At 61.6% G+C, this 179376-nt stretch carries 179 protein-coding genes, 1 tRNA gene, 2 other RNA genes and 1 riboswitch; of the genes, 86 read left to right on the forward strand and 96 right to left on the reverse strand.

The window, feature by feature from the left end; translation table 11 throughout:
- Positions 1-60: 60 nt before the first annotated feature.
- Complete coding sequence (locus QMZ29_RS14125; protein ID WP_025302038.1) at positions 61-972, reverse strand: LysR substrate-binding domain-containing protein; 912 nt, start codon at positions 970-972, stop codon at positions 61-63.
- Between the two features lie 140 nt (positions 973-1112).
- Here QMZ29_RS14125 and QMZ29_RS14130 point away from each other — a divergent pair, with 140 nt between their 5' ends.
- Genes QMZ29_RS14130 through QMZ29_RS14140 form a run of 3 tightly spaced genes read left to right on the forward strand, consistent with a single transcriptional unit; the run spans position 1113 to position 4244 of the window.
- Complete coding sequence (locus QMZ29_RS14130) at positions 1113-1757, forward strand: hydrolase (RefSeq protein WP_004939390.1); 645 nt, start codon at positions 1113-1115, stop codon at positions 1755-1757.
- Between the two features lie 48 nt (positions 1758-1805).
- Positions 1806-2351, forward strand: a complete 546-nt coding sequence (locus QMZ29_RS14135) for an antibiotic biosynthesis monooxygenase (protein ID WP_049203908.1) — start codon at positions 1806-1808, stop codon at positions 2349-2351.
- Between the two features lie 21 nt (positions 2352-2372).
- Entirely contained in the window at positions 2373-4244 is a 1872-nt protein-coding gene (locus tag QMZ29_RS14140) for an amidohydrolase (protein ID WP_049203907.1), read from the forward strand.
- A gap of 101 nt (positions 4245-4345) precedes the next feature.
- Here the strand turns inward: QMZ29_RS14140 and QMZ29_RS14145 are convergent, their stop codons facing one another.
- From QMZ29_RS14145 to QMZ29_RS14155, 3 genes are all read right to left on the reverse strand, one after another.
- Positions 4346-5476 carry a Gfo/Idh/MocA family protein gene (locus QMZ29_RS14145; RefSeq protein WP_089195652.1) on the reverse strand — a complete coding sequence of 377 codons (1131 nt, stop codon included), beginning with the start codon at positions 5474-5476 and terminating at the stop codon, positions 4346-4348.
- Between the two features lie 228 nt (positions 5477-5704).
- Positions 5705-6328 (reverse strand): glutathione S-transferase family protein, encoded by a 624-nt coding sequence (locus QMZ29_RS14150; protein ID WP_025302034.1) that lies wholly within the window; start codon positions 6326-6328, stop codon positions 5705-5707.
- Positions 6329-6343: 15 nt separating this feature from the next.
- A complete protein-coding gene (locus tag QMZ29_RS14155) occupies positions 6344-6526 on the reverse strand; it encodes a DUF1127 domain-containing protein (protein WP_016928567.1) in 183 nt (60 codons plus the stop codon).
- Between the two features lie 180 nt (positions 6527-6706).
- Between QMZ29_RS14155 and QMZ29_RS14160 the strand changes: the two genes are divergently transcribed.
- The 3 genes from QMZ29_RS14160 (at position 6707) to QMZ29_RS14170 (ending at position 9912) form a co-directional block, all read left to right on the forward strand.
- A complete protein-coding gene (locus QMZ29_RS14160) occupies positions 6707-8143 on the forward strand; it encodes an aminotransferase-like domain-containing protein (RefSeq protein ID WP_049203904.1) in 1437 nt (478 codons plus the stop codon).
- An 81-nt stretch (positions 8144-8224) separates the two neighbouring features.
- Complete coding sequence (locus QMZ29_RS14165; RefSeq protein ID WP_149570239.1) at positions 8225-9250, forward strand: AraC family transcriptional regulator; 1026 nt, start codon at positions 8225-8227, stop codon at positions 9248-9250.
- Entirely contained in the window at positions 9247-9912 is a 666-nt protein-coding gene (locus QMZ29_RS14170; RefSeq protein WP_025302031.1) for a Rossmann-fold NAD(P)-binding domain-containing protein, read from the forward strand. The genes QMZ29_RS14165 and QMZ29_RS14170 overlap by 4 nt, the downstream gene beginning before the upstream one ends.
- Positions 9913-9919: 7 nt before the next feature.
- On the opposite strand, the gene QMZ29_RS14175 is transcribed toward QMZ29_RS14170, so the two are convergent.
- Positions 9920-10345, reverse strand: a complete 426-nt coding sequence (locus QMZ29_RS14175; RefSeq protein ID WP_261424093.1) for an NUDIX hydrolase — start codon at positions 10343-10345, stop codon at positions 9920-9922.
- A gap of 106 nt (positions 10346-10451) precedes the next feature.
- Between QMZ29_RS14175 and sseA the strand changes: the two genes are divergently transcribed.
- Complete coding sequence (sseA, locus tag QMZ29_RS14180; protein WP_043136964.1) at positions 10452-11297, forward strand: 3-mercaptopyruvate sulfurtransferase; 846 nt, start codon at positions 10452-10454, stop codon at positions 11295-11297.
- Here the strand turns inward: sseA and QMZ29_RS14185 are convergent.
- The gene (locus QMZ29_RS14185; protein ID WP_025302028.1) at positions 11294-12163 is read right to left on the reverse strand and encodes a LysR substrate-binding domain-containing protein; all 870 of its coding nucleotides are present in this window, start codon (positions 12161-12163) and stop codon (positions 11294-11296) included. The genes sseA and QMZ29_RS14185 overlap by 4 nt on opposite strands.
- 279 nt (positions 12164-12442) lie before the next feature.
- Here QMZ29_RS14185 and QMZ29_RS14190 point away from each other — a divergent pair, with 279 nt between their 5' ends.
- The 4 genes from QMZ29_RS14190 (at position 12443) to QMZ29_RS14205 (ending at position 14851) form a co-directional block, all read left to right on the forward strand.
- Entirely contained in the window at positions 12443-13678 is a 1236-nt protein-coding gene (locus QMZ29_RS14190) for an FAD-dependent oxidoreductase (protein ID WP_230490191.1), read from the forward strand.
- Positions 13679-13746: 68 nt separating this feature from the next.
- A complete protein-coding gene (locus tag QMZ29_RS14195) occupies positions 13747-14007 on the forward strand; it encodes a type II toxin-antitoxin system Phd/YefM family antitoxin (protein ID WP_261424104.1) in 261 nt (86 codons plus the stop codon).
- A gap of 1 nt (position 14008) precedes the next feature.
- Positions 14009-14314: a type II toxin-antitoxin system RelE/ParE family toxin gene (locus tag QMZ29_RS14200; protein ID WP_261424106.1), complete on the forward strand. Its 306-nt coding sequence runs from the start codon at positions 14009-14011 to the stop codon at positions 14312-14314.
- Positions 14315-14338: 24 nt separating this feature from the next.
- Positions 14339-14851, forward strand: a complete 513-nt coding sequence (locus tag QMZ29_RS14205; protein WP_261424108.1) for a GNAT family N-acetyltransferase — start codon at positions 14339-14341, stop codon at positions 14849-14851.
- A gap of 22 nt (positions 14852-14873) precedes the next feature.
- Here QMZ29_RS14205 and QMZ29_RS14210 read toward each other — a convergent pair whose 3' ends face one another.
- On the reverse strand, positions 14874-15386 hold the full coding sequence (locus tag QMZ29_RS14210) for a DUF2165 family protein (protein ID WP_049272535.1): 513 nt from the start codon (positions 15384-15386) through the stop codon (positions 14874-14876).
- A 134-nt stretch (positions 15387-15520) separates the two neighbouring features.
- Here QMZ29_RS14210 and QMZ29_RS14215 point away from each other — a divergent pair, with 134 nt between their 5' ends.
- Together QMZ29_RS14215 and QMZ29_RS14220 are read left to right on the forward strand one after the other, a co-directional pair.
- The gene (locus QMZ29_RS14215; RefSeq protein WP_261424112.1) at positions 15521-15784 is read left to right on the forward strand and encodes a type II toxin-antitoxin system ParD family antitoxin; all 264 of its coding nucleotides are present in this window, start codon (positions 15521-15523) and stop codon (positions 15782-15784) included.
- A gap of 147 nt (positions 15785-15931) precedes the next feature.
- Positions 15932-16069 carry a type II toxin-antitoxin system RelE/ParE family toxin gene (locus QMZ29_RS14220; protein WP_261424357.1) on the forward strand — a complete coding sequence of 46 codons (138 nt, stop codon included), beginning with the start codon at positions 15932-15934 and terminating at the stop codon, positions 16067-16069.
- A 7-nt stretch (positions 16070-16076) separates the two neighbouring features.
- Here QMZ29_RS14220 and urtE read toward each other — a convergent pair whose 3' ends face one another.
- The 15 genes from urtE to trpS form a co-directional block, all read right to left on the reverse strand.
- Positions 16077-16775, reverse strand: a complete 699-nt coding sequence (gene urtE, locus QMZ29_RS14225; protein WP_261424122.1) for an urea ABC transporter ATP-binding subunit UrtE — start codon at positions 16773-16775, stop codon at positions 16077-16079.
- 12 nt (positions 16776-16787) lie between these two features.
- The gene (gene urtD, locus QMZ29_RS14230) at positions 16788-17594 is read right to left on the reverse strand and encodes an urea ABC transporter ATP-binding protein UrtD (RefSeq protein WP_015377102.1); all 807 of its coding nucleotides are present in this window, start codon (positions 17592-17594) and stop codon (positions 16788-16790) included.
- The gene (urtC, locus tag QMZ29_RS14235) at positions 17591-18667 is read right to left on the reverse strand and encodes an urea ABC transporter permease subunit UrtC (protein WP_016928582.1); all 1077 of its coding nucleotides are present in this window, start codon (positions 18665-18667) and stop codon (positions 17591-17593) included. Before urtC ends, urtD begins: the two co-directional genes overlap by 4 nt.
- Positions 18667-20247 (reverse strand): urea ABC transporter permease subunit UrtB, encoded by a 1581-nt coding sequence (gene urtB / locus QMZ29_RS14240; RefSeq protein ID WP_261424123.1) that lies wholly within the window; start codon positions 20245-20247, stop codon positions 18667-18669. The genes urtC and urtB overlap by 1 nt, the downstream gene beginning before the upstream one ends.
- Before the next feature lie 56 nt (positions 20248-20303).
- Positions 20304-21572: an urea ABC transporter substrate-binding protein gene (urtA, locus tag QMZ29_RS14245; RefSeq protein ID WP_261424125.1), complete on the reverse strand. Its 1269-nt coding sequence runs from the start codon at positions 21570-21572 to the stop codon at positions 20304-20306.
- A 26-nt stretch (positions 21573-21598) separates the two neighbouring features.
- Positions 21599-22318 (reverse strand): GntR family transcriptional regulator, encoded by a 720-nt coding sequence (locus tag QMZ29_RS14250; protein WP_261424358.1) that lies wholly within the window; start codon positions 22316-22318, stop codon positions 21599-21601.
- Positions 22319-22332: 14 nt separating this feature from the next.
- On the reverse strand, positions 22333-25953 hold the full coding sequence (gene uca / locus QMZ29_RS14255) for an urea carboxylase (RefSeq protein WP_261424128.1): 3621 nt from the start codon (positions 25951-25953) through the stop codon (positions 22333-22335).
- 2 nt (positions 25954-25955) lie between these two features.
- Complete coding sequence (gene atzF, locus QMZ29_RS14260; protein WP_261424130.1) at positions 25956-27785, reverse strand: allophanate hydrolase; 1830 nt, start codon at positions 27783-27785, stop codon at positions 25956-25958.
- A gap of 223 nt (positions 27786-28008) precedes the next feature.
- Positions 28009-30576 (reverse strand): putative mucin/carbohydrate-binding domain-containing protein, encoded by a 2568-nt coding sequence (locus QMZ29_RS14265; protein WP_261424132.1) that lies wholly within the window; start codon positions 30574-30576, stop codon positions 28009-28011.
- 177 nt (positions 30577-30753) lie between these two features.
- Positions 30754-31218, reverse strand: a complete 465-nt coding sequence (locus QMZ29_RS14270) for a YehS family protein (protein WP_004939471.1) — start codon at positions 31216-31218, stop codon at positions 30754-30756.
- Between the two features lie 232 nt (positions 31219-31450).
- Entirely contained in the window at positions 31451-32350 is a 900-nt protein-coding gene (gene phnE / locus QMZ29_RS14275; protein ID WP_060432669.1) for a phosphonate ABC transporter, permease protein PhnE, read from the reverse strand.
- Positions 32347-33210 (reverse strand): phosphonate ABC transporter, permease protein PhnE, encoded by an 864-nt coding sequence (gene phnE / locus QMZ29_RS14280; RefSeq protein WP_021503954.1) that lies wholly within the window; start codon positions 33208-33210, stop codon positions 32347-32349. Before phnE (QMZ29_RS14280) ends, phnE (QMZ29_RS14275) begins: the two co-directional genes overlap by 4 nt.
- A gap of 78 nt (positions 33211-33288) precedes the next feature.
- Positions 33289-34221 carry a phosphonate ABC transporter substrate-binding protein gene (gene phnD, locus QMZ29_RS14285; protein WP_025302014.1) on the reverse strand — a complete coding sequence of 311 codons (933 nt, stop codon included), beginning with the start codon at positions 34219-34221 and terminating at the stop codon, positions 33289-33291.
- A gap of 47 nt (positions 34222-34268) precedes the next feature.
- On the reverse strand, positions 34269-35102 hold the full coding sequence (gene phnC / locus QMZ29_RS14290; RefSeq protein ID WP_019454697.1) for a phosphonate ABC transporter ATP-binding protein: 834 nt from the start codon (positions 35100-35102) through the stop codon (positions 34269-34271).
- A gap of 117 nt (positions 35103-35219) precedes the next feature.
- Complete coding sequence (gene trpS, locus QMZ29_RS14295) at positions 35220-36227, reverse strand: tryptophan--tRNA ligase (RefSeq protein WP_043136919.1); 1008 nt, start codon at positions 36225-36227, stop codon at positions 35220-35222.
- Between the two features lie 290 nt (positions 36228-36517).
- On the opposite strand from trpS, the gene QMZ29_RS14300 reads away from it, so the two are divergent.
- Entirely contained in the window at positions 36518-37393 is an 876-nt protein-coding gene (locus QMZ29_RS14300) for an NAD(P)-dependent oxidoreductase (protein WP_261424360.1), read from the forward strand.
- A 32-nt stretch (positions 37394-37425) separates the two neighbouring features.
- Here the strand turns inward: QMZ29_RS14300 and QMZ29_RS14305 are convergent, their stop codons facing one another.
- The 3 genes from QMZ29_RS14305 to QMZ29_RS14315 form a co-directional block, all read right to left on the reverse strand.
- Entirely contained in the window at positions 37426-37953 is a 528-nt protein-coding gene (locus QMZ29_RS14305; protein ID WP_060432667.1) for a cysteine hydrolase family protein, read from the reverse strand.
- A 25-nt stretch (positions 37954-37978) separates the two neighbouring features.
- Positions 37979-39082, reverse strand: a complete 1104-nt coding sequence (locus QMZ29_RS14310; protein ID WP_049203883.1) for a suppressor of fused domain protein — start codon at positions 39080-39082, stop codon at positions 37979-37981.
- Positions 39083-39244: 162 nt separating this feature from the next.
- Complete coding sequence (locus QMZ29_RS14315) at positions 39245-40117, reverse strand: oxygenase MpaB family protein (protein WP_033652666.1); 873 nt, start codon at positions 40115-40117, stop codon at positions 39245-39247.
- Positions 40118-40359: 242 nt separating this feature from the next.
- On the opposite strand from QMZ29_RS14315, the gene QMZ29_RS14320 reads away from it, so the two are divergent.
- The 4 genes from QMZ29_RS14320 (at position 40360) to QMZ29_RS14335 (ending at position 43590) form a co-directional block, all read left to right on the forward strand.
- Positions 40360-40803, forward strand: a complete 444-nt coding sequence (locus tag QMZ29_RS14320; RefSeq protein ID WP_016928596.1) for an acetyltransferase — start codon at positions 40360-40362, stop codon at positions 40801-40803.
- Between the two features lie 262 nt (positions 40804-41065).
- Entirely contained in the window at positions 41066-42091 is a 1026-nt protein-coding gene (locus tag QMZ29_RS14325) for a methionine ABC transporter ATP-binding protein (protein WP_173888961.1), read from the forward strand.
- On the forward strand, positions 42084-42752 hold the full coding sequence (locus QMZ29_RS14330) for a methionine ABC transporter permease (protein WP_004939505.1): 669 nt from the start codon (positions 42084-42086) through the stop codon (positions 42750-42752). The genes QMZ29_RS14325 and QMZ29_RS14330 overlap by 8 nt, the downstream gene beginning before the upstream one ends.
- Positions 42753-42771: 19 nt before the next feature.
- The gene (locus QMZ29_RS14335; RefSeq protein WP_043136906.1) at positions 42772-43590 is read left to right on the forward strand and encodes a MetQ/NlpA family ABC transporter substrate-binding protein; all 819 of its coding nucleotides are present in this window, start codon (positions 42772-42774) and stop codon (positions 43588-43590) included.
- 35 nt (positions 43591-43625) lie between these two features.
- Here QMZ29_RS14335 and QMZ29_RS14340 read toward each other — a convergent pair whose 3' ends face one another.
- On the reverse strand, positions 43626-44270 hold the full coding sequence (locus QMZ29_RS14340; protein ID WP_049203879.1) for a TetR/AcrR family transcriptional regulator: 645 nt from the start codon (positions 44268-44270) through the stop codon (positions 43626-43628).
- A gap of 176 nt (positions 44271-44446) precedes the next feature.
- Here QMZ29_RS14340 and bhsA (QMZ29_RS14345) point away from each other — a divergent pair, with 176 nt between their 5' ends.
- The 3 genes from bhsA (QMZ29_RS14345) to dapF all read left to right on the forward strand — a co-directional run bounded on the left by bhsA (QMZ29_RS14345) (position 44447) and on the right by dapF (position 46143).
- Positions 44447-44704, forward strand: coding sequence for a multiple stress resistance protein BhsA (bhsA, locus tag QMZ29_RS14345; protein WP_016928600.1), 258 nt, complete (start codon positions 44447-44449; stop codon positions 44702-44704).
- A 192-nt stretch (positions 44705-44896) separates the two neighbouring features.
- The gene (gene bhsA, locus QMZ29_RS14350; protein ID WP_099816741.1) at positions 44897-45154 is read left to right on the forward strand and encodes a multiple stress resistance protein BhsA; all 258 of its coding nucleotides are present in this window, start codon (positions 44897-44899) and stop codon (positions 45152-45154) included.
- Positions 45155-45267: 113 nt separating this feature from the next.
- Positions 45268-46143, forward strand: a complete 876-nt coding sequence (gene dapF, locus QMZ29_RS14355) for a diaminopimelate epimerase (RefSeq protein ID WP_033647009.1) — start codon at positions 45268-45270, stop codon at positions 46141-46143.
- Here dapF and QMZ29_RS14360 read toward each other — a convergent pair.
- Positions 46118-47416 (reverse strand): SLC13 family permease, encoded by a 1299-nt coding sequence (locus QMZ29_RS14360; protein WP_049295226.1) that lies wholly within the window; start codon positions 47414-47416, stop codon positions 46118-46120. The two genes, dapF and QMZ29_RS14360, sit on opposite strands and share 26 nt — an antisense overlap.
- 84 nt (positions 47417-47500) lie before the next feature.
- Positions 47501-48406 carry a bifunctional helix-turn-helix transcriptional regulator/GNAT family N-acetyltransferase gene (locus QMZ29_RS14365; protein WP_080352597.1) on the reverse strand — a complete coding sequence of 302 codons (906 nt, stop codon included), beginning with the start codon at positions 48404-48406 and terminating at the stop codon, positions 47501-47503.
- 500 nt (positions 48407-48906) lie between these two features.
- On the opposite strand from QMZ29_RS14365, the gene amyA reads away from it, so the two are divergent.
- Both amyA and QMZ29_RS14375 read left to right on the forward strand, forming a co-directional pair.
- Positions 48907-50397 carry an alpha-amylase gene (gene amyA / locus QMZ29_RS14370; RefSeq protein WP_260515388.1) on the forward strand — a complete coding sequence of 497 codons (1491 nt, stop codon included), beginning with the start codon at positions 48907-48909 and terminating at the stop codon, positions 50395-50397.
- 120 nt (positions 50398-50517) lie between these two features.
- Entirely contained in the window at positions 50518-51366 is an 849-nt protein-coding gene (locus QMZ29_RS14375; protein ID WP_025302000.1) for a PA4780 family RIO1-like protein kinase, read from the forward strand.
- A 9-nt stretch (positions 51367-51375) separates the two neighbouring features.
- Here the strand turns inward: QMZ29_RS14375 and QMZ29_RS14380 are convergent, their stop codons facing one another.
- Positions 51376-51594, reverse strand: coding sequence for a DUF7661 family protein (locus tag QMZ29_RS14380; RefSeq protein WP_025301999.1), 219 nt, complete (start codon positions 51592-51594; stop codon positions 51376-51378).
- A gap of 69 nt (positions 51595-51663) precedes the next feature.
- On the opposite strand from QMZ29_RS14380, the gene QMZ29_RS14385 reads away from it, so the two are divergent.
- Entirely contained in the window at positions 51664-52491 is an 828-nt protein-coding gene (locus QMZ29_RS14385) for an AraC family transcriptional regulator (RefSeq protein ID WP_025301998.1), read from the forward strand.
- Here the strand turns inward: QMZ29_RS14385 and QMZ29_RS14390 are convergent.
- The 3 genes from QMZ29_RS14390 to lsrG form a co-directional block, all read right to left on the reverse strand.
- Complete coding sequence (locus QMZ29_RS14390; protein WP_025301997.1) at positions 52467-53057, reverse strand: LysE family translocator; 591 nt, start codon at positions 53055-53057, stop codon at positions 52467-52469. The two genes, QMZ29_RS14385 and QMZ29_RS14390, sit on opposite strands and share 25 nt — an antisense overlap.
- An 83-nt stretch (positions 53058-53140) precedes the next feature.
- Entirely contained in the window at positions 53141-54046 is a 906-nt protein-coding gene (locus tag QMZ29_RS14395) for an EamA family transporter (RefSeq protein ID WP_025301996.1), read from the reverse strand.
- A gap of 87 nt (positions 54047-54133) precedes the next feature.
- Positions 54134-54427: a (4S)-4-hydroxy-5-phosphonooxypentane-2,3-dione isomerase gene (gene lsrG / locus QMZ29_RS14400; protein WP_033642299.1), complete on the reverse strand. Its 294-nt coding sequence runs from the start codon at positions 54425-54427 to the stop codon at positions 54134-54136.
- Positions 54428-54620: 193 nt separating this feature from the next.
- Here lsrG and lsrK point away from each other — a divergent pair, with 193 nt between their 5' ends.
- From lsrK to QMZ29_RS14430, 6 genes are all read left to right on the forward strand, one after another.
- The gene (gene lsrK, locus QMZ29_RS14405) at positions 54621-56186 is read left to right on the forward strand and encodes an autoinducer-2 kinase (RefSeq protein ID WP_261424179.1); all 1566 of its coding nucleotides are present in this window, start codon (positions 54621-54623) and stop codon (positions 56184-56186) included.
- A 220-nt stretch (positions 56187-56406) separates the two neighbouring features.
- Positions 56407-57591 carry an MFS transporter gene (locus QMZ29_RS14410; RefSeq protein WP_049295219.1) on the forward strand — a complete coding sequence of 395 codons (1185 nt, stop codon included), beginning with the start codon at positions 56407-56409 and terminating at the stop codon, positions 57589-57591.
- A gap of 59 nt (positions 57592-57650) precedes the next feature.
- Positions 57651-58568, forward strand: a complete 918-nt coding sequence (locus QMZ29_RS14415; protein WP_043136865.1) for a LysR family transcriptional regulator — start codon at positions 57651-57653, stop codon at positions 58566-58568.
- A 54-nt stretch (positions 58569-58622) separates the two neighbouring features.
- A complete protein-coding gene (gene yajD, locus QMZ29_RS14420; protein ID WP_060432655.1) occupies positions 58623-58964 on the forward strand; it encodes an HNH nuclease YajD in 342 nt (113 codons plus the stop codon).
- A 272-nt stretch (positions 58965-59236) separates the two neighbouring features.
- Positions 59237-59872 (forward strand): division plane positioning ATPase MipZ, encoded by a 636-nt coding sequence (locus QMZ29_RS14425; RefSeq protein WP_025301991.1) that lies wholly within the window; start codon positions 59237-59239, stop codon positions 59870-59872.
- Entirely contained in the window at positions 59869-60171 is a 303-nt protein-coding gene (locus QMZ29_RS14430) for a hypothetical protein (RefSeq protein ID WP_025301990.1), read from the forward strand. Before QMZ29_RS14425 ends, QMZ29_RS14430 begins: the two co-directional genes overlap by 4 nt.
- A 38-nt stretch (positions 60172-60209) precedes the next feature.
- Here the strand turns inward: QMZ29_RS14430 and QMZ29_RS14435 are convergent, their stop codons facing one another.
- The 5 genes from QMZ29_RS14435 to QMZ29_RS14455 all read right to left on the reverse strand — a co-directional run bounded on the left by QMZ29_RS14435 (position 60210) and on the right by QMZ29_RS14455 (position 65701).
- Positions 60210-62453, reverse strand: a complete 2244-nt coding sequence (locus tag QMZ29_RS14435; protein WP_261424183.1) for a xanthine dehydrogenase family protein molybdopterin-binding subunit — start codon at positions 62451-62453, stop codon at positions 60210-60212.
- A 2-nt stretch (positions 62454-62455) separates the two neighbouring features.
- Complete coding sequence (locus tag QMZ29_RS14440; RefSeq protein ID WP_043136855.1) at positions 62456-62908, reverse strand: (2Fe-2S)-binding protein; 453 nt, start codon at positions 62906-62908, stop codon at positions 62456-62458.
- 16 nt (positions 62909-62924) lie between these two features.
- Positions 62925-64256, reverse strand: coding sequence for a c-type cytochrome (locus QMZ29_RS14445; protein ID WP_233494384.1), 1332 nt, complete (start codon positions 64254-64256; stop codon positions 62925-62927).
- Positions 64253-64777 carry a MarR family winged helix-turn-helix transcriptional regulator gene (locus tag QMZ29_RS14450; protein WP_049208938.1) on the reverse strand — a complete coding sequence of 175 codons (525 nt, stop codon included), beginning with the start codon at positions 64775-64777 and terminating at the stop codon, positions 64253-64255. Before QMZ29_RS14450 ends, QMZ29_RS14445 begins: the two co-directional genes overlap by 4 nt.
- Positions 64778-64945: 168 nt before the next feature.
- Positions 64946-65701, reverse strand: a complete 756-nt coding sequence (locus tag QMZ29_RS14455; RefSeq protein WP_197835404.1) for a CDP-diacylglycerol diphosphatase — start codon at positions 65699-65701, stop codon at positions 64946-64948.
- 238 nt (positions 65702-65939) lie between these two features.
- Here QMZ29_RS14455 and QMZ29_RS14460 point away from each other — a divergent pair, with 238 nt between their 5' ends.
- Entirely contained in the window at positions 65940-66740 is an 801-nt protein-coding gene (locus tag QMZ29_RS14460) for an alpha/beta fold hydrolase (protein WP_261424363.1), read from the forward strand.
- A 28-nt stretch (positions 66741-66768) separates the two neighbouring features.
- On the opposite strand, the gene QMZ29_RS14465 is transcribed toward QMZ29_RS14460, so the two are convergent.
- The 8 genes from QMZ29_RS14465 to QMZ29_RS14500 all read right to left on the reverse strand — a co-directional run bounded on the left by QMZ29_RS14465 (position 66769) and on the right by QMZ29_RS14500 (position 76186).
- Entirely contained in the window at positions 66769-67494 is a 726-nt protein-coding gene (locus tag QMZ29_RS14465; protein WP_261424365.1) for a substrate-binding domain-containing protein, read from the reverse strand.
- Positions 67487-68266: an ABC transporter ATP-binding protein gene (locus QMZ29_RS14470; protein ID WP_261424196.1), complete on the reverse strand. Its 780-nt coding sequence runs from the start codon at positions 68264-68266 to the stop codon at positions 67487-67489. The genes QMZ29_RS14465 and QMZ29_RS14470 overlap by 8 nt, the downstream gene beginning before the upstream one ends.
- A complete protein-coding gene (locus QMZ29_RS14475) occupies positions 68259-69260 on the reverse strand; it encodes a FecCD family ABC transporter permease (protein ID WP_049295215.1) in 1002 nt (333 codons plus the stop codon). The genes QMZ29_RS14470 and QMZ29_RS14475 overlap by 8 nt, the downstream gene beginning before the upstream one ends.
- Positions 69257-70306: an ABC transporter substrate-binding protein gene (locus QMZ29_RS14480; protein ID WP_261424202.1), complete on the reverse strand. Its 1050-nt coding sequence runs from the start codon at positions 70304-70306 to the stop codon at positions 69257-69259. The genes QMZ29_RS14475 and QMZ29_RS14480 overlap by 4 nt, the downstream gene beginning before the upstream one ends.
- Before the next feature lie 186 nt (positions 70307-70492).
- Positions 70493-70885 carry a hypothetical protein gene (locus tag QMZ29_RS14485; protein ID WP_025301979.1) on the reverse strand — a complete coding sequence of 131 codons (393 nt, stop codon included), beginning with the start codon at positions 70883-70885 and terminating at the stop codon, positions 70493-70495.
- A gap of 971 nt (positions 70886-71856) precedes the next feature.
- The gene (locus QMZ29_RS14490; protein WP_025301978.1) at positions 71857-72780 is read right to left on the reverse strand and encodes a DUF7916 family protein; all 924 of its coding nucleotides are present in this window, start codon (positions 72778-72780) and stop codon (positions 71857-71859) included.
- Between the two features lie 75 nt (positions 72781-72855).
- Positions 72856-75153 carry a beta-glucosidase BglX gene (bglX, locus tag QMZ29_RS14495; protein WP_261424206.1) on the reverse strand — a complete coding sequence of 766 codons (2298 nt, stop codon included), beginning with the start codon at positions 75151-75153 and terminating at the stop codon, positions 72856-72858.
- Between the two features lie 112 nt (positions 75154-75265).
- A complete protein-coding gene (locus QMZ29_RS14500) occupies positions 75266-76186 on the reverse strand; it encodes a LysR substrate-binding domain-containing protein (protein WP_060432645.1) in 921 nt (306 codons plus the stop codon).
- A gap of 118 nt (positions 76187-76304) precedes the next feature.
- On the opposite strand from QMZ29_RS14500, the gene QMZ29_RS14505 reads away from it, so the two are divergent.
- On the forward strand, positions 76305-77459 hold the full coding sequence (locus QMZ29_RS14505; RefSeq protein WP_122004570.1) for a pyridoxal phosphate-dependent aminotransferase: 1155 nt from the start codon (positions 76305-76307) through the stop codon (positions 77457-77459).
- A 34-nt stretch (positions 77460-77493) separates the two neighbouring features.
- Complete coding sequence (locus QMZ29_RS14510; RefSeq protein WP_173889645.1) at positions 77494-78273, forward strand: ABC transporter substrate-binding protein; 780 nt, start codon at positions 77494-77496, stop codon at positions 78271-78273.
- Positions 78274-78307: 34 nt separating this feature from the next.
- On the opposite strand, the gene ddlA is transcribed toward QMZ29_RS14510, so the two are convergent.
- The gene (gene ddlA, locus QMZ29_RS14515; protein ID WP_015377061.1) at positions 78308-79411 is read right to left on the reverse strand and encodes a D-alanine--D-alanine ligase; all 1104 of its coding nucleotides are present in this window, start codon (positions 79409-79411) and stop codon (positions 78308-78310) included.
- 168 nt (positions 79412-79579) lie between these two features.
- On the opposite strand from ddlA, the gene QMZ29_RS14520 reads away from it, so the two are divergent.
- The 5 genes from QMZ29_RS14520 (at position 79580) to QMZ29_RS14540 (ending at position 84589) form a co-directional block, all read left to right on the forward strand.
- Complete coding sequence (locus tag QMZ29_RS14520; RefSeq protein WP_065506039.1) at positions 79580-79783, forward strand: ParD-like family protein; 204 nt, start codon at positions 79580-79582, stop codon at positions 79781-79783.
- Entirely contained in the window at positions 79780-80574 is a 795-nt protein-coding gene (map, locus tag QMZ29_RS14525; protein WP_261424224.1) for a type I methionyl aminopeptidase, read from the forward strand. The genes QMZ29_RS14520 and map overlap by 4 nt, the downstream gene beginning before the upstream one ends.
- A 125-nt stretch (positions 80575-80699) precedes the next feature.
- Positions 80700-82406, forward strand: a complete 1707-nt coding sequence (dld, locus tag QMZ29_RS14530) for a D-lactate dehydrogenase (protein ID WP_025301973.1) — start codon at positions 80700-80702, stop codon at positions 82404-82406.
- 228 nt (positions 82407-82634) lie between these two features.
- Positions 82635-83060, forward strand: coding sequence for a PAS domain-containing protein (locus QMZ29_RS14535; protein ID WP_023447580.1), 426 nt, complete (start codon positions 82635-82637; stop codon positions 83058-83060).
- A gap of 5 nt (positions 83061-83065) precedes the next feature.
- Entirely contained in the window at positions 83066-84589 is a 1524-nt protein-coding gene (locus QMZ29_RS14540; RefSeq protein WP_261424232.1) for a flavodoxin domain-containing protein, read from the forward strand.
- A gap of 13 nt (positions 84590-84602) precedes the next feature.
- On the opposite strand, the gene QMZ29_RS14545 is transcribed toward QMZ29_RS14540, so the two are convergent.
- Genes QMZ29_RS14545 through QMZ29_RS14555 form a run of 3 tightly spaced genes read right to left on the reverse strand, consistent with a single transcriptional unit; the run spans position 84603 to position 87296 of the window.
- Positions 84603-85610, reverse strand: coding sequence for a FecCD family ABC transporter permease (locus tag QMZ29_RS14545; RefSeq protein ID WP_060432641.1), 1008 nt, complete (start codon positions 85608-85610; stop codon positions 84603-84605).
- Positions 85607-86563, reverse strand: a complete 957-nt coding sequence (locus QMZ29_RS14550; protein WP_049295211.1) for an ABC transporter substrate-binding protein — start codon at positions 86561-86563, stop codon at positions 85607-85609. The genes QMZ29_RS14545 and QMZ29_RS14550 overlap by 4 nt, the downstream gene beginning before the upstream one ends.
- A 16-nt stretch (positions 86564-86579) precedes the next feature.
- Entirely contained in the window at positions 86580-87296 is a 717-nt protein-coding gene (locus tag QMZ29_RS14555) for an ABC transporter ATP-binding protein (protein ID WP_049203840.1), read from the reverse strand.
- A 64-nt stretch (positions 87297-87360) separates the two neighbouring features.
- Here QMZ29_RS14555 and QMZ29_RS14560 point away from each other — a divergent pair, with 64 nt between their 5' ends.
- Positions 87361-87651 carry a hypothetical protein gene (locus QMZ29_RS14560; RefSeq protein ID WP_127146440.1) on the forward strand — a complete coding sequence of 97 codons (291 nt, stop codon included), beginning with the start codon at positions 87361-87363 and terminating at the stop codon, positions 87649-87651.
- 243 nt (positions 87652-87894) lie between these two features.
- Positions 87895-88746: a DMT family transporter gene (locus tag QMZ29_RS14565; protein ID WP_099816723.1), complete on the forward strand. Its 852-nt coding sequence runs from the start codon at positions 87895-87897 to the stop codon at positions 88744-88746.
- Between the two features lie 54 nt (positions 88747-88800).
- Here the strand turns inward: QMZ29_RS14565 and QMZ29_RS14570 are convergent, their stop codons facing one another.
- Positions 88801-89391 (reverse strand): Yip1 family protein, encoded by a 591-nt coding sequence (locus tag QMZ29_RS14570; RefSeq protein ID WP_025301967.1) that lies wholly within the window; start codon positions 89389-89391, stop codon positions 88801-88803.
- Between the two features lie 205 nt (positions 89392-89596).
- Between QMZ29_RS14570 and QMZ29_RS14575 the strand changes: the two genes are divergently transcribed.
- From QMZ29_RS14575 to QMZ29_RS25840, 8 genes are all read left to right on the forward strand, one after another.
- Positions 89597-90064, forward strand: coding sequence for an acyltransferase (locus tag QMZ29_RS14575; RefSeq protein WP_261127434.1), 468 nt, complete (start codon positions 89597-89599; stop codon positions 90062-90064).
- A complete protein-coding gene (locus tag QMZ29_RS14580) occupies positions 90064-90606 on the forward strand; it encodes a GNAT family N-acetyltransferase (RefSeq protein WP_025301965.1) in 543 nt (180 codons plus the stop codon). The genes QMZ29_RS14575 and QMZ29_RS14580 overlap by 1 nt, the downstream gene beginning before the upstream one ends.
- A 104-nt stretch (positions 90607-90710) precedes the next feature.
- Positions 90711-91562: a DUF1460 domain-containing protein gene (locus QMZ29_RS14585; RefSeq protein ID WP_043136781.1), complete on the forward strand. Its 852-nt coding sequence runs from the start codon at positions 90711-90713 to the stop codon at positions 91560-91562.
- A gap of 129 nt (positions 91563-91691) precedes the next feature.
- A complete protein-coding gene (locus tag QMZ29_RS14590; protein WP_197835381.1) occupies positions 91692-92504 on the forward strand; it encodes a MetQ/NlpA family lipoprotein in 813 nt (270 codons plus the stop codon).
- 152 nt (positions 92505-92656) lie between these two features.
- The gene (locus QMZ29_RS14595; RefSeq protein WP_173889656.1) at positions 92657-93106 is read left to right on the forward strand and encodes a type II toxin-antitoxin system PemK/MazF family toxin; all 450 of its coding nucleotides are present in this window, start codon (positions 92657-92659) and stop codon (positions 93104-93106) included.
- A gap of 233 nt (positions 93107-93339) precedes the next feature.
- Positions 93340-94365, forward strand: a complete 1026-nt coding sequence (locus tag QMZ29_RS14600) for a MerR family transcriptional regulator (RefSeq protein WP_025301962.1) — start codon at positions 93340-93342, stop codon at positions 94363-94365.
- Between the two features lie 112 nt (positions 94366-94477).
- A complete protein-coding gene (locus QMZ29_RS14605; protein ID WP_060432638.1) occupies positions 94478-95017 on the forward strand; it encodes a GNAT family N-acetyltransferase in 540 nt (179 codons plus the stop codon).
- 103 nt (positions 95018-95120) lie between these two features.
- Positions 95121-95204 carry a small membrane protein YohP gene (locus QMZ29_RS25840; RefSeq protein ID WP_016928643.1) on the forward strand — a complete coding sequence of 28 codons (84 nt, stop codon included), beginning with the start codon at positions 95121-95123 and terminating at the stop codon, positions 95202-95204.
- A gap of 42 nt (positions 95205-95246) precedes the next feature.
- Here the strand turns inward: QMZ29_RS25840 and QMZ29_RS14610 are convergent, their stop codons facing one another.
- The 5 genes from QMZ29_RS14610 to QMZ29_RS14630 form a co-directional block, all read right to left on the reverse strand.
- On the reverse strand, positions 95247-96167 hold the full coding sequence (locus tag QMZ29_RS14610; RefSeq protein WP_025301960.1) for a DUF808 domain-containing protein: 921 nt from the start codon (positions 96165-96167) through the stop codon (positions 95247-95249).
- Positions 96168-96289: 122 nt separating this feature from the next.
- The gene (locus QMZ29_RS14615; protein ID WP_025301959.1) at positions 96290-97207 is read right to left on the reverse strand and encodes an AEC family transporter; all 918 of its coding nucleotides are present in this window, start codon (positions 97205-97207) and stop codon (positions 96290-96292) included.
- An 11-nt stretch (positions 97208-97218) separates the two neighbouring features.
- The gene (locus QMZ29_RS14620; RefSeq protein WP_147822934.1) at positions 97219-98223 is read right to left on the reverse strand and encodes a TauD/TfdA family dioxygenase; all 1005 of its coding nucleotides are present in this window, start codon (positions 98221-98223) and stop codon (positions 97219-97221) included.
- A gap of 184 nt (positions 98224-98407) precedes the next feature.
- Positions 98408-99313: an alpha/beta fold hydrolase gene (locus tag QMZ29_RS14625; RefSeq protein ID WP_238476078.1), complete on the reverse strand. Its 906-nt coding sequence runs from the start codon at positions 99311-99313 to the stop codon at positions 98408-98410.
- Between the two features lie 118 nt (positions 99314-99431).
- Positions 99432-99836: a VOC family protein gene (locus QMZ29_RS14630; RefSeq protein ID WP_049203833.1), complete on the reverse strand. Its 405-nt coding sequence runs from the start codon at positions 99834-99836 to the stop codon at positions 99432-99434.
- A gap of 76 nt (positions 99837-99912) precedes the next feature.
- On the opposite strand from QMZ29_RS14630, the gene QMZ29_RS14635 reads away from it, so the two are divergent.
- Positions 99913-100368 (forward strand): GNAT family N-acetyltransferase, encoded by a 456-nt coding sequence (locus tag QMZ29_RS14635; RefSeq protein ID WP_016928647.1) that lies wholly within the window; start codon positions 99913-99915, stop codon positions 100366-100368.
- Positions 100369-100402: 34 nt separating this feature from the next.
- Here the strand turns inward: QMZ29_RS14635 and pbpG are convergent, their stop codons facing one another.
- The 3 genes from pbpG to QMZ29_RS14650 form a co-directional block, all read right to left on the reverse strand.
- On the reverse strand, positions 100403-101332 hold the full coding sequence (gene pbpG / locus QMZ29_RS14640; protein ID WP_025301951.1) for a D-alanyl-D-alanine endopeptidase: 930 nt from the start codon (positions 101330-101332) through the stop codon (positions 100403-100405).
- A 151-nt stretch (positions 101333-101483) separates the two neighbouring features.
- Positions 101484-102587, reverse strand: a complete 1104-nt coding sequence (locus QMZ29_RS14645) for an adenosylhomocysteinase (protein WP_147822932.1) — start codon at positions 102585-102587, stop codon at positions 101484-101486.
- 45 nt (positions 102588-102632) lie between these two features.
- Positions 102633-103577, reverse strand: coding sequence for a GlxA family transcriptional regulator (locus QMZ29_RS14650; RefSeq protein WP_141970252.1), 945 nt, complete (start codon positions 103575-103577; stop codon positions 102633-102635).
- Between the two features lie 91 nt (positions 103578-103668).
- On the opposite strand from QMZ29_RS14650, the gene QMZ29_RS14655 reads away from it, so the two are divergent.
- Both QMZ29_RS14655 and QMZ29_RS14660 read left to right on the forward strand, forming a co-directional pair.
- A complete protein-coding gene (locus tag QMZ29_RS14655) occupies positions 103669-104346 on the forward strand; it encodes a DJ-1/PfpI family protein (RefSeq protein ID WP_261424247.1) in 678 nt (225 codons plus the stop codon).
- Positions 104347-104396: 50 nt separating this feature from the next.
- Positions 104397-104960, forward strand: a complete 564-nt coding sequence (locus QMZ29_RS14660) for a DedA family protein (RefSeq protein ID WP_202669116.1) — start codon at positions 104397-104399, stop codon at positions 104958-104960.
- A gap of 16 nt (positions 104961-104976) precedes the next feature.
- Here QMZ29_RS14660 and QMZ29_RS14665 read toward each other — a convergent pair whose 3' ends face one another.
- Positions 104977-105870 (reverse strand): LysR family transcriptional regulator, encoded by an 894-nt coding sequence (locus QMZ29_RS14665; RefSeq protein ID WP_202669115.1) that lies wholly within the window; start codon positions 105868-105870, stop codon positions 104977-104979.
- 113 nt (positions 105871-105983) lie between these two features.
- Between QMZ29_RS14665 and QMZ29_RS14670 the strand changes: the two genes are divergently transcribed.
- A complete protein-coding gene (locus tag QMZ29_RS14670; RefSeq protein ID WP_141970261.1) occupies positions 105984-106421 on the forward strand; it encodes a PACE efflux transporter in 438 nt (145 codons plus the stop codon).
- A 437-nt stretch (positions 106422-106858) separates the two neighbouring features.
- The gene (ansP, locus tag QMZ29_RS14675) at positions 106859-108325 is read left to right on the forward strand and encodes an L-asparagine permease (protein ID WP_025301945.1); all 1467 of its coding nucleotides are present in this window, start codon (positions 106859-106861) and stop codon (positions 108323-108325) included.
- 37 nt (positions 108326-108362) lie between these two features.
- On the opposite strand, the gene QMZ29_RS14680 is transcribed toward ansP, so the two are convergent.
- Positions 108363-109142, reverse strand: coding sequence for a HalD/BesD family halogenase (locus QMZ29_RS14680; protein WP_060432627.1), 780 nt, complete (start codon positions 109140-109142; stop codon positions 108363-108365).
- 116 nt (positions 109143-109258) lie between these two features.
- Between QMZ29_RS14680 and QMZ29_RS14685 the strand changes: the two genes are divergently transcribed.
- Positions 109259-110155: a LysR substrate-binding domain-containing protein gene (locus QMZ29_RS14685; protein WP_261424251.1), complete on the forward strand. Its 897-nt coding sequence runs from the start codon at positions 109259-109261 to the stop codon at positions 110153-110155.
- On the opposite strand, the gene QMZ29_RS14690 is transcribed toward QMZ29_RS14685, so the two are convergent.
- Positions 110140-110892 carry an SDR family NAD(P)-dependent oxidoreductase gene (locus QMZ29_RS14690; protein ID WP_060447604.1) on the reverse strand — a complete coding sequence of 251 codons (753 nt, stop codon included), beginning with the start codon at positions 110890-110892 and terminating at the stop codon, positions 110140-110142. The genes QMZ29_RS14685 and QMZ29_RS14690 overlap by 16 nt on opposite strands.
- A 151-nt stretch (positions 110893-111043) precedes the next feature.
- Here QMZ29_RS14690 and QMZ29_RS14695 point away from each other — a divergent pair, with 151 nt between their 5' ends.
- The 8 genes from QMZ29_RS14695 to QMZ29_RS14730 all read left to right on the forward strand — a co-directional run bounded on the left by QMZ29_RS14695 (position 111044) and on the right by QMZ29_RS14730 (position 120236).
- Positions 111044-111808 carry an arylamine N-acetyltransferase family protein gene (locus QMZ29_RS14695; RefSeq protein ID WP_261424254.1) on the forward strand — a complete coding sequence of 255 codons (765 nt, stop codon included), beginning with the start codon at positions 111044-111046 and terminating at the stop codon, positions 111806-111808.
- A 122-nt stretch (positions 111809-111930) separates the two neighbouring features.
- On the forward strand, positions 111931-112560 hold the full coding sequence (locus tag QMZ29_RS14700; RefSeq protein WP_049203928.1) for a response regulator transcription factor: 630 nt from the start codon (positions 111931-111933) through the stop codon (positions 112558-112560).
- The gene (locus QMZ29_RS14705; protein ID WP_060432624.1) at positions 112560-114101 is read left to right on the forward strand and encodes an MASE1 domain-containing sensor histidine kinase; all 1542 of its coding nucleotides are present in this window, start codon (positions 112560-112562) and stop codon (positions 114099-114101) included. The genes QMZ29_RS14700 and QMZ29_RS14705 overlap by 1 nt, the downstream gene beginning before the upstream one ends.
- Before the next feature lie 60 nt (positions 114102-114161).
- A complete protein-coding gene (uhpC, locus tag QMZ29_RS14710) occupies positions 114162-115490 on the forward strand; it encodes an MFS transporter family glucose-6-phosphate receptor UhpC (RefSeq protein ID WP_227257841.1) in 1329 nt (442 codons plus the stop codon).
- Complete coding sequence (locus QMZ29_RS14715) at positions 115487-116518, forward strand: ABC transporter substrate-binding protein (RefSeq protein WP_043136733.1); 1032 nt, start codon at positions 115487-115489, stop codon at positions 116516-116518. Before uhpC ends, QMZ29_RS14715 begins: the two co-directional genes overlap by 4 nt.
- A gap of 67 nt (positions 116519-116585) precedes the next feature.
- The gene (locus QMZ29_RS14720) at positions 116586-118664 is read left to right on the forward strand and encodes an ABC transporter permease (RefSeq protein WP_147822925.1); all 2079 of its coding nucleotides are present in this window, start codon (positions 116586-116588) and stop codon (positions 118662-118664) included.
- Positions 118665-118675: 11 nt separating this feature from the next.
- Positions 118676-119722: a ferric ABC transporter ATP-binding protein gene (gene fbpC, locus QMZ29_RS14725; protein ID WP_025301935.1), complete on the forward strand. Its 1047-nt coding sequence runs from the start codon at positions 118676-118678 to the stop codon at positions 119720-119722.
- Between the two features lie 247 nt (positions 119723-119969).
- Positions 119970-120236, forward strand: coding sequence for a hypothetical protein (locus QMZ29_RS14730; RefSeq protein ID WP_004939738.1), 267 nt, complete (start codon positions 119970-119972; stop codon positions 120234-120236).
- Positions 120237-120277: 41 nt separating this feature from the next.
- Here QMZ29_RS14730 and dusC read toward each other — a convergent pair whose 3' ends face one another.
- From dusC to rhlE, 3 genes are all read right to left on the reverse strand, one after another.
- Positions 120278-121210: a tRNA dihydrouridine(16) synthase DusC gene (dusC, locus tag QMZ29_RS14735; RefSeq protein WP_025301934.1), complete on the reverse strand. Its 933-nt coding sequence runs from the start codon at positions 121208-121210 to the stop codon at positions 120278-120280.
- An 84-nt stretch (positions 121211-121294) separates the two neighbouring features.
- Positions 121295-122254, reverse strand: a complete 960-nt coding sequence (locus QMZ29_RS14740; protein WP_060432621.1) for a D-2-hydroxyacid dehydrogenase family protein — start codon at positions 122252-122254, stop codon at positions 121295-121297.
- Between the two features lie 114 nt (positions 122255-122368).
- Complete coding sequence (gene rhlE, locus QMZ29_RS14745; protein ID WP_060432620.1) at positions 122369-123742, reverse strand: ATP-dependent RNA helicase RhlE; 1374 nt, start codon at positions 123740-123742, stop codon at positions 122369-122371.
- 297 nt (positions 123743-124039) lie between these two features.
- Between rhlE and QMZ29_RS14750 the strand changes: the two genes are divergently transcribed.
- The 5 genes from QMZ29_RS14750 to QMZ29_RS14770 are packed head-to-tail and all read left to right on the forward strand — an operon-like array spanning position 124040 to position 129758.
- Positions 124040-124738 carry a CerR family C-terminal domain-containing protein gene (locus QMZ29_RS14750; protein ID WP_060432619.1) on the forward strand — a complete coding sequence of 233 codons (699 nt, stop codon included), beginning with the start codon at positions 124040-124042 and terminating at the stop codon, positions 124736-124738.
- Between the two features lie 18 nt (positions 124739-124756).
- Positions 124757-125743 carry a secretion protein HlyD gene (gene hlyD / locus QMZ29_RS14755; protein WP_049203804.1) on the forward strand — a complete coding sequence of 329 codons (987 nt, stop codon included), beginning with the start codon at positions 124757-124759 and terminating at the stop codon, positions 125741-125743.
- A gap of 8 nt (positions 125744-125751) precedes the next feature.
- Entirely contained in the window at positions 125752-127488 is a 1737-nt protein-coding gene (locus QMZ29_RS14760) for an ATP-binding cassette domain-containing protein (protein WP_261424266.1), read from the forward strand.
- Entirely contained in the window at positions 127485-128639 is a 1155-nt protein-coding gene (locus QMZ29_RS14765) for an ABC transporter permease (RefSeq protein ID WP_261424268.1), read from the forward strand. Before QMZ29_RS14760 ends, QMZ29_RS14765 begins: the two co-directional genes overlap by 4 nt.
- A 12-nt stretch (positions 128640-128651) precedes the next feature.
- Positions 128652-129758: an ABC transporter permease gene (locus QMZ29_RS14770; protein WP_049208965.1), complete on the forward strand. Its 1107-nt coding sequence runs from the start codon at positions 128652-128654 to the stop codon at positions 129756-129758.
- Positions 129759-129828: 70 nt separating this feature from the next.
- On the opposite strand, the gene QMZ29_RS14775 is transcribed toward QMZ29_RS14770, so the two are convergent.
- From QMZ29_RS14775 to moaA, 6 genes are all read right to left on the reverse strand, one after another.
- Positions 129829-130539 (reverse strand): Bax inhibitor-1/YccA family protein, encoded by a 711-nt coding sequence (locus tag QMZ29_RS14775; protein WP_033637508.1) that lies wholly within the window; start codon positions 130537-130539, stop codon positions 129829-129831.
- Positions 130540-130669: 130 nt separating this feature from the next.
- A complete protein-coding gene (moaE, locus tag QMZ29_RS14780) occupies positions 130670-131137 on the reverse strand; it encodes a molybdopterin synthase catalytic subunit MoaE (RefSeq protein WP_004939764.1) in 468 nt (155 codons plus the stop codon).
- A 2-nt stretch (positions 131138-131139) separates the two neighbouring features.
- Positions 131140-131385 carry a molybdopterin synthase sulfur carrier subunit gene (gene moaD / locus QMZ29_RS14785; RefSeq protein WP_004939768.1) on the reverse strand — a complete coding sequence of 82 codons (246 nt, stop codon included), beginning with the start codon at positions 131383-131385 and terminating at the stop codon, positions 131140-131142.
- Positions 131382-131861: a cyclic pyranopterin monophosphate synthase MoaC gene (moaC, locus tag QMZ29_RS14790; protein ID WP_004939770.1), complete on the reverse strand. Its 480-nt coding sequence runs from the start codon at positions 131859-131861 to the stop codon at positions 131382-131384. The genes moaD and moaC overlap by 4 nt, the downstream gene beginning before the upstream one ends.
- 3 nt (positions 131862-131864) lie before the next feature.
- Positions 131865-132380 (reverse strand): molybdenum cofactor biosynthesis protein B, encoded by a 516-nt coding sequence (gene moaB / locus QMZ29_RS14795; RefSeq protein WP_025301928.1) that lies wholly within the window; start codon positions 132378-132380, stop codon positions 131865-131867.
- 24 nt (positions 132381-132404) lie between these two features.
- Positions 132405-133391 carry a GTP 3',8-cyclase MoaA gene (moaA, locus tag QMZ29_RS14800; RefSeq protein ID WP_004939778.1) on the reverse strand — a complete coding sequence of 329 codons (987 nt, stop codon included), beginning with the start codon at positions 133389-133391 and terminating at the stop codon, positions 132405-132407.
- Positions 133378-133522: riboswitch (molybdenum cofactor riboswitch) on the reverse strand. It overlaps the preceding gene by 14 nt.
- 260 nt (positions 133523-133782) lie before the next feature.
- Between moaA and QMZ29_RS14805 the strand changes: the two genes are divergently transcribed.
- Positions 133783-134700, forward strand: coding sequence for a gluconeogenesis factor YvcK family protein (locus QMZ29_RS14805; RefSeq protein WP_025301926.1), 918 nt, complete (start codon positions 133783-133785; stop codon positions 134698-134700).
- A 6-nt stretch (positions 134701-134706) separates the two neighbouring features.
- On the opposite strand, the gene QMZ29_RS14810 is transcribed toward QMZ29_RS14805, so the two are convergent.
- Both QMZ29_RS14810 and uvrB read right to left on the reverse strand, forming a co-directional pair.
- A complete protein-coding gene (locus QMZ29_RS14810) occupies positions 134707-134973 on the reverse strand; it encodes a VF530 family protein (RefSeq protein ID WP_004939783.1) in 267 nt (88 codons plus the stop codon).
- A 100-nt stretch (positions 134974-135073) separates the two neighbouring features.
- Positions 135074-137086: an excinuclease ABC subunit UvrB gene (gene uvrB / locus QMZ29_RS14815; RefSeq protein WP_025301925.1), complete on the reverse strand. Its 2013-nt coding sequence runs from the start codon at positions 137084-137086 to the stop codon at positions 135074-135076.
- Positions 137087-138198: 1112 nt separating this feature from the next.
- Here uvrB and QMZ29_RS14820 point away from each other — a divergent pair.
- Both QMZ29_RS14820 and QMZ29_RS14825 read left to right on the forward strand, forming a co-directional pair.
- Entirely contained in the window at positions 138199-138909 is a 711-nt protein-coding gene (locus tag QMZ29_RS14820) for an ATP-binding cassette domain-containing protein (RefSeq protein ID WP_089180645.1), read from the forward strand.
- Positions 138910-139038: 129 nt separating this feature from the next.
- Entirely contained in the window at positions 139039-140673 is a 1635-nt protein-coding gene (locus tag QMZ29_RS14825; RefSeq protein ID WP_025301922.1) for a hypothetical protein, read from the forward strand.
- A gap of 53 nt (positions 140674-140726) precedes the next feature.
- Here QMZ29_RS14825 and bioD read toward each other — a convergent pair whose 3' ends face one another.
- The 4 genes from bioD to bioB are packed head-to-tail and all read right to left on the reverse strand — an operon-like array spanning position 140727 to position 144339.
- Positions 140727-141407 carry a dethiobiotin synthase gene (bioD, locus tag QMZ29_RS14830; RefSeq protein WP_164099927.1) on the reverse strand — a complete coding sequence of 227 codons (681 nt, stop codon included), beginning with the start codon at positions 141405-141407 and terminating at the stop codon, positions 140727-140729.
- Positions 141400-142167: a malonyl-ACP O-methyltransferase BioC gene (gene bioC / locus QMZ29_RS14835; RefSeq protein ID WP_261424287.1), complete on the reverse strand. Its 768-nt coding sequence runs from the start codon at positions 142165-142167 to the stop codon at positions 141400-141402. The genes bioD and bioC overlap by 8 nt, the downstream gene beginning before the upstream one ends.
- Positions 142151-143302: an 8-amino-7-oxononanoate synthase gene (gene bioF / locus QMZ29_RS14840; RefSeq protein ID WP_261424289.1), complete on the reverse strand. Its 1152-nt coding sequence runs from the start codon at positions 143300-143302 to the stop codon at positions 142151-142153. The genes bioC and bioF overlap by 17 nt, the downstream gene beginning before the upstream one ends.
- On the reverse strand, positions 143302-144339 hold the full coding sequence (bioB, locus tag QMZ29_RS14845) for a biotin synthase BioB (protein WP_025301918.1): 1038 nt from the start codon (positions 144337-144339) through the stop codon (positions 143302-143304). The genes bioF and bioB overlap by 1 nt, the downstream gene beginning before the upstream one ends.
- Positions 144340-144427: 88 nt before the next feature.
- Between bioB and bioA the strand changes: the two genes are divergently transcribed.
- Positions 144428-145702 (forward strand): adenosylmethionine--8-amino-7-oxononanoate transaminase, encoded by a 1275-nt coding sequence (bioA, locus tag QMZ29_RS14850; RefSeq protein ID WP_049208971.1) that lies wholly within the window; start codon positions 144428-144430, stop codon positions 145700-145702.
- Positions 145703-145706: 4 nt separating this feature from the next.
- Here the strand turns inward: bioA and QMZ29_RS14855 are convergent, their stop codons facing one another.
- Together QMZ29_RS14855 and QMZ29_RS14860 are read right to left on the reverse strand one after the other, a co-directional pair.
- A complete protein-coding gene (locus QMZ29_RS14855; protein ID WP_025301916.1) occupies positions 145707-146108 on the reverse strand; it encodes a YkvA family protein in 402 nt (133 codons plus the stop codon).
- 2 nt (positions 146109-146110) lie between these two features.
- Positions 146111-146386: a metal/formaldehyde-sensitive transcriptional repressor gene (locus QMZ29_RS14860; RefSeq protein WP_025301915.1), complete on the reverse strand. Its 276-nt coding sequence runs from the start codon at positions 146384-146386 to the stop codon at positions 146111-146113.
- Between the two features lie 78 nt (positions 146387-146464).
- On the opposite strand from QMZ29_RS14860, the gene dmeF reads away from it, so the two are divergent.
- Together dmeF and QMZ29_RS14870 are read left to right on the forward strand one after the other, a co-directional pair.
- Positions 146465-147433, forward strand: coding sequence for a CDF family Co(II)/Ni(II) efflux transporter DmeF (gene dmeF, locus QMZ29_RS14865; RefSeq protein ID WP_075200607.1), 969 nt, complete (start codon positions 146465-146467; stop codon positions 147431-147433).
- Positions 147434-147465: 32 nt separating this feature from the next.
- A complete protein-coding gene (locus tag QMZ29_RS14870) occupies positions 147466-147948 on the forward strand; it encodes a kinase inhibitor (protein ID WP_025301913.1) in 483 nt (160 codons plus the stop codon).
- A 67-nt stretch (positions 147949-148015) separates the two neighbouring features.
- Here the strand turns inward: QMZ29_RS14870 and pgl are convergent, their stop codons facing one another.
- Complete coding sequence (gene pgl, locus QMZ29_RS14875) at positions 148016-149011, reverse strand: 6-phosphogluconolactonase (protein WP_060432612.1); 996 nt, start codon at positions 149009-149011, stop codon at positions 148016-148018.
- A gap of 178 nt (positions 149012-149189) precedes the next feature.
- Here pgl and QMZ29_RS14880 point away from each other — a divergent pair, with 178 nt between their 5' ends.
- Positions 149190-150008 (forward strand): pyridoxal phosphatase, encoded by an 819-nt coding sequence (locus QMZ29_RS14880; protein ID WP_060433834.1) that lies wholly within the window; start codon positions 149190-149192, stop codon positions 150006-150008.
- A gap of 31 nt (positions 150009-150039) precedes the next feature.
- Here QMZ29_RS14880 and modC read toward each other — a convergent pair whose 3' ends face one another.
- The 9 genes from modC to QMZ29_RS14925 form a co-directional block, all read right to left on the reverse strand.
- Positions 150040-151107, reverse strand: a complete 1068-nt coding sequence (gene modC / locus QMZ29_RS14885) for a molybdenum ABC transporter ATP-binding protein ModC (protein WP_043136662.1) — start codon at positions 151105-151107, stop codon at positions 150040-150042.
- Positions 151108-151797, reverse strand: a complete 690-nt coding sequence (gene modB, locus QMZ29_RS14890; RefSeq protein ID WP_141970322.1) for a molybdate ABC transporter permease subunit — start codon at positions 151795-151797, stop codon at positions 151108-151110.
- On the reverse strand, positions 151794-152567 hold the full coding sequence (gene modA / locus QMZ29_RS14895; protein WP_261424305.1) for a molybdate ABC transporter substrate-binding protein: 774 nt from the start codon (positions 152565-152567) through the stop codon (positions 151794-151796). Before modA ends, modB begins: the two co-directional genes overlap by 4 nt.
- Positions 152568-152725: 158 nt before the next feature.
- Complete coding sequence (locus QMZ29_RS14900; protein WP_004939813.1) at positions 152726-152875, reverse strand: AcrZ family multidrug efflux pump-associated protein; 150 nt, start codon at positions 152873-152875, stop codon at positions 152726-152728.
- Between the two features lie 146 nt (positions 152876-153021).
- Positions 153022-153783 carry an ABC transporter ATP-binding protein gene (locus tag QMZ29_RS14905; RefSeq protein WP_406675740.1) on the reverse strand — a complete coding sequence of 254 codons (762 nt, stop codon included), beginning with the start codon at positions 153781-153783 and terminating at the stop codon, positions 153022-153024.
- A 23-nt stretch (positions 153784-153806) separates the two neighbouring features.
- Entirely contained in the window at positions 153807-154832 is a 1026-nt protein-coding gene (locus tag QMZ29_RS14910; RefSeq protein ID WP_043136646.1) for a FecCD family ABC transporter permease, read from the reverse strand.
- A gap of 1 nt (position 154833) precedes the next feature.
- A complete protein-coding gene (locus QMZ29_RS14915) occupies positions 154834-155589 on the reverse strand; it encodes a class I SAM-dependent methyltransferase (RefSeq protein ID WP_049208977.1) in 756 nt (251 codons plus the stop codon).
- Between the two features lies 1 nt (position 155590).
- Positions 155591-156586, reverse strand: coding sequence for an ABC transporter substrate-binding protein (locus QMZ29_RS14920; protein ID WP_025301905.1), 996 nt, complete (start codon positions 156584-156586; stop codon positions 155591-155593).
- A gap of 4 nt (positions 156587-156590) precedes the next feature.
- Positions 156591-158753, reverse strand: a complete 2163-nt coding sequence (locus tag QMZ29_RS14925) for a TonB-dependent receptor (RefSeq protein WP_261425432.1) — start codon at positions 158751-158753, stop codon at positions 156591-156593.
- Positions 158754-158941: 188 nt separating this feature from the next.
- Between QMZ29_RS14925 and modE the strand changes: the two genes are divergently transcribed.
- The 9 genes from modE (at position 158942) to gpmA (ending at position 168000) form a co-directional block, all read left to right on the forward strand.
- Positions 158942-159733 (forward strand): molybdenum-dependent transcriptional regulator, encoded by a 792-nt coding sequence (modE, locus tag QMZ29_RS14930; protein ID WP_261425433.1) that lies wholly within the window; start codon positions 158942-158944, stop codon positions 159731-159733.
- A gap of 90 nt (positions 159734-159823) precedes the next feature.
- Positions 159824-161311, forward strand: a complete 1488-nt coding sequence (gene modF / locus QMZ29_RS14935; RefSeq protein WP_060433832.1) for a molybdate ABC transporter ATP-binding protein ModF — start codon at positions 159824-159826, stop codon at positions 161309-161311.
- A 95-nt stretch (positions 161312-161406) separates the two neighbouring features.
- Positions 161407-161979, forward strand: coding sequence for a cysteine hydrolase family protein (locus QMZ29_RS14940; protein WP_049208980.1), 573 nt, complete (start codon positions 161407-161409; stop codon positions 161977-161979).
- 167 nt (positions 161980-162146) lie between these two features.
- Positions 162147-162965 carry a CPBP family intramembrane glutamic endopeptidase gene (locus tag QMZ29_RS14945; RefSeq protein ID WP_164068760.1) on the forward strand — a complete coding sequence of 273 codons (819 nt, stop codon included), beginning with the start codon at positions 162147-162149 and terminating at the stop codon, positions 162963-162965.
- Between the two features lie 283 nt (positions 162966-163248).
- A complete protein-coding gene (gene galT / locus QMZ29_RS14950) occupies positions 163249-164301 on the forward strand; it encodes a galactose-1-phosphate uridylyltransferase (protein ID WP_043136628.1) in 1053 nt (350 codons plus the stop codon).
- On the forward strand, positions 164298-165449 hold the full coding sequence (gene galK, locus QMZ29_RS14955; protein WP_025301898.1) for a galactokinase: 1152 nt from the start codon (positions 164298-164300) through the stop codon (positions 165447-165449). Before galT ends, galK begins: the two co-directional genes overlap by 4 nt.
- Entirely contained in the window at positions 165443-166486 is a 1044-nt protein-coding gene (gene galM / locus QMZ29_RS14960) for a galactose-1-epimerase (protein WP_261425434.1), read from the forward strand. The genes galK and galM overlap by 7 nt, the downstream gene beginning before the upstream one ends.
- Positions 166487-166683: 197 nt before the next feature.
- Positions 166684-167031, forward strand: a complete 348-nt coding sequence (locus QMZ29_RS14965; RefSeq protein WP_033642211.1) for a PsiF family protein — start codon at positions 166684-166686, stop codon at positions 167029-167031.
- A gap of 216 nt (positions 167032-167247) precedes the next feature.
- Positions 167248-168000, forward strand: coding sequence for a 2,3-diphosphoglycerate-dependent phosphoglycerate mutase (gene gpmA, locus QMZ29_RS14970; RefSeq protein WP_016928714.1), 753 nt, complete (start codon positions 167248-167250; stop codon positions 167998-168000).
- 49 nt (positions 168001-168049) lie between these two features.
- Here the strand turns inward: gpmA and QMZ29_RS14975 are convergent, their stop codons facing one another.
- The 3 genes from QMZ29_RS14975 to aroG form a co-directional block, all read right to left on the reverse strand.
- Positions 168050-169093 carry a M48 family metallopeptidase gene (locus QMZ29_RS14975; RefSeq protein WP_173889690.1) on the reverse strand — a complete coding sequence of 348 codons (1044 nt, stop codon included), beginning with the start codon at positions 169091-169093 and terminating at the stop codon, positions 168050-168052.
- Positions 169094-169100: 7 nt separating this feature from the next.
- Positions 169101-170291, reverse strand: coding sequence for a YjgN family protein (locus QMZ29_RS14980; RefSeq protein WP_025301894.1), 1191 nt, complete (start codon positions 170289-170291; stop codon positions 169101-169103).
- Positions 170292-170548: 257 nt separating this feature from the next.
- Positions 170549-171601 (reverse strand): 3-deoxy-7-phosphoheptulonate synthase AroG, encoded by a 1053-nt coding sequence (aroG, locus tag QMZ29_RS14985; RefSeq protein WP_025301893.1) that lies wholly within the window; start codon positions 171599-171601, stop codon positions 170549-170551.
- A 212-nt stretch (positions 171602-171813) separates the two neighbouring features.
- Between aroG and QMZ29_RS14990 the strand changes: the two genes are divergently transcribed.
- From QMZ29_RS14990 to zitB, 3 genes are read left to right on the forward strand one after another with little or no spacing between them, the layout of a single operon-like run.
- Positions 171814-172419 (forward strand): response regulator transcription factor, encoded by a 606-nt coding sequence (locus QMZ29_RS14990; protein WP_089180635.1) that lies wholly within the window; start codon positions 171814-171816, stop codon positions 172417-172419.
- The gene (locus tag QMZ29_RS14995; protein ID WP_261425435.1) at positions 172416-175616 is read left to right on the forward strand and encodes an ATP-binding protein; all 3201 of its coding nucleotides are present in this window, start codon (positions 172416-172418) and stop codon (positions 175614-175616) included. Before QMZ29_RS14990 ends, QMZ29_RS14995 begins: the two co-directional genes overlap by 4 nt.
- Positions 175616-176578: a CDF family zinc transporter ZitB gene (gene zitB / locus QMZ29_RS15000; RefSeq protein ID WP_141970361.1), complete on the forward strand. Its 963-nt coding sequence runs from the start codon at positions 175616-175618 to the stop codon at positions 176576-176578. Before QMZ29_RS14995 ends, zitB begins: the two co-directional genes overlap by 1 nt.
- A 35-nt stretch (positions 176579-176613) precedes the next feature.
- On the opposite strand, the gene pnuC is transcribed toward zitB, so the two are convergent.
- From pnuC to QMZ29_RS15025, 5 genes are all read right to left on the reverse strand, one after another.
- Entirely contained in the window at positions 176614-177339 is a 726-nt protein-coding gene (gene pnuC / locus QMZ29_RS15005) for a nicotinamide riboside transporter PnuC (protein ID WP_089180632.1), read from the reverse strand.
- Between the two features lie 20 nt (positions 177340-177359).
- Positions 177360-178421, reverse strand: a complete 1062-nt coding sequence (nadA, locus tag QMZ29_RS15010) for a quinolinate synthase NadA (RefSeq protein WP_141970363.1) — start codon at positions 178419-178421, stop codon at positions 177360-177362.
- 323 nt (positions 178422-178744) lie between these two features.
- Positions 178745-178869, reverse strand: a non-coding RNA gene (locus QMZ29_RS15015) — RtT sRNA.
- A gap of 75 nt (positions 178870-178944) precedes the next feature.
- Positions 178945-179020 (reverse strand) — tRNA-Lys (locus QMZ29_RS15020).
- 152 nt (positions 179021-179172) lie between these two features.
- Positions 179173-179297: non-coding RNA, RtT sRNA (locus QMZ29_RS15025), on the reverse strand.
- Between the last annotated feature and the right edge of the window lie 79 nt (positions 179298-179376).

The following is a 179376-nucleotide window of genomic DNA, read 5'->3' on the forward strand; positions in this document are numbered from 1 at the left end:
GGCCTAGTGTCTTTTTCATTCCCGATGTCCTTATTGGGGATTAATCTTTATCGAGCGCCCTTACTGCGCCGCTGGGTAAGCCTCACCGTCATCCGCGTAACGCTGCAGGCGCTCGCGCCACCACTTGGCCGCCAGGCCGCTGGCGCTTTCACGCCAGCCGAAATAGGCAGCGTCGCTGCAGCGCTCAGATTCAACGCGTTTCGCCACCAGTTCGCCGCTGTTCAGGTAAGGTTCCGCCAGAGAGCGCGGCAGATAGCCACAGCCCAGCCCGGCCAACTGCGCCTGCAGTTTGGCGTCAAAGCCGAAGACCGTCAGCGTATCCTGTTCTTCCAGCAGGTTCAGGCTCTGCGGCGCGTTGACGCGCGAGGTATCGCGCACCACCACCGCCCGGTGCTGACGGATCTCATCCTTCGGCAACGGTTCCGGCAGCGCCGCCAGCGGATGCTGCGGCGCGACGGCGAACACGTAATCCAGCTGCCCCAGGCGGCTGAACGCATAGCCCACCCGCGACGGCGGCTCGCAAATGGCGCCGATGATAATGTCGGCGCAGCCGTAAACCAGCGACTCCCAGGAACCGGCCAGCACCTCGTGGCTGAAACGCAGCCGGGTATGGTGATGCTGCCGATAGAACTCGTCGATCAGCGGCAACAGGCGGGCAAACGGGAAGGAGGCGTCGATCCCAAGCGTGATCTCGCTTTCCCAGCCGTTCTCCACGTAGCGCGCCTGCTGTTCCAGATCCTGCGCCGCGCGCAGCAGCACCCGCCCTTTTTCCAGCATCAGCTTGCCGGTATCGGTGAACTTCGCCCGATGGCCGGAGCGGTCCAGCAGGGTGATGTCGAGATCGTTCTCGAGCTTTTGCACCATATAGCTCAGTGCCGAAGGGGTTTTAAACAGTGCGGCGGCCGCGGCGGCGAAAGATCCGTGCCGGTCCAGCGCGTCCAAAATCAGCAGCGCTTCCAGGTTTAATCTCATGCTTTCTCCCGTGTATAAAAAAACTCAACAAGTCGGCAAAAATTCTGCGGTATCTTTGAAATCGCCCTCTGCCTACCATGGGTTTTATCGGCGTTACACTCATCAGATGTTCAACCGAAATATCACTGGGAAGGTAAATTATGTCCAAGTTTCAACTGCTTGATAAAGACAACTCCGCACTGATTTTTATCGATCATCAACCACAAATGGCCTTCGGCGTGGCTAATATTGATCGTCAGCAACTGAAAAACAACGTTGTTGGTTTGGCGAAGGCAGGCAAGATTTTCAACGTCCCCACCCTTTTCACCTCGGTCGAAACCGAAAGCTTCAGCGGCTATATCTGGCCGGAACTGCTGGCGGTACACCCTGAAATCACCCCGATTGAACGTACCTCGATGAACTCCTGGGAAGACGCGGCCTTCGTCAAAGCCGTGGAAGCCACTGGCCGCAAAAAGCTGGTGATCTCCGCGCTGTGGACCGAAGTCTGCCTGACCTTCCCAGCGCTGATGGCGCTGGAAGCCGGCTATGAAGTGTACGTGGTGACCGACACCTCCGGCGGCACCTCCGTCGATGCGCACGAACGCTCGATCGATCGCATGGTGCAAGCCGGCGCCGTACCGGTGACCTGGCAACAGGTGCTGCTGGAGTACCAACGCGACTGGGCACGCAAAGACACCTACGACGCGGTGATGGCGCTGGTGCGCGAACACAGCGGCGCGTACGGCATGGGCGTCGACTACGCTTACACCATGGTGCACCACGCACCGGCCCGCACGGTGAAATAATTCCCCCTGCCCCGGCCCCGCGCCGGGGTATTTTCAGGAGTCGGTTTTATGGCCCATCCGCAGCATGTCACGCTGGTGATCACCCACCGTTTGGCGCCGGGGAACGAGCAGGCCTATGAGGCCTGGCTGAACCGCATCATGCCGGACGCCGCGGGCTTCACCGGCCATCTGGGCGTCAACGTCATCCGCCCATCCGACAGCGAACAGGCCTATACGGTGCTGGTCCGCTTCGACAATGTCGACAATCTCTACCGCTGGCTCAACTCGCCGCTGCGCAAGCAATACATCGAAGAAGTCACTCCGCTGTTGCTGGAGAACGACCATATCGAGATCCGCCCCGGCGCGGAGTTCTGGTTTACCCCACCCAACCCCAACGTGCGCCAGCCGCCCCAGTGGAAGCAGTTCATCATCACCCTGCTGGTGATCTTCCCTTCCACCAATCTGGTGCCCTGGTTTTGGGGGCTGGCGCTGCCGCAGCTGGACGGCACGCTGCTCGGCCATTTTCTCAATGACGCCACCGTGGTCGCCCTGGTGGTGTACCTGTGGATGCCCATCGTGACTCGCGTTTTTCATCAATGGCTGACCCGCCGCTAGGCGGTTCGCCGGGAGAATGTTATGAACCACCACGCTTCATTGATCATCACCAACGGCAAGTTTCACACCGTCGATCGCCAAAATCCTACCGCACAGGCGGTCGCCATCCGCGACGGCAAGTTTCTGGCGGTCGGCAGCGAAGGCGAAGTCATGCAGCACGCCGGGCCGGAAACCCAGGTGATCGACCTGCATGGCCACACCGCCATTCCGGGCCTGAACGACTCGCACCTGCACCTGATCCGCGGCGGCCTGAACTACAACCTGGAGCTGCGCTGGGAAGGCGTGCCTTCGCTGGCCGACGCGCTGCGCATGTTAAAAGAGCAGGCGCTGCGCACGCCGAGCCCGCAATGGGTACGGGTGGTCGGCGGCTGGACCGAATTCCAGTTTGCCGAACGCCGCATGCCAACGCTGGACGAAATCAACCAGGCGGCGCCGGACACGCCGGTATTTATTCTGCATCTCTACGATCGCGCGCTGCTCAACCGCGCGGCGCTGAAGGTGGTCGGCTACACCAAAGACACGCCGAACCCACCGGGCGGCGAGATCCAGCGCGACGCCAACGGCAACCCGACCGGCATGCTGATCGCCAAACCCAACGCCATGATCCTGTACGCCACGCTGGCGAAAGGGCCGAAGCTGCCGCTGGAACAGCAGGTCAACTCCACCCGACAGTTCATGCGTGAGCTGAACCGCCTCGGCCTCACCAGCGCCATCGACGCCGGCGGCGGTTTCCAGAACTACCCGGAGGATTATCAGGTGATCGCCGAGCTGCACGAGAAAAAGCAGCTGACCATCCGTATCGCCTATAACCTGTTCACCCAACGGCCGAAGCAGGAACTGGAAGACTTCGAGCTGTGGACTGATATGCTCAAGCCAGGCCAGGGCACCGATTTCTATCGCCACAACGGCGCCGGCGAGATGCTGGTGTTTTCCGCCGCCGACTTCGAAGACTTCCTGCAGCCGCGCCCGGATCTGCCGCCGGGCACCGAAGACGAGCTGGAGCGAGTGGTGCGCCATCTGGTCGAGCACCGCTGGCCGTTCCGCCTGCACGCCACCTATGACGAATCCATCAGCCGCATGCTGGACGTGTTCGAGAAGGTGAACCGCGACATTCCGTTCAACGGCCTGCACTGGCTGTTCGACCACGCCGAAACCATTACCGAACGCAATATTGAGCGCGTCAAGGCGCTGGGCGGCGGCATTGCGGTGCAGCATCGCATGGCGTTCCAGGGCGAATATTTCGCCGATCGCTACGGCATCGAAGCCACCAAACATACGCCGCCGGTAGCGAAAATGCTGGCGGCTGAGCTGCCGGTCGGGCTGGGCACCGACGCCACCCGCGTCGCCAGCTACAACCCGTGGACGGCGCTGTACTGGCTGGTCTCCGGCCGCACCGTCGGCGGCATGGCGATGTACGACGACAGCGCCCGTCTGGATCGCGAAACGGCGCTGATGCTGTGGACGCAAGGGAGCGCCTGGTTCTCCACCGAACAGGGCAAGAAAGGCCAGATCAAGGTCGGTCAGTTGGCGGATATGGCGGTGCTGTCGCAGGACTATTTCAGCGTGCCGGAAGAGCAGATCAAAGGCATCGAGTCGGTGATGACGGTGGTGGATGGCAAAGTGGTCTACGCCGCTGGCAGCTTCTCGCCGCTGGCGCCACCGCCGCTGCCGGTGCTGCCGGAGTGGTCACCGGTCACTCAAGTGCCGGGCCACTACCGCTCCGCGCCGCCGTCGGCGGCGGCCCGCGTCGGGGTAGTGAGCCAGGCGCACCAATGCTGCGGCCCGTGCGGCGTACACGCGCATCAGCATGACATTGCGCGCCGCTCCAGCATCCCGGTGTCGGACGAGAATGCCTTCTGGGGCGCGTTCGGCTGTTCGTGCTTCTCGTTCTAAGTTGCCAGCCCAGCAACTTATTACGCAACTAGCTTAATAAGATACTAAGTTAGTAAAGTAGCAAATTAATGGCGCTGTCCACGGAGAGCGCCATTTTATTGTCAATCGCGGTTGATCTCCAGCCAGCGCCGCTGCTCGGCGGAGGTGGCTATCGCATCCAGCACGCAAGACACCTTCCAGCCTTCTTCAAAGTCCGGCCACATGCGATCGCCCGCGGCGATGCCGTTGACCAGATCGCGGATCTCCACCGTTTTCTGATCGTTAAAACCAATGCCGTGCCCGGCGCTGATGCAAAACGCCGCATAGTCCGGGTGCTTCGGCCCCACCAGCAACGTCTTGAACCCCTGCCGCTCCGCCGGTTCATCATGCCGATACAGCTTCAGCTCCGCCATCCGTTCCTGGGTATAACTCAGCGTGCCTTTGGTGCCGGTGACCACATAGGTCAGCCCCATCTTGCGCCCGCAGGCGATGCGCGACGTTTCGATCGTGCCCATCGCCCCGCCGGCGAAACGCAGCAGTGCACTGGCCTGATCTTCGTTTTCCACCGGCAGCAGGCGCGCCGGGTCTTGCGGGTCCGGGCGCTGCTTGATCACGGTCTGCATATCGCCAGAGACCGCCACGATATCGCCCACCAGGTAGTGCGCCATATTGACGATGTGCGCCGCCAGATCCCCCAACGCGCCCAGCCCGGCGCTGGCGCGGCGGCAGTGCCAGTCGATCGGCGTGCGCGGGTCGGCCAGGTAATCCTCATTGTGGGTGCCGTAAAAATGCACCACCTCGCCGATTTCGCCGTTGGCGATGATCTCGCGCGCCAGCTGGCTGGTCGGGTTCTTCATGTAGTTGAAACCGACCAGCGTTTTCACGCCCTTGGCGCGGGCGGCCTGCACCATCTCCGCCGCGTCGGCGGCGTCCAGCGCCAGCGGTTTTTCCGAATATACGTGCTTGCCGTGGCGGATCGCCTCCAGCGCCATCTCTTTGTGCAAGAAATTAGGGGCGCAGATGTCTACCACGTCGATCGCCGGATCGGCCACCAGCTGCCGCCAGTCGCCGGTCGAACGCGCAAAGCCGAACTCGGCCGCGCGCTGCGCCGCCAGCTCGGGCGTCACCTCCGCCAGCATCTCCAGCACCAGATCCCCTTTAAGGGGAAATACCGTGGGGGCCTGCGCATAAGCGATAGCGTGACAACGCCCGATATAACCGGTGCCGATTAACCCAACGCGTACCTGTTTCATCATTTTCTCCCGTGACCGAAATTCTGTGTAGAACCAGGCGCGGCTCAATGAAACGCGCCGATTGATAACGGGTTTATATGGAATATAAATTTCAATAACAAGCACGCGGGAAAATAAAGTTCATATTCGTGATGCCGTTCATGAAACGTTGACGGGATGATGCAATGAGGAAAGCCCGGACGCGGCTGGTCGTATCCGGACGGGATAAAATGAACCATTTATTTCATATTACGGTAAACCGTTGGCACCGTGTTGCACGTAGCCAGGGCGTTGCAGCAGGCGCTGCTGATAGGCCGCCAGCGCCGCATAATTCGGCCGCTCGAACGGCGTCATCAGCCAGCGGTTCAGCGACAGCCCCAGCACCACGTCCGCCAGCGTGAAGGTGGCGCCGGCGGCATAAGGGCCGTGCTGCGCCAAATGCCTGTCCAGCAGCCCCATCAGCCGATTCCACTCGCGTTCGGCGGCGGCCAGGCTGGCGGCATCTTGGTAATCCGCATGCCCGCGCACGCGCGACATGAACACATAGCGCCAGGCGCCGTTCAGATCGGTGGCCTGCCAGTCCATCCACATCTCCACCGCCGCGCGCGCGCCGGGTTCCTGCGGCAGCAGATCGCGGCGCCCTTCCCGCCCCACCAGATAGCGGCAAATGGTGTTCGACTCCCACAGCACCCGCTCGCCGTCAATCAGCACCGGCACCAGGCCGTTGGGATTCAGCGCCAGAAACGCCGGCTCCTGCGTGGAGCGAAAGCCGCTGCCCCAGTCTTCCCGTTCCAGCGTCAGCCCCAGCTCCTGACAGGTCCATAACACTTTGCGCACGTTGATTGATGAAGCCTTGCCCAAGACTCTCAGCATCGGTTTTCCTCTTATCTATTCTTTCCAGAAAGGTTTACATCCTTCACGCAGCGCTTCTGCACGCGACAAACCAATATCGATCAGCCGCGCATCGTCCAGCAATAATAATTCTTTTCGCGTCCTGTAGCGTTGCAGATACAGACGCCAGCGTGACCCACCGAATGAGCGCCGCCGCGGCGCGCCAGTAAACAGAGCCATCTTGTTATTCTCCCTGATGTTTTCGCGTTGCAGTCATCATGCTCGCCGAGAGAAAAACAATACAGATTCACGCTGGCGCTATTTTTTTCATACAGCTGCACCAAAAAACCCACTGAATGGTTTACTTTGAAAGCATCTGTACCGGTTTTTTAATTCTTACCGCCGATGAGAGGCCTCTGTATGACACGCTACGCCACGCTGGCCGCCATTCTCAGCCAACGCATTCAGCAAGGGTTGTATCCGGCCGGCCATCGCCTGCCTTCGGTGCGCGCATTGAGCCAGGAGCACGGCGTCAGCATCAGCACGGTGCAGCAAGCCTACCGGCTGCTCGAGGAACAGCGCCTGGTGGAAGCGCGGCCGAAGTCGGGCTACTTCGTGCATACGCGGCGCGCTCAGGCCGAGCTGCCCGCTATGACGGCGCCGGTGCAGCGGCCGGTGGACATTTCGCAATGGGAGCAGGTGCTGGAGCTGGTGCGCAGCCGGCCGCGCGAAGGCCTGATCCAACTGGGGCGCGGCATGCCGGACGTCGCCGAGCCGACGATGAAACCGCTGATTGTCGCCCTGCGCAACGCCGCCCGCCACGGCGACCTGCGCAGCCTTTATTACGACAGCATTCAGGGCGTGACCGCGCTGCGTGAACAGGTCGCTCGTCTGCTGCTGGATTCCGGCTGCCATATCGGTGCCGATCAGTTGCTGATCACCACCGGTTGCCAGGAAGCGATCTCCGCCGGGCTGCGCGCCGTTTGCCAACCCGGCGACATCGTGGCGGTCGATTCCCCCTGCTTCCACGGCACCATGCAAACGCTGAAGGGATTGGGCATCAAAGCGCTGGAAATCCCCACCGATCCGCTCACCGGCGTCAGCCTGGCCGCGCTGGAGATGGCCCTTGAACAGTGGCCGATCAAGGCCATTCTGCTGACGCCCAACTGCAACAACCCGCTGGGCTACATCATGCCCGACGCCCATAAACAGCGGCTGCTGACGCTGGCGCAACGCCACGATGCGGCGATCATCGAGGATGACGTTTACGGCGACATCGCCTATCACTACCCGCGGCCGCGCACCATCAAGTCGTTCGACGACGACGGCCGCGTGCTGCTGTGTAGCTCGTTTTCCAAAACGCTGGCGCCGGGGCTGCGCGTGGGCTGGATCGCGCCCGGCCGCTATCTGGAGCGGGTGCTACACATGAAGTTCATCGGCTCCGGCGCCACCGCCACCCAGCCGCAGCTGGCGATCGCCGAATTTATCCGCAGCGGGCACTATCTGCAGCACCTGCGGCGCATGCGCGCCCGCTACCAGCAGAACCGCGATCGCATGACCGATTTGATCCTGAAACACTTCCCGGTCGGCACCCGCGTCAGCCGGCCGCGCGGCGGTTTTATGCTGTGGATCGAATTGGACGAAGCGTTCGATACCCTGCGGCTAAACCGCCATCTCGAGCAGCAAGGCGTACAAATCGCCGTCGGCAGCATTTTTTCCGCCGCCGGCAAGTACCGCAACTGTCTGCGCATCAACTATGCGCCGACGCTGACGACGGAGATCGAACAGGCGGTACAACGGGTCGGCGCCACCATCCAGGCGCTGATGCCAACCGACAGTTTGGCGCAATCGGATTAAATCTTGACGCGATCGGATTATCGGCGCACGGACGGGCTGTTTTAGAGTAATGCCTTCTCTTACCACTGGCAGGCAACAACCATGAGCAGCGATCAAATTCCGGTTTCCAACGCGTTGGCGGTGCGCCTCGCGGCGCAAGGCGTCGATCTCGAACGGGTCGGTCAGTTAGCCGGCTTGCCCGCCGGGCTGCTCAGCGAGCGGCGCGTAAAAGTGCGGTTGACCACCCACCAGTTCTTCGCCGTCTGGCGCGCCCTCGCCCAACTGAGCGACGATCCCGCCTTTGGTCTGCGGCTGGGCGGCGACGTCGCGCCGGAGCATTACGATATCGCGTCAGTCGCCGCACTGCACTCCGCCACGATGGGCGAAGCGCTGCGTAAAGTCGCGCGCTACAAACGGTTGGTGTGCCCGGAAGAACTGATGCTGGAGGAAGATGGCGACAGCGTTCGGCTGCATACGCGTTGGACGATGATCGAGGACCCTACGCCGGAATTGCTGATAGACACCATGTTCGCCTCTATCACCACCCTGTGCCGCCGTGGCACCGGTTTACCGCTGCAGCCCAAGGCGCTTGAGGTGACCCGCCGTCGCGATCCCCACTCGCCGCTGCTGCGCCACTTCGGCTGCCCGGTGCGATTCGACGCGCCGCAGGACGTGCTGGTGTTCGATCGCGCGCTGATGCGGCAGCCGCTCATCACTTATGATCAGGACATGTTGGCGCAGCTGCTGCCGGAGCTGGAGGCCGAGTTGGCCGAGGTGTGCGCCGAGCAAAACTTACCGATGCAGGTGATGGCGATCCTCGGCCGCAGCATGCGCGGCCAGCGCCCCAGCGTCAACAGCGTGGCCGCGGAGCTCTATCTCAGCCCGCGCACGCTGCAGCGCCGTCTGCAACGGCACGGCTACAGCTACCAGCAGCTGCTGGACAAAACTCGCCATCGTACCGCCTGCCGCTTGTTGGCGGATACCGATCTCGAGCCGGGCGAAATCGCCTTTGTGCTGGGATTCGAAGAGCTGAATTCGTTCAGCCGCGCCTTTATTCAGTGGGAAGCGCTGACGCCCAGCCGCTGGCGCACTCAGCGTGCAGCCGACCATCGGGAGGACAGAGCATGAAAGTGATTATCTTCGGCGCCAGCGGCATGGTGGGCCAGGGCGCGCTGCGAGAATGCCTGCGCGATCCGCGGGTCAGCGAAGTGCTCAGCATCGGCCGGCGCCCGTTGGCGCAGAGCCACGCCAAACTGCGCCAGCTCTCCCTGCCCGACCTGCGTGACCTGTCGGCGCTGGAGCCGCAGCTCGCCGGCTACGACGCCTGTTTCTTCTGTCTGGGGATTTCGTCCGCCGGCCTGAGCGAAGCCGAGTATCGCTCGGTAACTTACGACCTGACGCTGGCCGCGGCTCGCCCGTTGGCGACGCTGAACCCGACGATGGTCTTCATCTACGTTTCCGGCGTCGGCACCGACAGCAGCGAACGCGGCCGCAGCATGTGGGCCAGGGTCAAGGGCGCCACCGAAAACGCACTGCTGGCGCTGCCGTTCCACGCGGTGATGTTCCGCCCCGGCGCCATTGTGCCGCTGCACGGCATTCGCTCCAAAGTCCGTACATACGATCTGATTTATCGGCTGTTCAAACCGCTGTGGCTCGGCGCATTGCGGCTGTTTCCCTCGCAGGTGAGCAGCACCGAACGAATCGGGCTGGCGATGCTGGCGGTGGCGCGCCGGGAAACCGCCTTGCGCATCCTGGAGCCGCCGCAGATCAATCAACTGGCGACGCGCTGAAATACCGTCATCCACCGCGCCGCCGCCAATACGCCGCCACCCGGCGGCGCAGATGCTCGATGCCCTGCGGATGCTCAATAAACTGCGCCACCGGCATCATCCGCCAGCGCTGGCCTTCGTCGCCAAAGCGAATGGCGGCGATCTGCGCCGGGGCGATCTCGCCGGCCATAAACCAGGTCGGCGGGGAGCCGGGCAGAACGCCATCGTAGCGCCGCCGCCAGACAACCTGACAATCCGCGATCGTCACGCCGAACTCTTCCTGCGTTTCCCGCTGCACGCACTGCAGCGGCGTTTCGCCGTTTTCCCGCCCGCCGCCAGGCAGATCCCATTGACCGGGCCATGGAATGCCCGGCTTGTCGTCCCGTTGGTAAACCAGCAAGCGATCGTCGCACAGCAGCGCGATCTTGGCCCCGCCAAACGCCTCGTCCGTCATGATTTCTCCGCTCCCGGCCCATCGCCTTTGACCGAACATCATACTTCATCCCCGCGCGGCCTGGTGTATAGTGAAAATCCGTTTTCACAACAGGCGAACAATAACGATGAACTCTCCGTTTCTGGTGACTCCCCAATGGCTTGCGCAACATATCAACGATGAAAATCTGGTGGTGATCGACGTTCGGATGTCGCCGGTGGGGCTAACGCCGAAAAAGGACATGCTTGCCGAGTTCGAACGCGGCCATATCCCCGGCGCGGTCTATTTCGACATCGACGACGTGGCGGACAAAAACACCGCGCTGCCGCACATGCTGCCGACGGCGGCGGAGTTTGGCGCGGCGGTGGGCAAACTGGGCATCAGCGAGCGCGATACCCTGGTGATTTACGACGAGGGCAACCAGTTCTCCGCACCGCGCGGCTGGTGGACCTTCCGCAATTTCGGCGCCGAGCATGTTTACGTACTGGACGAAGGGCTGAACGGCTGGACCGCGCTGGGGCAAGCGCTGGCAACCGGCCCGGCGCAGCCTGCCCCGCAGACGTTCAACGCCCGGTTCAACGCCGACGCGGTGGTGGATATGCGGCAAGTGGAACAGGCGCTAGGCACGCCGGTGCAAATTCTCGACGCGCGCGCCGCGCCGCGTTTCCATGCCGAAGCGCCGGAGCCGCGTCCCGGCCTGCACCGCGGTCACATTCCGGGCAGCATCAACATTCCGTACGGCGAGCTGCTGGAGAACGGCCGTTTCAAATCGCTGGAGGCACTGCGCCAAACCTTCAGCGACAAGGGGGTGGACATCAACGGCCCGATCATCACCAGCTGCGGCTCCGGCGTGACGGCGGCGGTGCTGGCGTTTGGCTTGTTGTCGCTCGGCGCGCCGCAGGTCAAGCTGTATGACGGTGCCTGGAGCGAATGGGGCCAGCTGAGCGGCAAGCAGCCAATCGCCCAAGATTAGGTTTCGATCCGCTCGACCACGATCTGCGCCAGCCGCTGCACGGCGGCCGAAGGCTGATCCTCGGCGCGGTGCAGCACCACGCCGAGTTGGCCAAGAGCGGGCAGCAGATCGGGGGCCAGCGGTGACAGGCCGGGCGGTAAGCCCGCCGCCGTGCGCACCGTGACGCCCAACCCGGCGCTCACCGCCGCCCAAACGCCATTCAGGCTGCGGCTGGTAAAGGCGATGCGCCAGGGAATACCGGCGCGATCCAGCGCCTGCGTCGCCGCGCTGCGCATCAGACAGGGCGCGTCGAACATCACCAACGGCAAGGGCTCATCCCCTTCTCGCCACGGCGCCAGCGCGAAGCCGGGCGAGGCGATCCAGTGCAGCTGCCGCTGCCCCAGCGCCTGATGAAACGGCGTGCTCAAACCGCCATCCCACGCCAGCGACAGATCCAGCTGGCCTTTCAGCACCCAGTCGATCAGCTCGGCATTGCGGGCGATGCGCGCCTCGATGCGCACCTTCGGATTGGCGCGCGCGAAGCTGCCCAACACCTGCGGCAGAAACGTCTCGCCGAAATCCTCCTGCAACCCCAGCCGCACCGTGCCCTGCAGATCCAACCCGCGCACCGCGGCGGCGGCTTCGTCATTGAGCTCCAGCAGACGGCGCGCGTAGCCGAGCAGGGTTTCCCCCGCCTCGGTCATCACCATGCCGCGCCCAGCCTTGCGCAGGATCGGCGCGCCGACCTGCTGTTCCAGCTTTTTCAGGTGGGCGCTGACCGCCGACGTCGAACGCCCCAGCCGTTCAGCCGCCTTGGCGAAGCTGCCCAGCTCGACGCCGGTGACGAAGCTGCGCAAATCCTCGAGATCGAACGTTATTCGCCCCATGCTGACCGTCCTGATTTTTTGAACCATCAATCAAAATAATACCGATTTTACTGATAAAGATGGCGTGTCACGCTCTCCGGGTCAATGTCTTTCCGGAGAATCCTTATGCTCGCGATGCAATACCGTTTCACCCTGCCCGCCGATTACGCCCCTCTGTCCGCCCCCTTTGACCACACTGCGCCGCGGGTTGACAGTCAAACTTGATATTGATAATCATTATCAACATTAAACATTCACTTGCGGCTCGCGGGATGCGGCCGCTCTCCGGGGTCAACCGCCATGCCGTCATCACCGATCACACCTTACGCCACCACCTGCTGCATCGTGGGGGGCGGCCCCGCCGGGCTGATGCTCGGCTATCTGCTGGCGCGGGCGGGGATCGACGTGACGGTGCTGGAGAAGCACGCCGACTTCCTGCGCGATTTTCGCGGTGACACCATTCACCCGTCGACGCTGGAAGTCATGCACCAACTGGGCCTGCTCGACGAACTGCTGACGTTGCCGCACCAGCGTGCGGAGTCCCTGCACGCCGAAGTCGCCGGGCGCGACATCAAGCTGGCGGATTTCACCCGCCTGCCGACGCGCTGCAAATTTATCGCCTTTATGCCGCAGTGGGAGTTCCTCAACTTTTTGGCCCAGCAGGCCGCCGCCTTCCCCAACTTCAGGCTGCTGACCTCGGCGCAGGTTCATGAGCTGCTGTACGACCGCGGCCAGGTATGCGGCGTGCTGGCCGACACGCCGGAAGGCCCGATCCGCGTGCGCAGCCAGCTGGTGATCGGCACCGACGGCCGCAACTCGGTGGTGCGCGAGCAGGCGGCGCTCAGCAGCCGTTCCTTCGGCGCGCCGCGCGACGTTGTGTGGATGAAGCTCAGCAAGCAGCCGGGCGATCCGGCCTGGTCGATGGGCCACACCGGGCCGAAGCAGAACTTCATCATGATCGATCGCGGCGACTACTGGCAGTGCGGCTACTCGATCGATAAAGGCAGCTTCGACGCGATCCGCGGTATCGGCCTGGAGAAATTTTTGCTGCACCTCGCCGAGGTGGCGCCATTCCAGGACGATCGTCTGCAGGAGATCGTCGAGTGGGATCAGGTGAAGCTGCTGAGCATCCGCATCGATCGTCTGGATCGCTGGGCCAAACCGGGGGTGCTATGCATCGGCGACGCCGCGCACGCCATGTCACCGATCGGCGGCGTGGGCGTCAACCTGGCGATTCAGGACGCGGTGGCCGCCGCCAATGCCCTGATCCCGCCGCTGCGCCAGCATCGGCTGCAGCTGAAGCATCTGCTGAGCGTGCAGCGCCGGCGCGAATTCCCCACCCGGGCCATCCAGTTTTTGCAGATAAAAATGAGCCAGCGCAAGCCGGGCGAACGCCGCGCGGCGGGCGGTTCGCGCCTGATCGCCCGCGTCGGCAACAGCCGCTGGCTGCCGCGCCTGTTCGGCCGCATCATCGGCCTGGGTTTTCGCCGTGAAACGCCGCGGCATCTGTCCAACGAAACCTGCCCGCCGGAATAGCATTGGTGATTTTTTCATCGCGCCGTATAATGGTTAAATCGAACGATTTAATTAACTGGAGCGATTAAATGTACGCACTCACCGCGAACGAGGCAAAAACCCAATTCGGCGATTTGCTGCTCAAGGCGCAGCGTGAACCGGTGCAAATCAATCGCAACGGCAAACCGGTCGCCGTCGTCATGTCGGTAGAAGACTACCAGGCGCTGGAAGATCTCAAATTACGCGCGCTGCAGCAAAAAATCACGCAGGCTACCGCCGAGGAAGACGCCGGTAAGGCAGTAGACGGCGATGCCTTCTTCAACCGTCTGCTCACCGACGAAACCGACTGATATGCCCGCGTTTCGCCTCACCCCGCAAGCCCAACAAGATCTGCTGGCTATTCGTCATTTTACCGTCGAGCACTGGGGCCAAGCGCAATCTCGCCGCTATCTTGAGCAGATGAGAGAAGTCATGCATCATCTGGCGAACATGCCGGAAGCGGGTAAAGCTCACTTTCACGATCTGGGCGAAGAGGTACGCAGTTTTCCTTACGCCAGCCATAGGATCTACTACCGCAGCCGTCCTGCCGGCATCACCGTTCTCGCCATTCTGCATCAGGCGATGGTGCCCCACCGGCATCTGGAACAACGGCTGTAATTTCTCTTACTCAAAGGGGCACAGATGTTCACCGTCCGTCAGGCATTGCTGGAAGATTTAACGCAGGTGCGCGATATCGGCATCCGCACCTATCGCGCGCACTTCGGTGAGCTGTGGCGCTACCCACACGAGCTGGAGGCCTTTTTGGCCGAGGATTTTTCCGTCTCCGCGCTGGAACAGACGCTGCGCGATCCCGACGTGTGCTGGCTGTTGGCCTATGAGAATGCCGCCCTCGTCGGCTATGCGCGGCTCAACGTCGACAGCCTGCTGGCGCCAACGCAAACCCGCGGCGCAGAGCTGCAGAAAATCTATTTCCTGCCGGGCCATGCCGGCAATGGCTATGGCCAGCGCCTGTTCGAACAGGTGCAACAGCGGGCCATCGAGCGCCGGCAAAAGACGCTGTGGCTGGAGGTGCTGCAACGCAACACCGGCGCCCAACGCTTTTATCAGCGTCAGGGATTGAGCATTTGTGGCGAGACCTGCTACACCAGCGCCCAGGGCTCGATAGGCATCTGGTATATGAGCAAGGCGCTGTAACCGCGCCCCGCTCCGCCGTCGTTTAGCGCGGCTCCCGCTGCAGCATCAGGAACAGCAAGGCAAACGCATTGGGCGCCAGGTAGATCAGCGCCCCCAGCTGCACCGCCAGCGGATCCTTCTTGGCCTGCCAGGCCATAAACCAGTCGCCGGCGACCACCATAAAGCCGACGCCCCACACCGCAATTGCGCAAATCGCCCCCAGCATCGCCCAGGCTTTACCCTTGGCGAAGGCGGCGTAAGGGCCTTTCAATCGCCCGATCATCAACACCACGCCTGCCGCCGCGAATAGACCGGCCAGCGTTTCCAGCGTGGTGATGACCGCCAACCCCAACATGCAGGCCCAGTCGGCGCTGATCGCGCGCCACATCAGCCCCGGCGTCTGATAGGTATCCTGCATGGCAAGCAATGGCCCCACCGCATTGCGCGCGGTGCCGGCAAAATCCGCCGTATTGTTTAACAGGCTGAACAGCCCCCACAGGGCCGGAAACAGGGACAGGACGATGCAACCGAGGCGTGACACAGTGATTTCGTTCATGGTTATCCTTAATGAATAAACGGGTGACTCCCGCCCTCATGACGGGACCGCTATTGAGATCCTGATAGTTTGACGTGCACAATGTAAGAACTAATCTTACAATGACGCAGCATAGCCGAAAGTGAGGAGGAACAATGGGCAGAACATTAACGGTAGATCTGGGTGACGAACTGCGTAGCTTCGTCGAAGACCTGGTGGCCAGCGGCGATTACCGCACGCCCAGTGAAGTCATCCGCGAATCGGTGCGCACCTTGCGCGAACGTACCGCCGCCTCAAAGCTGGAAGAGCTTAGGCGCCTGATCGCCGAAGAAGAAAACAGCGGTGAGGCCGTCGAATGGGATCGTGATGTGTTCATGGAAAGAATACGGAGCAAAGCAAGAGGATGCGCAGAAAAGTAACCGTTCGTCCAAAAGCGTTGGACGATATGGAAGAGATCTATTTTTACGGGTTGGCGCACTTTGGCTTACAGGTGGCCGAAGATTATCTGCGCCACCTGCATCAGGCTTTCGATAACCTTAGCCACCACCAACTCGGCAGAAACCTCGATGCAATCGACCCCCGGCCTATGGGTATTGCCCGTCGCCAACCACCTGATTTATTTTCGACAGCAGAGGCGGGAGGTGAATATCATCAGAGTGCTGCATCATTCCCGCGATCCGCTCAGCCAATCCTTTTTAAGCTGACCCAACGTCAAATCGCCACCAGCCCGCGTACGCCGTCCTGTTCCATGGCGCTGCCGGCGCCGCGCTGCACGATGCTGCCGCGCGACATCACCAGATAGCTGTCCGCCAGATCGGCGGCAAAGTCATAGAACTGCTCCACCAGCAGGATCGCCATATCGCCCCGCGCCGCCAGTTGTTTGATCACCACGCCGATCTCCTTGATCACCGAAGGCTGGATCCCTTCCGTCGGCTCGTCGAGGATCAACAGCTGCGGCCGGCAGGCCAGCGCCCGGCCGATCGCCAGCTGCTGCTGTTGCCCGCCGGAGAGATCGCCGCCGCGCCGATCCTTCATTTGCCGCAGCACCGGAAACAAGTCATAGATCGGATCCGGCACCGCGCGCGCGTCGGCGCCGGAAAAGCGCGCCAGCCCCATCAGCAGATTTTCCTCGACCGTCAGACGCGGGAAAATCTCCCGCCCCTGCGGCACATAGGCGATGCCCGCCTGCACCCGCTGATGCGGCTTTTTGCCGGTGATGGTTTCGCCCTGCCAACGAACGCTGCCGCTGCGCGCCGGGACCAACCCCATCAGGCATTTCAGCAGCGTGGTCTTGCCCACGCCGTTGCGCCCCAGCAGACAGGTCACCTCGCCGATGCGCGCCTCGAACGACAGGCCGCGCAGGATGTGGCTGCCGCCATAATACTGATTCAATTCCTCTACCTGCAGCATGATTACGCCTCCTCAGCGCCCCAGATATACCTCAATCACCCGTTCATCGGCCTGCACCTGCGCCAGCGATCCTTCCGCCAGCACCTGCCCCTGGTGCAGCACCGTCACGCGATCGGCGATGGTTTCCACAAACCCCATATCGTGTTCCACCACCATCAGCGAATGCTTGCCCGCCAGCTCGCGGAACAGTTCGGCGGTGTAGTCGGTTTCGGCGTCGGTCATGCCGGCCGCCGGCTCGTCGAGCAGCAGCAGGTGCGGCTCCTGCACCAGCAGCATGCCGATCTCGAGAAACTGTTTCTGCCCGTGAGATAAAAGCCCGGCGGGCCGGTGGCGTTCATGCCCCAGCCGCAGGGTCTTCAGCATCTCGTCGATGCGGTCGCGCTGTTCGCTGCTTAACCGAGCGCGCAGGCAGGCCCACACCGACTTGCGGGTTTTCTGCGCGATCTCCAGATTTTCGAACACCGTCAGCGCCTCGAACACCGTCGGTTTTTGAAACTTGCGGCCGATGCCGGCGTGGGCGATCTGCATCGGCGCCAGCCGGGTCAGATCGACGGTCTGATCGTAAAACACCCTGCCGCTGTCCGGCCGGGTCTTGCCGGTGATCACATCCATCAGCGTGGTCTTGCCGGCGCCGTTGGGGCCGATCACGCAGCGCAATTCGCCGACGCCAATGCGCAGCGACAGATCGGTCAGCGCGCGAAAACCGTCGAAGCTGACGTTGACGTTGTCGAGCTGCAGCACCGGATCGGTTTGCTGCCGGTATTTATCCGCCGGCAGCGGGTGGGTAAACAGCTCGTCGGTCACTTGCATCGCTTTCATGAGGTTTTCCTCCGGCGCAGCAGACCGATCACCCCTTTGGGCAGAAACAGCGTGACGACGATAAACATCAGGCCGAGGAAGAACTGCCAGTATTCGGGAATGGCCATGGTGAACCAGCTCTTGGCGCCGTTGACGATGCCGGCGCCGAGCAGCGGCCCTACCAGCGTGCCGCGCCCGCCGAGCGCCACCCAGATGGCGGCCTCGATCGAGTTTGTCGGCGACATTTCGCCGGGGTTGATGATGCCGACCTGCGGCACATAGAGCGCGCCGGCCAGCCCGCACAGCACCGCCGACAGCGTCCAGACGAACAGCTTGAAACCCTTCGGATCGTAGCCGCAGAAGGTCAGCCGGTTTTCCGCATCGCGCACCGCAGTCAGCACCCGGCCGAATTTGCTGCGCGCCAGCGCAAAGCCGATGGCCAGGCTGGCGGCCAGCAGCAGCACCGTCGCCAGAAACAGCGCCACTCGCGTGCCGGCGGCGGTGATGGGAAAGCCGAGCAGCGTGGTGAAACCGGTAAAGCCGTTATTGCCGCCGAAGCCGGTTTCGTTGCGAAAGAACAGCAGCATGCCGGCATAGGTCAGCGCCTGGGTCATGATCGAGAAATACACCCCTTTGATTTTCGAGCGAAAGGCGAAGTAGCCGAACAGGAAGGCCAACAGGCCCGGCACCAGCACGATCAGGCACAGCGCCCAGGCGAAATGCTGGGTGCCGCTCCAAAACCACGGCAGCTCATTCCAGGAGAGGAACGCCATAAACGCCGGCAGCCCGTCGCCCGCCGCCTGCCGCATCAGGTACATGCCCATGGCGTAGCCGCCGAGCGCGAAGAACAGCCCGTGGCCGAGCGACAGCAGCCCGGCATAGCCCCACACCAGATCGAGCGCCACCGCCACCACCGCGTAGCACAGGATCTTGCCCGCCAGCGTCAGGGTATAGGTGGACACCGCCAGCGGATGATCCGCCGGCAACAGCGTCATGAACGGCATCACCAGCAGCGCCAGCAACGCCAGCCCGCCGATGCTCAACGCCAGCCGGGGCGCTTTCTGCACGCCGGTTACGGTCAATGGTTGGCTCATCAGTCAATCACCCTGCCCTTAAGGGCGAACAGCCCCTGCGGACGCTTTTGAATAAACAGAACGATCAGCACCAGGATCAGGATCTTGCCCAACACGGCGCCGATCTGCGGCTCGAGGATCTTGTTGACGATGCCGAGGCCGAAGGCCGCCGCCATCGTCCCCGCCAGCTGGCCGACGCCGCCGAGCACCACCACCAGGAACGAATCGATGATGTAGCCTTGCCCCAGCTCCGGCCCGACGTTGCCCAACTGCGACAGCGCCACCCCGCCGAGCCCGGCGATGCCGGATCCCAGCCCGAAGGCCAGCATGTCCACCCGGCCGGTGGGCACGCCGCAGCAGGCCGCCATCGCGCGGTTTTGCGTCACCGCGCGCACGTTCATGCCGAGGCGGGTCTTGTTCAGCAGCAGCCAGGTCATCGCCAGCACCAAGAGCACGAACGCGATCACCGCGATGCGGTTCCACGGCAGCACCAGGTTCGGCAGCAGCTGCACGCCGCCCGACAGCCACGCCGGGTTGGCGACCTCCACGTTCTGCGCGCCGAACAGCACCCGTACCAGTTGGATCAGCACCAGGCTGATGCCCCAGGTGGCCAGCAGGGTTTCCAGCGGCCGACCGTACAGGTGGCGGATCACCGTGCGCTCCAGCAGCATACCGATCCCGGCGGTGATGGCGAACGCCACCGGCAGCGCCGCCAGCGGGTAGAGCGCCAGCCACTGCGGCGCAAATTGCTGAAACAGCCCCTGCACCAGATAGGCGGAATAGGCGCCGAGCATCAGCATTTCACCGTGCGCCATATTGATGACGCCGAGCAGGCCGTAGGTGATCGCCAGGCCGAGCGCCGCCAACAGCAGGATCGAGCCGAGCGACAGGCCGCTGAACGCCTGGCCGAGCAGATCGCCGATCATCAGGCGGTGCTGCACGCGCTGCAGGCTGCGCTGCGCCTCGGCGCGCACCGCGGCGTCCGGCTCATTGGCCGCATCGGTCAAGGCTTGCAGCCGCGCGCGGGTTTCCGGCTCGCCCGATTCCCCCAGCAGCCGCACCGCATTGAAGCGCACCTGCGGGCTGGCGTCGGCCAATTGCAGGTTCGCCAGTGCAATGCTCAGCGCGTCGCGTACCTGCGGGTCTTTCTCCTGCGCCAGCCGCCGGGTCAACAGCGGCAACTGCTCGCCCTGCGCCTCGCGCTGCAGCGCGGTCGCCGCCTGCAGCCGCACCGCCGCGTCCGCGCTGACCAGCCGCTGCGCCGATAACGCGTTGGCGATCAGAATGCGCAGCCGGTTGTTCAGCCACACCTTCTTCGGTTCGCCAACCGGAGCCGCCTCGCCCTCGAGCGGCAGATAGCGATCGCCCTGACGGATAAAGGCGCGCTTCGCCCCGTCGATCGCCACGGTTTCCTGCTGCAGCCCCTGCAGCAGCGGCAGGCGCGCGGCGTCCGGCTCGGCCGCCCACGCCTGCAGCAGTTTGGCCTGCTGCGCACGGTTGGCCGCCGCAAACTCATCGGCCGGCCCGGCCTGCGCCAGCAGGGGCCAGGTGCACAGCAGCCACAGCCCGACACGCAAAGAAGATAAAAACGGAGATTGCATCAGCTGCCTCTTCTGTTGGGCCGGCGGGCGTTGGGCCGCGCCGGCGCTGAGTGACGTTACTTGCCGCCTTTCACCGGGTAATCCGGTTTTTTGTCGTTGCCGGCGATATACGGACTCCACGGCTGCGCGCGCACCGGCGCTTCGGTCTGCCACACCACGTTGAACTGGCCGTTGCCCTCGATCTCGCCGATCATCACCGGCTTGTGCAGGTGGTGATTGGTCTGATCCATGGTCAGCGTGAAACCCGACGGCGCGGCGAAGGTTTGCCCGGCCATCGCCGTGCGCACCTTATCGACGTCGGTGGTGCCGGCCTTTTCCACCGCCTGCGCCCACATATGGAGGCCGACGTAGGTCGCTTCCATCGGATCGTTGGTGACCGCGGTGCCGTAATTCGGCAGGTTGTGCGCCTTGGCGTAGGCTTTCCATTGACTGACGAATTGTTTATTGGTCGGGTTATCCAGCGATTCGAAGTAGTTCCAGGCCGCCAGGTTGCCCACCAGCGGTTTAGTGTCGATGCCGCGCAGCTCTTCCTCGCCGACCGAGAAGGCGATCACCGGCACGTCGGTGGCCTTGACGCCTTGGTTGGCGAGCTCTTTGTAGAACGGTACGTTGGAGTCACCGTTGATGGTGGAGATCACCGCCGTGTTGCCGCCGGCGGCGAATTTTTTGATGTTGGCGACGATGGTCTGGTAATCGCTGTAGCCGAACGGCGTATAGACCTCTTCGATATCCTTGTCCTGCACGCCTTTGCTGTGCAGGAAGGCGCGCAGGATCTTGTTGGTGGTACGCGGATAGACGTAATCGGTGCCCAACAGGAAGAAGCGCTTGGCGCCGCCACCGTCCTCGCTCAGCAGGTATTCCACCGCCGGGATCGCCTGCTGGTTCGGCGCCGCGCCGGTGTAGAACACGTTCGGCGACATCTCTTCGCCTTCGTATTGCACCGGATAGAACAACAGTCCGTTCAGCTCCTCAAACACCGGCAGCACCGACTTGCGCGACACCGAGGTCCAGCAGCCGAACACCGCCGCCACCTTGTCCTGGCTCAGCAGCTGGCGCGCCTTCTCGGCGAACAGCGGCCAGTTGGAGGCCGGATCCACCACCACCGGCTCCAGCTTTTTGCCGAGCACCCCGCCTTTGGCATTGATCTCGTCGATGGTCATCAGCGCCACATCCTTCAGCGGCGTTTCGGAAATCGCCATGGTGCCGGAGAGCGAACTCAGAATGCCGACCTTGATGGTGTCGGCGGCCTGCGCGCTCCAGGCCAGGCCCAGGCCGACAGCGGCGGCGGACAGCGCAAAAGCTTTGATAAAACGGCGACGTTGCATAGTTCAAACTCCTGATGTGTATGAAATCAAAATCGTTGCGCCGAGTGCGCAGGCTGCTGGGCCCGCGCCTGATGCAACATGTGCAGCGTTATTTTTCGTACCTCTGCCTTGCTGACGGCGATGTGCTCGCCGAGCAGCGTTTGCGCCGCCCCGCTTTGCCGCTGCAGGATCGCCTGCAAAATGGCGGCGTGTTCGCGGTAGGTGGCGTCCACCCGCGCCTGCTGGGTGAAATCCAGCCGGCGAATGATGCGGATCTTTTCGGTCAGTTCGCGGTGAATGCGCGCCATTTCGCCGTTGCCCGCCGCGGCCACCAACGCCTGATGAAACTGCTCATCGTGCTGCGACACCGCCTGGCCGTCAGCCAGGCGCGGCGCTGCGGTCCAAAAATGGCTCAGCGCCGCCAGCGCGTCCGGCGTTTCCCCAGCCGGACGTTCGCACAGCCGTTTCACCGCCTCTTGTTCCAGCACGATGCGCAGGTCGTACAGCTCTTCGAAGTAGGCGAAGTCGAACGGCCGCACCTGCCAGCCGCTGCGAAACAGCACCTCGACATAGCCTTCGCGCTCCAGCCGAAACAGCGCCTGGCGCACCGGCGTGCGGCTGGCCGCCATGCGCTGCGCCACGTCGCTTTCGCTGAAGCGATCGCCCGGCAGCAGGCGAAACTCGAAGATGTCGGCCTTGAGCTGCAGATAAATGCGCTCCGCCAGCCCCTCCGGCCGCGCCTTGTGCTCCCCGTTGGTGATTTGCATCATCGCCCCTCCGTTCAAACCGCCTTTTCCAGCCACAGCAGGGCGTCGCCCGGCCCGACCGGCCGCCCCTGCCGGCAGCTGATGCGTTTGACGATCCCGGCGCGCGGCGCGGTGACCGCCAGCTCCATTTTCATCGCCTCGACCACGATCAGCGGCTGGCCGGCCGCCACCGCCTGCCCCGGCTCCACCAGGATCTTCCACACGCTGCCGTTCAGATCGGCGCTGACCCGATCGCCGTCGATCGCGTCGTCTTCAACCGGCGGCAACAGCTGCGCCTCGGCTTCGTCGTCATCGCTGCGCCAGCGCGCCACCTCGGCGCTGAACGCCTGCTGCTGGCGATGCTGGAAATCGGCGATCGCCTCGGCGTTGTCGGCCAGGAAATCGGTGTAGGCGGCGAAGTCGAATTCGCTCTCTTCGATGCGCACCTGCATGCGCCCTTCACGGAACGCTTCGCGCTGCTCGTCCAACTCTTGCTCGCTGACCGGGTAGAAGCGCACCTGATCGAAGAAGCGCAGCAGCCAGGGCTCACCGGCGGTGAACTGCGGGTTTTTGAGGAATTTGTTCCAGATCGGCAGCGTGCGCCCCACCAGCTGGTAACCGCCCGGCGAGTCCATGCCGTAGATGCACATGTACATGCCGCCGATGCCGACCGTCCCTTCGGCGGTGTGGGTGCGCGCCGGGTTATATTTGGAGCTCAGCAGGCGATGGCGCGGATCGAGCGGCACCGCGCAGGGCGCGCCGAGGTAGACGTCTCCCAGACCGAGGATCAGGTAGCTGGCGTCGAACAGAATGTCGCGCACCTGCTCGCGTCGGCTCAGGCCGTTGATGCGCTGGATGAAATCGACATTGTTCGGCAGCCAGGGCGCCGAGGCGCGCACCGTCTGCTGATAGCGATCCACCGCGCCCAGCGTGGCCGAATCCTCGAACGCCAACGGCAGCCAGACGGTGCGCGTCGGCACCTTCAGGCGGCTGACGTCCCCCAGCGCCCGTTCGCGCGCCAGCAGGCGCTGCAGCAGATCGGCCTGGCTTATCAGCCGGCTATCGTAGCGGATCTGCAGCGAACGCACGCCCGGCGCCAGCTCCGCCACGCCCGGTATCGCCTCCTCTCGCAGCGACTGCATCAGCAGATGGATGCGCAGCCGCAGCGCCAGATCGAGCACGTTGTCGCCATACTCCATCAGAATGTAACCGTCCCCCGCCTGGCGATACGCCACCGCCGGGCGCCCTTCCGCCGCCGGCAGCGCCGCCAGCACCGCGGCGGAAACGGTCTCCGCCGGGGCCAGATCCGGCGGCGGCAGGGTGATGGCCTTCACCGCCGCCAGCGCTTCGATGCTGCCAAGCTGCGCCTGCTCCAGCGACTGCGCCTGGCGAAAGCCGATCGGATGGAACCGGATGCGGTCGCCCGGCTTCACCTGCCCCACTTTCCACAGCTCGGCCTTGGCGATGGTTACCGGGCAGACGAAGCCGCCGAGGCTCGGCCCGTCGCGGGTCAGGATCACCGGGAAGTCGCCGGTGAAATTGATCGCGCCGATGGCGTACTCGCAGTCGTGCACGTTGGAAGGATGCAAACCGGCTTCGCCGCCGTCCTCTCTCGCCCATTCGGGCTTCGGCCCCGCCAGGCGCACGCCGAGGCGGTTGGAGTTGTAATGCACCTGCCAGTCGGTGGCGAAGAAGGCCTCTATCGATTCAGCGGTGAAAAAATCCGGCGCGCCGTGCGGCCCGTACAGCACGCCGATGTGCCACTGGTCGCCGTAGTGCGGGATCAGGCTGTCGTCCATCGCCTGCGGCGCGGCGATCGGCGCCGGGGTGGTGCTGGCCGCCAGCGCCGGTTGGGCGATCGCCAGCATGTCCGCTACCCGCAAGGTGCGCCCGGCGTGGCCGCCGAACTGGCCCAGCGCGAAGGTGGAGCGGCTGCCGAGATACACCGGCACGTCAAAGCCGTTGCGTACCGCCAGATAGGTGCGGCAGCCTTGCGTGGCGCGCCCCAGCGTCAATACCTGCCCGGCCCGCACCGCGATCGGCCGCCAATACGCAACCGCCTCGCCATCCAGGTCGGCCGGGCAGCTCGCGCCCGTCAGCGCGATCGTGGCGTCGCAATGAAAGCGCAGCGTCGGCCCCTGCAGGGTAAACTCCAGCCCGGCGGCCGCCGGATGATTGCCGACGATGCGGTTGGCCAGCCGAAACGCGAAGTCGTCCATCGGGCCGGACGGCGGCACGCCGATGTCCCAATAGCCGAGGCGGCCGGGATAATCCTGCACGCTGCTGTAGGTGCCGGGTTGCAGCACTTCGAGGCAGTGCGGCTGGAAACGCACATCGTCCAGCAGGCGCGTCCAGACGTCGCCGCGCTGAAATTGCGGCGTGGCGATCACCTGCCGCAGATAATCGAGGTTGGTGGCGATGCCGTGCAAGCGGGTCGCCGCCAGCGCCACGCGCAATTTTTCCAGCGCCTGCGCCCGATCCGCGCCGTGCACGATCAGCTTGGCGATCATCGGGTCGTAAAACGCCGAGACTTCGCTGCCGGTCGCCACCCACCCGTCGAGTCGCACGTCGTCAGGGAAATGCACCTCGGTCAGCACGCCGGGGCTGGGCTGGAAGTTTTTCAGCGGATCTTCGGCGTAGAGGCGCACTTCGATCGCCGCGCCCTGCGGCGCGCGCTGCAACGCCGCCCAATCCAGCGCGTCGCCCGCCGCCACCTGCAGCATGCATGCGATCAGATCCAGGCCGGTGACCATCTCGGTGATCGGGTGCTCGACCTGTAAGCGGGTGTTCACTTCCAGGAAGTAAAACTCGTCGCGCGCGGCGTCGTAAATGAATTCCACGGTGCCGGCGCTGCGGTAATTCACCGACTCGCCCAGCGCCACCGCCGCCCGATGCAGCGCCTGACGGGTCGCCGCCGGCAGGTGTGGCGCCGGGGTTTCTTCCACCACCTTTTGGTTGCGGCGCTGCAGCGAGCAGTCGCGTTCACCGAGCGCCGCCACCTGCCCCTGGCCGTCGCCGAAAATCTGTACCTCGACGTGGCGCGCCCGATCGACGAAGCGTTCGATAAAGGCGCCGGCGTCGCGGAAGAACTGCTCTCCCAGCCGTTTGACGCTGTCGTACGCGTCGCGCAGCGCCGCCTCGTCGTCACAGCGCGTCAGACCGATGCCGCCACCGCCGGCGGTGCTTTTCAGCATCACCGGGTAGCCGATGCGCGCAGCGGCCGAGACCGCCTGCTCAACGCTCTCCAGCAAGCCGGTGCCCGGCGTCATCGGCACCCCGGCCAACGCCGCCAGCTCGCGCGCCCGGTGCTTGAGGCCGAACTCGCGCATCTGCGCCGCCGTCGGGCCGATAAAGGCGATGCCCGCCGCCTCGCAGGCGTCGGCAAACTCGGCGCTCTCGGACAAAAAGCCGTAGCCGGGGTAGATCGCCTGCGCGCCGGTGGCCGCGGCCGCCGCGAGGATCTTGTCGATGCGCAGGTAGCTGTCGGCGGCCTTGTCGCCGCCAAGCGCCACCGCCCTGTCGGCCTCGGCGACGTGCGGCGCATTGCGGTCGGCGTCGGAATAGACCGCCACGCTGGTTACGCCCAGGCGTTTCAGGGTGCGAATGGCGCGGCAGGCGATTTCGCCGCGGTTAGCGATCAGTACGGTAGTAAACATGTTCATGCCCCCTTAACGCTGGCGAGATAGTCGCGCCAGCCGCCAAACTCAGTGATATCCGTCGCGTCTTCCAGCGCCCAGGCTTCGCAGATAAACCCCTTCACCCGCCGGCCGTCCGCCAGCAGCAGCGTGCCGATGCCCAATGGCGCCGGAATTTCCGCCACAAACTCGCCGAAACGGGCCAGCGGGATGTCCCACAGCTCAACCCGGATCGCCGCCCCCTGCGCCGCGCGCGCCAGCCCCGGCTTCGGCGGCTCGGTATCGGCCAGCGCATACAGGCGATAGCAGGGGGCGGTAGCGGTTTGCTCCACCTGCACCGCGTCGCGCTGTGTCAGCTGGACGTTGAGCGGCATGCCGCTAAGGTGAGCGCCCACTACCGCCAGACGCACGTGCCCTGTGGACGGCGCAGGCACAGGCTGCGGCGGCAATGCCCGGCCGATAGCGCCGAGCGGCAAGGCGCTTTGCCGTTGCCAGCGCAGGCCAAACGCCGCCAACGCCCGGTCATGCCAGGCGGGCGCAATCAGGGTGATGCCCGCCGGTAGACCGTCTTCGCGCTGCGGCCCCGGCAGCGCCAGCGCGCTCAGATCGGCCAGGTTGGTGAAATTGGTGTAAGTGCCGAATTGCGAATTGAAGAGCACTGGCTCCTGCGCCATCTCCGCCAGGGTGCGGATAGTGGGCGCGGTCGGCACCACCAGCGCGTCGAACGGCGCCAGCCGCTGGGCGATTTGCCGCGCCAGCTCGGCGCGCAGGTATTCCGCCTTGTAGGCGTCGCAGGCGCTGTAGCCGAGGCCGTTGCCGACGATACCGCGCACCACCGGATCGATGGCCTGCGGGCTCGCTTCCAGCACCTGCTCAATGGCTACCGTGCGCTCCGCCACCCAGGGGCCGTAATACAGCTGTTCCGCCAGAGTGCGAAACGGCGCGAAATCGAGGGATTCCAGCGTGGCGCCGCCCGCCTGCAGCTGCGCCAGCGCTCGGTGAAACGCCCGCTCGGCCTGAACGTCGCCGAAAAACTCCAGCTGGGCGGGAACGGCGAAACGCGGCGCGGCGGGGATATCCGCCGGCGCGGTATGCGGATCGGGGCGGGAATACGGGTCTGCCGCGTCAAAGCCGCTCGCCAGTTCCGCCACCAGCGCGGCATCGGCCACCGTCAGCGCGAAGACCGACACCGTATCGTTCAACCGGCAGGCCGGCACCACGCCCCGGTTGGACAACCGCCCCTTGGTCGGCTTCAGCCCGACGATGTTGTTGAACCCGGCGGGCACGCGCCCCGAACCGGCGGTGTCGGTGCCGAGCGCGAACGGCACCAGGCCGCGCGCCACCACCGAGGCGGAGCCGGAGCTGGAACCGCCGCTGACGTAGCGGCTGTCGAAGCTGTTGACCACCGCGCCATAAGGTGAGCGAGTGCCCACCAACCCGGTAGCGAACTGGTCGAGGTTGGTTTTACCGAGGGCGATCGCCCCGGCGGCGCGCAGGTGGGCGACCACGGTGGCGTCCGCCGCGGCCTGATAGGTGAACGCCGGGCAGGCGGCGCTGGTTGGCCAGCCGCCGACGTCGATATTGTCTTTGATGGCGAAGGGCACGCCGAACAGCGGCAGGCGGCTGAGATCGCCGGCGACCGCCTCGAGCCTCTGTGCCAGCTGCCGATACTGCTGCTCGCGCTGCGCCGGCGTAGCGAGATACAGCCAGGCGTTATCGTCTGGGTTCAGCCCGGCGACCAGCGTTTCGATCGTCGCACTGACGCAGGCAAAGCGCTCGCCCGCCGGGCGGGTTTGGTAATGGTGTTGCCATTCACTGAGGGTAAAACCGCACGCTACAACAGATTCGCTCATCGACTGAATTCCATCTGGTACACAAGATGGGATTCAACAGAGCAACCGGCGTGCCAATTTTTAATCTCATGATTTCAATAAATTATAATTAAAACTTATGACGGCGGCGGCAAACGGGCTGCACCAGCGGCGCGCAGCGGGAGAACAAAAAGAGTGCAATAAGGGGATGATGCAGAGGAAAAAACGGGGCGGCGACACTCGCCGCCCCGCAGGCCGATGGGGATCAATCCTTGATGCGTTTCAAACCGACCGGCGTAATGCAGTAGGTCTGTTGCTTGCCCTTCTCCGCCAGCCGCAGGTGCTGCATTTCGTTGACGATCGCCAGGCGGCTGTCCGGCTCTTCATGCCGCAGATGAATCACTTCACCGCCGTAACCCGACAGCGGCAACACCCAGGTTTTGGCCGGTTGATTCTGGCTGCCGATGACGTCGTAGCTGAGCAAGACGTTGCCGTCCGCATCCGTCACGCTGAGGAAGGCGTAGCTGTCGGCAAAGTAGTGGTGAGCAATCCCCGCCGCCAGCGTGACGGTAACGGTTTTCTTCACCAGATCGATGGCGCCGGTCAGGAACTGGCGATCGCCAATCCCTTTGCACGCCACGGTAAACGCATTGCCGACGTTAGCGCCCGGCGGCGTATTGTCGGCCGGCAGGCAATCCCGATAGGTCGCCAACAGTGACTCGCGCTGCGGCTCGGCAAAGGCGCCGATCGCCAGATAAATATCGTCCTTGAACGACGACGATGGCGCATAGTAAGCCGGCAACAGGCGACGCAAACGCTGCGCCGCCTGTTCCAGGCGCGCCAGCAGCGCCTGTTCGGGATCGCCGGGCAACGCCGGGTTTTTCAGCCCGCTTGTTTCGATGCGCAGTACATTGGTTTTGTTTTTGTTATCGATGACGCCGGCCGCCGCCGGATTCAAACGCACCCGGCTCGGCTCCACATGGTAAATCTCGATGTCATCGCCCTCGGCAAACGGCAGCTCGTCATGACTTAACGTAGCCTGAGTGCCCTGAATCTCCTTGCTGAAGCGCACCGCGCCCTGCCGATCGCGCAGCGTCACCCGGGCATAGGTTTCACCGGGGAAGTAGGCGTGCGGCGTGGTGCTGGTCACGTCAACCACCACCGCTCCTTTGGCGCGATCGACGACCACGGTGGCGAAGACCGCATCGCTCAGGCCCAACAGAGTGATCTCCTGCGAAACGATCGGCGAAGCGGCTTTGCGCTCGAAGCGAAGCGTCACCGCGTTCTTCCCCTGCTTCACCGTCAGGTAACCCGCCGTCGGCCGATATTTACGATCTTTACCGGTCGGCAACCGCAAGGTATACACGCCGATCGGCAGCGCAGTCAGCGCCAGGGTCGGCGCATCGATACGGACTTTGTGGGCATAGCGCGCCCCTTCCATCAGGATCAGGTCTTCACCGTAGATCTGCGCAAAGTCATCGATATCCAGACTCAGGGTGACGTCGCCTTTCAGCCCGCTGGCCTTGAGCTGGCAAGAATCGACCAGCCGCAGCGAGGAATCCAGCTTCAGCTGTGCCTGCACCACCGGCAGACTCTGCGCGTCCACCAGTTGATACAGCGGATACACCGCCTTGGCGTGGCTGAACGCGTTGCGGTCGCGCTGCGCTTGGGTGATCACGCCGCCGGTCAGCTCGACGAACGGCGTCACGTCGATTTGCTCGCCGGCTGCGGCGAAGCTTGCCGACAGCAGATCCAGCAAGGCATGTTCCGACGGCACGAAACCCGCCGTGTTGCAGCTTTGGCGATACTGCTGATTAAAGTGCGTGAAGGCGTTCTTGCCTGCCTTGTCGACCATCAGCATCGCGAAGAACAGCTTGGAGCGCAGATCCCACTGGTTGAGCGGCGTGCCCTGAGCGATCAGATCGATGATTTTCTTCTCGACGCCGGCCGCGTTGCCGTAGTTATACAGCCACCCCTCCTGGTATTTACGTTCCCCCAGCATCACGTCCTGATAGCAAGCGGCATAAATATTGTTCCACATCTCACCGGTGGAGAAATATTTGTCGCCCATAAAGTGCCCCTGATAGCCGTGCGCGATCTCATGCAGGCTGCCCCAGTTGCTGTCTTCCGGCGTCAGCCAGAAGCTGCTGACCGAGCTGCTGGTTTCCGCCGTCCAGCGGCCGCCGTAATACGCGGCGCCGGCGCCGTGTTTATCGGCCTTCATAAAGTAGCGGTTGCGAATATTGCGATCGGATTCGTGTTCAGCCTCGAACGAGACGCCGGTCAGCGCATTGTAGAAGGTGAAAATGCGATCGTAGTAGGCGATCAGTCCGTCGATGTTTTTCGCTTCGCCCAGTGACTTCAGCGCCGGTTTACTGATTTTCGGCACCAGCAACACGGCGTATTCCGCATCGATCAGGGCAAACTCGGCGTCCCGATCGTCCCAGCGGGCAAAGAACGCGGCTTCGTTTTCGCCACGGCGATAAACCGGCAACGCTTTCGCCGTGTCCGGGTGCTCGAACTCCAGCACCGGCTCGCCCTGCCCATACGGCGTATCGATGAACGGCACCGAGACGGCATTGACCTGGGCCTCGACCCAGCTCGCGCCGACGCTGAATTCCGCCTCCGTTTTGCTGTCGTCATTCAGCAAGCGCAGCGTTAACTTGCCGGTAAACGCCGCGTTGGTCTGGCGCACTCGCAGCACTTGCCCGGCGGCGAGAATGACGCCCAGGTGCTGGCGATCGTGATCGATGCCTTTGCTCATGCCTGCCGCATCCAGCCAGACTGGCCGGGTCAACGTGTAAAGTGATTGGGTTTTCGTGATGGTTGGCATCCTGCTTTCCTCATGGTTTGGGTGATTGAATTGACCATGAAAAAGTAACCGGACGGGCGGCACGCCCTCCATCGATGACGGGTGGCTGAGGGCCAGTACAACAACGGCGAGCGGGAGAGCGGCAATAAAAAAGGCGCAACCTTGCGATTGCGCCTGATGTTCGGTGAACGCTGCGCGTTACTCGCCGCGAACGCGCTGCGCCAACCCTTTGAGGAAGTAGCGCAGCATCTGATCGCCGCACGGGCGGTAGTTCTTGGTGCCCTCTTTGCGGAACAGCGCGCTCAGCTCCGGCTTGGAGATGCGGAAGTCCACCGCGGTGAAGATCTGGTGCATGTCGGTGTCTTTCAGCTCGAACGCCACGCGCAGCTTTTTCAGCACCAGGTTATTGGTGATCGGCAGCTCAACCGCCGGCGCCGGGAACTTGTCGTCCTTACCGCGCTTGAAGAACACCAGGCCGTTGAGGAAGTGCGCCATCACTTCGTCCGGGCACTTTTCGTAGCCCGGCTCGCCTTCTTTAATCACGTAAGCGTCCATCGCCGACACCGCCACCTCGAAATCGTCCAGTTTGATAATCTCGACCATTTTGGCGTTATTAATGCTCAGCATATAGCGCACGCTGCGCAGCACGTCGTTGTTCATCATGGGATTGCATTGCCTTTACTTGTCTAACGGGGACGTGCGCATTGTAAAAAAATGCCCCATACCCAAAATAATTGGAGTTGCATCGCGGCGGCAAATTTGTAAGCCCCCCGGAGCATAGTTAACTATGTGACCGGGGCGCGCAAATGCAGCCAACAAAGAGGCAGCTCCAAGTATGACGGGTATGGCCGCACACCTTGAATGTGCGGCAGTATAGGGATCGGCAAGGGGTTTCTCAATCGATTTGGCTTTTTTGCTGATACAGCGGGATGTCTTCGCCGATGATGTACTTGTTGCGCAGCAGCGACGAGACCTTGTCCATGATCATCACCACCACCACCAGGATCAGGGTGATGAACATCACCACGTCCCAGTTCCACAGCCGCATATTCTCCGCATACACCAGGCCGATGCCGCCGGCGCCGACGAAGCCCAGCACCGCCGCTGAGCGGGTGTTGGACTCGATCTGGTACAGGCTGAGCGCCAGGAAGGTGGGGAACGATTGGGTGAAGATGCCGTAGCGGTGCTTCTGCAACCCGTTGGCGCCCACCGCCGTCAGGCCGCGGCTGGGGGACTTGTCCACCGCCTCGTGCCCTTCGGCGTACAGTTTGCCCAGCAGCCCGACGTCCTGCATCACGATCGCCAACACCCCGGCCAGCGGCCCCATGCCGACGGCGCGCACGAAGATCAGCCCCCAGATCGCCATGTCGATACCGCGCAGCACGTCCAGCAAGCGACGCACCAGCACGGAGATCGGCCGCAGCAGCGGCGTCGACATCACGTTGCGCGCGGCGAAAAACGACAGCGGCAGCGCGATCAGCGACGCGGTAATGGTGCCGGCGAACACGATGGCGATAGTAATGCCGATCTGCTGGAAGTAGTACATGAACGGCCAGTTGGCGAAGTCGTGCCAGACGAACATGCGCAGGAAATAGCGCCCCAGCTGCTGGCAGCCGTTGATAAACTGCGGCCAGCTAATGCCGAAGACCAGGAAGAAGAACACGTAATACAGCACGATCGCCAGTGCGATCAGGCCGACGGTGCGCAGGTAGCGCCCCTGCTGCGCGAAGATCGCCGGATGCTGCTGTTTCAACTGGTGCAGCGTTTCCGCCGATGCCGGAGTGCCCGCTATCATTTTGCCCCCTCCACCACGCGCTTGCGCAGCTCGCCCGACACATAGTCGAGCACGGAAACCACCACGATGATCAGCAGCAGCGTCATGCTGACCTGATCGTAGCGGTCGAGTTTAATGTTGGTCATCAGCTCCTGGCCGATGCCGCCCGCCCCCACCAGCCCCAAAATGGTCGACTGACGGAAGTTGATCTCCAGCCGCATGAAGCTGTAGGAGAGAAACACCGGCTTCACCTGCGGCCACAGGCCGAAGCGCATGCGCTGCAGCGGCGTGGCGCCACAGGCCGCCAGCCCGCGCACCGGTTTGTTGGAGGCGGTTTCGATCGATTCATAGAACAGTTTGGTCAGGCTGCCGATGGTGTGCAGCGCCAGCGCCAGGAAGCCGGGAATGGCGCCGATGCCGAACGCCATCACGAACATCACCGCCCACGCCAGCTCCGGCATGGTGCGCAAGAACGCCACCAGCGTGCGGATTGCCAGCCGCACCGAGGCCGGGGTATAGGTATTGCCGGCCGCCAGAAACGCCAGCACGGTCGCCACCAGCACCGAAAAAATGGTCGCCGCCAGCGCCAGCTGCAGGGTCTCCCAGATCAGCGGCAGCTGGATGTTCAGGCGGTAACCCCAATAGGCCAGCGAACCTTCGGTGCGCCCATCGGCGAACAGCAGGTGCCAGTGCAGCGTCGGCACGGTTTCGGCCAGGTAGTCGAAGAAGTGCGGAATAGACACCCAGACGGTGTGCAGGTTGAACTCGGCGAGGTTGCCGGCGCCCAGGTACAGCACCACCAGCCCGAGCGACCACAGCAGCGCTTCGCGTTTTTGCTTGCTGCGGATCCGTTGGTAATAGTGTGCGAAATCGGTATTCAAAGCAGGTCTTCCATCTTGATGGAACAAGGGGTTCAGCACGCTGAACCCCTTCATTCGGACGGCCGAGGCAGCCGGGAATTAACGGTCGCCTTTGGTCAGCTCGCGCTTCATATCGATGATGGTCTGGTATTCCGCCAGGGTGGTGTCGCCGATGTGCTGTTTGCCGCCCATCGCTTTGATAAAGCACTGGTGATCGTCTTTATCCAGCTTCTTGATGGCGGTGACCACTTTGGCTTTGAAGTCGGCCGGCAGCGAGTTGCTCACCAGGATCGGGCCGTTCGGGATCAGCGGCGACTGCCAGATGATGCGGATCTGTTTCATCAGGTCCGGGTGATCCATGCGGATCATGCGGGTGAACGCGCCGCTGGTGTAGCCGGTGTTGTAGTCGCCGATCATCGACGCCCAGGTCACCGCGCCTTCGAACTGGCCGTTCAGCACGCCAAGGATATCCTGCTCGTGGCCGCCGGAGAAGGTGACGCTGGAGAAGGTGTTGTTGTATTTGTTGTCGACCGTGCCGCCGAACAGCTTTTTAAACGCCTGGTTCGGGATCAGGAAGCCGGAGGTGGAATCCGGATCGGCGAAGCCGATGGCCTTGCCCTTCAGATCTTCCAGTTTCTGGTACGGGCTGCCGGCCTTCACCACCACCACCGAGTGGTAGCCGCGCGACTGGTCGACGTCGTCGACCGCGATGCCGACGATGTCCACCGCTTTCGGATCCTTGATGTAGACCGAAGCGAACGATGACGGCGACATGCTCAGCACCAGGTCAATCTTGCCGCCCAGCAGGCCCTGGATCACACCGGAATAGTCGGACGAGTTGCGCAGCTTGGTATCGACATTCAGTTCCTTGTCCAGGAACTGCTTCACGCACTGGTTATCGCCGATCTGCTGGGTGGCGTTCTGGCCGCCGAGAATGCCCAGGTTCAGCTCTTTCGGCGCATCCGCTGCGGCAGCATTAAATACCATCATCGCGCCGGCCATCAGGGTGGTCAGACTCAATACTTTTTTCATTAGGTGTGCCTTGTGTGTAAAGGTAAAGGGTAAAGGTCAAAAGTGCTTCAATGGATCTGATTGGCTTCTTCGCCATACAGCTGGTGCAGGATCCGTTCGTTCAGTTGCGAAGGATGCCCGTCAAACACGATCTTCCCGTGGGCGATACCGATCACCCGCGAGCAATACTCTTTCACCAGTTCGACCGAGTGCAGGTTCACCATCACCGCGATGCCGTCTTCGCTGATTTTCTGCAGCGCGTCCATGATGCGGCGGGTGTTTTTCGGATCGAGCGACGCGACCGGCTCATCGGCCAGCAGGATTTGCGGGTTTTGCATCAGCGCGCGGCAGATGGCGACGCGCTGCATCTGGCCGCCGGAGAGGTGCTCGGCGCGCTGCAGCGCGTGCGGCAGCATGTTGAGCCACTGCAACAGCTCGATGGCGCGAGCGCGGTCGGCGTCATCGAACAGTTTGAAGAAGGATTTCAGGGTGGAGGTGTGGCTCAGGCGCCCCAGCAACACGTTGGTCATCACGTCCAGCCGCGGCACCAGGCAGAAGTCCTGGAAGATCATGCCGCAGCGCGCGCGCCATTGGCGCATCTGGCGGCCGGCAAGCTGGGCGATATCCTGCGCCACGCCATCGTCTTCGAAGTGCAGCATCTCGCCGCAGCTGGAAGGAATGGTGCCGTTGAGGGTATGCAGCAGCGTGGACTTGCCTGCGCCGGAGCGGCCGATCACCGCCACGAACTCGCCGGCGTGCAGATCGAAATTGATGTCATCCAGCACGCGCTGCTGCGCTTTATAGGCCTTGCCGAGTCCCTTTACCGATAATACTTTGCGAGATGCGGCGGCGTGCTGCCCTGGAAAGTCGTGCTGTGCCAATTTTAACAGTGCCTGAGCCATATGATTTCTCTGGTTTCAGTGGCTAATCATTATGGGCACCTATTAACGGATAAGTTTATGACAGTGGGATGATCGTTTTATGGCCGGGGCGTGACGCGTGCCGCCCCGGCGTGCGCATCATTCCAGGCTAAAGAAGTCCAGCCCCAGCGCCATCTTGACCTGCTGCAGCGTCTGCTGGCTGACCTGATGCGCGCGGCGGGTGCCGTGCTGCAGGATACGCGTTAGCTCGCCTTTATCGGCAATGAATTCGGCGCGGCGGGTGCGGATCGGCTCGAGCAGGCTCTGCAGGCAATCCTCCAGCAGCCGTTTGATTTTCACGTCCCCCAACCCGCCGCGCCGATAGTGCGCCTTCAGCTCCGCCACCAGTGCGGCGTCTTCGCAGAAGGCGTCCAGATAGGTGAACACCATGTTGCCCTCCACCCGGCCGGGATCGCTGACGTTGAGATGGCCAGGATCGGTGAACATGCTCATCACCGCCTTGTGAACCTCGTCGGCGCCGGCGCCAAGCGGGATGGCGTTGCCGCGCGATTTCGACATCTTGCCCTGCCCGTCCAGCCCCGGCAGACGCCCGACGTTGCTCAACAGCGGCTGACACTCCGTTAATATCGGTTGGCCAACGATGTGGTTGAAGCGCCGCACGATCTCGTTGGTTTGCTCCAGCATCGGCAGCTGATCCTCGCCGACCGGCACGTGGGTGGCGCCGAAGGCGGTGATGTCCGCCGCCTGGCTGACCGGATAGATCAGAAAACCGGCCGGCAGGCTGCGGGCGAAATCCTTCTCGGCGATTTCGTTTTTCACCGTCGGGTTGCGTTCCAGCCGCGCCACGCTGACCAGATTGAGGTAGTACATCGTCAGCTCGGCCAACGCCGGCAGCGCCGACTGCAGGCAGATCGTGGTCTTGTGCGGATCGATGCCGACCGCCAGATAGTCGGCCACGACATTGAGCACGTTGGCGCTGATTTTTTGCGGGTTGTTGCCGTTGTCGGTCAGGCCCTGCAGATCCGCCACCATCACCGTTTGGTTATGCTGGTGCTGCAGTTCGACGCGTTGGCGCAGCGAGCCGACAAAGTGACCTAAATGCAGTGGGCCGGTAGCGCGATCGCCGGTAAGAATGGTGTAGCTCATGACAGTGCTCCTGAAGGTCTGTAGACCGCCGGATCAACGCCACAAAAGATAATGCCGCCAAACCGGCGGCATTAAAAAGAGATGTGAATACTCGTGCCGCCTCAGAAGAGGCGCCACCATGACTGATTGTGGGTGGAGTGCATCGATATATTCATGCCATCAAGGTATACCCGCAGCGGCAATGCGTCAATAGCCCGCCGCCGGCGCGTAAGAAGGCGTTACACTCCGGCATTTGCGTTCCTGGCCCGGCGCGCTAGGGTAAAACCTTCAACCTGAAAAAGGAGCGCATGATGAAGATCGGATTTGCCGGACTGGGTGGGATGGGCAGCGCCATGGCAACTAACCTGGTGCAGGCGGGCTTCGCGTTGACGGTATGGAACCGCTCGCCGCAGGCGGCGCAGCCGCTGGTAAACGCCGGCGCGCGGCAGGCCGAACGGCCAGAACAGTTGGCCGATGCCGACGTGCTGATCACCATGCTGGCCGACGATGCCGCCACGCAACAGGTGGTGGTGGACAGCGGATTGCTGCAGCGGATGAAACCGGGCGCGCTGCATATCAATATGGCGACCATCTCGATCGAGCTAGCCAAACGCCTGACGACGCTGCATGCGGAACACGGCATCGGCTATCTCGCCGCACCGGTGCTGGGGCGGATCGACGTGGCCGCCGCCGGCAAGCTGAATATTCTGGCAGCCGGCGATAGCGAACGGCTGAAGCAAGCGCAGCCGCTGTTCGATGCCCTCGGCCAGAAAACCTGGCACTTCGGCGCCGACCCGGCGCAGGCCAACGTGGTCAAAATCGCCACCAACTTTACGCTGGCCAGCGCCATTGAAGCGATGGCGGAAGGCAGCGCGCTGGTGCGCAACTACGGCGTTTCCGGCGCCGACTACCTGCAGATGCTGAGCAGCACCGTCTTCGCCGCCCCGGCTTACCAGGGCTATGGTGTGCTGATCGCCGCCGAGAAGTATTCACCCGCCGGATTCCGGCTGGCGCTGGGGCTGAAGGACGTCGGGCTGGCGCTGGCCGCCGGCGCCGACAGCCATACGCCGATGCCGTTCGCCGGAGTGCTGAAGGACAACTTCCTCGACGCGATGGCGCAAGGGGATGCGGATCTGGACTGGGCCGCGCTGGCCAAGGTGGCGGCGCGGCGGGCGGGCCTGAAATAACGAACGGGGGCGCTGGCCCCCGTTTTCCGTTCTCAGAACACGATGTCCGCTGCGGGCACGGCGCGGATCGGCACGCCGAAGCTGTCGATATTCGACAGCGTCTCGTTATGGTGGGTACGGATCAGCAGGCCGTCGGCATAGGATTTGTCGTGGCAGGTGTGGGCATCCGCCGCCAGCGTCACCGGATAGCCGTGCGCCGCGGCGCTGCGCACCGTGGTATCGATGCAAAACGGCGTGGAGTAACCGCAAACCACCAACTGCGATACGCCGTTGGCGATCAGCAACGCGCCAAGCGAAGTGCGCAGGAACGAGTCCGGCGTGGTTTTATCCACCCGATGGTCGCCTGGCGCCACCTTCAGCGCCGCAAGCACTTGCCAGGCGGCGCTGCCGTGCGGCAGTTCGTCGTCCGGCGTATGGTGCTGAATGACGACAACCGGCACGCCCGCCCGGCGGGCGCGCTCGCTCAGTTGGTTGATGCGCGCAACGGTGCCCGCGGCATCCGCCGGCGGCGGCGTAAACAATCCTTCCTGCACATCGATAATCAACAGCGCGGTGGTCATGGCGGCTCCCGAAGATTAAGCCGCGTCAGCACACCGGCTGGCGCGGGCGGAAAATATGATCGACGCCCTGCTCACGCAACCGGTTCACCAGATCGTGCCCGCCGTTCGGCGTGGCGTGCGCCAGCTGGCGCTCGGCGGTAAACACCGGGCTGGCCCAAAACAGGTTCACCGGATCGCCGTACTGCTGCGGCAGAGTCAGGTGCGCGCTATGCGGGTAGAAGGACGACGATAAAATATAGCCCTCGTAGCCCAGCGGCGCCACGTCCGACTCCAGCGTATGCCCTTCGCCGATCCAGGTCAGCCGCGCCCAAGGCGCGTGCGCGAAACCGGCCAGCGCGCTGGCCATCTGCACCGCGTTGTCTTCGGTCATGTATTGGCTGTCGATGGCGATCGCCATCTCCATGCGGCGATAGCGCGAAGCCTCGTCGTTGAACAGGATCTCCACCCACGGCATCGGCCGAATGCTGACGCCCATGGTGAGGAAGTAATAGATGCCGTCGCGCTCGTGCTGGGTGATGGCCATCGGCGGCCACTTGCCCTGATCGATGGCGTAGTATTTTACCGACGGGCCGAAATGCGGCTCATAGCGCGCCTGAAAATCGCGCTGCATCTTCGGCCACGGGTTGCCCTCTTCACGCTGCCAGCTGCGCCAAAACTGGCGGGTGCTTTCCGCCTGCGCATATTGCGTGTTGGTCGAGGCCGAGCCGAGCGGATAGGCCAACGGGCTCTCCTTGATGCAGCTGGCCGAATAGCACACCGAATGGTCGATATACAGGCTCCAACCGGGGATCACCGCCAGCAGTTGGCCGTAATACCACAGGGCCGCGCCGTCGTCGCTTTCGCTCCACACCACCATCAACCCTTCCGGGTTCAGCGGCGCTTCCCCTTCCAGGTTGCGGCAAAATTCCGCCGCCAGCATCGGCGGCTGCCCCTGCTCCAGCGCGGCGCGATCTTCCTGCAGCGGCGCGGCGGCCAGATTGCGCAGCCAACAGGCACGCACCTGATAGCGATCGCTGTAGGCTTCGGCGGGATAGATGTAAAAATAGGCTGCCCGGTGATCTTGCTGAACCACCGCGACCAGCGTCTGGTTCTCATTGCTGACTTCAGCAAGTACGTATGACTCGTTCATATCACCTCAATAGGGTCAGGGCGCGGCAGAATCGGCTGCGCGCAAAAATGGAATGTGGCTTTGCCCCCAAGTGTAAAACGCATTACTGGCCGGATCACCCGTAAAAGTCTCAAAAGCGGCCGTAAACGAAGATAAACAAAGGTTAATTATAGCGGCTGCGGCTCATGACGGCTGAGTGATGCGCCGCACCGCGCGCTGATAGGAACCGTTGCGCATCGACGCGCCCAGCACTTTGCCGAGGCCTGCAGCCCCCGTTCGCACCAACCGCCGCCGCAACGCGCCCGGATGAAAGCCGAACTGCCGCTGCGCCCAATCGGGCAACAGATCGATGCCCGCCTGCATCACCACCCCGCCGAGCGGGCGCGCCAACGCGCTCGGCGCCGGCGCCTTCAGCAGAATGCGCGCCACCTCTTGGGTGCGTTCATCGCAGACCAGCTGCGGCCGCATCGCCTGCAGATAGTCGTCTACCTCCGCGCAGGACTGAGGGATAGCTGTCGCCCCCAGCGCGGCGGCCACGCGCGCCGCTTCGCGGTAGTATTGATCCTGCAAATCGCGGGAAAGATGCGGGTTGCGGTAGCGCAGGTGGCTGGCCAGAAAACGGCTGCTCTCCGCCACGTGCACCCAGGTCAGCAGCGCCGGATCGCTGGCGGCATAGGGCGTGCCGTCGCTGCCGACGCCGGTCACCCGCAGGTGGATGGCTTTGACTTTGGCGATCAGCCGCTCCGCCTCGGCGGTCGGGCCGAAGGTGGTAACCGACACGAACTGGCTGGTGCGGCGCAGGCGGCCAATCATATCGTCGCGGAAGTTGGAGTGATCCCATACGCCGGCCAGCGCCAACGGGTGCAGCATTTGCAACAGCAAGGCGCTGACGCCGCCGCACAGCATCGGGGTGAAATCGCGGTGTACCTGCCAGATGACCGACTGCGGGCCGAACAGCCCCGGATCGCCGGGCGGATTCTCAAAATCGACGCCGCCGAGCGCCAACCCGGTCAGGCTGAGCACCTGTTTTTCTATCGCTGCACGTACCGCTTCCATCCTGCCGCCCTCTTGCTCATTCAGCGGCCAGTGTATCACGCGGCGAGCGCCTCATTGCGCCCTGCGGCGGTTGAAAGCATTAACTTACTGAATTACAGTTGTTATACCGCTTGCAACCAGGCGGGCCTATTCGATCCACTGCAGAGGCGCTTTGCAGGGCGTTAACCCACGTTAATTCGGCACTAACCCCACAAAACCTCTATCTAGTTTCTTTTCCTTCAACTTAGATAGCAGAGAGTTCGATGATTACCATCAGAGCACGCGCGGCGGAAGACAACGCGCAATTGGCAGATATCTGGCTGCGTTCGGTGCGCGCCACTCACCACTTTTTAACCGAAGACAACATCGCACAGCTGTTCCCGCTGGTGCTGAACGACTACCTGCCGGCGGTCAACGTTTGGGTGGCCGAAGAGCGGCCGGGGCATCCCTGCGGCTTTATCGGTCTGAACGGCAACAAGGTGGAGATGCTGTTTATCGACGCCGATCAGCGCGGCAAAGGGGTGGGCAAAGCGCTGCTGACCCACGCGGAAACGCTGCACGATGAGCTGCAGCTGGACGTGAACGAGCAAAATCCGCAGGCCAGCGGCTTCTACCGTCACTACGGTTTTGTCATCACCGGCCGCTCGCCGCTCGACGGCCAGGGCAACCCGTTCCCGCTGCTGCATATGAAGCTGGAAAAACGCTAGCCCTCCACCGGCCGCCCAGCGGCCGGTTTTCTCCCCCCATGGCGCCCGCCGTTTAATATATCAAATCAGAATAAGTAATAGATTTTACATTCTTCCTGTCACTATCAACCCTCGGTAGGATTGCCCGGTATTCACCCGCAACAGAGGTTCCGTCCGCCACTTCCCGCCGGGTCGTGCCCCGCCGAAAAGCCGAACGATCCCTGTCCGGCGCAACGCGCTCCGGACGGAATGCTGTGATGTATCGATAAGGATCCGCTTCGTTATGATCGTTCTTTCGAACGTTTGCAAAACTTTTGACAGCGCACAGGGCCGCGTCGTGGCGGTAGACGACGTCAGTCTGGCGGTGGACGCCGGGCAAATTTACGGCATCATCGGCTACAGCGGCGCGGGCAAAAGCACGCTGATCCGCCTGCTCAACGGCCTGGAAACGCCCACCAGCGGCCGCATTGACGTGGGCGGTTTCGATATTGCCCGCGCCAAAGGCAGCCATCTGCGCCAGGCACGCCTGAAAATCAGCATGGTGTTCCAGCACTTCAACCTGCTGTGGTCGCGCACCGTCAGCCAGAATATCGCTTTTTCCATGCAGATCGCCGGCGTGCCCAAGGCGCAGATTGCGCCGCGCGTGGCGGAACTGATCGCGCTGGTCGGCCTGCAGGGGCGCGAAAACGCCTATCCGTCGCAGCTCAGCGGCGGCCAGAAACAGCGCGTCGGCATCGCCCGCGCGCTGGCCAATAACCCGAGCGTGCTGCTGTGCGACGAAGCCACCTCGGCGCTCGATCCGCAAACCACCGACGCCATTCTCGACCTGCTGCTGGACATCAATCGCCAGCTGAAATTGACCATCGTGCTGATCACCCACGAGATGCACGTGGTGCGCAAAATCTGCCACCGCGTGGCGGTGATGGAAAACGGCCGCATCGTCGAAGAAGGCCCGGTGCTTGAGGTGTTCACCCGGCCACAGCAGCCGATCACCCGGCAGTTCGTCAAACAGGTGTCGCAGTATGCGGACACGGCTGAGAGCTTCAACCCGCAGCTCACCGCTCATCTGCCGGGAGCGATTTTCAAGCTGACCTTCGTGGGTGTGCAAACCCATCAGGCGGTGATCTCCGAAGTGATCCGGCGCTACGCCCTGACCGTCAACATTCTGCACGGCAAGATCAGCCACACCCTCAACGGTTCGTTCGGCGAACTGTACATTCACGCCGAAGGCAACGAACAACAAGTCGCCGACATGCTCAGCCTGCTGCACGAAAGAGATATCGCCGTCGAGGTTATCCAACATGATTGAATCCCTGTTCCCCCACCTGCGCCTGGACCAACTGTGGGACGCCACCTGGGAAACGCTGTACATGACCGGCATCGCCGGTTTGGCCACGCTGGTGCTGGGCATCGTGCTCGGCGTGCTGCTGTTTTTAACCTCGAAGGGCCAGTTGCTGCAGAACCGGGCGGTCTACTCGCTGATCTCCGTACTGGTCAACGTCTTCCGCTCCATTCCGTTCATCATTCTGATCGTGCTGCTGATCCCGTTCACCAAGTCGCTGATCGGCACCATTCTCGGCGCGGACGCTGCCCTGCCGGCGCTGATCGTTGGCGCGGCGCCGTTCTACGCGCGGTTGGTGGAGATCGCGCTGCGCGAGGTCGACAAAGGGGTAATCGAAGCGGCGCGGTCGATGGGCGCCAAAAACCGCACCCTGATTTTCCGCGTCTTGCTGCCGGAGAGCTCGCCGGCGCTGGTTTCCGGCATCACCGTCACCCTGATCGCGCTGGTGAGCTACACCGCGATGGCCGGGGTGATCGGCGCCGGTGGCCTGGGCAACCTGGCCTATCTGGAAGGCTTCCAACGCAACCACAGTGACGTGACGCTGGTGGCGACGCTGACGATCCTGCTGATCGTTTTCGTCATTCAGTTCATTGGCGACACCCTGACAAGAACGCTCGATAAACGTTAATTAACCAAGGAAAACGATGATGAAAAAGCACTTACTGATGTTGGCTTTCGCCTCTGTCGCCACCCTCGCCTCTTACGGCGCCGCCGCGGCGACCAAGCTGGTGGTCGGCGCCTCCAACGTGCCGCACGCCGAGATCCTCGAACAGGCCAAACCGATACTGGCGAAGGAAGGCATCGATCTGCAGATCAAGCGCTTCCAGGATTACATTCTGCCGAACACCGCCTTGGCCAGCCACGACATCGACGCCAACTACTTCCAGCACGTGCCTTACCTGAACTCGGTGCTGAAAGACCACGCCGACGACAAGAGCTACGACTTCGTCAGCGCCGGCGCGATCCATATTGAGCCTATCGGCATCTACTCGAAGAAGTACAAGAGCCTGAAAGATCTGCCGGAAAACGGCAAAATCATCATGCGCGACGCGGTGGCGGAAGAAGGCCGCATCCTGTCAATTTTTGAGCAGCAAGGCGTGATCAAGCTGAAGCCAGGGGTGAGCAAGGTGGACGCGCGCATCACCGACGTGGTGGAAAACCCGAAACACCTGAAGTTCCAGGCGAACGTTGAAGGCGCGCTGCTGCCGCAGATGTACAACAACAACGAAGGTGACGCGGTGGTGATCAACGCCAACTACGCCATCGACGCCGGGCTGAATCCGACCAAGGATCCGATCGCGGTCGAAAGCGGCGAAAACAACCCGTACGCCAACATCATCACCGTGCACAAAGCCGACGTGAACAAGCCGGAGATCGTGGCGCTGGTGAAGGTGCTGCACTCCAAGCCGATTCAGGACTTTATCCGCGAGAAATACCAGGGCGCGGTGATCCCGGTCAATCAGTAGTAGGTTATACGGCCCGGTGAAAACCGGGCCTGTTGTTACACCTTATTGCCAATCTGGCTGAGCCGCGGCCACACCAGCATCAGCGCCTCCAGCAACCGCAACAGCTCGCTCCGGCTTGCCCCTTCTCGCGCCTGCACCGACATGCCTTCAATGGTGCAAATGACGTATTTCGCCAGCAGCGCGGTATCGGTTTTCGCCAGCAATTCGCCCTGCTGCACCTTGCGATCGAAGCAGACTTTCAGCGCCGCTTCCTGGGCATGATGTTTTTTGCGCAGCATCTGGGCGACGTCGTCGGAAGCAGACGACAGTGCCGCGGAGGCGCACACCATAAAACAGCCTGACGGCGTATCGGGGTCGGTAAACACTTCGACGGAAGAGCGCACGTAGGCCTCGACGATCTCGGCCACCGGCACATCCTGTTCCAACAGCTGGTTGGTGCAGGTGGTGTATTTTTGCAGATAGCGTTCCACCGCCGCGCGGAACATCCCCTCTTTGTTGCCAAATTCCGCATACAGCGTCGGCGCCTTGGCGCCGGTCACTTCCACCAGATCGGCCAGCGAGGTGGCTTCATAACCGTGCCGCCAGAACAGATCGAGCGCGCTTTCCAGCGCCCGGTCGCGATCAAATTGTTTTGGTCTGCCACGGCTTTTCTTGCCGCAGACCGCTTCATTGATGCTCATCGTTCCTCTCCTATCCCGCTCCACGGCAGGCTTAGCACAAATAACTTAACGATCATTATAAAAAAATATTGCGCGCTCGTCGAGAACCGATTAGCATTTAGTTATCGATCGTTAAGATAATTTAACGAAGCAGATTAAAACCCTCTATTGACCGTTATCGGAAAGGAATTAACATCATGAAAAACTTAAAATTAACCTTAGCAGCTCTCACTCTGGCCAGCGTTTCCTTCGGCAGCTTCGCCGCCGATTTAGTCCAGAACCAACCGGCAGACCAGCAGAAAGTGGGCGTTATCACCGTCAGCGGCGCATCCGATCTGACCTCGCTGGAAAACAGCCTGGCCGCCAAAGCCGATCAGGCCGGTGCAAAATCCTTCCGCATCATCGGCGCCGGCGGTAACAACCAGCTGCATGGTACCGCAGAAATCTATCAATAACAAAGCATTAAGCCAACTGATTGCCTGTCCTTTTGCTCACAACGCCAGGGCGTAAAAAAAATTAATTAACGAGCATTAAAAAAATACTTGCAATCCGTCAAACCGGCATCTAACATTAAATTATCGATCGTTAATCAATTTAACGACCTTACAAAACAAACATCGTAAAGAACAAAGATAGGAAATAAGACCATGAAAAACCTGAAAATGACCATCGCAGCCATCGCACTGGCTTCCGTCTCCTTCGGCAGCTTCGCCGCCGACCTGGTGAACGCCCAACCTGCCAATCTGCAAAAAGCCGGCGTCGTCACCGTCAGCGGTGCGTCCGACCTGAGCAGCCTGGAAAACAAACTGGCGGCCAAAGCCGACGCGGCGGGCGCCAAATCCTTCCAGATCATCGCCACCACCGGTGACAACAAACTGCACGGCACCGCGATCATCTACAATTAATGGCCAGATAGGCAATCGTGCAAAAGGGCGGCTCAGGCCGCCTTTTGTTTGTTTTGACGCCAACGTTCTGTTGTAAGCTGTAGCCACCTTTTCTTGCTGAGCCGAGCAACGCCATGACTCCCCTGCTGTTTCACAAATATCACGGCCTGGGCAACGACTACCTGGTCTGTCACCGTTCGGTCGCCGATCGTCTGAGCCAGGAACAGATCCGCCTGTTGTGCCACCCGCATTACGGCATCGGTTCCGACGGCCTGCTGATCGACAGCGGTGACGCCGTCAATCCCACCCTGCGCATCATCAACCCGGACGGCTCCGAAGCGGAGAAAAGCGGCAACGGCCTGCGTATCTACGCGCGCTATCTGTTTGACAGCGAGCGCGTAGGGCATCAGCCGTTTCTGGTGCACACCGCCGGCGGCGACGTGCGTTGCCAGGTGGCGGAAGACGCGCATCAGATAACCGTGGAGATGGGGCGCGCCAATTTCAGCCCGGCGGCGCTGCCGGCCTTGATCGATCTGCCGGAGGCGCTGAACTATCCGCTGCCCCTGAGGGAGGAGACGTTAAGCGTTTCGCTGGTGTCGATGGGCAACCCGCACTGCGTGGTGCCGGTGGAAAAACTGGATCTGGCGCAGGTGCATCGGCTGGGACCGCAGATTGAGCGCCATCCGCTGTTCCCGAAACGCACCAATGTACAACTGGTGGAAGTGGTCGATCGCCAGACGCTGCGCATCGGCATCTGGGAGCGCGGCGCCGGCTTTACCCTTGCCTCCGGCAGCAGCAGCTGCGCCGCCGCCAGCGTGATGCGCAAGTTGGGACGAGTCGGCGATCGGGTTAGCGTGCGGATGCCGGGCGGCGAACTGCAGATCGCCTTCAGCGGCGATTTTCAGGTCAGCATGCGCGGGCCGGTGCATAAAATCGCCACCCTGACGCTGGACGAAGACTGCTTTGCCGGCGGCGCGGGGCTGTTTACGGGATCCACCCCAGCAGCCTGAACCACAGATAGTCCAACGGCACCAGCAGTGCGAAGCTGAGCACGGCCAACAGCAGGCACAGCTTTAGCCCTTCGCGCGCCGGCACTTTGCCCATCCCCATCGCCACCACGATCGGCGAGGCCTGATACGGCAACAGCGGGGTGGCATAACCGATCACCTGGGTCATCAACACCGTCAGCAGCGGCAGGCCGCTGCCCGCGGACAGCGCCTGCGCCAGCGGGGTAAACAGCGCCGGCACGCCGTTGGCGGTCACCACGAAATTCAACAGCGCGGTGATCCCCACCAGCGAACCGAATGCGGTAAACGGCTTGCCGTGCAGATCCGGCATCATCGCCAGCAGCGCGCCACCCAACCGATCGCCGAGCCCCGAGTGGCTGACCAATGCGGTCAGCCCCAGGATCCCCGCCACGTAAATACAGGTGCGCACGTTAACGCCGGCGGCGAACTGTTCGCCGTTGAGAAAACCGATGCGCGGCAGCAGGCAGACGCAGGCCGCCGCCAACCCTATCCAGGCCGGGGCGATGCCGTGCCAGCTGTCGGTCATCCACAGCAGCACCGTCATGCCCAACAGCGCGATCAGTCGCCACTCGGCGGCACTGAGCGGCGTTTGCCCCGCCTCGGCCACCACCGGTTGCGGCCGCGCCCGGAACAGGCCGCAGATGCACAACGTCAACAATGCGCCTTTGGCCACCCCGAGCACCGGGGCATGCAACAGCAGATAAGAGAGATAGGCGAAGTGGCTGCCGTAGGCGCTTTCCGCCGCGCCGCTCATCACCAGGTTGGGCACGTTGGCCGGCAAAATGCTGGCGGAGAGCTGGAAGGTGCCGAACCCCACCGCCAGCGCCAAACCGATGCGGCCGCGCGAGCCTTCCGCCAGACCTGCGCGATCGGCCAACGCCATGACGATCGGCATCAGCAGCGTAATCCGCCCCATGTTGGAGGGCATGACAAACGCCAACGCGTAGCTTATCGCCACCACGCCGCCCACCAGGCGCGGCCAGGAACCGGCCAGATGCGGCAAGAGGCGGTTGGCCAGGCGATCCGCCAAGCCGGTGCTGCGGATGGCGCTGCCCAACACGAAACCGCTGAGCACCAGCCAGAATGCGGAGGACGCGAAACCGGAAAAGGTCACCGCAGCGGGCGCCAGCTGCAATACCATCACCGCCGCAAAGAACAGCAGCGCGACCAAATACTCCGGCAAGCGGGCGCTGGCCCATAGCGCGATGACCACCAGCGTGACCAGCGCGGACAGCGCCATCGGATCCCCCAACATAGTTTCCTCCCTGATAAAACGTTGTGATTGTTATCAAACGGTTAACAGGGTGACACAAGGCGCAGGCGTTAACCTTGAAACCGCTCACATATCGTCGTTCTGCAGATTTTTCAGCATGCACACATTACAGCCGTGGTGGCCGGTATTGCCGCGCCGTTCCGTCAACAGCGTGAACCCCAGCGCGTAATACAGCCCAATCGCCTCTTTCAACTGTTCGGTGGTTTCCAGATAGCAATAGCGATACCCTGCCGCCCGCGCCGCCTTCAGCGCCTGCACCACCATATAGCGTGCCATGCCCAACCCACGCACACCGGGTTTGAAGAACAGTTTTTGCAGTTCGCAATAGCCGGGCTCTTCGCCGGCCAGCGGCGCCATGCCGACGCCCCCCACCACCTGCCCGTCCCGCTCCAGCACCCAGTAGCGGCCGCCGTTGTCGTGATACAGGCCGGTCAGCCGATCGAGATCCGGATCGTGCAGGCTGACCCCTTCCATCTTGTCCATGCCGTACTCGCGAAACACGTCGCGAATGATCGCCGCCATCGCCGCATCGTCGCGCGCGGCGATCGGCCGCACCCGCAGGTTGGCGTCGCGCTGTTTGCGCGCGCTGCGCAGCGCCGCGGTCATCTTTTTCATCGCCGCAGTGGTACTCGCCAGCTCATCGTCGTCCAACTGCGCCAGCGCCGCCTGCATAAAACCGTCGGCGTCGCTCTCGATGCCGGCCAGCGCCTTACCGCCCTTTTTACTCAGCCGATGCAGGTTGTGCCGCTTGTCATCCGGATGATCCACCGTTTCTATCACGCCGGCGGCCACCAGGCTGCGCAGCGCCCGGCTGGCGCTGGCCTTGTCGATACAAAGCCGGGCCGCCAGCTCGGTGACGCCCAGCGGCTGCTCGCTGACTTCGATCATCAGATGGATCTGCAGCGGCGAAAAGCGCGAGCCGTTGCTCTGCTTGTTCAACATGCCGAATTCTCTGACCAAACTGCGCGCCAATGCTCTGAAATCCCTGATGTTCACGGCGTTATGCTCCCCTGTACTTCCACCTTCACGCTGCGTTGGATGGATTATTGGTTGATAGTGTTACCTAATTTAGAACATAACGATAACGCATAAACAATTGCGAATGAATAACCAACGGGGCATCTGAATATGTCAAAACATTTCATTAACCAGAATTTAAAACCATTTAATTGATTATTTTAAAAACTTAAATCCAAATTAATATTTAAAATTAAAATAAAAGACCAATGAAAATGGGAGTAAAAACATCAAAATTTGACAGAACAAAAAATAAAGCAAATATCTATTTGAAAAATAATTAATAAAAACTAAAACGTGAAAACTTGATAGCAGCAACTTAATCGCTATCCCGTCAATATCGGTTACATATTTACGCCTGCCTTCGCGCGCTCCCCTACGCCATTGTCCCTTTTGCCAAAAGTAGCCCATGCTTTAACTGCTCCTTTCCTTCTGGCTAACCGGGACGCTGGCTCATGACGAAAAAAACCACCCTGCTGCAATTCTTCCACTGGTACTACCCCGACGGCGGCAAACTGTGGCAGGAGGCCGCCGAGCGCGCCCCGCACCTTGCCGAACTGGGCATCACCGATCTGTGGCTACCCCCCGCCTGCAAGGGCGCTTCCGGCGGCTACTCCGTCGGCTACGACACCTACGATCTGTTCGATCTGGGCGAATTTGACCAGAAAGGCAGCGTGGCCACCAAATACGGCGACAAGGCGGCGCTGGAACATGCCGCCACTACGCTGCGCGAACACGGCGTGGGGGTGATCTACGACGTGGTGTTCAACCACAAGCTCGGCGCGGACGAAAAAGAACGGGTACACGTGTTCAAGGTGGACGCCAACAACCGCAACGACATCAACGACCAGGGCTTCGACGCGCTGGCCTACACCCGCTTCACCTTTCCCGGCCGCCAGGGCGTGCATTCCGAGTTTATCTGGGATTACAAATGCTTCAGCGGCGTCGATTACGTTGAGCAGCCGGACGACAAAGGGGTGTTTAAAATCGCCAACGACTACGGCGACGACGGCTGGAACGATCAGGTCGACGACGAGAAAGGCAACTATGACTATCTGATGGGCGCCGACGTGGAGTTCCGCAATACCGCCGTGACGGAGGAGCTCAAATACTGGGCGCGCTGGCTGCTGGACACGCTGCCGTGCGACGGCTTCCGCCTCGACGCCGCCAAACACATCCCCGCCTGGTTTTTCAAAGAGTGGGCGGATCACGTGCGCGACAGCGCGCAGCGCGACCTGTTTATCGTTGCCGAATACTGGTCGCACGATCTCGGCGCGCTGCAACAATACATCGAGTTGGTGGACGGCAAGGTGATGCTGTTCGACGTAGCGCTGCACCTGAAGTTTCATCAGGCGTCGAAACAGGGCGACGGCTTCGACATGGCGCAGATCTTCACCGATACCCTGACCGCCGCCGATCCGGCCCACGCGGTGACGCTGGTCGCCAACCACGATACCCAGCCGCTGCAATCGCTGGAAGCGCCGGTGGAACCCTGGTTCAAACCGCTGGCCTACGCGCTGATCCTGCTGCGCGAACAGGGCGTGCCCTGCGTGTTTTACCCCGACCTGTATGGCGCCAGCTACCGCGACAAGGGGCGCGACGGCGGCGAGTACCAGATTGACATGCCGGCGATCCCGGAGCTGGAGAAGCTGATCGCCGCCCGCCAGCGTTTCGCCAACGGCCCGCAAACCGACTACTTCGACGACAGCCACTGCGTGGCCTTCAGCCGCGCCGGCACCGCCGAGGCCCCCGGCTGCGTGGTGGTGCTGACCAACGGCGGCGAGAGCGGCAAGACCGTCGCACTGGGCGCCGATTTGGCGCACACCGCCTGGCGCGATTTCCTCGGCAACCGTCAGGAGGAAATCACCACCGACGACCAGGGCAGCGCCCATTTCCCGGTCAACGCCGGCAGCGTCAGCGTCTGGGTGCCGGCCGCCAGCCTGTGAGTACCCGCCGCCGCGCAATGATGACGCGGCGGCAAAACTAATGTTTGCCTTTCGGGTCTAACTTACGCTATCAACTGCGCAAGCCATTCACACCGGAGCCTAAATAGGGTACAAGGCTGCATGAAAATTCCAAAACGACTCCAGCCGCTGGTTGATGACGGGTTAATCGACGACGTCATCCGCCGGTTGAAAAGCGGCAAAGAAGCCGACGTGTTTATCGTGCGCTGCGGCGATGAGATCCGCTGCGCCAAAGTGTACAAAGAGGCCGAGAAGCGCAACTTCAAGCAGGCCGTCCACTATCAGGAAGGGCGCAAGGTGCGCAACAGCCGCGACGCGCGCGCCATGAGCAAAGGCTCCAAATTCGGCCGCCAGCAGCAGGAAGAAGCATGGCAAAACACCGAAGTGGACGCGCTGTATCTGCTGGCCAAGGCCGGGGTGCGGGTGCCGCAGCCGGATATCTGCCTGGACGGCGTGCTGCTGATGGAGCTAATTACCGACGAAGAAGGTCTGGTGGCGCCGCGCCTGAGCGATGTCATCCTGACGCCGGAACAGGCGCGGGCCGATCACGCCCTGATGATGAACTACGCGGTGCGCATGCTGTGCGCCGGGCTGGTGCACGGCGATCTGTCGGAATTCAATGTGCTGATGGATAAAGACGGGCCGGTGATCATCGATCTGCCGCAGGTGGTGGACGCCGCCGCCAACAACCACGCCAAAAGCATGTTCGAGCGCGATATCAACAATTTGGCGGAATATTATGGCCAATTCGCGCCGGAACTGCGCGACAGCCAATACGCCAAAGAGATTTGGGCGCTGTATCAGGAAGGCAATCTGACGCCGGACAGCGCCCTCAGCGGCCGGTTCAGCGAAATCCAGAAGCGCGCCGATGTCGGCTCGGTGCTGGAAGAGATCCAGGCCGCCAGCGAGGAACACCAGCGCCGCATCATGGCGCGCAACGCGGAAGAGTAACGCGCCGCGCTATTCGACGCGAAACACGTCCGGCCGCTGCGGCGTCGCGGCCTCGTGATAAATATCCCCCAGATAGCCGGCGATCTCCTCTTCGCGCAGATCGGCCGGCAGCACGATATCGTGGCTGGGGGCATACTTGCGCTCCGGCAGCGTCACGCGGAACAGCCGCCACTCATCCCCGATGCGCTTCACGCCCAGCAGACGGCCGAACACGTTAAAAATCATCATCCGCCATTCCCCCTCTCGTCGCTTTCAGGCTATAACACTGTGATGCCACCGCAGTGAAAAGGAAAGCGTATGAGTGAAAAAACGCCGCAGTTCTGGCGCGATCCGCAGTTGCCGTTCGTCGAAGCCCGCGCCATCGCGGATGGCCGCCAGGCGTGTTACAGCCTGCACAGCCACGAATTCTTTTCCATCGGTGCCATCACCGGCGGCGTCAGCACCTATGTCAACGGCGAGCGGCGCATGCAGGTTAGCGCCGGCGATCTGGTTGTCATCAACCCGCAGCAGGCGCATGCCTGTAATCCGATCGCCGACCGCCGTTGGTCATACATCATGTTCTATCTCGATCTCGCCTGGATCGGCGCGCTGCAGCAGGAGCTGCTCGGGGGCGAAGGCGAGCGTTTTGTTCCCTTCAGCCAGCCGCACAGCCGCGATCCGGCGCTGTTCCACGGCCTGAATCGGCTTTATGCGCTGCTGACGGATCCGCTGTGCAGCGCGCTGGAAAAACAGATCGCCATGGTGGAGTATTTCAGCGCCCTGCAGCTCGGGCTGGGCAGCGGCCGCCAGCCGGAGACACCGCCGCATGCCCGGCTGGAAGCGGCGGCGGCGTTTATCGACGCGCACTGCACCCGGCCGCTGACGCTGGACGATATTTGCCGCGCCGCCGCGCTCTCGCCCTCTTACCTGATCCGCGCCTTCCGCCAGCGTTACGGCATGACGCCGCACGCTTATCTGGTCAATCGCCGCGTGCAGCACGGCCATCGGCTATTGAAAAGCGGCCTGCCGATCGCCGCGGCCGCCAGCGAAAGCGGCTTTGCCGATCAGGCGCACTTTCAGCGCACCTTCAAACAGCTGCTGGCCGCCACGCCCGGCCAGTATCAAAAACCCTCCGCCAACAGATAGCAGGCGCTGGCCGCCAGCAACGCCGCCATCACGCGGTTGAAACGCTGTACGTTGCGCGCCTGCCTGAGCAGGCCGCGCAGCATCGCACCAACATAGGCCCAGCAGGCCACCGAGGCATAGCAAATCACGAAGTAGAGCCCGGCGAATTGCCACAGCAGCCGGATGTCGCCGTCGCCGACAAAAGCGCCGAGGCTGGCCACCGACGCCAACCATGCCTTGGGATTCAGCCATTGCATCAGCGCGCCGTACCAACAGGAAGGCGCCTGCGCCGCGCCGTTGCCCAGCCTGCCGTCGTCAAACGCCAGCCGGTAGGCCATAAACAGCAGGAAGGCCACGCCGGCCCACTGAATCAAGCGCGTCAACGCCGGCCACAGGATCAGCAGCTGGTGCATGCCCAATCCCAGCAGTAACAGCAACAGGGTAAACCCCAGCGTGGCGCCGAATACGTGACGCTGGGTCGCGCCAAAGCCGAATTGCGCCCCGGCGCTCAATGCGACGATGTTGACCGGGCCGGGGGTGATGGAGGCCGCCAGCGCAAACGCGGCCATGGAAATGTAGATATTCATGATGGGCACCTGAGAAAATATTCACAGGTGCCAGAGTGCCGGGCCGGGCCGACAACGTATTGAACAGAATTGCCCTGTTCAATTTAGCGCACGGCGACGGCCCGGCGGCGCGGCAGCCCAAAGGTGTTGACCGCCATGCCGGCCAGCACCAGCAATGCGCCGCCGAACTGCGCCGGCGACAGCGCTTCGTCCAGCAGCAGCCAGGCGGCGAACAGCCCGACCAACGGTACCAGCAGCGTCAACGGCGCGACGCGCCAGGTTTCGTAGCGCCCCAGCAGGCTGCCCCACACAGAATAACCGAACAGCGTGGCGGCGAACGCCAGATAGGCAATCGCCAGCCAGGTGCCGACCTGCACATGGCTCAGGCTGGCGAGCACCACCTGCGGGCCGTCGAACAGCCAGCTGCAGACCAGGAACGGCACGACCGGGATCGGCGCGCTCCACACCACCAGCGACAAAATGTTGCGCTGCGGGAAACCGGCCAGGATCTTCTTGTTGGTCAGGTTGCCCAGCGCCCAGGAAAACGCCGCCGCCAGGGTCAGCAGCAGGCCCGCCAGGGGGACCGCGCCGCTGCCCGGCTTATGCAGGCTGGCCTGCGCCAGCACCAGCATGCCGCCGCTGGCGATAGCAATGCCGACGAAATGGTTGACGCGCAGCTTTTCGCCCATCAGGACGACACCCAACAGCAGGGTGAAGAACACCTGCGCCTGCAGCACCAGCGAGGCCAGCCCCGCCGGCATGCCCACCTTGATGGCGACGAACAAAAACGCGAACTGCGCGAAGCTCATGGTCATGCCGTACAGCAACAGCCATTTCCACGGGATCGTCGGGCGCGGAATAAAGAAGATCGCCGGCAACGCCACCAGCAAAAAGCGCATCCCAGCCAGCAGAAACGGGGGCATGCCCTGTAAACCGAACTTGATGACGACGAAATTCACACCCCAGATCACCACCACCAACAGCGCCAACAGCCGATCGCGCAATGTCATCCCCGCCCCGCTTATCCCATTGAAAATTCGCTTTACCTTGCAGATTACAACCAAACCGGGGACATGGACACCGGCAAACGCCGGCGCTTATTCCGGCATCAGACCGATAAAGGTGGTTTTCTTGCGCGGGCCGGTCATCAGCGCCTCCAGCTTCTCTACGCACTGCAGGTAGTGCGGGGTCTGCTTGTGCGCCGCCACCGCCTGCTCGTCGCGATAGGCTTCGTAGATGTAAAACCGCGTCGGAATATGCTCATCCTGCAGCACGTCGAAGCGCAGGTTGCCCGGCTCTTCGATCGCCCCCAGATGATTGGCGCGGAAAACGTCGATAAATTCGTCGATTTTGTCCTGTTTAACGTTGATCTCTACCAATGTGACGTGCATGACAGCTCCTTGTTTGAACGGCGCGCCGTAGCATGGCGCTTTCCAACCATAGGTTCATTCCCGTCGATTGCCCTGCCGCAACGGCAATTTTGCCGCCTGGCTCACAAATCGCACCGGCGATGCCCACCCCACCCCCGGCGAGGGAAGACGGCGGCATCTATAGTTAACACTCCTCCCCCTGAGAGCATAGGCTATGGATAACTACTTGATGGCGCTGGATGCAGGAACAGGCAGCATTCGCGCCGTGATCTTCGATTTGGCGGGTAACCAGATCGCGCACGGCCAGGCGGAGTGGCAACACCTGGCGGTGCCGGGCGTACCCGGCTCAATGGAGTTTGACCTCACCCGCAACTGGCAGCTGGCCTGCCAGTGCATCCGCCAGGCAATGCAACGCGCTGGATTGAGCGCTCAGGCGATCCGCGCGGTGGCCTGCTGCTCGATGCGCGAAGGCATCGTTCTGTACGATCGCAACGGCGTGCCGATCTGGGCCTGTGCCAACGTCGATGCGCGCGCCAGCCATGAGGTCAGTGAACTGAAAGAGCTGCACAACCACAGCTTCGAACGCGAGGTGTATCAATACTCCGGCCAGACGCTGGCGCTGAGCGCCATGCCGCGCCTGCTATGGCTGGCGCACCACCGCCCGGACATCTATCGCCAGGCGGCGACGCTGACCATGATCAGCGACTGGCTGGCCAACATGCTGAGCGGCGAGCTGGCGGTCGATCCTTCCAACGCCGGCACCACCGGCATGCTGGATCTGAGCAGCCGTGACTGGCGGCCGGCGCTGCTCGATATGGCCGGGCTGCGCGCCGATATTCTGTCGCCGGTGAAAGAGACCGGCAGCGTGCTGGGGTGCGTCACCGAACAGGCGGCGCAGGAAAGCGGGCTGCTGCGCGGCACCCCGGTGGTGATGGGCGGCGGCGACGTGCAGCTCGGCAGCCTGGGGCTTGGCATCGTGCGCGCCGGGCAGACGGCGGTGCTCGGCGGCACCTTCTGGCAGCAAATCGTCAACCTGCCGGAGCCGGCCATCGATCCGGAGATGAACATCCGCATCAACCCTCACGTCATTCCCGGCATGGCGCAGGCAGAATCCATCAGCTTCTTTACCGGCCTGACCATGCGCTGGTTCCGCGACGCGTTCTGCGCCGAAGAGAAACTGCTGGCGGAGCGGCTGGGCGTCGATGCCTATAGCCTGCTGGAAGAGATGGCGGCCAGAGTGCCGCCGGGCGCCTACGGCGTGATGCCCATCTTTTCCGACGCCATGCATTTCAAAACCTGGTATCACGCGGCGCCGTCGTTCATCAACATGTCTATCGATCCGGAGCGCTGCAACAAACAGACGCTGTTCCGCGCGCTGGAGGAGAATGCCGCCATCGTCTCCGCCTGCAATCTGGAGCAGATCGCCGCCTTCTCCGGCGTGCAGGCACGCTCGCTGGTGTTCGCCGGCGGCGGTGCCAAGGGCAAACTGTGGAGTCAGATCCTCAGCGACGTCACCGGGCTGACGGTGCGGGTACCGGTGGTGAAAGAGGCCACCGCGCTGGGCTGCGCGATCGCCGCCGGCGTCGGCGCCGGGTTATACGAGTCGCTGGCCGAAACCGGCGAGCGATTGGTGCGCTGGGAGCGCGAGCATCAGCCGGACATGACCCACCACGCGCTGTATCAGGAACAGAAAGAAACCTGGCGGCGGGTCTACGCCGATCAGCTGACGCTGGTGGACAACGGCCTGACCACCTCGCTGTGGAAAGCGCCGGGGCTATAAGCGCCACGCGGCATTCGGTCATAACCTTATGCCGTTTTATTCCTTTCTCTTAGGCGCGGCGCGAGCCGCGTTTTCACTCGCCGCCGCGATTGTTTCCCTTCAGAAACAGTGTAACCACCGCAGATGGATTTATCTGCGCCTTCGGCCTGCCGTAGATTGTGACTTTGATCACGCCGCGCCCCGAGCGCGGCCTGCGCATTCACCTGAGACGAGCGGCATTATGCTGAATAATAAAGATAACTCTGCATTATCCCCGTGGCCGGCGATCTTTTCGCTGACGGTCGCCTGTTTTGTCATGGTCACCACCGAGTTCTTGCCGATCGGCCTGCTGACCAACATCGCCCCTTCACTTGGCGTCAGCACCGGCACCGCCGGGCTGATGGTCACCATGCCCGGCATCGTGGCGGCGGTGGCCGCTCCCGCATTGAGCCTGATTTCCGGCCGTCTGGATCGGCGTTTACTGATGCTGGGGCTGTCGCTGCTGCTGATGGTGTCCAACCTGGTGGCGGCGCTGGCCGTCAACTTCCCGATGATGCTGCTGGGCCGCGTGCTGCTGGGCATCTGCGTCGGCGGTTTCTGGTCGTTCGCCGCCAACTACGGCCGCCATCTGGTGCCGGAAGCCAGCCAGGGCCGCGCCACCGCGCTGATCCTCAGCGGCATCTCGGTCGGCGCGGTGTGCGGCGTGCCGGCCGGGGCGCTGATCGGCGATCTGTTCGGCTGGCGCGCCGCCTTCTTCGGCGGTGCGGCATTGGCGGTCGGCGTGCTGTTGGCGCAGCTGCGTTTGCTGACCTCGGTACCACCGTCCCGGCCGGTCACACCGCGCGATCTGGTACTGCCGCTGCGCCTGCCAATGGCGCGCATCGGCCTGATCGCCATCGTGCTGTTGTTCATCGGCCACTTCGCCGCCTACACCTACCTGCGGCCCCTGCTGCAGCAGGTGTTCGTCCTCAGCCCATCGGCTATCTCACTGCAGCTGTTGGCCTATGGCGCCATCGGCCTGCTGGGCACCTTCCTCGGCGAGCGTCTGGGGGAATACAGCCTGCGCGCCACCTTCATACTGATCGCCGCCATGCTGGCGGGCATTTTAATCGTTTCGCCGCTGCTCAGCGGCCTCGCCGGCGCCACGCTGATGGTGCTGGTATGGGGGCTGGCCTTTGGCGCCGTGCCGGTCTGCGCCACCAACTGGATGTTCGCCGCCGTGCCGCAGGCGCCGGAAGCCGGCCAGGCGCTGTTGGTGTGCGTCATCCAGATCGCGCTGGCTTCCGGCGCCCTGCTGGGCGGCGAGGTGGTGGACTGGCAGGGCGTCAGCAGCGCCATGCTGTTTGGCGGTGCGCTGATCCTTTCCGCCACGCTGGTATTCGGCCTCAGCTTGCGCTCCGGCGCGATTGGCGCTAAACAGTGTTAATCATTATCTATCTGCAGAAACATGCCCCGGCCGTCGCCGGGGCATGGCGTTGAGAACCTATGGACCATCATTTGCTCGCTATCCGGGTATTTAACCGCGTGGTGGAAACCGGCGGCTTTACCCGCGCCGCCGAGTCGCTGGGCATGCCGAAAGCGACGGTCACCAAGCTGATCCAGAATCTGGAGGATCACCTGCAGACCAAGCTGTTCCAGCGCACCACCCGCAGCGTGTCGGTCACCCGCGAAGGTGAATGCTATTACCAGAATACGGTGAAATGGCTGGCGGATTTGGAGCAGATGGAAGGCTGCCTGACCGAATCGCAAAGCTCTCCGCAGGGCGTGCTGCGTATCGACACCGGCGGTGGCACCGCACGTCGCTTACTGCTGCCGGCACTGCCCGACTTTCTGGCACGCTATCCGCAGATACAGATCGATCTGAGCGTCGGCGACCGCGTGATCGATCTGATCAGCGACAGCACCGACTGCGTGATCCGCAGCGGTCCGTTGGCCGACTCCAGCCTGATCGCCCGGCGCCTGTTCGATTTGGACTGGGTCAGCTGCGCCACCCCAGCCTACCTGGCGCTTCACGGTACGCCGCGCCACCCGTGCGATCTGGAACAGGGTTTTCCGATGGTGCACTATCGCCACCCGCTTAACGACCGCATCCACCCGCAGCGCTATGCCGAACACGGCAAAGAGATCGCCATTCAACAGCGCTCCCCGGTCAGCATCAATGAAGGCAACGCGCTGCTGGCGGCGAGCCTGGCCGGATTGGGCATCATCCAGATCTATCGGTTTATGGCGCAGCCGCACCTCGACAGCGGCGAGCTGGTCAGTCTGCTGCACGATTGGCAGCCGCCGCCGGAGCAAATGTACGTGGTCTACCCGTCCAATCGCCACCTCAGCGGCAAGCTGCGGGCGTTTATCGACTGGGCGGTGGAGACGTTTGACAACGGCAAGATGAGCCGCACGTTGTAGCCGCACGCAGTGTGGTATTATTTGCCGCATAGTGATTCACGACGGACAACCACCATGGCCTATATCCCCAAAAACTATGCGCAGCTGGAAACCGGCTACCGCGAAAAAGCGCTGAAACTGTTCCCCTGGGTGTGCGGGCGCTGCTCACGCGAATTCGTCTATTCCAACCTGCGCGAACTGACGGTGCACCATATCGATCACGATCACAGCAACAACCCCGAAGACGGCAGCAACTGGGAAATGCTGTGCCTGTATTGTCACGACCACGAGCACTCGAAATACACCGAGGCCGATCAATACGGTTCAACGGTGGTGGCCGGTGAAGACGCTCAGAAAGATATCGGCGTCGCCACCCACAACCCGTTCGCCAACCTGAAGGCGATGATGAAGAAGTAACGCCATCGACAGCTTAATGAGCCACTAACTTATTAAGCTGTTAAATTAACAAAAACTCTCTTCCGTTCCGCCACTTCCCAGAGAATTCCTACTTACCCACCCGGCCGATTCACCGCAAAATAAGCTGCGCAGTTAACAACATACTGGCTTGGCAAGCCGCCGCAGTTGGTGCATATTGTTCGCGAGTTGTTCTTGTTAACCTGTTTGATTATCAACCTAATAAGCATATTAACTTAATAAGTTATCAGCTTAATAACTTGAGAGATGGCAGCATGATTGTCCTGATTGGCTCGCAAAAAGGCGGCGTCGGCAAGTCGACGAAAGCGGTGAACATCGCCGGGTATCTGATTCTTAAGCAAGGCAAGACGGCGATCATCGTCGATGCCGACGACCAGAAATCGATCATGACCTGGTACAACGACCGTCAGAACGTCGAGGGGCTGCCGCACATTCCGGTGGTGGCCGCGTCGGGTAAAATCAAGGAAACGCTGCTGGAGCTCGATCGCCATTACGACTACGTGATCGTCGACACCGCCGGCCGCGACAGCGCCGAACTGCGCTCCGGCCTGCTGGCCGCCGATCTGTTCCTCTCGCCGCTGCGCCCTTCGCAGATGGATCTCGACACCATTGGCTATCTGTCGGAGATGTTCTCCACCGCGCAGGAATACAACGAGAAGGTCAAAGGCTACATCGTATTGAACATGTGCCCGACCAATATCTTCATTAATGAAGCCAACGAAGCGGCGCAGGTGCTGAGCGAATACCCGGAGTTCACCCTGGTGAGCAACCGCCTGTGCGACCGCAAGATTTACCGTGACGCCTGGGGTGAAGCCATCACCGTGCACGAGGCGAACAACGAAAAGGCGCAGAGCGAAATTGAATGCCTGGTGAAAGAGGTGATCCTGTGAAAAAACGCACCCCCACCCACCGCATGTCGGAAGACGAATTCATCAACAGCGCCACCTCGCACACGCTGCCGGTCGCGGCGCCCGCGCCAGAAGCCAAACCGGCCGGCCGCAAGCGCACCTATAAGGCGATCTCCGTCAGCCTGACGGACAACCACATTGAGGCTATCGATGAAGTGATCGTGCAGGCGGCGCGCAACGGCATCGTGCGCATCACCCGTTCCGACATCATCAAACTGGCGATCGACGGATTGGCGGAGAAAAGCGAAGCGCAACTGCTGGAACTGCTGAAAAAGCTCTGACCGCACGGCCCGCCGGCTGGCCAAACCGGCGGCTGCCGTTACACCGACGAGAACTCGCGTGGGAACGGCATAGTACGATAGGTTTTGCCGGTGGCCTTATGCAGCGCGCTGGCTATCGCCGGGGCGACCACCGCAGTCGATACTTCCCCGCATCCCTGCGGTGCACGCGCGCTATCGAGCACCACGACCTCCACCTTGGGCATTTCGGCGATCGCGAGCAGCGGATAGCGATCGAAATTCCCTTCCACCACGCCGCCCCGTTCAAAATGCAGCTCGCTGTGCAGACAGGTGGTCAGCGCAAAGCCGATGCCGCCCTCTACGTTGGCACGCACCAGGTTCGGGTTTATCACCTTGCCACAGTCAATCGCACATACCGCGCGCAGCACCCGTAGTCGCCCCCCCTGGATGGCGATTTCAACCACCAAACCGACGTAGGTGGTGAAAGCGTTATTGCGGCCGACCCAAATATTGCACGCCATACCGCGATAAACGCCCGACGGCGGTTCATGCTGCCAACCGGCCGCCGCCGCGGTGGCGTCCAGGACGCGCAACGCTTCCGGGCTGTCCTGCAACAGATGCCGCCGATACGAATATTCGTCCCGGTTGGCCTTATGGCTGAGTTCGCTGATAAAGCTTTCCAAAAAGAACAGGCTGGCGACGCTGCCGACACCGCGCAGATAGCTCAGGGAGATCGGCTGATCGACGATGCCGGCCTCCACCTTCAGGTGTGGGATGCGATACGGCGTGCTGTAAACGCACTCCACCATACTTTCATCCCATCCCCCGGCCTCGTTGACCGTTTCGCGCCGCATTTGCCAGAAGAGAGACTGCCCGGCATAGCGCGCCCACAGCGCCTGCGGGTAGCCGTTTTCATCCAACAGCGCCCGATAATGGCTGATGCAGGCCGGACGATAGTATTCATGCCGCATGTCGATCTCGCGCGGATAGATCACTTTGACCGGTTTCCCCACCGCCCGGGAGGCGGCGGTAGCATGCATCACGGCATCCGGCAGATATTTGCGCCCAAAGCTGCCTCCCAGATAGGTCGTATTCACCACCACATCCGTCGGCTTCAGCCCGAACATTTTCGCCAGAACGTTGCGTACCATGTCCTGGCCCTGGAAAGGGCCCCAGGTTTCGATACGGCCCTCGCCGTAATGGCTGGTGGCATTGCAAGGCTCCAGGGTGGCGTGCGCCACATAAGGTGCGCTGTAACGCGCCTCATGCAAGCGCGAACCTTGTTCAGCGCCACGAATCAACGCCGACGCCTCGCCGCGATCGACCGCCGGCACCAGTGTATCGCCATCCAGCATCGCCAGATTCTCTGCCGCAATCGCACTATCGGTCAGCGCTTTTCCTGTGCCCGGCAGCCAGTCGACCTCCAGCAAATCCGCCGCCTTTTTGGCCTGCCAGTAGCTCGCCGCCACCACGATCACCGTATTGAGCGACATATCGCGATCCAATCCGACCATGTTGTTCATCGACCACTGCCGGGTCAGCACCAGATCCACCACGCCCGGCATGGCCCGAATCTGCCGTTCATTGCGCACGGCGACCAGCTTTCCGCTGAGATCGGGCACCATCCAGGGGACGCCGATCAGCATCTCCGGCAAGTCGATATCGATACCGTAAATCGCACTGCCGTCCACTTTCTCCGGCGTATCGACCCGCAACAGCGGCTTGCCAATGACACTCTCTCGCTCTTGCGCCTCACTCTTTAAACCAGGCTGCGGATCCAACGGCAGCTCGGCGGCATAGCGCACCAGATCGCCGTAGGCGACCTTGCGCTGTCCGCCTTTCTCAAGCACCCAGCCTTTCTCCGTGCGGCACTGCGCCGGTGAAAGCGCGAAATGTTTTGCGCCGGCCCGCAGAAAAAAATCTCTCGCCTGTGCGCCGGCCAGCCGGGCACGCTGATAAAATTTGGTCATGGAGGTTGAGGCGGCGACAAACTGTGCGAAAGCCTCACCCCCGGCAACCTGACGGTAAGCGTCACGGCCGGTGACGAATTTCACCGTCACCTGCGCCCAATCGGCATCCATCTCCGCCGCCACCACTTCGGCCAGGCCGGTGTAAATCCCCTGCCCGACCTCACATTGCGACACGCCGATAACGATGCGCCCATCGCGATCGATCCAGATCCAATCGTTCAATTCATGCTGACCGTCCGGTGGCGCCACGTCCTGTGAAACCACGGCCGCCAGGCTGCGCGTCGATATCGGCAGCAGCATGGCGGCCACTGCCAACGCGCTGCCTTTTATCAAGGTTCTGCGGGTGATCGCCATACTCAAGATCCTCCCTTGTCCGCGGCGCGGTGCACCGCCGCACGGATCCGGTGGTAGGTGGCGCAGCGGCACAGATTGGTCAGGCCCGCATCTATCTGCCGATCGTCCGGCCTCGGGTGTTCCGCCAGCAGCGCGCTGACCGCCATGATCATGCCTGATTGGCAGTAGCCGCACTGCGGCACATCCTCCGCAATCCAGGCCTGCTGCACCGGATGACGGCGATCGAGGGACAGTCCTTCGATGGTGGTCACCTGCCGATCGCGCACCAATTGCAGCGGATAGCAACATGAACGCACTGCCTTACCGTCGACATGTACCGTACAGGCGCCACAGGCGCCAATACCGCAGCCGAACTTGGTGCCGGTTAACTTAAAATGTTCTCGGATCACCCACAGCAGCGGCGTATCCGGCTCGCCGTTAAATTCGACCGCCTGGCCGTTCAAATTGAACTTCATGCCATCCTCTCTTGGATCAATGCTTCACCCGACGTTTCACCCACGCCCCAATGACGATCAATACCAGCAATACGCCGCCCCAGAACACATAAGGCAATGACGCAATCAACAACGGTTTTTCACCGCCCGCCCGCTGCAGAGCCACTTGCTCCGGCGTTATCCTGACCGCCGGATTGCCGAATTGCTGCAATACGTAATTGCCCAACTCGGCCAGTTGCCGGTCATCCAGGCTATCGGCGAACCCCGGCATCCAGGTCTGCAGCGTCTCCCCCTGGCGCTGCACGCCATGCAGCATCACCATGATCAGGTTATTGGCCTGCTCGCTGCCTACGGTGGAGTTGTGCGTCAAAGAAGGGAAATGGCCGTCGTAAGCCCCCTCGCCGCCCAGGCGATGGCAGCTGGCGCAGGCAGCGGCATACAGCGCCTGCCCAGCAGGGTCGCCTTGGCCGCCTCCCTGATAGTGATAGGCCGCTTTCGTTCCTTGTACGGTGACGATCGGCGGCGTTTGTTTAAGCCAATCGGCGATAGCGTCGAGATCATCGTCACTCAGGAAACGCAGGCTATGCTCCACCGCCTCCGCCATGCCGCCGGCCGCCTGGGCTTTGTCATTGCGCCCGGTTCGCAGATACTGCACCAATTCTTCCCGGCTCCAGCCGCCGATGCCGCTCACGGGATCCGAGGTGATATTCGGCGCGATCCAACCGCCCGCCTCCCCGCCCGCTAGGTAGCGATCGTCGCGTTCAGCCATCATCCCATTACGTGGGCTGTGACACGCCGAGCAATGCCCCAACACATCCACCAGATAGCGACCACGCGCCTTCTTCTCGTCTGCATCGACGGGCGTTTTTTTCAGAAACAGCCAGTTCCAGCCGTGGATCGCATAACGCCAGGAAAAAGGGAACCTCAGTTGGGTCTCAGGCACCGCACGATCGACCGGTGCGACCCCGGCCATAAAATAGCGATACAACGCGTGCAGATCGTCATCGCTCAACCCCTGATAAGCGGTATAGGGCATGGCGGGATACAAGGGTTGACCGTCCCGCCGAATGCCCTGCGTTAAGGCGCGGCGAAACTCCGGTTCACTGTAGTCGCCAATGCCGGTTCCTTTGGCGGGCGTGATATTACTGGCGATGATGTCGCCCATCGGCGAAGCGATGGCATAACCGCCGACATAGGGGGCGTCCTGTTGGGCGCTGCCGCGGTGACAAGCCGCGCAATCTGCGGCGGTAGCCAGATATTTTCCCCGTGCGATGACCTGTTGGTCATTCTGGCTGGCGAAGACCGAGCAGGAGAAGATCCCCAACGCGATAACGCACCGCTGTTGTGCTCTCCGCCAGCGGCCGTTCACGCTTCACCTTCCGGCTTCATCGCCCCCGCTCGCTCCTCCGCCAACAGCGCAAACTCGTCCGGCAACAGATTGTCCTGTTCGAGCATCGCTATCGCGTTATGTTTGATGCCAAACAATACGCGGTAAAAAGCCTCCAGATCGTCGGCCGAAATACCGCTAAGCAGCTTTTGCCGCGCCTGTTGGCTGGAATGATCCAACTGCGCCAGCATCTCCTGCCCGGCCTCGGTCATTCTCACGCCTTTGGCGCGCTTATCTTCGGACAGAGCATCGCGAGCGATAAGCCGATTTTTTTCCAGAAACAGCAGCGCGCGCGACATCGTCGAGACTTCGGCGTTCAAATGCTGCGAAACGTCTTTCAATGTGCAGCCCTCCCCCAAGTCGGCAATCGCACTCAGCGCCAGCCAATGCGGGCGCGTCAGATTGGTCATTTTCACCGACTGGTCCATCGCCGTGCGCCACAGGCGATTGGTCACATCCAGATGGATGCCCAGCGCAGCAGGGAGTTTACGTGGTTGTGGCATATCGGATTGCTCTCGATTATTTATTTGCTTGTGCAAACAAATAGTAGATCGAACATGAGAACAGGATCAAGCAGATGAGGGAAAATAAAGTAAAAACGAGTTAATACACTTGGTTAGTTCGTATCGCACGGCATACGCTCCCCCACGACGGGGAGCGATAAGAAAAACTCAGTTCCCCGCCACCGCGCATTGGTAGTCCTGAATTTCACCGGCCGAGCCCAGGTTCAGATCGGTCAGCTTCAAACGGTTCGCCAACAGCAGCATCTCGCCCTGTGGGCTGACCGCCAGCGCCAGGCCATAATTGCCGATGCTGTCGCCCTGCTCGACCACATAGTTGTGCAGTAAACGGAAAGGATCTTCCTGAGTTAAATCGGTGCCCGCCAATTTTCTGGCCAGATAGTGGTGGCCGACCAATTTCACCGCCAGCGGGCGCCACTGTTGATCTAATTGCTCCGCCTGCTGCCCCAGCGCGTTATAGACATCCTGACGCAGGCAGGCAACGTGAATATGCAGCTGATTCTGAGAGCGACCATATTCCGAATTGACCGCCAGAGAAAGCCACGCATCTTTTAGCGGTTTACCCAACTCGCTGGATATATGTTCCCGGTTATTCCACGCCTGGGCGAAATAAGGCGGCGCGTGCTCCGTCTGCAATGCCGGGCTCTCGATGCCGCTGACCTTTTCGGTTGGCATCACCAGGTCGTGATAGGGGCCTTTGCTGTCCTTAAACAACACATAACCTTCGGTTAAATCTACCTTTAAGCAGGGCGCCGGATCGTTGTTCTGCTGCTGATTGGGCACGCACTGTTGGCTGACGATTTGCCACAGCGCATTCGGATTACCACGCCCGAAGAACCACCACAGCACCGCCGCCAGCAGCAAAATGACAAGCAAAATAATTAATAGTCTGAAAAGTCTTTTCATCGCAACACCCTGTTTATCTATTCCATCTCGAAAGGGGCGCCAGCATAAACCAAGGCTCTGGCGTCGACCAGAATATTATCCTTAATGTCACCTTTCATTGACGTCTTGTTAGCAATGGATAATTAAAAATAAGCTTCCACCTGAGTAATTTAAGGTAAATTAATACCGTGGGTTGAATATGAGTGTGATATAAGCAGCCGGGACTCTTTTTATATAAGGAACCGATAAGATGCCAACAATGGGCAAATCCCTGCATTATCTCGACGTAGGTTCAGGCTTTCCATTGCTGTTGGGCCACAGCTATCTGTTCGATCTGAATATGTGGGCGCCGCAGTTCGAAGCGCTGGCTAAACGCTACCGCCTGATCGTGCCGGATCTCTGGGGCCACGGCGATTCACCGGCGCTGCCGCCCGGGCGAAACAGCCTGTCGGATATCGCCGCCGATCATTTGGCGCTGATGGATCATTTGGATATTGAAGAGTTCGGCATCGTCGGCCTGTCCGTCGGCGGCATGTGGGGCGCCGAACTGGCGGCGTTGGCGCCGGAGCGGGTGAAAGTGCTGGCGTTGCTGGACAGCTACCTGGGCGACGAAACCCCAGAAGCGCGGCAGCGTTATATGGGCATGCTGGCGGCCGTTGAACAGGCCGGCGCCATCACGTCGCCCCTGCTGGAACATGTCGCGTCGCTGTTTTATTCCGATGATGTCCCCGATGCCTTATTGCAATCGCTGTTGTGTCAGCTCCAGAACCTGCCTGCCGATCGCCTGCGCGAGAGCATCGTACCGCTGGGCCGGATGATCTTTGGCCGCCCCGACAAGCTGGCGCTGCTGGAACACATCACCGCCGCCAGCATCGTCATTACCGGCGCACAGGATAAGCCGCGCCCACCGGCAGAGGGCCAGCGCATGGCGGATCTTCTCGGCTGCCAACATGTGCTGATCCCCAACGCCGGGCATATCAGCAACAAGGAAAACCCGGCGGCGGTCAACGAAACGCTGCTGGCATTTCTGGCTGAAAACACCACGCCGCTGTTCTGGTAAGATTCTCCGGGCCGCCAGGCCCGGCGAGTCATTCCGTACGCCGCATAAATCCGTGTCGGCTCAGTATGCCCTGCCCTTGTTCGCTCAAGATAAATGCGGCCAACCGCTGCGCACCGTCATCCAACAGGCATAAACCATAATCCGCCTCGATATCCAACGGTGGCGCCAGCGGCCGCAACGCCAACGCCGGGTAGGCCGCCAACGCCGGAGCATAGCTGGCGTAGCCGAGAAAAATATCTGCCTGCCCGCCGGCTATCAGATATTCCGCCGCCAGTCGGCCTGCCGGCACCGGGGCAGAATCTATCCCGCCGACTAACGGTAACGCCCGCCGTCGTAGCGCTTCCCCCTGCCCCGGCCAGTATTGCTCGCAGCGTTCAAAAAGCTGCAGCGCATAATCGCCGGAAGGATCCGCTCCCGGTGTCGAAGTGGCCAGCCGCCAGCGCGGATCGCACAATACCTCAGGAAGCGGACGCTCAGTTAATGCCGGCACGTTGCGAACCGTCACGCAGAGCCGATTGCGCGCAAAAACCTGCACCGCCCCCGCCATCCCGAGATCCGCCAACCTTTGCGGGTGCGCCACGTTGGCCGAGGCGAACAGCTGTGGCCGCTCGCCGTTCTCTATCCGTTGGCGCAACAACCCCGCCGGACCGAATTCCGCCGAAACCTTTTGCCCGGTGTCGCGCTGAAATGCCGACAGCAGCGGCGTAAACGCCAGCCGCAGGCTGCCGGCGGCAAACAGCAGGATATCACTCATCATGTCGCTCCAATTGGCTGCGATACAGCGGCACCAGCGTCGCGTAGCGGCGGCCCGCCACCGTCAGCGGCACCCGTTCGATCGCCAGGCCGAATAAGGGTGACAGGGAATGTGCCGTTAACACCTCGCGGCAGGCACCGAGCTGGCTGCGCCCTTCCTTGCCCAGCAGCAAAGCCCGATCCGCCACCGCATGTGCATGGTTGGGCTGATGCGTGGAGAACACCACCGCCAACTGCTGTTCCCGCGCCAGGCGCGCCATCAGGCTCAATACCCGATCCTGGTAATGCAGATCCAGCGCCGAAGTCGGTTCATCCAGAATCAACACCTCGCAGCGCATCGCCAATGCGCGGGCGATCATCACCAACTGGCGTTGGCCGCCGGATAGGCTGCCAAACTCACGCTCTGCCAGGTGCTGTAAATCCAACGACTGCAACGCTTCTCTGGCCAGCCGATGATCCTTGGCTGACGGGGAACGGAACAGGCCAACATGGCGTGCTCGCCCCATCAACACGATATCCAGCACCCGATAGGCAAACGGCGGCGAAAAGTGCTGCGGGACAAAGCCTATCTCGCCGCGGCGCTCAATCTCGCCGGATTGCGGCGTCAGGCTGCCTAACAGCAGCTGCAGCAGCGTGCTTTTACCGCGCCCATTCGGGCCCAATACCGCCAGCACTTCACCGCGCCGCAGCTGAATATCCAGGTGTTGGAACAGCGGGGGCCCGCCAGGCCAGGCAAAATTCACGCCCCTGGCGGCCAATAACGCGTCAGTCATGCCAGCCTCTTACTTGCGCGCGGCGCAGCAGCAGTGCGAACAATGGCGCGCCAATCAGCGCGGTCAGGATGCCCAGCGGGATTTCGCTGCTGCTCAACGTGCGCGCCAAATCGTCGATCAACAGCATGTACAGGGCGCCTAGGCAAAGCGAAGCCGGCAACAGGCGCCGGTGATCCGGCCCCACCAGCCGTCTTGCGACGTGCGGGATCACCAAGCCGACCCACCCGATGCTGCCGCTGACCGCCACCTGAGCGGCCACGATGGCGGCACACAGCGTCAGTATCAGCCAGCGGGTACGCTCAACGTTGATGCCGAGCGCACCGGCATCTTCATCGCCTAACGACAGCAGATTGATGCGCCAGCGCAGCGCCAGCAGCAGACCGCCGGCCAACAGTAAAGGTAAAAACAGCATCAGCAGCTTTTGCCGATCGGCGGTGGCAAAGCTGCCGAGCAGCCAAAACACGATGCTCGGCAGCTTCTCTTCGGTATCCGCCAGATATTGCATCAGGCTAACGCAGGCGGAGAAAAAACCGCTGAGGATCACCCCCGCCAGTACCAACGAGAGAATATTGCGCCGTGCAATGGCGCTGGTGAGGGTGAAAATCAACAGCAGTGCCGCCATGCCGAAAACAAAAGCCGACAGCAGCAGCGCCGCCAACGGCAGGCTGAGCAGGATAGCCAGCGTACCGCCAAAGGCCGCGCCGGAAGACACGCCGATAATATGCGGATCGACCAGCGGATTGCGAAAGACGCCTTGCAAAGCCGCGCCACACAGGGCCAGCGCCGCGCCGGCGCCCATCGCCAACAGCACCCGCGGCAAGCGCACCCCCAGGATCACCTGGCGTTGGACAGCATCGATGCCGGCATAATGCTGCCCGGTGAATGGCTCCAGCAAAATCATCAGGCTGTGCGTAATCGGCACCTGAAAGCGGCCAACACCGAGCGAAAACAGCGCGCAGCACAGCGTCAGCAGCGCCAACCAACCCAGCTTCATTGCCCGCTCTGGCAACAGGTGGCGCGGTAATAGCGTTGATAGTAAGTATCGACCCGCTGCTGCAGATGGATATCGGCAAAACGCTGCGGGTAAAGTTTTTTCGCCATCCACAACTCACCCAACGCCATCGCCTCCGGCATCGGATATCCCCAGGCCTTGGCGTACTCCGGCATCAGGTAGACCCGCTTATTCTTCACCGCGTCAATCGGCTGCCACTGCGGTGACGTCAGGATCTGTTTCACCACGTCCGGGTAGCGTTCTTGCACGAAAATCACCGCCGGATCCCACTTCAGGACATCCTCGATAGAGACCTGTTTAAACCCCTGGATCTCTTTCGCCGCCACGTTGAGCGCACCCGCGTGCCGCATCATCAACCCGGTATATTTGCCGGCACCGTAGGTGGTGAGATCGGGGTTGGCCATATACACCCGCACCCGCCGATCGTCCGGCAGCGTGCCCAGCCGTTCGGCGACCAGGGCACGCTGCTGAGTGACGTCCTTAATCAGCGCTTCGGCCTGAGGCTGACGCTCCATCACCTCGCCAATCAGCCGAATACCGTCCTGCAGCCCCAGCGTATAGGCCCGATCTTCATCGCTCAGTTGAGGGTTCATTTTGCCCGCCTGATCGGCCGCCTCGCGGCGCAGCGAGATAGCCACCACCGGAATGCCCACCCGTTCGATCTGTGCAATCATTTCCGGCGGCGCATAGTTGGCCACAAACACCACCTGTGGATGCAGGCCGAGCAGGCTTTCAATATTCACCGAAGTCAGATCGCCCGGCATCGGCAGGGTTGCCAGCGTCGGTGCCAGCCGCAGGTAGTTTGGCCCCAGCTGCTTTTTCCAACTGCTAAGCTCGCCGACCACCTGCGGCATCGCATCAAGCTGCACCAATAGGTTCAGCGTCTGGTGTTGCAACACCACGGCACGGGTAATGTGATCGGGCAGCGTGACCTGACGGTTGAGCTGATCGGTGACCTGGCGATCCGCCAGGGCGGCGGTAGAGAACAACGCGAGCGCCAGCATCAGGCGCGGGAGAAAGTTAAACATGGCAGTGACCGGTTGATTATCGTTATATATCTAATAATATAGCGATGGGCATGGCGAAACAATCAGCGAGATCAAACCCTATGCCATGTATGCAGGAAGAAAAACGAGGAGATAACGATGGGAAAGAAGCGGATCCGCCGGAACGCCGGCAGATCCTGAGCACCAGAACGAGCGCGTGAAAAGCGCTTATTGGCCGATAGACGTCAGGCCCTGGCGGATCCCTTCGTCAGCCTGCTGGCACCACGCCTGCAGCCCCTGCGGCGCTTCCTTCTCCAACGCGACCACTTTGCCGTCGTCGTTCAGCACATTGCCTTCACGGCCCATCGCTTCACGCTTGTCGCCATCGCGGGTATCAACGCCGCCCGGAATAGCCGCCACGTAGGCCACCATTTTCTTGGCGTTGTCGATGCTCTCCGCTTTCAGGAAACCTTTATCGACGCAGTAGGACATCAGCCCGGCGGTATTACGCGTGATGTCATAGACGTTCTTCAACGCGGCAGGATCCATCCCTTCGGCATTGGCGGTGTTAAACAGGCCCAGAGTCGCGGCAATCATGCCGGTCAGAATGCTCTTTTTCATTGTTATCTCGTTTTAATAATGAAGTAGTTAATTTTTAATTATTCACAAAAAAATGTGAATGCCGGTACGATATAACGGCGCCCTAGATTAACACAACACTAACGCGTTAATAACTGTGGTTACGTTAGCGCCTAATAAAATAAAAACGCATGGTGGGGTTATTGCCTCCTCCCGGCGTCAGTTTTTTACGTTCGACATTGACCGCGCTCAATTCAAATTTAAAATAGTCTCATCATGGAATTATTCGTAACGAAATCGTTGGCCCGCGGTCAATCACGTTCCGCACTTTGCCAACCCGCCCCGGCGTGGCATAGCCTGTTAAGACGCGCCATGCCATAGTGGAAGGGGATTCGCTTGAACCCTTCCGTCCGGCCGCCGCAATGCGACGATAAAACCCTTCTCGATATCACGATGAATTTATATCTTTATCCGGCGGTGCTTATTGCGCACCGCTTGGGCATCTTTGAGTTTATTGCTCAGCCCCCCGCAGCCTGGCCAATATATGCACTCAGGCCAATCTGGAAAGACGCCCAGCGGAAACGTTGGCCATGGCGCTATTGGCATTGAAATTGATCGCCAGAGACGGCGATACATTCTCTCTCTAGCCGGAAGCGGAAACCTTTTTGTTAAAAAACAACCCGCATTACTTCGGTTATTTTTGGGATTTGATGATTGAAAACAGCGAGATTTTCTCGCTGAAAAACCTGGAAAACGCCATCAGAAAAAATACCTCGCCGATCTACGACGAGCAGGAGCTGTTCGAAGCGCATACGCTCGACGCCGACAGAATGCGGCGTTTTACCCACGCCATACCCAGCCTGAGCGTGGGATCGGCCAGCGTTTGGCCGCGCTGCCCCCCCTCGCTCGGCGCTGGATATCGCCGACCAACTGCTCGACGTCGGCGTCGGGCCTGCTCAATTACTGCCGTCGCTCGGCTACTACAGCATCGTGACGGCGCAAAAAACCCAGGCTTAGCGGTTCACCGAACGCGCCATGCGGCTGTAGGTGTGGCGCACGCCGCGAATCGCCACGCTGTAGGCGAAGATGTTTTCCGGCAGCGCCAGCCCCAGATAGCCGGTATCGCCGATATGGTGCAGGTCCGCGCCGGCCATTTTGCTCATCAGCGCAATCTGCCGCACGGTCTGCACGTCGGCCCCCTCTTGCGAGGTGCCGATCGCCGTCATCGCCAGCGCTCCCTGCCGCTGGGCATAGGCGATCAGCGCCGCCACTTTTTCCTGCGACATGCCGGGAATGGTGCCCGGCGCCGGCAACAGCACGATGTCGGCACCGTTTTCCACAAACAGCGCGATGTCCTGCTCGCCGATCAGCTGGCTGCCGCTTTCGCGCACAATGCCGGCGCCGTGCATCTTGCCGGTCACCAGCACCATCTCGTCGCCCACTTCATCGCGAATCGCTTTCAGCGCGGCGGCGATCGCCTGATTGCTGACGCCGTTGTTCGGGTTGCCGGTCAGCACCAGCATGCGCGCGCCGAGCTGATACAGCTTGCGGGCATTCTCGGCGGTGGCGGCGCGGCCCGCCGTCATCTGCCAGAAGTCGTTATGTTCGGTGGCGAAAGCCGGATCGACGGCCTCCAGGTTCACCCCGATCACCCGCCCGGTCAGGCGCTGCAGCGTGCGCAGCGCCTCCTGCGGCGGCACGTCGGCGGGCAGGCCCGCGATATGCGGACGATCGACGTCGAACAGGTTCAACAGCAGCAGGTCGGCGCCCTGGCTAGCCGCCAGTTCGGCGTTGGTGACGTTATTGAGCAGCGGCTGAGTGACTACGATGGTTTCGCTGACCAAGATGCGCCCTTCGCTGGCGCGGATGGCATAGAGCAGATCGGCTTTGCCGATATCGGCCAGATCGCTGGCGCTGCAGTCCAGATAGCGTTTCATGAGGCAAGCTCCGGTGACGTTAGCGGAAAGGGATGGATGCCCCCTCTCCCACCGCAGTGAAAGAGGGGGAAAAGGTTACTTCAGCGTAAAGCTTTGCGCCTGCACGTTGTCGGAATCCAGGCCGACGAACACGTTGAATTTGCCCGGCTCCGCCCCCCATTTCAGGCTGGCGTTGTAGAACTTCAGATCGTCTTCGCTAATCGGCAGCTCAACCTGCTGCGACTGACCGGCCTTCAGCGTCACTTTCTTGAAGTTGCGCAGCTCTTTCACCGGCCGGCTGACCGAGGCGGTCACGTCCTGCAGATACAGCTGCACCACCGTGGCGCCGTCGTACTTGCCGGTATTCTTCAGCGTGACGCTGGCGGTTAACTTGCCGTTGCGCGCCATCGTCGGGCTGGACAATTTCAGGTCCGACAGGCTGAAGGTGGTGTAGCTCAGGCCGTAGCCGAACGGATACAGCGGGCCGTTCGGCGAATCGAAGTAGCGCGAGGTGTACTTGCCCGGATTCTCCTTGCCGAACGGCCGGCCGGTGTTCAGGTGGTTGTAGTACATTGGGATCTGGCCGACCGAGCGCGGGAAGGTCATCGGCAGCTTGCCCGACGGGTTGTAATCGCCGAACAGCACGTCCGCCACCGCGTTGCCGCCCTCGGTGCCGCTGTACCAGGTTTCCAGCATCGCGTCCGCCTGCTCGCTCTCCCAGCTCAATGCCAGCGGGCGGCCGTTCATCAGCACCAGCACCAGCGGCTTGCCGGTGGCTTTCAGCGCGGCAATCAGATCGCGCTGGTTCTGCGGGATCCTGATGTCGGCGCGGCTGGAGGCCTCGTGCGCCATACCCTGCGATTCCCCCACCACCGCCACCACCACGTCGGCCTTGTTCGCCGCCTGTACCGCTTCGTCGATCATTTGCTGCGGCGAACGGGTATCGAACGCCACCGCCGGCTCATACTCGTTCAAATAGTCGATGATGCCTTTATCCTGCGTGACGTTGGCGCCCTTGGCGTACAGAATGCGCGCCTTGTCGCCCACCGCCCGCTCCAGCCCCTCACGCAGGGTGACCGACTGCTTGACCACCCCGGCGGCCGACCAACTGCCCATCACGTCACGCTGGCTGTCGGCCATCGGCCCGACCAGCGCGATGGTCGCCTGCTTGCTCAGCGGCAGCGTCTGCTTATCGTTCTTCAGCAGCACCATCGTCTTGCGCGCCACCACCCGCGCTTCGGCGCGGTGCAGGCGGCTTTCGGCGTTGGTGTCCTGCGGATCGGAACCCGCCGGGCCCAGATGCACGTAAGGATTGGTGAACAGCCCCATGTCGTATTTGGTGTTCAGCACGTCGCGGCAGGCGCGGTCGATATCGCTTTCAGGCACCAGCCCGTCTTTCACCAGGCCCGGCAGGTATTTGTCGTAAAACTCGTCGCTCATGCTCATGTCGACGCCGGAGGTGATCGCCAGCCGCACCGCGTCGCGCGCGTCGGCGGCCACGCCGTGTTTAATCAGCTCTTTGATCGCGCCGTGGTCGCTGATGGTGATGCCTTTAAAGCCCCACTGCTCGCGCAGCAGATCTTTCAGCAGCCACGGGTTGGCGGTGGCCGGCACGCCGTTCACCGAGTTGAGCGACACCATCACCCCGCCGCTGCCGGCGTCCACCGCCGCTTTGTAGGGCGGCAGATAGTCCTGATGCATGCGCAGCGGGCTCATGTCGACGGTGTTGTAGTCGCGGCCGCCTTCGACGGCGCCGTACAATGCAAAGTGCTTGACGCTGGCCATCACCGAACCGGGTTTGGCCGGATCGCCGTTCTGGAAACCGTCGACCATCACCTTGGCGATTTTCGAGACCAGCCAGGTGTCTTCGCCGAAGCCTTCGGAGACCCGGCCCCAGCGCGGATCGCGGGTGATATCGACCATCGGCGCGAAGGTCATGTTCAGGCCGTCATCGCTGGCCTCTTGCGCCGCGACCCGGGCGCTGAGCGCGATGGCTTCCAGATCGAAGCTGGCCGCCAGCCCCAGGCTGATCGGGAACACGGTGCGCTGACCGTGCACCACGTCATAGGCGAAGAACAATGGGATTTTCAGGCGGCTGAGCTGCATCGCCTGATCCTGCATCACCCGGATATCCGGCCGGGTAACGGTATTGAAAATGGCGCCGATCTGCCCTTTGCGGATCCCCTCGCGGATCGCTTCTTTCGGGTTATCCGGCCCGACGCTGATCAGCCGCAGCTGGCCGATCTTCTCTTCCAGCGTCATCTGCTTCATCAAATTGGACACGAAGGCGTCGCGCTGCTGGGCGTGAATGCCCTGCGTTATCGGCGTTTCCTGCGCAAAAGCCGGACTGAGGGCCAGACCGGACAACATACTCACCACACAAAGCCATTTCATCTTGTTTTATCTCAGGCGTGTTTCCGCCGCTAAAGCCGCGGGGTTTAATCGGAGTGAAGAAACAGTTTGCCACACTCTGTTTCATCGCCAAGGGAATTCGCATCGCTAATGTTTACAAAGCATTACAGGTCATCGGCAGGTAATTCTGTAGCCGGGCGCGGCTGTCGGCGGCCTCCGCCGCCAGAAAATCGACCAGCGCGGTTAACGTCGGCGGCGCCACCGTGCGTTCAGGATAGACCAAATAATAGGCCGCGCCGCTGCTGACGCAGAGCGGGAACGGCGTCACGATACGCTGCGCCTGAATATCCTCCTCCAGCAGGCACAGATCGCCGATGGCGATGCCAAACCCCTGCAGCGCGGCGCTCATTGCCAGATCGAGGGTATCAAAATGCTGGGCCTTGCCGGACGGCAACGCATCGGCGCCCGCTGCCTTCAGCCAGCGCAGCCAGTCGCGCCGATCGCGCGTCGGGTGCAGCAGGGTTTTGTCCGTCAAGTCCGTCAGCCGAGGCGTCGGCGGCAGAAATGTCGGCGTGCAGACCGGCGTGAGGATTTCATCGAACAGCAGGTGCGCGGTCAGCTTTTTACCCGGCGGCCGGCCGAATACCACCGCGGCATCAAACTGCTCGGTACTGAAATCCAGGCCGTGCGACACCGAAGCGGTCAGCTCGATATGCATGTCCGGCCGTTCATTTTGCAGGCGAATAATGCGCGGCAGCACCCAACGCATGGCGCAGGTCGGGCATTTGATGCGCAGCGCCCCTGGCGGGGCGGCGGCCCGCGTCAGGGCTTCATCCAACTGCCCCAGCGCTTGCTGCACCGGCGCCAGAAGCTGCGCGCCCTGCGGCGTCAGCGCCAAACCGCGCGCCTGACGGCTGAACAGCGGATAGCCCAGACGCTGTTCCAGCCCGAGAATTTGCCGGCTGACCGCCCCCTGCGTCAGGTGCAGCTGCCGGGCGGCATGGGTAAAGTTGAGGCGTTGCGCCACCACCACAAAGGTTTTCAATACGTCGAGCGACGGCAGGGATATCGGCATAGCGTGCCTCGATTAGGTATGATCGTAGTGCATGGCAAGTATGACAAACTTTCCCTTGTCCGCCTACGCCGGCTGATGCTTAATCGCTCAACACTTCCCTGTTTGCCTGGAGCCCATCATGCAGAGCGCCTGCTCACCCCGCTCGAAGCTGCCGGACGTCGGCACCACCATCTTCACCGTCATTGGCCAACTCAGCGCCGAACATCAGGCCCTCAACCTGTCGCAGGGCGCGCCCAATTTCGCCGGAGACCCGCAGCTGATCGAGGCAACGGCGCAAGCCATGCGCGCAGGTCATAACCAATACGCGCCGATGAGCGGCGTGGCGGCATTACGTGCTGCTCTGGCGGAAAAAGCTGAACGATTGTATGGCGCGCGCTATGACGCCGACGAAGAAATCACGGTGATCGCCAGCGCCAGCGAAGGGCTGTACTCGGCGATCAGCGCGCTGGTGCATCCCGGCGACGAGGTGATCTATTTCGAACCGGCGTTCGACAGCTATGCGCCGATCGTGCGCCTGCAGGGCGCCACGCCGGTGGCGATCAAACTGTCGCTGCAGGACTTTCGCGTCGACTGGGACGAAGTGGCCGCCGCCATCAACGGCAAAACGCGCATGATCATCGTCAACACGCCGCACAACCCGACCGGCGCCGTGTTCGACGCGCAGGATATCGACCGCCTGACCGCCCTGACCCGCGACACCGATATCGTGATCTTGTCCGACGAGGTCTACGAGCATGTGGTGTTCGACGGCGATATTCACCACAGCATGGCGCGCTATCCGCAGCTGGCCGAACGCAGCGTGATCGTGTCGTCGTTCGGCAAAACCTACCACGTCACCGGCTGGCGCGTTGGCTATTGCCTGGCGCCGGCGGCGTTGATGGACGAGATCCGCAAGGTGCACCAGTTCATGGTGTTCTCCGCCGATACGCCGATGCAGTACGCCTTCGCCGCCGCGCTCGCCAATCCGCAGAGCTACCTGGGGCTGGCGGCGTTTTACCAACAAAAGCGCGATCTGCTGGCCAGCGCCCTGCAGGATTCGCGCTTTGAGCTGCTGCCCAGCCGCGGCAGCTTCTTCATGCTGGCCCGCTTTAGCGGCTTCAGCCACGAAAGCGACAATGATTTCGCCGTGCGCTTGATCCGCGAAGCGAAGGTGGCGACGATCCCGCTGTCGGCGTTCTACAGCGACGGCACCGATACCGGCCTTATTCGGCTGAGTTTTTCCAAAGATAACGAGACCCTGCTGGAAGGCGCGCGCCGCCTGAGCCAGGTGTAATTTTTTGTCCGACCATGGGAAAGGGGCACTGCCTATGAAAGCTTTGAAAACGCTGTTCGCCGCCGGATGCCTGCTGGCCGCCGGCTCTTCTCTGGCGGCGGAAAACAGCCTGCGTTTCGGCCTGGAAGCGCTGTATCCGCCGTTCGAATCCAAATCCGCCAGCGGCAAACTGGAAGGGTTCGACATCGAGCTGGGCGACGCGGTGTGCGCCGCCGCGCAGTTGCAATGCAGCTGGGTGGAAACCTCGTTCGACAGCCTGATCCCGGCGCTGCAGGCGCGCAAGTTCGACGCCATCAACTCGGCGATGAACGTGACCGAACAGCGGCGCCAGGCGATCGCCTTTACCGACGCCATCTATCAGGTGCCGAACCGCCTGATCGCCAAGGCCGACAGCGGCCTGCTGCCGGACGCCAAAGCGCTGGCGGGCAAACACGTGGGCGTGCTGCAAGGCTCGATTCAGGAGATTTACGCCAAAACCCATTGGGCGCCGGCGGGCGTGGACGTGGTGTCTTATCAGGATCAGAATCAGGTTTACCTTGATCTGGCGGCCGGTCGGCTCGACGCCACGCTGGTGATGGCACCGTCGGGGCAAAGCGGCTTCCTGTCGCAGCCGGACGGCAAGGGCTTCGCCTTCGTCGGCGAGGCGGTGCTCGACGACAAGATCCTCGGTGAAGGCATTGCCTTCGGCCTGCGTAAAGGGGATGAGGCGCTGAAGAAGAAACTGGATGCCGCCATCGCCAAAGTGAAACAGCAAGGCACAGTGGCGGCGCTGTCGAAGAAGTATTTCGGCGATATCGACGTGACGGTGAAGTGATGGACGGGGGCGGCACCGCCGCCCCCTGCCGCGTTTAGCGATCGAACACCGAACTGTTAAGCGCGCGATCCTGCTGGTGGCGCTCCAGCGCCAATTCGATCAGGCGCGTGATCAGCGCCTGGTAGCTGACGCCGCTGGCGGCCCACAGCTTGGGATACATGCTGATGTTGGTGAAGCCCGGCAGCGTGTTGATCTCGTTGATCACCACCTGGTTATCCGGCGTCAGGAACACATCCACCCGCGCCAGCCCGAAGCACTCCAGCGCGCGGAACGCCTTCAGCGCCACCTCACGGATGTGGTCGCTCACTTCCGGCGCGATCGCCGCCGGCACCACCACCTGAGCGCCCTGCTCATTGATGTATTTGGTGTCGTAGGAGTAGAAAGCGTCGCTCAGCACGATCTCGCCGCACACGCTGGCCTGCGGATCGTCGTTCCCCAGCACCGCGCACTCGATCTCGCGGCCGACGATCGCCGACTCCACCAGCACTTTGTGATCGAAGCTGAAGGCCAGTGCCACCGCCGCGTCAAACTCGGCGCGGTTCTCCACCTTGCTGACCCCGACCGACGAGCCCTGGTTGGCCGGCTTGACGAACAGCGGCAGGCCGAGGCGCTCGCTCAGTTGCTCAAACGTGAACCCGGCGCGGTTGGCGCGGGTCAGGGTGACGAAAGGCGCCACCGCCAGCCCGGCGTCGCGCAGCAGGCGCTTGGTCACGTCTTTATCCATGCTGACCGCCGAGCCAAGCACGCCGGCGCCGACGAACGGCATATTGGCCATGCGCAGCAGCCCCTGCAGCGAGCCGTCTTCCCCCAGCGTGCCGTGCACGATCGGGAAGATGACGTCGAGCTGGCCCAGCGCGCCGGCGCTGCCCGCTTCGATCAGCTGCTGTTTTTCCTGGCCCGGGATCAGCGCCACGTTCTTGTTCGAGCGGTTCAGCGCGATCAGCGCCGGGTTCTCGGCGTTGAGCAGGTAGTTGGAGGCGTCGTTGATGTGCCACTGCCCCTGTTTGTCGATCCCCAGCAGCGTGACGTCAAACTTCTCTTTGTCGATTGCATCCACAATGTTTTTGGCCGACTGCAGCGACACCTCATGCTCCGCCGATTTACCGCCAAAAATCACCCCAACACGTAGTTTAGTCACGCCTTAAATCCTTCTGAAAAATCATGGCAAAAAAGTCGTTCATCACAATAAACGCATTGTCTGGCGGCGGCAATCGTTGTTGCCAGAATCTTCTTACGCCACAGAATGCCACATCGCGACCATCCTAAACGTATACACTTCATATATTGTTCATTTATGGAGACGCCGATGGGCATCGTAAAAATTTCGGACGTGCTGCATGACGATCTGCGCCTCGCCAGCCTGACCATGACGCGTTCGATCAACGCGCAGGCCGAGTACTGGATCAAGATTGGCATGCTGGCGGAGTTCCATCCGGAACTGACTTACCCGCAACTGGTAAAAAAAATGATGAAAGATAACGCGCTGACGCTGAAGGAGATTGTCGGGTGAAAGAGATTGTGATTAAAACGCCGGAAGAGATTGCCAAAATGCGCCATTCCGGCGCCCTGCTGGCCAAAGTGTTTGCTATGCTCGATGAGGTCATCGTCGAAGGCATCTCCACCATGGAGATCAACGACCGCGCCGAGGCGTTTATCGTCGAAGAACTGAAATCGCGCCCGGCCAGCAAGGGGCAGTATGATTTCCCCTATGTGCTCAACACCTCAATCGACGACGTGGTGTGCCACGGGGTGCCGTCGGCCAGCAAAATCCTGCGTTCCGGCATGATTGTCAACGTAGATATCACGCTGGAAAACGGCGGCTACATCGCCGACTCCAGCAAGATGTACTGCATCGGCCAGGCGACGCCGCTGGCCAAACGGCTGGTGAACAACGTCTATGAATCGATGTGGCAGGGCATTCGCGCGGTGAAACCGGGCGCCACCCTGGGTGATATCGGCCACGCCATCCAGCGGCATGCCGAGCAGGCCGGCTACAGCATCGTGCGGGAGTATTGCGGCCACGGCATCGGCCGCGACATGCACGAAGAGCCGGCGGTATTGCACTACGGTCAACCCGGCAGCGGTCTGGTGCTGCAAGAGGGCATGGTGTTCACCATCGAGCCGATGATCAACCAGGGCGACCGCCGCATCAAGCAGAAGAAGGACGGCTGGACGGTGGTGACGCGCGACAAAAAACTGTCGGCGCAGTGGGAACATACCGTGGCGGTCACCGCCGACGGCGTGGAGATTCTGACGCTGCGCGACGAAGAGCGCCGCGCCAGCTACGCCGAACGCTACTAAATACGCAAGCCATTAGCTTAACAAGCTGATAGCTTAATAAGTTATTCACTTGATAACCTCTTAGCTTATGTGCGGCACTCCGGCGCCGCGGTTAAAGCGACGGAGATGACAGGGAGACAGGCAGCATGCAGTCAGGCAATCAGACGTTTATCAATCAGCTCAAAGACATCGTCGGCGGCCCGCAGCTGTTGACCGGCGATCGCAACACCGAGCGGTATCGCAAGGGGTTCCGCTCCGGCGAAGGCCAGGCGCTGGCGGTGGTGTTTCCCACTAGCCTGCTGCAGCTGTGGCGCATTTTGCAGGCCTGCGTGGCTGCCGACAAAATCGTCATTATGCAGGCCGCCAATACCGGCCTGACCGAAGGGTCAACCCCCAGCGGCAACGACTATGACCGCGACATCGTCATCGTCAGCACTCTGCGCCTCGATCATATTCAGGTGCTGGACAACGGCAAGCAGGTGGTCGGCTTCCCCGGCAGCACCCTGCACCACCTCGAGAAATTGCTCAAACCCTACGGCCGCGAACCGCATTCGGTGATCGGCTCCTCCTGCATCGGCGCCTCGGTGATCGGCGGCGTATGCAACAACTCCGGCGGCTCGCTGGTGAAACGCGGCCCGGCCTATACCGAAATGGCGCTGTACGCCCAGTTAGGGGAAGACGGCCAGCTGCGCCTGGTGAACCATCTGGGCATCCGGCTTGGCGACACGCCGGAAGAGATCCTCACCCGGTTAGAAAAAGGCGACTATCGCCCGACAGACGTCGAGTACGGCGAGTTGCGCGCCTCGGATAACGAGTACGCCAGCCGGGTGCGCGACGTCGATGCCGACACCCCTTCCCGCTTCAACGCCGACAAACGCCGCCTGTACGAAGCCTCCGGCTGCGCCGGCAAGCTGGCGGTGTTCGCGGTGCGGCTCGACACCTTCGAGAAAGAGGGCAAAGAGCAGGTGTTCTATATCGGCACCAACCACACCGCGGTGCTGACCGAACTGCGCCGCCACATGCTGAGCAAATTCGAAAACCTGCCGGTGGCCGGTGAGTACATGCACCGTGATATCTTCGACATCGCCGAGGTGTACGGCAAAGACACCTTCATGATGATCGACAAGCTCGGCACCGATCAGATGCCGCGCTTCTTCACCCTGAAAGGCCGCATGGATGCCAGCCTCAACAAGCTGCCGCTGCTGCCGCACAACCTGACCGATCGGCTGATGCAGGGCCTGAGCCATCTGGCACCGAGCCACCTGCCGAAGCGCATGAAGGAATACCGCGAACGTTTCGAACACCACCTGCTGCTGAAGATGGCCGGCCCCGGCGTAGACGAAGCACAGCGCTATCTGACCGACTATTTCGCCCAGGCCGAAGGCGCCTTCTTCGCCTGCACGCCTGACGAAGGCAAAAAGGCCTTCCTGCACCGCTTCGCCGCCGCCGGTGCCGCCGTGCGCTACCACGCGGTGCACGCCGACAAGGTGGAGGATATTCTGGCGCTGGATATCGCCCTGCGCCGCAACGACACCGACTGGTTTGAAACGCTGCCGCCGGAGATCGACAGCCAGCTGGTGCATAAGCTGTATTACGGCCACTTTATGTGCCACGTCTTCCATCAGGACTACGTGGTGAAAAAAGGCGTGGACAGCCATGCGCTGAAAGAAAAGATGCTCGAGATCCTCAACCGGCGCGGCGCCGAGTACCCGGCGGAGCATAACGTTGGCCACCTGTACCACGCCAAACCGGATCTGCAAACGTTCTACCGCACCGCCGATCCAACCAACAGCTTCAACCCCGGCATCGGCAAAACCAGCAAACGCAAAGGCTGGGCCGAAGACCCCCGCTAAACGCCGCACGATCGGCCCGCCGCCGCACCCGGCGCGGGCCTCCTCTGCCCTACCTGCCTCATCGCGATCTTTCTGCGCCTTTAAAGATGCATTTTTATTGCAACTTATAAAATTCCCGATTACCATTCACCCCATCATCGCAAATGAGAATTAATTACAAAGCTGTCATGACGGATACATGACATCCGCCGTGGCATTCACCGCGAAGTTAATGAGAAGGAACCTACCATGAGTCAAACCCTCGATTCCGCCCAGCTGCTGGCCGCGCTCGATAAAGTGATGGTGATCTCCACCACCGATCTGCAGGGCACCATCACCTACGTCAATGACCTGTTCTGTCAACTGACCGGCTTTTCCCGGGAAGAGCTGGTGGGCCAGCCCCACAGCATCGTGCGCCACCCTTCCGTGCCGAAAGCCGTTTACAAAGCGATGTGGGACACCATCAAGGCGGGCGGTATCTGGACCGGCATCATTCCGAACGTCGGCAAGGGCGGCGTGCTGTACGTGGTCGACACCACGGTGCAGCCGCTGTATGACGCCCAGGGCAATATCGAGGCCTATATCAGCATCCGCCGCGTGATCAACGATCTGATGACCGACTTCGAATCGGTGGAATTCGCCAAAGAACAGTTCGACAACCACTACGACAAGTAACCGCTATGGCCGACATCATCGAACGCATCCTGATTGGTTACGGTTCGGAGTCGGGCAACGCCCGGGCGCTGGCGATGCGCCTGGGCGAGCAAAGCAGCCTGCAACCCTACCGCCCCATGGTTAAAGAACTCAACGCCATCCAGCCCGCCGATGTGGGCGAGCGTGACATCCTGTTGATCGTCTCGAGCTCATTTGGCGACGGCGAACCGCCCGCCAACGCCGAGCGTTTTTCCGACGCGCTGGCGCAATGGCCGGATCCCCCCCGGTTGCGCTACGCCATCTTTGGTCTCGGCGACACCGCGTACCCGCATTTCTGCGGCTTCACGCAGGCGCTGGATGCGCGCCTGACGCAATACGGCGCCCGCGCCATCGTCAATCGCGTCGACGCCGACGTTAACTTCGAACCGTTCTTCACCACCTGGCTGACGACGCTGGGTAAGGTGCTGGCCGGCGATGCCCAGGCGGGTCGCGACTTGCATCTGCGCGTGACCGCCTACGGTGAAGACCATGCGTTCAGCGCCGCCCTCCTCGAACGACGGCCGCTCAGCGCTCGCACGCCGCAAGCCTGGCATCTGCGGCTGAATATCGCCGGAAGCGGCATCGTTTACCGGGCGGGAGATACCGTCTATCTGTTGCCGGAGAACGACGAAGGATTATTGTCCCGGCTGGCAGACTGGCTCGGCAGGCCGGAGGCCGTCGACGCGCTGCGGCGCCGGGAGCTGCGCCAGCTCAGCAAAACGACGCTGCGCGAGCTGGCGCAGTTGGCCGACAGCGAAGAGCTCAAAGGCCTGCTGAAGATCCGTCAGCGCAAAGCCCTGGAGAGTTATCTGTACGGCGCCGATCTGCTGGACGTGCTGCACGATTTTTGCCCGCCGCACGCGATCACGCTGGAGAACCTGTTGGCGCTGCTGCCCGTTTGCCTACCGCGCGCCTACTCCATCGCTTCGGCAACGCGGGAAGAGAGCCTCGATCTGTGCGTTCGCGACGTGCGTTATGAACGCGGCGACCGCACACGGCGCGGCACGGCAACCGGCTGGCTGCTCAAGCATCCCGGTCCTTTCCGTCTTTTCTGCCGCGCCAACCCCGGCTTTTACCTGCCGCGCGACACCGCCTTGCCGGTGCTGCTTATCGGTACCGGTACCGGCATCGCACCGTTGATTGGCTTACTGCGCGAAATGGCTGCCCAGGGCGAACGGCGTGAAACCGTCCTGATCTTCGGTGAGAAAAGGCGCGATGAAGACTTCCTGTATGGCGAGGAGTTGGTCACGCTGAACGCGACGGGCGTACTCACACGGCTCATCACGGCATTCTCGCGCGACGCCGCCGCCAAATATTATGTGCAGCATGCGATCGGCGATCATGCCGATGCCATCAGCGGCCTGCTGCGGCGGGGAGCGCATGTCTACCTGTGCGGCAATCGCCAGTATCTAGAACATGCCGTGGCGACGGCGCTGGAGCAAGCCTGCGGGGCGGAAAACCTGTGGCAGACGCTGATCGAGCAGCAGCGCCTGCACCTGGAACTCTATTGAGACAGGGCGGTGTTCACCGCTCCGCGCGCAGCAGCAAGGAGACGATGAACGCGCCCCCCAGCCCCGCCGTAATGATGCCGATGGGCAGCTCCTGATGGGGGATCAGGCTGCGGCTGAGCATGTCGCCGCCGGTCAGCAGCATCGCCCCCAGCAGGCCGCACATCGGTACGGACAAGCGATGGCGCACGCCCACCAGGCGCCGGGCCAGATAAGGCACCATCAGCCCGACAAACCCAATCACGCCCGTCAACGAAACGAGAAACGCCGTGGACAGTGCGCAACACAGAAAGGTCTCGGTGCGCAGGCGCGCCACATTGACCCCCATCGAATGGGCGGTTTGCTCGCCCGCCAGCAGCGCATCCAGCGCCCGCCAACGCAGCGCCGTAAACCCGGCCAGCAGCACAAAACTCGCCAGCGGAATGAACAGATTATCCCAACGCGCCAACCCCAGCCCGCCCAGCGACCAGAACAACACCGAACCGGCCGCCCGCTGATCGCCGGAAAACACCAGGTAGCTGGTGAGCGCGCTGAACAAAAACGAGACCGCCAGCCCGCAGACGATCAGCTGCTCGGCGCGCCTGACCCGGCTGACGCGAAACAGGATCATCACCGCCATCGCCGACAAAATACCGCCGGCGAAAGCGGACAGCGGCAACGTCAGCGCGCCCAGCGCATCGCCAAAGCGCGTGATGACCAGCACCGCGCCGGCGGAGGCGCCGGAGGAGAGCCCAAACAAAAAAGGATCGGCCAGCTCATTGCGGGTGGTGGTCTGCAGCAGCGCGCCGGTCATCGCCAGCCCGGCGCCGGTTAACGCCGCTAACAAGGCCCTGGGCACCCGCAGTTGCACGACGATGGTGTCCAGCATGCCGGAAAGCGGCGCCGAACCGAGCCCTAACGCCGCAAACGCCTGTCGCCATGACAACGCGACGCTGCCCAGCTGCAGGCTCCAGATCATTAGCCCGCACAACACTGACAGCGCCAGCGGTGCGAGCAGCATAAACCGCCGGGTCGGCGAATTCATTCAGCCTCCGGCGCGTACAGCGCCCGCGCCAGCTTTTCCACCGCGCCGATGTTGGCCGGCCCCGGCGTCAGCTCCGCATACTGCAGTTTCAGATAACGGTGGTGCCGTACGGCGGGGGTCAATTTCATCAACGGGTGAGACTCGAGGAAGCGCCGCAGCGTATCGGCGCCCGACCCGGTCTGGTAATCCAGCAGAATAATGAAGTCGGGCTCGGCCGCCGCCACCGCTTCCCAGGACGCCGTCGTCCAGCTCGCCGGCAAGTCGTCCATCACGTTGCGGCCGCCCGCCGCTTCGACGATCGCCGTCGGCATAGCGTATCTGCCGCTGGTGAAAGGCTTCTCCTCCCCCGAGTCATAGACGAACACTTTAAGCGGCGGCTGGCCCGCCGGCCTGGCGGGAAGCGCAGCCAACCGGCGCTGCCAGCCCGCAACCAGCGCGGTGGCCTCTTGCTGCTTGCCGAAAATCTTGCCGAGCTTCAGCTCATCGTCATACAGCAGGTTCATATCGGCCTTTTGCGGCCGCCCGCCGGCCTGTACGCAGCTCTCGCTCAGCACCAGCGTTTTGATGCCGAACGGGGCGAGCGTCTCCGGTGTGACGTCACCGCCGATCTTCATGCCGTAATTCCAGCCGGCGAAGAAGAAATCCGGCTGCGCTGCCAGCAGCGTTTCCAGAGCAGGATATTTCGGCGCCAGTTCGGGAATGGCGCCCATCGCGGCCTTGAAGTCGGGCGTCAGTTTGTACCAGCCGGTGATGCCGGTCAGCCCGACAATGCGATCCTGCAAATGGAGCGCAAAGGCCATCTCGGCCATATTGATGTCGTTGATGACGGCGCGTTGCGGCGCCTGGTTGAAGGTGACCGGCGTACCGCAGCTTTCTACGGTGACGGGAAATTTTTCGGCCGCCGCCGCCCCGCCGGCCAGCAGCAGGAGCAGGGGGAATACGCGTGTGTTCATGTTTCTCTCTGGTTTATCAAGCGCAATGGGGAACGTCAAAAATACGCAGCGTTTTCCCGCTGACGGGGTGCGCCACCTTGAAACTGTTCATGCCGAACACCGGCAAAATCACCGGGGTCTGCAACACCGCCTCGGGCGTACCACAGGCTACCTGGCGGCTTTCGTTGAGCACCAGGATCCGATCGGCAAACGCCTCTGCCACGGGCAAATCGTGCAGCACTGCAATCACGGCAATGTCTTTATTTTTCACTAACGACAGCAGCGCCGAGCGCCCGGGCGGATCGAGGTGATTGGTCGGTTCATCCAGCAACAACAGATCGGGAGACTGCGCCAACGCCCGGGCCAGTGCAGCACGCTGACGCTGACCGCCCGAGAGCCGCCCCAACGGGCGGTGCCTGAGCGGCGCCAGCCCGGTTTCCCCGATGGCCTCGTCAACAATGCGCTTTCCCGTCGCAGAGCGTTCGCCATGCGGTAAACGGCCCAACGCCACGTAGTCCTCAACCGACAGCCGCAAATCCGGCAGATCGTTTTGTGCCAGAAAGGCGATGCTTCTGGCACGTTCCGCCGCCGGCCACTCGGACAAGGCGCGCCCTCGCCAGTAAATGCCGCCGCTGTCCGGCCGCGTTTCGCCGATCAGGGCGCGCAACAGGCTGGACTTGCCGCTGCCGTTAGGGCCGATCACCGCCAGCTTTTCACTGGAACGGAGCGCGAAATGGATGTTGTCGAGTATCAATGCCCCGCCGTGGCCGGTCAGGCTAACTCCATCAACGCGGAGGGTGTCGTGAATTGAATTCATTATGCGTCAATTGTTATATTATAACATATCAATATTTTTACCACGATTCCGCGCCTTCTGCAAAAGCGAATCGCAACCTCTTTTGCCGCACGCGCTGCGTGCCGCGAGACTGGGAGCAAGCCGCGCCCCTGCGTCAACACTGCGCGGCAAAAGCAACATAGCACACCTTTTAATTAATGATAATGATTTTCATTATCATTTGAATCATTGTGATTTCCGATTGCACGCACCGCTGAACTTGGTTATGTTTGAAGCGATTAGTTTTATTTCCGGTTTGCAGGAACCCCTATGACTCCGTTGGCGCACAGCACAGATCCGACTCTTACGACCGCTCCGGCCGTCGTTTTGCTGTGTGCTTCCTCTGCCCCACCCGCCGTTTCCTCTGTCGTTTCAGCGGTTGCCGCTTACCCGCCACGCATTGTGGTTGTGCGCTAAGCCACACCGACTTTTACCTCCGGCTTATTGATCTGTTGCGTTCAGGCGTAGACCGCCGCGCGCGCCGGAGCCTGTAATTTTCACGACAGGTGAAATTGATATGCGATTCCCTTCTCTCTGGGCCAATGCCGGCCTGGCTACGCTGTTCGTCCTGCTTTGGAGCAGCGGCGCGATCTTCTCCCGTTGGGGGTTGGAGCACGCCTCCGCCTTCGCTTTTCTGTTCTTCCGCTGCGCCATCGCGCTGGCGGTGCTGTTGGTCATCGGCCTGTGGCAGCGCCAGTGTCTCCCCGCCCCCGGCACCCGCTGGCGCGTCGTGCTGATCGGCGTGCTGATGATCGGCAGCTATCAAATCTGCTATCTGCTGGCGCTGGAACAAGGTATTACGCCCGGCGTGCTGGCGACGCTGCTCGGCGTACAGCCGATCCTCACCCAGTTCATCACCGAGCGACGTTGCACCGGGCTGCGGGCACTCGGCTTGGCGCTGGCGATGGTCGGGCTGACGCTGGTGGTGTACCAAAGCCTGATGGTGGCCCACTTCTCGCTGAGCGGCATGCTGTTCGCCTTTATCGCGCTGGGCTGCATGACCGCCGGCACCCTGCTGCAAAAAGGCATGACGCAGCCGCCGCTGGCGGTCTTGCCGCTGCAGTATGCCGTCGGATTATTGATGTGTACGCTGGCACTGCCGTTTGAGCCGCTGCGGGTCGAATGGCGGCCGGCGTTCGTGCTGCCGCTGCTGTGGATGGCGGTGGTGATCTCGGTGCTGGCGACGTTCTTGCTGTATCGCCTGATCCAGCGCGGCAACCTGGTGCAGGTCACCAGCCTGTTCTACCTGATCCCGGCGGTGACCGCCCTGCTGGATTACCTGCTGCTCGGCCACGCGCTAGCCGCGCTGAGCCTGCTGGGCATGGCGGGCATCGTGCTCGGCGTGATGCTGGTTTTCCGCCGCGCATAAAAGCAAAAGCCCCCGCGCCGTTCCACCGGCGCGGGGGCAACAACAGCCGTTAACTCAGAACAACCAGGAACCGTACCCCCACAGCAGCACCGTCACCCCAAGCAGCAGCTCGAGCAACAGAATGCCGATGGCGAAGGTCGAGCTGGAGAAGATGAACCCTTCCTTACTGTCGATATTCAGGAAGTGCGGGATCCCCAGATTCAGCAGATAGCCCGAATAGCACAGGCCGATAATGCCGACAAACAGACACAGCCAGACGACCGGATAGAGCGCCACAATCCCGCTGAGGAACATCGGGGTCGCCACGTAGCCGGCGAACACCATGCAGCGGTGCAGGCTTGGGCGCGATTCATAACGCCGCGCCATCCAGTGAATGACTTTCCCCATGGCCGCTACGCCTGCCAGCATCAGCAGGTAGAACGCCACGGCGGTATAAAACGCGGTAAACATGTCGAGCCTGATGGCATGTCCCTCGCCGGAGAGCCAGCCCAACTGGGTGGTGCCGATAAAGGCGCAGACCACCGGGATGGCTGCCAAGAGCAACACGTGATGGGTGTATAGGTGCGAGACGCTTTCATTCTCGCTTTTGATCTGTTCGAACTCGGCGCTGGGATGCGCCAGAAGTCCCCAAACATGACTGACCATGAGACACCTCCTATCTCGCCGTAGGCCGCGATCGGCGAACGAATTTCACACCTCCGACGGACTGCTACCCGTGCGAGGATTGCGGCCACGGGGCTCTCTCCCCTGTGCTAATTATAGTCTTTCGGCGAAAAAACGTGCGGAAAGCGCAACGCCGCAGCGCTTTGTCTTATACTCCCACCATAAAAACCAGGCTGCGAGGAAGGTCATGTCATCCATAATCACCACCCGTCAGGCGGGGATCGTCGACGTCGACGCCGGGCGCAACGTTACCGTTGTCGAGCCCTGCAATCTTTACGGCTGCCGGCTCGGCGACGATGTCTTCGTCGGCCCGTTCGTCGAGATCCAGCGCCACGTCAGCATCGGCGCACGCAGTAAAATTCAGTCGCACAGCTTTATCTGCGAATACGTCACCCTCGGCGAAGCGTGCTTTGTCGGCCACGGCGTCACCTTCGCCAACGATCTGTTCAAAGAGGGCGCGCCCAACGCCGATCCGGCCAGTTGGGGGCGCACGCGCATCGGCGATCGGGTGTCCATCGGCTCCGGCGCCACGATCCTGGCGGTAGAGATCTGCAACGACGCGGTGATCGGCGCCGGGGCGGTGGTGACCCGCGACATCACCCGCAAGGGGATCTACGTCGGCAACCCGGCGCGTCTTTTGCGGGAGCTGCCGTAATGAACCCGGCCATCCGCATCGCGGCCATTGAGGCGCTGCCCGACGATTATCTGACGCGCGGCGATTTCAGCTTCACCATCGCCTGTTACGCTCTGCCGCAGTTCGACAGCCCGGTCGACAGCTGGCCAACCCGCCCGGTGGCACCATTTCGCAAACGGTATCCGCTGGCGCCGTTCGCCAACGAAGACAGCGTGACCTTCCTGGCGTATCGTCAGAACGACGCCGTTGGCCATATCACGCTGAGCAAAAACTGGAACGGTTACACCCTGATCGACGAGATCGCCGTCAGTGCTCATGCGCGCCGTCAGGGCATCGCCGGGGCACTGCTGGACTGCGCCAAACGGTGGGCGCGGCAGCAGGAAACCTCAGGTATGATGCTCGAAACGCAGAACAACAATCTGGCGGCCTGCCGCTGTTACCAGCATTACGGGTTTATCCTCGGCGGCATCGACCGTTTGCTGTACCGCGCCGAACCGGAGATCGCCGATCACGAAATCGCGCTGTTCTGGTATTTGCCGTTCAATAGCGAAATCGGTTACTGATTTATCGATTGCCATTGAGGTGATGTTTACTTTTTAACCCCTACCATCGGATGAGAACTGTTATCACTTACTCTGATAAGCCAGCGACACCCAGGGAGGGCCGTATGAACAAGAACAAGGCTGTTTTACTGATGTTAGCTATCGCTATGAGCGGATGCGCCGAACGCTCCACCGCCGTCTCCCCCGCGACGCCGCCGACCGACGTCACCGTTTCGCCGCCGGGCGTGCAGCCGGAGATGGACGCCAGCACCCGCAGCAAGCTGCGTGAGATCCTCGCGCTGCGCGCCGGTTGGCCCGCCGCGCAGCCGCATGGCCGCACCGTCGATTTGATTTCGCGCGAGTTTCTCGGCACGCCGTATCTCGCCAACCGTCTGATCGGTTCGCAGAACACGCCTGAGCAGTTGGTGATCGACTTCCGCGGACTGGATTGCTTCACCTACATCGATTATGTGGAAGCGCTCAGCACCGCCCGCAGCGAAGCCGAGTTCGTTCAGCGCCTGGTAGACATTCGCTACGTCGACGGCAACATCGCCTTCCCGCAGCGCAAACACTTCTTCACCGACTGGGCGCAGCGGCCGAAAAAAGTGGCCGAAGACATCACCGCCCAGCTCAGCCCGCACGCCGTCACCCTCGTGAAAAACCTCAATCAAAAGGCGGACGGCAGCAGCTACCTGCCCGGCTTGCCCAACGTGCAGCGCAGCGTCACCTACATTCCCAGCGACAACGTCGACGACAAGGTGCTGGCCCAGCTGCGCACCGGCGACTACATCGGTATTTACACCAACCTCGCCGGGCTGGACGTGACCCACACCGGCATCTTCGTGATGACCGACCATGGCCCGGTGCTGCGCAACGCCTCCTCGCGCAAGGCCAACATGCAGGTCGTCGACTCACCCTTTATGGATTACGTGATGGCTACGCCGGGCATCGTGGTGCTGCGTTCGCTCAGCCGATAATCACCGCCGCATAACGGCTATAAGCTATAGCCGTTTATGCTGAACGAGCGTTTGACTTCACCGGCGGTTCAGGCTTAGCTGTAAGGACAAAAACCAACTGATTTTATTGTTCTTTTCAGGGAGACTTCGATGACCTTACGCTGGCGTATCACCCCTCTGGCGGCGGCCTTCGCCGCTGTATTGGCGCTTCAGGGCTGCGATCAAAAAACCGACCAAAACCATATCAAAGTCGGCGTCATCAACGGCGCGGAACAGGACGTGGCGGAAGTCGCCAGGCAGGTGGCGAAAGAGAAATACGGGCTGGAGGTCGAGCTGGTCGGCTTCAGCGGTTCGCTGCTGCCGAACGACGCCACCGACAAAGGCGAACTGGACGCCAACGTGTTTCAGCACCGCCCGTTCCTCGAACAGCAAAACAAAGATCACGGCTATAAGCTGGTGGCGGTCGGCAATACCTTCGTGTTCCCGATGGCCGGCTACTCCAAAAAGATAAAATCGCTGAAAGAGCTGCCGGACGGCGCGGTGATCGCCATCCCGCTCGATCCGACCAACCTGGGGCGCGCCCTGCTGCTGCTGGAAAAAACCGGATTGATTACGCTGAAACAAGGTAAAGGGCTGCTGCCCACCGCCCTGGACATCAGCGCCAACCCGCATCATTACCAGATCATGGAGCTGGAAGGCGCGCAGTTGCCGCACGTGTTAGACGATCCGAAAGTCACCGTCGCCGTCATCAGCACCACCTACATCAACCAGACCGGCCTGTCGCCGACCAAAAACGGCATCTTCATCGAGGATAAGGACTCACCGTACACCAACATCATCGTCACCCGCGAAGACAACAAGGACGCGCCAAACGTACAGAACTTCATCAAGGCCTATGAGTCGGACGAAGTCGCCAAAGCCGCCGAGAAAATCTTCAACGGCGGCGCGGTGAAAGGCTGGTAAATTCGGCCACCATCAAGGCGGATTCTGCGCACGAATCCGCAATATTTCACTTTCATTCCCCGTTTCCTTACGCCACACCTTTCTCTAAAAGCAAAACGCCCGCATGCTCATTCCTCCATAACACGGATTGTTCACAACAAAGCAGTGTATCGATGCCGATCAAATTTGCCCCCAAGGTCGGGGAAATTCTCGAGTGCAACTATGGCAACTATCCCCTATCAGTCTGCCAACCGCATGAAGCCGGCTTTTATGATGGCCACATTCCACCAGAAATGGTGAAGAACCGTTTAGTTGTTGTGTTAAACGGCAAAATTAACGGCAACGCCTGCATTATCGTACCGCTGTCGACCACCAGAGATTCGAACAAGATCGAACGGGGATTGCACATCGAAATTACGCGTGAACTCATCGAAGATATGAGATTCTTTCATCCGCAAACGCGCTGGGCAAAGGGCGATCTGGTGCAGCAAGTCAGCCGCCAACGGCTGAACAGAGCCCGTAAAGAGAGAGGCTTTCTTACCCAGTGTCTGTCGCGCGAGCTTGTTGCTGACATACAACGCGCCGTCATTAAGTCGATCAATGCCATAAATATGCTGTTCTGACCAGTACGCTGTTGTTGACAAAACAGACAAATCAGGTGAAATTGTCGCCGTAGCCGATAAAGGCCCTTATGCTATACCCTCCCTTTCAGGGACCTGCGAAGCCCAGCCATCCAGCTGGGCTTTTGCCTCTCTGGCGCCTACCGATTTTTAAAACGTCACCTTTTCTTCCCGCTCTTGACCCTTACGTGGCGTCAGGCTTTAGTATCCCGGCACGCACAAGGGAGGAGCTACATATGTTATTGAAAGTCGGCGAACTGGCGCGCCGTTCCGGCATTACCGTTCGCACACTGCATCACTATGACAGCATTGGTTTGCTGGTCCCTTCTGCGCGTTCCGACGCCGGTTATCGTTTATACAACCGGGCTGACATCACCCGCTTGCATCACATCCAAGCGCTGCGCCGGATGGGCGTTTCGCTGGCGGAAGTCGGGGCAATTCTCGCGCGTTCAGGGCCAGCGCTTCCGGCGGTGATTGAGCAGCAGATCGCCATGTTGGAGCAGCAGTTGGCACAGATCGCCGCATTGCGCGGCCGGCTGCAGCACATGCATGCCCAACTTTCCGCCGGGCACGAACCAGAACTGAACGACTGGCTGACTACGTTGGAGTTAATGACCATGTACGATAAATACTTTACCGCCGATGAGCTGATGCAACTACCATTCTACCAAGCTGATCCCACCCGCAATCAGGAATGGGCTGCATTGGTGAGCAGCGTGGGACAACTGATGGCGGAAGGCATCGAACCTCAGGCGCCACAGGCTCAGGCGATGGCACGCCGCTGGATGCTGATGCTGGAACGCGACACCGCCGGCAACCCGGCCTTTCTCACCCGGCTGAACGCCATGCACGCCGACGAACCGTCGATGCGCGAACAGACCGGCATTACACCGACGATGACGGACTACATCACCCGCGCCTTTGCCGAAACCAAGCTGGCTGTCTATCAAAAATACCTGTCGGTGGAAGAGTACGCCTATGTGCGTCAACACTATTTCACCCGCCTGCAGGAGTGGCCGGCTCTGATCGCTCAATTCCATCAAGCGATGAACGACGGCATACCTGCCGATTCGCCGGAGGCGGTGCGATTGGCGGCCGATTGGCTGGCGCTGTTCCAATCCTATGCCGGCACCAACCCGGCGACGCAGATGAAGATCCGTGAAGCGATGGAACGGGAACCCTCGCTGACCGAGGGCACCTGGCTGACTCCGCCGTTGCTGGCCTATCTGCGCCAGGCCGTGGCCCGGCTGATGCGCGGCTGAATAGCTCATAGGATTTTCTTATCTCACCATAAGAAAACCCGATTTATCCCGGCGGCGAGCGGCGCGCATAATGGCGTTTATCCGCTGATTTCCAAGGTAAACAGGCATTACCATGACGCTCTCCGCTCCCGTACTCAGCCTCCTCGATGCCACGCCGGACGATATGGCCGCCGTGCTGCAAATTTACACTCACCACGTGCTGTACGGTGCCGCCTCGTTTGAAGAACAGCCGCCGACCTTGGCGGAAATGCAGCTGCGGCTAGGCAAGGTGCGGGAAGCCGGGTTGCCCTGGCTGGTGGCGAAAAGCGAAGGCCGTGTTATGGGCTACTGCTATGCCACACCATATCGCCCCCGGCCGGCCTATCGCTTTACCGTAGAAGACTCGGTGTATATCGCCGAAGGGCAACAGGGGAAAGGCGTCGGCAAGGCGCTGCTGAGCGCGCTGATCGCCCGCTGCGAGCAAGGCCCCTGGCGCCAGATGCTGGCGATCGTCGGTGATTCCGCCGCCAACCGCGGTTCGTTGGCGCTGCACCAGTCGCTCGGCTTTACCAGCGCCGGAACGTTAAAGGCCGTGGGGTTCAAACTGGGGGAATGGCGTGACACGCAGATTATGCAGCGCGCGCTGGGTGACGGCGACAATCGGCATCCTTGAATGCATGGCGACGCACGATAGGAAGTTAGCGTCTATAGTGAAGAGGGATTTCATTGAGTTAGCGCCAATCGCGCACGCCATCTAACCGGTAAGGGAGAAGTGAATGAAAATTATTCTGTGGATTGTCGCCATCATCTTCATCGTGGGTTTGTTGACGATTACCGGCGTTCTCAAACTGATCTTTTAATCCGTCTCATACGTCCCGCCCCTTCCGGGGCGAGACTTTTCATCATGCCTTGAAACGCGCGCGTACCGCGCCCAGCGCCGACACCACCGCCAGCACCACGCCGCCGGCCACCAGCCCGAACGCCACGTTCAGCAGTGCCGGAACCACACCCTGCAAAAGATGGCCAAACGTCGGCACCACGGTGGTGTACGAGGCCCAGTCTTCGAACAGGTGATGCACCGGCGGCAGGCCGTGGGTCAGGATGCCGCCGCCGACCATAAACATGGCGACAGTGCCGACGATCGACAGCGTTTTCATCAGATAAGGCGCGGCGCGCACGATGCCGCCGCCGAGGGAGCGCGCCACTGCGCTGCGTTTGCGGCTCAGATACAGCCCCAGATCGTCCAGCCGAACGATGCCGGCGACGATGCCGTACACGCCGAGCGTCATCACAACGGCGATGCCGCACAAGACGATCACCTGCTGGCTAAAGGTGGCGCCGGCGACGGTGCCCAAGGTAATGGCGATAATCTCGGCGGACAGCACGAAGTCGGTGCGTATTGCCCCCTTCACCTTGCGCTTCTCATAAGCCGCGGCGTCCTCATTGGCGCCGGGCCCGTCCGATTTTTCCTCCTGCGCCGCCTTGCCGTGGCTCAGGCTGTGAAACACCTTTTCGAACCCTTCGTAACACAGATAGGCGCCGCCCACCATCAGCAGCGGCGTAATCGCCCAGGGCGCGAAGGCGCTGATCAGCAGCGCCAGCGGCACCAGGATCGCCTTGTTGATCAGCGAGCCTTTGGCGACGCTCCACACCACCGGCAGCTCGCGGTCGGCTTTAACGCCGGTGACCTGCTGCGCGTTGAGCGCCAGATCGTCCCCCAGCACCCCGGCGGTTTTTTTCGCCGCCATCTTGCTCATTAACGAGACATCGTCCAGCAACGAGGCAATGTCGTCGATGAGGGTAAGTAAGCTACTTCCTGCCAAAATGATTCATCCTTTTCATATTCACGGGCCATTCTATGTTTAGCATAGCGGTAAAGCATCATGAAAGGATATGGGAGGATCTCGGAAAATGCCGGGCGGGCGATTGCCGCCCGGCGCCGGCGTTAAAGCGCTACGCTGCCCAGGATGAAGGTGACGGTAATCACCGACAGCAGCGTCGTCCAGGTGATGATGGAGGCCATCGCTTCATGATCGCCCCCCATTTGCCGCGCCAGGATATAGGCGTTGCCGGCACAAGGCACGGCGGAGTAGAGAATGGCGATGCTGGCCGGCACGCCGGTGGCGCCGAAATAGTGCACCAGCGCAATGGTAATCAGCGGCATGGCCACCAGTTTCAGCACGGTCGCATAAGAGATGGAAACCAGCTTGCGAATATGCATGCTGACGATCAACCCTGCGCCGACCGACATCAGGCTCAGCGGCGTGGCGGCGTTGGAGAGATATACGAACAGCTGTTTAAGCGCGCCGGTGATGTGCAGGTTGCACAGGTTCATCAGCACCCCGAACAACGCGCCGATGATCAGCGGGTTTTTCGTCAGCGCCAGCAGCGCGCCGCTCAGGCTTTTCTTGCTGCCGGTGCCGTAATGGTTCATCACCAACACGCTCATGATGTTGGTCAGAATGATCATATAGGCCACGAAGAAACCGGACAGCGCCACCCCCTCGCTGCCGAACAGCGATTGCGACAGCGCGATGAATACATAAGAGTTATATCTGACTCCGCCCTGAAAAATGGAGGTAAACAGATCGGCCGACGTATTGAAAAACAGTTTGCCAACGAAAATAATCAACGCGATGGCCAGCGTGGAAACTATGGTCGCCACAACGGGATAAAAGCTGTCCGCGCCGCTAAAATCCGCCTCGCTGATATCCAATATCAACAGCGCCGGAAAAAACAGGTAATAAACGAATTTGTCTGAAAAGCCCCAAAATACGGCAACGTCTTTAACATAGAGCTTTGACAAATAGCCCAGCACGATTAACAAAAAAATCGGCAATATAGAAAGAAAAACGTTCAGCATGAATAATAACCTTAAATCGAGAAAATGCGCTCTTCAACCTGATTGAGGTTGCGGTGATTCCACAAGCTTGCCGAAATGAAGACGCGTTGCACCCAGCGCAACGGCGTATCTCTTTCATCGAAAGATGGCGTGAATTTATCGCGTGAATGCAGCGCAAAACGGTTATCGATATACACCAAATCGCCCGGGCAAATATCGATGCCGATGGCATTTTCTTTCACCAGCCCGTAGAAACGCTCCAGCGCGGCTTCCGCTCGCGGCGTGCTGGCGGCAATCATGCCGGGATAGAAAACGGCGCTCACATCCGGCAGAACATGGTTTTGCGAAATAAGCGGCACCAGCGCGGTTTCTTCGCGCCCGGCCTGCGTGGACTGGCGCCAACGGTATGGCAGCTTGATGCTGTACAGCGGGCTGGCCAGCGTTTCGACGTCCTCGTGGCTCAGTTGAGCGATAGCCAAACGCGAATCGGAGATACGCGTCATCGGGCTGTGCGGATCGCGGCGCACGCCGGCTAACAGCAACCCCATCGGCGAGACGTTGAACTGCTCCAGGTGTTTCAGGGCCGCATTTTCAATATGGAAATCCAATTCAACATCGAACCCCAGACCGGTATATTCTTTTTTGGCTTCGCGTTTGGGGATCAGATTATTAATCAGTTCTTTCCCTTCGAAATACATCGAATAGGGTTCACCAATTAGCGAAGAGATGCCGACCAACAGGTTTTCACTGATATTCCCTGATTTGGCCGAAGGCGTATATTGGTTCGGACAAGGGGAAAAGAACACTTCTTTATCCACCGGCACATTTTTTAAAATAAGATAAGGCCGTGGTTTGATTGACGCCTTTTGCTGGCTTAATGCAGCGCTTAATCTGTGGGGTAAGTGGGTGATCATGGCCGAACGTATAGCGTGAATATACGCATCACCGCCGGCGGGATCGTAAGCAATTTTATCTAATGCCGAAAATAACTCGTTTCTTTCCTGATCCGTCAATTGAAAGACGTTTTGGTAATCCATCCTGAGCATTCCTTGACAATAAGAATATCATTAGCAAGCCTAATGAAAGCGGCAGGATGTTAACATTATGCAATCAAATCCATAAAGATTTATTAACTAATTTCGTGATCTTAATCACCACTCCTCCGTCCAGTTAGCGGTGGAGAAGAAGTGATTAATAAACAAACAGCTACGCGCATACGTCTCAATCGGATGCGATAGCGAATACGCCCGCGAGATAGCGCAGGACATGACCGTGGGCCTCAAAAACGCACGATAAATGCGTACTGCCCTCAAGCAAGCCAAAGGCAACATGCGCACTGCCATGCTGTTCGACGAAGCGCTGCATCGCTTGCGCATTGAACAGCTCATCCTGCGCTGCCGCCAGCAGCAAGGTCGGCAATCGCAGCGCCGCCAGTTGCTTTGCCGGGATGCGTGGCGTCAACGCGTTAGCCATATTGACGCTGTATTGGCAGACAAAATCGGGGGCGGCGGCCAGCACAGCCGGGGGAAAATTCAGGCTGACCGCCCGGGATTGCCCAAACCAGCGCCCGCCGCTGAGCGCATTGGCGACAAACGGCCATTGTCGCACCTGAGCAAAACGGGCCTCCGCCGCCAGATCGCGGGCCATCCCGGAAAATGGACCCAGCTCGGGCGCCAGCATGATCAGGCTGTCCGCCTGCTGTTCGCCAGGGTAACGGGTCAAGTAGTTGAGCAACATGCCGGCGCCGCTCGAATGGCCAAGCAGGTGTCTGCGCGCCAGCGGAAACCGGCAGCGCATTTCTGCCAGGATGATATCGACATCGCGCCAAATACGCTCAGGCCGCTCAACCGTCCCCCGCTCTCCCCTGGAATCGCCATGTCCGCGAATATCGACCAGACACACCGCGAGCGTCGGCTCGGCGGCCAGCTGGCGCGCAAGGACGTCATACCCGGCAGCGCTGTTAACCCCGCCGCCGTGATACACCACCATCACGTCTGCACTCGCGGCAGTTTGCCGATACAGGCGATAGCTCAATCCCTCAACGCGACCGGACGACATCTCCACATGCCCGCCCGGCCACTCGCCGTAAGACTTCGCTTGCTCAACATAGCGGTCAAAATCAATCAAAGCGCACCTTTCCATGATGTTGTCGGTATTTCCTACGGCAAAGCTCCTCGCCAAAATGGTGATAACAATATGAAATAACAGCAGTAATTACCATTCTTTTGCACATTCTCCCTTAGCGTCAGGGCAGATCGCCCGCCGGCACATTGAGCTGCCAGGAAAGGCCGAAACGATCGTTGAGCCAGCCGAAACGGGCGCTGAAGCCGTAGTCATCGAGCGGCATCAGCACCTTGCCGCCCTCCGCCAGCCGGTGGAACGCCCGCTCCAACGCTTCTTCGTTAGGCAGGTTGATGAACAGCGACACCGCCGGGGTAAAGCTAAAGTCATGGCTGATCGGGCTATCGATAAACACCAGGTTCTGCCGATCGAAATCGATGGCAGCATGCTTGATCAATCGCCGGCCGTCCGGCGTCGGGTCGTAATGCTGTACCTGCATGAGCCGAAAACGCTCGAACACCTGGCTGTAGAGATCGATCGCCCGCTGCGCCTCTCCCTGGAACATGACAAAGGTCGAAACCTGACTCATAACATCCCCTCCGGCAATCGTTGTGGTATTAATGGAGGATAGCGGATTACCGTTGAAGCGGCGGAAAGGAGCAACCATGAGCATCATTCATCGCCTGGCGCAGCCGGACGATCTCAACGGCCTGTTAGCCTTATATCGCGAGCTGCGCCCGCAGGACGCGCCGCTGCGCGCCGACGATGCGCGCCGCACCCTGCAACGTCTGCTGGACGATCCGGCGATCCGTCTGGTGGTGGCAGCGGACGAGGAACAACCGATCGCCACCTGCATGCTGGCGCTGATCCCGGGGCTGGCACACCAGGCGCAGCCGTTCGGTGTTATTGAGCATGTGGTGACGGCGGAGCCCTATCGCGGCCACGGCGTGGCGCTCGCGATGATCGAATACGCGCTGCAGCTGGCCTGGCGCAAGGGCTGTTACAAGGTGATGCTGCTGTCGGGGCAGCAACGCACCGGCGCGCACCAGCTTTATCTCAAAGCAGGTTTCGACGGCGATCGCGAGCGGGGATTTGTCATCAGGCGGCCCGAGGGCCGATAGCGGCCTGCTGCAAATGAGCAGGCCGCCAGGCGGGTCATTCGGTGGCGTTTTTCGCCAAGCTGGCGTCTTTTTGGCGACGATAGTCGCGGGCGGCGGCCGGGATCGGCGTCACCTTGCCGGTTTCGATCCAGCTGCGCAGCCGGTTGGCGTCGGCGAAGTGGGTATATTTGCCGAAGGCGTCCAGCACCACCAGCGACACCGAGCGGTTACCGATCATGGTGCGCATCGCCAGGCAGTGGCCCGCCTGGTTGGTGAAGCCGGTCTTGGTCAGCTGGATGTTCCATTTCGGGTTGTACACCAGGTGGTTGGTGTTGCGGAACGGCAGCGTGTAGTTCGGGTCTTTGAAGCTGGCCATGCGCTCGGTGGTGGTGCTGAGCTGGCCGATCAACGGGTATTGTTTGGTGGCGATCAGCAGCTTGGTCAGATCGCGCGCCGTCGACACGTTATGAATAGAGAGCCCGGTCGGTTCCACATAATGGGTATTGGTCATGCCGAGCGCCCTGGCCTTGGCGTTCATCGCTTTGATGAAGGCGTTGTAGCCCCCTGGATAGTGGTGCGCCAGGCTGGCGGCCGCGCGGTTTTCCGACGACATCAGCGCGAGCAGCAGCATGTCCTTGCGGCTGATTTCGCTGTTCAGCCGTACCCGCGAATACACCCCTTTCATCTCCGGCGTCTGGTGGATGTCCACTGACAGCATCTCGTCGAGCGGCAGGTGCGCGTCCAGCGTGACCATGGCGGTCATCAGCTTGGTGATCGAGGCGATCGGCACCACTTCATCCGGGTTGCGCGCGTACATCACCTTATGGGTTTGCATATCGACAACCATCGCGCTGCCGGAGGCCAGCTCCGGCTGGGTGGCGTGTACGGCGGCGGCGTTGTCGCTGGCCAGCGCGCGCGGCGCAAAGCCTGCGCCCGCCTGCAAAGCGAGCAGGGTCAGAACCAAAACACGTATTTTCACAGGCATTACTCTGAAATGGGGGCTTGAACTCAGCGAATTATATGTGAGGGTTCAGCGCTTGGCACTGGGATTGTATGGCGGATTTGTGACAAATTCTGTCGGCCGAAAAACGACGCAGCCCGCGGGCGCTCTGGGATGAACGCCCGCGTAGAAAAAGTTACAGCGCCGGCTGCCAGGCCGACTGAGGCAGCAGGTACAGCCCCGGCGTTTGCCGCGCCCCGGCGCCGACGATATGGCCGATGCCGGCCGCCATCACCGCCAGCGTCACGTCGAAGGCGTTGAGGCTGTCGCCATAGCCGGCGGTCAGGTTGAACATCGAGCCATTGGCCAGCAAATAGACCGTCTTTTCATTCAGTTGGTAAGCGTTCACATAAGGCATCGGCTCGTGGTGCGGCAAGCCCTTGAGGAAGCCGACGTCGATCTCTTCCGCCACGTGGCCGACGTTGAGGATAAACACGCCGTCCTGCGCCTGTTGCAGATGCTGCGCCGAGAGCACGTTTTTCGCGCCGGTCGCGGTGGCGATCACGTCCGCCTGCGCGATCGCGCTCGCCAGATCCACCACCTGCCAGCCGTCATAACGCGCCTGCAGCGCGCGCGCCGGATCGATTTCCGCCACCATCACCTGGCCGCCGTAGGCCCTGGCCGCCGCTGCCGTCCCCTGCCCGACCAGGCCGTAACCGATCACCAGCACGCGCTTCTCGTGCAGCGTCAAATGGGTGGTCTGGAAGAAGGTATGCCAGGCGGTCAGCCCAACCATATGCCGATTGTGCAACCCCTCTTTCACCGGCAGATCGTCCCAGTTGAAGATCGGGTAGCGCGGCGCCACGCCGTTTAACCGGCTGATGCCCGATCCGGTGGCCTCCAACCCGGCGACGATCTGTGGGCCGCTCGGCGACTGGTGCAGACGGGTGGTCAGATCCGCCCCCATTTCGCACAGATGGGTCGGCTGCCAGGCCAGCGCGCGATCGAAAGATTCCGACCATTCGCCGACGCTCATGTCACGCCAGGCGTAAGCCTGCGCGCCGCGCCGTTCCAGCCAGGCCACTACGTCGTTCTGTACCGTGGTGGGATTACAGGTGGTCAGGAAGATCGCCGCGCCCTTGTCCAGCAGGCCGGCCACCAGCGGCGCCATTTTCAGATCCAGGTGCATATTGCACGCCAGCCGCACCCCGTGCAGGTCCGGCAACGCTGCCACCGCCGCCCGGGTGCGCGGCATATGGCGCGTCGCCCAGCTCAATTCGCTCTCAAAATCCTGATACATCCGTTGCTCCTCTGGTGTGCCCCGCCGCCAGGCGTGGCAAAAAAATTATCCCGCGCGGCCGAGCCGGCGGATCGCCTGCGGCGACAGGCCAAATACGCGGATAAACGCCCGCCTCATGCGCTCCGGATCGCTGAACCCCACCAAGCGGGCGATCGCCTCCAGCGGCTCGGCGCTCTCTTCGATGCGCACCCTGGCCGCCTCCACCCGCAGCTGCTCGATGACCTTGGCCGGCGTCTGCCCGGTTTCGGCACGGAACAGCCGACCGAACTGCCGCTCGCTCAGGCAGGCGGCGTCGGCCAGATCCGCCACCGACAGCGGCAGATGTAAGTGTTCGCGCGCGTACGACAGCGCGGCGCGCATGCGATCCGACGACGGATTCAACGCCAGCAGCAGCGAGTATTGCGACTGCCCACCGGGGCGCCGGTGGTAGACCACCAGCTGCCGTGCCACGCCCGCCGCCATCGTGGCGCCCAGATCGTCCTCGATCAGCGCCAACGCCAGATCGATACCGGCGCTGATGCCGGCTGACGTCCAGATATCGCCGTCACGAATGAAAATGCGGTTGCTGTCGACGCGGATACGCGGATAGCTCTGCTGCAATCGCGCCGCGTGATACCAGTGGGTGGTAGCGCGCCTGCCGTCCAGTAAACCGCAGGCTGCCAGAATAAACGCGCCGGTGCACACGCTGGCGATGCGCCGCGCGCGCCGGCTGTGGGTCGTCAGGAACGCCACCAGCGCCGGCGACTGCGCCGCCATCACGTTGCCGCTGCCGCCGGCCACCACCAGCGTATCGAAACGCTCGTCGCCGCACGGCTGCGTGGCGATCTCCACCCCGGCCGAGCTGGCGACCATCCCGCCCTGCGGCGAAATCGCCACGCAGCGGTAAGCCGGCGGATCGGTAAACTGGCTGACGTTATCGAACGCCGCCAGCGGGCCGGCAAAGTCCAGCAGGTTAAAACCGGGAAAAACCACAAAACCGATCGTTTTCATGATGGCGCTTTTTGAGGGTTATCTGTCATATCAGCCAAAAACAGGGCGGCTATTATGGCCCAGGTCCAACGATAAAAATGAGGCGAATGTCATGTCTGAACCACTCGTGATTGTATTTCCCATCTATCAAGGCGTCACCCAGCTCGACTTCACCGGCCCGCTGCAGTTTCTGCGCCACATGCCGGGCGCGGAAATCATCGTCGCTTCGGTAGACGGCGCGGATGTCGAATCGGAAGGCTTGCACTTCACCCAACTGCGCCCGCTGCCGGAGATCGCGCGCTGCGACGTGCTGTGCGTGCCGGGCGGCAGCGGCTGCACCCAGGCGCTGCAAGATGAGGCTTTTATGCAGCAGATCCGGCGGCTGGGTGCCGATGCCCGCTACCTGACTTCGGTGTGCACCGGTTCGCTGATCCTGGCCGCCGCCGGGCTATTGCAGGGTAAACGCGCCGCCTGCCACTGGTCGATGCGCGACAGCCTGAAGCTGTTCGGCGCCGTGCCAAGCTCAGCACGCGTGGAGCGCGACGGCAACGTGATCAGCGGCGGCGGCGTCACCGCCGGCATCGACTTTGCGCTGGCGCTGATCGCCGAACTGCACGGCGAAGACACAGCCCAGACGATCCAGCTTTATCTGGAATACGCCCCGGCTCCGCCGTTCACGGGCGGCACGCCGGAACTGGCCCAGCCGCACATTTACGCCAAGGTACAGGCACAAATGGCGGAAAGCCTGGCACGGCGCAGAGCGTTGGTGGCCCAGATCGCCCAAGGCTAGCGATCGGGCGTATACTTGCCCTTATGCGTCAGTCACATAAGGAGTAAGGAATGACCGATTTGGCCCACTACATTACGGACTACGGTTACTGGGCGTTGTTTATCGGCTGCCTGGCTGAGGGAGAAACCATTACGCTGCTGGGCGGCATCGCCGCCCACGAAGGGCTGCTGCACTGGCCGTGGGTGATAGCCGTGGTGGCGCTCGGCGGCACGCTGGGGGATCAGTTGCTGTACTTCACCGGCCGCCGGTTCGAAGGCCGGGTCATCGCGCGGCTCAAGGGGCAGGAAAAACGCATCGAGCGCGCCAGAAGGCTGATCGCTCGCCACCCGATGCTGTTCGTTATCGGGGTGCGCTTTATGTACGGTTTCCGCATCATCGGCCCGGTGCTGATCGGCGCCAGCCGCTTGCCGCCGTCGCGCTTTGTGCCGCTCAACCTCCTCGGCGCCATTCTGTGGGCGACAATCTTCGTCATGCTCGGCTATTTCGGCGGCCAGGCGATCGAAAGTTTCGTTACCGGCTTCGACAAAAAACTCTCCAGCCTGCTGTTTGTCGCGCTGGCGATCGCCACCATCCTGCTGGTGCGCTTCTGGTGGCGCAAACGCCACGCGGAATAAGCCAGCGCGCCTGGCATCAGCTTTCCTGCGGCGCCGCGCGCATCAGCTCGACCAGTTCGCGCGCCGCCTTGTCCAACGGGCGGTTCTTCAGCCAGATCAAATGCATCGGCAAGCGCAGCTCGTTCTTGGTATTTTTGAATTTCAGCCGCACCAGCCGCCCCTGCGCCAACAGCGGCTCGGCCAGCGACAGCGGGAAATTGCCCCACCCCAGCCCCGCCTCCACCATGTTTAGCGCCATCGGCAGGCTGTCGGTGCGCCAATACGCCTCCGCCACCTGCGGACGCAGATCGCCGATCGGCAGATCGCGGCTGGCCACCATGATCTGCCGCACGTTGACCAGATCTTCGAGAAACAGCTCACCCGCCGCGCCGTCCAGCGCCGGATGCTGCGGCGACAGCATCGCCACCAGCGATTCCGCGCCGACGAAGTGGAACTGTTCCGCGCTGTTGATGTTCAGCCCGCCGAACGCCAGACAAACGCCGACGCGCTCCTGATGCAGCATGTGCAGCACGTCGTCCTGCGGTGCGCTGAGCACTTCGATGTTCAGCAGCGGATAACGCTGCGACAGCGTTTTCACCGCCGCCAGCAGGCCGGCGCCGTTGATATCCGACGCCACGCCGATCGAAAGCCGGCTCTCCAGCCCCTGGGACAGTTCGATGGCGTGCACCTGCAGCTGCTTGAGCTGCCCGGCGATCAGGCGGGCGTGCGGCGCCAGAGCCAGTGCCAGCGCGGTCGGCGTCGGTTCACGGTGAGAACGGTCAAACAAGGCAAAACCGAGCTCCGCCTCCATGTTGGCGATGCCCATGCTGACGGCGGACGGCACGCGCCGCAACGCGCGGGCGGCGGCGGAAAACGAGCCGCGGTCGAGCACCGCCAAAAACAGTTCGATGTTGTCGCTGGAAAAATTCATCGTCCAATCTGTCAGATTAACTGACAGCTCCTGACTTTTTCTATCAATGTGATTGACGTTATCTTAGCCGCCGTCGCCACAGAGGCAACTAAAAACAGATTCGGGAGAAAACGATGCAAGGCGTCAAACGCAAACTGGTGTATGTCACCGCTTATGAAATCATCGGCATGGCGATCTCGGCGCTGGGGCTGGCGCTGCTATCGGGCCATGCGCCAAGCAGCACCGGGCCGCTGGCGGTGGTGATCACCACCATAGCGGTAAGCTGGAACTTTATTTACAACTATGTATTCGAGTGGTGGGAAAGCCGCCAGGTGTCGCGCACCCGCACGCTCAAACGCCGCATTTTGCACGCCGTCGGCTTTCAGCTGACGCTGGTGGTGTATCTGATCCCGCTGATCGCCTGGTGGATGGGCATCACGCTGTGGCAGGCGCTGCTACTGGATATGGCGCTGATCGTCATCATTCCTTGCTACACCTTCCTGTTTAACTGGGCGTTCGACAAGCTGTTCGGCCTGCCGGCTTCGGCTCTGCCGGCCGGTGAATCCGCCTAAGCCTCCCCCTCGTCCGATTCGCCTGCGCACGCTCATTACCGCGCAGGCACCATCGTTTTATTTTCCGCCCGCTTTCCCCCCTCACGCGAAATAACCTCAAAATCCATTTAATTTGCGCGGTAATTATTATTCTGTGATTTCAATCACTTTTATCGTTCGATATTTCCGTGTTGATAATGAGACTCATCTTACTGAATAATATGCGCTTTTGTTTTCAGTTTAAAAAATACACACCATTGTTCACACTTTGTACGCAGGTTTTTTTGCCACATTTATCGGGAAACGGTAGCATGCCACGCCGTTATTTAACGGCGGCTGTATACACAATAAACAGCGGAATGATGCCACGACCTCATTCTCATTACGATTGCTGATGGCAATCGTTTGCTCTGCAGCTCAGGGCGGAGTTCATCATAGACAGGTAAACAGGACGGATAATGCACTCACAAAAAAAGTCGGCGGATGACAAACACGCCGCCAGAAGACGCTGGCTAGACTCTCATGAATCCGGTTATCACAAAAGCATGGGCAACCGGCAGATCCAAATGATCGCCATCGGCGGTTCGATCGGCACCGGTTTGTTCCTCGGTACCGGCGGCCGTCTCGAACTGGCCGGGCCGGCGCTGGCGCTGGTCTATCTGGTGTGCGGGATCTTCTCTTTCTTCATCCTGCGCGCGCTGGGCGAACTGGTGCTGCATCGCCCTTCCAGCGGCAGCTTCGTTTCTTACGCCCGCGAGTTTCTCGGTGAGAAAGCCTCTTACGTCGCCGGCTGGATGTATTTCCTCAACTGGGCGATGACCGGTATCGTCGACATCACCGCAGTGGCGCTGTACATGCACTACTGGGGCACCTTTGCCGACGTGCCGCAGTGGCTGTTCGCCCTCGGCGCGCTCGGTATCGTCGCCACCATGAACATGATCGGCGTGAAGTGGTTCGCCGAGATGGAGTTCTGGTTTGCGCTGATCAAGGTCGTCGCCATCGCGCTGTTCCTGATTGTCGGCGTCGTCTTCCTCGGCACCGGCACCCCGGTCGCCGGCCACACCACCGGCATGCACCTGATCACCGAAAACGGCGGCATGTTCCCGCACGGCCTGCTGCCGGCGCTGGTGCTGGTGCAAGGGGTGATCTTCGCCTTCGCCGGCATCGAGCTTATCGGCACCGCCGCCGGCGAGTGTAAAGATCCGGCTAAAATGATGCCCAAAGCGATCAACAGCGTGATCTGGCGTATCGGTCTGTTCTACGTCGGCTCCGTGGTGCTGCTAGTGCTGCTGCTGCCGTGGAACGCCTATCAGGCCGGCCAAAGCCCGTTCGTGACCTTCTTCAGCAAGCTGGGCGTGCCTTACATCGGCACCATCATGAACATCGTGGTGTTGACCGCCGCGCTGTCCAGCCTCAACTCCGGCCTCTATTCCACCGGCCGCATCCTGCGTTCACTGGCGATGGGCGGCTCCGCGCCGAAGCTGATGGCTAAAATGAGCAGCCAGCAGGTGCCTTACGCCGGCATCCTGGTTACCTGCGGCATCTACGTGATCGGCGTGGTGCTCAACTACCTGGTGCCGTCGCGGGTTTTCGAGATCGTGCTAAACATCGCTTCGCTGGGCATCATCGCCTCCTGGGCGTTTATCATCGTTTGCCAGATGCGCCTGCGCAAAGCCGTGCGCGAAGGCCGTGCGCAGCCGGTATCGTTCAGAATGCCGGGCGCGCCGTTCACCTCCTGGCTGACGCTGGCGTTCCTGCTGGTCGTCGTGGTGATGATGGCGTTCGATTACCCGAACGGCACCTGGACCATCGCCACCATTCCGGTGCTGGCGGTGCTGCTGACGCTGGGCTGGTTCGGCCTGCGCAAGCGCGCGCAGGAAGTGAAGCGGGAGCAGCAGGCTCACGAAGAGCAGAACCCGCACTGAATCGACAAACCGCCCTCCGGGGCGGTTTTTTTATCCGCTATAACCGGCCGTAAAACGTCATTCTGGCGCTTTCCGACAGCATGACATCCGGCTGCGCATTGTAGGCCAACACCACCAGCATGCGCGTGGTGTCGCCTTCGGTCGGCGTCACCCGGTGCATGGCGTTGCGCCCGCGAAACAGCACTAAATCCCCCTCCTCCATCGCCAGCTGTTTGACCGCCCGCTCACCGTCCAGCACCTGCGTGACCCCGGCATAGTTCATCTCGCCGCGGTCGGCGTCGCGCAGGTTCTCCACGTATTCGAAACGGCCGCCCCCCTGCGGTTTCTGGATCAGCAGCGTGATGGCGAACGAGGAGTTGTCAAAATGCCAGCCCAGCTCCTGACCGGTGTGGGCGTAATGCAGGTTGATCGACGACAGCCGATCGGCGTAGGGATACAGCTGCGCCTCATCCAACACCGCGCAGAGAAACTCGCGAAACGCCGGAGCATCGTACAGCGCACGCAGCGGCGACTGCGATGGGATATCCTCGTCGGTAATGCAGCCCTTGGATGACACCACCAGCCGGTTGCGCGCATGGTCGGCCGGCAGCGCGTCGTCCTGCGGCCGTAGATACACGTTGTGTTTGCTGCTGGCGTAAAACGCCGCGTGGTGCTGTTCGGCACCTTCCAGCCTTACCGTCGCCAGCGCGGCGGGGCGCAGAAATCCCGGCAGCACCAGCGCGCCGGCGCGCGCCAGCGTTTGCCTGCAACGGGCGCGGAATGCGGCGTCGTCGATGGGATGGACGGACAGATCGATAATATCGGCAAGTTGCGGCATGACGTTCCCCTCGTGTGCGATAGCCGGATGCTTCTCACTGTAGCGAATGGCGCATTGCCGCCATAACAAAAATACGTTATGGATAAGCTAACGAATTCTTAGCGATAGTCCTGCCCATGCCGCCACCGTCCCGTGCTCGCCTGCCCAAGCTGAGCGCCATTCTGGCGTTCGAAACCGCCGCTCGCACCGGCAGCCTGGCCCGTGCGGCGGATGTGCTGGCGCTGACCGCCGCCGCCGTCAGCCAGCAAATCCGCCAGCTCGAACAGCATCTGGGCATCACGCTGTTCATTCGCGCCAAAAGCGGCGTCACGCTGACCGAACAGGGCGCGGACTACCTGGCCTACGTGCAGGAGGCGTTCGAAACGCTGCGCGTGGCGCAGCAGCACGTCGAACGCCAGCGCGGCAAACAGGCGCTGACGGTGTTCGCCCTGCCGGCGCTGGCGTCTAAATGGCTGAATCCGGCGCTGGGCGACTGGCTGGCGCAGTGCCCCGACGGCGATTTGCGGCTGCACGCCACCCATGCGGCGGTCGATTTCGCCCATTCGGCGGCGGATTTCGCCCTGTGCTTCGGCGATCAGGATTACCCGCTGCTGGAAAAGGTGCAGCTGTTTCAGGATTGGGTGCAGCCGGTGTGCAGCCCGGCGCTGCGCGAGTGCGGCGACTGGACGCAGCTGCCGCTGATCCACGTCGACTGGGGCAAGGAGAGCCAGTTTTTGCCGGGCTGGCACGAGTGGTTCACCGCCGCCGATCGGCCGCCGCCGCCGCGGCGCGGGCTAACCTATAACCTGACCTCGCTGGCCATCGACGCCGCCGTGCAAGGGCGCGGGGTGCTGCTCGGCCAGCGGCGGCTGATCGCCCGTGAACTGGCGGAAGGCCAGCTGGTCACCCTGGCCGAACCGGCGCTGCGGCTCAGCAAACCCTACTACGTAGTTTACCCGCCGCGCACGCTGGAAAAACCCGGCGCAGCGGCGTTTCTCCGTTGGCTGCAGGCGCTGGCTCAGCGCGCGGTATAACCGCCGTCGATGCTGTAAAACGCGCCGGTGGTGAAACTGCTGTCGTCCGAAAGCAGGAAAGCCACCGTTTTCGCCACCTCTTCCCGCGTCGCCATCCTCCCCATCGGGTGCGAAGCGGCCATCTGCGCCCGCGCCGACGCTGGCAGTTTCCCCATCGCTGGCGTATCCACATAGCCCGGCCCGACGGCATTAACGCGCACGCCGCGCGTGGCGAATTCCAGCGCCGCCGAGCGTGTCAGGCCCAGCACGCCATGCTTGGCGGCGGTATAAGGTGCGATCCCGGCAATGCCCACCACGCCGTTGGCGGAAGAGAGGTTCACCACCGCCCCGCCGCCGCCGGCGACGATCGCCGGCAGGCCGTACTTCATGCCGAAAAACGTGCCGCTCAGGCAGGTGGCGATCACCTCGTGCCAATCGTCGACCGCGTACCGATCGATATCCACCTCGTGCGGGCCGGTGATCCCGGCGTTGTTGACCAGTAGATGCAGCGCGCCGCAGCGCCGCACGATCTCTTCAATACCCTGCCGCACCGACGGCGCATCGCGCACGTCCATCCGCAACGTCATCACCCGTCGGCCGTCGGGATCGAGCCGCGCGGCGGCGGCGGCGAGAGGCACTGCGTGGCGGCCGGTCATCACCACCGTGGCGCCGCGCCGAAACAGCTCGCCGGCGATCGCTTCGCCAATGCCGGTGGACGCGCCGGTCACCAGCGCCACCCGATGTTTGAAATCTTGCATAGCCGTTCTCCTGCAACGTTGAACTCAGGGGAACAGGCTAGCGCCGGCAAGTGACAGTTTGCGGCAGCAGCGACAGCGCAGCACGTAATGCGCTCACAAACGCCGCAAAGCCCGCTATTTTATGCCTACTTTTTCTCATGCGAGACACCCTGTGGATACCCAACGCTACCTGCAGCATATCGGCTTTGCCGGCACCGCCCGCCCTGACCTCCCCACGTTGCAACAGCTGCACCATCGCCACATGCTGAGCGTCCCGTTCGAGAACCTGAGCATTATTTATCATCAGGGCATTCAGCTGGCGCCCGAAACGCTGTTCAGCAAGGTGGTCGAGCGTAACCGCGGCGGTTTCTGCTATGAGCTGAACACGCTGTTCGCCCTGCTGCTGCGGGAGATCGGTTTCAAGGTGAGCTTCATCTCCGGCGAGATCCGCGCGCGCGACGGCCATTTCGGCCCGCCCTACGACCATCTGGCGCTGCGGGTGGATCTGGCGGGCCAGGCCTGGCTGGTGGATGTCGGTTTCGGCGATTCCTTCCTGACGCCGCTCAAAATCGTCGCCGCCGAGCCGCAACCGCAGGCCAGCGGCACCTTCCACCTGGAGCAGGAAGGTGAGTATTACCTGCTGGAGCGCCGCAACGGCGACCAACGCTCGCATGCCAAAACCCTGTATCGCTTTACCGTTCAGCCGCGTGAATTGCCTGAGTTCGACGAGATGTGCCACTTCCACAGCACTTCGCCGCAGTCGCATTTCACCCAACGCCTGGTGTGCTCACGGCCGACGGAGCACGGCCGGGTGACCCTCAGCGACATGAAGCTGATCGTGACCGAAGATCACCAGCGCCACGAAACGACGCTGCATTCGGAAGAGGAACGCCGCGCCGCGCTGTGGCAGCATTTCGCCATCGATTTGGATCGTTGACGACGCCGGTGGCGCCCTTTTATTACGATTCTGTTACATCGATTGCATAACCGCGCTTGGCTGATTGCCAGCACCGCGGCGGCAGGCATCATAGGGTCATGATTCGGCAACAGAGTGCGAAAATGATCCGTGTGATACTGGTGGATGACCATGTGGTGGTGCGCTCCGGCTTTGCGCAATTGCTCAGCCTCGAGGACGATATCGACGTGGTGGGGCAATACAGCAGCGCGGCGGCGGCCTGGCCGGCATTGCTGCGCGACGACGTCAGCGTCGCGGTGATGGACATCGCCATGCCGGATGAAAACGGCCTGAGCCTGTTGAAACGCCTGCGGGCGCAGAAGCCGCAGTTCCGCGCAATCATCCTCAGCATCTATGACTCACCCACCTTCGTGCAGAGTGCGCTGGACGCCGGCGCCAGCGGCTATCTGACCAAACGCTGCGGGCCGGAAGAACTGGTGCAGGCGGTGCGCTCCGTCGAGATGGGCGGCCATTACCTGTGCGCCGACGCGCTGCGGGCGCTGCGCGGCGGCGAGCAGCCGGCCACGGCGCTGGAAGTGCTGACCCCGCGCGAGCGTGAAATATTCGATCTGCTGGTCAGAGGTGATAGCGTAAAGGAGATCGCTTTCAAGCTCGATCTCAGCCATAAAACGGTACACGTACATCGCGCCAACGTCCTGGGCAAGCTGCAGTGCAACAGCACCATTGAGCTGGTGCATTTCGCCCTCGAACATCAGCTGCTGGCGGGGCATTGATGTCACTCCGCTCACGGCGCTGGGTTATCTCGCTGTTTATCCTGTTGGCCTGGGGCAGTGGCTGGCTGATGCTGTGGACGCTCGGCTTCTATCTGACCCACAACGGCAATCAGGCAGCGCTGTTTCTGTCTCACGGCGTCTATCTCGCGCTGCTGATCTTGCTGGCGCGCAGCTATTGGCCCGCTCTGATAATACCGCCGGTGCTGCTGCTGTTCTGGCTGCACGGCGAACGCCTGCTGAGCGGCTACGGCCTGCTGGCCGCGCCGTTCATCACCCTGCTCCCGGCCGCGCTCGCGCAGCGATTCTGGCGCCGTTTTCCGCTCTACTGGCAGCGGCTGACGCTGCTGCTGGCTACCGTGACCGCCGCCTCGCTGCTCAATACCGCCCTGCTGTCGCCTTTCGCGCACAGCCCGGCGATGTTGCTCGGCCTGGCGTCGTTTACCGGCGGCGTTTTGCTGACCCCGTTCGTCTACCTGATCTTTGAATTTCTGCGCCAACAGCACCGTTACCACCTGCTGGGGCTGGACACCACCAATCCGCCGCTGCGCGCCTCCTTAATCATCTGGTGCAGCCTGTTTTTCGTTATCGGCATCGGTACGCAGATGGTGCTATCGCCGGAAATCGAGCGCCTGCTGCTGATCGTGGTGTTTTTGCCGAACGTGGTGATGGCGTGGAAGTTCGGTTGGCAGGGCGGCGTGTTGTCCGGCCTGCTCGGCAGCATGATGATCACCCTCGCCCGGCAGGTCGGCGTGGGGTTCGGCAATCTGGTCGAGCTGGAAATCTTTCTGGCGACGCAGGCGCTGCTCGGCATCGGCCTGGGCATCGCCATCAGCCGCCAGCAACACCTGGCGCAAAACCTGCACCATTATCGCCGACGCCTGGAAGAAGAGCTGGCGGCGCGGCGGGCGCTGACCGAAAAACTGATCCACACCGAAGAAGACACGCGAAAAAACCTGGCGCGCGAGCTGCACGATGAAATCGGCCAGAACATCACCGCGATTCAAATCCAGTCGCAGCTGGTCAAGCGGGCGCGCGATCCGGCGCAAACCCAGGCCGCCGCGAACCAGATAGCCGATCTCGCCCGGCGCATTCATCACTCCACGCGCCAGCTGCTGCGCCAGCTTCGCCCGCCCGCGCTGGACGAGCTGGCGTTCAAAGACGCGCTTCACCACCTGCTGAATGAATTCGCCTTTAGCGAACGGGGCATCCGTTGCCATTTCGACTACCGACTCATCGACACGCCCGCCGGCGAGACGGTGCGCTTCACCCTCTACCGGCTGCTGCAAGAGCTGCTCAACAACGTGTGCAAACACGCCGAAGCCAGCGAAGTCGCCATCGTCTTGTATCAACAGGGTGAGCTTTTGCACCTCGAGGTGCGGGACAACGGCATCGGCATCCGTGCGGACAAGGAGCCTGGCTTCGGCATTCAGGGGATGCGCGAACGGGTCAGCGCACTCGGCGGCGAACTGACGCTGGAAACGCAGCGCGGCACCCGGGTAATTGTTAACCTGCCCACAAATTTGCAACAAACCGCCGACTAACTAGGAAAAAGTCTTAGCCACTCCGGACTTTCTCTCATCCCCTTTCCCTTTCACCTTCTTATAGTCAGCACCAGGGAGGCGGCTATGCAAGCACGCTCGGCATCTGAAATCGATCATCGTTACCGCGCGCTGCGCCCGCGACTGCTGCTGTATATGGTCATCGGGTACGCCGCCTTTTACCTGACGCGCAAAAGCGTGAATTACGTGCTGCCGGCGCTGCAAACGGATTTGGGGCTGGATAAAGGGGACATTGGCCTGCTCGGCTCGCTGTTTTATCTGAGCTACGGCCTGTCGAAATTCGCCGCCGGGTTGTGGCACGACGGCCATGGGCAGCGCGGGTTTATGGGGATCGGCCTGTTCGCCACCGGTTTGCTGAACGTGGCGTTCGCCTTCGGCGAATCGCTGACGCTGCTGCTGGCGGTCTGGGCGCTGAACGGCTTCTTTCAGGGCTGGGGCTGGCCGCCCTGCGCGCGGCTGCTGACCCACTGGTATTCGCGCAATGAGCGTGGCTTCTGGTGGGGCTGCTGGAATATGTCGATCAACCTCGGCGGCGCGATCGTGCCGTTGATCAGCGCCTTCGCCGCCCAGCGCTGGGGCTGGCAGGCGGCGATGTTGATCCCGGGGGCCGTCAGCATGGTACTGGGCATCTGGCTCACGCGGCAGCTGACAGGCACGCCGCAGGAAGAAGGCCTGCCGTCGGTCGGCCAGTGGCGCCACGATCCGCTGGAGCTGCGCCAGGAACAGCAAAGCCCGCCGATGGGGCTGTGGCAGATGTTGCGCACCACGATGCTGAAGAACCCGATGATCTGGCTGCTCGGCGTCTCTTACGTGCTGGTCTACCTGATCCGCATCGCGTTGAACGACTGGGGCAACCTGTGGCTGACGGAAAGCCACGGCGTCAACCTGCTCAGCGCCAATGCGACGGTGATGCTGTTCGAGATAGGCGGCCTGCTCGGTGCGCTGTTCGCCGGCTGGGGTTCGGATGTGCTGTTCGGCGGGCAGCGCGCGCCGATGATTTTGCTGTTCACGCTCGGGCTGATGGTTTCCGTCGCCGCGCTGTGGCTGGCGCCGGTGCATCACTACGCGCTGCTGGCGGGCTGTTTTTTCGCGGTGGGCTTCTTTGTCTTCGGCCCACAGATGCTGATTGGCCTCGCCGCCGTGGAATGCGGGCACAAAGGCGCCGCGGGCTCCATCACCGGCTTTCTCGGCCTGTTCGCCTATCTGGGGGCGGCGCTGGCGGGCTGGCCGCTGTCGCGGGTTATCGAAGGCTATGGCTGGTCAGGCATGTTCAGTTTGCTGTCGATCGCCGCCGTTCTTATGGGTTTATTGCTGATGCCGCTGCTGATGGCGAGCGTTACCACCTCTACCGAGAGAAGGATAAAACAATGAAAAAAACGTGGGTCACTACCCTGATAGCATCCGGCATCGCGTTGGCCACGCTGAGCGGCGCCGCGCACGCCAAGGGCCGCCTGGTGGTTTACTGCAGCGCCACCAATGAAATGTGCGAAGCGGAAACCAAAGCCTTCGGCGAGAAATATGACGTGAAAACCGCGTTTATCCGCAACGGTTCCGGCAGCACGCTGGCAAAAGTGGACGCCGAGAAGAAGAACCCGCAGGCGGACGTCTGGTACGGCGGCACGCTCGATCCGCAATCCCAGGCCGGTGAAATGGGGCTGCTGCAACCGTACAAATCGCCCAACCTCGAACAAGTCATGACGCAATTCCGCGATCCAGCCAAGCTGAAAGGCAACTACTCCTCGGCGGTCTACGTCGGCATTCTCGGCTTTGGCGTCAATACCCAGCGCCTGAAAGAGAAAAACCTGCCGGTGCCCAAGTGCTGGAAAGACCTGACCAAACCGGAATACAAAGGCGAGATTCAAATCGCCGATCCGCAAAGTTCCGGCACCGCCTACACCGCGCTGGCGACCTTTGCCCAACTGTGGGGAGACGATCAGGCGTTCGATTACCTCAAGCAGCTGAACGCCAACGTTTCGCAGTACACCAAGTCCGGCATTGCCCCGGCGCGCAACGCCGCCCGCGGTGAAACGGCGATCGGCATCGGTTTCCTGCATGACTACTCGCTCGAAAAAGAACAGGGCGCGCCGCTTGAGCTGATCTCGCCGTGTGAAGGCACCGGCTACGAAATCGGCGGCGTCAGCATCCTCAAAGGCGCGCGCAACCTCGATAACGCCAAACTGTTCGTGGACTGGGTGCTGTCGAAAGAGGCGCAGGAGCTGGCGTGGAAGAAAGGCAAATCCTATCAGATCCTGACCAACACCACCGCCGATACCTCGCCGAACTCGCTGAAGCTCGACGATCTGAAACTGATCAACTACGACATGGACAAGTACGGCTCGACCGAGGTCCGCAAGGCGCTGATCAATAAATGGGTCAGCGAAGTCAAGATGGGTAAATAAACCCACATTCTGCGCCTGTTGCCGGGTAAGCTTCACGCCTTACCCGGCCTGAACATCCGGGAAACTTATGTCACATACACATGCACTCCATCTCGTGAAAAAACGAGATGCGATATTCCTTTGGGTTTTGCTTGGCTGGCTGGCGTTCGCCCTGCTGCCGAGCTGGAGCCTGGATTACGGCCTGCTGGAATCCACCAGCGATGAAATCCTCGCGGCCTACGGCTGGTCACACCGCAATATCAGCTGGCTTTGGTGCCTGCTGCCGAGCCTGCTGCTGCTGCGTCCTTACGCTGCGGCGGGCCGTGAGCAGCGGCGTCGCCACGCGTTCGATGCCGGCTGGGCGCTGCTGTGCATGGCCTTTATCGTCGTCAGCGCCACGGTGGCGGGACGCGGCTTAGGCTACGCCACCCTGGTGCAATTGACCGCGCTGGGCGCCATCATGACGCTAGCGCTGACCCGCCTCGACTGGCTGGGCGGCGACCGTTTCGTTATCGGTGCGCTGGTCACCATCGTAGCGCTGATCGGCGTCTTCATCGTCTGGCCGAGCATCGCGATTTTCATTCCGATGTTCACCGACCAGACGGGTGCATTCGCGCCGCTGGCGTTTATGAACGTGCTGTCGCAGGCGCATATCGTTCAGGTGATCCTCAACTCCATCGCCCTGTCGATCGCGGTGGGTGCCGGCTGCACCTTCTTCGGCCTGGTGCTGGCGATTTACACCACCCGCATCGCCAAGCGCAGCGCCATTATCGGCCGCATCTTCTCCATCCTGCCCATCGTCACGCCGCCGTTCGTCGTCGGCCTGGGCGTCACGCTGATGATGGGGCGTTCCGGCTACGTCACCGAGTGGATGGTGGCCTGGTTCGGCCTGACCAACACCAACTGGCTGTACGGTTTTACCGGCATCTGGCTGGCGCAGGTGCTGGCGTTCACGCCGATGGCGTTCATGATCCTCGACGGCGCGATCAAGACCATTCATCCTTCGCTGGAAGAGGCCTCCTACACCCTGCGCGCCAGCCGTTGGCAAACCTTTAACGGCGTGTTCGTGCCGCTGCTGAAACCGGCGCTGGCCAACGCGTTTCTGATCGTGGTGGTGCAATCGCTGGCCGACTTCAGCAACCCGCTGGTGCTCGGCGGCAACTTCGACGTGCTGGCGACGCAAATCTATTTCTACATCACCGGCTCGCAGCTCGACTATCAGGCCGCCAGCACTCTCGGCGCCTTCCTGCTGCTGTTCTCGCTGCTGGTGTTCTGCATCCAGTACCTGTGGATCGGCAAGCGTTCCTACGTCACCGTGTCAGGCAAATCCTACCGCGGCGACGTACAGCCGCTGCCGGTCACGCTGGTGTGGGGCGTGATCGCGTTGCTGGCGGTGTGGGTAGCCTTTAACGCCCTGCTCTACGGCAGCATTTTCTACGGCAGCTTCACCGTCAACTGGGGGGTGGATTACACGCTGACGCTGGATAACTTCATCAAGCTGTTCGGCCAGGGCATGAGCGACGGCGCGTGGCCTTCGCTGCTCGACACGCTGCTGTACGCCGGGATCGCCGCGCCGATCACCGCCGCCTTCGGCCTGCTGATCGCCTGGATCGTGGTGCGCCAGCAGTTCAAGGGCAAAAAGACCATCGAGTTCACCACCATGCTGTGCTTTGCGGTGCCGGGCACCGTGGCGGGCGTCTCTTACATTCTCGCCTTTAACAGCGCGCCGGTGTACCTCACCGGGACGGCCGCCATCGTGATTATCTCGATGGTGATGCGCAACGTGCCGGTGGGCATTCGCGCCGGGATCGCCGGGCTGGGCCAGATAGACAAATCGCTGGACGAAGCCTCGCTCAGCCTGCGCGCCGGCTCGCTGCGCACCATCACGCACATCCTGCTGCCGCTGCTGCGCCCGGCGATCCTGTCGGCGCTGATCTACAGCTTCGTGCGCGCCATCACTACCGTCAGCGCCATCGTCTTCCTGGTCACCCCCGATACCCGCGTGGCCACCGCCTACATCCTCAACCGCGTGGAAGACGGCGAATACGGCGTGGCGATCGCCTACGGTTCAATTCTGATCGTGGTGATGCTGGCGATTATTTTCCTCTTTGACTGGCTGATCGGTGAGGCACGCATCTCCCGTTCAAAAGCCAAAAACCAGGCGTAATGGAGCCCATGATGAGCCAGAAAAATTTCGTTGAACTGCGTAACGTCTCCAAACGGTTCGGCAGCAACACGGTAATCGATAACATCACGCTCACCATCCCACGGGGGCAAATGGTGACGCTGCTCGGCCCTTCCGGCTGCGGCAAGACCACCATTTTGCGCCTGGTCGCCGGGCTGGAGAAACCGAGCGACGGGCAGATATTCATTGATGGTGAAGACGTTACCCATCGTTCCATCCAGCAGCGTGACATCTGCATGGTGTTTCAGTCTTATGCCCTGTTCCCGCATATGTCGCTGGGGGAGAACGTCGGCTATGGGCTGAAGATGCTCGGCATTCCGCGCGCCGAAGTGAAAGCGCGCGTGCAGGAAGCGCTGGCGATGGTGGATCTGGCGGGGTTCGACGATCGCTATGTCGATCAGATCTCCGGCGGCCAACAGCAGCGCGTGGCGCTGGCGCGCGCGCTGATCCTCAAGCCGAAAGTGCTGCTGTTCGACGAGCCGTTGAGCAACCTCGACGCCAACCTGCGCCGCAGCATGCGCGAAAAGATCCGCGAGTTGCAAAAGCAGTTTGATATCACTTCGCTATACGTTACCCACGATCAGAGCGAGGCTTTCGCGGTCTCCGACACCGTACTGGTGATGAATAAAGGGCATATCATGCAGATGGGCTCGCCGCAGGATCTCTATCGGCAGCCCGCTTCGCGCTTTATGGCGAGCTTTATGGGGGACGCTAACCTGTTCCCGGCCAACTTCAGCGCCGATCATGTCGATATCAGCGGCTATCGCCTGCCACGTCCTGCGCATTTTGCCGCCCAGGGCACCGGCACGGTGGGCGTGCGACCGGAGGCGATCACGTTGAGTGAGCATGGCGATGAAAGCCAGCGCTGCGTGATCCAACATGTCGCCTACATGGGGCCGCAGTATGAGGTGACGGTGGCATGGCACGGGCAGCAGATTTTGCTGCAGGTTAACGCCACCCGCCTGCAGCCGAACGTCGGCGAGCACTATTATCTGGAAATTCATCCCTACGGCATGTTTATGCTGGCGGACGCGGCATAATAAGCATCACCCTTAAGCGTTAGAATAACGGTCATTCCGTATGGAATGACCGGAAATAATTGCCAAAAAAAACCGTATTTATCTATTTTTACAATTCCGCCCAAGTCCTTGTTCAGCCGAGAAATAAATACATCCGCATTCATAAAAAAATAACCAATAAGGCCACCGAGGGTGATATTTTTATTTGGATAGGGTAAGCTTAATCCCGCACTCGAAATTATTTAACGGCCAACTCAAGGAGAAATTCATGAGCAACAATGCAAACGCACAGGCGCAGCTGGATAATTTACGCAACGTCGCTTCCCAGCTGAAGGAAATGCGCCACTATGCGCAGGCGAATACCGAGACGCTCTCCGCACACTGGCTGGCCTTCGATCAGGGGGAATGCAAAAATAAGGCGTTCGCCGAAGCCATTAACGACCTGTTGAATAAACAGGGCGCCTGCCTGGAAGGGCTGGAAAAAACCATTCAGGATATCGAGATAGAATTAAATCGTCTTGATAAAGCCGCCTGATAATACATATTTAAATAAACCCGCCGCGTGCGGGTTTATTTTTAGCTGCGGCAGATGACGCGCGCAATATCCCCTGACGTCGTCAGCGCGCGTATTTCGCTGAACAGTTCAGTTGCTTCATCATATTCTTTACGCAAATAGCCCAGCCACTGTTTGATGCGCGCCACGTGATACAGACCGGTGTCGCCCTGCTTTTCCAGATGGACGTATTTTTGCAGCAGCTCAACCACCTGCGGCCAGGGCATACGCGGTTCGTTATACTTCACCACCCGGCTCAGGTTCGGCACGTTGAGCGCGCCGCGCCCCAGCATGATGGCGTCACAGCCGGTCGCCTGCAGGCAATCCTGCGCGCTCTGGTAATCCCAGATCTCGCCGTTGGCGACAACCGGGATGCTCAGCCGCTGACGGATCTCACCGATCGCCGCCCAGTTGATGCGATCCGCCTTGTAACCGTCCTCTTTGGTGCGGCCGTGCACCGTCAGTTCGCTGGCGCCCGCCTGCTGCACCGCATCGGCGATTTCAAAGCTGCGACTGGAGGAATCCCAGCCCAGACGCACCTTCACCGTGACCGGCAGATGGGCCGGCACCGCCGCGCGCATCGCCTTGGCGCCCTGGTAGATCAATTCCGGATCTTTGAGCAGCGTCGCCCCGCCGCCGCTGCCGTTCACCAGCTTGGACGGGCAGCCGCAGTTGAGATCGACGCCGTAAGAGCCCAGCTCTACCGCACGCGCGGCGTTCTCCGCCAGCCACTGTGGGTACTGCCCCAGCAGCTGTACCCGCACCTGCGTGCCCGACGGCGTGCGGCTGGCGTGACGCAGCTCCGGGCACAGCCGGTAGAACGACTTGGCCGGCAGCAGCTGATCGACCACGCGCAAAAATTCGGTGATGCACAGATCGTAGTCGTTCACTTCGGTGAGCAACTCACGCACCAAAGAGTCGAGAACGCCCTCCATCGGAGCCAATAATACGCGCATGACCAATCCCAGCTAAAAAAAGACCCGCAATGATACGGGTGAATGCCCGCGCCAGACAAGCCTCTGCGGGCATTAAAAACGCCATCAGCCCAGCCGACGGATCGGTTGACCGGCGAGAAACGCCGCTATGTCCTCGACCGCCTCGGTGAAGTAGGCGCGATAGTTGTCGTCCGCCACGTAACCCACATGCGGCGTCGCCAGCACGTTGGGCAATTGACGGAATGCATCGTCGGCCGGCAGCGGCTCCGTCTCGAACACGTCCAGCCCGGCGCCGGCAATCTTCCGCTGTTGCAGCACGTCCACCAGCGCCACCCGATCGACGATCCCCGCGCGCGCGGTGTTGATCAGGTAAGCAGTGGGCTTCATCGCCATCAATTCGTCGCGCCCCACCAACCCGCGGCTGCGATCGCTCAGCACCAGGTGAATGGAGACAAAATCGCTCTGCTCAAACAGCGCCCGCTTGGACGGCGCCAGCAAAGCGCCCTCCTGCGCCGCCCGTTCCGCCGTCAGGTTCTGGCTCCAGGCCAGCACCCGCATGCCGAACGCCTGTGCCACCTTGGCCATTTGGCCGCCGATCTTGCCCAACCCCAGCAGCCCCAGCGTCTTGCCCTGCAGGGTGACGCCGAGATCCCGTTGCCACGGACCGTTGTTTTGCAGCCCGACGCTTTCCGGCACGATATGCTTCGCCAACCCGAGCAGCAGCGCCCAGGTCAGCTCCATCGGCGCCGCCGATCCGCTGCTGGTGCCGCATACCACCACGCCGCGCTCGGCGGCGGCGGCCAAATCGATAGACGCGTTGCGCATGCCGGAGGTGATCAGCAGCTTCAGCTTCGGTAGCCGCGCCAGCAGCGAGGCAGTCATCGGCGTGCGTTCGCGCATGATGACCAGAATGTCGCACTCCTGCAGATGCACCGCCAGCTCCGTCTCATCGGTAAAGTGCGCGCTGATGGCGGACACCTCCACCCGATCGGCCAGCGCCGACCAGTCCGCCATCTTGAGCGCCACCTGCTGGTAATCATCGAGAATTGCGCACTTCAATTTCATCTCCGTCTCCTGGAATGTAGGGTTAGCCACCGTCCAGCCTAGTACGAAAATGCCGTTCCGCCAGGCAAAAAAAAAGCCGCCCGTATCGGCGGCTTACTCTTTGAGCAATCAGGCTTATTCGGCCGGTTTGCGACTACGTGGACGACGCGAGGCCGGCGCGCCGGAACGGCGTTGACCGTCCCCCTGCGGGCGAGCGTTACCGTTGCCACGGTTTTCACGCTGGCCGCCGTTCGCGTTACCGCTGCGCTGACCGCCGCCGTTACCGGAACGCTGGCCACCGCCGTTGCCGCGCGGCGCGCCGCGTCCGCCGCCCTGGCGGCCGTTGATGATCGGCTCGGCCTTGATGGTCGGATCCGGCTCGTAGCCCGGCAGCGCAATGCGCGGAATTTCACGCTTCAGCAGACGCTCGATGTCGCGCAGCAGCTTGTGTTCATCCACGCACACCAGCGAGATGGCTTCGCCGGTACGCTCCGCGCGGCCGGTGCGGCCGATGCGGTGCACGTAGTCTTCCGGCACGTTAGGCAGCTCGTAGTTCACCACGTGCGGCAACTGGTCGATATCCAGACCGCGCGCCGCAATGTCGGTCGCCACCAGCACGCGGATGCGGCCGTCTTTAAAATCGGCCAGCGCACGGGTACGGGCACCCTGGCTCTTGTTGCCGTGGATCGCCGCAGCGGTGATGCCGTCTTTGTTCAGCTGTTCCGCCAGGTGGTTGGCGCCATGCTTGGTGCGGGTAAAGACCAGCACCTGTTTCCAGTCGCCTTCGCCGATCATCTGCGACAGCAGTTCCCGCTTACGCTTCTTGTCGACGAAGTGCACGCTCTGCTCGATCTGCTCGGACGCGGTATTGCGGCGCGCCACTTCCACCGAGGCCGGGTTATGCAGCAGTTTGTTGGCCAGCGCCTTGATGTCGTCGGAGAAGGTTGCGGAAAACAGCAGGTTCTGGCGCTTGGCCGGCAGCTTGGCCAGCACGCGACGGATGTCGTGGATAAAGCCCATGTCCAGCATGCGGTCCGCTTCGTCCAGCACCAGAATTTCGATTTTGGACAGGTCAACCGCGTTCTGATGTTCCAAATCCAGCAGACGGCCCGGCGTCGCCACCAGGATATCGACGCCGCCGCGCAGCTTCATCATCTGCGGGTTGATGCTCACGCCGCCAAACACCACCAGCGAACGCAGGCGCAGGTGTTTGCTGTAGGCCTCGACGTTTTCGCCGATCTGCGCCGCCAGCTCACGGGTTGGCGTCAGGATCAGCGCGCGCACCGGGCGACGGCCTTTGACCGGATGGTCATGCTTGCTCAGCAGCTGCAACAGCGGCAGGGTAAAACCGGCGGTTTTACCGGTGCCGGTCTGGGCGCTGGCCATCAGGTCACGACCTTCCAGCACGACAGGGATAGCCTGACGCTGGATTGGCGTCGGTTCGCGATAGCCCTGTTCTTCAACAGCGCGCACAATTTCAGCACTTAAGCCGAGGGTTTCAAATGACATAAAGAGAAAAACTCCAGATCCCCCCTAACCTAACGGTGTTCGGTGCAGTTTCCTGGGAGGATGATCAGACGGGGCATTAAGCATGACCACGAGGGATTGGCACAAACTGCAGTGCACCAGGCGCCGATTGTAACAGAAGTCGCGCAATAAAAAGCACTTTTACGCACCTAGAGCACAATCTGCCGTAAATTCAGCATTGTCTGAAGCCGATCACATAACTCATTGTGGTTAGCGGTTGCGTTTTAGACAATCTGGCATAAAGTTAATCATATGATTGATTAACTTCGAGCGTGACCCATGCCAGCTTCCGTCCCTCATCAGGCCGCCGGCCGGGCGCGCGGCGAGCAAACGCGCCGGCAACTGCTCGCCGCGGCAACCGAACTGTTCGGTGAATATGGCCTGGAAGGCGCCACCACGCGCGACATCGCCCAGCGCGCCGGCCAGAATATCGCCGCCATCACCTACTACTTCAGCTCCAAAGAGGGGCTGTACCTGGCCGTGGCGCAGTCGCTCGCCGATTTCATTCAGCAGGCGTTCGCCCCGCTGGTCGCGGAAGTCGATCGCTTCCGGCAAGAACCAGCCGCACAACGGTCATCTGACGCGGCGCTGCGCTTGTTGCAACGTGGCCTGCTGGCCTTCAGCGAGCTGATGACCCAACCGCACACGCTGAACCTGAGCAAAATCATGTCGCGCGAACAGCTCGCCCCGACCGAGGCCTATCCGCTGATCCACAGCCAGGTGATCGCGCCGATGCACGAGCGGCTGTGCCGCCTGCTGTCGGCCGCCACCGGCATCGACGAACACGCCCCCCGCCTCGTATTGCATACCCATGCGCTGATCGGCGAGGTGCTGTCGTTCCGCGTGGCGCGCGAAACTATCCGCCGTCAGGCCGGCTGGCAAGACATTGGCGAGGGCGAAGCGGCGCAAATCGCGGCGGTACTGAGCGAACATATTGAGATTCTGGTTACTGGGCTGCGCCAACGTCATGGCGCGTAAATTCAGGCAGGGAGTGTTATGAACAAAAAACGCAGTGCCTTGATCGTGTTGTTAATTCTGCTGATCGCGGCCGTCGCATACGGGGTTTGGCATTACCAACAGCAGCAGGATCGGCCGCTGACGCTGTACGGCAACGTCGATATTCGCACGGTCAACCTCGGCTTTCGCGTCGACGGGCGCCTGGCGTCGCTGACGGTGGATGAAGGCGATACCGTTCAGCCGGGCCAGCTGCTTGGCAAGCTGGACGATGCCCCCTACCGCAACGCGCTGCAGCAGGCCGAAGCCAACGTCGGCAGCGCGCGCGCCAAACTGTCGCTGCTGCAGGCCGGCTACCGTAGCGAAGAGATAGCCCAGGTGCAGTCAGAAATGGCGCAGCGCCAGTCCGCCTTCACCTATGCCGACAGCTTCCTGAAACGCCAGCAGGGGCTGTGGGCGAAAAACGCCACCTCCGCCGACGCGCTGGAGGATGCGCGCACCGCCCGCAATCAGGCGCAGGCCAACCTGCAGGCGGCGAAGGACAAGCTGTCGCAATACCGCAGCGGCAACCGCCCGCAAGAGATTGAACAGGCCAAGGCCGACGTGGCGCAAAGCGAAGCGGCGCTGGCGCAGGCGCAGTTGAACCTGCAAGACGCCACGCTGATCTCCCCTTCCGCCGGCACGGTGCTGACCCGCGCGGTGGAGCCGGGCACCATGCTCGGCGCCGGCGGCACGGTATTCACCCTGTCGCTGACCCGGCCGGTGTGGGTGCGCGCCTACGTCAACGAAACCAGCCTGAACCAGGCGGTGCCCGGCACCGAACTGGAGATCTACACCGACGGCCGCCCCGACAAGCCTTACCACGGCAAGATCGGTTTCGTCTCGCCGACCGCGGAATTCACGCCGAAAAGCGTTGAAACGCCGGACCTGCGCACCGATCTGGTGTACCGCCTGCGGGTGATCGTCACCGACGCCGACGACGCGCTGCGCCAGGGCATGCCGGTCACCCTGCGCTTCGCCAAACCCTGAGGCCGGCTATGGAACAGGCGCACACCATTGAGCTGGAAGGGCTGGAGAAGCGCTTCCCGTCGCTTGAGAAACCGGCGGTCGCCAGCCTGACCACCACCCTGCGCAGCGGCGCGGTCATCGGACTGGTCGGCCCGGACGGCGCCGGTAAAACTACCCTGCTGCGCATGCTGGCCGGGCTGCTGCAGCCCAGCAGCGGCAAGCTGCGGGTCGCCGGGCTGGATCCGATCGCCCAGGATCGTCAACTGCACGCGATCCTCGGCTATATGCCGCAGAAGTTCGGGCTGTATGAGGATCTGACGGTGATGGAGAACCTGACGCTGTACGCCGATCTGCGCGGCGTCACCGGCGATCTTCGCCGCCAGACCTTCGAACGGCTGCTGAAATTCACCGATCTGACTCGCTTCACCGAGCGCCTGGCGGGCAAGCTGTCCGGCGGCATGAAGCAGAAACTCGGCCTGGCCTGCACGCTGGTGGGCGAACCTCAGGTGCTGTTGCTGGATGAACCGGGCGTCGGCGTCGATCCGATCTCGCGCCGCGAGCTGTGGCGCATGGTGCACGAGCTGGCCAACGACGGCATGTTGATCTTGTGGAGCACCTCTTACCTCGATGAGGCCGAGCAGTGCCGCGAAGTGCTGCTGCTCAACGAGGGCGAGCTGCTGTTCAGCGGCGCGCCGCAGGCGCTGACCCGCCGTATGGCCGGGCGCACGGTGTTGATCGCCGCGCCCCCCGGCAGCCATCGATCGTTGCTGCAGCGGGCGATCTGCCTGCCGGCGGTCACCGACGGCGTGATCCAGGGCAAGTACCTGCGCCTGATCCTGAAAGAAGGCGAAGATCACCGGCAGCTACTGCAGGCGCTGGATCTGCCGGACGCCGAACTGAACGAAGCGGATCCGCGCTTCGAGGATGCGTTTATCGATCTGCTCGGCGGCGGCCCCAACCATCGCTCGGCGCTGGCGGAGATCATGCCGACCGTCAACGGCGCAAGCGGTGAAACGGTGATCGAAGCGGTTCAGTTGACCAAGAAATTCGGCGATTTCGCCGCCACCGATCACGTCGATTTTCAGGTGCGGCGCGGCGAAATTTTCGGCCTGCTCGGCCCGAACGGCGCCGGCAAGTCCACCACCTTCAAAATGATGTGCGGCCTGCTGGTGCCATCCGGCGGCAAGGCGCTGGTGCTGGGCATGGATCTGAAAACCAGTTCCGGCAAAGCGCGCCAACGCCTCGGTTACATGGCGCAAAAGTTCTCGCTGTACGGCAACCTGACGGTGGCGCAGAACCTGAAGTTCTTCTCCGGCGTCTACGGCCTGAGCGGCAAGGCGCAGCGCAAAAAAATCGACGAGATGTCCCACGCCTTCAACTTCGCGCCGATCCTCGATCAAACGCCGGACGCGCTGCCGCTCGGCTTCAAGCAGCGCCTGGCGCTGGCCTGCGCGCTGATGCACGAACCGGATATTCTCTTCCTCGACGAACCGACTTCCGGCGTCGATCCGCTGACGCGGCGCGAGTTCTGGCTGCACATCAACGGCATGGTCGACAAGGGCGTCACGGTGATGGTGACCACCCACTTTATGGACGAAGCGGAGTACTGCGACCGCATCGGCCTGGTCTATCGCGGCAAGATCATCGCCGCCGGCACGCCGGACGATCTCAAACAGCAGGTGGCGCGCGACGACAATCCTAACCCCTCGATGGAGCAGGCGTTTATCGAGCTGGTTCAGGGCTACGACGAGGAGGAATCACGGTGAGCGATAACCGTACCCCCATCGACGACGGCGGCTTCTCCTGGCGCCGACTGCGCGCGCTGTGCCTGAAGGAAACGCGGCAGATACTGCGCGATCCCAGCAGCGGCCTGATCGCCTTCGTTATTCCGCTGATGCTGCTGTTCATCTTCGGCTACGGCATCAACCTGGACTCCAGCAAGCTGCATCTGGGCATTCTGATGGAGCAACAGAGCGAAGACGCGCGCGATCTGGCCCAGGCGTTTGCCGGCTCGCCCTATATCGAACCGACCATCAGCGACAACCGCCAACAGCTGATCCAGCAGATGCAGGCCGGCACGATACGCGGCCTGGTGGTGATCCCGGTGGATTTCGACCAGCGCATGGCGCGCCCGCACGACAGCGCCCCTGTCCAGGTGATCACCGACGGCAGCGAGCCGAACACCGCCAACTTCGTGCAGGGCTATGCCCAGGGCGTATGGCAAGTTTGGCAGCAGCAGCGCGCCGCCGATCGAGGGAGCAGCGACAAGCCGCTGATTGACGTGCAGATGCGCTACTGGTTCAACCCGGCGGCCATCAGCCGGCACTACATCATTCCCGGCGCCATCACCATCATCATGACGGTGATCGGCGCCATCCTCACCTCGCTGGTGATCGCCCGCGAATGGGAGCGCGGCACCATGGAAGCCCTGCTGTCCACCCAGGTGACGCGCAGCGAGCTGCTGCTCTCCAAGCTGATCCCATATTACTTCCTCGGTATGATCGCCATGGCGCTGTGCATGGCGGTGGCGGTGTGGGTGCTCGGCGTGCCCTATCGCGGTTCGCTGCTGATCCTGCTGCTGATCAGCAGCCTGTTCCTCGCCAGCACCCTCGGCATGGGCCTGCTGATCTCCACCCTAACCCGCAACCAGTTCAATGCGGCGATGGTGGCGCTGAACGCCGCCTTCCTGCCGTCGATCATGCTGTCCGGCTTCATCTTCCAGATCGACAGCATGCCGGCCATCGTGCGCGCGGTAACCTACATCATTCCGGCGCGCTACTTCGTCAGCACGCTGCAAACGCTGTTCCTGGCGGGTAACGTCGGCACCGTGCTGGTGATCAATCTGTTGTTCCTGATTGCTTCCGCCGTGGTGTTCATCGGCCTGACGGCCTGGAAAACCCAGCGCCGGCTGGATTGAGGAGAAAGAGCGATGTTTCATCGTCTGTTGACGCTCATCATCAAGGAAATGCAGGCGCTGCTGCGCGATCCGCAAACCCGTGCCATTTTAATCATGCCGGTGATCCTGCAGGTGCTGCTGTTCCCGTTCGCCGCGACGCTGGAAGTCACCAACGCCACCATCGCGGTCTACAGCGAAGACAGCGGCCAGGCCTCGGTGGAGTTGACCCAGCGCTTCGCCAAGGCCAAGGCCTTTCAACACGTGCTGCTGCTGCGCAGCCCGCAGGAGATAAAGACCACCATCGATAACCAACGGGCGCTGCTGCTGATCCGCTTCCCGGCGCAGTTCTCGCGCGATATCGCCACCGGCAACACCGCGCCGCTGCAGCTGCTGCTCGACGGGCGCAACTCCAACAGCGCGCAGATCGCCGCCAACTACGTACAGCAGATCGTGCAGGAATATCAGAAGGAGCTGCTCGGCAACCGCGCCAAACCCAACAACAGCGAGCTGGTGGTGCGCAACTGGTATAACCCGAATCTGGACTACAAATGGTTCGTGGTGCCGTCGCTGATCGCCATGATCACCACCATCGGCGTGCTGATCGTCACCTCGCTGTCGGTGGCGCGCGAACGCGAACAGGGCACGCTGGAACAGCTGCTGGTCTCGCCGCTCACCACCTGGCAGATCTTTATCGGCAAGGCGGTGCCGGCGCTGATCGTCGCCAGCTTCCAGGCCAGCATCGTGCTGTTGATCGGCATCTTCCTGTATCAGATCCCGTTCGCTGGATCGCTGCTGCTGTTCTACGCCACCATGTTGATCTACGGGCTGTCGCTGGTCGGTTTCGGCCTGCTGATCTCGTCGCTGTGCGCCACTCAGCAGCAGGCGTTTATCGGCGTGTTCGTGTTCATGATGCCGGCGATCCTGCTCTCGGGGTATGTCTCGCCGGTGGAGAATATGCCGGTGTGGCTGCAGGATCTGACCTGGGTGAACCCGATACGCCACTTCACCGACATCACCAAGCAGATCTACCTGAAGGACGCCAGCTTCAGCATTATCTGGCGCAGCCTGTGGCCGCTGCTGGTGATCACCGCCACCACCGGCAGCGCCGCCTACGCGCTGTTCCGCCGCAAGATCGCATAAAAAAAGCTCTGCATGTCACATGCAGAGCTTTTTGATCGCCAGATACCCTAAGGCTTGAAAGACAAGGGATTTAGCGGCGGTTGCCGAAGATACGCAGCAACATCAGGAACAGGTTGATGAAGTCGAGATACAGCGTCAGCGCGCCGACGATGGCGTACTTGCGGAAGCTGTCTTTATCATCGGCGTTCAGCTGCTCACCCATCGCCTTGAGTTTTTGCGTGTCGTAGGCGGTCAGACCGACGAACACCACCACCCCGATGTAGGTAATCGCCCACATCAGCGCGGTGCTTTTCAGCCAGATGTTCACCAGCGAGGCCAGCACGATGCCGATCAGCGCCATGAACAGCATGCTGCCGAAGCCGCTCAGATCGCGCTTGGTGGTGTAGCCGTACAGGCTCATGGCACCGAACATGCCGGCGGTGACCACAAAGGTGCTGGCGATCGAGCTGTAGGTGTAGGCGATGAAAATGCTCGACAGCGTCAGCCCGGTCAGCGCCGAGTACAGCATGAACAGCGAGGTGGCCACCGCGCCGCTCAGGCGGTTGACCATGCCGGAAATCACGAACACCAGCGCCAATTGGGCGATGATCAGACCGAAGAAGGTGATCTGGCTGGAGAAGATGAAGTTGAGGATCGCGGGCGTGTTGGCCGCATACCAGGAAACGAACGCCGTCAGCAGCAGACCGCAGGTCATCCAGCCGTAAACCTGCGCCATGTAGGCCTGAATGCCGCTGTTGGCACGTTCGACGATTGAACCATTAGAGCGTGGATATCGGTCCATGACGGTTACCTTTTGCGTTATAAACAAGATTCCGAAGCCCCGCGAACGGGGCTTCGCCTGCTATAAGCGTACCACAGAATAGGCCGCGCGAAAGCGGCAAAGGTCTTGATTTGTTTCCGCTGTTGACGCGTTATTTAGCCGCGTCGTGCCAGCGTTGCGCGGCCTCGCGATCGCTGTCGCGAGCGTCCACCCAACGATCACCCTGGCCCGTGGCTTCGCGCTTCCAGAACGGGGCGCGGGTCTTCAGATAGTCCATGATGAATTCGCTGGCGGCGAACGCCATGCTGCGGTGTGCGCCGGTCACGCCGACGAACACGATCTCGTCGCCGGGATACAGCGCACCGACGCGGTGGATCACCGTCACGCGCTGCAGCGGCCAACGGCTGCGCGCCTCGGCCACGATCTCCGCCAGCGCCTTCTCGGTCATGCCGGGGTAGTGTTCCAGCGTCAGCGCGCTGACGTCGTCCCCAAGGTTATGGTTGCGCACCTTGCCGGTGAAGGTCACCACCGCGCCATCGGCGTCGCACTGCGCCAGCCACTGGTACTCATCGCCGACGTTGAACGGCGCTTCGCCCACGCGAATGCGGGTATTTTCCATGCTTACCCCCCGGTAACCGGCGGGAAGAAGGCCACTTCATCGCCGGCACGCAGCGGGTGATCCGCCGCCACCAGCGACTGATTGACCGCCGCCAACAGCTTGCCGGATTCCAGCGCCAGCGCCCAGCGATCGCCGCGCGCACACAGCGCCTGGCGCAGCGCCTCGACGGTCGGGTAATCCGCCGGCATCGACAGCGCGCCGGTGCCCACCAGTTCGCGCACCTGCGCGAAGAAAAGAATATCGATCATGCGTTCACCTTAAAATCACCGGATTTGCCGCCGCTTTTCGCCAGCAGGCGCACCGGGCCGATCACCATGTCTTTCTGTACCGCTTTGCACATGTCATAGATGGTCAATGCCGCCACCGAGGCGGCGGTCAGCGCTTCCATCTCGACGCCGGTTTTGCCGGTCAGCCGGCAGCAGGTTTCGATGCGTACCCGGCTGTGCTCCGTTTGCGCCTCTAGCTGCACTTCGACTTTGCTCAACATCAGCGGGTGGCACAGCGGGATCAGTTCCCAGGTGCGTTTGGCCGCCTGAATGCCGGCGATGCGCGCCGTGGCGAACACGTCGCCCTTGTGATGGCTGCCGTCGACGATCATCGCCAGCGTGGCGGGCAACATCTCGACGAAGGCTTCGGCGCGCGCCTCGCGCACCGTTTCGGCCTTGGCGGATACGTCGACCATATGGGCTTCGCCGGCGGCGTTAATGTGGGTTAGCTGTGTCATGACTCAGGGCTTCTTCAAATGGGGCTGGAAGTTGCACGGGCGATGGCGCGCGTCCAACTGCTCTTCGATAATCCGCTCCCAGGCGGTGCGGCAGGCGCGGGTGGAGCCCGGCATGGCGAAAATCACCGTGCGGTTCGCCAGGCCGGCCAGCGCGCGCGACTGGATCGTCGCGGTGCCGATCTCTTCGTACGACACCATGCGGAACAGTTCGCCGAACCCTTCCACCTCTCTGTCGAACAGCGGCAACAGCGCTTCCGGCGTGTTGTCGCGCGCGGTAAAACCAGTGCCGCCGGTGATCAGCACCGCCTGCACGTTGTCATCGGCGATCCACGCGGAAACCCGTGCGCGGATCTGGTAAATGTCATCTTTGACGATGGCGCGATCCACCACCTGATGGCCGGCTTCCTGCGCCGCGTCCTGCAGATATTGGCCGGAGGTGTCTTCCGCCGCGCCGCGGCTGTCGGACACGGTCAGGATGGCGATATGCGCCGGAATAAACTCGCTGCTCGCATGGCTCATGGTTCAATAAGCTCCTATTGGCTGTCAGCCGCCGATAAACGACAGGTTCTGGGTGATCCCGCTGTTGCCCTGATGCAGGAAATGGGTCTGCTTCTTGCTCAGCAGCCCACTCTGGATGCGCGCCTTCAGCGCGTCGAGCTGGCCGTCATCCGCCAGCAGATCGCGCAGAGGCACCCCCTGCTCGCCGAACAGACACAGGTGCAGATTGCCGATGGAAGAAACGCGCAGCCGGTTGCAGCTGGCGCAGAAATCTTTTTCATACGGCATGATAAGACCCACCTCACCCTGGTAGTCCGGGTGGCTGAACACCTGCGCCGGACCGTCGCTGCGGCCGCGCGCCTGGCGCTGCCAGCCCTGCTGCTCCAACTGCCGGCGAATCACTTCGCCGGAAACGTGGTGTTTGCGAAACAGCTCGCCGCCCTCGCCGGTTTCCATCAGTTCGATAAAGCGCAGCTGGATCGGCCGATCCTTGATCCAGGCGAGAAAGGCGCCAAGTTGCTGGTGATTGACGTCGCGCATCAGCACCGCGTTGACCTTGACCTTGCTGAAACCGGCGCTGAAGGCGGCGTCGATGCCGTCCATCACCTGGCGGAACTTGTCCTGGCCGGTGATGGCGTGAAACTGGCGGGGATCCAGGCTGTCGACGCTGACGTTGATCGCCGTCAGACCGGCGTCACGCCAGGCGGCGACGTCGCGCGCCAGACGGTAGCCGTTAGTGGTGACCGCCAGGGTACGGATGGCCGGGTTTTCCCGCACGGCGGCGATGATCTCGGTAAAATCGCGGCGCAGCGAAGGCTCGCCGCCGGTCAGGCGCACCTTTTCGGTGCCCAGTTCGGCAAACGCGCGGCTGACGCGGCGGATTTCATCCAGCGACAGGAAGCTTTTCGGGCTGCCGCTCGGCTTGTAGCCGTCGGGCAGACAATAGGTGCAACGAAAGTTGCACACGTCGGTGATCGACAAACGCAGGTAATAGAACTTGCGCTCATAAGCATCAATGAGTTGCGGTACCATAACACCTTTCCAAAGTCGGGAGATGCGAGCGTTTCCCCTCTGCACCCTGGTGGCTAACTTCGCCACGGCCCAGGCGCCATATCGTTCCGGATGAACAACGTAGGCGCAGGGGCTAGGAGTTTGATTTCTCTTCCCGCTACCTTGAGTAGCCGGAATGAAACCGTGGTTTTCAGCAGAATTCTAGCGCTAATCGGCAACGATAGCCAACGCGTTAATTCGCTATATAATTGTCTATACAGCGTTTTTAGACGCCGCCTATTCGGGTAAACCATGATAAACATCGCTTGCGTGGACGAATTGACCAGAATCACGCAAATGACACTCTTTATCGCGTTTTTATGCCGGATCCGCTACCTTATGCGGGCAGTTCAGACCCTTTGTAAGGAAATTTATGCGTAATCGTACCCTGGCCGATCTCGACCGCGTGGTGGCGTTGGGCGGCGGACACGGCCTGGGCCGTGTGATGTCGGCCCTGTCGTCCTTAGGCTCCCGCCTGACCGGCATCGTCACCACCACCGACAACGGCGGTTCCACCGGCCGCATCCGCCGTTCGGAAGGCGGCATTGCCTGGGGCGATACCCGCAACTGTCTCAACCAGCTGATCACCGAACCGAGCGTCGCCTCGGCGATGTTCGAATACCGTTTCAGCGGCAACGGCGAACTGGCCGGCCATAACCTGGGCAACCTGATGCTGAAAGCGCTGGATCACCTGAGCGTGCGCCCGCTGGAAGCGATCAATCTGGTGCGCAGCTTGCTGAAGGTGGACGCGGCGCTGATCCCGATGTCGGAGCAGCCGGTGGATTTGATGGCGCACGATCACGAAGGCAATCACGTTTACGGTGAAGTGAATGTCGATCAACTGGCCCACATGCCGCAGGAGCTGATGCTGTCGCCCCCGGTCAACGCCACGCGCGAAGCGCTGGACGCCATCGCACAGGCCGACGTGATCCTGATCGGGCCGGGCAGCTTCCTCACCAGCCTGATGCCACTGCTGCTGCTGGACGATCTCACCCAGGCGCTGCGCCGCAGCAGCGCCAGCATGATCTATATCGGCAACCTCGGCCGCGAGCTGAGCGTGGCCGCCGCGGCGCTGTCGTTAAAGGATAAGCTGACGCTGATGGAAGAGAAGATCGGCCGCCGGATGATCGATGCGCTGATCGTCGGCCCGGCGGTGGATGCCAGTGAAGTGCAGGATCGGGTGGTGATTCAGCAACCGCTGGAAGCGAGCGACATCCCCTACCGCCACGATCGCCAGCTGCTGCGCCAGGCGCTGGATCACGCGCTGGTGGAGCTGGCCGCGCGCCGCTGACCGAATTTAACCGTCTCGCCCGCGCAGCCAGGGATTATCGCTGGCTGGGGCGGGATGGCTGACCATATCGATATACAGATCTTCCACCTCTTTGCGCGCCCAGGGCGTGCGACGCAAAAACTTCAGGCTGGACTTGATGCTCGGATCGCTGCGGAAGCAGTTGATGCGAATGCGCGCGCCCAGTTCGGACCAACCGTAGTGATCCACCAGTTTATTCAGCAGTTGCTCCAGCGTTACGCCGTGCAGCGGGTCTTTAGACTGGTGTTGGCTCATGTTCGGTACTCTTCGTGGTCAAATCGGGCCGCACACCATAACAGCTTTGGCGCGGCCGACAAGGAATTTTGACGCCCACGGCGCGGGCGCCGTCCAACGGTCAGGAAATCGCGATGAACTGCTCGCGCAGCTGGTGGATTTCGTCGCGCAGCGCAGCCGCCTGCTCGAACTCCAGGTTTTGCGCGTGGGTGTACATCTGCGCTTCCAGATCGCGAATTTTCTGATCCAGCGCTTTCGGCGTGAGGTTCTGCAGCTGAGCGCCGCCCTCCACCGCCTTGCCCTTGCCTTTGCTCTTGGTGCGGTTGACCGGTTGGCCGATCTGCAGAATGTCGCCGATCTTCTTGTTCAGCCCCTGCGGCACGATGCCGTTGGCTTCGTTGTAGGCCTGCTGCTTGGCGCGGCGCCGCTCGGTTTCACCGATCGCCTTGGCCATCGAATCGGTGATGCGATCGCCATACAGGATCGCCTTGCCGTTCAGGTTACGCGCCGCGCGGCCGATGGTCTGGATCAGCGAACGCTCGGAACGCAGGAAGCCTTCCTTGTCGGCGTCCAGAATCGCCACCAGCGACACCTCAGGCATGTCGAGCCCCTCACGCAACAGGTTGATGCCCACCAGCACGTCGAACTCGCCCAGACGCAGGTCACGGATGATTTCGACCCGTTCCACGGTATCGATGTCCGAGTGCAGGTAGCGCACGCGCTCGCCATGCTCTTCCAGGTATTCGGTCAGGTCTTCCGCCATGCGTTTAGTCAGGGTGGTCACCAGCACGCGCTCGTTGATCGTCGCGCGCTTGCGGATCTCGGAGAGCAGATCGTCCACCTGGGTGGCGACCGGCCGCACTTCCACGATCGGATCCAGCAACCCGGTCGGCCGCACCACCTGATCGATCAGATCGCCGCCGGATTTCTCCAGCTCATATTTGCCCGGCGTCGCGGAAACATAGATGGTCTGCGGTGCCAGCGCCTCAAACTCCTCGAAGCGCAGCGGGCGGTTGTCCAGCGCCGACGGCAAACGGAAGCCGTACTCCACCAGCGTTTCCTTGCGCGCGCGGTCGCCCTTGAACATCGCGCCGATCTGCGGAATGGTGACGTGGGATTCGTCGACCACCAGCAGGCCGTCCGCCGGCAGGTAGTCGAACAACGTCGGCGGCGGCTCGCCCTCGGCGCGCCCGGACAGATAGCGCGAGTAGTTTTCGATGCCCGAGCAGTAACCCAGCTCGTTCATCATCTCCAGATCGAACTGGGTGCGCTGCGTCAGGCGCTGCTCTTCCAGCAGCTTGCTGTTGGCCAGCAGCACCTTGCGGCGGTCCGCCAGATCAACCTTGATCTCTTCCATCGCCTGCATGATCCGCTCACGCGGCGTCACGTAGTGCGATTTCGGGTAGATGGTAAAACGCGGCACCACCTGCTCAATCTGCCCGGTCAGCGGATCGAACAGCGACAGCCGTTCCACTTCTTCATCGAACAGTTCGACGCGCAGCGCCAGCTCGTCTGATTCCGCCGGGAAGATATCGATCACCTCGCCGCGCACGCGGAAGGTGGCGCGCTGGAAAGCCTGATCGTTGCGGGAATACTGCAGCTCCGCCAGGCGACGCAAAATGGATCGCTGATCGATGATCATGCCCTGAGTCAGGTGCAGCATCATCTTCAGGTAAAGATCCGGATCGCCCAGGCCGTAGATCGCCGACACCGACGCCACCACCACCACGTCGCGCCGCTCCAGCAGCGCCTTGGTGGCGGAAAGACGCATCTGCTCGATGTGCTCGTTCACCGAAGCGTCTTTTTCAATGAAGGTGTCGGAACTGGGCACGTAGGCTTCCGGCTGGTAGTAGTCGTAGTAGGAGACGAAGTACTCCACCGCATTCTCCGGGAAAAACGCTTTCATTTCGCCGTACAGCTGCGCCGCCAGCGTCTTGTTCGGCGCCAGCACCATGGTCGGCCGATTCAGATCGGCTATCACGTTGGCGATGGTGAACGTCTTGCCCGAACCGGTGACCCCCAGCAGCGTCTGGTGCGCCAGGCCGTCTTCCAGCCCCTCTTCCAGCTTGCGAATGGCTTCCGGCTGATCGCCGGCCGGTTTGAACTCGGAATGCAGTTTGAAAAGTTTACTCATTGCTCGGCTACCCTGTGGAGATGCGCGCGCTCAGGCGGCCAGCCGGCTCTGCGCCGGATATGGCCCCTAATTATGGAAAGTGTCGGCGATTTGCGCCAGTGCCCATGATACTGGATATAAAACCAGCTTCAAGCGGATTCGTCGCTGCACCCGGCACTGCGGCAATGTCGTTGCACCGTGACGTTACAGCCGGGTGACATTTTTATTGTCAATAACAGATTTATCCCCAGAACTTGCCGCGAATTAACTTATTGATAGCACCGCGTCGAAAAATCATACATAGAGACCTGATCAATACCCCTGCGTCTTGATTTTAGTTAATATATTGATATATAACAGTTTTAATAAAAAGACGAGAATGCGGGCAAAGCGAACACAACCCGCGTCCGCTCTCGCTTTACAGCGTTTTTCTAAATCTAATACACAAGGTTATCCACAGGAATAGTGGATAACTCTCACCGTCCCGCCCGGGGCGGGAGTTACGGAAAGAAAGCTTTTCGCCCTTTACACCCGCTAAAATGGCTTTTTTAGTTATTTTTTCATAAAAATATCGCTTTGTTTATGCCGATTAATACTAAAAATCCCCATTGCCAAAATCGCATCGGCCTCTTTCTCGCGGATCGCTCTTGACGGCGACGCAATGCCTTGCACCATGTCCTCACCAAAGGGCACCACAAGAGTGCAAAAAACGTCCGGGTTAACTTCTCGGCGTATTTTCAGGCCACCGCGGCAAAGCGCGTCAGGCCTGGCAGAGGGTTAACAAAGCGATAACATCCCCCCTTTTCGGCCAGTAGCAAAACTGGCCTGGGAGTTGCTTTATCTTTCAGCGTGCGAACGAGGCGCGACAGCATAATGCGCTGCCGAATGCGGCGTGCAACCACCGCCTGGCTACCCCTCGTAAAAGCGCGAGAACGACACCAAGTCGTCATAAACGTCGTTTTTCACGACATACTGACTGTCTTTCCGTCCACCGCAGACATTGCTCAGGTGAATCGGATGGACGGCATTTTGTTCCAGACATTGCCACACTCGGGAAATCAACCGCCAATGCGGCCTTTGTTGCACCCCACCAACGAGTGGATGGGCGCCTGTGTCTATGAGGAGAATGCCAAATGCTGAGCCTGAGATCGGTCAATCAATTTTACGGGCAAAATCATACCCTGTGGGACATCAACCTGGAGCTGCCGCGCGGCCAGTGTACCGTGCTGCTTGGGCGCAACGGTGTGGGCAAGACCACGCTGGTCAATTGCATCATGGGGCATGTGCCGGTGGTGAGCGGCAGCATGACCTGGCAGCCCGCGGATCAGCCGCCGCAAAATCTGCTGCTGCAACCGATGGAGCGCCGCGCCGCACTCGGCATCAGCCACGTCCCGCAAGGGCGGCAACTCTTCTCGCAGCTGAGCGTGGAGGAGAATCTGCAGGTGGCGCAGATGGCCGGGCGCGGTGCCCCTCGCCGCATTCCGCCGCTGATCTACAGCCTGTTTCCCAATTTGCGCCAGATGCGTACCCGCCGCGCCGGCGATCTGTGCGAAGGCGCTCAACGCCAGTTGGCGATCGGTCGTGCGCTGGCGCAGGAGCCGGCGCTGCTGATCCTCGACGAACCGACGACGGGCGTGCCCCCTTCAATCGCCGCCGACATCGGCAACGTGATCCGCAGGCTCAACTATGAGTTGGGCATGACCATTTTACTGGTAGAGCATCAGCTGCCGTTCGTGCGCCGGGTGGCGGATCGTTTTTGTCTGCTCGATAGCGGTCGCACCGTGGCGCACGGCGCGCTGGCGCAGCTGGATGAGGCGCTGATCGGCGCCGGGCTGACGGAGTAAGTGTTCGGGTGACCGATTAGGTTGCTGTTGTATCAGTCACGGCCGGTCTGTGCCTAATAGGCATGGGCCCGCCGTCTTTTCATACTCGATAGGGGCCACACCGACACCATAATATCGAGGGATATAAGCATGACAGACAACAACGCAGCATTTATTCAATACGTGGATTTACGCGACAAAAACTGGAGCCTGCAGGAACGTCTGAATATTGAAGGCATTTACGTCAGTTCGCGCGACGAACTGGTCGGGGCGCAGGACTTTATCATCAAAACGTTGAAACGTCCTGCGATTGTCAGATTCGCCGCACCTTTTGCCCTTTGGACGGCGCCTAAAACCGATATTAATGTCGGATTCGTCTATATCGACGGCAACGGCGTCAACATCACTACCGAGATCCCTAACGGCACGGAAAGCGACCATAACTACTTCCTGCGCTGCTATACCAGCAGCGGCGCGCTGGATAACAACGTTCCTATTCGACCGGCGCCGATCTTGAAAGATTTCACCGTCAAAGGCATTGGTGCCAAGGTTAACAAAGACAAGAATGAAACCCCGACCGAATATAACTATACCGATGGTATCCGTTTCCATTCGCCTGAAGGGCCGCTGGGCAACATCTCGGTGAATAACATCTATGTTTCCGGCTTCTACTTCGGTCTGTACTACGGAACCAATGCCTATATCGCCCACCATTACGCCTGTGAAATCATCCGCTGTTTTGAAAGTCTGCATATGCCCTCAACGAGCAGCGGAGCCCAAAACTTCGGCGAAGGTATCAACTTCTTCGGCGGCACCCTCGGCAATTCCCAGGGGCTGGCCGTTCGCAACGCTAACCCCAACGGCGCCTTCCGCCTGTTCGGCACCTCGATCGACTATGCCGGTTCGATAGCCTACGTTCAAGCCGGTAGCATTGAATTGCATGGCTGCCATATGGAATTCAACAACGATAATAGCCCGCTCACGGAAATCCCTTTCCGTTGCAGCGCCAATCAAAATGCATCGCTGTTGATTCACGGCGGCGAAATCATCGTCGCCGGCAGCCGACTGGCGCAAGCATCACTGTTTTACGCCGAGGCAGGCAGTAGTGGAATTATCGTCGACAGCGTGAAGTTCTATGGCGTAAGAACTGCCAGCGGTCGCTATTTCAGCGGTACCGGCGACTTTGTCATCGCCAATAGCCGACTGGATGGTGGTGGGGGTGGGGCCGGGATCCAGACGCTGGTCGGCGCCGTGAATAACAAACTCAAAGACGGCGATTTCGCCTTTTCCGCCAAACCGTTCGGCTGGGAAGTGACTGGCGGAACGATCGACGATCCCTTTACCTCTGACGCGGTGACTATCGGTATCGAAGCCGGCGCGGGCATCGGCGGCGGCAACGCCCTGAAAGTGAGCAAATTGGGCAACACCAATACCAACGCCGGGGTGAGAATGAGCGTGCCCGTCGCGCAGTATGAACAGCTGGGCGCCTGTTTTACCCTGAAAACGGTCAATGGCGGCACCGGCAATCTGTTTGCGACGCTACAGTACGCCTGTATTCAGGAGCATGCGGACAACGGCATCTCTATCGTTGCCAAAGCCGCGCCGGCAGCCTGGGATGCCGTCATGAAAGCCGATGCTTACACCGAGTACGCCGAATATCGTTTCAACGCCAATCGGCGAAAAGTCCCGGTCTGGGCGACCCATGTCGTCCTGACGTTCAACCTGTTTGCCCTGGCGAAAAATGGCGTGCTTTATCTCGATAACGCCTGCATTACCGCTATGTAAAAGCCAACGCCGGGCCATAAAACCCGGCGTTGTTACCAATCAGCCAGAACCTCTCACTGCGTCAGCAGGCTGATATCCAGATACTCCCCCAGCGGCGCCCGTTCGGCCTGCGGCAGGTGTGGTATTTCACCCAGCAGCGGCGCGGGCAGCATGCGGCGCAGCGTGGCCAGGTATTCCTGATGCCGCCGCCCCGGGGGCGCCACGTCGTTGGCGATCCAACCGGCCAGCGTCAACCCCGCCTGTTGCACCGCCTGCGCCGTCAGCACTGCGTGGTTGATGCAGCCCAGTTTAATGCCCACCACCAGGATCACCGGCAATTGTTCCTGCTGCACCCAGTCGGCGAAGGTGTACTCCGCCGACAGCGGGGTAAACCACCCGCCGGCGCCTTCGACCAGCACCCAGTCGGCGCGCTGCTCCAGCCGGCGCAGGCCGTCGGACAGCCGCGCCGCGTCGATCGGCCGACCTTCATCGGCGCTGACGATATGCGGCGAGGTCGGTTCGGCAAAAACGTAAGGGTTCACTTCGTCGTAACGGAGCGCCACGCCGCTGTTGGCTTGCAGCGCCAGCGCGTCGCCGTTGCGCAGCCCCTCGGCGGTCATCTCGCTGCCGGAGGCCACCGGCTTATAGCCGGCACTGCGGTAGCCCGCCCGGTTGGCGGCCTGCAACAAGGCGCTGCTGGCAACGGTCTTCCCCACCTCGGTGTCGGTGCCGGTCACGAACCAACGTTTAATCACGATAAATCACTCCATAAGCCAGATGATAGCTGAGGGGGAACTGCCCCTGCCGGCACGGGTAAGCCGCCTGCAACGCGGCGAGACGGCCTCGCGACATCAGGCCGCCCTCGCGCCCCTGATGCAAATGCGTCGCCCCGATGCCCTTGAGCGAGCGCATCAGCGTCATCACGTCCGGGTAGTTCAGGGTGCGTAACTCCGTGACCAGCTCGTGCCGGTATTCAGCACAGGCGGCGCGGATCTGCGCCAGCGGCAGGAAGGCGTTCACGTGGCGCTCGCCGTCCACCTGTTGCCAGGCGTCCCCCAATTCCTGCAGCGATCCCGCCGCCAACGTGGAAAACAGGATCACGCCGCCGGGGCGGGTCACGCGATACAGCTCCGCCAGCGCGGCGGGCAGATCGCTGCACCACTGCACCACCAGGCTGCTGAAACAGATGTCCATCGCCGCATCGGGCAGCGGTACCTGCTCGATATCGCCCAGCAGATAATGGTGCGCCGCCTGCCGTTGGCGGGCGACGTCCAGCATGCCCGGCGCCAGATCGAGCGCGGTCACCTGCTTGCCGCGCTCGCGCCACAGGCTGCTGAAATAGCCGGTGCCGCAGCCGGCGTCCAGCAGCCGTTCGCCCGGATGGGGACTTCCCATCCCCAGTAAGCGCTCGCCAACGTCACGCTGCAGCGCAGCGGCGGCATCGTAGCTGCCGGCGGCACGGCTGAAGGCCGAGGCGACCGCCTGTTTGTTCACCGTGTCATTGACTGACGTCATGCAATACCTCCAGCAGACGATCGATATCCTGCGGCTGATGCGCCGCCGTCAGGGTAATGCGCAGCCGCGCGCCGCCCGGCGGCACCGTCGGCGGTCGGATGGCGCTCACCCACATTCCGCACTCGCGCAGGCGGCTCGCCAGATCGAGCGCGCGCTGATTATCCCCCACCAGCAGCGGCTGGATGGCGGTGTCGGAATCCGTCAGGGTCAGCGCCAGCGGCGCCGCGCCCTGACGGAAACGCCGAATGTTGTCCTGCAGCCGGGCACGCAGTTCATCGCCCTCGCGAATGCAGGCCAGCGCCGCCTGCAGCGCGCAGGCTTGCGCCGGCGGCATTGCGGTGCTGTAGATTAGATGGCGGGCGAACTGCAGCAGATACTCGGCGGTCGCCTCATCGCACAGCACTGCTGCGCCGCTGACGCCGAACGCCTTGCCGAAGGTCGCCACCAGCAGTTCAGGGCGCACGCCCTGCTGCCAGCAGCTGCCGCGGCCTTGCTCACCGCGCACGCCGACGCCGTGGGCATCGTCCACCATCAGCCAGGCGCCCGCCGCGCGGGTTAAGCGATGCAGCTCCGCCAACGGTGCGCCGTCGCCGTCCATGCTGAACACCCCTTCGGTCACCGCCAGCCGCTGCCCGTCGCAGGGTTTGGCCAGCAGATCCGCCAAGGCCTGCGGCTGATTGTGCTGGAACCGGCGCAGCTCGGCCGGCGACTGCGCCGCCGCCTCCAGCAGCGAGGCGTGGCTGAGGCGATCGGCCAAAATGCGATCGCCCTTCTGCATCAACGCCGCCAGCACCGCCTGATTGGCGGCATAGCCGGAGATGAACAGCAGCGCGCGCGGATAGCCGAGCCACGCCGCCAGTTGCTCTTCCAGCGCCTGATGCGCCACGCTAAAGCCGGTGACGTGGCCCGACCCGCCGCTGCCGACGCCGTAACGCTGCGCGCCCTGCTGCCAGGCGGCGATCACCCGCGTATCCTGGCTCAGCCCCAGGTAGTCGTTGCCCGAGAAGTTCAGATAGAGACGATCGCCGAGCCGGATCTGGCGGCCGTTGCCGCCCTCGGTGGTCTGTCGCCGACGGTAGGCGGCGTTGAGACGCCGTTCTGCCAGCGCCTGTTCGATACGTTGTTGCCAGCTCATCACAGCGCCGCGTTGTAAAACTCGGCGGTATCGGCGTTCAGCAGCTGCTTAGCCAGCACCTGCTGTTGCTGGTTGTCGCCATGTTCGGTGGCGGTCTGCTGCGGGTTCAGCCCCAGCTTGCGGAACAGCTGCAGATCCTTGTCTTCTTCCGGGTTCGGCGTGGTCAGCAGCTTGCAACCGTAGAAGATCGAGTTGGCGCCGGCCATAAAGCACATCGCCTGCGTCTGTTCGTTCATCTGTTCACGGCCGGCGGAAAGGCGGACATAAGAGGACGGCATCATGATGCGCGCTACCGCGATGGTGCGGATGAAATCGAACGGATCGACGTCGTCGTTATCCGCCAGCGGCGTGCCTTTTACCTTCACCAACATGTTGATCGGCACGCTCTCCGGCGGTTTCGGCAGGTTAGCCAGCTGCACCAGCAACCCGGCGCGATCGCGCACCGTTTCCCCCAGCCCGACGATGCCGCCGGAGCACACTTTGATGCCGGCGTCGCGCACCTTGTCGAGCGTATCCAGGCGTTCCTGGTAGCTGCGGGTAGTGATGATGCTGCCGTAGAACTCCGGCGAGGTGTCGAGGTTATGGTTGTAGTAATCCAGCCCGGCCTCCGCCAGCCGTTCAGCCTGAGTGCCGTCAAGCGTGCCCAGCGTCATGCAGGTTTCCATGCCCATCGCTTTCACGCCCTGCACCATCTGCTGCAGATAAGGCATATCGCGCTCGTGCGGATTCTTCCACGCCGCGCCCATGCAAAAACGGGTCGAGCCGTTCGCTTTGGCCTTGCGTGCCGATTCCAGCACCTGCTCGACCTGCATCAACCGCTCCGACTCCAGGCCGGTCTTGTAGCGTGAGCTCTGCGGGCAGTATTTACAGTCTTCCGGGCAAGCGCCGGTCTTGATCGACAGCAACGTGCTGACCTGCACCTGACGCGGGTCGAAGTGCTGGCGGTGTACGGTTTGCGCTTCGAACAGCAGTTCCAGCAGCGGTTTATCAAACAGGGCCTGGGCTTGCCCTACTGTCCAGTGAATGCGGTCGGCCATCATGGCGTCTCCAAAACGAAAAAGTGTCGCCAGTTTAAATATTGCGGATATACTGTCAACCAATCTTAATTCAATTTGGTTTACAAGTATGTCTGTGACCGCTTCCGACCTGGCGTTTGACCAACGCCATATCTGGCACCCCTACACCTCCATGAGCCGCCCGTTACCCTGTTACCCGATCGAATCGGCCAGCGGCGTCGAACTGCAGCTGGCGGACGGCCGGCGTCTGGTGGACGGCATGTCCTCCTGGTGGGCGGCGATCCACGGTTACAACCATCCGCACCTGAATCAGGCCGCCAGCCAGCAGTTGGAGAAGATGTCACACGTGATGTTCGGCGGTATTACCCATCCGTCCGCCATCTCGTTGTGCCGTCGGCTGGTGGAAATGACGCCAGAGGCGCTGCAGTGCGTGTTCCTGGCGGACTCCGGTTCGGTGGCGGTGGAAGTGTCGTTGAAGATGGCGCTGCAGTACTGGCAAGCGCGCGGCGAGCGCCGGCAGCGCATCCTGACGCTGCGCCACGGCTATCACGGCGATACCTTCGGCGCGATGTCGGTCTGCGATCCGGACAACTCGATGCACAGCCTCTATCAGGGCTATCTGGCGCCGCACCTGTTCGCGACCGCGCCGCAGTGCCGCTTCGACGAAGAATGGCGTGAAGAAGATATTGCACCGTTCGCCGCGCTGCTGGAGCAGCACGCCGGTGAAGTGGCGGCGGTGATCCTGGAACCGGTGGTGCAAGGCGCCGGCGGCATGCGCATCTACCACCCAACCTACCTCAAGCGGGTGCGCGAGCTGTGCGATCGCCATCGGGTGCTGCTGATCGCCGACGAGATCGCCACCGGCTTCGGCCGCACCGGCAAGCTGTTCGCCTGCGAGCACGCGCAGGTGGTGCCGGACATTCTCTGCCTGGGCAAGGCGCTGACCGGCGGTTACATGACCCTGTCCGCCACCCTGACCACCCGCCATGTGGCGGAGACCATCAGCAACGGCGCGGCCGGCTGTTTTATGCACGGCCCGACCTTTATGGGCAATCCGTTGGCCTGCGCGGTGGCGGACGCCAGCATGGCGCTGCTGGCGGAAAATCGCTGGCAGGCGCAGGTGAGCGCCATCGAAGCCCAGCTGAAACAGGAACTGCTGCCGTTGGCGGCGCTGCCGAAGGTGGCGGACGTGCGGGTGCTGGGGGCGATTGGCGTGGTGGAGATGCGCGAACCGGTGAATGTCGCCGAGCTGCAGCGCGGGTTCGTCGAGCGCGGGGTATGGATCCGGCCGTTCGGCAAGCTGATTTACCTGATGCCGCCTTACATCATCGAAGCGGAACAGCTCAGCCGCCTGACCGCCGCCGTGGCCGCCGCCGCGCGTTAATGCCTTACCAATGCTGGTCCAGATAGCGGGCCAGCAACCCCAGACACAGCAGCCAGAGTAAAATGATCATCGCCGCCGCCATGCGGCCGGTGGGGTTGTCGACGCGTTTTTGCGCCTTCTCGCGCAGCTCGGCCATCAGCGGCTTGGGGATCAGGCGAACCGCCAGCATGATGCCCAACGGCACGATGATCACATCGTCCAGATAGCCCAACACCGGAATAAAATCCGGGATCAAATCGATCGGCGAGATCGCATAGCCGGCCACCAGCAGCGCGATCAGCTTGGCGTACCACGGGGTGCGCTTATCACGGGCGGCCAGCCACAGCGCGTAAATATCGCGCTTGATGCCTTTGGCCCAACGGCGCAGCCAGCCGAACCACGGCGTGCGTTTTTTCAGTGAAATCATGATTACTTCATATAAGAACGTAAAACGGTCATCAATTGCTCGATGTCCTGCTCGCGCTGCTGCGGCGTAGCGTCCGCGGCAGCCAGATGTTCGCGCACATGCCCTTCCAGCACCTGCGCCATCAAACCGTTGACCGCGCCGCGCACCGCCGCGATCTGCTGCAGAACAGCCGAACATTCGCCGCCGCTCTCCAGCGCACGTTCCAGCGCTTCGGCCTGCCCTTTAATGCGGCGCACCCGCGCCAACAGCTTCTTTTGATCTCTGTGGGTATGGCTCATCATTTCCGCCTGATTGTTATTTACTATACTGGGGTATAGTATATTTCAGCACACTATCTTTTGCTGAGGAACTTCACCATGACGTCTCACGCGCCCGTTTTGCACCGCGAACACAGCCACGTTTTTGACGATGGTAACCCATTGGCCGAAAGAAACACCAGATGGGCGGTGATACTCACCGCCAGTATGATGGCTATCGAGATCGCCGGCGGCTGGCTGTTTAACTCGATGGCGCTGCTGGCCGACGGCTGGCACATGAGTTCGCACGCGCTGGCGCTGGGCCTGTCGGTGCTGGCTTACGGCGCCGCACGCCGGCTGGCCAAAGATCGCCGCTTTAGCCTCGGCACCTGGAAGATCGAAGTGCTGGCCGGTTACACCAGCGCGGTGTTGTTGGTGCTGGTGGCGGCGCTGATGCTGTTTCAGTCTGGGCAGCGGCTGCTGAATCCCAGCCCGATTCATTACAACGAAGCCATCGCCATCGGCGCGATCGGGCTGGCCGTCAACCTGCTCTGCGCCTGGCTGTTGCGCGGTGGCGGCCATCATCATCATCACGGGGATGACCACGACGACACTCATCATGACCTCAACCTGCGTTCCGCCTATGTTCACGTGCTCGCCGACGCCGCCACCTCGGTACTGGCGCTCATCGCGCTGTTCGGCGGTAAGCTTTGGGGCGCCGCCTGGCTCGATCCGCTGATGGGCATCGTCGGCGCGGCGATGGTGGCCGCCTGGGCCTATAGCCTGATGCGCGATAGCGGAAAGATTTTGCTGGATGCCGAAATGGACGCCCCCGTGGCGCAAGACATCCGCCAGGCCCTGGCCGCTTCCGGCCACGCGCTCACGTTGACCGATCTGCATGTAGGCCGCATCGGCAAAGGAAAATATCATTGCGTCCTCGCCCTGAGCAGCGCCGATCGCGCCCTCACCGCCGATCGGGTGCGCCAACTGTTGGCCACACATCCCGAACTGGTGCATGTCACCGTCGAGATCAACCGTCCGCCGTTGGCGCAAGGGGTTGTATTGTTCCACCGAAAAGATCTAGCTTAAGGGTCCGCGTTTATCGACAACTGGGAGTCATTATGGCTTTTCGTTTGTACAGCAACGATCTGCAGGACGGCGGCACAATGCCGCAGACGCAGGTCTTCAACGGCATGGGCTACCACGGCGATAACCTGTCGCCGCACCTGGCCTGGGACGGCGTGCCCGCCGGCACCAAGAGCTTCGTCGTCACCCTGTACGATCCCGATGCCCCGACCGGCTCTGGCTGGTGGCACTGGGTGGTGGCCAATATTCCGGCCGACGTGCGTGAGCTGCCGCAGGGCGCAGGCTCCGGTAAAGCGCCGCTGCCGAGCGCCGCGCTGCAAACCCGTACCGACTTCGGCTCAGCCGGTTACGGCGGCGCAGCGCCGCCGAATGGCGAAAGCCACCGCTATCAGTTCACCGTGCATGCGCTGGACGTAGAAAGCATTGAGGTGGATGAAGGTTCCAGCGGCGCGCTGGTGGGCTTTAACGTGCATTTCCACAGCCTCGGCAGCGCCACGCTGACAGTGATGTTCAACTGATCTCCCACCCATAAAAAAGCGCGGCTCAACCGAACCGCGCTTTTTCCATACTCGTCTGACCGCCGAATTACTTCGCCAGCACGCTGACCCACATCGGGCCTTTGCCCACCGGATAACGTGCCAGCGTGGTCAGCTCGCCGCTGGCCTGGTCAATTTCATGCACCGCGATGTGATCGGACTTCTGGCCGGACGAAATCACGAAGCGGCCGCTGTGATCGATATTGAAACCGCGCGGCTGCGTTTCGGTCGGATAATAGCCGACCACGCTCAGCGTGCCGCCGTCTTCGGAAACGCTGAAAAGGGTCAGAATGCTGGCGGTGCGATCGCTGGTGTACAGGAAACGGCCGTTCGGCGTGATATGAATGTCCGCCGCCCAGCGGGTGCCGTCGAAGTCGGCCGGCATGATATCCAGTGTTTGCGTCACGGTGTATTTGCCGCCGTTTTCCGAAATGGCCAGCACGTCTACCGTGCCGTTCAGCTCATTGACGCAGTAAGCGAACTTATCGTTGTGGTGGAATGCCATATGGCGCGGACCGGCACCGGCGGCGATATCCACCGCCTCCTGCACGTGCGGCGTCAGCTGGCCCGTCAGGCTCAGGTTGAACAGGCGGATGCGGTCCTCTTTCAGACACGGCACCAGCACCAGCTGGTTGGTCGGATCGATGTTCGCCGAGTGCGGCGCGTTCAGGCCGTCAATCTGCTGAATAGGCGCCGTCACCACGCCGTCATGGCCGATCGGGCTGATGCTGGCGCAGTTGCCGCTGTAGGAGGCGGAGAACAGGTAACGCCCCTGCAGATCGGTGGAGATATGGGTCGGGCTGCCCGGCAGCGGCGCCATGCCGGCCTGCTGCAGCGTGCCGTCCGCCTCGATGCGGTAGCTGACGATGCCGAACGCCGGACGCACGCCGACGTACAGGTGGGTCTTGTCCGGATGAAGGGTCATCGGCTGCACCTGGCCCGGCACGTCAACGGTTTGCAGCAGCGCCAGCGCGCCCGCGTCGTCCAACTGCCAGACGTGGATCTGCTGGCTCTCCGGGCTGGCGACATAAACGATTTGCTTCATGTGTTCTCCTTGCAAAGGGTAAAAGAGGAACCGGTTTCAGGCCGTTCGATTGCTCCTAGCTTACCGCACATCCGTCGCATGGCAACCCTGCTTAGCACCGGATGTTCACGCGGTTTTCTCCGTTGGCTATCCGGTGTACCATCGGATTAATTTTATGGCTAACGATAACGAGAACCCTATGAGCTACCGCGTCATCGCCCTCGATCTTGACGGCACCCTGCTGGACAATCAAAAACGCATCTTACCGCAGTCGCTGGAAGCGCTGGCGCTGGCGCGCGCCGCCGGCGTCCAGGTGGTGGTGGTCACCGGCCGCCATCACGTCGCCATCCATCCGTTCTACCAGGCGCTGCAGATAGACACGCCGGCCATCTGCTGCAACGGCACCTACCTGTATGATTTTCAGCAGAAAAAGGTGCTGGCCGCCGATCCGCTGGCGAAAGATCAGGCCAAACAGGTGCTGCAGATGCTCAAACAGACCGACATTCACGGGCTGATGTACGTTGACGACGCCATGCTGTATCAGGAACCGAGCGGCCACGTGACCCGCTCGCTGGCCTGGGCCGAAACCCTGCCGGCGGCACAGCGCCCAACGCTGCTGCAGGTCGGCAGCCTGGCGCAGGCGGCCGACGACGCGCAGGCGATCTGGAAATTCGCCACCTCGCACGCCGATATTCCTGCGCTGCGCGAGTTTGCCGACACGGTGGAAAAAGAGCTGGGGTTGGCGTGCGAATGGTCCTGGCACGATCAGGTGGATATCGCCAAAGGCGGCAACAGCAAAGGCAAGCGCCTGCGCCAATGGGTGGAATCGCAGGGACTGAGCATGGATCAGGTGGTGGCGTTCGGCGACAACTACAATGATATCAGCATGCTGGAAGCGGTCGGTTTGGGCGTGGCGATGGGCAACGCCGATGACGCGATCAAGGAACGCGCCGATCTGGTGATCGCCGATAACCTGCAGCCGGGCATCGCCGAGGTGATCCGCACCCGCGTACTCTAGTCTTTTCGCCCTCCCGCCGGGAGGGCCGGTCTTAGCGGCTCTCCCGGCTGATCGACACGCTCTTCACCTGCGCGTACAGCCACTGCCCGGGGCGGATCGCCAGTTCGTCTCGCGCCCACGGCGTGATGCGCGCCCACAGCACGTGTTCCCCGACCGCCAGCTTCACTTCCACCTGCCCGCCCACATCCAGACACTCGCTGACCTTGGCCGGCAACACGTTGCGAATGCTGCTGTTGACCGGCGGTTGCAGCACCAGCGAGACGTCGGCGGCATTGATGCGAATGCGCAGCTGAGTGCCCAGTTCGGCGTCGATGCCGCTGACCCACAGCCGCTGATCGCCGAGCGCCAGCGCGGTCATGGCATAGCGTTGATGATGCTCAATCACGCTGACGCGCAGCACGCTGCTCTGATCTTCACGCTGCAGCCACGGCCGCAGCGCGCTGCTGGCCCAGACGGCTTCCAGCCCGCCGAACGCGCGCACCTCGCCGCGATCCAGCACCATCACCTGCTCGGCCAGACGCAGGATCTCGTCCAGGCTGTGGCTGACGTAGAGGATAGGGATGTTGACATCCTGCGCCAGCCGCTCCAGATACGGCAGCAGCTCGCGTTTGCGCGGCAGATCGAGCGAGGCCAGCGGTTCGTCCATCAGCAGCAGTTCCGGCGCGGTCAGCAGCGCGCGGCCGATCGCCACCCGCTGTTTTTCACCGCCGGAGAGCGTCAGCGGCAGCCGATTGAGCAGTGGCCCGATGCCCAACAGCTCGACAATGGTATTGAACTGCGCGCGCATGCCGGCCGCCATGCCGTACTGCAGGTTGCCGCGCACCCGATAATGCGGGAACAGGCGCGCATCCTGAAATACATAGCCGATACGGCGCTTTTCCGGCGGCAGGCAAAGGCCCGCGGCGGTATCCACCAGCGTGCGGCCATTGAGCGCGATGCGCCCCTGCTGCAAACGGGTCAGGCCGCCGATGGCGTTGATCAGGGAGGTTTTGCCCGCGCCGGACAGGCCGAAAATCGCGGTGATGCCCTGCGCCGGCAAATCGGCGCGGACGTTGAGATTGAGGTCGCCCAGCTGCTGCGAGAAGTCCAGCTCCAGCATTTACACCCCCATCCGTTTGCGGCCCCAGCGGGCCAGCCATTCGGACACCATCAGCGAAGCCAGCGACAGCACGATGGCGATCACGCACAGACGCGCGGCGGCGGCTTCCGCCCCCGGCGTTTCAATCAGCGTATACATCGCCAGCGGGATGGTGCGGGTTTCACCGGGAATGTTGGAGACGAAGGTGATGGTGGCGCCGAACTCCCCCAGCGAACGGGCAAAGGCCAGTACCACGCCGACAATGACGCCGGGCAGCGACAGCGGCAGCGTGATGGTGAAAAACACCCGCCACGGGTTGGCGCCCAGCGTGCGCGCCGCCAGCTCCAGCCGAGTGTCCACCGCCTCCAGCGCCAGCCGGATAGCGCGCACCATCAGCGGAAACGCCACCACCGCCGACGCCAGCGCGGCGCCGCGCCAGCTAAAGCTGAAGCTGAAGCCGAACCAGTCGTACAGCCACTCGCCGATGACGCCGCGCCGCCCCATGGCGATCAGCAGCAAATAGCCGACCACCACCGGCGGCAGCACCAGCGGCAGGTGAATGACGCCGTCCAGCAGCGCCTTGCCGGGAAAACGGCAACGCACCAGCACCCAAGCCATCAAAATGCCGAACGGCAGGCTGCAGACCACCGCCAAACCGGAGACTTTCAGGCTCAGCTCAACCGCCTGCCACTCGTACTCACTCAGAATCATTTACGCGGGGTGAATCCATAATGTTCGAAAATAGCGGCGGCTTCCGGGCTCTTCAGATAGGTATAGAAAGCGCTGACCGCCGGAGTTTGACGATCTTTCACCATCGCCATCGGATATTCAACCGGTTTGTGGCTGTCTTCCGGGAACACGCCCACCACTTTCACCTTGTCGCTGGCGACCGCATCGGAGCCGTAGACGATGCCGAGCGGCGCTTCACCGCGCTCCACCAGCGCCATCGCGCTGCGCACGTTGTTGGCGCGCGCCAGTTTCGGTTCCAGCGCGCTCCAGGCGCCCAGATGCTCCAGCGCCTCTTTGGCGTAAATGCCGGCCGGCACGTGATCCGGATCGCCCACCGCCAGGCGGCCGCCGCTGAGCAACTTGGTCCAGTCGGTCTGCTTGTCGATGGCAATCTTGTCTTGTTTATCGCTCTTGGCGGCGATCAGCACCAGCTCGTTGCCCAGCAGCGTGTAACGGGTGTCTTTCACCATCTGCTGCTTGTCGATGGCGTAATCCATCCACTGCTGATCGGCGGAGATGAACAGATCGGCCGGGGCGCCCTGCTCAATTTGGCGCGCCAGCGTAGAAGACGACGCGAAGGAGGAAACCACCTGCACGTCCTTGCCTTTTTGATATTGGGTGGCGATGTCCTGCAGCGCGTTGGTCAGCGACGCGGCGGCGAACACGGTGATCTTTTCCGCCGCCGAGGCCTGAGCCACCAGGCCCGATGCCAACACGATCCCGCCAACCCATTGGGTCCATTGCTGTTTCATTGTTTTTCTCCGCAAGTTAACGTGCATTATCACTCTTCGTTATATAAAAAATAATATAACGTGGCGCGAAAGCTTGTCATGCGGTTTATCGGCAAAGCGTGAGATAACTTGAGGAATGCCCGCCGGGCGATGCCGACGGGTATCGGGATAGGGAACGGTCAGTGCTGGGTGCGGTTTTCTTTCGAACGGCCCACTTTGGAGAAGACGTTGAACACTTCGCCAAAACCGTAGATCAGACCGAGAATGAGCGCCATGACCACCGGCACCATCACCACGGCGAATAACAGACTTTTCAATAATTCCAACATGATAGCCTCGCTTAACTGCCCATTGAGCGGCAAATGCCTTTCACCGCATATCGGGTTATTCTAACCCAAAAAAATCGCTAAAACCGGAGTTATTTTAGCCAGCGAGGCGAAATTGTGATCGGCCAAACGTGCCCTTTTGACCGATCTCATCCTGCCGCGGGGTAATAGATCAGCGGCGGCGCATAGCCTTCGGGCGCCGCCAGCCGGGCCTCCACCCCGTATACCGCGCGAATGTGCTCCGGCGTCAGCGCCTGCTGCGGCGTGCCCGCCGCACAGATCCCGCCCCGCTGCAGCAGCGCGACCCGATCGCAATAACAGGCCGCCAGATTCAGATCGTGCAGCGTCACCACCACGCTGAGCTTCAGCCGCCGCAGCAATGCCATAAACTGCTGCTGATGAGCGATATCCAGGTGGTTGGCGGGTTCGTCCAGCAGCAGCCACGGCGTTTGCTGCGCCAGCGCGCGCGCCAGGTGCACCCGCTGCTGTTCACCGCCGGACAGCCGCTGCCAATCGCGATCGGCCAGGTGGCTGATGCCCACCTGCTCCATCGCCTGCCCGGCGAGGCGGCGATCCTCGGTACCAAAACCGCGCCAGCGGCCGATATGGGCCAGACGCCCCAACAATACCGCCTCCTTCACCGGCAGCGCGAAGGTGCCGGGGGCAGATTGCTCGAGAAAAGCGATGCGCCTGGCGCGTTCCCGCGCGGAAAACGCGGCGATCTCGCGCCCTTCCAGCCAAACGCGGCCGCCGGCGGCGGGCTGCAGCCCGGCCAACAGCTTGAGCAGCGTGGATTTACCGCTGCCGTTGACGCCGAGCACGCCGGTGATCTCACCGGGCAAGGCGCAGAAACTGAGGTTTTCCAGCACCGTGCGCGCGCCCACTCGCCAACTTACCCCCTCGGCGCACAGACCGAATTGCGTTTTTTCAACCGTCATGCATTGACCTTCCGATACAGCAACAGCAGGAATACCGGCACTCCCAATAGCGCCGTCAACACGCCGACCGGCAGTTCACGCGGGGCAAACAGCGTTCTGGCCAGCGTGTCCGCCGCCACGGCGAACAAAGCGCCGCACAGCGCGCTGGCCGGCAACAGCTGACGATGCCGCGAGCCGACCAGCCGCCGGGCGACGTGCGGCACCGTCAACCCGATAAACCCCACCGCGCCGCTGAACGCGACGATCGTCGCCGTTAGCGCGGTGGTCGCCACATACAGCAGCAGCTTCAGCGGGGCCACCGCCACCCCCAGCGAAGCGGCGGTCACGCCGCCGAACGCCAGCGCGTCCAGCTCACCCGCCCGCAGCCAGCAAAGCAGCAGCGTCGCCGCCAGCGCCAGCCCGCACAGCCCGACCTGTGGCCAGCGCGCGTCGCTGAACGATCCCAGCAGCCAGAACATCACGCCGCGCGTGGCGTTGGCGTCTGCCTGCCAGAGGGTGATCAGCGAAGTCAGTGCGGAGAGCAGTTGCGTCACCGCCACCCCGGCCAGAATAAACAGCGTGGACTCCCCCTGCAGCGAACGCCCGGCCAGCAACATCACCAGCGCAAACGCCCCCAGCGCGCCGCTAAACGCCCCACCGGACACCGACAGCAGGCCGCCCCCCAGCCCCAATACCAGCACCGTCACCGCCCCCACGCCCGCGCCGGAGGAGATCCCCAGCACCCAGGGATCGGCCAGCGGGTTGCGGGTCAGCGACTGCAGCACGGTGCCCGCCAGCGCCAGCCCGGCGCCGGCCACCGCCGCCAGCAGCGCGCGCGGCATCCGCAGCGACCAGATGATGCGCTGATACACCTCGGCATCGGTCGCCGCGCCGCCGCTGACGCCGAATACGATGCGCCAGGCGTCGTGCCACGCGATCGGCGCAGGCCCCGACAAGGTGGCGCTCAGCAGGGCCATCGGCAGCGCCGCCGCCAGCAACAGCAGCCAGCCGGCCTCACGGCCGGGCAGTAACCGCCGGCTCATGCTATTTCCAGCCTGCGATCACATAGTCGTCCAACAGCTGCCACACCGTCCCCGCCTCGCTGAAACCGGCCTGCCTGAGGGCCGCGAGCTGGAAATCCACCGGCGTCGGCGGCGGCACAGGGCGGCCGGCGAACAGCGCCTCACGCTCGGCCTGATAAGCGGCCAACGCCGGCAATTGCAGCGCGCTGGCGAACCAGCGATCCCAATCCTCGACGCCGTTGTCCCAGGCGCGTTGCTGGGTCTGCTCATCGTGCCGCTCGGCCAACGCCTTCAGCCGTGGCTGACGGTGGTCATAGCGCTGATGATCGGCATTGAGGAATACACCGCCGTCGGCCAACAGCCCGGCGACGTTGCGGTACAGCGCCAGCTGCTGCTCGGGCATCAGCCAGTGCAGCGCCGTGCTGGACACCGCCGCCTGCGGCGCGGGGCCGGACAGCGCGGAAAAACAGGCAGGATCCGCCAGATCGGCCTGCAGAATGCGGATCCGATCGCCATACTCCGCCAGTGCGCCGCGCGCCACCGCCAGCAGCAACGGATCGAGATCGATGGCGGTTACCCTGGCCTGCGGAAAGCGCTGCAAAATGCGCAGGCTCAGCGAGCCCGGACCACAGGCTAGATCCACCACGTGAAAATCCTGGCCGGCGGCCAGCGCCAGCACCTCCAGCTGGGCGTTAAAACGCGCTTCCCGCTCGGCGATGTAGGCCGCCTGCTGGCGATCCCAGGAGTCCAGCAGCGAAGATAATGAAACGGCTGTCATATCAAGGTTCCTTGTTGGAAAAAGTCGTAGCCTGCGGCGGCAAGGCCGCCAGGCCTCGAATCAAACGGCCCAGCGCCGCCACGGTGCGGGCGGAAGGGTCCATGTCGTAACCGGGGAGGATCACGTAGCGCCGCTGACGCACGGCGCGCAGCGTCGCGGTCAGCGGGTGATGCTCCAGAAAGGCGATCTTGTCGGCCGCGCTGTCCCCGAAGCCGCCGCGCGGCAGATCGCCAAGCACGATCGCATCCGGATCGCGGGCGGCGATAACCTCCCAGGATACCGTCGGCCACAGCTCGGGCCGATCGCCGAACAGGTTCTCGCTGCCGACGCTTCGGCTCAGCAAACCTGGTGCGCCGCAGCAGCCCGCCACGTAGGGCGTCTGCGTGCCGGCATACCACCACAGCAGACGTAAATGCGGCAGCGGCGCGCGCTGCGCCTCAAACGCCTGGAGTTGCCCACGTAGCCGCGCGATCGGCGCTTCACCGCCGCGGCTGACGTTGAAAATGCGCGCAAGCTCCCGCAGCTCGGTGAAGATGTCTTCAAACGTCAGCGCAGCGGCGATCGCGCTTTGCTGGCCGCTGCAGGCGCCGGGAGAGAGGTAAGTGCCGATGCCCCATTCCGCCAGCCGCGTCCGATCGGGCGTTTCCGGGCTGTGCAGCCAGTAATAGCTGGCCGAATAGACAAAATCCGGCCGCATCAGCAGCAACGCTTCCGCCGTGGGCGGCGCCGGGCTGGTGGGCGCCCGCAGCGCATCGGCCGACGCCGTCGGCGCGGGATCGCGCATGCGGTCATACCCGACCACGCCGATTGCACGGGCGGCCAGCCCCAGCGCCAGCAGGTTTTCCAGCGCCGGATTGGCATAAACCAGCACCCGCTGCGGCGGCTGCGGGTAATCGCGCGTGACCCCGCAATTTTGCAGGCTGACGCTATCGGCACGCAGCGGCACGCCCCCGCCCAACCCCAGGGCGCACAACAACAGGCAAAGCCGGCGTTTCACGCCGTCAGAACCTGACCGACACGAAGGTTTCATAGCTGCGCGGCGGCGCGATCAGCGCCTGATCCGGGTAGGTGCGCTGATAGGCGTACAGCTGGTTGGTGGCGTTGCGAATGCGGAAACCGACATCGACGATCGGCGTCAGCTGATAATCCGCCGCCAGATCGAGCGTGGTGTACGCGCGCATCTTGCGCTGGTTGGCGTCGTCGTTATAACTGCTGCCGACGTAGCGCAGCGAAGAAGCCAGCCCCAGGCGCGCCGTCGCCTGATAATGCACGCTGAGGTTGGCGGTCCAGTCCGGGATATAGGCCGGGCGATTACCGTTGTAGCTGCGCAGCGGGCTACCGCCGCGATAGTCGTCGTAGCGGGCGTGCGTGTAGGCGGCATTGCCGGCCAGCTCCCAACGATCGTCGGGACGCAGCACCACGCCAAGCTCGATGCCGCGCGACGTCTGCCTACCTACCGCGTTCAACGCATCCGGCCGCTGCGCGTCGGGCACAAACAGGTTGTCCTTGCGCAGTTCGTACAGCGCCAGCGTCGCCTCTCCCTTGTTATCCCAAAACTGCCCTTTGGCGCCGGCCTCCCACTGGCGCGCTCGCGTCAGTGGCAGATCGGTCTGCGTCGGGCTGAGGAAGAACAAATCGTTGCCCGGCTCCTGGCCGGTGGTGTAGTTGGCGTAAAGCGTGAGGTTATCGGTCAGTGCATAGCTGGGGCCCAGGCTCCAGGTGCTGAAAACGTAGGTGCGCGCGCGGCTCTCTTCCTGCGGCCCCTGGAAGCGCCAATCCATGTTCATATGGTTGTAGCGCAGCTGGCCCAGCAGCGCTAAACGCTCGGTCAGGCTGAAGCGGTCTTCAAGAAAGGCGGCGTACTGATTCTGAGTGACGTGGCGCACCGGCGCACGCTGGCTGGCGGTGCCCTGAGCGAACGGCTCTCTGGGCGGCGCGCCGAGCGGCACGTCCTCGGAGCCGGGGAAACCGTTGGAGTAGTACTGAAAATGCCGCTTGCTCAGATCGAAGCCGACCAGTAACCGATTATCGAAACCGGCGATAGCGCGATCGAACACCAGCGAACTGCGGTTGCCGATCAGATCGTCGTCGTGCGCCAGAGCGCCGAAAGAGTCGCGGTTGACGTCGCCGGGCCAGGCCGCCGCCGCGACGCGGAAACGCTCGACGTTGCGCCATTCGCGAAAACCGCTGTAGTAATAGAATTGGTTATGCCACTCCACTTCGGGCGTCATAAACCAGTCCAGACTGGCCTGAAATGCGGTGGCGTTGCTCTGGATACGGCTGTCGGTCAGGTTGTTGTAATTGATATCGCGCAGCTCGCCGGCAATGCGCCCATTCAGCAGCGGCGTGCCGTAGTAAGGATTGTTGGTGCGGTTGAGCATGCGGTCCAGGCTCAGCGTCAGCAGCGCATCGTCCGTCAATTTAAACAGCAGCGAGCCGGATACCCGCTTCTGCCGATCGCGTTCATACTGCACGTTGCTGCCGCTGTCGTTGCCGCTGACGTCCAACCGGTACGCCATCACATCGTCCACCAGCGCGCCGCCGGCACCCAGATGCAAACGCTGGCTGCGGTAGCTGCCGAGGCCATAATCGAGCTCGAACGGCTGCCGGTTGAAGGTCGGCCGCCGCGAGATCAGGTTGACGCTGCCGCCTGCGGCGCTCAGCCCGTTCAAGGCCGACCCCGGCCCACGCAGCACCTCGATGCTGTCGTAATGCGCCGGATCGCCCAGTTGCAGCGTACTGCCGGGCATCTCTACGCCGTTATACAGCCAGGCGATCGGCCGAAAACCGCGTGCGGAAAAGTTGTTGGACAACGTTGGCGAAGCGACGCCGGACAGACCGGTAGCGTGCTCGACGGCGGCGGCCAGCGAACGATCGCCCCGCTGTTGGATCGCCCGCGCGCTGATAATATCGACGCTGCGCGGCGTCTCCCGAGCGGTCAGCCCGATCTGCGAAGCGCTGCGGCTCACGGCGTTCAACGCATCGTAACGCCCGGCGGGGGCCGCCGCCTCCACGGTGAGCTGTTCTTCACACCCCGTGGCATTGCGGGCTTTATCGCAGTCGGCGGCGAAAGCCAGCGGCGCTGTCAGTGCGCCGCCGATCCATGCGGCGGCAAGACATAAAGATTTTTTGGGCGTGCCAAGACGCCGGCGTGTCGTACTCATGTGGAGCATCCCTGTGGTGAAATAAAAACCGGCCGCAGCCGGCGTAAAGCCTTATTGTTTTTCTGTTATGTTATATTATTACAATATTACAATACCAGTCTTTATTGCCCCACTCTCCCACGCACAGCGTTTGGCGCTTTGCCGCCAAATCGGCGACAATACGGTTTTTGCCGTCGACAGGATGCGCTATGCAGGCCGAAATTCTTCTGACTCTCAAACTCCAGCAAAAGCTGTTCGCCGATCCGCGCCGCATCGCGCTGCTGAAACAGGTGCAGCACACCGGCTCCATCAGCCAGGGCGCCAAACTGGCGGGCATCAGCTACAAAAGCGCCTGGGACGCCATCAATGAGATGAACCAACTGGCGGAACACACGGTGGTGGAACGCGCCACCGGCGGCAAAGGCGGCGGCGGCGCGCAGCTGACGCACTACGGCCAACGGCTGATCCAGCTGTATGACCTGCTGGGCCAGGTGCAGCAAAAAGCCTTCGACGTGCTGCAGCAGGACGATCTGCCGCTCGACAGCCTGCTGGCGGCCATCTCGCGCTTCTCGCTGCAAACCAGCGCGCGCAATCAGTTCTTCGGCACCGTGATCGAACGCGATCATCAGCAGGTGCAGCAGCACCTGGCGATTTTGTTGAACGACGGCACCACTCGCCTGACGGCGGCCATTACCCAGCAAAGCGCCGATCGGCTGCAGCTGACGCCCGGCAAAGAGGTGCTGGCGCTGATCAAAGCGCCCTGGGTGCGGTTAAGCGTCGAGACGGGGGAGCATACCGGTGCGGATAACGCGCTGGCGGGCGTGGTAGCCGGCATTCAGCCGGGGGCCGAACACAGCGAGGTGCTGGTGACGCTGGCGGGGGGCGAAACCCTGTGCGCCACCCTGACGACGGCGGAGCTGCAGCGCCTGCAGCTGAGCGTCGGCGCCGCCGTACACGCCCTGTTCAACGCCGACCACGTGATTGTCGCCACGTTGTGTTAAGCGCAACGTAACGTTGCGTTTTTGCTGATTGACATCACCGTGCAATGCGCCTATTTCTAAGGCAAATAATTGCAAAAAAAGGAACAGGTGATGTCGTCGTTGCACATTTCGCAAGGTTCATTCCGCTTAAGCGATACCCGTACCCTGACGCTGGACGCGCTGGCGATCCAGGCCGGCGACAGTTGGGCCTTCGTCGGCGCCAACGGCAGCGGCAAATCCGCCCTGGCGCGTGCGCTGGCCGACGAACTGGTTCTACTGAGCGGCGAACGGCGCAGCGATTTTCAGCACGCAGTGCGCATCTCCTTCGAACAGCTGCAAAAAATGGTCAGCGACGAGTGGCAACGCAACAACACCGATCTGCTCAGCGCGGACGAGGACGACACCGGCCGCACCGCGGCGGAAATCATTCAGGAAGAGGTGAAAGACGCCGCGCGCTGTGAGCGGCTGGCCGCGCAGTTCGGCATCACCGCCCTGCTGACGCGCCGCTTCAAGTACCTCTCCACCGGCGAAACGCGTAAAACCCTGCTGTGCCGGGCGCTGATGCCCGAGCCTGACCTGCTGATCCTCGACGAACCCTTCGACGGGCTGGACGTTCACTCGCGCGCGCAGCTCGCCGCGTTGCTGAGCGAACTTTCCGCCCTGGGCCAAACCGTAGTGCTGGTGCTCAACCGGTTCGACGAAATACCGGATTTTGTCCGGCAAGTGGGCGTGCTGGCGGACTGCACCCTGACCAGCCGCGGGCCGCGCCGCCAGGTGATGGCAGACGCGCTGGTGGCGCAGCTGGCACACAGCGAAAACCTCAGCGGGCTGGCGCTGCCGGAGACCGAGGATCCGACGCAAAAGGTGGCCCTGCCGGCGGATCGGCCGCTGATCGTCCTGCGCGACGGCGTGGTCAGCTATAACGATCGACCGATCCTCAATCATCTCGACTGGCAGGTTAACCCCGGTGAACATTGGCAGATCGTCGGCCCGAACGGCGCCGGCAAATCCACGCTGCTCAGTTTGATCACCGGCGATCATCCGCAGGGCTACAGCAACGATCTGACGCTGTTCGGCCGCCGCCGCGGCAGCGGGGAAACCATCTGGGAGATCAAGCGCCATATCGGCTACGTCAGCAGCAGCCTGCATCTGGATTATCGCGTCAACACCAGCGTGCGTAACGTGGTGCTGTCTGGGTTCTTCGATTCGATCGGCATTTATCAGGCGGTCTCGGATCGTCAGCGGCAGCTGACCGAACAATGGCTGGCGCTGCTCGGGCTCGACGGCGCGCGCGGCGACGCTCCGTTCCACAGCCTTTCCTGGGGCCAACAGCGGCTGGCGCTGATCGCCCGCGCGCTGGTGAAACACCCGGCGCTGCTGATCCTCGACGAGCCGCTGCAAGGGCTGGATCCGCTCAATCGCCAGCTGGTGCGTCGCTTCATCGACGTGCTGATTGGCCAGGGCGCCACCCAGCTGCTGTTCGTCTCACACCATGCCGAAGACGCGCCGCGGTGCATCACTCACCGCCTCAGCTTCGTGCCCGACGGCGAGGGCGGCTACGGCTACCAACAGCAACGGCTGGAGGCGGCCTCCGCCTGAAGCGCGGCGTAAACATATCCGGCAACACTTCACCGCAGCACATCACATTTGGCCTTTTATCATAGAAAGAAAGAAGGCCATTTTCTGGAGACGCCATGTCCGCTGCGTTGATTATCATCGACCTGATCGAGGATCTGATCGGGCCCAAAGGGCGCGCCAACCACTGCCGTGAACAGGTGGTGGCAACCCACCTGCTCGCTAACGTCAATGCCGCCACGGCCTATGCCCGGGTGCGAAAAATTCCGGTGATCTGGGTGCGGGTGGGATTCGCCGACGATTATCATGATATCCCGCCCCACTCGCCGTTGTTCAACCATCTCAAGCAGATCGGTGCGCTGCGGCTAAATGGCCCGGGCTGCCGCTGGGTGCCCGAACTGCATCAGGAAGAGACCGATCTGCAGTTTGAAAAAACGGCGGTTAGCGCCTTCTCCGGTAACAATTTGTTAGCCTGGCTGCGGCAACATCGGTGCCACCATTTGCTGCTGGCGGGTATCAGTACACCGCTCGCCATCGAGAGCACCGCGCGTCAGGCGCACGACGCCGGCTTTCAGGTGACCGTACTGCACGATCTGTGCGCAGCCCCTACGCAGGAGATCCACCAGCAGAGTCTGGATACCCTGCAAAACCTGGCCGAAATCACCCGTTCGCAGGCCTGGATGAAAGGCTGACCCGCATCGCCGCCGATCGTGTGGGCCGGCATCATGCACGAATGCATCACTGCCCCGACCTTTAGCGTCATCCTGGTGTGCTACTATCCGCTCTAGCGCTCAATTTCGCCATCATCGCACGCCGCAAAGGCGCTGAGCGCCGTGTACATATTTTAAAGGGACATATTATGTGGGGCGTACTGGCTGCTTCGTTATTTTTCTTGCCGTTTAACCGGCTGATAGCCTGGGTGATCCTGGCCGCCTCGGCGGGTATGGGGCTTTATCATGGGGTACTGACGCCGCTCAGCCTGAGTTATATGCTGGCGATCGTAGCGCTAGCGGGGCTGCGTCACCATTTTCGCGCGCAGCGCAATCTGGCGATCGTGCTCGAAGGGTTGGTGGTCGCCGGCTGCGTGGCGCTGTTCTTGCATCTGGTGCCGGGCATCCACAACCAGCTGATGATCGACGGCGAAAGAGCCGGCCCGCTCAGCGCGCCGTTCACCATGTATTACAATTTCGACAAGGCGATGGTGCCCTTCCTGCTGTTCGCCTGCTTGCCCACGCTGTTTTCCGCCGAACCCGGCGGCAACGCCGGCAAAGTGGGCTGGATTGCGCTGCTGCTGGCCGTGCCGGCGCTGTTGCTGCTGGCCGTGGCGCTGGGCGGCTTAAAAATCGAGCTGCATGCGCCCGCCTGGATCCTGCCTTTCGTGATGGCGAACCTGTTCTTCGTCTGCATGGCCGAGGAAGCGCTGTTTCGCGGCTACCTGCAACAGCGCCTCAGCCAGTGGCTAGGCGCCTGGCCGGCGCTGATCGTCGCCTCCCTGGTGTTCGGCGCCGCACATTTGGCGGGCGGTATGCTGATGGTGATCTTCGCAACCCTCGCCGGGGTGATCTACGGCCTGGCGTGGATGTGGAGCGGCCGTCTGTGGGTGCCGATTCTGTTCCATTTCGGGCTTAATCTGACCCATCTGCTGTTCTTCACCTACCCGCTGTATCAGCATTCTTAACGGCTGACGCCGGCAGAGAGCCCCTTTCTGCCGGCTGGTCGGGTGAAAACGCTATCACTAGCACCTCACCGTATGACCTCAATCATGCCGCCCCCTGCTTTTCTCCGCCCGTACAGTGCTTTTCAATGAAGTGTAAACGATTCCATTTTTCGCGTTAGATCACCTTTTTACCGTCGCGAGCGTGCTATCTTTTTGCGCAATGACTTCTCCCTGTTCAGCAACGGGCGTATTAAAACGGTAATTGGAAGCGATTACACCCTTGTCGACGCCAAGAAGGAACCGTATGACGGAATTTAACCCTATCGACCATCCGCACCGCCGCTTTAACCCGCTGAGCGGCCAGTGGGTGCTGGTCTCACCGCACCGCGCCAAGCGCCCCTGGCAGGGCCAGCAGGAGACTGTCCCCACGGAAATGCTGCCGGCGCACGATCCCGACTGTTTCCTGTGCCCGGGCAACGCGCGCGTCACCGGCGATCGCAATCCGGAATATCGCGGCACCTATGTCTTTACCAACGATTTCGCCGCACTGATGAGCGATACGCCGCCGGCGCCCGACAGTCACGATCCGCTGATGCGCAGCCAGAGCGCGCGCGGCGTCAGCCGGGTGATCTGCTTCTCTCCCGATCACAGCAAGACTCTGCCCGAACTGACGCTGCCGGCGCTGGAGCAGGTGGTCACCACCTGGCAGGCGCAAACCGAGGAGTTGGGCAAGCACTACCCCTGGGTGCAATTGTTCGAAAACAAAGGCGCGGCGATGGGCTGCTCCAACCCGCACCCGCACGGGCAGGTCTGGGCCAACAGTTTTCTGCCAAACGAGGCCGAGCGCGAAGATCGCCTGCAACACGACTATTTCCGGGAACATGCCTCCCCGCTGCTGCTGGATTATGCGCAGCGCGAGCTGGCCGCAGGCGAACGCATCGTGGTGAACACCGAACACTGGCTGGCGGTGGTGCCCTACTGGGCCGCCTGGCCGTTTGAAACGCTGCTGCTGCCGAAAACGGCGGTGCAGCGCATCACCGATCTCAGCGCGGCGCAGAGCCGCGATCTGGCGCTGGCGCTGAAGAAGCTGACCAGCCGCTACGACAACCTGTTCCAGTGTTCTTTCCCCTATTCGATGGGATGGCACGGCGCGCCGTTCAACGGCGCCGACAACCGACACTGGCAGCTGCACGCCCATTTCTATCCGCCGCTGCTGCGTTCAGCCAGCGTGCGTAAATTTATGGTCGGTTACGAGATGCTGGCGGAAACCCAGCGCGATCTGACCGCCGAACAGGCCGCAGAGCGTTTGCGCGCCGTCAGCGATATTCATTACCGTGAAGCCGGAGCCCAAGCATGAGCCTGAAACCGCTTACCCATTCCCTGTTTACCGAACACTTCGGCTACGCGCCGGCGTTGACCATCCAGGCGCCGGGGCGGGTGAATTTGATCGGCGAGCATACCGATTACAACGATGGCTTCGTGTTGCCCTGCGCCATCGATTACCAAACCGTCATCGCCTGCGCCAAGCGCGACGACCGCCAGATCCGCGTACTGGCCGCCGATTATCAGAATCAGCAGGATCAATTCTCGCTCGACGAGCCGATCGTCAACCACCCCGATCAGCGCTGGTCCGACTATGTGCGCGGCGTGGTGAAACATCTTCAGCGACGCAACCCCGATTTCGGCGGCGCGGATCTGGTGATCGCCGGCAATGTGCCGCAGGGCGCGGGGCTCAGCTCCTCCGCCGCGCTGGAAGTGGCGGTAGGCCAGGCGCTGCAGGCGCTCTATCAGCTGCCGCTGGACGGCGTGGCGCTGGCGCTGAACGGCCAGGAGGCGGAAAACCAGTTCGTCGGCTGCAACTGCGGCATCATGGACCAGCTGATCTCCGCGCTCGGCCGGCGCGACAGCGCTCTGCTGATCGACTGCCGCTCGCTGGAGACCCGTGCGGTGCCGATGCCGGACAGCGTCGCGGTGGTGATCATCAACTCCAATGTGCAGCGCGGGCTGGTGGACAGCGAGTACAACACCCGCCGCAAACAGTGTGAAGAAGCGGCTCGGTTCTTCGGCGTCAAGGCGCTGCGTGACGTCAGCCCGGAACAGTTTGAAGCACGTCAACATCAGTTGGATCCGTTGGTGGCCAAACGCGCGCGCCATGTCATCAGCGAGAATGCCCGCACGCTGGCGGCGGCCGATGCGCTGGCGGCCGGCGATCTGCAACGCATGGGCCGGCTGATGGCGGAGTCCCACGCCTCGATGCGTGACGACTTCGAAATCACCGTGGCGCCAATCGATCGGTTGGTCGAGATTGTCAAAGCGACGATCGGCTCGCGCGGCGGCGTGCGCATGACCGGCGGCGGCTTTGGCGGTTGCATCGTCGCGCTGATGCCACAGGATCTCGTGGAGACGGTGCGTGCCGCCGTGGCGCACGAGTATCCGCGGCAAACCGGCGGATTACAGGAAACGTTCTATGTCTGCCAGGCTTCGCAGGGGGCCGGTACATGCTGACGATGAGCACGGCAGCGGCGCCCGATGGGGAGCCTTATCAGCTGACGCAGCTGCAAAACGCCGCCGGCATGACGGTGACGCTGATGGACTGGGGCGCCACCTGGCTGTCCGCCGTCTTGCCGCTCAAATCCGGTGAAAAACGCGAACTGCTGCTCGGCTGCCGCAGCCCGGCAGACTACCCGCGTCAGGGCGCCTATCTGGGCGCCACCGTCGGCCGTTACGCCAACCGCATCGCCAACGCCAGCCTGCCCATCGATGGGACTCCCCATGCGCTGGCCGCCAATCAGGGCGTCCACCAGCTGCACGGCGGCCCCGACGGTTTTCATGCCCGCCGCTGGCGCCGGGTCCAGCAGGATGCGCAACAGGTCTGCTATGCGCTGCACTCGGCGGAGGGCGATCAGGGTTTCCCCGGCAATCTCGACGTGCAGGTCTGCTACCGTCTGACCCCGGATAATCGTTTGGAAATCAGCTATCTGGCACAGGTCGATCGCCCCTGCCCGGTCAACCTGACCAACCACGCCTATTTCAATCTGGACGGCGCCGGCACCGACGCCCGCGCCCAGCGGCTGCAGCTGTTCGCCGATCGCTATCTGCCCGTCGACGCCGAGGGCATTCCCTGCGCCGATCTGACGCCGGTGGACGACAGCGGCATGGATTTTCGTCAGCCGAAAACGCTGCTGCAGGATTTCCTGCGCGATCGCGACCAGCAGCGGGTAAAAGGCTACGATCACGCATTCTTGCTGCACCGCACCTGCGGCGCGCTGGAGAGCCCGGCAGCCCATTTGTGGTCCGCCGACGGCCAGGTGCAAATGAGCGTGTTCACCGACGCGCCTGCACTGCAACTCTACAGCGGCAATTTTCTGGCCGGCACGCCGGCGCGCGACGGTGGCAGCTATGCCAACCACGCCGGCGTGGCGCTGGAGAGCGAGTTTTTGCCGGACAGCCCGCACCATCACGAGTGGCCGCAGCCGGACTGCTGGCTGCAACCGGGGAGTCGCTACCGCAGCGCCACGCATTATCAGTTTTATCCTATCTGACCCGCTACGCCCCTCGCCGTGCGGCCGGGGGCAATTTGTTATAAATGCTTACCTTTTAGCCCTATCCCCCCGCCGGCGCCCACCTTCCCTTATTCCAAAGCGCGCACTACACTCAGGCTACCGTGATAAGCACAACGCCTTGTGCAACGTCACCATTTTCGGCCGATGGCGGCCAATCAATAGCTGAAGGAACACCTATGCGTCTGATTACTGCACTTCCATTGCTGGCGGGCTTAATGCTGAGCACCAATCTGATGGCGGCCGACGCGACGACGGCGACAAAAACGCCTTCGCCGGCGCAGGCGGCCCAACAGAAACGCATGACCGATTGCAACCAGCAGGCATCCACCAAGTCGCTGAAAGGCGCGGATCGCTCCACCTTTATGAGCACCTGTCTGAAATCCGAAGGCGCCGCTGCAACGGGCAAAACCCTGACGCCCCAGCAGCAGAAGATGAAAAGCTGCAACGCCGACGCCAAGACCAAGGATCTGAAGGGCGACGCGCGTAAAACCTTCATGAGTAACTGCCTGAAAAAATCGGCCTGATTTTCCCTCTGCCACGGCGCGCCCGAAGCAATTCCGACGCGCCGTTTCTCCCCCTTCCGCCTCAGCCTGAACGATTCAGCTTTTTCCTTTCGCCAGCCCTTACTTTGCGGCAAGAAATTGGCTATGGTTAGACACTATCGATTGCCGAGCCCCGGCCCGCGGCAATATAATGATTTTCGTTATCATTGAAATGTCAGATTATTAAGGAGTTAAGCTATGGCTGTAACTAAGCTGGTTCTGGTGCGTCACGGCGAAAGCCAGTGGAACCAAGAAAACCGCTTCACCGGTTGGTATGATGTTGATCTGTCCGACAAGGGCCGCACCGAAGCGAAAGCAGCAGGCAAGCTGTTGAAAGAAGAAGGTTTCACTTTCGACTTCGCTTACACCTCCGTACTGAAGCGCGCGATCCACACCCTGTGGAACATCCTCGACGAGCTGGATCAGGCCTGGTTGCCAACCGAAAAATCCTGGAAGCTGAACGAACGTCACTACGGCGCGCTGCAGGGTCTGAACAAAGCCGAAACCGCTGAAAAATACGGCGACGAGCAGGTGAAACAATGGCGTCGCGGCTTCGCGGTGACCCCGCCGGAGCTGACCAAAGAAGACGAACGTTACCCTGGCCACGATCCGCGCTACGCCTCGCTGAGCGAGCAAGAGCTGCCGCTGACCGAGAGCCTGGCGCTGACCATCGATCGCGTTATCCCTTACTGGGACGAAGAGATCCTGCCACGCATCAAGAGCGGCGAACGCGTGATCGTTGCGGCGCACGGCAACTCGCTGCGCGCGCTGGTGAAATACCTGGATAACCTGAGCGAAGACGAAATCCTCGAACTGAACATCCCAACCGGCGTGCCGTTGGTGTATGAGTTCGATGAGAACTTCAAGCCAACCAAACGTTACTACCTGGGTAACGCCGACGAAATCGCTGCAAAAGCGGCCGCCGTGGCGAACCAGGGTAAAGCGAAGTAATTTCGCCCGTTAACGAAAAAGCCCCCGGTTTTCACCGGGGGCTTTTTTATTACTGTCGCGGCTGCTGCGCCATCGCCTCGTTCACCGCGTCCAGCCGTTCCTGCATCGCCGGATGGGTGCTGAGCCAGGCAGGCAGCGCCCAGTCATCGGTCTTTTCTCGTTCAGGCGCCTGCGCCAACGCGCGATAGATCGCCGCCATTTCCGCCAGCGAACGCCCCTGGCGCTGCATTTCCGCTATCGCAAACGCATCGGCCTCACGCTCCATCCCGCGAGAAAACTGCATCTCATTCACGAAGGACGCGGACTGCAGCAACGTGTCGCCGATGCCGCTGACGTCACCCGTCATCCACATCAGCGTCAACGCCACCAGTGACGAACGCACCAGCATGCGCATCGGATGACGATAAGCGTGATGCCCCATTTCGTGCAGCATCACCGCCGCCAAGCCATCGTCGTTTTTCGACAAAGTGACCAGCTCATCGCTGAGCACCAGCGTGCCGTCTGGCAACATAAAGGCGTTCGGCGCACCGGGCACCGCCATCAACTTCAGCGACAGCGGCGTGCGCTCCTGGCGCATCTCAGGCGGCATCACCTGCCGGAACAGCTGTTGCAACGCCTGCTGCCGCTCGGCCGGGAGTGCGGAGGGCGCGAAGCCGCTCTGGTCCAAAAACGTCTGTGTATGCTCGCCCAGCGTCTGTTCCACCGAGGTGGGGATGCGCATGGCGATCTCGCTGCTCGCCCACGGCAGCACCACGTAAACGTAAGCCACTACCGCCAGCAGCGTCATCAGCAGCGCCAGGGCAACGCCGCGTTTATGGCGTTCCAGCCGATGTACCCACCCCGGCGAACGACGCTGATAGAACCAGCGGCGAAAGGCCGCATCGTCATCCGGCACAAAGCGCGCACCGTCGCTAAAGGTGAGCGTCAGCGGAATATTGCCCAGCGCGGCAGAAACGGTGATGTCCGCCAGCGGGATGTAACGCTGTTCATCCTGCCGCTGCAGCGTCACGCCTTCGCCGCTTTCGTTCACCAGTAAACGGGCCGCCTCACGTGCGGCCCGCCCCGGCAATTGATAAGCGCCTTCAAGGATCATCGGCGCCTCAGAAGCTGCCGCCCAGATCCAGCGCCTGCACCGCTTCTTCGGCCACCGCGCTGTTGGCAGTTTCCTGATGCGCAGTAATGTTCAGCAGCGCCAAATCGCCTTCAACCGCCGTGCAGGCCGCCAGATAACGGGCATGGCGCACTTCCGCCACCGGCGCCGCCAAACCGAGCGAGAACAGGGTAATCAGGGTATTGGTGATCAACAATCCCATGTACGGCATCGTTTTCATTGAGGAATGCAGCTTGATGTCGCCGTTCAGCCTTGCCTGGTTAAACAGGTAGTTGCGTTGGGCGACAACCTGGTAACTGCTGGCCACCAGGGCGCCGATCAGCAGCACCACCATCATCAGCAGCAGGCTGCTGATATTGTCCAGCACCAGCACATCAATGGCTTCATTGGTCAACATGCCCATCAACACCATCTGATAGAGGGTAAGGAAGAACGAACCGATGCACACCAGCGCGACCAACATGAACGGCAGGAATATGAGCAGGCCAACCAAGGCAAATTTGATAAAGGCCGATTTCTTCAGTTCGGCAATAAACGGTGTCTTCCCGAAAAACAGGTTATTAACGTACAAGTCATGCTGCAGTGCGCTAATAATGCCGTTTACCGCCGCAAATGCCGGCACGGCCAAAATCAGCGTCAGCACCAGCATAAAAGCAATAGCGTTGATGCTGCCAAGACCGCTGCCAATGCCGAGCAAGACGATCAGACCGACATACAGCCCGATAATCAGCAATAACGGGCAGAACAGTAAAGCCCAATAGGCGCGCCCGGTGCGGCAGACATAATTAAAACGCACGCCGCGATAGCTCGACATAATCGCATTGTAACGCCAGCTGCGGATAACGATCCACGGCAACAGGGCAAGCAACACCAGCAAAGCCAGCAGCCCCAGCAGAGGCGTTATCGCCAGCAAGATATAAAACACGATGATGCCGCCGATCACCAACAGCCGCCCTTTCAGAATTTGCAGCGGTTGTGCATGATAATCGAAACGATCGCCATCCAATTCCGTGTTGCCGTAAAAATAGCGACGACGACGCACCGTCGCCCAGGCGGAATAGATGCCCAGGGTCAGAGCCGTCAATAACGCGTTGACTAACCAAATAGCGAAGTACTCACCACCTTTCCCATGGAATTTAATCCGGTGCAGCCCCAGCGGCTGCGAGGTATTACTTGTCATAATTCTTTCGTCCTGAAAGGAATAGGTCATACCACTCCCCGCTTATTCGTCATGCGGAGTTTGTGGAATAAAAAAGCGTCTTATATAAGCACAATGCCGAGAGCGGTGACAATTATTCTTTTATTAAATAGGAATAATGCGAAGACGGTCGCTTAATGATTTAATAAGCCCATTAACTGTAGGCCTTAAATTGACAGGAGATATAAAAATTTAAGATAAATAGAAAAGGGCCCGCTGGCGAGCCCTTCTTTACGCGATTAACCGCGGCGCGCTTTCACCGCCGCCGCCAGATCGCGCAGCACGGTTTCGGTATCCTGCCAGCCGATGCAGCCGTCGGTGACGCTCTTGCCGTAAACCAGCGGTTCGCCGCTTTCGAGGCTCTGGTTGCCTTCCACCAGATGGCTTTCGATCATCACGCCGATAATCGCTTTTTCACCGCCGCCAATTTGCCCGCAAACATCGGCGCTCACGTCCATCTGCTTTTTGAACTGTTTGCTGCTGTTGGCATGGCTGAAGTCGATCATCACCTGCGCCGGCAACCCGGCTTTGCTCAGGCCGGCTTTGACGTCCTTCACGTGCGCCGCGCTGTAGTTTGGCTCTTTACCGCCGCGCAGGATAATGTGGCAGTCACCGTTGCCGCTGGTGTTAACGATCGCCGAGTGGCCCCATTTGGTCACCGAGAGGAAGCAGTGCGGCGCGCCGGCGGCGTTGATGGCGTCGATCGCCACCTTGATGGTGCCGTCGGTGCCATTCTTGAAGCCAACCGGGCAAGAGAGGCCGGAAGCCAGTTCACGGTGCACCTGCGATTCCGTGGTGCGCGCGCCGATGGCACCCCAGCTCATCAGATCCGCCAGGTACTGCGGCGTGATCATGTCGAGGAATTCGCCGGCGGCCGGCAGGCCGCTGTCGTTGATCTCCACCAGCAGCTTGCGCGCCAGGCGCAAACCATCGTTGATGTTGAAGCTATTGTCCATTTGCGGATCGTTGATCAGGCCTTTCCAGCCCACGGTGGTGCGCGGTTTTTCGAAGTACACGCGCATCACCACTTCCAGCTCGCCGCTCAGTTCTTCACGCAGCGCCAGCAGGCGCCCCGCGTACTCTTTGGCGGCTTGGGTATCATGGATGGAGCAAGGGCCAATCACCACCAGCAGGCGATCGTCGCTGCCGCGGAGGATATTGTGAATTGCGCTGCGGGCCTGGGACACCGTCTTTGCCGCGCGTTCGGTAGCCGGGAATTTCTCCAGCAGAGCCACCGGCGGCAGGAGTTCCTTAATATCATTAATGCGTAAATCGTCGTTTTGGTAATTCATAGCTTTTCCATTCGGTATCGTGGGGTATTTCGCAGTGCGTAACGGTGTAGATCCCAACAATCTAGCCTGTGAGAATGGCGCTGTAAATCACCTTTGCCCCCCACCGCTGGAACCGCCAAATTAACAGCAGATTGTGCTGTTTCATCTGGCGAGCGCAGAGCCTCCTTTTTCGCTATGCTAGCGATCAGAATATAAAGTGACCCGAGTTGAACATGCCCTCTCTGCTATTAGTTGATGACCACCCGGTGGTTCATGTCGCACTGGAAGCGGCGCTAATGAAATCATCCCGTCCCTACCACCTGCAGGCGGCACAGGATGACGTACAGGCGCTGGCCCTGCTGGCCGAGGCCGCTTTTGGCCTGGTGATCCTGGATATCGGCCTGCCGCAGGCCGACGGGCTGCAGCTGTTGAAAAAAATCCGCCGCCGCTATCCGCAACAAAAAATCCTGATCTATACCGCGCAGGAAGCCGATGTCTATGCGCGCATGGCGCATGCCGCCGGCGCCGACGGTTTCGTCAATAAAGGCAGCTCGCTGGCGGAGTTGGTGCAGGCGATCGAGCAGGTGCTGGACGGTGAAACCCGCTTCCCCGCCGCCGCGCTGGCCGAAGAGCCACCGACGGCGGACGGCGGGCAGCTCACCCCCAAGGAGCTCGAGGTGCTGGGCTTGCTGAGCCAGGGGCTGTCCAACCTGCAGATCGCCGACCGGCTGCACATCAGCAACAAGACCGTCAGCACGCACAAAAAAAACATCCAGCGTAAAACCGGCGCCGGCAACCTGCTGGAGCTGGTGGCGGTGTTTAAAGAGCTGGCGCCATGATGCGCCGCGCCCTGCTGCTGCTGATCCTGTGGTGCGGCCTGGCGCAGGCGGCGGAGCCGGTGCGCTATCAGTTGGTCAGCAACCTGAATACCCCCGAGAACATGCTGATCGTCGGCGAGAAAAATCCCTGGCGCGATCGCACGCTGCGCGTCGGCATCATCAGTGAGAACACCAGCCCATACAACATCATCGTGGACGACGATCTGTATGGGCTGAACGCCGACTACCTCGGCTATATTCAGCAGGTGACCGGCATCCGCTTCGCCATTTACGGCTTCGCCGACCTGACGCAGCTGGAGCAGGCGCTGCACGACGGCAAGGTCGATCTGCTGTACGGCATCCCGCAGAGTGAAGCGCTGCACGGGCTGGAGATCTCTCAGCCCTACTACGTCAGCAATCTGCGCGTATTGCGCGATCGCAGCAACGATCGGCCGGTGATGCTCAATTCCGCCAACGCCCGCGTCGCGATCGGCGCGCTGACCGACATGCAGTCCGGCGGCGCCCTGCAGGCGGTGGCATCGCAGATCCAGCGCTACGACAACAACCTGCAGGCGGTCTATTCGCTGCTCAACGGCAGCAGCGACTACTTTATCGCCGACGAGGCCAGCGCCAGCTTTATCATCGACCAGCTGCAGCTCGGCCAGCTCTATCAGATTGAAAGCAACGAGAACCTGGGCAACCTCTCCTTCGTGTTCGCCGCCGCCGATCCGCGCCTGATAGACACGCTGGACACCGCCATCGCCGACGCGCCGATGGAGCTGATGAATGCCCTGCAGAGCCGCTGGAGCAAAAAGATCCCCAGCTACCTCGACACCGGCAATGCCGATCTGACGACGATGGAGAAAAACTGGGTGGCGAGCCACCGCGTGGTTTACTACGCCGCCATCGAGAACAACTTCCCGTTCGCCTACCGCGGTTCCGACGGCCAGCCGCGTGGCTACGCCATCGACATTCTCAACATCATCGCGCAAAACACCGGGCTGCGTTTCGCGCCGCTGTGGGCGCGCAACGCCGAGCAGGCCGATGAGCTGGTGCAGTCCGGCCAGGCCAGCTTCCGCGCCGCCCTGCCGCTGGCGCGCGGCGTCAAGGCGCGCTACGGCGCCAGCATGCCGATCCACCGTTCGCTGTGGGGCGTTTACGTCGGCCAATACGCCAACGGCATCTCAACCTGGAGCGATTTGGCCGGTAAGCGCATCGGCGTGTTGCAGGGCGATTTGGCGCAGGGGCTGGTGCCGGAACGGGAACCAACCATCAGCTTCGCCGACAGCAAGTCGATGTATGATGCGCTGGCCAACGGCCAGTTGGATGCGCTGGTGGATAACGTTATCTCCGCCAACTTTTTGGCGCTGTCGCGCTATTCCGGCGCCATCAAGCTGGCCTTTGCCGCCAACAACATCCCCTACCCGGTGGCCTTCGGCGTGCGCCGCGATCAACCTCTTCTGTTGGCCATCCTCGATAAGAACCTGATGCAGATCCCGGCGGACACCCTGCAATCGCTGCGCGACGAGTGGATCGTCGACCGCAGCAATCTGATCGACGCGGTGAACGACAACCGTATGCCGCCGCAGACCACCTGGCTGCTGGCGCTGCTGGCCGCCGCCACCGTGCTGCTGCTGGCGTTGACGCTGCGCCGTTTCATGCTGCAGCGCCGTGAAAAACGCGAACGCGAAGAGCTCGAGCACGCGCGGCGCCGCGCCGAGGCGGAAAACCGCATGAAGAGTAAATTCCTCGCCACCGTCAGCCACGAATTACGCACGCCGATGCATGCCATCCTCGGCCTGCTGGAGCTGGAGCTTAAACGCCAACCTGCGCCGGAAGGGCTGCCGGTGATATACAGCTCGGCCTCTTCGCTGCTCAACCTGCTCAACGACCTGCAGGATCACGCCAGGCTGGAAACCGGTTCGCTGACGCTGGCGCCGAAACCGGTGGCGCTGCGCCCCTGGGTAGCGCGCATCGACGCCCTTTACCGGCCGCTGATCGGCGAGCGGCCGTTGACGCTGAGCGTGCTGGCGGATCCGGCGCTGCCGGAGGGGGTGATTATTGATGGTGAGCGTTTACTTCAGGTAACTAACAACTTGATAAACAACGCGATAAAGTTCACGCCGCGCGGCGCCATTCAGGTCGAGGTCGGCTGGCACGCGCAGAATGATCGACAGGGAGAATTGCATCTGACGGTGAACGACAGCGGCTGCGGCATCGCCGCCGATGAAATAGACAAGCTGTTCCAACCGTTTTACCGCGCGCGCGGCGCGCAACGCATCTCGGTGCAGGGCACCGGTTTAGGGCTATCTATCTGCAAAGAGATCGTCGAACAAATGGGCGGCCGCATCGAGCTGCGGTCGCAGCCGGGCGTCGGCACCCGCGTCGAGGTCACGGTACCGGTCGAGCTGAGCGGTGCCGCGCCGGCTGTCGCCCCGGAGGAGCATACCTTTGCTCTGCCGTCTTCCGCCTTGCGTACCGCGCTGATCGACGATCACCCCACCAATTTGTTGCTGCTGGAACGCCAGTTGCGCCACTTCGGGCTGCAGCCCGCCCGCTTCGAGCAAGGCTATGCGCTACTGAAGGCCCAGCGCCGGCAGCCGTTCGATCTGCTGTTTATCGACTATAACATGCCGCGTCCGGACGGCCTGACGCTGGCCAGGCTGATCCGCCGCGACGAACAGCGGCTGCGGCGCCCGCCTTGCCGCATCGTGCTCTGCTCGGCAGACGTGCAGGAGTTTACCCGCATCCCGCCAGGGCTGGTGGCGATCGACCACTTCCTGACCAAACCGATTTCACTGGCGGCGATCGGCCAGGTATTGGCTCAACAGCCGCAGGCTCAGGAAGAAAAGTCAGTCCTTACTGACCTGCGACAAACGCTGGCCGAAATGGCAGGTGGCGATCGCGCCATGCTGCAGCGGCTGGCGCAGACGCTCGGCGATACGCTGCGGCAAGACCGGCAGCGACTCGCGGATGCCGTCGCCGCGAGCGACTGGCCACAGCTGGAGCAGGCGGCGCACCGCATCAAGGGCAGTCTGCTGATGCTGCAGCTGCCGGAAGCTGCGCAGCTGTGCCAGCAGCTGGTGGATACCGCACGTCGGGGTGAGCTTGCCGCCGCCGCTTATACTAAATTAAAGGCGTTAGTGGCGCAGATAGTGCCGGAGCTGGACGCTCTGCTCACCGCCGCCCCCTCTTTCGCTATGCATAAGGATGAATAATGTCGGACACTCCACACGTACACTTGCCGAAAGACAGTAATAGTAAACGCCTACTGACCGCTTTTTTAGTCACCGCGGTCTTTATGGTGGCCGAGGTGGTCGGCGGCCTGTTGTCCGGCTCGCTGGCGCTGTTGGCCGATGCCGGCCACATGCTGACCGATGCCGCCGCGCTGCTGGTGGCGCTGATGGCGGTACATTTCTCCCAGCGCAAGCCCAACGCGCGGCATACCTTCGGCTATCTGCGCCTCACTACCCTGGCGGCCTTCCTCAACGCCGCGGCGCTGCTGGTGATCGTGGTATTCATCCTGTGGGAGGCGATACGGCGTTTCTTCGAACCACAGCCGGTGATGGGTACCCCGATGCTGATCATCGCCATAGCGGGGCTGCTGGCGAACCTGTTCGCCTTCTGGTTGCTGCATCGCGGCAGCGAAGAGAAAAATATCAACGTGCGCGCCGCCGCGTTGCATGTGCTGGGCGATCTGCTCGGTTCGGTGGGCGCCATCGCCGCCGCCATCGTCATTCTTGCCACCGGCTGGACGCCGATTGACCCGATCCTGTCGGTGCTAGTCTCCTGTCTGGTGCTGCGCAGCGCCTGGCGACTGCTGAAGGAGAGTTTCCACGAACTGTTGGAAGGCACGCCGCAGGAGATCGACATCGCCAAGCTGCAAAAAGACCTGTGCCTGAATATCCCGGAAGTGCGCAACATCCACCACGTACACGTCTGGCAGATCGGCGACCAGAAGCTGATGACGCTGCATGCGCAGGTGATCCCGCCGCATGACCACGATGGGCTATTGCAACGCATTCAGGCTTATCTGTTGGAACACTACAAGATTGGCCACGTGACCATTCAGATGGAGTACCAGCACTGCGAGACGCCGGACTGCGGTATCAACCGGGCGCCGGAGCCGAGTGAACACTCACATGCCGAAGCGCATTCCCATCTGGGACATCGTCACTAAGCCAAGAGGGCGCCACCAGGGCGCCCTCTGCGTTGTTACGGTGTGGAAGAGAGCGGATTGGAACGGTTGCGCCCGGCGCTCTTAATCCACAGCCAGGAGCCGTTGAGGGCGATCAGCGTCAGAATGACGTACTCCAGCGCCATCGCGTACACCCCTTGGTAGGCGAAGATCGCCACGCTGATGACATCAATAACCACCCACAGCAGCCAGTTTTCCACGTACTTGCGCGTCATCAGGATCATCGCCACGATGGAGAGCACCATCATCGCCGAATCCCAAAACGGGAACGCGTCCGGCTGCAGCTCAGGCATCTGCACGTTCAGCCCCAGCCCTTGCATCACCGCCACCGCAACCTGCGTCAGCCAGGCGAACACGCGGTCGATGTTAAAGGTCATCAGGCCGATGCCGATGACGCAGACCGCCGCCCAGGCCAACGCTTTCGGCAGCGGCAGCCAGCGGATCTGCAGCTCAGCCTGATTATCCTGGGTCTGGCGGCTCCAGGCATACCAACCGTAAATGTTGGCACCGAAGAAGAACAGCTGCAGCAGCAGGCTGGCGTACAGCTGGATCTGGAAGAAAATCACCGCGAACAGCGTGACGTTGATCAGGCCGAACAGGTAGTTGATGATTTTTTCCTTGCTGGCATACCAGATGCACAGCAACCCGAACAATGTGCCGATAGCTTCGATCCACGACAGATCGTAACCGCCTGCGCCCAGCGGAATGTGCACCAGAATATTGCTGGTACTGAAGAAGCTCATGAGGTCATCCTTTTAAACGGTTAAGCGTTGCCTTTAACCTGCATCTTAAGCTGAGCGGCGAAATCCAGCATGCGATTCAGCGGCACCAGTGCCTTCTCACGCAGCGCGGCGTCCACGTGGATCTCATGCTGCGCGCCCCCTTGCTCCAGCCCTTCGGCAATTGCCTTCAGGCCATTCATCGCCATCCACGGGCAATGCGCGCAGCTGCGGCAGGTCGCCCCTTCTCCGGCGGTCGGTGCTTCGAACAACTCCTTGTCCGGGCAGGCCTGCTGCATCTTGTAAAAGATACCGCGATCGGTGGCGACAATCAGCTGTTGATGCGGCAATGTTTTCGCCGCCTGAATCAGTTGGCTGGTAGACCCCACCGCATCCGCCAGCTCGACCACCGCCTGAGGCGATTCGGGATGTACCAGGATCGCCGCCTGCGGATAAAGCGCCTTCATACGCCGCAGCGCCTGGGTCTTGAACTCGTCATGCACAATGCAGGCGCCTTGCCAGCACAGCACGTCGGCACCGGTCTGCTTTTGCACGTAGCTGCCGAGATGGCGATCCGGCGCCCAAATGATCTTCTCGCCCAGGCTGTCCAGGTGTTCGATCAGCTCAACGGCGATGCTGGAAGTGACGACCCAGTCGGCGCGCGCTTTAACCGCCGCCGAGGTGTTCGCATAGACCACCACGGTACGATCGGGATGGCTGTCGCAAAACGCCTGAAACTCCTCTTCCGGGCAGCCTAGATCCAGCGAACATTCGGCAAACAGCGTCGGCATCAGCACCTGCTTTTCCGGGCTGAGGATTTTGGCGGTTTCCCCCATGAAACGCACGCCGGCCACCAACAGTGTAGAAGCCGGATGAGCGCTGCCGAAGCGCGCCATTTCCAGCGAATCCGCCACGCAGCCGCCGGTTTCTTCCGCCAGCGCCTGAATTTCCGGATCGGTATAATAGTGGGCGACCATCACCGCATTGCGCTGCTTGAGCAGGGTTTTGATCTTCTCGCGATAAAAGGCTTTTTCGGCTACGTCCAGCGGTACCGGTTTAGGCGGGAAGGGATACACCGCCGCATTGACATCAAACATTTCACTCATCGCTGCAATCTCATGCTAGGCTGGGCGCCTGCCGCGTGAATATCGCCTGCCGCAACGCCCTTCGTTTTATATACTAAACAAAATACCTAAAACTGCGCGAAAAGTCCGCTGATATTTTCATATTTGCGCACCTATTGTTTAATGAATTAAAAAAACAGGCGTTACCGCGCAGTTCACAGCGAATTAACAGCCTGGCGAGAACGTATAGCCGTTCAGAAAAGAGCGGGATGACGATCGGTGTGGTATTGAAACGAGAAAGCAGCGGATTTAGATTGCGATGACGCAGATGCGAAAAAAGCGCCAAAAGGCGCTTTTTTCTGAATTGGTGGGTCGTGCAGGATTGATTCGGCCTGTGGCCTCACCCTGCGGGCAACGCTGCGCGTTGTCGTATCGCTGCGCGATGCTCGAACCTGAACGCAGGATCTCACCCGCACGACTCGGTGAACTATGTTAGCGAGAAGATGAGGTCAGGTTTGGATGTTACAAAAACGAAAAAAGCGCCAAAAGGCGCTTTTTTCTGAATTGGTGGGTCGTGCAGGATTCGAACCTGCGACCAATTGATTAAAAGTCAACTGCTCTACCAACTGAGCTAACGACCCGCTGATGTGGTTTACTGCTGATGGCGAATAGGTTATTGGAACCGACTCGCGGAAAACAAGGATGGGGATGTTCAGGACAACTCGACGGGTACTCGACTCGGACCTTTACTTTGCCACATCAAACCGATTCTGAAGCTGCCATTCTTAAAGAATGGTGGGTCGTGCAGGATAACTCGGCCTTTGGCCTCGCCCTTGCGGGCCATCACCGGAGTGATGTTGTCTCGCTACGCGAGACTCGAACCTTTACGGTTCTCATCCTTTACGATTCTCTATCGCAGCCATTCTCGAAGAATGGTGGGTCGTGCAGGATTCGAACCTGCGACCAATTGATTAAAAGTCAACTGCTCTACCAACTG

Source organism: Serratia sp. PF-27 (assembly GCF_030053255.1).
Taxonomy (GTDB): domain Bacteria; phylum Pseudomonadota; class Gammaproteobacteria; order Enterobacterales; family Enterobacteriaceae; genus Serratia; species Serratia bockelmannii.

Excerpts from the sequence above, each read along its gene's own strand:
- sseA (WP_043136964.1), top strand. The coding sequence starts at position 10,452 with ATGAACTCTCCGTTTCTGGTGACTCCCCAATGGCTTGCGCAACATATC.
- QMZ29_RS14320 (WP_016928596.1), top strand. The coding sequence starts at position 40,360 with ATGATTACCATCAGAGCACGCGCGGCGGAAGACAACGCGCAATTGGCA.
- QMZ29_RS14975 (WP_173889690.1), bottom strand. The coding sequence starts at position 169,093 with ATGATCCTTGAAGGCGCTTATCAATTGCCGGGGCGGGCCGCACGTGAG.
- QMZ29_RS14685 (WP_261424251.1), top strand. The coding sequence starts at position 109,259 with ATGCCGCCACCGTCCCGTGCTCGCCTGCCCAAGCTGAGCGCCATTCTG.
- bioF (WP_261424289.1), bottom strand. The coding sequence starts at position 143,302 with ATGAGCTGGCAACAACGTATCGAACAGGCGCTGGCAGAACGGCGTCTC.
- QMZ29_RS14545 (WP_060432641.1), bottom strand. The coding sequence starts at position 85,610 with ATGAATTCGCCGACCCGGCGGTTTATGCTGCTCGCACCGCTGGCGCTG.
- QMZ29_RS14595 (WP_173889656.1), top strand. The coding sequence starts at position 92,657 with ATGCCGATCAAATTTGCCCCCAAGGTCGGGGAAATTCTCGAGTGCAAC.
- QMZ29_RS14910 (WP_043136646.1), bottom strand. The coding sequence starts at position 154,832 with ATGAGCCGGCGGTTACTGCCCGGCCGTGAGGCCGGCTGGCTGCTGTTG.
- QMZ29_RS14705 (WP_060432624.1), top strand. The coding sequence starts at position 112,560 with ATGTCACTCCGCTCACGGCGCTGGGTTATCTCGCTGTTTATCCTGTTG.
- modB (WP_141970322.1), bottom strand. The coding sequence starts at position 151,797 with ATGATTCTGAGTGAGTACGAGTGGCAGGCGGTTGAGCTGAGCCTGAAA.
- QMZ29_RS14585 (WP_043136781.1), top strand. The coding sequence starts at position 90,711 with ATGAACAAGAACAAGGCTGTTTTACTGATGTTAGCTATCGCTATGAGC.
- bglX (WP_261424206.1), bottom strand. The coding sequence starts at position 75,153 with ATGAAATGGCTTTGTGTGGTGAGTATGTTGTCCGGTCTGGCCCTCAGT.
- QMZ29_RS14870 (WP_025301913.1), top strand. The coding sequence starts at position 147,466 with ATGGCTTTTCGTTTGTACAGCAACGATCTGCAGGACGGCGGCACAATG.
- QMZ29_RS14600 (WP_025301962.1), top strand. The coding sequence starts at position 93,340 with ATGTTATTGAAAGTCGGCGAACTGGCGCGCCGTTCCGGCATTACCGTT.
- QMZ29_RS14505 (WP_122004570.1), top strand. The coding sequence starts at position 76,305 with ATGCAGAGCGCCTGCTCACCCCGCTCGAAGCTGCCGGACGTCGGCACC.
- QMZ29_RS14615 (WP_025301959.1), bottom strand. The coding sequence starts at position 97,207 with ATGCTGAACGTTTTTCTTTCTATATTGCCGATTTTTTTGTTAATCGTG.
- moaC (WP_004939770.1), bottom strand. The coding sequence starts at position 131,861 with ATGACACAGCTAACCCACATTAACGCCGCCGGCGAAGCCCATATGGTC.
- QMZ29_RS14465 (WP_261424365.1), bottom strand. The coding sequence starts at position 67,494 with ATGAGTGATATCCTGCTGTTTGCCGCCGGCAGCCTGCGGCTGGCGTTT.
- QMZ29_RS14880 (WP_060433834.1), top strand. The coding sequence starts at position 149,190 with ATGAGCTACCGCGTCATCGCCCTCGATCTTGACGGCACCCTGCTGGAC.
- QMZ29_RS14535 (WP_023447580.1), top strand. The coding sequence starts at position 82,635 with ATGAGTCAAACCCTCGATTCCGCCCAGCTGCTGGCCGCGCTCGATAAA.
- QMZ29_RS14805 (WP_025301926.1), top strand. The coding sequence starts at position 133,783 with ATGCGTAATCGTACCCTGGCCGATCTCGACCGCGTGGTGGCGTTGGGC.
- QMZ29_RS14170 (WP_025302031.1), top strand. The coding sequence starts at position 9,247 with ATGAAAGTGATTATCTTCGGCGCCAGCGGCATGGTGGGCCAGGGCGCG.
- QMZ29_RS14165 (WP_149570239.1), top strand. The coding sequence starts at position 8,225 with ATGAGCAGCGATCAAATTCCGGTTTCCAACGCGTTGGCGGTGCGCCTC.
- atzF (WP_261424130.1), bottom strand. The coding sequence starts at position 27,785 with ATGAGCGAATCTGTTGTAGCGTGCGGTTTTACCCTCAGTGAATGGCAA.
- QMZ29_RS14565 (WP_099816723.1), top strand. The coding sequence starts at position 87,895 with ATGCGATTCCCTTCTCTCTGGGCCAATGCCGGCCTGGCTACGCTGTTC.
- QMZ29_RS14315 (WP_033652666.1), bottom strand. The coding sequence starts at position 40,117 with ATGGAAGCGGTACGTGCAGCGATAGAAAAACAGGTGCTCAGCCTGACC.
- QMZ29_RS14250 (WP_261424358.1), bottom strand. The coding sequence starts at position 22,318 with ATGCAAATCACCAACGGGGAGCACAAGGCGCGGCCGGAGGGGCTGGCG.
- QMZ29_RS14335 (WP_043136906.1), top strand. The coding sequence starts at position 42,772 with ATGAAAAAGCACTTACTGATGTTGGCTTTCGCCTCTGTCGCCACCCTC.
- QMZ29_RS14460 (WP_261424363.1), top strand. The coding sequence starts at position 65,940 with ATGGGCAAATCCCTGCATTATCTCGACGTAGGTTCAGGCTTTCCATTG.
- modF (WP_060433832.1), top strand. The coding sequence starts at position 159,824 with ATGTCGTCGTTGCACATTTCGCAAGGTTCATTCCGCTTAAGCGATACC.
- QMZ29_RS14860 (WP_025301915.1), bottom strand. The coding sequence starts at position 146,386 with ATGAGCCATACCCACAGAGATCAAAAGAAGCTGTTGGCGCGGGTGCGC.
- QMZ29_RS14770 (WP_049208965.1), top strand. The coding sequence starts at position 128,652 with ATGTTTCATCGTCTGTTGACGCTCATCATCAAGGAAATGCAGGCGCTG.
- QMZ29_RS14810 (WP_004939783.1), bottom strand. The coding sequence starts at position 134,973 with ATGAGCCAACACCAGTCTAAAGACCCGCTGCACGGCGTAACGCTGGAG.
- QMZ29_RS14205 (WP_261424108.1), top strand. The coding sequence starts at position 14,339 with ATGTTCACCGTCCGTCAGGCATTGCTGGAAGATTTAACGCAGGTGCGC.
- QMZ29_RS14750 (WP_060432619.1), top strand. The coding sequence starts at position 124,040 with ATGCCAGCTTCCGTCCCTCATCAGGCCGCCGGCCGGGCGCGCGGCGAG.
- QMZ29_RS14185 (WP_025302028.1), bottom strand. The coding sequence starts at position 12,163 with ATGGGGCGAATAACGTTCGATCTCGAGGATTTGCGCAGCTTCGTCACC.
- QMZ29_RS14220 (WP_261424357.1), top strand. The coding sequence starts at position 15,932 with ATGCAATCGACCCCCGGCCTATGGGTATTGCCCGTCGCCAACCACCTG.
- QMZ29_RS14575 (WP_261127434.1), top strand. The coding sequence starts at position 89,597 with ATGTCATCCATAATCACCACCCGTCAGGCGGGGATCGTCGACGTCGAC.
- aroG (WP_025301893.1), bottom strand. The coding sequence starts at position 171,601 with ATGAATTACCAAAACGACGATTTACGCATTAATGATATTAAGGAACTC.
- gpmA (WP_016928714.1), top strand. The coding sequence starts at position 167,248 with ATGGCTGTAACTAAGCTGGTTCTGGTGCGTCACGGCGAAAGCCAGTGG.
- moaD (WP_004939768.1), bottom strand. The coding sequence starts at position 131,385 with ATGATCGATATTCTTTTCTTCGCGCAGGTGCGCGAACTGGTGGGCACC.
- galT (WP_043136628.1), top strand. The coding sequence starts at position 163,249 with ATGACGGAATTTAACCCTATCGACCATCCGCACCGCCGCTTTAACCCG.
- bioB (WP_025301918.1), bottom strand. The coding sequence starts at position 144,339 with ATGGCCGACCGCATTCACTGGACAGTAGGGCAAGCCCAGGCCCTGTTT.
- QMZ29_RS14155 (WP_016928567.1), bottom strand. The coding sequence starts at position 6,526 with ATGGCTCTGTTTACTGGCGCGCCGCGGCGGCGCTCATTCGGTGGGTCA.
- QMZ29_RS14590 (WP_197835381.1), top strand. The coding sequence starts at position 91,692 with ATGACCTTACGCTGGCGTATCACCCCTCTGGCGGCGGCCTTCGCCGCT.
- dapF (WP_033647009.1), top strand. The coding sequence starts at position 45,268 with ATGACTCCCCTGCTGTTTCACAAATATCACGGCCTGGGCAACGACTAC.
- QMZ29_RS14730 (WP_004939738.1), top strand. The coding sequence starts at position 119,970 with ATGAGCAACAATGCAAACGCACAGGCGCAGCTGGATAATTTACGCAAC.
- QMZ29_RS14360 (WP_049295226.1), bottom strand. The coding sequence starts at position 47,416 with ATGTTGGGGGATCCGATGGCGCTGTCCGCGCTGGTCACGCTGGTGGTC.
- QMZ29_RS14630 (WP_049203833.1), bottom strand. The coding sequence starts at position 99,836 with ATGAGTCAGGTTTCGACCTTTGTCATGTTCCAGGGAGAGGCGCAGCGG.
- QMZ29_RS14825 (WP_025301922.1), top strand. The coding sequence starts at position 139,039 with ATGACAGACAACAACGCAGCATTTATTCAATACGTGGATTTACGCGAC.
- pnuC (WP_089180632.1), bottom strand. The coding sequence starts at position 177,339 with ATGAGCTTCTTCAGTACCAGCAATATTCTGGTGCACATTCCGCTGGGC.
- QMZ29_RS14690 (WP_060447604.1), bottom strand. The coding sequence starts at position 110,892 with ATGCAAGATTTCAAACATCGGGTGGCGCTGGTGACCGGCGCGTCCACC.
- phnC (WP_019454697.1), bottom strand. The coding sequence starts at position 35,102 with ATGGCTCAGGCACTGTTAAAATTGGCACAGCACGACTTTCCAGGGCAG.
- uca (WP_261424128.1), bottom strand. The coding sequence starts at position 25,953 with ATGTTTACTACCGTACTGATCGCTAACCGCGGCGAAATCGCCTGCCGC.
- QMZ29_RS14540 (WP_261424232.1), top strand. The coding sequence starts at position 83,066 with ATGGCCGACATCATCGAACGCATCCTGATTGGTTACGGTTCGGAGTCG.
- dmeF (WP_075200607.1), top strand. The coding sequence starts at position 146,465 with ATGACGTCTCACGCGCCCGTTTTGCACCGCGAACACAGCCACGTTTTT.
- bhsA (WP_099816741.1), top strand. The coding sequence starts at position 44,897 with ATGAAAAACCTGAAAATGACCATCGCAGCCATCGCACTGGCTTCCGTC.
- QMZ29_RS14140 (WP_049203907.1), top strand. The coding sequence starts at position 2,373 with ATGAACCACCACGCTTCATTGATCATCACCAACGGCAAGTTTCACACC.
- yajD (WP_060432655.1), top strand. The coding sequence starts at position 58,623 with ATGGCCTATATCCCCAAAAACTATGCGCAGCTGGAAACCGGCTACCGC.
- modA (WP_261424305.1), bottom strand. The coding sequence starts at position 152,567 with ATGAAACAGCAATGGACCCAATGGGTTGGCGGGATCGTGTTGGCATCG.
- QMZ29_RS14150 (WP_025302034.1), bottom strand. The coding sequence starts at position 6,328 with ATGCTGAGAGTCTTGGGCAAGGCTTCATCAATCAACGTGCGCAAAGTG.
- QMZ29_RS14570 (WP_025301967.1), bottom strand. The coding sequence starts at position 89,391 with ATGGTCAGTCATGTTTGGGGACTTCTGGCGCATCCCAGCGCCGAGTTC.
- QMZ29_RS14915 (WP_049208977.1), bottom strand. The coding sequence starts at position 155,589 with ATGACAGCCGTTTCATTATCTTCGCTGCTGGACTCCTGGGATCGCCAG.
- ansP (WP_025301945.1), top strand. The coding sequence starts at position 106,859 with ATGCACTCACAAAAAAAGTCGGCGGATGACAAACACGCCGCCAGAAGA.
- QMZ29_RS14990 (WP_089180635.1), top strand. The coding sequence starts at position 171,814 with ATGCCCTCTCTGCTATTAGTTGATGACCACCCGGTGGTTCATGTCGCA.
- QMZ29_RS14680 (WP_060432627.1), bottom strand. The coding sequence starts at position 109,142 with ATGCCGCAACTTGCCGATATTATCGATCTGTCCGTCCATCCCATCGAC.
- QMZ29_RS14450 (WP_049208938.1), bottom strand. The coding sequence starts at position 64,777 with ATGCCACAACCACGTAAACTCCCTGCTGCGCTGGGCATCCATCTGGAT.
- QMZ29_RS14480 (WP_261424202.1), bottom strand. The coding sequence starts at position 70,306 with ATGTTTAACTTTCTCCCGCGCCTGATGCTGGCGCTCGCGTTGTTCTCT.
- QMZ29_RS14300 (WP_261424360.1), top strand. The coding sequence starts at position 36,518 with ATGAAGATCGGATTTGCCGGACTGGGTGGGATGGGCAGCGCCATGGCA.
- QMZ29_RS14380 (WP_025301999.1), bottom strand. The coding sequence starts at position 51,594 with ATGATGATTTTTAACGTGTTCGGCCGTCTGCTGGGCGTGAAGCGCATC.
- QMZ29_RS14660 (WP_202669116.1), top strand. The coding sequence starts at position 104,397 with ATGACCGATTTGGCCCACTACATTACGGACTACGGTTACTGGGCGTTG.
- dusC (WP_025301934.1), bottom strand. The coding sequence starts at position 121,210 with ATGCGCGTATTATTGGCTCCGATGGAGGGCGTTCTCGACTCTTTGGTG.
- QMZ29_RS14270 (WP_004939471.1), bottom strand. The coding sequence starts at position 31,218 with ATGATGAACAACGACGTGCTGCGCAGCGTGCGCTATATGCTGAGCATT.
- QMZ29_RS14580 (WP_025301965.1), top strand. The coding sequence starts at position 90,064 with ATGAACCCGGCCATCCGCATCGCGGCCATTGAGGCGCTGCCCGACGAT.
- QMZ29_RS14470 (WP_261424196.1), bottom strand. The coding sequence starts at position 68,266 with ATGACTGACGCGTTATTGGCCGCCAGGGGCGTGAATTTTGCCTGGCCT.
- urtC (WP_016928582.1), bottom strand. The coding sequence starts at position 18,667 with ATGAGCCAACCATTGACCGTAACCGGCGTGCAGAAAGCGCCCCGGCTG.
- QMZ29_RS14125 (WP_025302038.1), bottom strand. The coding sequence starts at position 972 with ATGAGATTAAACCTGGAAGCGCTGCTGATTTTGGACGCGCTGGACCGG.
- lsrG (WP_033642299.1), bottom strand. The coding sequence starts at position 54,427 with ATGCACGTCACATTGGTAGAGATCAACGTTAAACAGGACAAAATCGAC.
- pbpG (WP_025301951.1), bottom strand. The coding sequence starts at position 101,332 with ATGCCTGTGAAAATACGTGTTTTGGTTCTGACCCTGCTCGCTTTGCAG.
- QMZ29_RS14425 (WP_025301991.1), top strand. The coding sequence starts at position 59,237 with ATGATTGTCCTGATTGGCTCGCAAAAAGGCGGCGTCGGCAAGTCGACG.
- QMZ29_RS14215 (WP_261424112.1), top strand. The coding sequence starts at position 15,521 with ATGGGCAGAACATTAACGGTAGATCTGGGTGACGAACTGCGTAGCTTC.
- dld (WP_025301973.1), top strand. The coding sequence starts at position 80,700 with ATGCAGTCAGGCAATCAGACGTTTATCAATCAGCTCAAAGACATCGTC.
- QMZ29_RS14435 (WP_261424183.1), bottom strand. The coding sequence starts at position 62,453 with ATGGCGATCACCCGCAGAACCTTGATAAAAGGCAGCGCGTTGGCAGTG.
- QMZ29_RS14340 (WP_049203879.1), bottom strand. The coding sequence starts at position 44,270 with ATGAGCATCAATGAAGCGGTCTGCGGCAAGAAAAGCCGTGGCAGACCA.
- QMZ29_RS14700 (WP_049203928.1), top strand. The coding sequence starts at position 111,931 with ATGATCCGTGTGATACTGGTGGATGACCATGTGGTGGTGCGCTCCGGC.
- QMZ29_RS14145 (WP_089195652.1), bottom strand. The coding sequence starts at position 5,476 with ATGAAACAGGTACGCGTTGGGTTAATCGGCACCGGTTATATCGGGCGT.
- QMZ29_RS14650 (WP_141970252.1), bottom strand. The coding sequence starts at position 103,577 with ATGAAAACGATCGGTTTTGTGGTTTTTCCCGGTTTTAACCTGCTGGAC.
- QMZ29_RS14820 (WP_089180645.1), top strand. The coding sequence starts at position 138,199 with ATGCTGAGCCTGAGATCGGTCAATCAATTTTACGGGCAAAATCATACC.
- QMZ29_RS14175 (WP_261424093.1), bottom strand. The coding sequence starts at position 10,345 with ATGACGGACGAGGCGTTTGGCGGGGCCAAGATCGCGCTGCTGTGCGAC.
- nadA (WP_141970363.1), bottom strand. The coding sequence starts at position 178,421 with ATGAGTGAAATGTTTGATGTCAATGCGGCGGTGTATCCCTTCCCGCCT.
- zitB (WP_141970361.1), top strand. The coding sequence starts at position 175,616 with ATGTCGGACACTCCACACGTACACTTGCCGAAAGACAGTAATAGTAAA.
- moaB (WP_025301928.1), bottom strand. The coding sequence starts at position 132,380 with ATGAGCCATGCGAGCAGCGAGTTTATTCCGGCGCATATCGCCATCCTG.
- QMZ29_RS14520 (WP_065506039.1), top strand. The coding sequence starts at position 79,580 with ATGGGCATCGTAAAAATTTCGGACGTGCTGCATGACGATCTGCGCCTC.
- QMZ29_RS14980 (WP_025301894.1), bottom strand. The coding sequence starts at position 170,291 with ATGACAAGTAATACCTCGCAGCCGCTGGGGCTGCACCGGATTAAATTC.
- QMZ29_RS14440 (WP_043136855.1), bottom strand. The coding sequence starts at position 62,908 with ATGAAGTTCAATTTGAACGGCCAGGCGGTCGAATTTAACGGCGAGCCG.
- QMZ29_RS14605 (WP_060432638.1), top strand. The coding sequence starts at position 94,478 with ATGACGCTCTCCGCTCCCGTACTCAGCCTCCTCGATGCCACGCCGGAC.
- QMZ29_RS14210 (WP_049272535.1), bottom strand. The coding sequence starts at position 15,386 with ATGAACGAAATCACTGTGTCACGCCTCGGTTGCATCGTCCTGTCCCTG.
- QMZ29_RS14900 (WP_004939813.1), bottom strand. The coding sequence starts at position 152,875 with ATGTTGGAATTATTGAAAAGTCTGTTATTCGCCGTGGTGATGGTGCCG.
- galM (WP_261425434.1), top strand. The coding sequence starts at position 165,443 with ATGCTGACGATGAGCACGGCAGCGGCGCCCGATGGGGAGCCTTATCAG.
- QMZ29_RS14945 (WP_164068760.1), top strand. The coding sequence starts at position 162,147 with ATGTGGGGCGTACTGGCTGCTTCGTTATTTTTCTTGCCGTTTAACCGG.
- QMZ29_RS14485 (WP_025301979.1), bottom strand. The coding sequence starts at position 70,885 with ATGAAAAAGAGCATTCTGACCGGCATGATTGCCGCGACTCTGGGCCTG.
- QMZ29_RS14455 (WP_197835404.1), bottom strand. The coding sequence starts at position 65,701 with ATGAAAAGACTTTTCAGACTATTAATTATTTTGCTTGTCATTTTGCTG.
- QMZ29_RS14665 (WP_202669115.1), bottom strand. The coding sequence starts at position 105,870 with ATGAATTTTTCCAGCGACAACATCGAACTGTTTTTGGCGGTGCTCGAC.
- QMZ29_RS14305 (WP_060432667.1), bottom strand. The coding sequence starts at position 37,953 with ATGACCACCGCGCTGTTGATTATCGATGTGCAGGAAGGATTGTTTACG.
- QMZ29_RS14855 (WP_025301916.1), bottom strand. The coding sequence starts at position 146,108 with ATGATTTCACTGAAAAAACGCACGCCGTGGTTCGGCTGGCTGCGCCGT.
- galK (WP_025301898.1), top strand. The coding sequence starts at position 164,298 with ATGAGCCTGAAACCGCTTACCCATTCCCTGTTTACCGAACACTTCGGC.
- QMZ29_RS14130 (WP_004939390.1), top strand. The coding sequence starts at position 1,113 with ATGTCCAAGTTTCAACTGCTTGATAAAGACAACTCCGCACTGATTTTT.
- pgl (WP_060432612.1), bottom strand. The coding sequence starts at position 149,011 with ATGAAGCAAATCGTTTATGTCGCCAGCCCGGAGAGCCAGCAGATCCAC.
- QMZ29_RS25840 (WP_016928643.1), top strand. The coding sequence starts at position 95,121 with ATGAAAATTATTCTGTGGATTGTCGCCATCATCTTCATCGTGGGTTTG.
- QMZ29_RS14510 (WP_173889645.1), top strand. The coding sequence starts at position 77,494 with ATGAAAGCTTTGAAAACGCTGTTCGCCGCCGGATGCCTGCTGGCCGCC.
- QMZ29_RS14195 (WP_261424104.1), top strand. The coding sequence starts at position 13,747 with ATGTACGCACTCACCGCGAACGAGGCAAAAACCCAATTCGGCGATTTG.
- QMZ29_RS14325 (WP_173888961.1), top strand. The coding sequence starts at position 41,066 with ATGATCGTTCTTTCGAACGTTTGCAAAACTTTTGACAGCGCACAGGGC.
- urtD (WP_015377102.1), bottom strand. The coding sequence starts at position 17,594 with ATGAAAGCGATGCAAGTGACCGACGAGCTGTTTACCCACCCGCTGCCG.
- QMZ29_RS14925 (WP_261425432.1), bottom strand. The coding sequence starts at position 158,753 with ATGAGTACGACACGCCGGCGTCTTGGCACGCCCAAAAAATCTTTATGT.
- QMZ29_RS14330 (WP_004939505.1), top strand. The coding sequence starts at position 42,084 with ATGATTGAATCCCTGTTCCCCCACCTGCGCCTGGACCAACTGTGGGAC.
- urtB (WP_261424123.1), bottom strand. The coding sequence starts at position 20,247 with ATGCAATCTCCGTTTTTATCTTCTTTGCGTGTCGGGCTGTGGCTGCTG.
- fbpC (WP_025301935.1), top strand. The coding sequence starts at position 118,676 with ATGAGCCAGAAAAATTTCGTTGAACTGCGTAACGTCTCCAAACGGTTC.
- bhsA (WP_016928600.1), top strand. The coding sequence starts at position 44,447 with ATGAAAAACTTAAAATTAACCTTAGCAGCTCTCACTCTGGCCAGCGTT.
- QMZ29_RS14390 (WP_025301997.1), bottom strand. The coding sequence starts at position 53,057 with ATGAATATCTACATTTCCATGGCCGCGTTTGCGCTGGCGGCCTCCATC.
- urtE (WP_261424122.1), bottom strand. The coding sequence starts at position 16,775 with ATGCTGCAGGTAGAGGAATTGAATCAGTATTATGGCGGCAGCCACATC.
- QMZ29_RS14310 (WP_049203883.1), bottom strand. The coding sequence starts at position 39,082 with ATGAACGAGTCATACGTACTTGCTGAAGTCAGCAATGAGAACCAGACG.
- trpS (WP_043136919.1), bottom strand. The coding sequence starts at position 36,227 with ATGAGCTACACCATTCTTACCGGCGATCGCGCTACCGGCCCACTGCAT.
- modE (WP_261425433.1), top strand. The coding sequence starts at position 158,942 with ATGCAGGCCGAAATTCTTCTGACTCTCAAACTCCAGCAAAAGCTGTTC.
- QMZ29_RS14475 (WP_049295215.1), bottom strand. The coding sequence starts at position 69,260 with ATGAAGCTGGGTTGGTTGGCGCTGCTGACGCTGTGCTGCGCGCTGTTT.
- bioA (WP_049208971.1), top strand. The coding sequence starts at position 144,428 with ATGTCTGTGACCGCTTCCGACCTGGCGTTTGACCAACGCCATATCTGG.
- QMZ29_RS14670 (WP_141970261.1), top strand. The coding sequence starts at position 105,984 with ATGCAAGGCGTCAAACGCAAACTGGTGTATGTCACCGCTTATGAAATC.
- QMZ29_RS14550 (WP_049295211.1), bottom strand. The coding sequence starts at position 86,563 with ATGAACACACGCGTATTCCCCCTGCTCCTGCTGCTGGCCGGCGGGGCG.
- moaA (WP_004939778.1), bottom strand. The coding sequence starts at position 133,391 with ATGGTACCGCAACTCATTGATGCTTATGAGCGCAAGTTCTATTACCTG.
- QMZ29_RS14385 (WP_025301998.1), top strand. The coding sequence starts at position 51,664 with ATGAGTGAAAAAACGCCGCAGTTCTGGCGCGATCCGCAGTTGCCGTTC.
- QMZ29_RS14760 (WP_261424266.1), top strand. The coding sequence starts at position 125,752 with ATGGAACAGGCGCACACCATTGAGCTGGAAGGGCTGGAGAAGCGCTTC.
- modC (WP_043136662.1), bottom strand. The coding sequence starts at position 151,107 with ATGCTGGAGCTGGACTTCTCGCAGCAGCTGGGCGACCTCAATCTCAAC.
- bioC (WP_261424287.1), bottom strand. The coding sequence starts at position 142,167 with ATGACGTCAGTCAATGACACGGTGAACAAACAGGCGGTCGCCTCGGCC.
- QMZ29_RS14995 (WP_261425435.1), top strand. The coding sequence starts at position 172,416 with ATGATGCGCCGCGCCCTGCTGCTGCTGATCCTGTGGTGCGGCCTGGCG.
- QMZ29_RS14190 (WP_230490191.1), top strand. The coding sequence starts at position 12,443 with ATGCCGTCATCACCGATCACACCTTACGCCACCACCTGCTGCATCGTG.
- QMZ29_RS14395 (WP_025301996.1), bottom strand. The coding sequence starts at position 54,046 with ATGACATTGCGCGATCGGCTGTTGGCGCTGTTGGTGGTGGTGATCTGG.
- QMZ29_RS14410 (WP_049295219.1), top strand. The coding sequence starts at position 56,407 with ATGCTGAATAATAAAGATAACTCTGCATTATCCCCGTGGCCGGCGATC.
- uvrB (WP_025301925.1), bottom strand. The coding sequence starts at position 137,086 with ATGAGTAAACTTTTCAAACTGCATTCCGAGTTCAAACCGGCCGGCGAT.
- QMZ29_RS14965 (WP_033642211.1), top strand. The coding sequence starts at position 166,684 with ATGCGTCTGATTACTGCACTTCCATTGCTGGCGGGCTTAATGCTGAGC.
- QMZ29_RS14500 (WP_060432645.1), bottom strand. The coding sequence starts at position 76,186 with ATGCCGATATCCCTGCCGTCGCTCGACGTATTGAAAACCTTTGTGGTG.
- QMZ29_RS14560 (WP_127146440.1), top strand. The coding sequence starts at position 87,361 with ATGCGTCAATTGTTATATTATAACATATCAATATTTTTACCACGATTC.
- QMZ29_RS14635 (WP_016928647.1), top strand. The coding sequence starts at position 99,913 with ATGAGCATCATTCATCGCCTGGCGCAGCCGGACGATCTCAACGGCCTG.
- QMZ29_RS14620 (WP_147822934.1), bottom strand. The coding sequence starts at position 98,223 with ATGGATTACCAAAACGTCTTTCAATTGACGGATCAGGAAAGAAACGAG.
- QMZ29_RS14720 (WP_147822925.1), top strand. The coding sequence starts at position 116,586 with ATGTCACATACACATGCACTCCATCTCGTGAAAAAACGAGATGCGATA.
- amyA (WP_260515388.1), top strand. The coding sequence starts at position 48,907 with ATGACGAAAAAAACCACCCTGCTGCAATTCTTCCACTGGTACTACCCC.
- QMZ29_RS14265 (WP_261424132.1), bottom strand. The coding sequence starts at position 30,576 with ATGCCAACCATCACGAAAACCCAATCACTTTACACGTTGACCCGGCCA.
- phnD (WP_025302014.1), bottom strand. The coding sequence starts at position 34,221 with ATGAAAAAAGTATTGAGTCTGACCACCCTGATGGCCGGCGCGATGATG.
- QMZ29_RS14940 (WP_049208980.1), top strand. The coding sequence starts at position 161,407 with ATGTCCGCTGCGTTGATTATCATCGACCTGATCGAGGATCTGATCGGG.
- QMZ29_RS14740 (WP_060432621.1), bottom strand. The coding sequence starts at position 122,254 with ATGAAATTGAAGTGCGCAATTCTCGATGATTACCAGCAGGTGGCGCTC.
- rhlE (WP_060432620.1), bottom strand. The coding sequence starts at position 123,742 with ATGTCATTTGAAACCCTCGGCTTAAGTGCTGAAATTGTGCGCGCTGTT.
- phnE (WP_060432669.1), bottom strand. The coding sequence starts at position 32,350 with ATGATAGCGGGCACTCCGGCATCGGCGGAAACGCTGCACCAGTTGAAA.
- QMZ29_RS14715 (WP_043136733.1), top strand. The coding sequence starts at position 115,487 with ATGAAAAAAACGTGGGTCACTACCCTGATAGCATCCGGCATCGCGTTG.
- QMZ29_RS14160 (WP_049203904.1), top strand. The coding sequence starts at position 6,707 with ATGACACGCTACGCCACGCTGGCCGCCATTCTCAGCCAACGCATTCAG.
- QMZ29_RS14645 (WP_147822932.1), bottom strand. The coding sequence starts at position 102,587 with ATGTATCAGGATTTTGAGAGCGAATTGAGCTGGGCGACGCGCCATATG.
- QMZ29_RS14775 (WP_033637508.1), bottom strand. The coding sequence starts at position 130,539 with ATGGACCGATATCCACGCTCTAATGGTTCAATCGTCGAACGTGCCAAC.
- QMZ29_RS14415 (WP_043136865.1), top strand. The coding sequence starts at position 57,651 with ATGGACCATCATTTGCTCGCTATCCGGGTATTTAACCGCGTGGTGGAA.
- urtA (WP_261424125.1), bottom strand. The coding sequence starts at position 21,572 with ATGCAACGTCGCCGTTTTATCAAAGCTTTTGCGCTGTCCGCCGCCGCT.
- QMZ29_RS14135 (WP_049203908.1), top strand. The coding sequence starts at position 1,806 with ATGGCCCATCCGCAGCATGTCACGCTGGTGATCACCCACCGTTTGGCG.
- lsrK (WP_261424179.1), top strand. The coding sequence starts at position 54,621 with ATGGATAACTACTTGATGGCGCTGGATGCAGGAACAGGCAGCATTCGC.
- moaE (WP_004939764.1), bottom strand. The coding sequence starts at position 131,137 with ATGGAAAATACCCGCATTCGCGTGGGCGAAGCGCCGTTCAACGTCGGC.
- QMZ29_RS14490 (WP_025301978.1), bottom strand. The coding sequence starts at position 72,780 with ATGAAACGCTATCTGGACTGCAGCGCCAGCGATCTGGCCGATATCGGC.
- QMZ29_RS14375 (WP_025302000.1), top strand. The coding sequence starts at position 50,518 with ATGAAAATTCCAAAACGACTCCAGCCGCTGGTTGATGACGGGTTAATC.
- hlyD (WP_049203804.1), top strand. The coding sequence starts at position 124,757 with ATGAACAAAAAACGCAGTGCCTTGATCGTGTTGTTAATTCTGCTGATC.
- QMZ29_RS14200 (WP_261424106.1), top strand. The coding sequence starts at position 14,009 with ATGCCCGCGTTTCGCCTCACCCCGCAAGCCCAACAAGATCTGCTGGCT.
- QMZ29_RS14655 (WP_261424247.1), top strand. The coding sequence starts at position 103,669 with ATGTCTGAACCACTCGTGATTGTATTTCCCATCTATCAAGGCGTCACC.